Annotated in this window: 225 protein-coding genes, 4 tRNA genes and 5 pseudogenes; 115 read left to right on the top strand and 119 right to left on the bottom strand. The window is 59.4% G+C overall.

Annotated features, from left to right (window positions below; translation table 11 throughout):
• Positions 1 to 126: 126 nt before the first annotated feature.
• Positions 127 to 981, top strand: coding sequence for an SAM-dependent methyltransferase (locus EGH25_RS05735; protein WP_266086684.1), 855 nt, complete (start codon positions 127 to 129; stop codon positions 979 to 981).
• Here EGH25_RS05735 and EGH25_RS05730 read toward each other — a convergent pair.
• Positions 978 to 1,514, bottom strand: a complete 537-nt coding sequence (locus EGH25_RS05730; protein WP_266086683.1) for a response regulator — start codon at positions 1,512 to 1,514, stop codon at positions 978 to 980. The two genes, EGH25_RS05735 and EGH25_RS05730, sit on opposite strands and share 4 nt — an antisense overlap.
• 347 nt (positions 1,515 to 1,861) lie before the next feature.
• Positions 1,862 to 1,932: transfer RNA gene (locus tag EGH25_RS05725), tRNA-Gly, on the bottom strand.
• 133 nt (positions 1,933 to 2,065) lie between these two features.
• Here EGH25_RS05725 and EGH25_RS05720 point away from each other — a divergent pair.
• A complete protein-coding gene (locus EGH25_RS05720) occupies positions 2,066 to 2,761 on the top strand; it encodes a Dna2/Cas4 domain-containing protein (protein ID WP_266086682.1) in 696 nt (231 codons plus the stop codon).
• On the opposite strand, the gene EGH25_RS05715 is transcribed toward EGH25_RS05720, so the two are convergent.
• Entirely contained in the window at positions 2,742 to 3,341 is a 600-nt protein-coding gene (locus EGH25_RS05715) for an L-threonylcarbamoyladenylate synthase (protein ID WP_266086681.1), read from the bottom strand. The genes EGH25_RS05720 and EGH25_RS05715 overlap by 20 nt on opposite strands.
• Complete coding sequence (locus tag EGH25_RS05710; protein WP_266086680.1) at positions 3,338 to 3,958, bottom strand: helix-turn-helix domain-containing protein; 621 nt, start codon at positions 3,956 to 3,958, stop codon at positions 3,338 to 3,340. Before EGH25_RS05710 ends, EGH25_RS05715 begins: the two co-directional genes overlap by 4 nt.
• Before the next feature lie 124 nt (positions 3,959 to 4,082).
• On the opposite strand from EGH25_RS05710, the gene EGH25_RS05705 reads away from it, so the two are divergent.
• Genes EGH25_RS05705 through dapF form a run of 3 tightly spaced genes read left to right on the top strand, consistent with a single transcriptional unit; the run spans position 4,083 to position 6,480 of the window.
• Positions 4,083 to 4,655 carry an adenylate kinase gene (locus EGH25_RS05705; protein WP_266086679.1) on the top strand — a complete coding sequence of 191 codons (573 nt, stop codon included), beginning with the start codon at positions 4,083 to 4,085 and terminating at the stop codon, positions 4,653 to 4,655.
• Positions 4,656 to 4,703: 48 nt separating this feature from the next.
• Complete coding sequence (locus EGH25_RS05700; protein WP_266086678.1) at positions 4,704 to 5,651, top strand: DUF106 domain-containing protein; 948 nt, start codon at positions 4,704 to 4,706, stop codon at positions 5,649 to 5,651.
• 19 nt (positions 5,652 to 5,670) lie between these two features.
• Complete coding sequence (gene dapF, locus EGH25_RS05695; protein WP_266086677.1) at positions 5,671 to 6,480, top strand: diaminopimelate epimerase; 810 nt, start codon at positions 5,671 to 5,673, stop codon at positions 6,478 to 6,480.
• Here dapF and dapB read toward each other — a convergent pair.
• From dapB to EGH25_RS05675, 4 genes are all read right to left on the bottom strand, one after another.
• Positions 6,475 to 7,212 (bottom strand): 4-hydroxy-tetrahydrodipicolinate reductase, encoded by a 738-nt coding sequence (gene dapB, locus EGH25_RS05690; RefSeq protein ID WP_266086676.1) that lies wholly within the window; start codon positions 7,210 to 7,212, stop codon positions 6,475 to 6,477. The genes dapF and dapB overlap by 6 nt on opposite strands.
• Entirely contained in the window at positions 7,209 to 8,093 is an 885-nt protein-coding gene (dapA, locus tag EGH25_RS05685; protein ID WP_266086675.1) for a 4-hydroxy-tetrahydrodipicolinate synthase, read from the bottom strand. Before dapA ends, dapB begins: the two co-directional genes overlap by 4 nt.
• Before the next feature lie 45 nt (positions 8,094 to 8,138).
• Positions 8,139 to 8,336 carry a cold-shock protein gene (locus tag EGH25_RS05680; RefSeq protein ID WP_266086674.1) on the bottom strand — a complete coding sequence of 66 codons (198 nt, stop codon included), beginning with the start codon at positions 8,334 to 8,336 and terminating at the stop codon, positions 8,139 to 8,141.
• Between the two features lie 96 nt (positions 8,337 to 8,432).
• Positions 8,433 to 9,152, bottom strand: a complete 720-nt coding sequence (locus tag EGH25_RS05675) for a cell division protein CdpA domain-containing protein (protein WP_266086673.1) — start codon at positions 9,150 to 9,152, stop codon at positions 8,433 to 8,435.
• 266 nt (positions 9,153 to 9,418) lie between these two features.
• On the opposite strand from EGH25_RS05675, the gene EGH25_RS05670 reads away from it, so the two are divergent.
• Together EGH25_RS05670 and EGH25_RS05665 are read left to right on the top strand one after the other, a co-directional pair.
• On the top strand, positions 9,419 to 9,583 hold the full coding sequence (locus EGH25_RS05670) for a hypothetical protein (RefSeq protein ID WP_266086672.1): 165 nt from the start codon (positions 9,419 to 9,421) through the stop codon (positions 9,581 to 9,583).
• Entirely contained in the window at positions 9,580 to 9,816 is a 237-nt protein-coding gene (locus EGH25_RS05665; RefSeq protein WP_266086671.1) for a hypothetical protein, read from the top strand. Before EGH25_RS05670 ends, EGH25_RS05665 begins: the two co-directional genes overlap by 4 nt.
• A gap of 67 nt (positions 9,817 to 9,883) precedes the next feature.
• Here EGH25_RS05665 and gatB read toward each other — a convergent pair whose 3' ends face one another.
• Positions 9,884 to 11,323 carry an Asp-tRNA(Asn)/Glu-tRNA(Gln) amidotransferase subunit GatB gene (gene gatB / locus EGH25_RS05660; protein ID WP_266086670.1) on the bottom strand — a complete coding sequence of 480 codons (1,440 nt, stop codon included), beginning with the start codon at positions 11,321 to 11,323 and terminating at the stop codon, positions 9,884 to 9,886.
• 59 nt (positions 11,324 to 11,382) lie between these two features.
• Between gatB and EGH25_RS05655 the strand changes: the two genes are divergently transcribed.
• Positions 11,383 to 12,309 carry an oxidoreductase gene (locus EGH25_RS05655; protein ID WP_266086669.1) on the top strand — a complete coding sequence of 309 codons (927 nt, stop codon included), beginning with the start codon at positions 11,383 to 11,385 and terminating at the stop codon, positions 12,307 to 12,309.
• A gap of 3 nt (positions 12,310 to 12,312) precedes the next feature.
• On the opposite strand, the gene EGH25_RS05650 is transcribed toward EGH25_RS05655, so the two are convergent.
• On the bottom strand, positions 12,313 to 12,789 hold the full coding sequence (locus tag EGH25_RS05650; RefSeq protein ID WP_266086668.1) for a hypothetical protein: 477 nt from the start codon (positions 12,787 to 12,789) through the stop codon (positions 12,313 to 12,315).
• An 81-nt stretch (positions 12,790 to 12,870) separates the two neighbouring features.
• Here EGH25_RS05650 and EGH25_RS05645 point away from each other — a divergent pair, with 81 nt between their 5' ends.
• Complete coding sequence (locus EGH25_RS05645) at positions 12,871 to 13,818, top strand: mechanosensitive ion channel family protein (protein ID WP_266086667.1); 948 nt, start codon at positions 12,871 to 12,873, stop codon at positions 13,816 to 13,818.
• Positions 13,819 to 13,879: 61 nt separating this feature from the next.
• Here EGH25_RS05645 and EGH25_RS05640 read toward each other — a convergent pair whose 3' ends face one another.
• Genes EGH25_RS05640 through priS form a run of 3 tightly spaced genes read right to left on the bottom strand, consistent with a single transcriptional unit; the run spans position 13,880 to position 16,126 of the window.
• The gene (locus EGH25_RS05640) at positions 13,880 to 14,281 is read right to left on the bottom strand and encodes a universal stress protein (RefSeq protein WP_266086666.1); all 402 of its coding nucleotides are present in this window, start codon (positions 14,279 to 14,281) and stop codon (positions 13,880 to 13,882) included.
• On the bottom strand, positions 14,278 to 14,922 hold the full coding sequence (locus tag EGH25_RS05635; protein ID WP_266086665.1) for a DNA replication complex subunit Gins51: 645 nt from the start codon (positions 14,920 to 14,922) through the stop codon (positions 14,278 to 14,280). The genes EGH25_RS05640 and EGH25_RS05635 overlap by 4 nt, the downstream gene beginning before the upstream one ends.
• A gap of 7 nt (positions 14,923 to 14,929) precedes the next feature.
• Positions 14,930 to 16,126 carry a DNA primase catalytic subunit PriS gene (gene priS, locus EGH25_RS05630; RefSeq protein ID WP_266086664.1) on the bottom strand — a complete coding sequence of 399 codons (1,197 nt, stop codon included), beginning with the start codon at positions 16,124 to 16,126 and terminating at the stop codon, positions 14,930 to 14,932.
• Between the two features lie 61 nt (positions 16,127 to 16,187).
• Here priS and EGH25_RS05625 point away from each other — a divergent pair, with 61 nt between their 5' ends.
• Complete coding sequence (locus EGH25_RS05625; protein ID WP_266086663.1) at positions 16,188 to 16,550, top strand: helix-turn-helix domain-containing protein; 363 nt, start codon at positions 16,188 to 16,190, stop codon at positions 16,548 to 16,550.
• Positions 16,551 to 16,619: 69 nt separating this feature from the next.
• Entirely contained in the window at positions 16,620 to 16,880 is a 261-nt protein-coding gene (locus tag EGH25_RS05620) for a type II toxin-antitoxin system PemK/MazF family toxin (RefSeq protein WP_266086662.1), read from the top strand.
• Here EGH25_RS05620 and EGH25_RS05615 read toward each other — a convergent pair.
• Genes EGH25_RS05615 through EGH25_RS05605 form a run of 3 tightly spaced genes read right to left on the bottom strand, consistent with a single transcriptional unit; the run spans position 16,877 to position 21,447 of the window.
• Positions 16,877 to 18,802 (bottom strand): HsdM family class I SAM-dependent methyltransferase, encoded by a 1,926-nt coding sequence (locus EGH25_RS05615; RefSeq protein ID WP_266086689.1) that lies wholly within the window; start codon positions 18,800 to 18,802, stop codon positions 16,877 to 16,879. The two genes, EGH25_RS05620 and EGH25_RS05615, sit on opposite strands and share 4 nt — an antisense overlap.
• A complete protein-coding gene (locus EGH25_RS05610) occupies positions 18,799 to 19,767 on the bottom strand; it encodes a type I restriction enzyme HsdR N-terminal domain-containing protein (RefSeq protein ID WP_266086661.1) in 969 nt (322 codons plus the stop codon). The genes EGH25_RS05615 and EGH25_RS05610 overlap by 4 nt, the downstream gene beginning before the upstream one ends.
• Before the next feature lie 39 nt (positions 19,768 to 19,806).
• Positions 19,807 to 21,447 carry a tRNA uridine(34) 5-carboxymethylaminomethyl modification radical SAM/GNAT enzyme Elp3 gene (locus EGH25_RS05605; RefSeq protein ID WP_266086660.1) on the bottom strand — a complete coding sequence of 547 codons (1,641 nt, stop codon included), beginning with the start codon at positions 21,445 to 21,447 and terminating at the stop codon, positions 19,807 to 19,809.
• Positions 21,448 to 21,554: 107 nt separating this feature from the next.
• On the opposite strand from EGH25_RS05605, the gene EGH25_RS05600 reads away from it, so the two are divergent.
• Positions 21,555 to 22,589, top strand: coding sequence for a DHH family phosphoesterase (locus EGH25_RS05600; RefSeq protein ID WP_266086659.1), 1,035 nt, complete (start codon positions 21,555 to 21,557; stop codon positions 22,587 to 22,589).
• A gap of 141 nt (positions 22,590 to 22,730) precedes the next feature.
• Here EGH25_RS05600 and EGH25_RS05595 read toward each other — a convergent pair whose 3' ends face one another.
• Complete coding sequence (locus EGH25_RS05595; RefSeq protein WP_266086658.1) at positions 22,731 to 23,234, bottom strand: YfcE family phosphodiesterase; 504 nt, start codon at positions 23,232 to 23,234, stop codon at positions 22,731 to 22,733.
• 74 nt (positions 23,235 to 23,308) lie between these two features.
• On the opposite strand from EGH25_RS05595, the gene aroA reads away from it, so the two are divergent.
• Positions 23,309 to 24,586: a 3-phosphoshikimate 1-carboxyvinyltransferase gene (gene aroA, locus EGH25_RS05590; RefSeq protein ID WP_266086657.1), complete on the top strand. Its 1,278-nt coding sequence runs from the start codon at positions 23,309 to 23,311 to the stop codon at positions 24,584 to 24,586.
• Here the strand turns inward: aroA and EGH25_RS05585 are convergent.
• Genes EGH25_RS05585 through EGH25_RS05575 form a run of 3 tightly spaced genes read right to left on the bottom strand, consistent with a single transcriptional unit; the run spans position 24,583 to position 27,746 of the window.
• Positions 24,583 to 26,118, bottom strand: a complete 1,536-nt coding sequence (locus tag EGH25_RS05585) for a phospholipase D-like domain-containing protein (protein ID WP_266086656.1) — start codon at positions 26,116 to 26,118, stop codon at positions 24,583 to 24,585. The genes aroA and EGH25_RS05585 overlap by 4 nt on opposite strands.
• Positions 26,119 to 26,152: 34 nt before the next feature.
• Entirely contained in the window at positions 26,153 to 26,494 is a 342-nt protein-coding gene (locus EGH25_RS05580; RefSeq protein WP_266086655.1) for a DUF555 domain-containing protein, read from the bottom strand.
• 34 nt (positions 26,495 to 26,528) lie between these two features.
• A complete protein-coding gene (locus tag EGH25_RS05575) occupies positions 26,529 to 27,746 on the bottom strand; it encodes an aspartate kinase (protein ID WP_266086654.1) in 1,218 nt (405 codons plus the stop codon).
• Between the two features lie 102 nt (positions 27,747 to 27,848).
• Here EGH25_RS05575 and EGH25_RS05570 point away from each other — a divergent pair, with 102 nt between their 5' ends.
• Positions 27,849 to 28,259: a toprim domain-containing protein gene (locus EGH25_RS05570; protein ID WP_266086653.1), complete on the top strand. Its 411-nt coding sequence runs from the start codon at positions 27,849 to 27,851 to the stop codon at positions 28,257 to 28,259.
• On the top strand, positions 28,256 to 28,684 hold the full coding sequence (locus EGH25_RS05565) for a GNAT family N-acetyltransferase (protein ID WP_266086652.1): 429 nt from the start codon (positions 28,256 to 28,258) through the stop codon (positions 28,682 to 28,684). Before EGH25_RS05570 ends, EGH25_RS05565 begins: the two co-directional genes overlap by 4 nt.
• Here the strand turns inward: EGH25_RS05565 and EGH25_RS05560 are convergent.
• Entirely contained in the window at positions 28,681 to 30,231 is a 1,551-nt protein-coding gene (locus EGH25_RS05560; RefSeq protein ID WP_266086651.1) for a site-2 protease family protein, read from the bottom strand. The genes EGH25_RS05565 and EGH25_RS05560 overlap by 4 nt on opposite strands.
• Positions 30,232 to 30,288: 57 nt before the next feature.
• Between EGH25_RS05560 and cutA the strand changes: the two genes are divergently transcribed.
• The 3 genes from cutA to EGH25_RS05545 are packed head-to-tail and all read left to right on the top strand — an operon-like array spanning position 30,289 to position 31,956.
• Positions 30,289 to 30,597 carry a divalent-cation tolerance protein CutA gene (cutA, locus tag EGH25_RS05555; RefSeq protein ID WP_266086650.1) on the top strand — a complete coding sequence of 103 codons (309 nt, stop codon included), beginning with the start codon at positions 30,289 to 30,291 and terminating at the stop codon, positions 30,595 to 30,597.
• Between the two features lie 36 nt (positions 30,598 to 30,633).
• Positions 30,634 to 31,590, top strand: coding sequence for an FKBP-type peptidyl-prolyl cis-trans isomerase (locus EGH25_RS05550; RefSeq protein ID WP_266086649.1), 957 nt, complete (start codon positions 30,634 to 30,636; stop codon positions 31,588 to 31,590).
• A 39-nt stretch (positions 31,591 to 31,629) separates the two neighbouring features.
• Positions 31,630 to 31,956 (top strand): 4Fe-4S dicluster domain-containing protein, encoded by a 327-nt coding sequence (locus EGH25_RS05545; RefSeq protein ID WP_266086648.1) that lies wholly within the window; start codon positions 31,630 to 31,632, stop codon positions 31,954 to 31,956.
• On the opposite strand, the gene EGH25_RS05540 is transcribed toward EGH25_RS05545, so the two are convergent.
• Positions 31,953 to 32,822: a KaiC domain-containing protein gene (locus EGH25_RS05540; protein WP_266086647.1), complete on the bottom strand. Its 870-nt coding sequence runs from the start codon at positions 32,820 to 32,822 to the stop codon at positions 31,953 to 31,955. The genes EGH25_RS05545 and EGH25_RS05540 overlap by 4 nt on opposite strands.
• On the bottom strand, positions 32,819 to 33,682 hold the full coding sequence (locus EGH25_RS05535) for an RAD55 family ATPase (RefSeq protein ID WP_266086646.1): 864 nt from the start codon (positions 33,680 to 33,682) through the stop codon (positions 32,819 to 32,821). Before EGH25_RS05535 ends, EGH25_RS05540 begins: the two co-directional genes overlap by 4 nt.
• A 75-nt stretch (positions 33,683 to 33,757) precedes the next feature.
• Between EGH25_RS05535 and EGH25_RS05530 the strand changes: the two genes are divergently transcribed.
• Positions 33,758 to 34,462, top strand: coding sequence for an HD domain-containing protein (locus EGH25_RS05530; RefSeq protein ID WP_266086645.1), 705 nt, complete (start codon positions 33,758 to 33,760; stop codon positions 34,460 to 34,462).
• 111 nt (positions 34,463 to 34,573) lie between these two features.
• On the opposite strand, the gene pheA is transcribed toward EGH25_RS05530, so the two are convergent.
• On the bottom strand, positions 34,574 to 35,386 hold the full coding sequence (gene pheA, locus EGH25_RS05525) for a prephenate dehydratase (RefSeq protein WP_266086644.1): 813 nt from the start codon (positions 35,384 to 35,386) through the stop codon (positions 34,574 to 34,576).
• A gap of 77 nt (positions 35,387 to 35,463) precedes the next feature.
• Here pheA and EGH25_RS05520 point away from each other — a divergent pair, with 77 nt between their 5' ends.
• Positions 35,464 to 36,405: a sulfide-dependent adenosine diphosphate thiazole synthase gene (locus EGH25_RS05520; RefSeq protein ID WP_266086643.1), complete on the top strand. Its 942-nt coding sequence runs from the start codon at positions 35,464 to 35,466 to the stop codon at positions 36,403 to 36,405.
• A 6-nt stretch (positions 36,406 to 36,411) separates the two neighbouring features.
• Positions 36,412 to 37,161: a DUF7001 family protein gene (locus tag EGH25_RS05515; protein ID WP_266086642.1), complete on the top strand. Its 750-nt coding sequence runs from the start codon at positions 36,412 to 36,414 to the stop codon at positions 37,159 to 37,161.
• Here EGH25_RS05515 and EGH25_RS05510 read toward each other — a convergent pair.
• From EGH25_RS05510 to EGH25_RS05495, 5 genes are all read right to left on the bottom strand, one after another.
• Positions 37,158 to 38,219: a phosphotransacetylase family protein gene (locus EGH25_RS05510; protein ID WP_266086641.1), complete on the bottom strand. Its 1,062-nt coding sequence runs from the start codon at positions 38,217 to 38,219 to the stop codon at positions 37,158 to 37,160. The genes EGH25_RS05515 and EGH25_RS05510 overlap by 4 nt on opposite strands.
• Positions 38,216 to 40,306 carry an acetate--CoA ligase family protein gene (locus tag EGH25_RS05505; RefSeq protein ID WP_266086640.1) on the bottom strand — a complete coding sequence of 697 codons (2,091 nt, stop codon included), beginning with the start codon at positions 40,304 to 40,306 and terminating at the stop codon, positions 38,216 to 38,218. Before EGH25_RS05505 ends, EGH25_RS05510 begins: the two co-directional genes overlap by 4 nt.
• A 41-nt stretch (positions 40,307 to 40,347) precedes the next feature.
• Positions 40,348 to 40,542, bottom strand: coding sequence for a bacteriorhodopsin (locus EGH25_RS12295; protein WP_420841091.1), 195 nt, complete (start codon positions 40,540 to 40,542; stop codon positions 40,348 to 40,350).
• Between the two features lie 100 nt (positions 40,543 to 40,642).
• Complete coding sequence (locus EGH25_RS05500) at positions 40,643 to 41,917, bottom strand: RNA-guided endonuclease InsQ/TnpB family protein (protein WP_266086639.1); 1,275 nt, start codon at positions 41,915 to 41,917, stop codon at positions 40,643 to 40,645.
• Positions 41,914 to 42,051, bottom strand: a complete 138-nt coding sequence (locus EGH25_RS05495; protein ID WP_266086638.1) for a plasmid partition protein ParG — start codon at positions 42,049 to 42,051, stop codon at positions 41,914 to 41,916. The genes EGH25_RS05500 and EGH25_RS05495 overlap by 4 nt, the downstream gene beginning before the upstream one ends.
• Before the next feature lie 55 nt (positions 42,052 to 42,106).
• Here EGH25_RS05495 and tnpA point away from each other — a divergent pair.
• Positions 42,107 to 42,506 (top strand): annotated as a pseudogene (tnpA, locus tag EGH25_RS05490) (IS200/IS605 family transposase).
• Between the two features lie 46 nt (positions 42,507 to 42,552).
• On the opposite strand, the gene EGH25_RS05485 reads toward tnpA, so the two are convergent.
• Complete coding sequence (locus EGH25_RS05485) at positions 42,553 to 43,101, bottom strand: bacteriorhodopsin (protein ID WP_266086637.1); 549 nt, start codon at positions 43,099 to 43,101, stop codon at positions 42,553 to 42,555.
• Between the two features lie 23 nt (positions 43,102 to 43,124).
• On the opposite strand from EGH25_RS05485, the gene EGH25_RS05480 reads away from it, so the two are divergent.
• Positions 43,125 to 44,072, top strand: coding sequence for a lycopene cyclase domain-containing protein (locus EGH25_RS05480; protein WP_338071877.1), 948 nt, complete (start codon positions 43,125 to 43,127; stop codon positions 44,070 to 44,072).
• On the opposite strand, the gene EGH25_RS05475 is transcribed toward EGH25_RS05480, so the two are convergent.
• From EGH25_RS05475 to EGH25_RS05445, 6 genes and pseudogenes are all read right to left on the bottom strand, one after another.
• Positions 44,044 to 45,102: a Brp/Blh family beta-carotene 15,15'-dioxygenase gene (locus EGH25_RS05475; RefSeq protein ID WP_266086636.1), complete on the bottom strand. Its 1,059-nt coding sequence runs from the start codon at positions 45,100 to 45,102 to the stop codon at positions 44,044 to 44,046. The genes EGH25_RS05480 and EGH25_RS05475 overlap by 29 nt on opposite strands.
• 6 nt (positions 45,103 to 45,108) lie before the next feature.
• Positions 45,109 to 46,770 (bottom strand): LAGLIDADG family homing endonuclease, encoded by a 1,662-nt coding sequence (locus EGH25_RS12115; RefSeq protein ID WP_420841090.1) that lies wholly within the window; start codon positions 46,768 to 46,770, stop codon positions 45,109 to 45,111.
• Positions 46,756 to 47,109 (bottom strand): annotated as a pseudogene (gene dcd, locus EGH25_RS12290) (dCTP deaminase); the annotation flags it as partial. The pseudogene dcd and the gene EGH25_RS12115, both read right to left, overlap by 15 nt.
• Positions 47,106 to 47,846: an HD domain-containing protein gene (locus EGH25_RS05455; protein WP_266086635.1), complete on the bottom strand. Its 741-nt coding sequence runs from the start codon at positions 47,844 to 47,846 to the stop codon at positions 47,106 to 47,108. The pseudogene dcd and the gene EGH25_RS05455, both read right to left, overlap by 4 nt.
• Entirely contained in the window at positions 47,843 to 48,367 is a 525-nt protein-coding gene (gene pyrE, locus EGH25_RS05450) for an orotate phosphoribosyltransferase (RefSeq protein WP_266086634.1), read from the bottom strand. Before pyrE ends, EGH25_RS05455 begins: the two co-directional genes overlap by 4 nt.
• Complete coding sequence (locus tag EGH25_RS05445; protein ID WP_266086633.1) at positions 48,361 to 48,900, bottom strand: CDP-2,3-bis-(O-geranylgeranyl)-sn-glycerol synthase; 540 nt, start codon at positions 48,898 to 48,900, stop codon at positions 48,361 to 48,363. Before EGH25_RS05445 ends, pyrE begins: the two co-directional genes overlap by 7 nt.
• Before the next feature lie 59 nt (positions 48,901 to 48,959).
• Between EGH25_RS05445 and EGH25_RS05440 the strand changes: the two genes are divergently transcribed.
• A complete protein-coding gene (locus tag EGH25_RS05440) occupies positions 48,960 to 49,874 on the top strand; it encodes a cation diffusion facilitator family transporter (protein ID WP_266086632.1) in 915 nt (304 codons plus the stop codon).
• Here EGH25_RS05440 and gatE read toward each other — a convergent pair.
• Both gatE and EGH25_RS12110 read right to left on the bottom strand, forming a co-directional pair.
• On the bottom strand, positions 49,856 to 51,718 hold the full coding sequence (gatE, locus tag EGH25_RS05435) for a Glu-tRNA(Gln) amidotransferase subunit GatE (protein WP_266086631.1): 1,863 nt from the start codon (positions 51,716 to 51,718) through the stop codon (positions 49,856 to 49,858). The two genes, EGH25_RS05440 and gatE, sit on opposite strands and share 19 nt — an antisense overlap.
• Before the next feature lie 37 nt (positions 51,719 to 51,755).
• Entirely contained in the window at positions 51,756 to 52,748 is a 993-nt protein-coding gene (locus EGH25_RS12110) for a VRR-NUC domain-containing protein (protein WP_266086630.1), read from the bottom strand.
• A 76-nt stretch (positions 52,749 to 52,824) separates the two neighbouring features.
• On the opposite strand from EGH25_RS12110, the gene EGH25_RS05425 reads away from it, so the two are divergent.
• Positions 52,825 to 53,409 (top strand): MBL fold metallo-hydrolase, encoded by a 585-nt coding sequence (locus tag EGH25_RS05425; RefSeq protein WP_266086629.1) that lies wholly within the window; start codon positions 52,825 to 52,827, stop codon positions 53,407 to 53,409.
• On the opposite strand, the gene EGH25_RS05420 is transcribed toward EGH25_RS05425, so the two are convergent.
• The 4 genes from EGH25_RS05420 to EGH25_RS05405 all read right to left on the bottom strand — a co-directional run bounded on the left by EGH25_RS05420 (position 53,406) and on the right by EGH25_RS05405 (position 55,141).
• The gene (locus tag EGH25_RS05420) at positions 53,406 to 53,675 is read right to left on the bottom strand and encodes a ubiquitin-like small modifier protein 1 (RefSeq protein WP_266086628.1); all 270 of its coding nucleotides are present in this window, start codon (positions 53,673 to 53,675) and stop codon (positions 53,406 to 53,408) included. The two genes, EGH25_RS05425 and EGH25_RS05420, sit on opposite strands and share 4 nt — an antisense overlap.
• A 29-nt stretch (positions 53,676 to 53,704) precedes the next feature.
• Complete coding sequence (locus EGH25_RS05415) at positions 53,705 to 54,118, bottom strand: desampylase (RefSeq protein WP_266086627.1); 414 nt, start codon at positions 54,116 to 54,118, stop codon at positions 53,705 to 53,707.
• A gap of 352 nt (positions 54,119 to 54,470) precedes the next feature.
• Positions 54,471 to 54,544 (bottom strand) — tRNA-Pro (locus EGH25_RS05410).
• 27 nt (positions 54,545 to 54,571) lie between these two features.
• Positions 54,572 to 55,141 carry a DUF7524 family protein gene (locus tag EGH25_RS05405; protein ID WP_266086626.1) on the bottom strand — a complete coding sequence of 190 codons (570 nt, stop codon included), beginning with the start codon at positions 55,139 to 55,141 and terminating at the stop codon, positions 54,572 to 54,574.
• Positions 55,142 to 55,204: 63 nt separating this feature from the next.
• Between EGH25_RS05405 and EGH25_RS05400 the strand changes: the two genes are divergently transcribed.
• Positions 55,205 to 56,590 carry a cryptochrome/photolyase family protein gene (locus tag EGH25_RS05400; RefSeq protein WP_266086625.1) on the top strand — a complete coding sequence of 462 codons (1,386 nt, stop codon included), beginning with the start codon at positions 55,205 to 55,207 and terminating at the stop codon, positions 56,588 to 56,590.
• Positions 56,591 to 56,599: 9 nt separating this feature from the next.
• Here EGH25_RS05400 and EGH25_RS05395 read toward each other — a convergent pair whose 3' ends face one another.
• Both EGH25_RS05395 and EGH25_RS05390 read right to left on the bottom strand, forming a co-directional pair.
• Positions 56,600 to 56,779, bottom strand: a complete 180-nt coding sequence (locus EGH25_RS05395) for a methytransferase partner Trm112 (RefSeq protein WP_266086624.1) — start codon at positions 56,777 to 56,779, stop codon at positions 56,600 to 56,602.
• Positions 56,776 to 58,086, bottom strand: a complete 1,311-nt coding sequence (locus EGH25_RS05390; RefSeq protein WP_266086623.1) for an adenylosuccinate synthase — start codon at positions 58,084 to 58,086, stop codon at positions 56,776 to 56,778. Before EGH25_RS05390 ends, EGH25_RS05395 begins: the two co-directional genes overlap by 4 nt.
• 116 nt (positions 58,087 to 58,202) lie before the next feature.
• On the opposite strand from EGH25_RS05390, the gene EGH25_RS05385 reads away from it, so the two are divergent.
• Both EGH25_RS05385 and EGH25_RS05380 read left to right on the top strand, forming a co-directional pair.
• The gene (locus tag EGH25_RS05385; protein ID WP_266086622.1) at positions 58,203 to 59,264 is read left to right on the top strand and encodes a M20/M25/M40 family metallo-hydrolase; all 1,062 of its coding nucleotides are present in this window, start codon (positions 58,203 to 58,205) and stop codon (positions 59,262 to 59,264) included.
• A gap of 43 nt (positions 59,265 to 59,307) precedes the next feature.
• The gene (locus EGH25_RS05380; RefSeq protein ID WP_266086621.1) at positions 59,308 to 59,772 is read left to right on the top strand and encodes a hypothetical protein; all 465 of its coding nucleotides are present in this window, start codon (positions 59,308 to 59,310) and stop codon (positions 59,770 to 59,772) included.
• Here the strand turns inward: EGH25_RS05380 and hpt are convergent.
• Together hpt and coaBC are read right to left on the bottom strand one after the other, a co-directional pair.
• Positions 59,769 to 60,320, bottom strand: a complete 552-nt coding sequence (gene hpt, locus EGH25_RS05375; RefSeq protein WP_266086620.1) for a hypoxanthine/guanine phosphoribosyltransferase — start codon at positions 60,318 to 60,320, stop codon at positions 59,769 to 59,771. The genes EGH25_RS05380 and hpt overlap by 4 nt on opposite strands.
• 55 nt (positions 60,321 to 60,375) lie before the next feature.
• A complete protein-coding gene (coaBC, locus tag EGH25_RS05370; RefSeq protein WP_266086619.1) occupies positions 60,376 to 61,566 on the bottom strand; it encodes a bifunctional phosphopantothenoylcysteine decarboxylase/phosphopantothenate--cysteine ligase CoaBC in 1,191 nt (396 codons plus the stop codon).
• A 100-nt stretch (positions 61,567 to 61,666) separates the two neighbouring features.
• Between coaBC and EGH25_RS05365 the strand changes: the two genes are divergently transcribed.
• A complete protein-coding gene (locus tag EGH25_RS05365) occupies positions 61,667 to 62,218 on the top strand; it encodes an SRPBCC family protein (RefSeq protein WP_266086618.1) in 552 nt (183 codons plus the stop codon).
• Between the two features lie 9 nt (positions 62,219 to 62,227).
• Positions 62,228 to 63,142 (top strand): UbiA family prenyltransferase, encoded by a 915-nt coding sequence (locus EGH25_RS05360; protein ID WP_266086617.1) that lies wholly within the window; start codon positions 62,228 to 62,230, stop codon positions 63,140 to 63,142.
• Here EGH25_RS05360 and EGH25_RS05355 read toward each other — a convergent pair.
• Complete coding sequence (locus EGH25_RS05355) at positions 63,136 to 64,302, bottom strand: iron-containing alcohol dehydrogenase (RefSeq protein WP_266086616.1); 1,167 nt, start codon at positions 64,300 to 64,302, stop codon at positions 63,136 to 63,138. The two genes, EGH25_RS05360 and EGH25_RS05355, sit on opposite strands and share 7 nt — an antisense overlap.
• 90 nt (positions 64,303 to 64,392) lie before the next feature.
• Here EGH25_RS05355 and purB point away from each other — a divergent pair, with 90 nt between their 5' ends.
• The gene (gene purB, locus EGH25_RS05350; RefSeq protein WP_266086615.1) at positions 64,393 to 65,730 is read left to right on the top strand and encodes an adenylosuccinate lyase; all 1,338 of its coding nucleotides are present in this window, start codon (positions 64,393 to 64,395) and stop codon (positions 65,728 to 65,730) included.
• On the opposite strand, the gene EGH25_RS05345 is transcribed toward purB, so the two are convergent.
• Positions 65,731 to 66,774 (bottom strand): saccharopine dehydrogenase family protein, encoded by a 1,044-nt coding sequence (locus EGH25_RS05345; protein ID WP_266086614.1) that lies wholly within the window; start codon positions 66,772 to 66,774, stop codon positions 65,731 to 65,733. It lies immediately after the preceding gene.
• 152 nt (positions 66,775 to 66,926) lie between these two features.
• Between EGH25_RS05345 and EGH25_RS05340 the strand changes: the two genes are divergently transcribed.
• Together EGH25_RS05340 and EGH25_RS05335 are read left to right on the top strand one after the other, a co-directional pair.
• The gene (locus EGH25_RS05340) at positions 66,927 to 67,157 is read left to right on the top strand and encodes a hypothetical protein (RefSeq protein WP_266086613.1); all 231 of its coding nucleotides are present in this window, start codon (positions 66,927 to 66,929) and stop codon (positions 67,155 to 67,157) included.
• A 103-nt stretch (positions 67,158 to 67,260) separates the two neighbouring features.
• Positions 67,261 to 68,046, top strand: a complete 786-nt coding sequence (locus EGH25_RS05335; protein ID WP_266086612.1) for an NAD+ synthase — start codon at positions 67,261 to 67,263, stop codon at positions 68,044 to 68,046.
• Between the two features lie 30 nt (positions 68,047 to 68,076).
• Here EGH25_RS05335 and EGH25_RS05330 read toward each other — a convergent pair whose 3' ends face one another.
• Positions 68,077 to 68,283, bottom strand: coding sequence for a cold-shock protein (locus EGH25_RS05330; RefSeq protein ID WP_266086611.1), 207 nt, complete (start codon positions 68,281 to 68,283; stop codon positions 68,077 to 68,079).
• 43 nt (positions 68,284 to 68,326) lie between these two features.
• Positions 68,327 to 68,884 (bottom strand): uracil-DNA glycosylase, encoded by a 558-nt coding sequence (locus EGH25_RS05325; RefSeq protein WP_266086610.1) that lies wholly within the window; start codon positions 68,882 to 68,884, stop codon positions 68,327 to 68,329.
• A 63-nt stretch (positions 68,885 to 68,947) separates the two neighbouring features.
• Here EGH25_RS05325 and EGH25_RS05320 point away from each other — a divergent pair, with 63 nt between their 5' ends.
• From EGH25_RS05320 to EGH25_RS05305, 4 genes are read left to right on the top strand one after another with little or no spacing between them, the layout of a single operon-like run.
• Positions 68,948 to 69,586 carry a hypothetical protein gene (locus tag EGH25_RS05320; RefSeq protein ID WP_266086609.1) on the top strand — a complete coding sequence of 213 codons (639 nt, stop codon included), beginning with the start codon at positions 68,948 to 68,950 and terminating at the stop codon, positions 69,584 to 69,586.
• 33 nt (positions 69,587 to 69,619) lie between these two features.
• Positions 69,620 to 70,570 carry an ArsA family ATPase gene (locus EGH25_RS05315; protein ID WP_266086608.1) on the top strand — a complete coding sequence of 317 codons (951 nt, stop codon included), beginning with the start codon at positions 69,620 to 69,622 and terminating at the stop codon, positions 70,568 to 70,570.
• A gap of 48 nt (positions 70,571 to 70,618) precedes the next feature.
• Complete coding sequence (locus EGH25_RS05310; RefSeq protein WP_266086607.1) at positions 70,619 to 72,274, top strand: plastocyanin/azurin family copper-binding protein; 1,656 nt, start codon at positions 70,619 to 70,621, stop codon at positions 72,272 to 72,274.
• Between the two features lies 1 nt (position 72,275).
• On the top strand, positions 72,276 to 72,914 hold the full coding sequence (locus EGH25_RS05305; protein ID WP_266086606.1) for a PH domain-containing protein: 639 nt from the start codon (positions 72,276 to 72,278) through the stop codon (positions 72,912 to 72,914).
• Positions 72,915 to 72,934: 20 nt separating this feature from the next.
• On the opposite strand, the gene EGH25_RS05300 is transcribed toward EGH25_RS05305, so the two are convergent.
• Entirely contained in the window at positions 72,935 to 73,795 is an 861-nt protein-coding gene (locus EGH25_RS05300) for a hypothetical protein (RefSeq protein ID WP_266086605.1), read from the bottom strand.
• A gap of 44 nt (positions 73,796 to 73,839) precedes the next feature.
• Positions 73,840 to 74,913 carry a PrsW family intramembrane metalloprotease gene (locus EGH25_RS05295; protein WP_266086604.1) on the bottom strand — a complete coding sequence of 358 codons (1,074 nt, stop codon included), beginning with the start codon at positions 74,911 to 74,913 and terminating at the stop codon, positions 73,840 to 73,842.
• A 125-nt stretch (positions 74,914 to 75,038) separates the two neighbouring features.
• Between EGH25_RS05295 and EGH25_RS05290 the strand changes: the two genes are divergently transcribed.
• Complete coding sequence (locus EGH25_RS05290) at positions 75,039 to 75,599, top strand: VOC family protein (RefSeq protein WP_266086603.1); 561 nt, start codon at positions 75,039 to 75,041, stop codon at positions 75,597 to 75,599.
• Between the two features lie 438 nt (positions 75,600 to 76,037).
• Here the strand turns inward: EGH25_RS05290 and EGH25_RS05285 are convergent, their stop codons facing one another.
• Entirely contained in the window at positions 76,038 to 76,307 is a 270-nt protein-coding gene (locus EGH25_RS05285) for an FmdB family zinc ribbon protein (protein WP_266086602.1), read from the bottom strand.
• Between the two features lie 42 nt (positions 76,308 to 76,349).
• On the bottom strand, positions 76,350 to 76,778 hold the full coding sequence (locus tag EGH25_RS05280; RefSeq protein ID WP_266086601.1) for a universal stress protein: 429 nt from the start codon (positions 76,776 to 76,778) through the stop codon (positions 76,350 to 76,352).
• A gap of 86 nt (positions 76,779 to 76,864) precedes the next feature.
• On the opposite strand from EGH25_RS05280, the gene EGH25_RS05275 reads away from it, so the two are divergent.
• The 4 genes from EGH25_RS05275 (at position 76,865) to EGH25_RS05260 (ending at position 79,396) form a co-directional block, all read left to right on the top strand.
• Positions 76,865 to 77,386, top strand: a complete 522-nt coding sequence (locus EGH25_RS05275; protein WP_266086600.1) for a pyridoxamine 5'-phosphate oxidase family protein — start codon at positions 76,865 to 76,867, stop codon at positions 77,384 to 77,386.
• 25 nt (positions 77,387 to 77,411) lie between these two features.
• A complete protein-coding gene (gene gdhB, locus EGH25_RS05270; protein ID WP_266086599.1) occupies positions 77,412 to 78,656 on the top strand; it encodes a glutamate dehydrogenase GdhB in 1,245 nt (414 codons plus the stop codon).
• An 81-nt stretch (positions 78,657 to 78,737) separates the two neighbouring features.
• On the top strand, positions 78,738 to 78,908 hold the full coding sequence (locus EGH25_RS05265; protein WP_266086598.1) for a hypothetical protein: 171 nt from the start codon (positions 78,738 to 78,740) through the stop codon (positions 78,906 to 78,908).
• A gap of 2 nt (positions 78,909 to 78,910) precedes the next feature.
• Positions 78,911 to 79,396, top strand: a complete 486-nt coding sequence (locus EGH25_RS05260) for a DUF3592 domain-containing protein (RefSeq protein WP_266086597.1) — start codon at positions 78,911 to 78,913, stop codon at positions 79,394 to 79,396.
• 128 nt (positions 79,397 to 79,524) lie between these two features.
• Here the strand turns inward: EGH25_RS05260 and EGH25_RS12370 are convergent.
• From EGH25_RS12370 to EGH25_RS05245, 3 genes and pseudogenes are all read right to left on the bottom strand, one after another.
• Positions 79,525 to 79,638 (bottom strand): annotated as a pseudogene (locus EGH25_RS12370) (IS5/IS1182 family transposase); the annotation flags it as partial.
• A gap of 34 nt (positions 79,639 to 79,672) precedes the next feature.
• On the bottom strand, positions 79,673 to 80,512 hold the full coding sequence (locus tag EGH25_RS05250; RefSeq protein WP_338071875.1) for an IS5 family transposase: 840 nt from the start codon (positions 80,510 to 80,512) through the stop codon (positions 79,673 to 79,675).
• A gap of 193 nt (positions 80,513 to 80,705) precedes the next feature.
• Positions 80,706 to 80,789 (bottom strand) — tRNA-Ser (locus EGH25_RS05245).
• A gap of 79 nt (positions 80,790 to 80,868) precedes the next feature.
• Here EGH25_RS05245 and tgtA point away from each other — a divergent pair.
• Genes tgtA through EGH25_RS05215 form a run of 6 tightly spaced genes read left to right on the top strand, consistent with a single transcriptional unit; the run spans position 80,869 to position 87,375 of the window.
• A complete protein-coding gene (gene tgtA, locus EGH25_RS05240) occupies positions 80,869 to 82,293 on the top strand; it encodes a tRNA guanosine(15) transglycosylase TgtA (RefSeq protein ID WP_266086596.1) in 1,425 nt (474 codons plus the stop codon).
• On the top strand, positions 82,290 to 84,029 hold the full coding sequence (gene arcS, locus EGH25_RS05235; protein ID WP_266086595.1) for an archaeosine synthase subunit alpha: 1,740 nt from the start codon (positions 82,290 to 82,292) through the stop codon (positions 84,027 to 84,029). Before tgtA ends, arcS begins: the two co-directional genes overlap by 4 nt.
• 47 nt (positions 84,030 to 84,076) lie before the next feature.
• On the top strand, positions 84,077 to 84,790 hold the full coding sequence (locus EGH25_RS12105; protein WP_266086594.1) for a DUF4129 domain-containing protein: 714 nt from the start codon (positions 84,077 to 84,079) through the stop codon (positions 84,788 to 84,790).
• Positions 84,787 to 85,422 (top strand): DUF7269 family protein, encoded by a 636-nt coding sequence (locus EGH25_RS05225; protein WP_266086593.1) that lies wholly within the window; start codon positions 84,787 to 84,789, stop codon positions 85,420 to 85,422. The genes EGH25_RS12105 and EGH25_RS05225 overlap by 4 nt, the downstream gene beginning before the upstream one ends.
• Positions 85,415 to 86,701 (top strand): DUF58 domain-containing protein, encoded by a 1,287-nt coding sequence (locus EGH25_RS05220; protein ID WP_266086592.1) that lies wholly within the window; start codon positions 85,415 to 85,417, stop codon positions 86,699 to 86,701. The genes EGH25_RS05225 and EGH25_RS05220 overlap by 8 nt, the downstream gene beginning before the upstream one ends.
• On the top strand, positions 86,698 to 87,375 hold the full coding sequence (locus EGH25_RS05215; protein WP_266086591.1) for a DUF7519 family protein: 678 nt from the start codon (positions 86,698 to 86,700) through the stop codon (positions 87,373 to 87,375). Before EGH25_RS05220 ends, EGH25_RS05215 begins: the two co-directional genes overlap by 4 nt.
• Here the strand turns inward: EGH25_RS05215 and EGH25_RS05210 are convergent, their stop codons facing one another.
• The 11 genes from EGH25_RS05210 to EGH25_RS05160 form a co-directional block, all read right to left on the bottom strand.
• Positions 87,376 to 88,341, bottom strand: coding sequence for an AAA family ATPase (locus EGH25_RS05210; RefSeq protein WP_266086590.1), 966 nt, complete (start codon positions 88,339 to 88,341; stop codon positions 87,376 to 87,378).
• 115 nt (positions 88,342 to 88,456) lie between these two features.
• A complete protein-coding gene (locus EGH25_RS05205; RefSeq protein ID WP_266086589.1) occupies positions 88,457 to 89,353 on the bottom strand; it encodes an energy-coupling factor ABC transporter ATP-binding protein in 897 nt (298 codons plus the stop codon).
• Positions 89,350 to 90,165 carry an energy-coupling factor transporter transmembrane component T family protein gene (locus EGH25_RS05200; protein WP_266086588.1) on the bottom strand — a complete coding sequence of 272 codons (816 nt, stop codon included), beginning with the start codon at positions 90,163 to 90,165 and terminating at the stop codon, positions 89,350 to 89,352. Before EGH25_RS05200 ends, EGH25_RS05205 begins: the two co-directional genes overlap by 4 nt.
• 3 nt (positions 90,166 to 90,168) lie before the next feature.
• The gene (locus EGH25_RS05195) at positions 90,169 to 90,483 is read right to left on the bottom strand and encodes a cobalamin transport operon protein (protein ID WP_266086587.1); all 315 of its coding nucleotides are present in this window, start codon (positions 90,481 to 90,483) and stop codon (positions 90,169 to 90,171) included.
• Positions 90,483 to 91,166 carry an energy-coupling factor ABC transporter permease gene (locus EGH25_RS05190; protein ID WP_266086586.1) on the bottom strand — a complete coding sequence of 228 codons (684 nt, stop codon included), beginning with the start codon at positions 91,164 to 91,166 and terminating at the stop codon, positions 90,483 to 90,485. The genes EGH25_RS05195 and EGH25_RS05190 overlap by 1 nt, the downstream gene beginning before the upstream one ends.
• Positions 91,167 to 91,303: 137 nt before the next feature.
• Positions 91,304 to 91,600: an ABC transporter permease family protein gene (locus EGH25_RS05185; RefSeq protein WP_266086585.1), complete on the bottom strand. Its 297-nt coding sequence runs from the start codon at positions 91,598 to 91,600 to the stop codon at positions 91,304 to 91,306.
• Between the two features lie 58 nt (positions 91,601 to 91,658).
• Positions 91,659 to 93,899, bottom strand: coding sequence for a hypothetical protein (locus tag EGH25_RS05180; protein ID WP_266086584.1), 2,241 nt, complete (start codon positions 93,897 to 93,899; stop codon positions 91,659 to 91,661).
• A gap of 296 nt (positions 93,900 to 94,195) precedes the next feature.
• Positions 94,196 to 95,215, bottom strand: a complete 1,020-nt coding sequence (locus EGH25_RS05175; RefSeq protein WP_266086583.1) for a metal ABC transporter permease — start codon at positions 95,213 to 95,215, stop codon at positions 94,196 to 94,198.
• A 3-nt stretch (positions 95,216 to 95,218) separates the two neighbouring features.
• Positions 95,219 to 95,953 (bottom strand): metal ABC transporter ATP-binding protein, encoded by a 735-nt coding sequence (locus tag EGH25_RS05170; RefSeq protein ID WP_266086582.1) that lies wholly within the window; start codon positions 95,951 to 95,953, stop codon positions 95,219 to 95,221.
• A gap of 37 nt (positions 95,954 to 95,990) precedes the next feature.
• Positions 95,991 to 97,394, bottom strand: coding sequence for a metal ABC transporter solute-binding protein, Zn/Mn family (locus tag EGH25_RS05165; protein ID WP_266086581.1), 1,404 nt, complete (start codon positions 97,392 to 97,394; stop codon positions 95,991 to 95,993).
• Positions 97,395 to 97,729: 335 nt separating this feature from the next.
• Entirely contained in the window at positions 97,730 to 100,195 is a 2,466-nt protein-coding gene (locus EGH25_RS05160) for a hypothetical protein (RefSeq protein WP_266086580.1), read from the bottom strand.
• Between the two features lie 453 nt (positions 100,196 to 100,648).
• Between EGH25_RS05160 and EGH25_RS05155 the strand changes: the two genes are divergently transcribed.
• The 7 genes from EGH25_RS05155 (at position 100,649) to EGH25_RS05125 (ending at position 108,183) form a co-directional block, all read left to right on the top strand.
• A complete protein-coding gene (locus EGH25_RS05155; protein WP_266086579.1) occupies positions 100,649 to 100,801 on the top strand; it encodes a C2H2-type zinc finger protein in 153 nt (50 codons plus the stop codon).
• 468 nt (positions 100,802 to 101,269) lie between these two features.
• Positions 101,270 to 102,463 carry an NAD(P)/FAD-dependent oxidoreductase gene (locus EGH25_RS05150; RefSeq protein WP_266086578.1) on the top strand — a complete coding sequence of 398 codons (1,194 nt, stop codon included), beginning with the start codon at positions 101,270 to 101,272 and terminating at the stop codon, positions 102,461 to 102,463.
• Positions 102,463 to 104,124 carry a nucleoside recognition domain-containing protein gene (locus EGH25_RS05145; protein ID WP_266086577.1) on the top strand — a complete coding sequence of 554 codons (1,662 nt, stop codon included), beginning with the start codon at positions 102,463 to 102,465 and terminating at the stop codon, positions 104,122 to 104,124. The genes EGH25_RS05150 and EGH25_RS05145 overlap by 1 nt, the downstream gene beginning before the upstream one ends.
• The gene (locus EGH25_RS05140) at positions 104,096 to 105,334 is read left to right on the top strand and encodes an FAD/NAD(P)-binding protein (RefSeq protein ID WP_266086576.1); all 1,239 of its coding nucleotides are present in this window, start codon (positions 104,096 to 104,098) and stop codon (positions 105,332 to 105,334) included. Before EGH25_RS05145 ends, EGH25_RS05140 begins: the two co-directional genes overlap by 29 nt.
• A 193-nt stretch (positions 105,335 to 105,527) precedes the next feature.
• On the top strand, positions 105,528 to 106,556 hold the full coding sequence (locus EGH25_RS05135) for an ABC transporter substrate-binding protein (protein WP_266086575.1): 1,029 nt from the start codon (positions 105,528 to 105,530) through the stop codon (positions 106,554 to 106,556).
• Positions 106,556 to 107,395: an ABC transporter permease gene (locus tag EGH25_RS05130; RefSeq protein WP_266086574.1), complete on the top strand. Its 840-nt coding sequence runs from the start codon at positions 106,556 to 106,558 to the stop codon at positions 107,393 to 107,395. The genes EGH25_RS05135 and EGH25_RS05130 overlap by 1 nt, the downstream gene beginning before the upstream one ends.
• Complete coding sequence (locus tag EGH25_RS05125) at positions 107,386 to 108,183, top strand: ABC transporter ATP-binding protein (RefSeq protein WP_266086573.1); 798 nt, start codon at positions 107,386 to 107,388, stop codon at positions 108,181 to 108,183. The genes EGH25_RS05130 and EGH25_RS05125 overlap by 10 nt, the downstream gene beginning before the upstream one ends.
• A gap of 124 nt (positions 108,184 to 108,307) precedes the next feature.
• On the opposite strand, the gene EGH25_RS05120 is transcribed toward EGH25_RS05125, so the two are convergent.
• Complete coding sequence (locus EGH25_RS05120; protein WP_266086572.1) at positions 108,308 to 108,520, bottom strand: hypothetical protein; 213 nt, start codon at positions 108,518 to 108,520, stop codon at positions 108,308 to 108,310.
• A 94-nt stretch (positions 108,521 to 108,614) separates the two neighbouring features.
• On the opposite strand from EGH25_RS05120, the gene EGH25_RS05115 reads away from it, so the two are divergent.
• Positions 108,615 to 109,268, top strand: a complete 654-nt coding sequence (locus EGH25_RS05115) for an SDR family NAD(P)-dependent oxidoreductase (protein ID WP_266086571.1) — start codon at positions 108,615 to 108,617, stop codon at positions 109,266 to 109,268.
• 36 nt (positions 109,269 to 109,304) lie between these two features.
• Here EGH25_RS05115 and EGH25_RS05110 read toward each other — a convergent pair whose 3' ends face one another.
• On the bottom strand, positions 109,305 to 109,715 hold the full coding sequence (locus EGH25_RS05110; RefSeq protein WP_266086570.1) for a CopG family ribbon-helix-helix protein: 411 nt from the start codon (positions 109,713 to 109,715) through the stop codon (positions 109,305 to 109,307).
• Between the two features lie 62 nt (positions 109,716 to 109,777).
• Between EGH25_RS05110 and EGH25_RS05105 the strand changes: the two genes are divergently transcribed.
• The 4 genes from EGH25_RS05105 (at position 109,778) to tsaA (ending at position 113,156) form a co-directional block, all read left to right on the top strand.
• Entirely contained in the window at positions 109,778 to 110,998 is a 1,221-nt protein-coding gene (locus EGH25_RS05105; protein ID WP_266086569.1) for a GTP-binding protein, read from the top strand.
• Positions 110,999 to 111,000: 2 nt separating this feature from the next.
• Positions 111,001 to 112,251 carry a CobW family GTP-binding protein gene (locus tag EGH25_RS05100; RefSeq protein WP_266086568.1) on the top strand — a complete coding sequence of 417 codons (1,251 nt, stop codon included), beginning with the start codon at positions 111,001 to 111,003 and terminating at the stop codon, positions 112,249 to 112,251.
• 111 nt (positions 112,252 to 112,362) lie between these two features.
• A complete protein-coding gene (locus EGH25_RS05095; RefSeq protein ID WP_266086567.1) occupies positions 112,363 to 112,590 on the top strand; it encodes a hypothetical protein in 228 nt (75 codons plus the stop codon).
• A gap of 74 nt (positions 112,591 to 112,664) precedes the next feature.
• On the top strand, positions 112,665 to 113,156 hold the full coding sequence (tsaA, locus tag EGH25_RS05090) for a tRNA (N6-threonylcarbamoyladenosine(37)-N6)-methyltransferase TrmO (protein ID WP_266086566.1): 492 nt from the start codon (positions 112,665 to 112,667) through the stop codon (positions 113,154 to 113,156).
• A gap of 32 nt (positions 113,157 to 113,188) precedes the next feature.
• Here the strand turns inward: tsaA and EGH25_RS05085 are convergent, their stop codons facing one another.
• Positions 113,189 to 113,353, bottom strand: coding sequence for a preprotein translocase subunit Sec61beta (locus tag EGH25_RS05085; RefSeq protein WP_266086565.1), 165 nt, complete (start codon positions 113,351 to 113,353; stop codon positions 113,189 to 113,191).
• A gap of 85 nt (positions 113,354 to 113,438) precedes the next feature.
• Between EGH25_RS05085 and psmA the strand changes: the two genes are divergently transcribed.
• The 6 genes from psmA (at position 113,439) to EGH25_RS05055 (ending at position 118,849) form a co-directional block, all read left to right on the top strand.
• Positions 113,439 to 114,173, top strand: coding sequence for an archaeal proteasome endopeptidase complex subunit alpha (gene psmA / locus EGH25_RS05080; protein ID WP_266086564.1), 735 nt, complete (start codon positions 113,439 to 113,441; stop codon positions 114,171 to 114,173).
• Entirely contained in the window at positions 114,170 to 114,727 is a 558-nt protein-coding gene (locus tag EGH25_RS05075; protein WP_266086563.1) for an NUDIX hydrolase, read from the top strand. Before psmA ends, EGH25_RS05075 begins: the two co-directional genes overlap by 4 nt.
• A gap of 41 nt (positions 114,728 to 114,768) precedes the next feature.
• Positions 114,769 to 115,251: a pyruvoyl-dependent arginine decarboxylase gene (locus EGH25_RS05070; RefSeq protein ID WP_266086562.1), complete on the top strand. Its 483-nt coding sequence runs from the start codon at positions 114,769 to 114,771 to the stop codon at positions 115,249 to 115,251.
• Between the two features lie 13 nt (positions 115,252 to 115,264).
• Entirely contained in the window at positions 115,265 to 116,401 is a 1,137-nt protein-coding gene (locus tag EGH25_RS05065) for an acyl-CoA dehydrogenase family protein (RefSeq protein WP_266086561.1), read from the top strand.
• 128 nt (positions 116,402 to 116,529) lie between these two features.
• Entirely contained in the window at positions 116,530 to 118,158 is a 1,629-nt protein-coding gene (locus tag EGH25_RS05060; RefSeq protein WP_266086560.1) for a methyl-accepting chemotaxis protein, read from the top strand.
• Entirely contained in the window at positions 118,151 to 118,849 is a 699-nt protein-coding gene (locus tag EGH25_RS05055) for a bacteriorhodopsin (protein ID WP_266086559.1), read from the top strand. Before EGH25_RS05060 ends, EGH25_RS05055 begins: the two co-directional genes overlap by 8 nt.
• Here the strand turns inward: EGH25_RS05055 and EGH25_RS05050 are convergent.
• From EGH25_RS05050 to EGH25_RS05040, 3 genes are read right to left on the bottom strand one after another with little or no spacing between them, the layout of a single operon-like run.
• Entirely contained in the window at positions 118,846 to 119,373 is a 528-nt protein-coding gene (locus tag EGH25_RS05050; protein WP_266086687.1) for a magnesium transporter, read from the bottom strand. The genes EGH25_RS05055 and EGH25_RS05050 overlap by 4 nt on opposite strands.
• A 50-nt stretch (positions 119,374 to 119,423) precedes the next feature.
• On the bottom strand, positions 119,424 to 120,008 hold the full coding sequence (locus EGH25_RS05045; RefSeq protein ID WP_266086558.1) for a magnesium transporter: 585 nt from the start codon (positions 120,006 to 120,008) through the stop codon (positions 119,424 to 119,426).
• A 54-nt stretch (positions 120,009 to 120,062) separates the two neighbouring features.
• Positions 120,063 to 120,491, bottom strand: a complete 429-nt coding sequence (locus EGH25_RS05040) for a universal stress protein (protein ID WP_266086557.1) — start codon at positions 120,489 to 120,491, stop codon at positions 120,063 to 120,065.
• Positions 120,492 to 120,570: 79 nt separating this feature from the next.
• On the opposite strand from EGH25_RS05040, the gene EGH25_RS05035 reads away from it, so the two are divergent.
• Positions 120,571 to 121,764, top strand: a complete 1,194-nt coding sequence (locus EGH25_RS05035; protein WP_266086556.1) for a potassium channel family protein — start codon at positions 120,571 to 120,573, stop codon at positions 121,762 to 121,764.
• Between the two features lie 3 nt (positions 121,765 to 121,767).
• Here EGH25_RS05035 and EGH25_RS05030 read toward each other — a convergent pair whose 3' ends face one another.
• Positions 121,768 to 122,529, bottom strand: a complete 762-nt coding sequence (locus tag EGH25_RS05030; protein ID WP_266086555.1) for an MOSC domain-containing protein — start codon at positions 122,527 to 122,529, stop codon at positions 121,768 to 121,770.
• A 6-nt stretch (positions 122,530 to 122,535) separates the two neighbouring features.
• Complete coding sequence (locus EGH25_RS05025) at positions 122,536 to 124,740, bottom strand: (Fe-S)-binding protein (RefSeq protein ID WP_266086554.1); 2,205 nt, start codon at positions 124,738 to 124,740, stop codon at positions 122,536 to 122,538.
• A gap of 122 nt (positions 124,741 to 124,862) precedes the next feature.
• Between EGH25_RS05025 and EGH25_RS05020 the strand changes: the two genes are divergently transcribed.
• From EGH25_RS05020 to EGH25_RS04995, 6 genes are all read left to right on the top strand, one after another.
• Complete coding sequence (locus EGH25_RS05020; RefSeq protein ID WP_266086553.1) at positions 124,863 to 125,657, top strand: electron transfer flavoprotein subunit beta/FixA family protein; 795 nt, start codon at positions 124,863 to 124,865, stop codon at positions 125,655 to 125,657.
• Positions 125,657 to 126,622, top strand: coding sequence for an electron transfer flavoprotein subunit alpha/FixB family protein (locus tag EGH25_RS05015; protein ID WP_266086552.1), 966 nt, complete (start codon positions 125,657 to 125,659; stop codon positions 126,620 to 126,622). Before EGH25_RS05020 ends, EGH25_RS05015 begins: the two co-directional genes overlap by 1 nt.
• Positions 126,623 to 126,773: 151 nt before the next feature.
• Positions 126,774 to 127,076 (top strand): UPF0175 family protein, encoded by a 303-nt coding sequence (locus tag EGH25_RS05010; RefSeq protein ID WP_266086551.1) that lies wholly within the window; start codon positions 126,774 to 126,776, stop codon positions 127,074 to 127,076.
• A complete protein-coding gene (locus tag EGH25_RS05005) occupies positions 127,073 to 127,579 on the top strand; it encodes a PIN domain-containing protein (RefSeq protein ID WP_266086550.1) in 507 nt (168 codons plus the stop codon). Before EGH25_RS05010 ends, EGH25_RS05005 begins: the two co-directional genes overlap by 4 nt.
• Before the next feature lie 90 nt (positions 127,580 to 127,669).
• Positions 127,670 to 129,649, top strand: coding sequence for a 3-hydroxyacyl-CoA dehydrogenase/enoyl-CoA hydratase family protein (locus EGH25_RS05000; RefSeq protein WP_266086549.1), 1,980 nt, complete (start codon positions 127,670 to 127,672; stop codon positions 129,647 to 129,649).
• A 61-nt stretch (positions 129,650 to 129,710) separates the two neighbouring features.
• Positions 129,711 to 130,388, top strand: coding sequence for a TIGR00266 family protein (locus EGH25_RS04995; protein ID WP_266086548.1), 678 nt, complete (start codon positions 129,711 to 129,713; stop codon positions 130,386 to 130,388).
• A gap of 15 nt (positions 130,389 to 130,403) precedes the next feature.
• On the opposite strand, the gene EGH25_RS04990 is transcribed toward EGH25_RS04995, so the two are convergent.
• Positions 130,404 to 132,704 carry an efflux RND transporter permease subunit gene (locus EGH25_RS04990; RefSeq protein ID WP_266086547.1) on the bottom strand — a complete coding sequence of 767 codons (2,301 nt, stop codon included), beginning with the start codon at positions 132,702 to 132,704 and terminating at the stop codon, positions 130,404 to 130,406.
• Positions 132,701 to 134,290: a COG1361 S-layer family protein gene (locus EGH25_RS12100; RefSeq protein ID WP_266086546.1), complete on the bottom strand. Its 1,590-nt coding sequence runs from the start codon at positions 134,288 to 134,290 to the stop codon at positions 132,701 to 132,703. Before EGH25_RS12100 ends, EGH25_RS04990 begins: the two co-directional genes overlap by 4 nt.
• A gap of 244 nt (positions 134,291 to 134,534) precedes the next feature.
• On the opposite strand from EGH25_RS12100, the gene EGH25_RS04980 reads away from it, so the two are divergent.
• Positions 134,535 to 134,726: a YgaP family membrane protein gene (locus EGH25_RS04980; RefSeq protein ID WP_266086545.1), complete on the top strand. Its 192-nt coding sequence runs from the start codon at positions 134,535 to 134,537 to the stop codon at positions 134,724 to 134,726.
• Here EGH25_RS04980 and EGH25_RS04975 read toward each other — a convergent pair.
• A complete protein-coding gene (locus EGH25_RS04975; RefSeq protein WP_266086544.1) occupies positions 134,723 to 135,046 on the bottom strand; it encodes a hypothetical protein in 324 nt (107 codons plus the stop codon). The genes EGH25_RS04980 and EGH25_RS04975 overlap by 4 nt on opposite strands.
• A 94-nt stretch (positions 135,047 to 135,140) precedes the next feature.
• Here EGH25_RS04975 and EGH25_RS04970 point away from each other — a divergent pair, with 94 nt between their 5' ends.
• The 4 genes from EGH25_RS04970 to EGH25_RS04955 all read left to right on the top strand — a co-directional run bounded on the left by EGH25_RS04970 (position 135,141) and on the right by EGH25_RS04955 (position 140,270).
• Positions 135,141 to 136,289, top strand: a complete 1,149-nt coding sequence (locus EGH25_RS04970; RefSeq protein WP_266086543.1) for an acyl-CoA dehydrogenase family protein — start codon at positions 135,141 to 135,143, stop codon at positions 136,287 to 136,289.
• A gap of 807 nt (positions 136,290 to 137,096) precedes the next feature.
• Positions 137,097 to 138,194, top strand: a complete 1,098-nt coding sequence (locus EGH25_RS04965; RefSeq protein ID WP_266086542.1) for a mandelate racemase/muconate lactonizing enzyme family protein — start codon at positions 137,097 to 137,099, stop codon at positions 138,192 to 138,194.
• Positions 138,195 to 138,287: 93 nt separating this feature from the next.
• Positions 138,288 to 138,944: a hypothetical protein gene (locus tag EGH25_RS04960; RefSeq protein ID WP_266086541.1), complete on the top strand. Its 657-nt coding sequence runs from the start codon at positions 138,288 to 138,290 to the stop codon at positions 138,942 to 138,944.
• Positions 138,945 to 139,085: 141 nt separating this feature from the next.
• Entirely contained in the window at positions 139,086 to 140,270 is a 1,185-nt protein-coding gene (locus EGH25_RS04955) for an acyl-CoA dehydrogenase family protein (RefSeq protein WP_266086540.1), read from the top strand.
• A 6-nt stretch (positions 140,271 to 140,276) separates the two neighbouring features.
• On the opposite strand, the gene EGH25_RS04950 is transcribed toward EGH25_RS04955, so the two are convergent.
• The 4 genes from EGH25_RS04950 to EGH25_RS04935 all read right to left on the bottom strand — a co-directional run bounded on the left by EGH25_RS04950 (position 140,277) and on the right by EGH25_RS04935 (position 143,997).
• On the bottom strand, positions 140,277 to 140,735 hold the full coding sequence (locus EGH25_RS04950; protein ID WP_266086539.1) for a hypothetical protein: 459 nt from the start codon (positions 140,733 to 140,735) through the stop codon (positions 140,277 to 140,279).
• Between the two features lie 306 nt (positions 140,736 to 141,041).
• Complete coding sequence (locus EGH25_RS04945) at positions 141,042 to 141,935, bottom strand: haloalkane dehalogenase (protein ID WP_266086538.1); 894 nt, start codon at positions 141,933 to 141,935, stop codon at positions 141,042 to 141,044.
• Positions 141,936 to 141,985: 50 nt separating this feature from the next.
• Positions 141,986 to 142,270, bottom strand: a complete 285-nt coding sequence (locus tag EGH25_RS04940; RefSeq protein WP_266086537.1) for a hypothetical protein — start codon at positions 142,268 to 142,270, stop codon at positions 141,986 to 141,988.
• 41 nt (positions 142,271 to 142,311) lie between these two features.
• Positions 142,312 to 143,997 carry a class I adenylate-forming enzyme family protein gene (locus EGH25_RS04935; protein WP_266086536.1) on the bottom strand — a complete coding sequence of 562 codons (1,686 nt, stop codon included), beginning with the start codon at positions 143,995 to 143,997 and terminating at the stop codon, positions 142,312 to 142,314.
• Between the two features lie 121 nt (positions 143,998 to 144,118).
• Here EGH25_RS04935 and EGH25_RS04930 point away from each other — a divergent pair, with 121 nt between their 5' ends.
• Both EGH25_RS04930 and EGH25_RS04925 read left to right on the top strand, forming a co-directional pair.
• On the top strand, positions 144,119 to 144,373 hold the full coding sequence (locus EGH25_RS04930; RefSeq protein WP_266086535.1) for an MTH865 family protein: 255 nt from the start codon (positions 144,119 to 144,121) through the stop codon (positions 144,371 to 144,373).
• Between the two features lie 75 nt (positions 144,374 to 144,448).
• Positions 144,449 to 145,081 carry a halocyanin domain-containing protein gene (locus EGH25_RS04925; protein ID WP_266086534.1) on the top strand — a complete coding sequence of 211 codons (633 nt, stop codon included), beginning with the start codon at positions 144,449 to 144,451 and terminating at the stop codon, positions 145,079 to 145,081.
• A gap of 21 nt (positions 145,082 to 145,102) precedes the next feature.
• Here EGH25_RS04925 and EGH25_RS04920 read toward each other — a convergent pair whose 3' ends face one another.
• Genes EGH25_RS04920 through EGH25_RS04910 form a run of 3 tightly spaced genes read right to left on the bottom strand, consistent with a single transcriptional unit; the run spans position 145,103 to position 149,590 of the window.
• Positions 145,103 to 145,873: a segregation/condensation protein A gene (locus tag EGH25_RS04920; RefSeq protein ID WP_266086533.1), complete on the bottom strand. Its 771-nt coding sequence runs from the start codon at positions 145,871 to 145,873 to the stop codon at positions 145,103 to 145,105.
• Positions 145,830 to 149,390, bottom strand: a complete 3,561-nt coding sequence (smc, locus tag EGH25_RS04915; protein ID WP_266086532.1) for a chromosome segregation protein SMC — start codon at positions 149,388 to 149,390, stop codon at positions 145,830 to 145,832. The genes EGH25_RS04920 and smc overlap by 44 nt, the downstream gene beginning before the upstream one ends.
• Positions 149,390 to 149,590, bottom strand: a complete 201-nt coding sequence (locus EGH25_RS04910) for a hypothetical protein (RefSeq protein ID WP_266086531.1) — start codon at positions 149,588 to 149,590, stop codon at positions 149,390 to 149,392. Before EGH25_RS04910 ends, smc begins: the two co-directional genes overlap by 1 nt.
• Before the next feature lie 138 nt (positions 149,591 to 149,728).
• On the opposite strand from EGH25_RS04910, the gene EGH25_RS04905 reads away from it, so the two are divergent.
• Positions 149,729 to 150,961 (top strand): tRNA(Ile)(2)-agmatinylcytidine synthase, encoded by a 1,233-nt coding sequence (locus EGH25_RS04905; protein ID WP_266086530.1) that lies wholly within the window; start codon positions 149,729 to 149,731, stop codon positions 150,959 to 150,961.
• Between the two features lie 25 nt (positions 150,962 to 150,986).
• Complete coding sequence (locus EGH25_RS04900) at positions 150,987 to 153,107, top strand: ATP-dependent DNA helicase (protein ID WP_266086529.1); 2,121 nt, start codon at positions 150,987 to 150,989, stop codon at positions 153,105 to 153,107.
• Positions 153,108 to 153,109: 2 nt separating this feature from the next.
• Here EGH25_RS04900 and EGH25_RS04895 read toward each other — a convergent pair whose 3' ends face one another.
• Genes EGH25_RS04895 through EGH25_RS04885 form a run of 3 tightly spaced genes read right to left on the bottom strand, consistent with a single transcriptional unit; the run spans position 153,110 to position 153,746 of the window.
• Positions 153,110 to 153,367, bottom strand: coding sequence for a hypothetical protein (locus EGH25_RS04895; protein ID WP_266086528.1), 258 nt, complete (start codon positions 153,365 to 153,367; stop codon positions 153,110 to 153,112).
• A complete protein-coding gene (locus tag EGH25_RS04890; RefSeq protein WP_266086527.1) occupies positions 153,313 to 153,519 on the bottom strand; it encodes a hypothetical protein in 207 nt (68 codons plus the stop codon). Before EGH25_RS04890 ends, EGH25_RS04895 begins: the two co-directional genes overlap by 55 nt.
• The gene (locus EGH25_RS04885; RefSeq protein ID WP_266086526.1) at positions 153,516 to 153,746 is read right to left on the bottom strand and encodes a ribbon-helix-helix domain-containing protein; all 231 of its coding nucleotides are present in this window, start codon (positions 153,744 to 153,746) and stop codon (positions 153,516 to 153,518) included. Before EGH25_RS04885 ends, EGH25_RS04890 begins: the two co-directional genes overlap by 4 nt.
• Before the next feature lie 94 nt (positions 153,747 to 153,840).
• On the opposite strand from EGH25_RS04885, the gene EGH25_RS04880 reads away from it, so the two are divergent.
• Together EGH25_RS04880 and EGH25_RS04875 are read left to right on the top strand one after the other, a co-directional pair.
• Positions 153,841 to 154,014, top strand: coding sequence for a hypothetical protein (locus tag EGH25_RS04880; protein WP_266086525.1), 174 nt, complete (start codon positions 153,841 to 153,843; stop codon positions 154,012 to 154,014).
• Positions 154,011 to 154,226: a hypothetical protein gene (locus EGH25_RS04875; RefSeq protein ID WP_266086524.1), complete on the top strand. Its 216-nt coding sequence runs from the start codon at positions 154,011 to 154,013 to the stop codon at positions 154,224 to 154,226. Before EGH25_RS04880 ends, EGH25_RS04875 begins: the two co-directional genes overlap by 4 nt.
• A gap of 489 nt (positions 154,227 to 154,715) precedes the next feature.
• On the opposite strand, the gene EGH25_RS04870 is transcribed toward EGH25_RS04875, so the two are convergent.
• Together EGH25_RS04870 and EGH25_RS04865 are read right to left on the bottom strand one after the other, a co-directional pair.
• Positions 154,716 to 155,108, bottom strand: coding sequence for a PIN domain-containing protein (locus tag EGH25_RS04870; RefSeq protein WP_266086523.1), 393 nt, complete (start codon positions 155,106 to 155,108; stop codon positions 154,716 to 154,718).
• Positions 155,105 to 155,335 (bottom strand): antitoxin VapB family protein, encoded by a 231-nt coding sequence (locus EGH25_RS04865; protein ID WP_266086522.1) that lies wholly within the window; start codon positions 155,333 to 155,335, stop codon positions 155,105 to 155,107. The genes EGH25_RS04870 and EGH25_RS04865 overlap by 4 nt, the downstream gene beginning before the upstream one ends.
• 84 nt (positions 155,336 to 155,419) lie before the next feature.
• Between EGH25_RS04865 and cgi121 the strand changes: the two genes are divergently transcribed.
• Both cgi121 and EGH25_RS04855 read left to right on the top strand, forming a co-directional pair.
• Positions 155,420 to 155,911: a KEOPS complex subunit Cgi121 gene (gene cgi121 / locus EGH25_RS04860; RefSeq protein ID WP_266086521.1), complete on the top strand. Its 492-nt coding sequence runs from the start codon at positions 155,420 to 155,422 to the stop codon at positions 155,909 to 155,911.
• Positions 155,912 to 155,944: 33 nt separating this feature from the next.
• On the top strand, positions 155,945 to 156,904 hold the full coding sequence (locus EGH25_RS04855) for a hypothetical protein (RefSeq protein ID WP_266086520.1): 960 nt from the start codon (positions 155,945 to 155,947) through the stop codon (positions 156,902 to 156,904).
• Here EGH25_RS04855 and EGH25_RS04850 read toward each other — a convergent pair.
• Positions 156,892 to 157,611: a nucleoside phosphorylase gene (locus EGH25_RS04850; protein ID WP_266086519.1), complete on the bottom strand. Its 720-nt coding sequence runs from the start codon at positions 157,609 to 157,611 to the stop codon at positions 156,892 to 156,894. The genes EGH25_RS04855 and EGH25_RS04850 overlap by 13 nt on opposite strands.
• Before the next feature lie 138 nt (positions 157,612 to 157,749).
• Between EGH25_RS04850 and EGH25_RS04845 the strand changes: the two genes are divergently transcribed.
• The 3 genes from EGH25_RS04845 to EGH25_RS04835 are packed head-to-tail and all read left to right on the top strand — an operon-like array spanning position 157,750 to position 161,841.
• Positions 157,750 to 159,840 (top strand): hypothetical protein, encoded by a 2,091-nt coding sequence (locus tag EGH25_RS04845; RefSeq protein WP_266086518.1) that lies wholly within the window; start codon positions 157,750 to 157,752, stop codon positions 159,838 to 159,840.
• A complete protein-coding gene (gene deoC / locus EGH25_RS04840) occupies positions 159,840 to 160,517 on the top strand; it encodes a deoxyribose-phosphate aldolase (RefSeq protein WP_266086517.1) in 678 nt (225 codons plus the stop codon). The genes EGH25_RS04845 and deoC overlap by 1 nt, the downstream gene beginning before the upstream one ends.
• 25 nt (positions 160,518 to 160,542) lie before the next feature.
• The gene (locus EGH25_RS04835) at positions 160,543 to 161,841 is read left to right on the top strand and encodes a phosphohexomutase domain-containing protein (RefSeq protein ID WP_266086516.1); all 1,299 of its coding nucleotides are present in this window, start codon (positions 160,543 to 160,545) and stop codon (positions 161,839 to 161,841) included.
• Here EGH25_RS04835 and EGH25_RS04830 read toward each other — a convergent pair.
• From EGH25_RS04830 to EGH25_RS04795, 8 genes are all read right to left on the bottom strand, one after another.
• On the bottom strand, positions 161,828 to 162,220 hold the full coding sequence (locus EGH25_RS04830) for a Zn-ribbon domain-containing OB-fold protein (protein WP_266086515.1): 393 nt from the start codon (positions 162,218 to 162,220) through the stop codon (positions 161,828 to 161,830). The two genes, EGH25_RS04835 and EGH25_RS04830, sit on opposite strands and share 14 nt — an antisense overlap.
• Positions 162,217 to 163,392, bottom strand: coding sequence for a thiolase domain-containing protein (locus EGH25_RS04825; protein ID WP_266086514.1), 1,176 nt, complete (start codon positions 163,390 to 163,392; stop codon positions 162,217 to 162,219). Before EGH25_RS04825 ends, EGH25_RS04830 begins: the two co-directional genes overlap by 4 nt.
• Positions 163,392 to 164,426, bottom strand: a complete 1,035-nt coding sequence (locus EGH25_RS04820) for a hydroxymethylglutaryl-CoA synthase (protein ID WP_266086513.1) — start codon at positions 164,424 to 164,426, stop codon at positions 163,392 to 163,394. Before EGH25_RS04820 ends, EGH25_RS04825 begins: the two co-directional genes overlap by 1 nt.
• 1 nt (position 164,427) lies before the next feature.
• Positions 164,428 to 165,141, bottom strand: a complete 714-nt coding sequence (locus EGH25_RS04815) for a helix-turn-helix domain-containing protein (RefSeq protein WP_266086512.1) — start codon at positions 165,139 to 165,141, stop codon at positions 164,428 to 164,430.
• Between the two features lie 70 nt (positions 165,142 to 165,211).
• A complete protein-coding gene (locus tag EGH25_RS04810) occupies positions 165,212 to 166,291 on the bottom strand; it encodes a S1C family serine protease (protein WP_266086511.1) in 1,080 nt (359 codons plus the stop codon).
• Between the two features lie 32 nt (positions 166,292 to 166,323).
• On the bottom strand, positions 166,324 to 166,956 hold the full coding sequence (gene hisH, locus EGH25_RS04805; protein ID WP_266086510.1) for an imidazole glycerol phosphate synthase subunit HisH: 633 nt from the start codon (positions 166,954 to 166,956) through the stop codon (positions 166,324 to 166,326).
• 215 nt (positions 166,957 to 167,171) lie between these two features.
• Positions 167,172 to 168,074 (bottom strand): CPBP family intramembrane glutamic endopeptidase, encoded by a 903-nt coding sequence (locus EGH25_RS04800; RefSeq protein ID WP_266086509.1) that lies wholly within the window; start codon positions 168,072 to 168,074, stop codon positions 167,172 to 167,174.
• Positions 168,071 to 169,222, bottom strand: a complete 1,152-nt coding sequence (locus EGH25_RS04795; protein ID WP_266086508.1) for a M24 family metallopeptidase — start codon at positions 169,220 to 169,222, stop codon at positions 168,071 to 168,073. Before EGH25_RS04795 ends, EGH25_RS04800 begins: the two co-directional genes overlap by 4 nt.
• 84 nt (positions 169,223 to 169,306) lie before the next feature.
• Here EGH25_RS04795 and EGH25_RS04790 point away from each other — a divergent pair, with 84 nt between their 5' ends.
• From EGH25_RS04790 to EGH25_RS04775, 4 genes are all read left to right on the top strand, one after another.
• On the top strand, positions 169,307 to 171,049 hold the full coding sequence (locus tag EGH25_RS04790) for an ATP-binding protein (protein ID WP_266086507.1): 1,743 nt from the start codon (positions 169,307 to 169,309) through the stop codon (positions 171,047 to 171,049).
• Between the two features lie 78 nt (positions 171,050 to 171,127).
• Positions 171,128 to 171,199: transfer RNA gene (locus EGH25_RS04785), tRNA-Ala, on the top strand.
• A gap of 505 nt (positions 171,200 to 171,704) precedes the next feature.
• Positions 171,705 to 172,391: an RAD55 family ATPase gene (locus tag EGH25_RS04780; RefSeq protein ID WP_266086686.1), complete on the top strand. Its 687-nt coding sequence runs from the start codon at positions 171,705 to 171,707 to the stop codon at positions 172,389 to 172,391.
• Positions 172,388 to 172,807: a DUF8057 family protein gene (locus tag EGH25_RS04775; RefSeq protein WP_266086506.1), complete on the top strand. Its 420-nt coding sequence runs from the start codon at positions 172,388 to 172,390 to the stop codon at positions 172,805 to 172,807. Before EGH25_RS04780 ends, EGH25_RS04775 begins: the two co-directional genes overlap by 4 nt.
• A gap of 109 nt (positions 172,808 to 172,916) precedes the next feature.
• Here EGH25_RS04775 and EGH25_RS04770 read toward each other — a convergent pair whose 3' ends face one another.
• Positions 172,917 to 173,546, bottom strand: coding sequence for a DUF4763 domain-containing protein (locus tag EGH25_RS04770; protein ID WP_266086505.1), 630 nt, complete (start codon positions 173,544 to 173,546; stop codon positions 172,917 to 172,919).
• 131 nt (positions 173,547 to 173,677) lie between these two features.
• Between EGH25_RS04770 and EGH25_RS04765 the strand changes: the two genes are divergently transcribed.
• From EGH25_RS04765 to EGH25_RS04735, 7 genes are read left to right on the top strand one after another with little or no spacing between them, the layout of a single operon-like run.
• Complete coding sequence (locus EGH25_RS04765) at positions 173,678 to 174,190, top strand: TlpA family protein disulfide reductase (protein ID WP_266086504.1); 513 nt, start codon at positions 173,678 to 173,680, stop codon at positions 174,188 to 174,190.
• Entirely contained in the window at positions 174,187 to 174,840 is a 654-nt protein-coding gene (locus EGH25_RS04760) for a cytochrome c biogenesis CcdA family protein (protein WP_266086503.1), read from the top strand. Before EGH25_RS04765 ends, EGH25_RS04760 begins: the two co-directional genes overlap by 4 nt.
• Positions 174,841 to 174,880: 40 nt before the next feature.
• The gene (locus EGH25_RS04755) at positions 174,881 to 176,503 is read left to right on the top strand and encodes a COG1361 S-layer family protein (RefSeq protein WP_266086502.1); all 1,623 of its coding nucleotides are present in this window, start codon (positions 174,881 to 174,883) and stop codon (positions 176,501 to 176,503) included.
• 2 nt (positions 176,504 to 176,505) lie between these two features.
• Entirely contained in the window at positions 176,506 to 177,402 is an 897-nt protein-coding gene (locus EGH25_RS04750; RefSeq protein ID WP_266086501.1) for an ABC transporter ATP-binding protein, read from the top strand.
• Positions 177,395 to 178,186 (top strand): ABC transporter permease subunit, encoded by a 792-nt coding sequence (locus EGH25_RS04745; protein ID WP_266086500.1) that lies wholly within the window; start codon positions 177,395 to 177,397, stop codon positions 178,184 to 178,186. Before EGH25_RS04750 ends, EGH25_RS04745 begins: the two co-directional genes overlap by 8 nt.
• A 54-nt stretch (positions 178,187 to 178,240) precedes the next feature.
• On the top strand, positions 178,241 to 178,780 hold the full coding sequence (locus EGH25_RS04740; RefSeq protein WP_266086499.1) for an O-methyltransferase: 540 nt from the start codon (positions 178,241 to 178,243) through the stop codon (positions 178,778 to 178,780).
• Between the two features lie 3 nt (positions 178,781 to 178,783).
• Complete coding sequence (locus EGH25_RS04735; protein ID WP_266086498.1) at positions 178,784 to 179,230, top strand: TIGR00725 family protein; 447 nt, start codon at positions 178,784 to 178,786, stop codon at positions 179,228 to 179,230.
• Here the strand turns inward: EGH25_RS04735 and EGH25_RS04730 are convergent.
• Together EGH25_RS04730 and EGH25_RS04725 are read right to left on the bottom strand one after the other, a co-directional pair.
• The gene (locus EGH25_RS04730) at positions 179,215 to 180,210 is read right to left on the bottom strand and encodes an AI-2E family transporter (protein ID WP_266086497.1); all 996 of its coding nucleotides are present in this window, start codon (positions 180,208 to 180,210) and stop codon (positions 179,215 to 179,217) included. The two genes, EGH25_RS04735 and EGH25_RS04730, sit on opposite strands and share 16 nt — an antisense overlap.
• A 69-nt stretch (positions 180,211 to 180,279) precedes the next feature.
• Positions 180,280 to 181,182 (bottom strand): phosphatase PAP2 family protein, encoded by a 903-nt coding sequence (locus tag EGH25_RS04725; protein WP_266086496.1) that lies wholly within the window; start codon positions 181,180 to 181,182, stop codon positions 180,280 to 180,282.
• Here EGH25_RS04725 and EGH25_RS04720 point away from each other — a divergent pair.
• Both EGH25_RS04720 and EGH25_RS12285 read left to right on the top strand, forming a co-directional pair.
• Complete coding sequence (locus tag EGH25_RS04720) at positions 181,181 to 182,140, top strand: phosphoadenosine phosphosulfate reductase family protein (protein ID WP_266086495.1); 960 nt, start codon at positions 181,181 to 181,183, stop codon at positions 182,138 to 182,140. The genes EGH25_RS04725 and EGH25_RS04720 overlap by 2 nt on opposite strands.
• Before the next feature lie 39 nt (positions 182,141 to 182,179).
• A pseudogene (locus EGH25_RS12285) lies at positions 182,180 to 182,335 on the top strand (antitoxin VapB family protein); the annotation flags it as partial.
• 19 nt (positions 182,336 to 182,354) lie between these two features.
• Here EGH25_RS12285 and EGH25_RS04710 read toward each other — a convergent pair.
• Complete coding sequence (locus EGH25_RS04710; protein WP_266086494.1) at positions 182,355 to 183,695, bottom strand: alkaline phosphatase family protein; 1,341 nt, start codon at positions 183,693 to 183,695, stop codon at positions 182,355 to 182,357.
• A 105-nt stretch (positions 183,696 to 183,800) separates the two neighbouring features.
• Between EGH25_RS04710 and EGH25_RS04705 the strand changes: the two genes are divergently transcribed.
• Positions 183,801 to 183,932 (top strand): hypothetical protein, encoded by a 132-nt coding sequence (locus tag EGH25_RS04705; protein ID WP_266086493.1) that lies wholly within the window; start codon positions 183,801 to 183,803, stop codon positions 183,930 to 183,932.
• Position 183,933: 1 nt separating this feature from the next.
• Here the strand turns inward: EGH25_RS04705 and EGH25_RS04700 are convergent, their stop codons facing one another.
• The 3 genes from EGH25_RS04700 to EGH25_RS04690 form a co-directional block, all read right to left on the bottom strand.
• On the bottom strand, positions 183,934 to 185,274 hold the full coding sequence (locus EGH25_RS04700; RefSeq protein WP_266086492.1) for a hemolysin family protein: 1,341 nt from the start codon (positions 185,272 to 185,274) through the stop codon (positions 183,934 to 183,936).
• Positions 185,275 to 185,447: 173 nt separating this feature from the next.
• Positions 185,448 to 186,842 carry an ATP-binding protein gene (locus tag EGH25_RS04695; RefSeq protein ID WP_266086491.1) on the bottom strand — a complete coding sequence of 465 codons (1,395 nt, stop codon included), beginning with the start codon at positions 186,840 to 186,842 and terminating at the stop codon, positions 185,448 to 185,450.
• A gap of 264 nt (positions 186,843 to 187,106) precedes the next feature.
• A complete protein-coding gene (locus EGH25_RS04690) occupies positions 187,107 to 187,328 on the bottom strand; it encodes a hypothetical protein (RefSeq protein ID WP_266086490.1) in 222 nt (73 codons plus the stop codon).
• Between the two features lie 111 nt (positions 187,329 to 187,439).
• Between EGH25_RS04690 and EGH25_RS04685 the strand changes: the two genes are divergently transcribed.
• A complete protein-coding gene (locus EGH25_RS04685; RefSeq protein ID WP_266086489.1) occupies positions 187,440 to 187,667 on the top strand; it encodes a DUF433 domain-containing protein in 228 nt (75 codons plus the stop codon).
• A gap of 13 nt (positions 187,668 to 187,680) precedes the next feature.
• Here EGH25_RS04685 and EGH25_RS04680 read toward each other — a convergent pair whose 3' ends face one another.
• From EGH25_RS04680 to EGH25_RS04670, 3 genes are all read right to left on the bottom strand, one after another.
• On the bottom strand, positions 187,681 to 188,121 hold the full coding sequence (locus tag EGH25_RS04680) for a hypothetical protein (protein ID WP_266086488.1): 441 nt from the start codon (positions 188,119 to 188,121) through the stop codon (positions 187,681 to 187,683).
• A gap of 227 nt (positions 188,122 to 188,348) precedes the next feature.
• Positions 188,349 to 188,609 (bottom strand): hypothetical protein, encoded by a 261-nt coding sequence (locus tag EGH25_RS04675; protein ID WP_266086487.1) that lies wholly within the window; start codon positions 188,607 to 188,609, stop codon positions 188,349 to 188,351.
• Positions 188,610 to 188,633: 24 nt separating this feature from the next.
• Positions 188,634 to 188,846 carry a MarR family transcriptional regulator gene (locus EGH25_RS04670; RefSeq protein WP_266086486.1) on the bottom strand — a complete coding sequence of 71 codons (213 nt, stop codon included), beginning with the start codon at positions 188,844 to 188,846 and terminating at the stop codon, positions 188,634 to 188,636.
• A gap of 261 nt (positions 188,847 to 189,107) precedes the next feature.
• Between EGH25_RS04670 and EGH25_RS12365 the strand changes: the two genes are divergently transcribed.
• Positions 189,108 to 189,446, top strand: coding sequence for a DUF8112 family protein (locus EGH25_RS12365; protein ID WP_476729811.1), 339 nt, complete (start codon positions 189,108 to 189,110; stop codon positions 189,444 to 189,446).
• Positions 189,439 to 190,116 carry a hypothetical protein gene (locus tag EGH25_RS04665; protein WP_266086485.1) on the top strand — a complete coding sequence of 226 codons (678 nt, stop codon included), beginning with the start codon at positions 189,439 to 189,441 and terminating at the stop codon, positions 190,114 to 190,116. Before EGH25_RS12365 ends, EGH25_RS04665 begins: the two co-directional genes overlap by 8 nt.
• A 566-nt stretch (positions 190,117 to 190,682) precedes the next feature.
• Here the strand turns inward: EGH25_RS04665 and EGH25_RS04660 are convergent.
• Together EGH25_RS04660 and EGH25_RS04655 are read right to left on the bottom strand one after the other, a co-directional pair.
• Complete coding sequence (locus EGH25_RS04660) at positions 190,683 to 191,294, bottom strand: hypothetical protein (RefSeq protein ID WP_266086484.1); 612 nt, start codon at positions 191,292 to 191,294, stop codon at positions 190,683 to 190,685.
• Positions 191,249 to 191,638, bottom strand: coding sequence for a hypothetical protein (locus EGH25_RS04655; protein ID WP_266086483.1), 390 nt, complete (start codon positions 191,636 to 191,638; stop codon positions 191,249 to 191,251). Before EGH25_RS04655 ends, EGH25_RS04660 begins: the two co-directional genes overlap by 46 nt.
• Before the next feature lie 229 nt (positions 191,639 to 191,867).
• Between EGH25_RS04655 and EGH25_RS04650 the strand changes: the two are divergent.
• Positions 191,868 to 192,167 (top strand): annotated as a pseudogene (locus EGH25_RS04650) (NAD-dependent epimerase/dehydratase family protein); the annotation flags it as partial.
• On the opposite strand, the gene EGH25_RS04640 reads toward EGH25_RS04650, so the two are convergent.
• Complete coding sequence (locus tag EGH25_RS04640) at positions 192,168 to 194,861, bottom strand: nucleotide sugar dehydrogenase (protein ID WP_276591915.1); 2,694 nt, start codon at positions 194,859 to 194,861, stop codon at positions 192,168 to 192,170. It abuts the pseudogene before it with no gap.
• Between the two features lie 117 nt (positions 194,862 to 194,978).
• Between EGH25_RS04640 and EGH25_RS04635 the strand changes: the two genes are divergently transcribed.
• Positions 194,979 to 195,281 carry a DUF8065 family protein gene (locus EGH25_RS04635; RefSeq protein ID WP_266086481.1) on the top strand — a complete coding sequence of 101 codons (303 nt, stop codon included), beginning with the start codon at positions 194,979 to 194,981 and terminating at the stop codon, positions 195,279 to 195,281.
• Positions 195,281 to 195,859 carry a hypothetical protein gene (locus EGH25_RS04630; protein WP_266086480.1) on the top strand — a complete coding sequence of 193 codons (579 nt, stop codon included), beginning with the start codon at positions 195,281 to 195,283 and terminating at the stop codon, positions 195,857 to 195,859. The genes EGH25_RS04635 and EGH25_RS04630 overlap by 1 nt, the downstream gene beginning before the upstream one ends.
• A gap of 14 nt (positions 195,860 to 195,873) precedes the next feature.
• On the opposite strand, the gene aglF is transcribed toward EGH25_RS04630, so the two are convergent.
• Positions 195,874 to 196,599, bottom strand: coding sequence for a UTP--glucose-1-phosphate uridylyltransferase AglF (gene aglF / locus EGH25_RS04625; RefSeq protein ID WP_266086479.1), 726 nt, complete (start codon positions 196,597 to 196,599; stop codon positions 195,874 to 195,876).
• Positions 196,600 to 196,773: 174 nt separating this feature from the next.
• Between aglF and EGH25_RS04620 the strand changes: the two genes are divergently transcribed.
• Positions 196,774 to 198,567: an ABC transporter ATP-binding protein gene (locus EGH25_RS04620; RefSeq protein ID WP_266086478.1), complete on the top strand. Its 1,794-nt coding sequence runs from the start codon at positions 196,774 to 196,776 to the stop codon at positions 198,565 to 198,567.
• Between the two features lie 89 nt (positions 198,568 to 198,656).
• Here the strand turns inward: EGH25_RS04620 and EGH25_RS12095 are convergent, their stop codons facing one another.
• Genes EGH25_RS12095 through EGH25_RS12090 form a run of 3 tightly spaced genes read right to left on the bottom strand, consistent with a single transcriptional unit; the run spans position 198,657 to position 199,616 of the window.
• A complete protein-coding gene (locus tag EGH25_RS12095) occupies positions 198,657 to 198,848 on the bottom strand; it encodes a hypothetical protein (RefSeq protein ID WP_266086690.1) in 192 nt (63 codons plus the stop codon).
• The gene (locus tag EGH25_RS12280) at positions 198,778 to 199,164 is read right to left on the bottom strand and encodes an NAD-dependent epimerase/dehydratase family protein (protein WP_266086477.1); all 387 of its coding nucleotides are present in this window, start codon (positions 199,162 to 199,164) and stop codon (positions 198,778 to 198,780) included. Before EGH25_RS12280 ends, EGH25_RS12095 begins: the two co-directional genes overlap by 71 nt.
• Complete coding sequence (locus EGH25_RS12090) at positions 199,164 to 199,616, bottom strand: NAD-dependent epimerase/dehydratase family protein (protein WP_266086476.1); 453 nt, start codon at positions 199,614 to 199,616, stop codon at positions 199,164 to 199,166. Before EGH25_RS12090 ends, EGH25_RS12280 begins: the two co-directional genes overlap by 1 nt.
• Before the next feature lie 34 nt (positions 199,617 to 199,650).
• Between EGH25_RS12090 and EGH25_RS04600 the strand changes: the two genes are divergently transcribed.
• A complete protein-coding gene (locus EGH25_RS04600) occupies positions 199,651 to 200,619 on the top strand; it encodes an alkaline phosphatase family protein (protein ID WP_266086475.1) in 969 nt (322 codons plus the stop codon).
• A 135-nt stretch (positions 200,620 to 200,754) separates the two neighbouring features.
• Positions 200,755 to 201,945: a DegT/DnrJ/EryC1/StrS family aminotransferase gene (locus EGH25_RS04595; RefSeq protein WP_266086474.1), complete on the top strand. Its 1,191-nt coding sequence runs from the start codon at positions 200,755 to 200,757 to the stop codon at positions 201,943 to 201,945.
• 76 nt (positions 201,946 to 202,021) lie between these two features.
• On the opposite strand, the gene EGH25_RS04590 is transcribed toward EGH25_RS04595, so the two are convergent.
• A complete protein-coding gene (locus tag EGH25_RS04590; protein WP_266086473.1) occupies positions 202,022 to 202,951 on the bottom strand; it encodes an NAD-dependent epimerase/dehydratase family protein in 930 nt (309 codons plus the stop codon).
• Positions 202,952 to 203,466: 515 nt separating this feature from the next.
• Here EGH25_RS04590 and EGH25_RS04585 point away from each other — a divergent pair.
• Together EGH25_RS04585 and EGH25_RS04580 are read left to right on the top strand one after the other, a co-directional pair.
• Positions 203,467 to 204,549, top strand: a complete 1,083-nt coding sequence (locus tag EGH25_RS04585) for an MBL fold metallo-hydrolase (protein WP_266086472.1) — start codon at positions 203,467 to 203,469, stop codon at positions 204,547 to 204,549.
• Positions 204,550 to 204,949: 400 nt separating this feature from the next.
• The gene (locus EGH25_RS04580; protein ID WP_266086471.1) at positions 204,950 to 205,567 is read left to right on the top strand and encodes a NeuD/PglB/VioB family sugar acetyltransferase; all 618 of its coding nucleotides are present in this window, start codon (positions 204,950 to 204,952) and stop codon (positions 205,565 to 205,567) included.
• Between the two features lie 53 nt (positions 205,568 to 205,620).
• On the opposite strand, the gene EGH25_RS04575 is transcribed toward EGH25_RS04580, so the two are convergent.
• Positions 205,621 to 206,334 carry a sugar nucleotidyltransferase gene (locus EGH25_RS04575; RefSeq protein ID WP_266086470.1) on the bottom strand — a complete coding sequence of 238 codons (714 nt, stop codon included), beginning with the start codon at positions 206,332 to 206,334 and terminating at the stop codon, positions 205,621 to 205,623.
• 160 nt (positions 206,335 to 206,494) lie between these two features.
• Between EGH25_RS04575 and EGH25_RS04570 the strand changes: the two genes are divergently transcribed.
• Complete coding sequence (locus tag EGH25_RS04570; protein ID WP_266086469.1) at positions 206,495 to 207,751, top strand: glycosyltransferase family 61 protein; 1,257 nt, start codon at positions 206,495 to 206,497, stop codon at positions 207,749 to 207,751.
• The last annotated feature ends 323 nt before the right edge of the window (positions 207,752 to 208,074 follow it).

The following is a 208,074-nucleotide window of genomic DNA, read 5'->3' as shown; positions in this document are numbered from 1 at the left end:
AGGCGTGCGTTTTTTGTCATAGGCACTCAGAAAACGCCACGCCTCATTCTTCATTCATTCCTTATCTGAACACCGCCGCGTGGTGGTACCGAAACCGTCTACTTTCCGAGGAACCTACCCCGTGTAATGACATCCTCAGAGGTACAGGAGACGGTCAACGACTACTACGACGAGTGTCAAGTCGACTACTCGATGATGTGGGGTACCAACGACCATCTCTCGATGCATTACGGCTACCACGACGACGAGCACGAGAGCTTAGAGGACGCCGTTATCAACCTGACGCGTGTAGTCGCAGACCGCGCGGGTGTGTCAGAAGGCGATCGTGTGCTCGACGCGGGATGCGGCGTTGGGGGTAGCGCCGTCTGGTTGGCGCAGGAGCGCGGCGCGCGCGTCGACGGCGTGAACATAAACGAGATGCAGGTGGAGAAGGCGCGTCTCGGCGCGGAGGAACGCGGCGTCGAGGACGTTTCGTTCCACGTCGCCGACTACACCGACGTACCTTTTGATGACGACAGTTTCGATGTCGTCTGGGCTGTCGAAAGCGTCTGCCACACCGACGACGAGAACTCATTCCTACGTGAGGCGAAACGCGTCCTCAAGGACGACGGTGTGCTCGTGGTCGCCGACGGCTTCCTCGGAAAAGGGCGCGACGAGATGACCGACGACGAGAACGAAGGCGTCGACGCGATGCTCGAAGGCATGGCGGCACCTTCGCTGTCGACCGTCGACGAGTTCCGCGACGCGCTCGCCGAGGAGGGGTTCCAAGATACCGAGTTCGAGGACAAGTACGAAAGCGTCTATCCGTCGGCGCGGCGTATGTACCTTCTGACGCTCGTCACGTACCCCGTCGCAAAGCTCCTACGTATACTCGGCATCCGTTCGGAGAGACAGATGAAGCATCTGAGCGCGTCATACCAGCAGTACAGGATGCTGGAGAAAGGCGTCTGGGTACACGGTCTTTTCTACTCGCGTTCCTAGATGTCGCGGACGACGGACTTGAAGCCGTCGGCGGACATCTCGCGCGAAATCTCGTCGACACGTGACTCGACCTGTTCGAGGCGTTCGTTTAGGCGTGCGTACTCGTCGCTGTTAGCCAGCTCCTCGTCGGTCTTCTTCCCTTCGAAAAGTACCTTCTTGGAGACGAGCGAGTGGTACTCGATGAGCTTCTCGCCGTACTCGACCCTCTTGAGTAGCTTTTCAACCGTCTCGGTGAGTTCGTCCTTGGTGACGGGCTTTACGAGGTAGGCGTCGAACCCCATACCGATGACCTCGAACTCAGGCTCGACGGCGGTCACCACCGCAACGCGCGGATCGTAGCCGCTGTCGCGTATCTCGTCGAGTACCTCCATTCCGGATATACCCGGCATCCTTCTGTCAAGAAGAATGACCGACACGTCTTTGTGCATCGTGTCGAGCGCCTCCTCGCCGTCCGACGCCGTCAGTAGGTCGTACGTACCGGATAGCCAAGCCGAGTACGTGTCAAGAACCCCGGGGTCGTCGTCGACTATCATAACCGTACTCCGCGTCAAACGTGCTCCCCCCACGTTTTCGGACGTTTCACGGTGGAGACACAAGCCGTAGATATATAAGATTTTGTTTGCAAGAGTGTAGGTTTGGGAAGGAAAGACTTAACACTGTTCGTAGGTTCCCTGGTTCGCAGGGCACTCAAGACGGGGTCTTGCGGCATTCGTAAATCGGAGATTTACGTGTATGCAAGACAGGGTCTTGCAACAGCCGGGACTCGAACACGGTCGTTCCCTTAGGTCACTCTCTGCTCAAGTCCCGTTGCGCATTCGTCACTACGTTCCTCATGCGGCATTCGCAAATCCGAGATTTGCGGGCACGTAAGACGGGGTCTTGCGGCAGCCGGGACTCGAACCCGGGTTATGGCCTTGGCAAGGCCATGTGATACCACTACACCACTGCCGCGCGTTGTCTTGTTGCCGCGACCCTAAAATAAGCCTGTCGGTACCTCTTCGTACGGTTCGTCGGGGTTGCGGGAGCGAGAGCGACCGCGCCGTGTGGGCGTAAACCGTTTGTGGCGCGGGCACGACATTCGTCCGTGTTCCATATCTCACGCGTTCGGAACGCCGTCTACTGCGGCAGACAGGCGTACTACGAGTCACGGCGCGAGGCGTGCCACATTCCTTCGCCGGAGACACGCCTACTACGTGAGGTTGCGTACCTGTACCCGACCGTCGTGGGGTCGCCCGACGACGCGGTGCGACGTGCGCGTGAAACAGCGGGCGTCGACGTGTCTCTCGACCTAACCGACGTCAGTGACGCGCTCCGCGAGGTACGTGACGGAAGACCGTCGGTCTGGAACGCCGTCGCGCGACCCGACAGGGAGGAGAGGTACGTCGAAGGCGAGCGGTTACGCGGCACGGTCGACAAGCTGTCTTTCGGTGAGGAAGGCGTCACGGTCTCGTTGGTCAAGACGGGCGAACCGCCCGCGCGCGGCGTCTGGTCGTCGGAACGCGTTGAGGCGACGGCGGTAAACCGTCTCGCCTCTACCGTCGGTGAGGTGGAGCGCGTCGTCGTCGAGTACCCGCGCGTCGGCGCTCTACGCGAGGTAGAGATCGGCAGGGACGACGAACGCGCCCTCGGAAGGGCGTTAGAGACGCTCGAAGATATAGAGGACGGCGTACCTCCGGCGCGTACCGACGACAGATCGAAGTGCGAACCGTGTGACTTCACCGAGGAGTGCGGCGTAGAGACGCGTTCGCTCCTGACGCGTCTCAGAGACCGTTTCGGCTGATGTAGCCGCGTACGCGTTCCGCACCTGCGCCCTCACGGACGACCTCCCACGTCGTCGTGTCTACGACGGTGCTTCCGACGCCACCGGTCGCGTCGCGCGATCCGTCGTCGATAACCCCGTCGACACGGTCACCGAAGACGCCGAGTTCCTGTGGACTTGTCACCGACGGTTCGCCGCTGACGTTCGCGCTCGTGCTCGTGAGAGGACCCGTCCGGCGTAGGAGACGGCGCGCCGTACCGTCGTCGGGGACACGTACACCGACGAGCTTTCCGCCCGCTGTGACGACCTCAGGTACACGGTTACGTACGGGCACGAGGGGCGTGACGGGTCCGGGAAGGAGTTCGTCGACCAAACGCCGTGCTCCGTCGTCGAGGCGCGCGACCTTTTCGATATCGTCGGTATCCGCGACGGCGACGCTGACGGGACGTTCGCGCGGTCTTCCCTTGACCTCGTAGACGCGTCTAACCGCGTCCTCGTTGAACGCGTCACCACCGACGCCGTAGACCGTCTCCGTCGGGTAGACGACGACGCCTCCGTGGTCGACGAGTTCCACCGCCTCCTCGACCGTGACACGTCTCATAGATCGACGTCGACCTCTGCGTCCTCGGTCGCGCCTTCGAGACCGTCGCGTTTTGCGTCGGGCGTGAAAGTCTCCGTTATCTCGCGGTCTTCGAGTACCGCCTCAAGCCTCTCGGCGTACTCGCCGTCGACATCTTCGGATTCGCGTTTTGCCTCGACGGCTTGTCTGTACGCACGGACTGTCGACGCGCTAACGCCGAGTTCCTCCGCCGCCTCGGCGTTCGTCACGCCTTCGTCGACGAGTTCACGTAGACGGTCGATACCGAACGGTGCGTCGAAGTCGGGGTCACGGAACAGATGGAGACCTATACGTGCGCGTTTTACGGTCTTGTCGAGGCTGTCGTCGCCGAGCTTCCGCGCGATCTCGGTGTCGGACGCCCCTTCGTGGTAGAGACGTACGACACGGACGGTCTGGTCGTCGTCGAGCGATGTCTCGAAGCCGTACTCGTCACGCATCTCGTCGACCGTCTCGCGTATCTCCTCGTCAACCTCCTCCTTGTCGGGGAGTGTTCCGCGTTCCTCTTGGCGCTCCTCTGTCACCGTCGACTCGTCGGTAACGTCGACGAACAGGTCGCGTAGTTCCTCGGCTTTCTCCTCCTTTTCCTTTTCATCTGACATCTTTCTTCACCATACGGCGTTAAAACCGGCGTATATTACTTCCGGAACCGCATAAAGCCAACGACACGTCGGTACGAAGCGGCGTATGGATTGATATTTAACGGACCGCCGCAAGCCTACATCTATGACAGTAGCGGTACTGACAGGCGTTCCGGGCGTCGGAGCCACGACGGTGGCGGAGAAGGCGAACGAGGCTCTCGAAGAGAGAGGTGCGGGGTATGAGGTCGTCTCCTTCGGTACTGAGATGCTCGAAACCGCCCGCGACGAAGGGCTTGTGGAGGAGCGCGACGAGATGCGTAAGCTACCGAGCGACGAGCAGAAACGCGTACAGGAGAAGGCTGGCGAACGTATCGCCGAACGCGCCGAGGATACGAACATCATGGTCGACACCCACTGTACGATAAAGACGCCTGAGGGCTACCTGCCGGGTCTTCCCGAATGGGTGCTCGACGCGCTCCAGCCCGACACCGTGGTACTCGTCGAAGCTACGCCCGACGAGATCCTTTTCCGTAGACTCGACGACGAGACACGGACGCGGGATATGGAGAACACTGAGGAGCTTGCGACGCATCAGGATATGAACCGTAACGCCGCGATGAGCTACGCGACTCTCACGGGTGCGACGGTTAAGATAGTCGAGAACCCCGACGGCGGCGTCAAGGAGGCGGCTGGGGAACTCGTCGACGCGCTCGCGTAGACGACGGGTAACGAAAGCCCTTTGAGGAGAGACCGGTAATCCACGACGATGACCAAGACGAGGAGGAAGGCGGAGACGCTTATCGAGGAGGACGCCGAGATGGAGGGCGTTCTCAAACGCGTCCTTGAGGTACAGGACGAGGAAGGCGTCGTTGAATGGAGCGACCTGAGCGACGACGCTTCGAGCGGTCAGTGGGGTCGTCTCATCGAGAAGGGCGTCCTCGTCGACTCGGACACGGACGACGGCTTCGTGGCTAAGGACGAGGACGACCTGCGCGACCTGCTCGGTCTGTCGGGAGAGTCGGAGGTCTCGTCGATAGCCGAAACGGACGTTGAGGTCGAGGATATAGACACGAGCTGGTCGATATACGACAAAGGGGCGGCTCTCGTCGGTCTCTTCCTCATAATTTTCGGTTACAGGAACGCGGATATACAGGAAGCCATAGGCGGTATCATAGGAACCGCCGTGTCGCCGATCCACGACGGTCTGGGCGTACCCTACTACCTCGTAATACTCATCTTCGCAGTCCTGACGGGCGTCTATTCGAGCTACCTACAGCTATACCTCATGGACTGGGACTGGGTGAGCGCACAGCAGGAGAAGGTGAAGGATATACAGTCACAGCTAAAGGAGGCGCAGATGAGCGACGATGACGAGCGCGAGGAGGAGCTACGTGAGGAGCAGATGGGCGTCATGTCGGAGCAGATGAAGATGTTCAAGATGCAGTTCCGTCCTTCGGTATGGATACTCGTCTTCACCATACCTATATTCCTCTGGCTCTTCTGGACTTTCTCGACGCGTTTCGGCGGCGAGCCACATCTCGCGGGCGAGGCGATGCCTACTATAGTCATGCCGTTCCGCGGGAGCATCGAGTTCAGCGAGTCCGTCTTCGACTTCCCTGCGTTCCTTGAAGGCTGGCTGTTCTGGTACATACTCTGTTCGTTCGGCTTCGGTCAGGTAATGCGTAAGGTACTCGGTGTAAACCCGACGACATGAGACGGACAGGGGCGAGAGCATGACCGCGTTCACCAAGGCGCACGGAAACGGCAACGACTTCGTGATAGTCGACGAATGGAACGCCAACCGTGTCGACGAGGACGAGAAGGCGTCCTTCGCCGAACGTTACTGCGACAGGCGGCGCGGTGTGGGAGGCGACGGCGTCGTATTCGTGTCAGAAGGCGACGACGCCGACGCGCGTATGCGTCTCTACCAGCCCGACGGCGACACCGTCGAGATGTGCGGCAACGCGTTACGTTGCATCGCGCGTTTCTGCGTCGAACGCGGCTACTTCGAGGACGGGGAGGCTTTCGACGTCGAGACGGGCGCAGGAAGACGTGAGGTGGTCTGGAACGCCGACGACGAAACCGCACGCGTCGAGATGGGCGTGCCGTCGTTCGATGCGGAGGACGTTCCCGCACACAGTGAGGTGATCGAGGAAGAAGTCGCCGGACGTACGGTCACTGCGGTGAACACGGGGGTGCCGCACGCCGTCATCTTCGCCGATAACGTCGGTACGGTGAACGTCGAGGACGAGGCACCGCGTCTGCGCCACGCCGACGTCTTTCCCGACGGCGCGAACGTCAACTTCGCAGAGGAGGCTGACGACGGATACACAGTAAGGACGTTCGAGCGCGGCGTCGAGGGCGAGACGTTGGCGTGCGGTACAGGGGCGGTCGGTGTCGCGGCGGTCGCACGGCGTCTACACGGCGCGGGCGACGAGGTGAAAGTTGAGACGCGCGGCGGCGAACTCGTCGTGGGTTTCGACGACGGCGTCGCGTATCTGCGCGGTGACGCCGAGCTCGTCTACGAAGGCGAGACGTTATAGATCGAGCACATCGTCCATGCCGTACGTCCCCGGTTCGGCGTCGATCGCGAACCTTGCGGCGTCAAGCGCGCCCTCGGCGAACGCCTTTCTGTCGCTCGCGCGGTGTGTGAGCGTCAGCGACTCGTCGCCCTCCGCGACAAGCACCTCGTGTTCTCCGACGACGTCGCCCGCCCTACGCGCGTGAACGCCTATCTCGTCACCGCGCGGCGCTTCGCCCTTTCTTCCATGTACGTGTTCGCGCTCGCCGACGGCGTCCTCTATACGTTCGACGGTCGTGAGCGCCGTGCCCGACGGCGCGTCACGTTTCCCGCGGTGGTGCGTCTCCGTCACCTCAAAGTCGGCGTCTGGGAGAAGTTCGGCGGCGCGTTCGACGACCTCCCAGAAGACGTTGACGCCGCGCGCGAAGTTACTCGCGCGTACGACGGCGACGTGGTGCGTTGCCTCGCCGAGCGCGTCCTCTGCACCGTCGTCGAGCGCCGTCGTTCCCGTCACGAGAGGCGTACCCGTCTCGCGCGCCGTCTCGGCAGAGAGGCGCGTCGCTTCGGGCGTCGAGAAGTCGACGGCAACCTCCGCCGTCTCGAAAAGGTCGCGCGCGCCGTCGGGTCCGACGACATCCTCGTCCGGTTCGCTCGCCATACCGCCGACGTACTCGAACCTTCGGTCGTCGCGCGCCGCCTCTACGACGAGCGTGCCGGTTCGTCCCGTCGCACCGACGACCGCGACATGCGTCATTCGCCGTACCCCCGTACGGCACCGAGTATCTCGTCGACGCTCTCTTCGGGAACGTCGTCGCTGAGGGGTAGACGGGGTTCAGAGGAACAGAGACCGAGTTCCTCGACGGCTATCTTGACCGGAACCGGGTTCGACTCGACGAACATCGCATCAAAGACGGGGAGGAGTTCGGCGTGCAGACTCCGCGCCGTCTCGTAGTCGCCGTCGCGCGCCGCACCGACGAGTTCGCACATACGCCGCGGGAACAGGTTGGCTGTAACGCTGATAACCCCCGTACCTCCGACCGACAGAAGCGGTAGTGTCATAGAGTCATCACCGGATACGACTTCGAAATCCTCGTCGCGCGTCCGTGCGCACAGCCTGCTTATCTTGTTTATATCGCCGCTCGCCTCCTTGACACCGACGATGTTCGGATGGCGCGCGAGTTCGACGATAACGTCGTCGGGGACGTTCTGCCCCGTCCTTCCGGGGACGTTGTAGACCAGGACAGGTAGGTCTACCTCATCCGCAACCGTCTCGTAATGTTCGACGAGTCCCGAGTCGTTGGGTATGTTGTAGTACGGCGATATGAGAAGCGCACCGTCAGCACCCGCTTCGCGCGCGTGCTTCGTGAGTTCGAGAGCCTCGTGTGTCGAGTTCGAACCCGTGCCTGCGACGACGCGCGTATCCGCTCCCGCCTCCTCGACGACGTACTCGACGACCTTCTTGTGCTCCTCGTGTGTCAACGTCGCGCTCTCGCCCGTCGAACCGCACGGTACGACCCCGTCGACACCGGCTTCCTCGACGTGGTCGATGACGTTACCGAGACCGTCGTAGTCGACCTCTCCGTCTGTACCGAAAGGCGTGACTATCGCGGGATAGACGCCCTCTGTTATACTCATACCCGAAACACGGAAGGCTGTCTAAAGACCGTTACGGGTCGCGCGTTACGAGAGGCGCGCGACATCCGCGGCGCGCGGTCCGTCCTCCCCCTCCTCAACACGGAACTTGACCTTCTCGCCTTCCTCGATTACCGCGCCGCGCACCTGTGATATATGGAAGAAGACATCGTCGTCGTCGTCCTGCATCTCTATGAATCCGTACTTCTTGTCCTCGTGATAGAACTTGACAGTTCCTTCTGGCATCTGAACCACTGTTTGGTTCGGGTTGTGGACGGAGCTAAAAAGCCCTTTCTATACAAAAGCCGGTGTACGACTTGTTCAGACGGACGAACGAGACGGTCAGTCCTCGCCACGGTACCGTTCGGAGACGTCTTCGCGCATGGATCTTTCGTGCTGTTCAGACACCGTCCGGAGTCTGTTTTCGATTTCGTCTACGGTTGACCGGATCCTCCGGTTCTCCTCGCTGATCTCGTTCACCGTCGACGACTGGCTTTCGAGTTTCTTCTCTAACCTGTCCACCTTATGAACCAGCTGTTTTACGCGCCTGTCGGGGTTCGAGCGGTGGAAACCTTCCGTCCAGACGCGTACGAGCGCGGGCAGGACAAGAAAGATGATTCCTAAGAAGTATACAGCCGAAACCCAGCCTGAGCTATCCGGAGAGGGTGACCGAGAAAGGGCGTTCCAGTTGGTTGGGTAGTAGAAGACAAACAGCACGACAGCGACGGAACACAGAAACGCACCGGTCGCCAGAGCACCCCTGTGAACGTGTCTTACAGGTAGCTCACGAACCGTTGCGTAAAGCACAGCAGGCGCACCGGACGCGGCGAGAACCGCCGCCGTCTGACGCGCCACCCAGAGGTTCGTGTCACCTTTTCCGAGAACAGAGCTGAGTATAAATATTAGAAAGCCTATAATTACAAGCGAGGTGCCGATGGCGAAGATCCAGTAGCCGTAGACCTCCTCGGAGTAGACTGAAGACCCGAAACGACTCCTGTGCCACCTTTCTACGGTCTCCGGCAAGAGGTTTGGTTCGGATCCGGCGGTGTCGTCTTTGGTCATACATCTTGTTGTATCTCATGGAGATATAAAATACGTATGCCTCAGTTAGAAACCCTACACATCGTTAACGGATCGGAGGTAACAGTCGTTAGGTCTGGTTCTATGTCAAACACGCCTGTATTATCTTATCTATGTTTAGCTATTAGGCTATTTGCTACTACTTTACGCTCCAGTAGCGGGATTAGAGCTATGCATATGGTAGAATATGACAGATACTTGGACATACAGTAAAGTATAAGTGCCCGTGGCTTTTTTGATATACTGTAATGAGCGTAAAACGAAACGCGAGCGAGACAGTACCGGGTTCGACGTACAGAACAGCGAGCTACACGCCCTGCGAAAACTGCGGCGAAGGCGCTATGGTCTGGGACGAAGACGCGGGCGCAAGCAGATGTAACTGCTGTGGAAACGTCTACGAGGGTCGTCCATGACGCCGGAGAGATGTCCGGTCTGTGGAGGACTCGTCGCCGTGCGCGAGGCTCTTAGCGCCGTAGGAGGCGGACGCTCCGTGCCCGAACGTAAACGGAGAACACTGGAGTACAGGTTCAGCGCGGTCGACGCGGGATACGGAGAGATCTGCTCCGACTGCGAATCGGCTCTGCGGGGGGCGGTGGAGCCGCCTTCCGGGGAGGTATCCGACGAGGGGGTGGTCGTTAAGACTTAGCTGTCGCCTCTGTGTCAGCGACATCCGTTCACCTGCGCCTTTCGAGCCGGGGCTTGCCCCGCCCCGCTCAGCCTTCCTGTTTTTTACGACCGTCGAGTTCGTCGCGCAGAACCTCGTTTACGGTCGCCGGGTCGGCGCTTCCGCCCGTCTTCTGCATCACCTGACCGACGAGGAAGTTTATAGCCCCGTCGTCACCTCCGAGGTAGTCGTCAACGGCATCGGGGTTCTCTTCGATAGCCTCGCGCGTCGCCTCTACGGTCTCGTCCTCGGTCGCGGCGCGTAGGTCGCGTTCGTCGACGATATCGACAGGGGGGCGGTCTTCGTCGAGCGCGGCGCGCAGAGCCTCGACACCGTTTGCGTCGGTGAGTTCGTCGTCGGAAACGAGGGAGACGAGCGCCGCGAACTCCTGCGCGTCGACGGTGTCGACGTCGGCGTCGCGGTAGTTTAGCTCACGTAGGAGTTCGTCGGCGACCCATGTAGCCGCGAGTTGGGGGTCTACGCTCTCGGAGACATCCTCATACATGTCGGCGACCGTCTTACGTGACGTGAGCTTCTCGGCGACCTCGTCGGAGACGCCGTACTCGTCACGGAACCGGTCGCGGCGCTCGCGCGGGAGTTCGGGTACGCCCACGTCGTCCTTGAACTCCGTCGTGCGCAGGACGGGTATATCCGCCTCCTCGAAGTACCTGTAGTCCTTCTCCTCCTCCTTCTCTCGTAGTGTGACGGTCACGCCACGGTCGTCGTCGTAATGGCGCGTCTCCTGTGTAACGTCGCCGCCTCGTTTGAGACGGTTCTTCTGACGCGTGACCTCGTAACGGAGTGCGCGGACAACGCCCTTCGTGGAGCCTATGTTCTTGACCTCCGTACGGTTGCCCGTTTCGCCGTCCTGCGATATAGAGACGTTGGCGTCGACACGGAGAGCGCCCGCGCGCGACGCGTCGAAGACATCGAGGTACTCCAGAATCTCGCGGAGCGTATCGACGACTGCGCGCGCCTCCTCAGGCGAACGTATGTCGGGTTCGGTCACGGTTTCGAGTAACGGCGTACCGCTCCGGTTGTAGTCGACGAGCGTGTAGTTCGAACGTTCTATGGAGCCACCCTTGTGGACGAGGGAGCCGGGATCCTCCTCCATATGCGCGCGGCGTATACGTATCTCGTGATCCTCGTCCTCTACGCTCACGACGAGGCTACCGTCCTCGTTTATGGGTGCGTCGTACTGCGAAATCTGGAAGTTCTTGGGCAGGTCGGGGTAGAAGTAGTTCTTCCTATGGAACCTCGTCTCGTCACGTATCTCGCAGTCGAGCGCCTTACCGACACGGACGGCGTACTCGACGGCGCGTTTGTTGACGACGGGTAACGCACCGGGCAGACCGAGACAGACGGGGCAGGTGTGCGTATTAGGCTCGGCGTCGTCGTAGTCGGTGGAGCACGAACAGAACATCTTGGTCTCCGTGTCGAGCTGGACATGTATTTCGAGTCCTATCACGACCTCAAAGTCGTCGGTCATCGGTGAGGATTGCGTCGTGGCGTACAAAAGTATATTGGAGAGCGGGGACTGTGTTACGTATGCCTTGGACAGCCGACGACGTTCCGTCGATGGAAGGAAAGACGGTCGTAGTCACGGGTGCTAACACCGGCATCGGGTACCACGCGGCGCGTGTCTTCGCCGAGAAGGGGGCGGACGTCACGTTGGCGTGTAGGAGCGTCGAACGCGGCGAAGAAGCGGCGGACGGTATACGCGGCGGTGCGCCCGACGGTTCGGTCGATGTACGCGAACTCGACCTTGCATCGCTCGCGTCGGTCGAGGGTTTCGCCGACAGATTCACCGATGACTACGACGCGCTCGACGTCCTGTGCAACAACGCGGGCGTTATGGCGATACCCCGGCGCGAGACGGAGGACGGCTTCGAACAGCAGTTCGGCGTCAACCATCTCGGACATTTCGCGCTGACGGCACGTCTCAGCGACCTACTCGTCTCGACCGACGGCGCGCGCGTGGTGACGACGAGTAGCGGCGCGCACGAGCGCGGAGAGATACGGTTCGACGATCTTCACGGTGAGAAGGAGTACAGTCAGTGGGGCGCGTACGCGCAGAGCAAGCTCGCAAACCTGCTTTTCGCGTTCGAGCTTCAGCGGCGTTTCGAGGACGCGGATGTCGACGCCAAGAGCATCGGTGTTCATCCGGGGTACGCCGACACCGACCTCCAGCGCCGGGGACCTGAGATGGAAGGCTCGCGTCTGAAGCTCGGTATCATGAAGGCTATGAACGCAGTCGTCGCCCAGAGCGCCGAACGCGGCGCGCTACCGATACTTTACGCCGCGACCGCGGAAACAGAAGGCGGCGTGTACGTCGGTCCGGGAGGCTTCATGAACATGCGCGGCTATCCGGAGGTGCAGGAGCCGAACGAGTCGACGCGCGACGAGGAGACTGCAAGGCGTCTCTGGGAGGCTTCGGAGGGACTGACGGGCGTGGGGTTCGAGATCGACAGCTGACAGCTATCCCGTCGTGTTGAGATGGAAGTACTGGTGCGTCGTGTTACCCGACGTTCCCGTCGGCTCCGTTCCTCTGAGTAGGTCGGCGAGCCTCTGTGGGCAGTACAGCGGTAACGGTGGCTCGTATCCTGACCAGACAAGGACGAAGGTGATGTTCGGCTCCGAGTAGCCGTCGGGGACGCGAACCGAAACCCGGTCGCGCTCCGATCCGTTCGGGTACCATTCGACCGCAGTACCGGAACCAGCGACGTACAGCTCCTTCGTGTACCTGCCGGTGTGTAGCTTGGGACCGCTTGCGTGCCTCACCGTAACCACGCCTTCGTTGAGATTAGCCTCGTAATCCGCGTCCGGGTGGTCTAAGGCAAGGTCGTCGTGGCATCCCGGTACCGCGCCGAGGGGCAGGGCGTACCATATGGCAATGGCTGTTACGTAGACTGCGACCGCCGCTGCGCAGGCGTAGGCAGCGTGCTTGAGCTTCACACCGCCCGATTATGATCGAAGAGGCATTAGTTTGGTGCAGGACACCGAAAAGGATAATCCGCGCTTGTCCCTTTTCGGGGTATGTCACAAGCCTCGGCGGCGCGCGACTGGCTCGTCAACAACGCCGAGACGGCGTACGCCGAAGCCGTCGACTGGCTGAGCGCCAACCTGCCTAACTTCCTTCTCGCGTTCCTCATAATCGTGGTCGGGTACAGGGTATCGATAGCCGCCAAGAGGTACGCCGGACGCCCCGTCTATAGCTGGATAGGGCGCGAGAGCGTCGCGTCGACGTTGCTTCGTCTGATCAAGCTCTCGATCATACTCCTCTCCGTCCTTCTCGCCTTCCGTGTAGCGTTCGGCTTCTCGCCGACCTCGCTCCTCCTGACGGCGACGGTCTTCTCCGCCGTCGTCGGTATAATACTCGCGCCGCTCGTCGGCGACATAATAAACGGCGTCTTCGTCCTAAGCGACCAGCCGTACGAGGTCGGCGACATGGTAGAGATAGTCGATACGGGGAAGGTCGGCTTCGTCGAGGAGGTCACGATACGGTATACGAAGGTGTTCACCATCGACAACACGTTCCTCGTAATCCCTAACTCGGAGATACGTAAACGTGATGTCGTCAACTACTCCGCCGAGGACGTACGGACGCGCCAGACTCTCGAAGTCTCTGTGACGTATGAGAGCGACGTCGTGAAGGCGCGTGAGATCCTCGTCGAGGCGGCGCAGGAGACGCCGGAGGTCATCGGGACACAGGGAAGCGTCCGTATCGGTAAGGGTGACTACCCTCTCGAACCGCGTCCGTTCATCGTCGAGTTCGGCGACCATGGCGTCAACCTCGCACTGCGTTACTGGGTGCGCGAACCGTACAGGCTACAGATGGTGAAGTCGAAGGTGAACGAAAAGATCTGGGCGAAGTTCAGACAGGAGGGGATACGTATACCGTACCCGCACAGGCATCACGTCTTCGACGACACGACGGGCGAACTCGATGTTTCGTTGGATGGGCAAGAGGAAACAGAGGGTTAGTCAGCGATCGGAGGACACCGTCGGCGAACGCGGGGTACGCGAGGGAAGAAGAGACCAAAGGCTAGTCGGCGACCTCTATACGTACGTCGAGGTTGTCGCGCAGGAAGTTCTCTATGTCGGGATCGTTACGTATCAGTCTACGGAGTGCGCGTCTCAGCCTACCCGAACGCGTCCGTCCTATGACGATAACCTCCGCCTCCCGGTTCGCCGCCTCTTCAAGTATCGCCTCCTCGACGAGAAACCCTTTGCGGACGGCGTACGACGCGTCGGTTACGTCGAACTCGTCCTGTATCTCGCGCCTCAGTCCTCTACGTGTCGCCTTCCGCTCGTTCTGAAACAGGTTGACGTGGAGGAAGACGAGATCGACGTCGTCCTCCTCCTCGTTTCGGAGTTCGAGCGCGCGCTCGACGGTACGACGGCTGTTACCCGTCAGAGGGTAACGTACGGGGACGAGCGCCTTCATGCGTTCTTCTTCACCTCAACCGCCGCCTCCTTCTCACAGAGCGCGCGCGCGTTCTCCTCAGGGATACGTGCGACGTCCTCCTCCCCTAACGAGTACTCGCGTCCGTCGGTACCGACAAAGTCGGGTAGCGACTCGACAACGCGTACGGTCGCGTAGCCGTCTTCGCCCGACTCGTCGTCGGCGCTTTCTTGGGTTACCTGCGCCGATCCGGCGGCGTTTCGTGCCTCGGTCGCGCCGATCGTCTCGCCCTCGTCGCCGTCGTCCCTGAGAGCGCCTTCGAGAAGACCCTCGACGTGCTCCTGCCCCGCACGTATCTCGTCGACTATTCTCTCGTACATATCGCGCTCCTCGCGCGTCATACGTTCCTCGGTCGCCGTATGTCCGTTGGCTGAAAGCGAAGCCATCTTGACGACCTTGCCGACGCGGCGTTCGTAGACCGCCTCCGCGACCTGACGCGCGCTGTTGAGTTCGTCGTTGAGACGTTGCGCCTCCTCCGAGTAAGGGTCGTCGCACGCGTCGCGTTTCTCGCGCAGGGACTCGATGTAGTCGGCGGCGTCCTCGTAGAAAGAGTCGGGTAGCTCCTGAAGCTTCTCCGACCGCCTTTCGTCGGCTTGTGCCGCACGTAGGTCTTCTAACTCCATATACTGGTCACCGTAGCCGTAGGTCGCCGCGTAACATACCGAAGATAGCGGCGTACTCCGGGACGGAAAACTCGCCCGCCTCGGTATTAAATCTTCTTCCTCCGACCTCGAACTCGACGGCTTCGTCGGCGACGACTGTCTGTTCGCGGTTCGAGAAGACGACGGCGTCACGTAACGGGTCGAATCCGTCGAGTTCACCGCGTCCGAGGGGTACGACACGGAAACCCGTACCCCCGTGTAACGAACCCGGTAGACGTATAAGACGGCGTGTGTCGGTCGTCACGGGTTCGTCGGTCTCTGCGCTCGTCTCTTCGACGGCGCGGAGGAGGAGCGTCTCCCAGAAGCCGCGCGCGCCCCTTGCGACGTCGAGGTTGCCCGACCCTATCTCTTCGCGTCTGTCACGGAAGACCTCAAGTAGCTTGTCCGCCTTCTTTTCGCCGACGTTGTCGTACCCGCGGAGGTGCTCGACGGCTTCGTCGTCCTCCATCGAAGCTACCTCGTTCGCGTACCCGACGAGCCAGTCACGTATACGTTCGCTCCACGCGCCGCCGCGTAGACGCTGAAGCTGTGTGGAGGACTTACGTCCGTGCATCCATTCGTTACGGTCGCTACCCGCGACGGTCTCCGACGAGAAGGCGTGCTCGGCACGGAACCCCGTGCCCTTGACGTAGTCGACGATCTCGCGCCGCGCGTCGCTACCGAGCGACTGCACGCGGTCGTCGTAGACGTGTATATGGTAGCCGCGTCCGCCTGAGAAGACGACGAGCGTATCCTCGAAGCCGAGATCTCCCTCGACGAACGAAAGGAGGTTAAGCAGAGCGTCCTTGCATTTCGCAAGCATCTCGGCGTACGTATCGTCGGGTTCGGCGTCGCGGAGATGGTCGGCGTCGAGGTCGAAGATCAGGTCAGCTCCCTTCCAGCCCTTGTCGGACATCGCAGAAGCCTCGGGGCGGTCGTAACGCGCCGACGAGTAGTAGACGTGTTGGGGTTTGGTGTCGGCGAGCCAGCCGTCGAGGCTTCCGAGATCGAGCAACGACTTGTGGCGTACCATACCGCCGGAGAAGACGACGTACGCCCATTCGCGGTCGTCGGGCGCGCGCGGGTCGACAACACCACCGGTGTCGCCGAACTCCGGGGCGGAGACGGTACCGCGGTAGTAGTCGCCGAACCTGCCGCGGACGTACGCGCGCGTTCTGTCGTCCATCGCGGCTTTCCTACGGCGGTGCGCTCCATATAGGCTGTGCTACGGTCAGTATAGACCGGGTATGTACAAGAGTACAAAGGTACATAGGTACGCGGAACTCATACTGTGTATGCCTATATCCGCCGACGAGTTTGAGGAACTCGAAGAGGAGACGAACGCCGAGGTCATCGTCAAGTTCCTCTCCGAGAACGAGGACAAGGCGTTCAAGGCGTCGGAGATTGCGGGAGCGACGGATGTGGACAGGAACTCGGTTCATCCGGTGCTGAAACGCCTGAGGGAGCGCGAACTGGTGCGTCACAAGCCGCCGTACTGGACGGTAGGAGACATGGAGAAGGTACGCGCGGCTTATGAACTGCACTCTGTCTCGTCTTACTTGGACAGCAAGTTGGGAGAGGAACGGCGAGAGGACTGGGTAGATGGCTGAGTTCGACGGACTGCACCGCGGCGACGTGGTACTCGCCGACGATGCGTTCAAGAAAGACGGTGAGCGTCCATGGCTCGTTTCAACAACGAGGAACATCCTTTCGACGGAGAGCAGTACGTTGTTATGGCGCTCACGACGCGGACGTGGTACGACGAACGAGTTCCTCTCGATGAGGGTGACTTCGTAGACGGTTCCGCACCGCGCGATAGCTCCATCGTTCCTCACGCTGTCGCGTCTTTACAGCCCCGCCTGATGACGGAGTACATCTGTCGCGTTGACGGGGAAGCGGTCGACGATGCAGTGGACGTACTGTTTGAGTATCTGCGCTAAGCGAACTCCGACAGGTCGGTGTCGCTCTTCGCCTTACGGAACTCGATTTCGTCGCCGACCTCTATGTCTTCGACCTCTTCGACGAGAACCTCAACGTTCTTGCCCGACTCGACGCGCTCGGTTGTCATGAGTTCGCGCCCCTTCTGGAGTTCCTCTACTGTCGCATCCAAGTCAAGGAAATCGACGAGTGTTTCGTCTATGGGTGTCGGGTCGCCGGTTTCGAGGTAGTTGTCGTACGCATCGGCGAGGTTGGCGCGCGTCTTGTCGCTCATCTCGCGTACGTCGGGTACTGGGACGGACGAAAGTTCGTAAGTGACCACCTTTAGCGCGCCACCTCCTTCGCGTCTTCCCCAGCACTCAAGTGTTCCTTTATACACTGTTGAACTAAGTATTGCCATTACAGTTCTGTCAGGTATTCCGTTATCCAATTCGGCACACTGTATAACGTCGCTTACAGGTAATCTATCCTTGTTCAGAGCGGCAAAGATTCGTTCGTTGAAGAATCCCGGATGTATAATCTCTGGTCGATTTAGTTCGCCCAAGTCAAACCATACTTTCCGAGTTGCGCAGGTCCTACGTTCGTGATATTCCTCCGCCTCACCCTGTTCGATGTACTCGCGCAGACTGTCGTAGCCGTCGCGCGACAGAGCGCGTTTGACCGTGTCAGCAGTCATCTCCTCGTTACCCATCTGCCGCACTTCCTCAACGTAATCGTGGACATCAAGCAAGTACCTGTCCGTGGAATCCTCGGTCAGAACGTCGCCTTCCTCTATCTGGCGTATGCTCTTGAGCGCGGGCTGTAAGAAACGGTCGTCTGTTCCAAGCGTACGCGCGTCGTCTTCATCGATGAAGAAGAATGCATTCGCACCCGTTGTCTCACCACGACTTACCGAACCGAGGCTGTTGAGTGGTACCGTCTTCTCGTTCTCCAGAAGCTGAATATACACGTTCGGCGCGAAAAGGTACGGCTCTATCTTGTCCCTGTCCTCGTCCATCAGATACGACTGCCTTACGGAGGTCGTTCGGTAGTTCGGACGCGAGTAAATCTTCATGTACGCGTCTTCAGGAACCGCGTAGTCGAACGTCGCCGTGTCAACAATATCAGGCGCGCTCATCTCCTCGTTGATACGGACGAAGTTGACGACGTTTTCGCGCCGCTCCTCTTCGTCCTCCGCACGCTCGGCGAGTATCAGAACCGAATCGACAAGCGCGTCCTCAAAGACACGGAGACGGAAGCCGACGACTGCGTCTATACGGTAATGGTCGTACAGAAACTCCTGCAGAGCCGCACCGTACTTGACATTCATCCATTTCGACGGCACTATGAAACCGAGCCTTCCGCCGTCGCGCAGGAACTGCGTCGCGTGAGTGATGAAGTAGACGTACAGGTCGCTTCTCGCGCTGAGTTTCTTATCGCCGTCGAAGTACGGCGTCCGGTTGTTCGTGTCGCGGAACTCCGCGCTCTTGAGATGCTCACGGAAATGCTCCTTCGACGGAAACAGGTCTTCCTGACGGACGTACGGCGGATTCGCAACCACGGCGTCAGACTTGCCGAGCGCGTTGCCGTCGTCGCCGTCGCGTCCGACCTTCCCCGCGTCGCTCTCGCGCGACATCGGATGCAGGTTGAAGAAGTCCTCGTTGTACGCGTTGATTTCATCGGTCGGTTCTGTCATCGACCGCGACGCGAGGTTAAGCGCGGTCAGATGTAGCGGGAACTTGTTGATATCGACAGCAGAGATACGGTCAAGTATCTCTTGATGACTTGCGTCGTTAGAGAGTTCGTCAATCTGCTTGTACGCCTCTACGGTTATGGTGCCGCTACCGCACGCGGGGTCGAGAACTTCGTCGTCCTCCGAATCGACGGCGTACCGCGTGAATACACGCGCAATCCGGGGGGGGGGGTATAGTACTGTCCGAGTTATTTTCGTTCCTGTTCGGGTATGAGTTCCTCGTATATGCCGCCGAGCAGGTCTTCGTCTATCTCACCGATGTCGGCGTTGACAATGTTGTTTAGGAAGTCCTCGATGCGCGTCAGTGTCTTCTTGTTCTGTGGGAACTCCTCGAAAAGAGACGCTTCGTCATCGAAGACAGCCTCGTAATCTATTTCATCCACGATAGAGTCGAAGCAGTCGCGGAGGTGTTCTTCCATCATTTCTAACGTCGTATGTTCGTGTATCGAGTCGAGAGGGAATCCGCTCTCCGTAGGTATCTCGTCGGGCGTCTTACGGCGCACGAACTCGTAGAACAGTACCTTGTTGGTGAGTAGATACGCGTACTGCTTCGCCGCTATCTTGAAAGTTTTGTCAGCGTCGGGTTCGTAGTCGTTCTCGCGCGCCCAGTTCTCAAACTTCTGACGGAAAGGCTCGCTCGACTCGTACTTGTCGCGTGCGAGTGCTTCGTAAGGCTCCCAGATTGTCGAATGAAAGCTCTGGAGGATACCGAGAACTTTCTCTTTCTCCGCCTGTTCGGGAAGCTCGTCCTCGTGGAAGAGATAGTTGACGACGAGCAGGAGTTCATCAACGAACTCCTCAACCGAGAGACTGCGCAGGTCGAAGTAGTAGTAATCGAATTCATCAAGGTCGTATCCCTGACGCGTGTCGAAGAGAAAGAAGTCGCGCGAGTTACAGGTTGCGAAGTACTCGGTGTCCTTGTCGCGGGCGTAGTCGTAAGCCTGCTTCACGACTTCGCGCTCACGCGGGTTTACGTCGTCACGTTTGACCTCAATTATGACTTCGCCTGTGCGCTTGCTCGGCACGTAGATGTCTGCCCGACGTCCCTCAACATCCTGCTCTATCTTCGGTTCGTCGTAATCAGGGAAGTTGGACTCAATCTCGTCCTTGAGACGTACGAAAAGTTCGGAATGGAACTTAGCCTCAGGCTCAACCATAGAGGGAATTGAGTAAGTCCGCGTATATCTCTTTCGCCGCTACAACCCCTTCACCATGTACGGACCGTCCCTCTCGTACCCAAGCGAACGGTAGTATTCGCGTACACCGATTCCGCTTATGACGGCGAGACGCGTGTATCCGGCTTCGCGTGCGCGCTTCTCGGCGCGTTCCATGAGACGCTCACCGTAACCGCGGTGCTGAACCGAGTCGTCCTCGACAGAGTCGTTACCGATTCCCGCCTGTCTTCCGTAGACGTGTAGCTCACGTACAACCGCCGACGATTCGAGTTCGTCGCGTACCGTCTCGCCGGGGAAACGGAGACGCAGGAAGCCGACGAGAAGGTCGTCACGTTCGTCGCCCTCGCCGGTGAACTGGAGGAAATGTTCGCGCCCGCCTGCACATTCGTACTCCGTAACGTCGAGGTGTATACCGTCGGGTGCGTCGTCGTGCATACCGACCTCCCTGCACCGTATGCAGTCGCACGTACCGCCTGTCTCATCTAGACGCTGTCTTGCGAGTTGGCGCAGGTTCGACTTGGTTACGCCGTCCTCTATTTCTGTCGCAGGTATGTCGCGCTGAACGCGGGATATGCGTGTGTACTCCGGCACACGTTCCTTCGCGCGCGCAACAACCTCCGTCGCCTCCTCGTTCGAAAGAGGTTCGAAGTCGCCGTTCTGCCACTTCGCATAGAGCGGCGTGCCACGAACGACAAGCGTCGGGTATATCTTGAGGTAGTCAGGGCGGTACGCAGGGTTGTCGAATATTTCGTGTGCGTCGTATACATCGTCTTCAGGTGTGCGTCCGGGCATGCCGGGCATCATATGGAAGCCGATCTTGAAGCCCGCGTCGTGGAGGCGGCGGTTCGCCTCGCGCGTCTCTTCGTCGCCATGCCCCCTTCCCGTCTTGCGCAGAGTCTCGTCGTCGGTCGTCTGTACGCCCATCTCGACCTTCGTACCGCCGAGACGTAACATACGGTCGACCTGCTGTTTCTCGCACCAGTCGGGCTTGGTCTCAAACGTCGTGCCTATGTTGCGTACGTCGGCGCGCTCGTTCTCGGCGACGACGTTCTCGAAGGGCGTCCAGTCGTCGGGCGTCGTGTTCGACGGCGCGTAACGGTCGTCGCCGAACTCGTTCATCGCCTGTAGGGCGCGTTTGACGAACCACTCCTGATAGTCGTGGCTCCTTGCGGACATAGTGCCTCCCATGAGTATTAGCTCGACCTTGTCGACGAGATGACCCGTCTCGCGCAGATCGTTCAGACGTTGCGTCACCTGATCGTACGGATGGTACTCGTTGTGCTCGCCGCGCATCGAGGCGGGTTCGTTCCCCGTGTACGACATAGGAGCCTCGAACTCCGAGTCAGGACCGCCGGGACAGAAGACGCACCGTCCATGCGGGCACGGTTCGGGGGAGGTCATAACGGCGACGGGCGTAACGCCGCTCGCAGTCCGTACGGGTGTCGTGCGCAGAACACGTTCCGCCTTCTCGCGGTGTTCTTCAGGTACGGCTTCGAGAACATCCGAGTTCTTGGGCACGCGCGGAGAGGAGTGCTTTCCGCAGACGCGGTTCTTGGCGCTCTCGAAGTCGTCGCGTTCCACGTCACCCTCGACAACCATCTCGGCGAGTTCCTCGACGACGCGTCCGAAGGCGTCCTTCTCGGCTTCCGCACCCGTTGTCATCGACTGTTTTTTCGCCCGGAACTTCTTGTGCCTGACGGTCGCCGACGGTAGTCGTTACGGTTAAGAAGAGCGACGCCGAACGTGTGGAGGAACGAGGAAACCCTTTGATGGCTTCCGGAAAAACGTTGTCGAGGTCAGAAGAGTTCGTATCCGTGGTAGAGAACGCCGAGACAGTCGGTGTCGTCTGCCACGACAACCCCGACCCCGACTGTATAGCGAGCGCACTCGCCCTGCAGACGGTCGCTTCGCACGCAGGGGTCGAGGAGGTAGATATACTGTACGGCGGCGAGGTTTCCCACCAGCAGAACCGTGCGTTCGTAAACCTGCTTGAGGTCGGTCTTACCGAGTTCGAGAACGCCGACCTCGGAAACTACGACATCGTGGGGTTCGTCGACCATTCGACGAAGGGTGAGAACAACTCGGTTCCGGACGAGGTTCAGATAGACTTCGTAATCGACCACCATCCGCCCGAAAACGGTGTCGACGCGGGCTTTGTGGATATACGCGAGGAGTTCGGGGCGACGACGACTATACTCGTCGAGTACCTGCGCGAACTCGGCGTTACCCCCGACACGGAGATCGCAACGGCTCTGCTTTTCGCCATACGAACCGAGACGCTCGAATACCTCCGGGGAGCGACGGAGATGGAGTACGAGGCTTCGAAGTTCCTTCACAGGTACGTCGACACCGAGCTTCTGCGCCGTATGACGGAGCCTGCGTTCACGCCTGAGACGCTCGATACCATAGGCGAGGCGATACTCGAACGCGAGGTGCGCGCCTCGTCGCTCGTCGCGGGGGTTGGGGTCATAAACGAGCGCGACGCGCTTCCGCAGGCGGCGGACTACCTGATGCGTCTCGAAGGAGTCTCAACCGTACTCGTCTTCGGTGTCGTCGGCGACCGTATAGAGGCGAGCGCACGTTCGAAGGACTCGCGCGTCAACCTCGACCGCGTTATGCGCGACGCATTCGGCGACGTGGGTAGCGGCGGCGGACACCGTGACATGGCGGGGGCACAGGTTCCTCTCGGCGTCTTCTCCGAACTCGCGGAGACCGACGACAGGATGATAGAACTCGTCTCGGGGACGGTCAAGAAACGTTTCTTCGACGAGATGAACCTCCAAGAAGACGAAGAGTCGGGTTAATCATCACGTACAGCCTTCCTGTACTCGCGTAGGAACCTCCAGCCGAGAGCGACGAGCACAGCGCCTACGCCGAGTATCGTACCCGCTACGACGATATCGACAACGTCCATACCCAAGGAAGCCGCGCGCGCCTCATAACTCTTACCCGACATCGCCGAACTCGATCAGGGTTTCGTCGTCAAGGGAGACGACGCGTCCGCCGAAGTCGCCGTCGTCGCAGACGAGCCAGCCGTACGAGGGTGGTGCGTCGCGCGGTCGCGTCGGGCTTCCGGGGTTGAGCGTCGGTACGCCGGTCTCGTTGTACGAAGGCGTGTGGCTGTGACCGCGGACGACGAGATGCGCACCCATCTCCGCCGCCTCGTAGGCTACGTCAGGCGTGCGGTGTCCGTGTACGGTACAGACGCGGACACCGTCGTACTCAAACTTCTTCCTCCGGGGAAGGGCATCGCGCACCGCAGGCGTGTCGGCGTTTCCGTGTACTGCGTGTAGGGGAGCGCCTTCGTCGAACCGGTTCAGCACCTCACGTGTCTCGAAGTCTCCCGCATGTACGACGGCGTCGGACTCATCGACGGCGGTTACGAGAGCGTCCGGAAGGTCGGCTGTTTCGAGATGTGTGTCTGACGTTACCAGAAGACGCGTGGTCATGACCGAGACGGCGCGCGCGACTGTAAACGCATTACGGTTCGACAGTTTGAAGCGCCGGAGCGCGTAAACCGTCCATGGAACTCGTCGTCTCGCGTTCTCACGTGTCGGGACGTGTCGAAGCGCCGCCGAGCAAGAGCTACAGCCACCGCGGTATCCTCGCGGGCGCTCTCGGCGACGGAACCCGTGTACTCAACCCGCTCAGGAGCGCGGATACGGAGGCGAGCATCCGTTGCGCGCGCGGTCTCGGCGGTTCGGTGGACGAGGACGGCGATGACCTCGTTATCGACGGCGTCGACGGCGCACCCGAAACCCCCGACGACGTTCTCAACTGCGGTAACTCGGGTACTACGACACGTCTTTTCGCGGGTGCGGCTTCGCTCGTCGACGGTCTCTCGGTTCTGACGGGCGACGAAAGCCTGCGGTCGCGTCCCAACGCGCCTCTCCTTTCGTCGTTACGCGAACTCGGTGCGACGGCGCGCTCGACGCGCGGTAACGGACGCGCACCGCTCGTTGTCGGAGACTCCGTCGAAGGCGGCAAGACGACGGTGGACGGAACCGTCTCGTCGCAGTTTATATCGTCGTTACTCTTTACAGCACCGCTGACCGACGGCGTTACGGTGAAGGTAGACGGAACGCTCAAGAGCCGTCCGTACGTCGATATTACGGTCGAAGTCCTCGAAGAGACAGGGATAGACGTACGCGAAACCGAAACTGGGTTCGAGGTTCCGGGGAACCAGAGGTACACCGCCGACGAGTTCCGTGTCCCCGGTGACTTTTCGAGCGCCTCCTACCCGCTCGCCGCGGGTGCGCTTGCGGGCGAAACAACGGTCGGAAACCTGTTTCCGAGCGCACAGGGCGACGCGGTGATACTCGATGTGCTCGAACGTATGGGTGCGTCGGTCGACAGGAACCCCGACGACGGTGTAGCGCGTGTCAAGGGCGACGCCGACGAGCTAACCGGCGTGACGTTCGACGCCTCCGACAGCCCCGACCTGACGCCGACCGTGGCGGCGCTCGGTTCGGCGGCAGGAGGTGAGACACGTATAGTAGACGCCGAACACGTACGTTACAAGGAGACGGATCGTCTCGAAGCGATGGCGACCGAACTCCGCAAGATGGGTGCCGTAATCGAGGAGGAGCGCGACCGTCTCGTTATCGACGGGAACGCGTCCGAACTCGTCGGTACACGCGTCGACGGACGTGACGACCACCGTGTCGTAATGGCTCTCGCGGTCGCGGCGCTCGTAGCCGAAGGTGAGACGAGTATAACGACGGCTGAGACGGTCGGTGTCTCGTATCCGGGCTTCGTCGACGACCTCTCCGCAGTTGGTGCGGACGTAGAGACGGTTTAGATCTCGCGTGCGACGAGCCAGACGGCGATACCCGAGACGACGAGTATTATGACGGCTTCAAGGAGATAGTCGGTCGGTGCGCCGTCGGCTGAGACGGGCGCACCCGTTCCTTCGCCTGTTTCGGCGCTCATGTCGGTGTTGAAGACTTCGGCGAAGTACCGCGCTGTCTCGGCGTCGTGGACGATGACACCGACCTCACGGTTGTCCATCGGTGAGTTCCGGTTCCAGTTTATGCTTGAGACGAGAACCGACTCGTTGTCGACGACGACGCCTTTGGTATGCGTAGGACGGTCGGAGAGGCGCGCGTCTATGTTCGACGAGTTCAGCGCCTCGGCGACCTCGGTGTTCTCCTCCTCGTAGTACCATCTTCCGTCGAGTAGGACGCTGACATCGACGCCGCGTGATGCGGCTTCGCGTAACGCTTCGACGTACGGGTTGGAGCCGAGTCCGTCGTCCCAAGGACGTATGTACGCCTGCTGTACGAGAACTTCGTCGTCGGCGCTCTCGATCAGCGACACGACGGGTTCGACGCTCGCGTCGGGTGTTACGAAAAGTTCGACCGCCGTACTGTTGGTACGCGTCGGTTCGAACCCCGTGTTTAGGTACGTGTCGCTTTCGTCCTGTTCATGGCTGTCGACCGACGAGTTTCTCCACGACGAGATCCCTCGCCAGTCGGTGTCCTCGCGGAAGACATGGGCGAGGTAGTTCGAAGCCTCCTCGCCCTTGATAACCACGCCCCATCCGCGCGAACCCGTTGCGTTGGGAGCGAAGTTTCTGTCGCCCCAGTTTTCGGAGGTGACGACGGCGGAGTCGTCGGCAACGGCGTACTTCGCATGGAAGTATGTGTAACGGCTCCGTTCGCCGTCGGCGACGTACCGACGCACACCGTCGAGGCTTTGGAGAACTTCCTCCGTCGACGCGGGAAAGCCTCCGGGCGGGGAGCCTTCTACGAGAAGCTCTACACGTGCCTCCGTCTGTGCGAGAACGTCCGCGAGGTAGTCGCTCCCGAAAGTATACGCGCTCACGAGAACGCGTTCGTCGGCTTCGCGGAACTCGTCGGCGACGACACCGGGTGAGTCGGGGAGTACGAAGGCGGTCACGGACGAGACGTTGGTGCGGAGTGGTTCGAGGTCGGTGGCTCCGAACGGATGCGTGCCGAAGCCGTCGTCTTGGCGGATGACGAGTTCGCCCTCCGTCGGGTCGACGCCGCCTTCGTCGCCGTAACGTAGACGGTCGACGGTATCGCCCGAAGGGTCACGTACGGTGATGACCTCGCCCGAGTTGGCGAGACGTAGCTCCAGACCGTAGTCGCTCCGGTTATGCGCGCCGCCGTCGCTCGTGAAGTATACGGTTCCGTCGAGCGTACGGTTGGGTAGACGTGTCACGGCGTCGGTGTCTTCAAGAGTCCATCCCGATGTGTCGATTCCGTCGAACTCGACGGCTACGTACTCGCCGGCGTCGCCGTCGGCGTACGTGTCGGGGTACGTCTCGACGATACGCGGCTCTTCGGCGGCGACCGAGACGGTAGCCAAAGAGACAAGAAGAACTGCCAGAAGAAACGTAACGCTACTCTTCCTTCTCAGATACATCGACGACTTCAAGGGGGGTGTTGGTGAGCGCCTCGCCCACCTCCTGTTTGGCTATCTTCGCCGCGTGATCCTCCGTCTCAACATTGTAGACGTTTATATCGAAGACGAGACCGACGAGACCGGTTCCGGCGAACATGCATGCGGCGTCGAACGCCTCGCCGCACGCAGGGCAGTCCATCAGACCGATCTCAACCTCAACGTAGTCCTTGTCGGGGTTGAGGCGTTTTCCGGCTTCGCTGACCGCGACGGAAACCGCGTCCTCTATGTCGTCAACGTCCTCCACTATCCACGCGCCTTCGAGAGCCACGGTATAGTCCATACTTCGGTGTGAGAGGCGGAGTCCGTAACGTTTGTTATTCGTCCTCGTACGCCTCCAGCGCGCCCTCTATGAGTTCGAACGCGTCCTGTCTCTCGCCGCGGTCGACGAAGATGACGATACTCGTGACACTCGAAATTATCTCTATGATATTGATCCCTCGCTCGTAAAGCGGCTTTACGACGCGGTATACGATGCCGGGTGTATCGATAAAGTCACCGCCGGAGACGAGTATCATGGCGACGTCCTCGCGCACGGAGACGCTTGAGAACTTTGCGTCCTCGACTATCTCGTCGTGGAGAAGCTTCTCCGCATGTCGTCCTTTGTTCTGATCCACGAAGAAGGACATTGAGTCGTTCCCCGTCGAATGTCCGTAGATGTTGATATCGTTTTCGCCGAGGGTCGTAGAGAGACGCGAGAGAAGGTTAGGCGTATCGATGACGGAACGTCCTGCGACCGTCACGGCGGCGAGGGGTTCGTCACGCATCTCGACGAGATGGGTGCTGGTTCCTTCGCCCTCGATAACCGTCCCTTCGGCGCGTATGTCGCCGTGTTCGTGGTGGACGACACGGACGGTCATACCGTTGGTCTTGTACCTGAGTGCGCTCGGCGCGACCACGCCCGCACCGCGTATCGACAGATCCTGCATCTCGTCGACGGAGATACTGTCGACGCTCTTTGCGCGTTCGACGTTCGACGGGTCGCCCGTCATGATGCCCTCGACATCGGTGACTATGACGACCTCGTCGGCACCGAGATGGTTACCGATGAGCATAGCGGTGGTGTCGCTACCCCCGCGTCCGAGCGTCGTGAGCGTGCCGTCGTCCGTCTCTCCGAGGAAGCCGCAGACAACCGGGACGGCGTCTTCCATACGTTCGCCGAGACGTTGGACGCGTCTGTGGGTCTCCTTCTCGTCGACCTCGCCCGCCTCGTCGGTCACCACGGGCCAGTCGTCGTCGCCCGGCTCTACGAAGAAGGAGTCGACGCCGAGATCCCCAAGGGCGGTCTTGAACATCCTGACGGAAGTACGTTCGCCCATGCTGACGATCTCGTCGGCGTCCTCGTCACGGGGTCCGTCGTCGGCGACCTTCTCCATCTCCTCTATGAGCATATCCGTCGTCTTTCCCATCGCAGAGACGACGACACAGGCTTCGTCGCCGGCGTCGACAACGTCGGCGATGCTCTCCGCCGCCTTTCTCATACGTTCACCCGTTCCTACGCTTGTCCCGCCGAACTTCGCTACTATCTTGGACATACGGTTGTTCAGTGTGGGAACCGTTGCCAACACTCAGTCAAAAGCGCTTCGGATATGTCCAACCACGGACAGGCTTTTTGCGTGTCGGTACGTACGGTACGTATGCGTTGGGACACGGCGGGCGAACGTCTGCGCCGTCTCGACGAGGTTCTCGAATCGGTACAGCGTACAGCAGAGGAGAAGCCCGCGCCGGTTCTCGTCGAGGGGAAGAACGACGAACGCGGACTCGAACGTCTCGGTATAGAGGCTGAGATACTCCGTGTCAGCGGCAACGGACGTAGCCTCGTCGAGACCGCGGAACGCGTCTCACGTAGGTACGACGTCGCCGTTATACTCACCGACTGGGACGCCGAGGGTGAGGCGCTAAAGTCAAAGCTGAAGACCCTGCTCGAATCCTACGGCGTCGCGCCACGGACATCGCACCGAAAACGTTTACGTGACCTTACATCGAAGGAGATACACGATGTCGAATCATTGCCCCAACAACGTACACGTATGAGGTCTGATATATGAGCCTAAGATACAGGGATGCGCGCGAGGACGACGCCGACGGTGTAGCCGAGATAGCCAACTGCTACGTCCTTCCGCAGGACATGTCGGTGGGATCGATGCGTGACCTCGTTCAGGACAGGACGATGAAGATAGCCGTCGAGGAGGACGAGAATGAAGGCGACGAAATCGTGGGCTACGTCAGCTACCGCGTCGTCGACGAGACGGTCGTCGTACAGCACGTCTGCGTCGTTCCCGAGTACCGCGACACCGACGTACCCGAACGTCTCGTCTCCTTCCCTTCGGAGTTCGCCGACGACGAGGGGCTACGGACACGTGTCGCTGTCGGAGAGGGGTCGTGGTTCACGGGCTTTCTTCCGCAAGAGGGCTTCGAGGAGCAGGGGAAGGCTCGTTTCGCGGGCGAGACTCTGCGTATGTTCGAGCGTTAGAGCAGACGCGGCGCGACTATCATCAGAACCATGCTACCGAACATAGCGACGGCGACGGCGATCGTCAGCGAGTCGGCGAGACGGTCGGTAGCCTCGCCGGAGGTGACGGGCGAGACGGCTTTCCGCAGTCCCTCCTTGAGTATATGTCCGCCGTCGAGAGGGAGTGCGGGTATGCAGTTGAACAGACCGAGGTTGAAGTTTACCCAAGCCGTCCAGTAGAGGACGTTAGGGACGACCCAGAACGCACCGCCGAGAGCCGACGCAGGTCCTGCGAGTTCGTAGAAGCTGAGTATGAAGCCGTCGAAGCCGAAGAACGGCGATACGCCTACCGCCGCGCCGAGAGGTAGGTAGATAGCCAGAACCCAGTCGACAGGGTTGAGCGATGTAAGGAGCGAGTACGGCGTCCCTATGTCGTACGGCGTCACTCCGACGCGCTGTGCGTTCGTGAGGTAGCCGACGCCGAGGAACGCCCCTTCGCCGCGCGGGCTTTCTCCGAGCGTCGTACCGACCGACACCGTCTCGCCGTCGCGGAGCACCTCGATACCAACCTCGTCACCGGGTGAGAGTTCACCCATGACGGAGACGAACGCCTGAGCGTTGGTGACCTCCTCACCGTCGACCGAGGTGATCATGTCGCCCTCCTGAAGACCCGCCGCCTCAGCCGCAGAATCCGACTGCACGGTGCTGATCTCGACACCGGGCGCTCCCGTCTCCAGACGCTCCTCACGTGTAGCGCCGTCGGGGGAGGCAACCGTAAGAACCACCTCCTCACCCGCCGAACCTCCGAGCGCGCCGAAGAACGCGTCGGTAGAGCCGACCTCGTTGCCGTCTACAGCGACGACGCGGTCACCCTGTTCGACGACACCGTCGGCGAGCGAACCGTCTGCAACGTTCTGAACACCGACGCCGTCAAGCGGCTGTACGGCGGAGAGCGAGAGCGCGATAAGGACGAAGGCGACGACGGTGAGCACGAAGTTGTTTGTGACCCCCGCGGCGAACATACGTGTCCTTTCGGCGCTCGACGCCTCCCCAACCTCCTCCTCGTCGGGTTCGACGAAAGCACCGAAGGGCAGGACTGCGAGCATGACCGCCCCCATGCTGTCGACACGTATGTCACCGACGCGGCAGAGTATACCGTGTCCGAACTCATGGACGACGATACCTATAAGCAAGCCCGCGAGTATCTCCGGGGCGACAGAGAGAGGGAGGAAGTCGTTCACACCGGGTATGACGAGCACGTTCTGCGGCTCCGTTATCTGTGACGGCTCAGGCGTCTGAAAGATGCTGAGATGTGCGATACGGAGGAGTAGGACGAACGAGGCTACCATGACGAGTCCCGCGATAGCCACACCGACGTTTGCGTAGGCTCGCCAGAAACGTTTGGGCGAGGCGAGACGGTCGAGAAGGTCGCGTCCGCGTACGGTACGGAACATGATCAGAGGTCCCGCCGCGGAGGCGTTGTAACGTTCGAGAACACCGCGTGAATCGAGAACCGTGACGAGCACCCAGTAGGCGAGAAAGCCTCCGAGAATCCAGACGAGTACCATGTGAACAGTAGCCGACGGAACCACAAAACGGTTTCCGTAGAAGGTCGTACACGGTGTATGATTTTGGTACACACGACCGTCCCCGACGACGGAACCGCGGAGAGTATGGCGCGCGAACTCGTTGAGGAACGCGTCGCGGCGTGCGTAAACGCAAACCCCGTTTCGTCGACGTACCGCTGGGACGGAGAGGTCGTCGAGGAGGACGAGGTCGCGCTCGAAATCAAGACGGCGTTACCGTACGACGAGGTACGTGAACGCGTCGAGGAGATACATCCGTACGACGTTCCGTGTATAATACGTTACGACACCGAGGCGAACGACGACTACGCCGACTGGGTGCGCGACGCGACACGGGCGGAAGACTAACAAATCAGTTAAGTAAGGAAGACGACTGTTTCGGATATGACCGAGAACGACGAAGAGGTCGACGAGAACGAGGAAGCAGAGACGGAGACGGAAGCCGAGGCGGAAGCCGAGGAAGGCGGAGGTATACAAGAGGGCGACTACGTCCTTCTCGAATACACGGCGACAACGGTTCCGGAGGAGGACGACGACGAGCGTCTCGTCGACACGACGAGCGAGGAGCGCGCCGCCGACGAAGGTATCGACACCGAGGATCAGGAGTTCGGTCCACGCACCGTCGAGGTCGGCGGAGGACGCCTGTTCGAGGAGGTCGAGGACGCCCTCGTCGGTAAGGAGGTCGGCGACACCGGCGAGGTCACCGTCCCCGCGGAGGACGCCTTCGGCGAACACGACCCCGACGACGTGGAGACGGTGAGCGCAAAGAAGATAGACGAGGACGACCGTTATCCGGGGGCTCAGGTCAGCCTCGACGGCAGACAGGGCTACGTCGAGACGATCATCGGCGGACGCGCGCGCGTCGACTTCAACCACCCGCTCGCGGGCGAGGACGTGAGCTACGACTTCGAGATATCCGAAGTCGTCGAGGACGAGGAGGAGCAGGCGGCGTCAGTAATCGAGATGTACGCGGGGACGGACGTCGATGTTGAGATAGACACGGTGACCGAGACGGAGACACGTGTCGAGGAAGACGACGAAGGCGAAGAGGAGATAGAGGAGGAGGTCGAGAAACGCGTCCTGTACATAGAGGCGACGCCCGAGATGTCGATGAACCAGCAGTGGCTGTTCTCCAAACAGCAGATCGCCGATGAGCTTATGCACGACTTCGACCTCGAACGCGTCGTCGTGCGCGAGACCTTCGACCACGACGACATGCAAGGCGGTATGGGTATGCCGGGCATGATGGGCGGTATGGGCGGCGACGAACTCGAAGACCTTGACGAGGAGGAGATAGAGGAGGTTGCGGAGGAGATCGAGGGCGTCGAGATCGACGAGTAGGGGCGGAACGGTTAACCCGCGTCCGGTCTTTTCTGGTACATGCCCATAGATCCTGAGTTCGAGGAGAACCGCGACGTCGTCGGAACGCACTCGCCTGACAACGGCGGCGAACACGAGGTGCGCGGACCCGTCGACGAACCCGAACGTCTGGGTATACACGGAACCGTTGTTGCGGTCGACTTCGACGCGTGTATCGGCGACGGCGCGTGTCTCGAAGACTGTCCCGTCGACGTGTTCGACTGGGTCGAGTCTCCCGGACATCCGGCGAGCGACCGTAAGGCGGATCCCGCGCGCGAGGACGACTGTATCGGCTGTTACCTCTGCGAGGATGTCTGTCCCGTCGATGCGATAAAGATACAGTATTAAAAGATAGTCGCGCCCGAGTAGACGACTATACCTTCGTCGGTGAGTTCGTACGGCTTGACCTCGCGCGAATGCGACGTATCGCGTATCTTGGTCACTTCGAGCGCGAGACGCGTCTCCGAAGAGCTGTCCGCGCGTATGTACTGTAGGACGAAGACGGCGTCCGAAAGGTACTCTACGACGCCGTACCGTGAACTGTAAGGGTCGTCCTCGTCAGCCTCGCTCGTTACGAGCGTGGTGGCTCCGGCGTCGGATAGCTCTTCGAGGAAACGGAATATCTGGTTCCTACCCTCGGCGCGATCCTGAAACATCATCTCGACGAGCGTGATCGAGTCGAAGACGACGCGCGAAGCACCGAACTCAGAAATCATACGCGGGAGTTCGTTACGTATACTCCTGAGCGACGAGGCGACCTCTATAGGATGCATCTGTACGACGGCGAGCGTGTCGTGTATATAATCGCCGAAGCCCCATCCCTTGGCGTCGCCCGTCGAGACGATGTCCTCCTCGTCCTGTTCGAGCGTAAAGTAGACGCAGTTCTCGCCGTTCCTGAGTCCCTGAGCGATGAACTGCATACCGAACGTCGTCTTACCCGCTCCGGGACCACCGATTACGCAGAGCGTCTTACCTTCGGGGACACCGCCGCGTATCATCTCGTCGAGACCGCTTATACCGAGATCGATACGGTCATCGAGATCGAGTATACGTTCGGAAGCGCCCTCGTCAGTCCCACCCCTTTCGTCCGAGAGGGCTTCGAAGCCGTCGGTGTCCGAACCGCTCGCACCCGCCTCAAAGGCTTCCTCGAAGTCGGAAACGTCGTTGTCGTCGTCGCCGAAAGCGCCTCCCGTATCGCCGTTTTCGTCGCTCATTTTATCTTACGTATGTTGCTTATCTCGAAGCCTTCCTCGGTTATCTCCGTCTCGTACTTGTCGTCCTCTTGTCCCGTCATACGTCCCATGGCTCCACGGAAGGAGCCGACGTACATCATACGCTGGCGCTCCGTGTCGCCCTCGACCCAGTCGAAATGGAATATGCCGTCGAAGATGGAGGCTATCTCCTGATGTTCGCGGGGTTCAAGCGTGTCCTTGTCGAGGACGGCGTAGATGAGACCGTCCCAGCGCTGTGTGGCGCGTTGTAGACCCGCGAGCATGACGAGTATCTCGCCCCAGTCGAGCCTGTAACGCGACGCGCGTACGAGAGAGGTCAACGAGTCGATGACGACGATGCTGTCCGACGCCTTCTCGTCGAGGTAGTCGGCGAACGCCGAAAGGAGGCTATCGTCCTTCGCCTCGCCAAGGCTCCGCAGGTCGGACAGTTCTTCGTCGACCCACGACCGCGGAACGACCGTGTTCCGGAAGTACTCGTCGGAGAAGTCCTCGAAGACGATGTTCGACGAAAGGCTCTCGTACATCGCGTCGTCGAGAACCGACCGCATCTCGTCGAGTACATCGTTCCGGGTGCGCATGAAGCTGACGTAGTGTACTTCGTCAGGGACGGCATCGGGTTCCACCTCGGTATCGGTGTATATACGGAAGGTTTCCGGGTCTGTACGCGCCATAGAGACCATGGCTGTACTCGTGTAAACAAACTCGTTCGCACCCGCGCCTACCTCACCCGAAAGGAGTATCGACGTACCGCTCGGCACGCCTCCGCGGAAGACCGAATCGAGCGTCGGCAAGCCAAGAGGTATATCGCGTCGGCTTTGGCTATCGTGCGACAGAGTACTCACCTGTACGGAACTTGTGCTTTTCACGTATATACCCTTCGCGCCCTCAGGGTGAAGGACTAAATAAACCCGTTACATATGGAAGGTAACTATGAACATACGGAAACCGGTGCCGAGGAGGTGGCTGTCGTGGGCGACGCGGACGCCGTAGGCGAACTCAGTGTGACGTACGAGGAGTTTATGGAGATGGCGGAGTACGTGCGCGAGCATCTCCACGACACCGTGCGCGAGAACGGCGACAGGATGAGATGGTACCCGTGGCACTCCGCCGAGTACAGGTACCGCCATCTTATCGGTGTCGTCGACCTTGCGGAACGCATCGCGCGCGAGGAAGGCGCGGACGTGGGCGTGGTGAGGGTCGCGGGTGTCTTCCACGACGCCGCCAAGTTTCAGGTGAAGCAGGAGAAACACGCAGAAGAAGGCGCGTGGATAGCTCAGAAGTACCTGTCGCGTAACGGGTTCCCCGACTCGTTCATCGACCGCGTCGCGCGTGTGATACGCGACCACACGAAGGAGATGGACGACGGTATGCCCGTCGAGTCGAAGGTGCTCATAGAGGCGGACTCGATAGACAAGATAGGCGTCGCGGGCGCTACTCTGATGGTGATGCGCGTCGGCTACGAATCGCGGTCGCATCAGGAGGTTCCCGACATCATAGACCGTGTTGTCAGACGTGGCGAGCGCGTCGTCAAACGTATCGAGACGGAGACAGGTATGCGTATAGCCCGCGAACGCGTTGAGCGCGCAAAGCAGTTCAAGGCTTGGTTTGAGGACGAAATTTAGTTTCGTCCTCAAATCAGAGAGCGAACGGAGTGAGCGACCGTGGTTCGAGGATGAGGTTTAGCGAATCCTCGAAGTAGAGAGTGACAACGACCGTGGTTCGAAGCTTAGCCGTCACCCGACACGGTCGTAGCTACCCAAGAACTCGACCCAGTCAACGTGTTCGTCAAGCGCGTCGAGTATCTCGTCGGTGCCGCCCTCGTCGTGACTGTCGGCTCCTGACGTTCGGTTCCCCTCGAAGTCGATATGGAAGACGTAGTCGCCGAGTTCGCGTTTCGACGGGCGTGACTCTATACGCGTCAGGTTGACGCCGCGTTCCTTGAATACGCCGAGTATGTCGTAGAGCAATCCGGGTCGGTCGCCGCCGGGGTAGACTACGATGGAGGTCTTGTCGCCCCCGTCCGCGGGTTCGCGCGCGAGGACGACGAAACGCGTTGAGTTTCCGTCGGCGTCCTGTACGGAGTCGTCGATTACACGCACCGTATCGTCGGCGAGCGAGGGGTGTGCGATAGCCGCGACGGCTGGGTCTTCACGCGCCTCCTCGACGCCCGCCGCCGTCGACGAGACGCTCCTTAGCTCGGCGTCGGGGTAGCTGTCGCGCAGGTATCCGCGGCACTGTGCGAGCGCCTGCGGATGGCTCGCTACGACGTTGAAGCCGTCGTCGTGGGCGAGTAGTGCGTGCTCGACATCGACGACGACCTCGCCGACGATGTAGAGGTCGTACTCGACGAGTACGTCGAGAGTTGCGTTTACGCTCCCCTCGATGGAGTTCTCGACGGGGACGACGCCGCTGTTGACATCACCGCGTTCGACAGCATCGGCGATTTCGGGGACTCCGTCGTAGAAACGTAAGTCGTCGCCGAGGCTGAGCGCCGCGCGGTGGGAGTACGTCCCCGCGGGTCCGAGGGTGCCTATCTCGTCCGTCATGGTCGGTTTTCGTCCCCCCGTCTTAACCCTCTTGCTGTAACAGTAGCTTTTACTACTCGGTTAACCTATACGAGATGATGTCAGAATCAAACGGAGACGGTTTCGACGAGTTCAGCAACGTTGGAGAAGCAGATGTCACACGTGCGATCGGTCAGGAGTGGACGGACGAGTTCATGGACTTCTCCGACTCGGACGTCATAATCGTCGGCGGAGGACCGTCGGGACTCGCCGCGGGCAAGGAGCTTGCGGAGCGCGGCGTCAAGACGATGATACTCGAAAAGAACAACTACTTCGGGGGCGGCTTCTGGCTCGGCGGCTTCCTCATGAACAAGGTCACCGTCCGCGACCCCGCTCAGGACGTTCTCGACGACCTCGACGTCGACTACAAACGGTCGCGCGACACAGAGGGTCTGTACGTCGCCGACGGACCACACGCGTGTAGCGCGCTCATCAAGTCAGCGTGCGACGCGGGCGTTAAGACACAGAACATGACGGAGTTTACGGACATCGTCATACGTGAGGATCACCGCGTCGGCGGTGTCGTCATGAACTGGACGCCGGTGCACGCCCTACCGCGCGAGATTACGTGCGTCGATCCTATCGCCGTCGAGGCGGATCTCGTCATCGACGCGACGGGGCACGACGCAGTCGCCGTCTCGAAGCTTCAGGAGCGCGGCGTCCTCGACGCTCCGGGTATAGGGCACGCCGAGGAGCACAACACGGGTATGGATCAGACGGGCGACGACTCTTACGGCGCGCCGGGGCACGACTCACCGGGGCACGACTCGATGTGGGTCGGCAAGAGCGAGGACGCCGTGGTGGAGCATACAGGACTCGTCCATCCGGGTCTTATCGTAACCGGTATGGCGACGGCGACGACGTACGGTCTTCCCCGTATGGGACCGACGTTCGGCGCTATGCTCATATCGGGCAAACGCGCGGCGCAGGCGGCGCTCGATGAGCTTGAGGTCGACGCCGAAGCCGTTCAGATGACCTCGCGCGCACCCGCGGACGACTAAACAGGCGTGGACGAGGTACGTCTTTACGGAGCGCCGACGACGGTCGCCGACGCCGACGAGATAGGGCGGTGGCTGAACGATCGTGTCGACGCGTCGGTGCAGGTACACGACCGTTTCCTCGCCGACAAGGACGTGGCGCGCGACCTCGCGCAGGCACGCGTCCTTTCGCCGTACGACCCCGAAACGGGGAACACGATGACGGGTATCGTCCGTTACGAGGAGCGCGCGCTCGAAGACCCGTCGCGCGCAGGCGGCGTTATCTACGACGGCTACGCGGTGCAACGCGCACTGTACCCTTACACGACGGAAGCCGACGAAGAAACGGTCGACATCGTACTCATCGACCGCGCTCTCGGAACGTGGGGCGGGGATGGACGTTGGCACAAACGCGTCGCTGTGCTCGGAAGCCCTGCTCTCGTCTCCGTTCCGGGTCTGTACGAGGCACCCGCGAAGCCGGAGGAGTACTACAAGGAGAAGTCGAAGTACGCGATGGCTGGCGGTATACCGCCGCGCGAGTATCTGGAGACCGAGGTCGACGGCGAGTTCCTCGTCGAGGACGATCCGCGTACCACCGACGCGCTCAAGGGGTACGCCCTCACAGCCTACGGATACGCGACGACCGGTGAGGGGTTCTGTGACGACGAACGTTGCCGTCTGTACGACGCCCACAGGCAGAAGGGCGTGGTGCGCGCACAGCTACGCGAACCCGAGTTCTGTGACGACCACGCGGCGGTCTACGGCACCGAGGAAGTTTAGTCGCCGAGCAAGGCGTCAACGTCGGCGTGTCTGGTGAGGAGGTCACGAACCGTGTCGACGGTCGACGCGTCGGGCTTTCTTCCGTGCTGAACGACCTCCTCGATCTCATCGAGGACTGCGACAGTGTCGAGACCGACCGACAGTATCGGTACTTCCTTCTCGCGCGCCTTGCTCACCACCGCGGAAGGCGGTTCGAGTCCGCCGGCGAGTACGATACAGCGCACACCGGGCGCTTCGAGGGCGGCGCTCTGTACGTCGGCGCGGTCGGCACCCGTGACGACGACTGCGTCCTTTGTACGTCGGAACTGACGGAGAGCCTCCTCGCCGCTCATCGCCCCCACGAGGAAACGTTCGACGTAGCCGTCGTGTGACGCGTCGGTGAGTGAGGTCGCGTTGAGCCGGTCACGCAGGTCAGCGACGGTGACGCCGGCGACGGAACGGTCGTAAGGCAGGACGCCGTTCACGGGTATACCGCGGCTTTCGAGGAAAGGAACGACCGACCCCTCAACGTCGTCGAACCCCGGATCCTCTACACCGTTGAGCACGACGCCCGCGAGACGGTCGCCGAAGACGCGCGCCGCCGCTAGTATACCGTCGACGCTCCTGTAACCGTCGAACCCGGCGATGAGAACGACGTGTGCGTCGAGTACGCGCGCTATATCGGCGTCGGTAAGCCCGACGACACCTCCGGTCGTGTAAACGTCCGCGCCTTCTAAGAAGACCAAACCGCGCCCGTCGGCGAGCTTGTCGTAAGCCGTCTTGACCTCGTCGCGGAGTTCTTCGGGGTCGACACGACCCTGCACGGCTTCCTCGACAAACGTCGGCGAGTAGACGACAGGCTCCATCTCGTGAACCTCGTCCTCGACATCCAGAACCTCGCGTGCGAGCATGGGGTCGCTGTCGAGCGTCTTCCCCACGACGCTTTCGAGGCTCGTTCCTCTCGGCTTCATATAGCCAACGTCGTCTCCGCGTTCCTGCGCCTCCGACGCGAGGGCGAGGGCTACGGCGGTCTTTCCTGTGCTTTCGGTCGGCGAACTCAGTAGGGTCGTTCTTGTCATAGCTCCTCCTTGTCTACCGTGAGACGTAGGTCTACGGCGGAGACGCCGTCGGCGGACGCAACGAGCGGGTTTATGTCGAGTTCGAGTATCGAAGGAAAGTCGGAGGCGAGGGCGGAGACGCGTTCGGCGGTTTCGACGACAGCTTCGGTGTCGACGGGCTGGCTTCCACGTGCGCCGTGTAGGAGGGGCGACGCATCTATTCCGTCGACCATCTCGCGCGCCTCTGTATCCGTAACGGGGGCGATACCGAAGGACGTGTCCTCGAACACCTCGACGAAGACACCGCCGAGACCGAAGACGACGAGAGAACCGAACTGAGGGTCGCGGCTAAATCCGACGATCGTCTCAACGCCGTCATCGACCCCTACCGTCTCCTGTACCTGTACGCCCAAGACGTCGGCGTCGGGCTGGTACGAACGGGCGCGTGAGACGAGATCCTCGTATACATCACGTACATCGTCTTGGGTGACGCCGACCCTAACACCGCCTATGTCCGACTTGTGGAGTATGTCGGGCGAGACAATCTTCATGACCACGTCGCCATCTATCCCCTCGGCGACCTGCACCGCCTCGTTAGGGCTTCCGACGACATCGCTCTCAGGAGTCGGTATACCGTACGCTTCGAGCAACGGAGTAGCTTCGACGCCGAGGCGTCCGTCGTCGCGGGCGGTTTCGAGAATGCGACGCGCCTTTTGACGGTTCACGTCGAAGTCACGTACCTCGCCCGTCCGGCGTCGCTTTGCTCGTCGGTAGTCGGCGACGGCTTCAAGCGAACGGACGGCACGCCCGGGGTCGAAGTAGGTGGGTATGTCGCTCTCCGAAAGTACGTCGCGTGCTTCGCGTGTCGCCTCGCCTCCCATCAGTGACGCGACGAGGGGTATCTCAACGTCCGTACCAACGAGCGTCTCTGCGAGGGCGTCGAAGTCGAACGTCGTCGTGGGGCACGCGATTACGAGGGACGCAGAGACACCGGGGTCGTCTGCGACGGCTTCGACGGCGTCGGCGAAACGTTCGGGGGGCGCGTCACCGAGTATGTCGACCGGGTTGTAGACCGAAGCCGCATCGGGAAGCGCACCGTCGAGTGCCTCGTACGTCCCGTCGGTGAGGTCGGCGAGGGATAACGACGTATCACCGACAGCGTCGGTAGCCATGACACCGGGTCCTCCGGCGTTCGTGACCACGGCGACGCCGTCGCCTTCGGGGAGCGACAAGGCGTCGAGTGCGCGCGCGAAGTCGAAAAGCTCCTCGACATCGTCGGCGCGTATCACCCCAGCCTTACGCAGAGCCGTCTCGTACGCCCTGTCGCTACCCGCGAGCGTCCCCGTGTGCGACGAGACGGCGCGCGCACCTTCGTCCGTCCGACCCGACTTTACGAGTACGACGGGCGTCTCACGGGTTACGCGCCTGAGAACGCGCACGAAACGGCCGCCGTCCTCAACGCCTTCGAGATAGCCGACGATGACGGCTGTACCGTCGTCTTCACCCCAAGCCTCTGCGAACTCGGTCTCGTCGAGGACGGACTTGTTTCCGAGGGAGACGATATGTCTAAACCCCATACGCGCGTCGTTCGCCCAGTCGACCGCCGCTGTGATGAAAGCACCGGACTGGCTCATGAACGAGACGTTTCCCTCACGCGGGGAAGCGGAACCGAAGGTGGCGTTGAGGCTCGACGGTGTGCTCGTAACGCCGAGCGAGTTGGGACCGACGAGACGGACGGAGTGGCGTTCGGCGGCTTCGGCGAGCGCGGTTTCGCGTTCAGCGCCCCCACCGCCCGACTCGGAGAAGCCTGCGGTCAGTACGACGACGTTTTTGACGCCTCTCTCACCGAGTGAGTCGACGACATCGACCGCGGATTCGGCGGGTACCGCAACGACGGCGAGGTCAACGGAGCCGGGTACAGACGGGATGTCGTCGTAACACGGAAAGCCGAGTACGTCGTCGTGCTTGGGGTTTACACCGACGACGTCGCCGTCGAAGGAGCGCAGGTTCTCCATCACGCCGCGTCCGACGGAGCCTTCGCGCGGCGTCGCGCCGACGACGGCGACACGTTCAGGTTCGAAAAGACGTAGCAGATCCTTTCTTGACACTACGCCCGGTACGCGGACGCGGCACGTAACGTTTACCCCTTCTACGCGGGTTCGGCTCTCTCACCAGCCCGGCTTTCGCTCGCCTCACCGTAGAAGCTGTGAACACGTAACGTCTCGTGGCTACTCAGGAGTATGTAGCCGAAGACTACCTTTGAGAGTACGTCGAGAGCGACTATACCGCCCTGCTCCGCAACCGCCGGAAGAAGCCCAAATCCTTGACCTCCGAGTATCCATATGACGGGGTGAACCGCCTCGGGGTCAAGTGGTTCGAGACGCGAAGCGTCTCGTCATCACGGAAATCTTCGATTTCCGTACGACCCCGAGGATTCCCGTGGTTTAGTCGGACACTCCCACGCGACCGTCGGCCTGATAGCCTCGGGCGGTCGGTTGGGTCACGGTCGGGGCGTCCACGGCCCCCGATGCCTGCCGTCGCACCTTCCGAACAACGGGAAGGCTGTTGAGAGCAGGCACATTCCAATCGAGTTTCTTCACGCCTTTCACAGCGATATTGACGCTTGCACCACGGTCGCTATGGTCTTGATGCCCGCACGACCGACATTTGAACCGCTTTTTGTTGCGGTTCGCACGCTCTGTATGACCGCACATCGGGCACCGCTGGCTCGTGTACTCGGGGTTAATCCACGCAGTCGGGATTCCCTCGAACGACGCCTTGTACGACGTGTAGTATTGGAGGGCACGGAACGGGAGGTGGTGCAAGCGTCGGTTCATCCGCGTCCCGTAGTCGATACTATCGCGCATCTCTTTGAGGTCTTCAAAGACGATGCACGGCTTCTCGAACTGCTGGCTCCACTCCACGATATGCCGAGATACCTTGTGGAGTCGGTCGCGGACGAACCGTTCCTCACGCCCTTCCAACGTATCGTGGATACTGTCCTTCCCCGCGTTCTGCACGCGCTTTCGCATCGTGAAGTAGCGGTGACGCTCGAACTTGATTTCAGGGAAGTCGATGACCAATGTGTCCTCAACCCCATGCTCGGAGAGTGCGGTCAAAGCAACGTTATCCTCGTTCACGTCCACACCGACAACCGTCCGCGAGTCCTGCTTGTCACAAACGGTCTGTTCGGTGTTAGTGACGTTGACGTGCAACTCGGCGTTGTCGTTGTGGAACAGGGCTTCAGCCGTCCCAATCTTCCACTCGTCGCTTTCGAGTGCAATCTTGAGAATGTCGAGGTGGGCGTCGTCACCTTTGAGGACGCCCTTGACGTGCTTGTAGGGCTTCGCGCTGATACGGAACGCCACATCTCCGTCGTCGGTGAGCGACAGGTTGTACCCTTCCTCGTAGTTCGCACGAAGGGGGTACGCGCCGTCCTTGGTGTGGCTCGGTTGGCCGAAGTCGTCGTACTCGTAGTAATTCTCCATCGCACCGAGGGCTTTAGCGACGACGCGCTGTGTCGTGTTTTTCACGAGGTTGGCGTCGTCAGCCACGCGGTCGGGAATCGCGTCCCAGTCCACGCCTTCTTTGGCGAGGCGGATGGTTTCGTTGTACACTCGACGGGCTTCGAGCGTTGCGCTGTACAACAGACTCTCGTTGTTACTCTGAATATCGAGTTGGAAGTCCAGCGTCTTGACGAAGGCCTGAGCGTCGGTCATTCTTCGGATTCGTTGAGCCAGTCGTTGACGAGTCCACGCACTACGTCGGACTTGGTTTCGTCAACATCGATGCATTTCTTCGAGAACTCCTTGTACACGTCGTCCTCGAAGTCAACGGACAGTCGTTTCGTCATCTCACATTCTTACTTAGATACTGAAATACTTAAGCCTTGTCCACGTACTGTCTGTATGGGCGAGAAGCGATCGAACCACACGGTGTACAACGTCAACTACCACTTCGTTGTGGTGTCCGAAGTACCGTCATGCGATTCTCGAATCAATCAAGGGATCTCTGAAAGCAAGTTTCCGCGCCGTATGCGACGAGTACGACTACGAGATATTGTCGCTACACATCTCACCCAACCACGTACACTTGTTCCTGTCCGCCCACCCGAAACACGCACCGAGCGAGATTGTGCGGACGGTGAAGAGCATCACAGCGCGGAAGATGTGGGAACAGCACGAACCGTTCTTGGAGGAGTATCTGTGGGGCGGTGGGTTCTGGGAACAATCGTACTACGTTGGGACGGCGGGTCAGGTATCCAGCGAGACGATTGAACAGTATATCGAACGTACAGAACACGTTTGAGTGTCGGCTTCACCCTCGGGGTCAAGCCCCGAGGCACTCGCCTTGCTCATCTGTAGACGCTCCAAAGCACGACGGTAAGGTTCCGTAGGGTTGTAAAGATATCCGAAACGTCGTCCGGCAGTTCGTCTGCGGCTGACGAAAGAGCTCCGAGCAGAAGGTACAGAAGGATGAGGTACGCGATGGAGCCGAGCGCCCACCAGACGAGGCTCGCAAAGACGCCGTCGGCGATAGCCCCCAAGAAACCCGCGGCTATCATGTAGATATCTACGCCGACCAGGGTCGCAATCAGGCTCCTGTCTGCGTCCGCGAGTATTCCAAGGAGCGCGATTATGAGAGGCGTCGTCAGAAGCCAGTCGATGTAGCGCACGACCACGACCTCCTCACCGTTGAAGCTCAGCCGTCCCATGCCCATCGCCATCGCGAGGTACGCGGTAGCGGCGATAACGGTTATGGATATCGACATTATGAAGAAGTCCTGTTCATAAACCGCTACGTTCCTACCGAGCCATAGATAGACCAACGTACCGGCGAGCATAGCTAATGCACCGATCCAGAGAACCGCTGTACTCATGCCCATTCCAAGTACTTCTGCCATGTATTTTACCCCGTTTGTGACGCATGTTTTTAACTTCTTTCATGCGCGTGCGCGCGTGCGCGAGGAACCTCGGGCGACATCGCAAAGGATGTCGGCGCAGGCGCGGACGCCGTCATGACGAGACAAAGAGCCGAGGTACAAAATTATATTATGCCGGATACACAACTACCGTACGTGGAAGAGAAAACGAGGGTAAAGGGTTGAACTATCTGACTTTCCACCTTCTGTTTACCGTGCCCGTTCTCGCGGTTCTTGGGGCGGCTTATCTCAGCAAACGCCTTTATGTAGACGACCCTTCTCCGTTGGGAACGGCGATCATCGGCGTTATCGCTCTTCTGTACACGACACCGTGGGACGGGTATATGATACGGAACGGCGTCTGGAGGTACGGTGAGGGAACCGTATCCGTCTTCTTCTGGGATATACCTCTCGGTGAGTACCTCTTTTTTGTTATACAGCCGCTTATCGTCGGTCTTTGGCTCTACCTCGTTCTCACGCGTCTGGAAACACGTCGGTCGGGGGGTTGGACGCCAAGGTACCTCCTTACCTTAGCGGGTTTGGGTGTTACGGTCGCCGGCTTGTGGTGGGCACAGGGTACGGAGACGTTCTACATCGGTATGATACTCGTATGGGCGGGTCCGGTCTTCGTTCTCCAGTGGGCGTACGGCGGTCACTACCTCGTACGTAACTTCCGTGTCGTAGCCGCCGGTGTGGTTCCGCCGGCGGTTTACCTTGCCTCTGCCGACCGTTTCGCTATCGAAGACGGTATCTGGATTATCTCGGACGAACTCACGACAGGGGTTACTGTTCTCGGTCTTCCGGTCGAAGAGGGTGCCTTCTTCTTTGTCACGAGCCTTCTCGTCGTTCAGGGGGTTATGCTCTTCAGATGGACGCTCGACGAGTGGCGCGTCTGGGTCGAAGAGTACGAGACTCTTCGGTGTATCACCAGACTCGCTGGACTCGATCCATGAGTGTAACGACGCCTGCGTGGGGTAACGTGAGCGCCGCGAGTAGGATCAGGTAGAGGGCGAAGAAGCCTTCGACAGTAGCCGGAGGTGAGGCGACGAGCCACAGAGCCGCGAATATAACGACAGCGCCTGCGGTGAGCGGGGCGGCATCGCGTCCGAAACGGAGGAGTGCACGCGTCGCGTTACCGTCCTCAACGTGCGACACAGCGACGGGATCGAGAGCGATGAGACGCCCTATATGGCGCGTCGAATGCCAGAAGCAGAAGTAGAATCCGACGGCGAGTATAGGCGGGACGGTTGCGAAGTAGACGCCGAGTAAGGCGAGTTCGCCCGCCTCGAAAGACGACCGCGAGAGGTAGACCGTGGCAGATACGAAGACGACGAGGAAGACACCGACGGAGAAACGGAACGCGGGTTCGAAAGCGAAGGCGATCGTCTCGGCTCCACGGGGGTCGAAGACGCGGATCACGGCGTCCGCAACGTCGCGGTACTCCTCGGGGAAGGCTAAGAGGGGGACGAGCATAGGCATCGAACCGCGCGAGACGAGGGTGACCGCGCGTCCGAGACGCGAGCCGAGGTTCGTACGTAGGAAGCCGAGCGAGGCGTGTAGATCTCCCTGACCCCAGTGGTACAGGGTCAGACCGATGAAGAAGACGAAGGCGAGACCGGGTGCAACGAACCATACGACTGCGTACATTACTACGAGGACGGTGTAGACAGCCATCACGCGTCCGACGGATACGAGGTCAGGCTTCTCGTCGCGTAGGCGCGCGGGTACGAGATGGTCAACGGCACCGTGAGGTAGACCGAAGACGACGATGCTAACGAGGAAAGGGGCGTACCTGTACGAGGGGGGTACGGAGACGCCTGTGGCGCGGACGACAGCGAAGGTGACGACGAGAAAGCCGAGTAGAACCCAAGAGGGGACGACCACCCACCGCACGAGGGCGCGCCTGCACCCGTCGGAGACACCGTAGTCTCGGTACCGTGCGGTCGATCTTTCGTTAACGTCGGCGCTCTCTGGGTCGGTCATACCTTGTTACTTCTCTGACTTCCACTCGTCGTCGCTACCTATCCTGCTCGCCGTCGGTCCGTCCTGATCCTGATACTTGGAGCCGCGCTCCTCGCCGTACGGTGTCTCCGCGGGCGACGAGAGCTCTGTGAGGACTATCTGTGAGATACGCATCTCCTCAGGACGGAGCGCGACAGGGGCGGTTCCGAGGTTGGAGAGTTCGAGCGTGATCTGCCCGCGGTATCCGGGGTCTACGAAGCCCGCCGTGTTCGAGAGGAAGATACCGCCGCGTCCACCGACGAAGTTCTCAACCGCGCGTCCATCGGGCTGTACCTCTAGGTCGTATGTCGTCTCGTGCCTGTCTGTCTTCTCTACCCTCTCGACGCGCTCGAAACGGACGCCACCGTTCAACAGGGCATCGATACGGCGCGCAGGCTCCCCGTCGTCGTAGACATCGGTTAGCTTACGAACCGTCTCTCGTTTGACCGCGCCGTGCTCGGCGTTTTCGAGGTTTGACACGCTCGACTTCGACGACCAGCCGACAGCGTCGGCTACGTCCGACATCCTCAGCCCGGTGTCGGAACGCGCCTCGCGGAGTAGGTCGGGAACGGGGGGCACGTACTCGCCGCGTCTGTAGGGGTCTTCGGCGAACTCAACGACCCATTCCGTGCCTGTCTCACGGTCACGCGACCGTAAGTTGCTACGCAGACCGAGACGTGAGCAGAGATAGGAGACGTTGTCGGCGAGGCTCTCGTTGAACGTGTAGAAAACGGTACGTGTCCCCCTGCGCGAACCGTCGCCGTCAACGAGACCTTCGAGGAAAGCAGAGACCGTCTCATCCGACCAGTTCCACACAGTATCGGGGACGTCCTTTTCGGATCCTTCACCCGCAAGTGCTGTGAAGATAGATGACCAGAGTGCGGAACAGACGGTGAGACGCGACGCGCCTCCGGACTTGCTCCAAGACAACGAGGCGTCGTAGCCGTCGAACCAGTCGGCTACGCGTTCGAGAAGTTCGTCCTCGGTGTTTGTGAAGACGACGTGCTTCCGACGCGCGTATCCCTCGGCGACGTAGAAGCCAAGAACCCAAGCGAACTCCTCCGTAACTTCGAGGGTGTCAGGTAGGGTGTAATCGCTCTGCTTGTACGCGATATCGACACCTGACGGCTCCTCAACCGTCTGCAGAGGTGCCGAACCACGGCTCCGGTAGTGGCGTCTGCTTCCGCGTGGAACACAGTCCCAGTCTGCGTTCGGTGCCGACCCGGAGCCGTCTGAAGCGTACGCGATCAGTTCGTCGTCTTCGTCACGGAGAAGGTTGATGAGGTTTACTTCGTCCTCCGAAACTGTGGGTTCGGGGAGTTCGTCGGGAACCATTACGAGGGTTCCTTCCGCCTCTTCGGACGGAACGCGCGTTACGCGACCCGCTTCGTCGACCGTAAACAGGTTATGATCCTTCGTCACGTGAACTTCGCGCCCGGATTCGAGTACCACGCGGTAGATATCCTTTGTCGGATTCGTGATATGGTCGGTGACACGGTGTGTGGAGAGTTCGAGCGTCTTGGGGTCGAATGCGACAGCGCGCGCCTCAAGCTCCTTCTCAACCACCTCGCCGATCGGGTGGAAGCCGAAGCCGTCCTCCGGAGTCCAGAGGAAGACCTGCTCATCATAAGGGAGCGACGCGTGAACCACCACAGCAAGCCTACCGAGAGACGACCTGCCTTCGACGCGCGCCACGAGGTCGTCGGGTATCTCGACCGTCTCGTAAGTCGTTCCGAGAACGAAGTCACCCGGATGGAGGACGTATTCGTCGCCCGTCTCAACGACACGTCGACGCGTGTAGTCGTCGGTCTCCTCCTCGCTTTCCGGGTGTATACACGGTATGTTCGAACGTTCGAACTCCAAGAACTCGTTTCCGAGACGTAGGTCGATGCTCGCGGGCTGTATCTGGAGTTGGGGGTCGTCAAGGGGTTCGACGACGAGATCGCCGTCCTTCAGACGCCGGCGTATATCGCGGTCGGAGAGTATCAAAGCTCTAACCTCCCTACGATGTCGTCGTTACCCTCGTTGACGGCTACTATACGGACGTAGTCTTCGAGTCCGCTACCGTGTAGCTTCTTCTTCAGAAGCGAGTCTATCTGGTAGACACCCGCGGAGTTTGTCATGCCTATCTCGACGAGCACGGGTACGCCGAACTCGTCCTCGCCGTCGTGTACCGTCACGTCCTCAATAGCCTGCGACGAGACCGTGTCGATACTGCGCTCGCCCTTGTTGTACGGAAGACGCGACCGCCCTTGGGTCATGTCGAGCGCGTCGGCGACGCGTACGACGCCCGCTTCGGGGGTGAGGGGATCGTTTCCGCTGTGGTGGCAGTAGATGGCGTGTAGAGCCTCGCTCTTGAGAGCGACGCGTTCACGCGTGTCGTAGACACCGAGCACGTCATCGAGGAGATCGTCGGCGAGTATAAGAGAGTGGTTCGTGTGCTTCTCACGGTGTACGAGATGTCCAACATCGTGAAGCGTTGCGGCGCACGCAACGACGACGCGCGCCTCCTCGTAGCCGAAGCCGAGTTCGTGGTCGTATACACCGAACTCAACCTCGTCGCGTAGGAGTTCGAGGAGTTCGAGCGCGCGGTCGCGTACGATACCGATATGCTGTGTTCCGTGGTCGTTGTAGTCGAGACGGACGGCGGAGTTGACGTTCTGTGTCTCGATATGCGCCGTTATCTCGTCGCTTCCGAGCGCGTCCATCACGGCGTCAAAACTCATACGAGTTCCTCCGCCGTCGTGAGCGCGTGCATACGCAACCCCGCCTCTTCAACGCGTTCACGTCCGCCTTCCTGTCTGTCAACGACGACGATTACTTCGTCGACCGTCGCGCCCGCGTCGCGTAGCTTCTCGACCGCCTCGACGGCGCTCGCGCCCGTCGTAACGATGTCCTCTACGACTACGACGCGGTCGCCTTCTTCGAGTTCGCCCTCGACGGCGTTTGCCGTGCCGTACCCCTTCTCCTCCTTGCGTGCGATGACGTACGGAACACCCGATTCGGCGGAGGCGACGGCGGCGAGAGGTACGCCGCCGAGCGCGACAGCACCGATACGGTCGGCGTCCGTCTCGGTCACCTTCTCGGCTATGGCGCTCCCAACAACGCGCAGAGCGTCGGGCTGTGTCTCAAAGACGTACTTGTCGACGTAGTAGTCGCTCGTACGTCCGCTCGAAAGCTCGAACTCGCCGCGGAGGACGGCGTCGGCGTCACGTAGCGCGTCCGCGACCTGTTTCTCGGTTACCATGGCTCGTCCTTGAGTCCGAGTTTGTACGCAATAAAGTTCGTGGAGACGTGGAGAACGGGCGTGATAACGAGAACGACGGCGAGGACGCCCGGTGTGAAGCTGTCGAAGAACCAGCCGGGGGCGAGCGGTACGGTGACGGCGAACGCACCGACGACGAAGTCAAGCTGATCGACGCCGGGGAAAGGTGCACCGCGTTCGCGTCCGGTACGGCGTTTCAGAAAGCTCGCCCCCATGTCGCCGAGTATAGCGCCGAGGGCGAGTCCGAGGGCGGCGAGAGGGGCGAACGTCGGTAGGAACTCGGGTACGTAGCCGCGCGCGAGCGCCTCGTTTAGGAAGAGTGCAAGCACGAAGCCGGCTACCACGCCCGACGCGCTCCCGCGCCACGTCTTACCGTCGCCGAGTACACGCGTGCCGTTCCATTCACGCCCCATATCGACGGGGCGTCCGCCGCCGAACACGACGGCGGTGTTGTTGGGTATGTAGGCAGGCAACATCAACCAGAAGGCGACGGCTACGGTCTCTAAGGCTGACATACGCGCAAAGGGTCGGCGGTTTGGAAAAGTATTTTGGGTTATGGGTACGGTTTGGTCGTGTGGCATCAACCAAACGCGTCGTAGTCGCCGCTCTTATCGCCAACTTCCTTATAGCCATCGCCAAGTTCGCGGCGTGGAGCATAACGGGGAGTTCAAGCATGCTGAGTGAGGCGTACCACTCGGTGAGCGACACGGGTAATCAGGTTCTTCTGCTCCTCGGTATGCGTCTCGGTAGCAACGGCGCGTCGCGTGAACATCCGTTCGGGCGCGGAAAGGAGCAGTACTTCTTCGCTTTCGTCGTCTCGGTCATACTGTTCGGGGTTGCGGGGTACGCGTCGCTCCGGCACGGATACCACAAGTTCGGCGTGGAGAGCGCCGGTACAAACTTCACGGTAAACTACGTCGTTCTCTCCGCCGCCTTCGCGTTCGAGGCGTGGGCGCTCAAGAACGCGTACGCGGGTGTCAGACGCGAGATGACCGAGAAAGGCTTCGGTTCGATCGTGGAGGCGTTCAGGAAGTCGAAGGACGCGCCCCTCATAACCGCGCTCACCGAAGACGCCGTCGCCCTCGCGGGTATCATAGTCGCCTTCGCGGGCATCGGTCTTACCGACCTGACGGGAAACAACGTCTACGACGCTATAGGGAGCGTTCTCATAGGTGTTCTTCTCATGGGGTTCGCGCTCGCCCTCGCATGGGAGAACCGTGGTCTGATAGTCGGGGAGGGCGTCACCAAGGGCGAAAGGCGTGAGCTTATCGACGGTGTCGAAACGACCGACGGTGTCGTCTCGGTGGTCGACCTGCGGACGCTCCATATGGGACCCGACAGCGTTCTCGTCGCCGTCGAGGCTGAGTTTGAAGCGGGTATGGCGACGGAAGAACTGAAGCAGGCGACGGACAGTGTCGAGAAAGCCGTGAAGGATACGTTACCCGAAGCCGACAGTATCTACGTCGAGGCTCAGGAGACGCGTTCCTGAAGCTTCTCACGCAGTACGTCGGAGACGAGTTCGCCGTCAGCCTTTCCGCGCATCTCCTCCATGACAGCCCCCATGAGACCGCCCATCGCCCCCATGCCCTCGTTCTCGACGTAGTCGGCGCGTTCGTCAAGTATCCCGTCGACGACCTCCTCAACCTCTTCGCGCGCGGCGCTGTCGAGACCGAGTTCGTCCGCAACGTCGTCGGGTTCACCGCCCTCTGCGACGCCACGTAGGAGTTCGGGGACGCCTTCCTTCGCCACCTCGTCCTCATCGACGAGCGCGAAGGTTTCGAGTAGCTCTTCGTCTTCGATTTCCTCGACGGGGACGCCGTCACGACGTAGGTCAACGAGGGTTTCTTCGACCGTCGAGGCGACGAGCGAGGGTTCGTATCCGCTTTCGACGGCTTTCTCGTAGACGGGCATACGCGCGCCGTACGCGACACGTTCGGCGAGGTCTTCGTCCAAGCCGTGCTTCTCGGCGTACCTCTCGGCGCGTTCGTCGAGTAGTTCGGGCGGTGAGACTTCGAAGCCGTCGAGCGCGACGGGGTAGACATCGGTTTCGGGGTACATACGCGCCGCGCCGGGCAGAGGACGGAGGTACGACGAGGTGCCGTCCTCGTTCGCGTCACGCGTCTCCTCGGGCACGCCTTCGAGCGCCTGTTCGGCGCGTTCTGCGACCGCCTCGACAGCGTTCCACGCCGTCGCGTCTTCGTCGGCTACGATCGCCACGGCGTCGCCGGATCCGGCGTCGACAGCGTCGCGTAACGCCTCCACCTCGTCTTCGGAGACGCCGTAAGCGGGGAGTTCGTCGGTATGGAAGACACCGCCAGCGCCGCGTTTCTTTGCGCGGTCGGAGAGTTCGGTTCCGAGTCTGCGGTCGGGCTGTATCTCACGTCCCACGAGACCGTCGAAGCCTTCGAGAACGACGGCGACGACCGAACCGCCGTCGGAGACCGCTCCGTCTATAACGCCCGATCCGGTTTCCTCAAAGACCTCGGTGACATCGTACGTACCGCAGACGGACGCCCCGCGTTCGTTTAGCTCGTCGGCTATCTCGACGAGTTCATACTGGCGACGTGCCTCGTTCTCGACCATCTCACCTATGGCGCTCAGATCCTGCACGCCTTTCATCTCTATACGTGCGCCTTCCTCGATCGAGACGTTGAGATCCTGACGCACGGTGCCGAGACCGCGCTTTACCTTTCCGGTCGAACGTAGTACCATACCTATACGTTCCGCCGTCTCCTGCGCCTGTTCGGGCGTCCGTATGTCGGGCGCTGTACCGATTTCGACAAGAGGGACGCCGAGACGGTCGAGGGAGAAGACAGGTCCTTCGTCGGTCTCGCCGAGGCGTCTCGCCGACTCCTCTTCGAGCGCGAGAGCGTCGATACGTACGTCACCTTCGCTCGTCTCTACGACGCCGTCGTGAGCGAGTAACGCGGTGCGCTGAAAGCCCGTCGTGTTGGAGCCGTCTATAACGATCTTGCGCATGACGTGTGCGTGATCGACACGCCCCATACCGAACGTCTCGGCGGCTTCAAGGGCGACGGAGACGGCGTCGCGGTTCATCGGACGCGGCGGCTCCTCGTCCTCCTCTACGAGGCAGGTAGTGCCGTACGCCTTGTACGTGAACTTACGGTCGACACGGCTCTCTTCGAGCGCCGCCTCGTCGACCTCACCGAGTTCGCTCCGTGTCGGATGTAGGTAACGGCGGAACGCATGCGTCGACTCTTCCTCGTCGCGTACCGTCGTCGGACAGTCGCAGAAAAGCTTCGTCTCGGTATCCAACTGCTGGTGTATCTCCAGACCAGCCTTCAGACCGAGTTCCTCGTAGTCGTGTTCCATGTTCGTGGGTGGAACGGACGCGTCAAAACAGTACCGTTCACCTCCTGTCGAAGACAATGTCGTCAGGTTCGCCGCGGAGAACGTAGACGCCGAATCCGTGTGACTTGAGATGTGCGACGACTCTCTGTTGGTCGCGCGACAGGTTGCTCGACGCGCGTTTTACCTCCACGAAGACGTCGGCGTCGGGTCGCCATTCACCGCCGAACGAGCGTTGACCGTCGCCGCGTACGAGGAAGTCGGGGACGCCGGCAAGACCGTCGGTCTTACGCGCGATCTCGTCCGCGACGCCGGGGTAGAGACGTACGATTGCCGGCTTTCCCCGTCGAACGTTGATGTTGCGGTCGTCGCACCAGTCGCGGAAGTAGTCCTCAAATCCACGTCCTTCCTCTCGGCTGTCGGCGGCGCGCTCGCTCGCCTCCGAAACACCGCGCTCCTTCGCCATATCCCAGACGCGTTCCTCGATACGGAGCCTACGTGTGGCGCGGTGTTCGGCGAGCGTCGGAAACTCTTCTGTCACACGGTCGTCAACGTCGGCGCGTTTCCGTATACGGTTCGCCTCGACGACGTGGCGCGCGAGCGCTTCGCTGACAGCACCGCGTATACGGCCGTCCGTCCTTGTCTCCGTGTCGATAACAGTCCCACGCCGACCCGTCCCGGCGTAGACGTGACGGCTCTCCGAACGTTCGGCGCGTGCGAGTTCGCGGGCGTGGTAGTCACCGATAAGGTCGCGTGCTTCCGTAAGAGGCGATACATCCGTGACGGAGACACGTACACCGCCGGAGCCGAGTTCCCCGGCGACCGATCCCGCCAGTTCGTCCGTCTCTTCGACCGACGAACCGCCGACGACGAAGCTTCCCGTCCCGTCCTCTGTACGTACGTCGACGACGCCGGATACGCGGACACGGTCGAGGCGGTCGACGTAGCACGCGAAGCAGGCGGGTAAGGGAGAACCGTCGGCAGAGAGGGCGTCTGTCACCGCGAAGGCTTTGTTCCCGCAGTCGGCGCAGTCGTCGTCTGTCGGACGGAACACGTGTAGGTTAGCCTTCGAGGGAGCAAAAGCGCGACGGAAGGGGCATGGTCTTTAGGCGTCGTCACATAGTCGACCTATGCGCGTAACGAACCTCGCCGAAGGCTCCACCGAGTTCACGTCGAACGCTTTCCTCGTCGAACCCGACGTCGAAGGGCGGTCGGTACTCGTCGACGTAGGTAGTGACGACACCGTTCTCGAACGTCTACGTGACCGTGGTGGTATAGACACCGTCGTTCTGACGCATACACACGGCGACCACGTCGGTATACTCGACGAGGTACGTGACGGCTTCGGTGTCGGGACGTGGGGATACGATGCGTCGTCGCGTTACGTCGACAACCCCCTCGCCGAGGGCGATACGTTCGAGATGGGCGGCGCGGGGTTCACCGTCTGGCATACACCGGGTCACAAGGGCGACCATATCTGTCTCTACTCGCCCGAAACGGGCGTTCTTTTCGCGGGCGACCTCGTCTTCGCCGGCGGCTCTTTCGGACGTACCGACCTCGACGAAGGCGACCGCGCGACGCTCGTCGGTAGTACCGAGAAGGTTCTCGAAAACGCCGACGGTATAGACGAGCTACATACGGGACACGGTCCGTCGGTGTACGAGAACGCAAGGAAGCACGTCGAAGCGTCGCTCAGGAACGCGCGCGGACGTTAACCGCCGCTCGCCGCGGGTATGATACGTATCTCGTCGCCGTCACCGACCTGTGTGTCTACACCGTCGATGTCACGTACGTCCTTTCCGTTGACGTAGACGTTGATGTACTCCTTGACCTCGCCGTTCCCCAAGACGTTGTCCTCAAGCTCCGAACCGTACTCCTCGGTGTACGCGTGAACCGCGGCGAGTACGGTGTCGCCGTCGACTTCTACGTTTCTCGAACCGCCGGTTTCGCTCAGGACAGCCGGTATACGTACCGTAGGCATGTCCGGTATAGGCGTCTGAGACGCAAAAATCAATCGGAATCGACGACGACCTCTTCGTCATCGAACGCCTCACCCGTCCATCTCCACGAACCCACGAAAGGCTCGTCGCGTCCGAGTGAGACGATGACGTAAGAGTGTCGGGGCCAGTTCGCGCGGTCGGCGTCCGTCTCGCTCGGCTGTCGGGGTCCTTCAGGATGCGAATGGTAGAAGCCGACGACATCGCCGCGCTCCTCAACGTCGTCTATGGCGGCGAGCTGATCCTCCGGCTCCATCAGGTAGTTGACGCGCGGCGTCTCGCTCACGTTCTCAACGCGCCGCACGAACTCGACGCGCGCCTCGTCGCCGTCGTGTCTACCGCCGAGTACGCCGCATATCTCGTACGGCTTCCCTTCGCGTGCGTGGTCGATAACCTCATCGTAGGCATCGGGTGTGAAACTCACCATGTTCGTTGTAGACGGGCGCGTTAGTAGTAGGTTGCGGAGAAACGAAGCGTCGTGAGACGTACGAACACAGATTCGAGAATCGGAGATTTGCGGGCTGTCGAGATTCGCTCGACAACTCTATCGTGCCCACTCAGATTGGAGTGGGACGGCGCGGATTTGAACTTTGGTCGTTCCGTTCGCTGTGCTCACTTCACTCACGAGTTCAAACCGCTTGCCCATTCAGTCGCTCGTAAAAGCTCGCTCCTTCATGGGACGTTCGCAAATCGAAGATTTGCGAGCACACAAAGATCTACGATTTTGGGACGTATACGAGAAATCGGAGATTTCTCGTCTGCCCCAAAATCTACGATTTTGGGACGGCGCGGATTTGAACCACGGTCTGTGCCATCCGAAGGCACAAGGATACCCAAGCTACCCTACCGTCCCTCGGTCGGAATACCGACGAAGCGCACCTTAGTCTTTCGGTCTCAGACCGTCGGAGTACCGGCTGAGGAACCAGACGAAGCCCGCGCCGAGGACGGCGAAGGCGGCTACGACGACGCCGACCACCTGAAACCCCTCGAAGACGAACGAGAAGACGAGCGAGAGGAGCGCGGCGAGTCCGAGCACCAGAACCACCGCAACGTCGACGCGGGGTATCTCATCGTCGCCGGCGTCGGGCTTCATAGGCTGTGACAGCGACTCGTCGATGTCGACGCTCCCCTCGGTTTCCTCGTCGCTTTCGTCGCCGACGGTGAGTTCGACGGTCGCTGTGTCGGAGCCGTAGTCCGACGTTACTTCGAGTTCGCCGTCTACCTTACCGGGTGTCGGTCCGACGACGACCTCGACGGTCTCGTCGTCCTCGACGTAGACGTTGTTCGCCTCCGCCGACACGTACCTCTCGGCGTCGCCCTTTACCGAGAGATGGACATGTTTGGGCGATCCGTCGTTGACGATCTTGACCTCGAAGCTATCGGTGGTGCGCAGGACGGACGACACGGGACGGACGCCTTCTTCGTCGAGGTTGACGAGGAGTCTTGTCACTGTTTATCCCGTTTCGTCGGGATCCGTATTAAGCTTCATGTTGTTGGGTTCCGTGTTTGGTACATGGATATACACTGGCACAGACGCGACCTGAGGGTTGCGGACAACACAGCGCTGTCGCGTGCCTCAGAGCCTCTGCCTGTCTTCATCCTCGACGACGGTGTGCTCGAACACGCGTCGCCGGTTCGTGTCTCCTTTCTCCTCGACGCGTTACGGTCGCTCCGCGAGGACTACCGCGCGCTCGGAGGGGATCTCGTCGTCGAACGCGGCGATCCACGGGAGGTTCTACGGCGCCTCGCCGACGAGCACGGTGCCGATACGGTCGTCTGGAACCGCGACTACTCGCCCCTCGCGCGCGAACGCGACGACGAGGTGGGCGAAGCGCTCCGTAACTCGGATGTCGGGACACGGACGTTCGCCGACGGGGTTCTACATGAACCCGACGAGATATTCACCAACGCGGGCGACCCTTACTCGGTCTTCACCTACTACCACCGCAAGTGGGAGGAGCGCGAGAAGGACGAACCGCGCGACAAGCCCGACGAGGTACGCAACCCCGCCGTAGGGGGGATACCGACGGTCGACGAACTCGGCTTCGACAGCCCCGAACCCGACGCTCCGGAGGGGGGCACGGGGACGGCGCGTGAACTCCTCAACGGCTTCCTGTCCGACGGTGTCTACGTCTACGACGAGGCGCGCGACTATCCCGCTCGCGGGTGTACGTCGCGCCTGTCGCCCCATCTCAAGTTCGGTACTGTCGGCGTGCGCGAGGTGTGGGAGAAGACGCAGAGCGCGAAGGAAGATGCGGAGGACGACGAAGAGCGCGAGAGCGTGGAGGAGTTTCAGGCGCAGTTGGCGTGGCGAGAGTTCTACACACAGGTTCTGTACCACAACCCGTCGGTCGTGACGGAGAACTACAAGACGTACGAGAACCGTATAGACTGGAGGAACGACGAAGACGAGATACGCGCGTGGAAGCAGGGCGAGACGGGCTACCCTATAGTTGACGCAGGGATGCGACAGCTACTCGACGAGGGCTACGTTCACAACCGTATACGTATGGTCGTCGCGTCGTTCCTTACGAAGGATCTCCTCGTCGACTGGCGCGTGGGGTACGGCTGGTTCCGCGAAAAGCTCGTCGACCACGATACGGCGAACGACAACGGCGGATGGCAGTGGGCGGCTTCGACAGGTACGGACGCACAGCCCTACTTCCGTATATTCAACCCCATGACGCAGGGAGAGAGGTACGACCCGGACGGTGAGTATATCAAGAGGTACGTACCCGAACTCCGCGACGTGCCCGCCGACAGCATACACACGTGGCACGAACTGGGGGATGAGGAACGTGACGAAGCCGCTCCGGGGTACCCGGCACCTATCGTCGACCATTCGGAGAGACGCGAGGAGGCGCTCTCTATGTTCGAAGAGGCGCGCGGCGACGACTGAGACGGGAGGCTAACGCGCCTCAGGCGGGAGCAGGTCGGGTATACCGTCGTCTACGGCGTACGTCTCGTCGCAGTCTTCGCAGTAGAGCGTACCCTCGACGACCTCGCCGTCCTCCTCACGCGTCGCGTCGAGTTCGAGTTCGCCCTTACAGACGGGGCAACACAGGAGTTCCATCAGATCTTTCTTCATACTTCACCAAACGGGTTCTCGCGGATTATAGTTTGCTCTCTCGCGGGACCGACGCTGACGGCGTAGAACTGAGCGCCAACCTCGTCTTCGAGGTACTCGACGTAGTCGCGCGCCTCGGCAGGTATGTCGTCGTAGCCCTCGACGGAGTCCCAGTCGACACCGTCCCATCCGTCGAAGTCACGGTAGACGGGTTCGCAACGTTCCCAGTCGTCCATGTCGGCGGGCATCTTTTGGAGTTCCTCGCCGTCGAGTTCGTACGCCTCGCAGACGCGGACGGGGTCGAGTCCTTCGAGTACGTCGATGCTCGTCAGCACGCCGCCGGTGAAGCCGTTGACGCGCGCGGCGTGGCGCACCATCGGAAGATCGAACCAGCCGACACGTCGCCGTCTGCCGGTCGTCGTGCCGTACTCCTCGCCGACCTCCACGAGATGGTCGCCTACGTCGTCTTCAAGTTCTGTCGGAAGGGGTCCCGTCCCGACGCGTGAGAGGTAAGCCTTCATGATACCGACGGTTTCGCGGAGACGCGTAGCACCGACGCCGGTTCCCGTCGAAGCACCGCCGACCGTCGTGTTCGAGGATGTCAGGTACGGGTAGATTCCGTGGTCGATGTCGAGCGACGTTCCCTGCGCGCCCTCGAACAGAACGTCGTCGCCGGCGTCCATACGGTCGTTTATGTACCCGCTCGCGTCTAAGACAGAGCCGCGGAGACGTTCGCCGTAGGCGACGTACTCGTCGTGTATCTCATCGACATCGAACGCGTCGGCGTATCCGTTCTCGTCGGTGTCGATACCGAAGACCTCTTCGACGAGAGCGCGTTTCGTAGGTACGACGTATTCGAGCTTCTCGCGCAGTGCGTCGGGTTTGAGCAGGTCGAGAACGCGGACGCCACGTCTGCCAACCTTGTCCTCGTACGTGGGTCCTATGCCGCGTCCCGTCGTACCCGCCGCCATGTCGCCCTTGGCGTCCTCCTCCACGCCGTCGATGACACGGTGGTACGGCATGATGACGTGCGCGCGCTCCGAGACGCGCAGGTCGGGTTCGACGCCGCGTTCACGTAGCTTGTCGGTCTCTTCGAGCAACACGCCGGGATCGACGACACATCCGTTGGCTATCACGGCGGTCTTTCCGCGCACGACGCCGCTCGGAACGTGGTGTAGCTTGAACTCCTCGCCGTCCGCCACGACCGTATGTCCCGCGTTGTTACCTCCCTGAAAACGCACGATAACGTCCGCGGACTCGCTGTAGATATCGGTTATCTTGCCCTTACCTTCGTCGCCAAGCTGAGCGCCTACGATGGTCACGCCCACTGTGTACACCTCATGATGATTGCCCTCAGCACCTTGTGAACGCCCCGGTTAGTAAGTTTCGAACCGAGGCGGAGGTATGGCGAAAGTTTGAGTACGGACGCGCACGCGTTTCGTACGTGAACACCACCGACCCCGTCGAGTTCTTGGACGACACGGTTCGTATACGGAGCCACGAATCTACCGAAGAGATGCGTGACTACCTTCTCGAAAACGTGTCGGGGACGCGTGAACATCCGTCGGGGTGCGTGGTAGCCGAAAAAGGCGAGGGAGACGAGACGGTCGTCCTGAACAGCCATATGGACACCGTCGCGCCACACATCGCGTACGGACGCGACGGCGACGTGGTACGCGGACGTGGTTCGTGCGACGCCAAGGGACCCCTCTCAGCGATGGTCTCTGCGTACGAACGTTTCGACGCGGTCGACGCGCGTACGGTGCGTCTCGTCGTCTCCCCCGATGAGGAGACGTTGTCACGCGGTCTACACGACTATCTGAACGCCGAAGGCGGAGGCTTCGACTTCGCGGTCGTCGGTGAACCCACGTCCCTCGATGTCTGCACGGCGGCGAAAGGTCGTTTTGAGGCGACGGTCGAACTCCACGGCGAGAGCGCCCACGCCGCGGGTGACGGGGGTACTAACGCCGTCTCGTGCGCCGCGGAGGCGGTAGGTAGGCTCGAATCCATCGAACCGTCGTACGACGAACTCCTCGGCGGGTCGCGTCTCACCGTGACGCGTATCGAAGGCGGCGAGACACCGAACCGCGTGCCTGAGAATGCGACCCTCAGAATCGACCGACGTCCGGTTCCCCCGGAGACAGCCGAGGGTTTCGTGTCTCTCGTCGAGGAAAGCCTCGACGGTATCGACTGCGGCTACGACGTACGTCTCGCAGACCGTCCGACGCCGTTTCTCGAAGCGTTCCGTACCGACGAGGGCAACGGTCATGTCCGACGTTTCCGTTCGGCGGTCGAGGAAGCCGTCGGCGGGACGTGCGTCCGACCTTTCGGTGCGGCGACGGAGGCGTCTTACCTCGCCCGTCACGCGCCCGTCGTCGTCTTCGGTCCCGGTGGTATACAGGAGGGAGACGGGACTCCCATCGCCCATTCGGAGCGCGAGTACGTCGGCGTGGAAGAGGTGCGGGGTGCGGCGGAGGCGTTGACGCGTTTCCTCAACAACGAATGAGTTAAGACGGAACCGTCTTTCTACGCCACAGGGGACACGAAAGATGTGGAGCTGGGTTTTCAGGGGGAAGAGCCAGATGTTGCTCGTGGGATTGATGCTGTTCGTGGTAGCGACGGCTACGTTACAGCTTGTGGAGTACACGGGGAAGCTCGACGAAGCCGAGAAGGCGGTACCGAGTACGGGGTTCAGGTACTCACACGAAACAGCGACATACGCGAACGACGGCGTGTCGAACGGTACGGCTGTCAAGGTCAGGCTCGTCTTCGGTGGTTCGATAAGGTACGCGAACCTCTCGGTCAAGGTCGGGGGTGAGACAGCCAAGACATGGAACGGAACCGGCTACGAGGAAGTCGCGGAAGGGACAGGCTCATGGGACGCCGGCGAAGCACTACGTCTCTCGTGCCACGGCGACCCGTGTGAGGCGATAGGTAGGAACGATACGGTTAGGATCAGCCGTATATACTCGGATACCGAGATAGGTCTGTCAAGCCACACCGTCGGGGGCTAACCGACGACGACCTCGCCGTCCTCTACGTCGGCGCGCACCAGAGATTCAACATCGAAGCCGAGTTCGGGTGGCTCGCCCTTCTCTATAACAACGACCGTATCGACGACCTCCGCACCCGCGGATTCAAGCGCCGCATGTACGGCGGTCAACGTGCCGCCCGTCGATAGTACGTCGTCGACGAGGAGGACGCGGTCACCGTCCTCAACGGCGTTTAGGAACATCTCACCCTCCGAGTAACCCGTCTCCTGCGCGAGCGAAACCTCGCCGTCGAATCCGTACTCACGTTTACGGACGACGACGAGAGGTACATCGACGGCGAGTGAGACGGCGGTCCCTATATGTACGCCCATGGCTTCGGGTGCGACTATCTTGTCTACCCGTTCAACGTCGGCGCAACGTACGACGCCGACGACAACCTCGCGCATCACGGCGGGGTCGAGAGGCGGTACGCCGTCGGTGATAGGATGAACGAAGTACTCGTATACCTCACCGTCCTTCTCCTTGCGTACGATAGGCGCTTCGAGCAACGACCGCTTCAGACGTTCCATACGCGACGAACGCGGACGGTGCGCAAAAGGATTGTGTCCGGCGACGGTATCCGTGTTACAGACGCTGTTCAACGGCGTCAAGTATACGTCCCGCGACATCGCGTTTGTCGCCCTCCGCCGTCTCGCCCTCTTCGTCGGTTAGTATCTCGACGGTCGTCTCGTCGTCGCCCATCACCGACGCGTCGTTTGCGACGATGAGATCGAGACCCGCGCGTTCCATGACGGTGCGCGCCTCCTCGGCGAGCGTGTCACGGTCAAGATCTGTCTCAGCCTTGAAGCCAATGATGAACGCGTCAGGAACTTCTTCGCGTACCTTGTCGATGAGCTTAGGTACCTTCTCCATCTCAAGAACGAGATCCTGACCGCTCTCTATCTTCGCGTCGGCGGCGTCGACGGTGTAGTCGCTTATCGCCGCGGCGGAGACGAAGATGTCGCAACCGTCGCGTACCTCGTCGAGCGCGGCGTCTATCATATCACCCGCGCTTTCGACGCGTCTCTCGTCGGCGTAACGCACCTCGCCGTCGTGGTTGTGTACGATCGTCACGTCCGCGCCGCGTACGTACGCCTCCTTGGCTATCGCGCGCCCAGTCTTCCCCGACGACCGCGTCGTGAGGACGCGCACGGGGTCGACCGCCTCCTCGGTACGTCCGCTCGTTACGACGACGCGTTTACCCGCGAGAGGACCTTCGGAGAGCATACGTTCGCACTCCGTGGCGATATCCTCCTTTCCCGCCAACTTCGCCTTGTCCTCCTCTATCTTGGGGGGTATGAGGTTGACGTCCCAGTCGCGGAGCTTCCGGAGGTTCTCAGCCACACCCGGATGGTCGTACATAGGCTCGTGCATCGCGGGCGCGAGAGCGACAGGTACGCCGCTACCGAGAGCCGTCGTTGCGAACGTCGTGACGGGCGTGTCGTCGATACCCGACGCTATCTTTCCCACGGTGTTCGCCGTCGCGGGAGCGATGAGGAACAGATCCGCCTCCGCGCCCGAACGGAACTCCTCGAACTCGCTTTCGACACCGCCGCAGAAACGGACGTGTTCGACGTCGCCCGTGATACGCGTCACCACGTCGTTTCCCGACGCGAACTCAAGCGCCCATTCGTGTACGATACTGCGCGCCGCGTCTGTCGTAACTGCGTGTACCTCCGCGCCGCGCCGCCGGAGTTCGTGTATAATCTTGACGCATTCGACGGCGGCGATACTACCCGTGACGCCCACGGCGACCGTCTTTCCTTCGAGACCCATTACGCGGTACAACGCGCGCTTCGTCTTTAATCCTCAGGAAACCGAACGCGACACGAGGGTTTCGGCGGGTTTTTTTATGCGAAAGACGTATCGAAGAACGATGAAGAGAGCCATCATCGAGGGCACGTCGTACGCTCCGGTTGGCGATATCTACGACTTCTTCATGGACTTCGAGAACTACGTCAAGTACAGCGAGTACGTCGACGACATACGTGTCGTCGGGAACGGCGACTATCCGGAGTGGGAGATGGACTTCCGATGGTGGGTGATACGTTACACGACACGGTCGAAGCTCGTCGACTACGAGGAGAACAAGTACATAGAGTGGAAGGTGACCAAGGACGTTGACATACACGGAAGATGGGAGTTCGAGAAGGTGAGCGACGAGGAGACGGAGGTAAGGCTCGAAATCATGTACGACCCCAAGGGCGCGACCAAGGTCAACCCGTTGAGCTTCCTACCGACCGAGAGGCTGATACAGGTCGCGCGTCCCGTCGCCGACAGACACGTCTCCAAGGTTCTCCGACGTGTCGCCGACGAGATAGAGGGTGAGCCACGTAAGGTCGACTACACGATACGTCCGGGGGGTACGGAGGGGGAGGACGAGTTCCTCGCACTCGTACCTGAGGAGAAGCTTGAGGACACGACTTAGCGAGGGATAATGGGGAAGTACGCGCGCAGGCTACGTCTTCTCGTCGAAACGAGCCGCCCGCAGTTCTACTTCGTCCCCGTCTACTTCTACGTCTCGGCGTTCGTTATACTCGGCTCCGAGATCACGTTGCCCGTTGCTGTACAGGCGGTGTCGCTTAGCTTCCCCCTTACGCTTTTTATAAACGGCGTCAACGACATATACGACACAGAGGCGGACGCACTCGACGACCTGCGTAAGGAGGGCGAGACGGTCGACGACAGGTTCGACGACGTCTCGACTCTCCGTCTCTACCTCGCGGTCGCCGCAGGTGTCGTCTTAGCGGCGTCGCTCCCTTTCGGCGTCCAAAACACCGTCTTCGCGGGCGCGATGCTGTTCGTCGGGTACGTCTACTCCGCGCCGCCTCTACGTCTCAAGGAGCGCCCTCCGCTCGACAGCCTTTCGAACGGCGTTATCGCCGTGGCGCTCGCCTTCCTCCTCGGCGTGACCACCTTCGCGGATCCGGCTGAGGTGGCGCTATGGACGTACGCCAAGGTCGTTGTACTCACTCTCGGTATCGCCGCGGCGCACGCCTACTACGCCGCGGTAGACTACGCACCCGACAAGGAAGCAGGTCTCGACACGGTGGCTACACGGTACGGCAGGAGAACGTGTGTCGTGTCTGCGCTCGTCGTGGTTGTTCTCAGCTACTTCGTCTTCGCGCCCGAACTGGGCGTCTACTTCGAGGTTATCGTCGTCTACATCGTCGCCCTGCTCGTCTACGCACTACGGGATCCGGAGCCTGAGAGGATGCACAGAGCCGCCAAGCTGATCTATCCCGGCTTCATCGTCGCCGTACTCCTTTTCATCGCCTTCGACGCCGAACCCGTCCGTGTCAGCCTCGAAGCCCTCGGTATCGAGTTCGCCGTAGGTGGCTACGGTCAGTAGGCGTTCTCGATTATATCCGCCACGTCCTCCTCGTCGACCTCGATCGGGTTGTTTCGGAGCGCCGTACCCATGTACGTCACTGCGTTCTCGGCGAGCGTCTGGGGCGAGGCGTCGACGAGTTCACCGACCGAGGCTTGGAGACCGAGGTCTGCGACGAGTTCGTCCACGGCGTCGACGACGAGATGGGCGTCCAACTTGCGGTCGGCGATAGGCGCGCCGAGCGTCTCGGCTATCTCGCCGTACCTGCGTTTGGTTTCGTCGTCGCCGTTCTCGACGTTGTAACGCGCGACCTCGGAGGCGACGGATGCAAGGGCGTCACCGTGCGCAACGTCGTGCCCGAACGCGCTTATCGAATGCGCGACCGCATGGGTAGCGACAACGCCGCTGGTCGTCTCACAGAACCCCGCGAGTGTGTCGGCAACCGCCATCGCGTCGCGCGACCCCGACGAACCCTCGACGGATCTGCGCAGGTGACGGTTGACGAGATCCATACCGCGGAGGGCGTGCGCGTCGGTGAGTGCATCCGCACCCTTGGCGACGTACGACTCGTTTAGATGGCAGAAGGCGTCGAACCCCGTGCGCGCCGTGAGCGACGCCGGCATCTCGTCGGCGATCTCGGGGTCGACGACCGCGGCGCGCGGAACGAGAACGTCGCCCCCGAAGCCGACCTTCGCGTTCTCCTCCGTGTACGTCACGACAGACCAAGGGTCGACGTGGCTACCCGTACCGCTCGTCGACGGTACTGCGACGACGGGGAGGGCGTCTTGCATAGACCTTTCGCCCGAAACATAGCCCCAGATCCCTTCGGCTGTCGGGGTTCCGTCGAAAGTCGCCAGCGAGATCGCCGTCGCCTTCGAAACGTCCATAGGGCTTCCGCCTCCGAGGGCTACGACGGCATCCGCGTCACCGCCTGCGTCGGCGGCGTCGACCACGTTTTCGACCGTCGGGTTGGGCTGAACGTCCTCGAAGACGGTGGCGTTCACACCCGCGCCTTCGAGCGAGGTGAGTACGTCGTCAAGGAAGCCGGCGTCCTGCATCGCGTTACGCGTCGTGACGACGAGCGCCTCGTCGCCGTACCGTGCGGTGAGTTCGCCGGCTTCGTCGCGTCTTCCGCGTCCGAACATTACGTCTGTGCGCGAGCCCGAGTAGTCGAAGTTCATCGTACACGGGTTGGTGCGCCATCCTCATAAATCGACCGCGTCGACGCGGGCATCCGCAACCCATTTGACGCGTCCCCGACGACGTGAACCATGGCTGTACACCCTATCGACTACCGTTACGGAACCGATGAGATGCGACAGGTCTGGTCGGAGGAGAACAAGCTCCGGCGTATGCTCGACGTGGAGGTGGCGCTCGCACGCGCCGAGGAGGCGACGGGCGACGTACCCGAAGGCGTCGCCGACGAGATAGCCGACGCCTCCAATGACGTGACGCTCGAACGCGTCAAGGAGATAGAGGCTGAGATACACCACGACGTGATGGCTGTCGTACGCGCCGTCGAGGAGAACTGCGACGACGCGACAGGCGCGGGCGAGTACATACATCTCGGTGCGACGTCGAACGACATCATAGACACGGCGGACGGTCTGCGTCTGCGCGAGTCGTGCGACATACTTGAGGAAGGTCTCGACGAACTCCTTGACGCTCTCGTAGAGAAGGCGGACGAGCACAAACGGACGGTCTGCGCGGGTCGGACGCACGGACAGGTCGGCGTTCCGACGACATGGGGACACCGTTTCGCAGTCTGGGCTTCGGAGGTCGACCGCCATCTCAACCGCCTCGACGGTGTACGCGAACGCGTTGAGGTGGGACAGATGTCGGGTGCGGTCGGTACACAGGCGTCGTTCGGGGATGATGCGCGCGAGATCTCACGCCGTACGATGGACGAACTCAACCTGACCGAGGAGGAGATATCGACGCAGGTAATCGCGCGCGACAGGCACGCCGAGTACGTCTCGTGGCTCGCCAACGTCGTCACGACCCTCGACAAGATATGCACCAACGTACGTAACATGCAACGTACGGAGGTCGCGGAGGTCGAGGAGGGGTTCGGCGACGAACAGGTCGGGAGTAGCACGATGCCCCACAAACGTAACCCGGTCAAGAGCGAGAACGTCTGCGGTCTCGCACGCGTCGTGCGTGGCTTCACCGAGACACAGATGCAGAACAACGTTCTGTGGGAGGAGCGCGACCTCACCAACTCGTCGGCGGAACGCGTCGTCTTCGCCGAAACCTCCGTACTCACCGACCACTGCGTAAAACGGACGACGAACGTGGTCGAGGATCTCGGATTCCACGACGACGAGATACGTGAGAACCTCGAAGCCCTCGACGGCGTAAACATGGCGGAGGCTGTTATGATGGAGCTTGCACGGCGCGGCTACGGACGCCAGAAAGGGCACGAGGCTGTACGACGCGCCGCGATGAGGGCGCACGACGAGGGTCTGACGATGAAGGAGTCTCTGATGCGGGACGACGAGATAAACGGATGGATAGACGAGGACGAACTCGAAACCCTACTCGACCCCGACGGCTACACGGGTACGTCGGTCGAACGCGTCGAGGAGGTCGTCGAACGTCTGAGCTAACTACTCGGTGTACTCCATCTCCACGCCGTCGAACCCCTGTACGAAGCCTGCACCGAAAGCCGTCGCGGGCGTCTGGTATCCCGCGTCCGCGTCATCGACACGTCTCAACGCCTCCGTCGCTGTCCGGGCTGTGAGTTCGTAGGGTTCAGGTGTACGTAGACACGCGGCGCGCCTGTCTTCCTCGCCACGTACCTCCGCCCACGCGTAGCCGCTCGCCGTGGCGCGCTCCTCCTCGTCGGGTCCCTCGGCGAGGCTGTCCGCAACCGTCTTCAGAAGGCTCTGGACGGGCTTCGTCCGCAGAAGAGACGCGGTGTAATGCGATGTCCGCGCGAGGAGACGCGCGGGACGAGGAAGGGCGACGTAGCACTCTATGTTTTCTGCACCCGTCGACCTGTACGCGGTCGTAACGTCCCCGAGAGGCATGCTCGTCGCCTCAACGTTGCCGCGCCCGTCACCGAAGTCGACGTGTCGCGTCTTCCACGCGGGCGGCACGTCTTCGAGAACGCCGTCACGCCGGACGACGCCGGACGACCCCAGACCCTCGACGACCGTACGCGCGGTTCCGGGGGAGATGGAGGTGAGTGAACGGACGGCGACGGCGGTGTAGTACGGCTCTTCGACCTCCTCCGCGACGGATGCGGCGAGGCAGTCGGTGGGTACGACATCGAAGCCCACACCCGGAAGGAGCGTAACCCCGGCGTCGCGCGCCTCTTCGTCAAGCGACGCGAGACGTTCGAAGACACCGACCTCGCCCGTTATGTCGAGGTAGTCGACGCCCTCAGCGAGACACGCGTCGACGAACGTCGGATGTGTCTTGGAGAAAGGTCCCGCGCAGTTGAGGACGGCGGCGGCGTCCTCTATACCCTCACGTACCTCGTCGGCTGTGTCAAGAGAGAAGACACGTCCGTCGAAGCCCGTTCTTTCGGTCTGTTCGTCTATCTTACCCCCGTCGCGTCCCGCGAGAACAACGTCGACGCCGCGTCTGTCGCACTCCTGAGCGACAAGCCTTCCCGTGTAGCCGTACGAGCCGTATACGAGTAACATGGGCGGTGTTGTCGTCCCGGCGGTATAATACAAACGGTCGCGCCGGTAGCCTTCGCCAAGCTTGTTCGGAAGGCGGAAGAGAGCCGTTTCACATTCTGTGTGACAGCTGTCTGACATAGATATAAGTACAAACACGAGTAAAATGAACCGTAATGGAGAACCCGAGAACCAGACGTGACACGCAGTTTGAGGAGATACTGCATGTCGTCGAATCCGAAGGGCTTCTCGGCGAGGATATGACGGCGAAGGAGATACACGAAGCCGTCGGAAACGACGCGTCAGTATCGAGTCCGCACGAGGTTGCGACCGTACTCGGCTACCACACCGACGACCCGGCGGTAGAGGTGGAGGAAGGCTCGCCCTACCGGTACAGGTTCGGCTGAACGCGCGTTTGCCCGTCGCCGTAGCAACAACACGTTCGAACAGCATGAAACGTCTTCGGGGTCAAACGAAGCCCTTATTCGGTGCGCGACCGTTGTTTCTTACATGCAGGTCGAAAAGAAACGCGTAGACGAGTATATACACGAGACGACGGATTTTATCGCCCGAAAGGTCGACGAAGCGGGCGCTGAGGGCGTCGTCGTAGGTCTGAGCGGCGGTATCGACTCGGCGACGGCGTCCGCGCTCGCCGTCGAAGCTCTCGGTGCTGACGCCGTACACGGACTCGTTATGCCAACCGGGGTCAGCGACGACGAGAACATGAGCGACGCGGAGAGACACGCACGCGACTTCGGTATAGGCTACGACGTCGTGGAGATACAGCCCGTGGTCGACGCCTTCCTCGACGGGCACCCCAACGGTGTGGACGACACGGAGGCGGTCGGAAACCTCGCGGCGCGCGTCCGTATGTGCTACAACTACCTCGTCGCCAACGAGGATTCGTTGCTCGTCCTCGGCACGGGCAACCGTTCGGAGATGCTCGTCGGCTACTACACCAAGTACGGTGACGGCGGCGTCGACATACTTCCCGTAGGCGGTCTGTACAAGACCGAGGTGCGCGAGGTTGCGCGCGAACTCGGCGTCTCGGAGGACGTTGTAGAGAAGACACCGACCGCAGGTCTCTGGGAAGGACAGACGGACGAGGAAGAACTCGGCGCTCCGTACGCCGATGTTGACGACTTCCTACGCGCGTACGTCGACGGAGACGCGTCGGTCGAAGAAGCAGGAGACTCCGCGGGGATCGGTGAAGAGACGGCGCGGAGGCTGGTGGATCTATACCAACGTTCGGAACACAAACGGAAGACTCCACCGTACCCCGGCTTCGGACGGTAGCCGTCCGGTCAGGGGGGCGGAGGCTCCGTCCTATACGCGTTCGAGGTTCTTCGCTCTGGGACCGTCGTCCGCTTCCTCTATCTCAAAGGTGACCTCCTCACCTTCTTCGAGGTCGGGTCCGCCAACGTCCTCCATGTGGAAGAAAACGTCGTCGTCCGCATCTTCGTCCGTATCGTTTCGCTCTATGAAACCGTAGCCCTTCCTGTCGTGGAAGAACTTAACCGTACCTTCTGTCATTGTCGACACGGGTTCTTAGAGTTTTCCGCATATAAGCTTTTTCCTACCGCTCAACCGCCTCGGCTACCTCGTCGGCGATAACATCGCGGAGTGACGGGTCGTACGTCGCCGCACCGACGTTGTAGGTTACGACGACCTCGGCACGGAACGTGAGAGTGTTGTACGTGTGACGCGTACCGTGTTCCTCCTCGACGGAGACGTCGCGTCCGAGGAGACGTTCGGCGACGACCTTTCCGAGCGCAACGATGGTTTCGGGATCGACGGCTTCGAGTTCGCGGTCGAAGAAACGCGCGCAACGGTCGAGTTCGTCGGCGCGCGGGTTACGGCTTTCGGGCGGGTAACACCGTGTCAGGTTGGTGAGGAAGACGTCTTGGCGCGTCTTGTCCGCGCGTTCGAGTGCGTCGTCGAGGACGTTCCCCGCCTCTCCCTGATACGGAAGACCGACCTTGTCGTCCTTGTAGCCCACCATCTTTCCGACGAGCATCGTGTCGGCGTCGGCGCTCCCTTGGTTCGGAACCGCCTGTGTCCTGTTCTCGTGGAGACGGCAACGCGTACATGAACGTATCTCGTCGTTGTGCTCGTCGATGTCCATGTCAGACATCCGTCGTCCAGCCGTATTATACACGGGGGAAAGGATTTAACGGTAGCCCTCTACGTCGGTTCCATGGAAGGAAAACATCTGAGCACGCCCGTGTCCGACGGCGAGGAGATACGTCTCGAAGACGCCATCACAGCGTACGAGGCGTGGTCGGACGACAAGGAGGCGTACGTCGAGACCGACGACCCCAGCGTTACGCACAACGGCTTCGAGAGCCTTCTCGCGGAGATGCGTAACTCAGGCGTAGAGATGGAGTCTGTGACGCTGTCGCGTCTAGTCGACCGTTTCTCATCCATAGACTCGCATATACTCAACGAGGACGAGGTACGGAGACTGATACGTAGGTACCCCGACGTGGCTTTCGACCGCGGCTGGGAGGACATTAACATAGAGACGGCGGATACGTCTGTCGACCTCGTCTTCCGGAGCGACGACGGCGACGAACTACTGCTGGTCGAGATCGCGTTCGAGACCAACCCTCGGCGCGCGCTCGGTAACCTCCTCTACAACCGCGAACGTTTCGACGAGCTGTTCCAAGGAGATGTCGGTATGTGTCTCGTCGCTCTTGAGGCGGACGACTACCTCCGCGGCGCGTGCGACATGTCCGACGTACTCCTCCTCGAACTCGGTCCTGAGGCGCTCATAAACCGCGTCGAGAGATCGGCTGACTGGGGCAACCTTCGTGGGCTGACGCTGTCGCCCTAATCTTCATACGTAGGGGTCTCATACGACGAAGAGATGACACAGTACATACTCTACGGAGGAAAGGGGGGCGTGGGCAAGACGACCTGCGCCGCCGCGACGGCGTACAAGCTTTCGCGCGAGGGCTACGACACGCTCGTCGTCTCCACCGACCCTGCTCATTCGCTCTCCGACTCGTTCGACAGTCCGGTCTCGTCCGAACCCGAAGAGATATACGATAGCCTCTGGGCTGTCGAGGTCGATCCCGAGGACGCCATGGAGGAGTACCGCGATACGATCGAGAGCGTCCCTGAGAAACTACTTGGCGGCGTGGGTTCGGGTCTGGGACTGGACACCGAGGAGGTCGGCGAAGGCATGGGCGGACTGTTCGACGACGCGATGGACGCGCCCGGAAGCGACGAGGCGGCGGCGATGTACAAGTTCATGGAGTACATGGATTCGGATAAGTGGGAGTACATAGTCTTCGACACCGCGCCGACGGGGCATACGCTCCGTCTCCTGCAGTTGCCCGAGGTCATGGACTCGATGGTCGGAAGGCTCGTCCGTATACAGTCACAGATACAGGGCGTCGTCGACTCGTTCAAAGGTATACTTGGCGGCGGCGACGAGGGCGTCGACGCCCAAGACAAGTTAGAGTCGCTCAAGGAACGTATAGAGCGCGTCCGCGCGAAGCTCATGGATCCCGACCATACCGACTTCCGTGTCGTCACCATACCGGAGAGCATGGCTGTCTTGGAGACACAGCGTCTCATAGAGCGCCTCTCGCGTTTCGGTATACCGGTCCGTACGGTCGTCGTCAACAAGGTGATGGAGGACGTGAACGAGGACTGTGAGTTCTGTCAGGACAGATGGGAGGTACAGCGTAAGAACATCGAGGACGCCGAGGAGATGTTCCGCGACCTCGAAATGATCAGACTTCCGTTGATGCGCGAGGAGGTGCAGGGCGTCGAGGCGCTCGAAAAGGTCGGCGAGAAGGTAGAGGGCTAAACCGTCGCTCTCGAAAAGTTTATTTTAGCCGGTGAGAGACATGAGTTGATGAAAAAGACGACCAGTTTCGCTATTTTCATAATCTTTCTTGCTATTACTGCCACGGCGGTAGGAACAGCATCGGCAACCAATCACAATACGGCTGATTATACTGGGCAGGATGAGGTAGTTATTGAAGTAGGTCCGGACGGTACATGGTCATTTGAACCTGAAAATGTCCAAATTAGTAAAGGTACTACCGTCATTTGGCAGGCTGAGTCCGCAGGTCATAATGTGGTTCACAATCCACAAAGCGGAGAACCGATTGAGTTCAGGAGTGGGAGTGAGTACGAAATCATGGAGGCTGGGGAAACTTTTCAGCACACATTTGACCAAACCGGGACATACAACTACATTTGTGAACCACATGAAAGCCAACAAACAGGTACAATCGAGGTAGTGGACAATACCGAGGACGACCAACAGTCGTCTACCACGCGTATTACCGACGTGGTGCCAAAACAAGAAACAGATACAGCTTCGGGAATTAACGATATAGAGGTTGGCGAGACAATGGTGGTGCGTGGTGTGACGAACAGACAGCCGAGTGAGACCGCTATTGTAGTTGAGGCGACAGAAGGACCGACGATAGCATCCGTACCGACGGCTGTTACTGATGACTGGGGTTCGGACGGAGAATGGAGCGTTGAGATGGATATATCGGAAGATGTTGAACCGGGACGGTACACGTTTCAGTCCGACGACGGGGATAGAATTGACGAAGCTACTGTGAACATAGTGGACCCCGCACCTGCGGAGTTCAACGTTGTTAGTGCCGACTTGCCTGATGAGGCGGAACCCGGCGAAAGAATCAGTATAGACGGTACGGTTAGAAACGTGGGTGACGAAAACACACAGCAGGGGGTTTCGTACCGGTTTGACGGTAGGGAAGTAAGCACGGACAGGATAACCTTGGATGGTGGGCAGTCAGAAGAAGTAAGCTTCTCGTATAGGATACCCTCATCCACTAACGACGGTACCTACACGCACGGAATCTACACCGACGACGACAGCAGTACATCTACTATTCGCGTTACTACGCCTCAGGAACCCGCGGAACTGGAGGTCAGTAGTTTCAGTCTACCGGGTGAGGCGGAACCGGGAGGGATAGTAAACGCCGAAGCGGAGGTGGAGAACATAGGAGACGAGTCGGCGAGCAGGTACATCGAATACAGGTTTGACGGGCAGACGAGGGACAGAGAGCGCGTTACTCTCAACGGAGGTGAAACCGGCACAGTAGACTTCTCCTACACCATACCCAGTTCGTTGGAAGATGGAGACTACGAGCAGTCTATCCACACCGGTGACTCTACTTCGAGACAGTCGATAACAGTACAGTCGAACGAGGAGCTTGAGGAGGACCTTGAAGCCGCCGATGACCCGGATGATGACGAAGGAACAGAGGATGAAACAGAACAGACACAAGGGACTCCGCAAGGTGGCGGAGGAAGCGCAACGGCTGACCTGTCGCCTGATTCCGACGGCGATAGTTCTGAACGTGAGAGTGGATTAATCACCACGCCGAACTGGGATGACAGAAAGCTCCTCCCCGGCGGAGCAAGCGTGCCGATTGACAACCTAAACAATCCGACGACGCTAACCGTTATGGGAATAGTCATCAGCGTACTCGGGATACTCCTACAGCTAACTATGATGAGGGTGTAACATGGATGTGAAAAGCTCCGGCGTAGTGAGTTCGGTTGTCGGTCTCACCTTCGCCCTTCCGGGTATCTTCGTGTACAGCCTGAACGACCCGTTCCCGAACGAAATCGGACTCCCGATATTCGGGTACGGAGCGTTCATCTTGCTCGTCGGCTGGTATGTGCATTTCATGGCTAACCCGTCGGTTCCAAACCTCCGAAGTGGAGAGGAGTTGCGCGAAAGGCGGAATCCCAGTCAGAAGGTGGCTTTCGCAAAGATGATTCTAAGCATCCCGTTTCTGTTGCTAACCGTCTCCCTGATGTTCTTCACCATGGTCGCGTATATCATCCCGTTAGTAACGTTTCTCATCGGTCTCTACCTCCTGTCGAGCGGTCTCGTTGAGTTCTGGAAGAACACTGTTACAGCGTACTTCATAACCGACAGGAGAATCATAGGCGTCTACAATTTCATTTCGTTGGACCGGAAGGAAATCAGACTGGAGAAAATACGCGGCGTAAGGGAGAAACGTTCGCCGATGCAGACACAGCTTGGAATAGGTAACGTCCACGTTGCGAGCGGAGCCGGTGGTGGCTCCCTCGCTATAGATATTAGAAACGTGGATGACTCCGGTAGGTTCGCCGATAAGCTAAGACAGTTGGCTTAGAGCGGCGAGAAGGTGGAGGGCTAAGGCAGAAGACCGTTGTCTCCGAGCGCTGCGCCCTCGACCGACCCCGGCGACTGGAGGTTCTCTATGATAAGACGTCTTCCTTCGCCCCTAACGGACATGTTCAGATCCTCAAGCCTTCCGTCCGAGTAGCTATAGTCTTCCTCGATCGTCTGTTCCACAGCCTGTTCGTCGGGTAGTATAGCGACCTCGACGAACGCCACGCGTCCGTCGCGCTCCTCGGAGAACTGGTAGACCGTGTTACCGACGCCGTAGTCGAACTGGACGGCGAGCGGTTCGCCCTGAGCGTACTCCGACAGACCGGGGATGATATCGCCCTCGTCCGCCTGTCTCGGCGCGTCGCCCGTCGCGGCGTTTATGACCTCCGTGGCGCTCGTTCCTTCGCGCCCGGTTCCGTCGTTTCCGACGATGACGAAATCTTCCGACGCCGCGAGTTCGACGCCCTCGCCGTCGACGTTCCCTCCCGCTACGGTGAAGCCGGCGTACTCCGATACCTCGGAGTCAGGGAATACGTCGCCGGGGGAGACGTCGAAGGCACCCGTGTAAGCCTCAAACTCGCTCCCGCCGGTCGCCGACATCATCGCGTCGATGTCAGCGTACGGCACCGTCGTCTCTCCGAAGAGGCTTCTCTCCTGCCCGTCGCGTGAAAGCCCCGTAAGTTCACGCGTCGCGCCGAGATCGAAGTAGCCCACGAGCCTGTACTCGCCCGCGGGTAACCACGTCGTGTATCCGAACTCGGCGGCTTGGGGCTGATCGTTGGTGTCCTCCTCCTCACCTCCGTCACCGAGGCATCCGGCTACGCCCGTCGCACCGACGGCGGTGGAGACGGCGGCGAGCCTCACGAACCTTCTGCGTTCCATGGGAGAGAATGATTACGGCGGTATATACGCTCTGCGTCTCCGCGTCAGCGCAGGAGGGAGACGAGGGTGCCGATAGCCGTCGACGCGAGGGGCGACGGTGTGTCGTTGTCGTCGTCTGTCGATGGCTCCGGATCTTCGGGTACGGGAAGCCCGTGTTCGGCGTAGGCGCGTCTGTACCGACGGACGAGGCGTTCGAGTAGGAGCCAGATCCCGATGTAGAACGTCAGGAGGAAGACGGCGTAGACCACCGTCGAGGCTGTGCTAACGGGAACCGAGACGGCGATGCTCTCGGCGAGCGCGCCCCTGTAGGTCACGAACATGTTGTACGTCGCGTGGAGGGCGGTGGCGATGATCACGCCCTTGAGGACGACGGGTACGGTGTAGTCGGGCGTCGTCTTCGCAAGACCGAGGAAGTAGCCCGCGATCGCCGACCAGATGACATGTGCGGGACCGACGCCTGCGCGTGCGACGAGTGTACCGAGGAACGGCGACGTGGTGAAGATACCGTCGCCGACAATGTAGAGCGCGTTCTCGGCGGTGGCGAAGCCGAGTGCGGCGAACGCACCGTACGCCGCGCCGTCGATAGCGCCGCGGAAAAGACGCGAGTCGTACCCGCTCAGGTAGACGGCTGTTAGCTTCACCGTCTCCTCAACGGGTCCGACGAACAGGAAGAAGAACAGCGCGGTTCCCGCAGGGAGTGCGACGAACCACGACTGCGCCGCCGTGTTGAGGACGTACGCCAGACCACAGAAGAGGACGCCGAGGACGTACGATGAAGCGACGCCGAACGAGAACGTCCTGTCGAGTGGGTTCGACTCCCAGACGTAGACGGCGACGAGTAAAGCGGGTATGAGCGAGACGAGCGTGAAGACGCCGACCAACGGGCTGAGGAACATACCCGCGACGGCGACGGAGACGTTGCTGACCACCACGACGGCTACGGCGGCTACGGCAACGTAACGGAGGTTGCCGCGAACCGCCGTGTAGACGCCGATTAAGAGACGGTCGAAGACCGACGTCGGCTTCCATATAAAAGCCCCTTCGGCGTCCTCCGTCTCAGCCGTATCTGTGTCAGGAGCAGATGTGTCCAAGGTAGCCCCGGACTTACTGTTACTCATGTATTACGACCTTGTTTAGCGTACCTCATAAGAGACAGTCCGAGTTTATCGTATCTGATAATAGAGGGTGCGCGTAGAGGGAGAGGATACGCAACCGTTTTGTCGGGAGGGCGAGAGACGAAGGTATGACGGACGACCCGACACCTCTCCCGACGGCGACGAACGTCCACCATATCGGCGTTACCGTACCCGACCTCGACGAAGCCGTGGGCTTCTTCACCGACTGTCTCGGAGCACGCGAACTGTACCGCAAAGGACCTTTCGGCGACGACGGCGACGCGATGGAACGCAGACTCGGTGTTCATCCCGACGCGACCGCCTCGCTCGCCATGCTCCGTTTAGGTCCGACCGCCAACCTCGAACTTTTCGAGTGGGACGCCCCCGACGCCGACGGCGAAACACCGCGTCTTTCGGACACCGGCGCGACGCATATCGGTATACAGGTCGATGACGTAGACGAAGCCACGGCGGCGGTCGAGGCACGCGACGACGCGACGGTTCTCGACCAACCCCGTACGAACGGCTCAGGACCGACCGCGGGTATGCGGTACGTCTTCTTCCGGACGCCGTGGGGCGGATACGTCGAACTCGTAGAGGAACCCGACGGTATGCCGTACACCGAGGAGTCCGACGACCGTCTGTACGGCTCCGCGCCGTCGTGGAGCCACCGTCCCGACGGCGAGTGAAGACAGGTGAAGATGGATCGAGAGTTATCAAACGTGATAAGAGCGGATCGTCGGAATGATAATGATGGATCGTTGAGGGCGGTAGAGACGGATCGTTGGGGAGTGATAACGAAGGACCCTTAGGGTGTCTAAGGAAGGTTTCTCAGGAAGTGTTCTTACGAAAGGCGATGACGGATCGGTAACGGACGGCGCGGGTTACTCGGTGTCTCCGAGGAACCTACGCGCGACGACGACGGCGACGGCGAGTCCGAAGATCAGGACGGCTACGAACCCCATGGCACCGCCGGGGAACGCCTCGAAGCTCAAGCCGACGCCCCCGTTGGCTCAGAACACGCACGGACGGATTCTTTCGGCGTCCTTACGGCTCCGTCGTGGCTTGTCTGCGGCATCTGTTGAGGTTCATAGTTACCGACCGTAATAAATCCGACGGGTGAAGCCCTAACCGCCGATGAACTCGAACTCGTATTCGTAGTCTGTCGGCTTGACGGGTGCGAAGACGCTTGTCGAGACGACGAGAAGACCGATGATTATGATTACGAGACCGAAGTAGAGGTATAGCTGTGTGAGGAGTGAACCCGCGAAGACGACCGCCGCGCCGAGCTTACGTATCTCGAACGCGGGGTAGTTGCCGCATTCGGGGCATTCGAGCGAGTCCTCCGGAACCGACCTGCCGCACGACGCGCAGGTGGGGTTCTCGGGGTCGGTCATCGGTGGCGGTAAGCGGTGCGAGGATATACGTCTTTGGAAACCTCAACGCACGACGGTGACGGGCGTGGGCGACCGCCGTGTCACGTTCTCGGCGACGCTTCCGAGGAGTACGCGCGAAGCGCCGGTACGTCCGTGGCTTCCCATAACGACGCGGTCGATCGGGTTCTCATCGGCGTACGTGACTATCTCGCGCGCGGGTTCGCCGACTGCGTGCGCCTTCTCGGCTCCGAAGCCGCGTTCCTCCGCCTCGTCCGCGAAGCCACCGAGGTACTCGTCGGCGACAGCCTCGGCGTAGCCGTCGTCTCCGGGTGAGAGGGCTACGGATGCACCGGGTAGATGTCCGGGGTCGCCGGGACGCGTCACGTGTAGGAGCGTAAGACGGGCTTCGTCGGCGTCGAGATGGCTGACCGCCCATTCGAAGGCTTTACGCGCCTGTTCCGAGGCGTCGAGAGGGAGTAAGACGTGTTCCATGGTCGGGTTTGTCGCGCGCGTCTTAATACTCTGACGCCATGCACCGCGTCGGAAGGTATATTCCTCCGGGTACGGTAACTAACCCGATGGATGATACGGCGGGTGACAGTGGGAGTGACGCCCTCCTCGACGTTATGCGTATGTCGAAGGAGGAGCGCGACGCCTTCCTGAACGACCACGGAACGGCTGTTCTTTCACTGGCTCGCGGGGACGAGGCGTACTCGATCCCCGTTTCGTACGGCTACGAAGCCGACGAAGGTCTCTTCTGTATAATGCTCGGTTACGCGTCGGATAGCCGTAAGAGACGGTGGGTCAACGACACCGAAACCGCGACACTCGTCGTCCACGGTATGGAGGAGGACGGCGAGGCGGACAGCGTCGTCGTCAGAGGCGGTCTGGTAGAGGTGGACGACGAGACAGCGTGTTACGAGGCGTTCTCCAACAACGCCGAGTTTACGGTGCTACACGAGTCCGGCTCTTTCGTCGAGAACACGGAGTTCGTCGTCTACCGTTTCGACGTGGAAACCGTCGAAGGCAGAAAGTTCGAACACGACGCACCCGAGGGTATCGTGGACGAAGGCGTCGGGTTCGCGCCTTCACAGGATTGATACGCCGGCGTCCGTAACTTCGGTCATGACCGAAACCGCGACAGAACGCGCAACGCGGCAGTTAGAGAACGCCGCGGGCTACGTCGACGTAGACGAAACCGTCGTCCGGCGTCTGAAGCATCCCCAGAGGACGCACAGGATGACGATGCCTTTCGAGCGCGACGACGGAACCGTTGAGATGGTTGAGGCGTACCGTGTCCAGCACGACGACGTGCGAGGTCCGTACAAGGGAGGTCTACGTTACTCGCCTCATGTGACACGTGACGAGGCGACGGGTCTCGGTATGTGGATGACGTTCAAATGCGCAGTCGCAGACGTGCCTTTCGGCGGCGCAAAAGGCGGCGTGAAGATCGACCCGCGCGAGCTATCGGACGAAGAACACGAACGTCTCACACGTAGACTGACGAAGAGCCTCAGGCGTTACATAGGCACCAACTTCGACATACCCGCGCCCGACATGGGGACGAACGCGCGGACGATGTCTTGGATAATGGACACCTACAGCGTCTACGAGGACGAAACCGTCCGGGGTATCGTGACGGGAAAGTCGCCGGATGTCGGAGGTATACACGGTAGGGAGGAGGCACCCGGTGTCGGTGTCTCCGTGGTCACGCAACGCGCGCTCGAATACTACGGAAACGACGTTGAGGACGTTACGGTGGCGGTGCAGGGGTACGGTAGCGTGGGCGCGAACGCGGCGCGCCATCTCGACGACGCGGGCGCTAACGTCGTCGCCGTCTCCGACGCAGAGGGCGGCGTGTACGACCCCGACGGTCTGCCGACGCACGAGATACCTTCGTACAACGAGAATCCGGGCGCTGTCACCAGGTACGATGCACCGGTTGTCACGAACGGCGAGCTACTGACGCTCGATGTCGACGTTCTGATCCCCGCGGCGGTAGGCGGTGTCATAACCGCGGATAACGCCGACCGTGTTCAGGCGGATATCGTCGTCGAGGGTGCGAACGGGCCCACGACCTCCGAGGGCGACGGTATACTGAACGAACGCGGCGTCCCTGTCATACCCGACATACTCGCAAACGCGGGCGGCGTGACAGCCTCCTACTTCGAATGGCTCCGCGGACGCAACCGCAGAAAATGGCCCCTCGAAAAGGTGATACGTGAACTCGAAGAAGAGATGAACGCGTCGTGGCAGGACGCAGTCGAGGAGTACGGAAGGCTCGACGGAGCATCGTGGCGCGACGCGTGCTACGCCGTCGCCCTCAGACGCCTCGGAAAGGCGTACGAGGAACGCGGACTCTGGCCCTGAAAACGGGCGGACGTTTCGTTAACCCAAACGGGCGTTTGAGCTTACGTCACGTATATACTCCGAGGACGTATTCTTGACCACATGGAGAAAGAGACGCACAGGAGAAGGACGGATACCGAACAGGTACCGAACGACGGCTCGTTGAGCTGTAGTTCGGACAACACACGCGTTTCGCTCGGCGAAGCTTCCGACGAACCTCTGAACAGGCTTGCGGAGTGGAGAAGACGCGAGAGGGACGGGATTCCGAGGTAGAGATGGCGCGTGTATCGGTCGGGGACAAGGTTAGTTCGTTGGTCGCCTTGGCTGTTCTCGTGGTAGGTTTGGGGATCGCGGGCGTCGGCGCGTACGACTACGTCGGTCAGTCGACGGCGGTCGAGAACGCGGTTACGGTCGAAGCGACAGTAACAGAGACGGAGGTAACGGAGGTCTCCAAGAGACGCGGAGGGACGGAGTACGACCCTGACGTCCGTTTCAGGTACACGTACGAGGGCGAGAGGTACGTTTCGGAGAACCTGTTTCCGGCGACCGTAACACCCGACTACGGGACGCGCGAGGAAGCCGAGTCCGTCTTGGAGGGGTACGGGACGGAAGCGACGACTGAGGCGTACGTCAACCCCGAGTCGCCGGAGGAGGCGTTCCTCAAGAACGAGACGACGAAGACGCCGCTTACGGTAGCCGTCATGGGATTGTTCATGGGTCTATTAGGCGGTACATCCTTCGTTAAGTCGTTCAAACGGTAGTTCATACGGACGGCGTAGGAACAGCCTTGGACCCGGCGGACATCTGAAGTGAGTTGCTGACCCCGGTTCGCCCAGTTAGGCTCTATTACAACACGCTGCCCTATAGGATCGCCACAAGGCATTTGAATTCATGATTCCACGGATCTTTTGATGTTATAAACAGCTGATCTGAGGATTGTTTCTCTGAATTCACGATGCCACAGCCTCGCCCGAACAGCGTTACCGAGAGTGCGTTTTATCGAAGTGCCCTGTAGGATCGCTATAGGGCGTTGGAAATCATGATTCCGCGGATTTTTTGATGTTGTAGACAGCGGCTTTGAGAATCATCTCTCTAAACTCACGGTGCCATAGCCTCGCCCGAACAGCGTTACCAAGAGTGCGTTTTATTGAAGAGAAGGCTGTTTCGGACATCCAGCGTTGGTTGTAGTCGTCATCGTTCATCCGGCTGTTGTGAGCCTTGTCGAGGTGCGTGAACTCACGGTGTTTGAGCAAGGGACGGACTCCGCGTGAGCGGAGTTCGTCCCGTAGCTTCTTCCAGTCGTAGCCCTTGTCGGCGGCTACGGAGGTCATCTTTTCGAGGTTTCTCTTCACGACCTGTTCACCTATCTGAGTATCGTGCTTCTTCGAGGTTGTACAGTGCAGATCAACAACGGATAGGGTGTCAACGTCAACGAGTACGGTGACTTTGAGCGACCTTACGGTGTAGTTGGCACGCTGACAGTAGTGTTTGCTAGCTCTGTCTCGGTCGAAGCCGGTGCTGTCAATAGCCACTCTTCTTTCGTTTTTCTCGGGCGAAGACAGCCGGAGGAGTAGACGTATCACCCTCATCTTGATTTCGCCGAACCAGTCACAGAAGGTCGTGTAGTGTGGGAGATCGGTCGTATCGAGACCGATCTCCCCTGTTATTCGTGGCATCTCCTTCAGGTAGTCTATGCTCGTTCGGTAAGACTTCTCCATGTGCAGACGTAGACAGTGAAGCGACACCATCGCCCACTCCGCGAACCCGCCTCCCCCACGGGGGTTGTCGCAAATCGGAGATTTGCGTACATCCAGAAATCTTTGATTTCTGAATACGGCGGGTTCGCTCGCATCATCGACATCGTGAACGAAGTTCACGAGCCTCGAAGCTCCGCTTCGAGACAATACTTTTAGCTAGCCGTACGCACCTCTCTGTGAAGCGGCGTATGTTGCTTTCCATAACCAACCCGTCGCTTCACTCTCACTAAAATCGCTCCATTCCCGCTACGTCTAGTGATCCTACAGAGCAGAAGATGCTTAGTTTATTTGAGGGTTAAACTGTTGCGTAAGACGCCGAGGGAGGGATTTGAACCCTCGAGGCTTGACGCCACACGCTTTCCAGGCGCGCGCCTTGGCCAGGCTAGGCTACCTCGGCTCGTGGGTTCGTATGAGCGTCCCCGTCGAAAAGCTTGCGTTTCACAAGCTACAAACGGCGGTGCGACGAACCCGATGTAATGAGTAGATTCGAGATAGATGCGAAGGATGCGATGGGGCGCGTCGGAAGCTTGGAGCTGGGCGGGAGGACGGTAACGACCCCCGCGCTCATGCCCGTCGTTAACCCTCATCTGCACAAGCCCGACCTGTCGGAGGCGGATATCGTTATCACCAACTCGTACATCATCTACACCGGAGATTCGCACGACGAGGCTGTCAAGGACGGTGTCCGTTCGGTCGTCGGTGAGGGGTTCGACGGCGTCGTTGTCACGGACTCGGGTTCGTACCAGATGAGCGTCTACGGTGACGACGAGGTCGATGTCTCGAACCGCGAGATACTGGGGTTCCAGCGCCGTATCGGTACGGATATAGCGACACCGCTCGACGTGCCGACGCCGCCCGATGCGGCGCGCGAAACGGCTGAGGGGGATGTCGAAACGACCGCCGAACGCGTGCGTGAGGCTGTGGAACTCTACGAGGGCTACGGCGACGCGCCCGCCCTGAACGCTCCGGTACAGGGAAGCACCTACGACGACCTGCGCGAACGGTCGGCGCGTGAGGCTTACACTGCCGGAGCGGACGTCTACCCCGTGGGTGCCGTCGTCCCTCTCATGTCCGACTACCGTTTCGGTGACCTCGTGGATACCGTCGTCGCCGCAAAACGCGGCTTGGGCGCTGACGCACCCGTCCATCTCTTCGGCGCGGGGCATCCCATGGTCTTTGCGCTCGCAGTCGCGGTTGGATGCGACCTTTTCGACTCCGCCGCCTACGCTCTGTACGCCGAGGAAGGGCGGTACATGACGCCCGAAGGAACGGTTCAGGTGGACGACCTCGACGAACTACCGTGTGCCTGTTCCGTCTGTCGCGGCGCGAGTGGGGATAAGCTTGGCTTCGAGGCTCTCGCACAGCACAACCTCAACGTGTCGTTCGCCGAGATGCGCCGCGTGCGCGAGGCGGTTCGCGCCGGAAACCTTCTCGAACTCGTCGAGACGCGTTGCCGTGCCCATCCCGACCTACTCGACGGTCTACGCCGACTCGGAGCGCACGCCGAGACTGTCGAAAGGTACGACCCGGCTTCGAAGTCGTCGTTCTTCTACCTCGGCAACCCGCGCCGTCCTGAGGTCGTCCGCCATCACCAACGTCTCGACCGTCTCGAACTCGGAGACGATACACTCGTTACGGCGGGAAGGGCGCGCGGACGTGATCCGCTCCTCCTGCGTCCGCCCTTCGGACCCTTCCCTCTCGAACTCGCAGAGACGTACCCGCTCAACGCCGAGACGCCCGAAGACCCCGACGACGACGCCGTCGACAGCGCCTTACGCGGCGTCGAACGTCTCGTGTCGCTCAACCCCGACGCGACGGTGACGCTCGAACACCCCGGATGGACGCATCCACGTCTCGACTCTCTGCGTGACAAAGGCGTACGGACGGAGGTGTACGGATGACGCGTTACTTTGAGGTCGTCGACCGTGACGGTACGGCACGTCTCGGCGAACTCCGTCTCGATGAGCCACGTACGACGCCCGCCCTCGTCGGCGATGTACTCGAAGACTACGGGAGCCTGTGGAGCGACGAACGCGACGCGCCCACGGAGGGCGACGCGTCGAAGGTCACCGTCCTCCCGCACCGCGCCGCTCCGCCCGGAACGCCGTCGGAGGTCGTCGATGAGAAACAGCCCTCGCCGTCCGAACGCGACTTCCCGACCGCCGCCGTTGTGAGCGCCGAGAAGCCCGAACCGTCGGGTCACGACGTCTACGTCCTCACGGGTGTCCGCGGCGGTAGCTCGCGCGATATCGTCGACGCCGTCAAGAGGGCGCGCGGGACTCTCGAACCCGACTCGGCGCTTTTCCTACCTGCCTCGGCGACGCCGCGTAACGTAGCGACGCTCGCCTACCTCGGATTCGACGTCTTCGACGAGGATCACGCCGTCGTCTCAGGAAAAGGCGGGACGTACATGACGCGTGAGCTTGAGGTCGGAACCGAAGAACTCGGCGAACTCCCGTGCGCGTGTAACGTCTGCGCCGGCGCGTCTCCCGACGAACTCGGACGCGACGAGATAGCGCGCCATAACGTCAACGCCCTACGCGCCGAACTCGCAAACGTACGTGACCGTATACGTAACGGACGCCTTCGCGACTACGTCGAGGGGCAGATGCGCGCGTCGCGGTGGCAGGTCGAGGCTGTCCGTCTCCTCGACGGAACCGAGTACACGGAGAGACGCGCACCCGTCGCGCGCCGTACCGACACGGCGACAAACTCCGCCGAGTCTCTCGACCGCGCTGAGATACGCCGTTTCGCGCGCCGCGTCGTCGAGCGTTACCGCGCGCCCCGCGGCGACACCGCCGTCCTCCTGCCGTGTTCCGCAGGGAAGCCTTACTCTCAGTCGCGTTCCCACTCCGACTTCCGTGACGCGATAAGCCGACGCGCCCACGAGGTCGTCGTCACCTCCCCCCTCGGCGTCGTCCCGCGTGGACTCGAAAACGTCTACCCTGCGGCGCATTACGACACGCCCGTAACGGGACGGTGGACGCCGACCGAGGTAGAGTTCGTCGGCGGCGTTCTCGCCGACTACCTGCGCGAGAACACGTACGACCGTATCGTGGCGCACGTCGAGGAACAGGGGTACGGCGATGTCGTCGAACAAGCCGTCGGCGAGACGGGTGTGGATGTCGAACGAACGGTACCCGACGGCGCGCATCCTACGGACGACGAGTCGCTCGACGCTCTCCGTGAGGCTCTCGACGGCGAGGAGGGCGTCACGCGCAGTGACGAGAAACGCGCCTACGTCCGCGCGACCGCCGACTACCAGTTCGGTCGCGGAGCGGGCGACATCCTCAACGACGCGTACGTCGAGGGGCGTCTGCCGCGCCTCCGTCTCGTGCGCGAATCCGACGACGAACATCTCGCCACGCTCACGCCGGGGTACGGTACGCTTGCCGTATCCGTCGAGGGCGCGCGCGAACTCGGCGCTTCGCACGTCGAGATAGACGACTTCTCGCCGGAGGGAAGCGTCCTCGCGCCGGGTGTCGTCGACGCGGACGACGGTATACGTGTCGGCGACGACGTTCTTTTCGAGGGACCGAGTGCCGTGGGCGTCGGACGCGCGCGTATGCACGACGACGAGATGCGGCGCTCGTCGCGCGGCGTCGCCGTCAGCGTCAGACACTCGTCGGACAGATAGGCGTTTTGCCAGAAAGCATAAGTTCACGTTCTGAGTACTCTAACGTAGTGAATCTTCAGGGACCCGTCACGACGGTGGTCGCTATCGCGTGCATACTCGCCGTCGGAGTCGCATCTACGTCCCTCGACGCCGTCGAGACGGAGCCGAGCGACGTTATGGACACGAGCTTCATACCCACGGAGGAAAACCAGCCGGAGGCGGAAGGCGACGGCGGGGGCGGCGGCGGTAGCGCCAAGCGCACACCGTCTGAAGGCGGTGAGACGGACGCGGGCACGGAGCAGACGGAAGGTACGCCGAAGGAGTCGAAGGGCGGCGGGGGAGGCGGGGGTTCGGAGAGCCTACAGGTCACGTTCTGGGACCGTCTCTGGGCTACGATCATGAACAACCTCGTCTACATACTCGGAACACTCGGCGCTCTCGTCGCCGCGGGTCTCGGATACGTCGTCTACAGACGCCGTTTCGCGGACGGAGCCGGACCCGGAGCCGCCGACATACATTACGACGTCGACACCTCGAACGATGTCTACGAGTCGTGGTGGGAGATGGTCGAGCTAACCGAGGTCGAGGAACCGATGACCAAGACGCCTCAGGAGTTCGCAGAGGAGGCTATAGAGATGGGGTACGACCCGGACGCCGTCTCCGAGCTGACACGCCTTTTCGAGGAGACGTTGTACGGTGGGAAGGAGGTTACGCGCGAGGAGGAACGCAGTGCAAAGGAAGCCATAGAACGTATCAAGTCGAAGGGTAGAGAAGCCGTATGAAGAGGAAGACAGTCGTACGGATCGGTGCGAAGGCGCTCGTATTCCTACTCGGAGCCGGTACCGTAGCCGTCGGTGGCGTCTTTCTCCTCCAGCCGTCTCTCGCAGACTCGTTCGGGTTCGTCGACCGTCTCCGCGTCACCGTCGGTAACGACTACTTCCTCGTCGCGGGTATCGCGGGTGTCGCCGTACTCTTCGGTCTGATCTTCGCGTACCAAGGGCGCGCAGGAACCGTCCGTCAGGCGGAGACACCCGACGCCGAGGGTGCGCAGGCGGTGCCCGCACCGGGCGACGACTTCGACGAACTCGTCACAGAGGCGCGTGGATGGCGGTCGGGCGAAGCGAAGGACGAGATACGTGAGAGGGTGCGCGAAGCCGGTGTCGATGTCGTCGCAAGCACACGTAACTGCTCGCGTTACGAAGCCGAAAACCGGGTCGATGGGGGCGGATGGACGGCGGACAGGTACGCGTCCTCCTTCCTCGGTGGTTCGGACGCGCCTAAACTCCCCCTCCTGACACGTCTACAGGTCGCCTACGGCGGTTCGCCGTTCGAGACAGCCGTGGAGCGTACGGTCGACGAGGTGTACGCCGTCATGCGGGAGGACGAGACGGTCAGGGAGGAAGACGATGGCTGAGGAAGAGACTGAGGACGAGACGGAGCGCGACGTACACACGACGCGTCGGTGGCGCGGTATGTCGGCGCTCGCCCTTTTCGCGGGCGGCGCAGGCGTAATCGCAAACCGTCCTCTTATACTCCTTACCGCCGCCGTCTGGGTTGGATACGCCGCCTACCCGCGTCTCGCGGGCGAACCGACCGTAGACCTCACCGTTGAGCGCACCGTCAGCGACGACTCTCCGGGTCACGAGGACGTCGTCCGTGTGGAGACGACGGTGCGGAACGAGAGCGGCTTCCTGACCGACCTCCGTTTCGTAGACGGCGTGCCCCCGACGCTTTCGGTCGTGAGCGGAACGCCCCGTGCCGCCACGGCGCTCCGTCCGGGTGGCTCGACGACGTTCTCCTACGAGGTCGTCGCAAAACGCGGCAGGCATTCGTTCGTCCCTGCGACCGTCGTGGCGCGCAACCTGAGCGGCTCCGTAGAGGTTGAGACGACGGCGTTCGACGAGACTGTTATAGAGTGCGCCGCCGATATCGACGACGTTGAACTCCGTAAGCAGGCGAGCCAGTACACGGGGCGCGTCCTGACCGACGAGGGCGGAAGCGGCGTCGAGTTCCACGGAACACGCGAGTACCAGCCCGGCGACTCGATAAGCCGTATCGACTGGAAACGGAGGGCGCAGTCGGGCGAACTCATAACGCTTGAGTTCCGCGAGGAACGTTCGGCGAAGGTTCTGCTCGTAATCGACGCGCGCAAGCAGGCGTACGTCGCTTCGGGTGATAACGAGCCGAGCGCTGTCACGTACAGCGTCTTCGCCGCTGACCAGCTCTTCGAGTCGCTCCTCGGTAGCCGTGACAGCGTGGGTCTCGCGGTGGTAGGACGTGAGGATGTCTGGCTCCCCCCCTCGACGGGCGACGAGCACCGTACGAGGGCGCGTCAGATCCTCACCAAAAGCCCGGCTCTCGTCCCCTCACCGCCGCGTCGTTCGCCCGACGAGGAGCAGTTCCGCCGTCTGCGTAAACGTCTTGATTCGGACACGCAGGTCATCTTCCTGTCGCCTCTCGCCGACGATGCCATGGTTGAGAAGGCGCGGCGTATCGACGCGCGCGGCAACGCCGTCAGCGTTGTAAGCCCCGACGTGACCACCGACGGCTCTCCGGGGCGGAAGCTCGCGCAGGTAGAGCGCGAGAGCCGTCTTAGCGACCTCCGACAGGCTGACATACCCGTCGTCGACTGGGACGTTGAGCTACCTCTCGCAAAGGTTCTCGCGCATACACGGGAGCAGTGGTCACGGTGACCGAACGTCCGACGGTCGTTAGCGGCGTTCTCGCCGTCGTCGCCGGTGTCGCGGGAACCGTAGCCGTCGCACAGACGACGCCGCTCCGTCTTGCGGTCGCGGTCGCGGGCGCGGGGTTGGTCGTCTTCACGCTCGGCGTCGTCGCCGCACGGTCGCGGTCGCGTGGGCTTGGTATACTCGTCGCCCTCACGGGACTCGCGGGTGCGGGAGGCGGCACAGCGTACGGCGCAACCGTCGCCTCCGAACAGCTACATCTCGCCGTCGTCGCACCCGGTCTCGTAGGGACGTTCCTCGCCGCTCTCGGCGTCGCACCCCTGCGCGGTTCGGGTTCGCGCAGATTCACCAAGATAGCGTGCTGGCTCGTCTTCCTTGGTCCCGTACTGAGCGCGGGTATGGAGTACGGAAGCGCCGTACAGGTACTCACCGCTACGGTCGCCGCGGCTCTCGTCTGGGATCTCGGCGAGAACAGCGTCTCTCTGGGACGGCAGGTCGGACGCGACGCGCGCACCTTCTGGAACGAGACGGTTCACGGCTTCGGCGCTCTCCTAATGGGAGGCGTCGCCGCGGGCGCAGTCTACGTCTCGCAGGGTTACAGCGTAGGTTCGAGTTCGCTCGAAGCCGTCGTCTTTCTCCTCGTCTCCGTCGTCCTTCTCGTCGTATTCCTACACCGTTGACTACCTGCGCCCCTGACTAACGACCGTCGGAACCTCGATCTCGTCTAGTATATCGTCGATAACGTCCTCCTTCTCTACGTTGTCGACCTTGGCGTCTGCGTTCAGAACGATACGGTGCGCCAGCACGGCGTAAGAGACATCCTTGATATCGTTCGGCTTAGCGAAGTTTCTACCGCGCAGGACGGCGCGCGCCCTCGCCACCTCGAACAGACGCTGTGTACCACGCGGCGAGACACCCGTCTTGACACGCGGGTCGTCGCGTGTCGCACGCGCGACCTGTACGAGGTACTCCATAACCTCCTCCTTCATATGTATCGTCTCAGGTACCTGCTGAAGCTCCTGAACCATCTCGTCGGTACAGACGCGTTCGACCGACGGACTCTTGTCCTCGCGCGATGCACGCCGGCTTATTATCTCCACCTCCCCGTCGTAGCTCGGATACCCGAGGCTCGTCTCTATTGTGAACCTGTCCATCTGCGCCTCAGGTAGAGGGAACGTACCTTCCTGCTCCACGGGGTTCTGTGTGGCTATCACGAAGAAGGGTTCGGGAAGCTGGCGCGTCTCACCGTCGACAGTAACCTGCTCCTCACCCATCGCTTCGAGCAAAGCCGCCTGCGTCTTGGGGGGCGCACGGTTTATCTCGTCGGCGAGGACGATGTTGGCGAAGATAGGTCCCTTGTTGAACTCGAACCTCTGCTTGCGCTCGTTGAATATATGCGTCCCCGTTATGTCGGCGGGAAGCAGGTCGGGCGTGAACTGTACGCGTTTGAACGACAGACCGAGGGCGTCGGCGAAGCTCGCCGCCGTCAGCGTCTTACCCGTACCCGGCACGTCTTCAAGGAGAACGTGACCCTGCGAAAGAACACCCAGTATCACGTCCTCCATGAACCCACGGTCGGCGATGACAGCCTGCGAGATCGAGTCGAGCACCGACTCGCACCTGTTGCTTGCCTGCACTACGTCCATACACGTACAAAGAAACGGTGCTGTTTATACCTTCGCAAGACTAAAATTTCGTTTTACGGTTCGGCGAAACCTTCGGTAGAACGGACAGTATCTTCGTCAGAGCGGGTACCGGAACCTACCCGTCCTCGCCGCCGTCAGCCGAATCTGCCTGAAGGACTTCTGTACCGGTCATACCGAGTCCGGGTTCTCCTTCCAGTACCTCTACCAGCTCATCCTCTGTGACCGGCTTCATTTCTTTACCGACACCGGCGTCACGAGCCACACGAACCGCGGTCGGTGGATGGAGGTTCGCCCTCCTGAGTAAGCCGTCGTTGTAGAACACCTCTCTCGGGGTTCCTCTTCCGACCACGTTACCGTCTTCCATCACACAGACCCTATCGGCTATCTCGGCGGCGAAGTCGAGGTCGTGTGTCGAAAGAACGACGCTGACGCCGTCTTCATGGACATCTCTTATGCGTTCTATTATCAGACGCGACCTCTCGGGGTCCAGTCCCGCGAGCGGTTCGTCAAGTACGATAACGCTGGGGTCAAGAACAAGTACACCGGCTAGTCCGACCAGCCTCTTTTCACCCCCGCTAAGGTAATGAGGAATACGATCCTTTAGATGACCAGCGTCTACCGTCGAAAGAGCCTCCTTCGCCTTCTCCCGTGCCTCCTCATCGGGGACACCGTAGTTCTGGAGACCGAACATGACATCATCGAGTACCGTCGGTGCGACGAGCTGTGTGTCAGGATCCTGGAATACGAAGCCGACCTCCTTTCTGGCTAAGGACTTGTTGTCCTCGTCGATCGGTGTCCCCTTGACGAGGAGTTCACCGTCGTCGGGCACGAGCGTCGCGTTTAGATGCTCCATCAGGGTGGACTTCCCTGCACCGTTGGCACCGACCAACGCGACCACCTCATCGGGGTATACCTGAAACTCCGCGTCGTGCATACCGACGGTGCCGTCGGGGTAGGTATGTGCGCCACACCTAAGATCTACCAGCGGCGTTTCGTCTTTCTTTCCGCTCATACGGGAACCACCTCATATACGACCACGACTGCATACCCGACAACCGCAACGTAGCACCCGGCTAACGCAACCACCTCACGCAACGGAGGTCTCGGGACGTCGCCGTACAGGGTTATGTCTCCGTTGTAGCCTCGGGCTTCCATCGATTTAACCAGCCTCTCGGACCTCTCGATAGCCGTGAGCAGGGTCATACCCAGTATCCGTGCGTACGTCCGGCGGTTCGACCAGAACTCAGATAGGGTCGCCCCACGGGACAGCACCGACTTGACGAGATCCTCTAATGTCTCGACCATCACGAAGGTAAACCTGTATGTCAGAAGAGCCACCTGGTCGACAGGACGGGGAAGTACCGTACCGAGTATGTATGCTATATCCGCGTACTTCGTCGTCATGGTCGTGGTCAGTGCGAAACTGACGACGGTCAAAGACCGACACGAAAGCTCCGCAAAAAGAGCCGCACCCTCCCAGGTAACCGACAGATCCCCGATAGGTGTACCCACAGAGCCACCGATGGGCGTACCGGGTTCAAGAAAGGCTAAAGGTCCCGCGACAGCCACGACGAAAAGCAGAGGTAAGGTGTACCAAAGACCCAGACGACGGTATGGCAGACCCGCGACACCGTAGAAGACGAGTGTGGCTAAGTAAAGACCCGCGAGGACGGGTAGGGACTTCGCTACGGTTACGGCTATCACAAGCGCACCTATGACACCGAACTTCGTCCACGGATTTATACGGTGAACAGGGCTGTCGCGGTGTTCTGAGTACGCCGTTATCAGGCGCGGGTCGGGAACGTGGTTCGAGAGCGTAGCCATCTGTTATGCCGTCTCATCTTCCGCAGCTTGGTACCTCTCTGCGTAGATGTACAGACCTATGCCGACCGCTACCAACAGAACCACGAGTGCGGCGAACTCAAGTACCATCCCACCTTTCCGTATCGGACCAGCTATGATTATCCCCCTACCGATGTCTATCAGAGATCCTCCGCCCTCCTCGATACCGCGCTGGAGAGCCCTCGCGGATCGTTTCGCCCACGGAAGAGACCCGCCTGTAGCCCTGAAACCCCACAGCCCGGCGGCTACAGCTACGGCGAAAACGGCGGCGAGACCGCTGTACTGCTTCCATCTTTCCATCAGGCACTCACCCCTGCCGGCTCATCCTCCGTGGCTCTTCTGTCCACCATCTCGATAAGATCCGGACGGACCGAAACGAGGAACTGCACCACAAACCCCGTCAGTATTCCTTCGATGACCGCGACACCGAGGTTAAGACCTACGAGACCTGCGACCGCAAACGCGAGGTCGCCACGGGGGAGAGCGCTGCCGTTGACACCGCTTATGACTATTATCCCGCCCATGAGTACCGCACCCAACGATAGTCCGATAGTTGCGGCACCTGCACTGGCGGGAAAGACATCCCAGTCCATACTGAGTAGCGTCTTGAACACGTAGTATGCCGCTATAGCCTCCGTGGCGTTGACGAGGGTATTTGCGCCTAACAGCCCAACAGCGCCGTGCCCGAGGGCGGCAGAGAAGACGTTTACAACCAGTGCTATGAGGGTACCGAGCAGAGGTCCTGTGAGGATCCCAACCAGACCGGTTAGGTTCATATGGATGCCACCCCACACAGGCAGGTTGAGCTGGAAGACAGCGAAACTCGCCGCGGCACCGATACCGGCGAGTGCTATGTGGTGAGTCTTTATTCCTCCTTTCCGTATCCTGTACACGACCAAGCCTACCAGTCCAACTCCGAATGCCGTCCAGAGTGCCAGCGCCCAGAGCGGGAATGAGCCTTCGCCTAGGTGTATATGTGCCATGTTTGCTAATATATCCGGAAACATAATAAATCTGCCCTTTCAGATAATACTGATTATATAATACACTCCGGATACTGATACAGCCAGCACCCCTGGACTGACCGTCGCAACGCTATACCTCCCGCCGTATCCCGACCCTACCTTTCGCCGCCGTCCGCGCTTACCCCCTCTACCTCTTTCCTCTCTTCAGTACGGAAGACGGAGTAGATTTTCGATTTCTTTTCTGCTCCGCTCCGTAGGACGAAGACGGATGCGTAGACAGCTATCGCGGCGACCACTATCGAACCTCCCGCAGCGACGCCGTAGACGTACGCGAGAGAGACGCCGACCACGGAAGCTATCTCACCCCCTACGACGGCGAGAAACATCGAACGTCTGAAGCTGGACGCGACGAGTGACGCGCTACATCCTCCGCCTCCGTCGCTATTGCTCACCGAGACAGTCTGCGTTTGCGTGTCCGTCTCTCCGTTACCGTGTCTTTTACCTAAACAGCTACCTGGCGTCGTTCCAGTCCGTGATGGACTCGATGATTTCTAGCTCACCGTAGCTCTGTCCGTCTATCTGTTGGTCGTCAGTCCAGTCGGTCAGACGATCGACCACCTGTAGCTCTCCGAGCGGATCGCCGTTCGAATCACCGAACGGATTTTCGTCCGAAATTCCTTCTCCGTCTTCTCCATCCCCGCTGACCTCAACATCTATCGGCGGGGTTTCGTACTCAACGTTTCCGTCGTGGAGAAGCTGGAAGGCAATCTCGGTGGTGCCTTCCTCAACCCCGTCTAAGCGTACGTGGTTTCCGTGTCCATCGAGCGAGACGACGCCTTCATCTGCCCCTTCAGCCAGCCTGGCGTTGATGCTGTGGTGATCGCCACTAAGATCTATCTCGTTACCGTCAGCGTCCTCTATGTTCGCGCCGACAGGCATGAAACCACCTTCTTCTATCTCAGGAGTACTGCCGTGCCAGTGGTCGCCGTGAACACTCGCGATCATCTCGCCGGTTTGGTGATTGTCTATCTCGAACGTACTTACTCCTCCGTCTTCGTGGTCATCCTCAACAACCTCAAACGCGCCGAGTGTATACGGGCCGGGTTCAAGGACTGCCGTGCCGTATTCATCGAGCAAGGAGTCCTCGATACTCTCGCGGAGCGTGTCGTCAACGGATCTGTGGGACAGGATTGTGAACCATTTCACATCCTCTGCGGCGGCTTCTGTCTCGAACTCCAGAGTGACGTGTGGGTGGAAGTGGTCGACTTCGGTGCCGGGGTCGGCTCCGTGACTCGTTACTCCGACCTCAGTCTGCTCGGAACAGTCCCAGCCTGCGGGTGGAGAAAGGTTCTGCCACTCTTCTCCCCAGCTCTCGGGCGCGTCGATGGAGCCGTGGCGGTCGAACCCTTCACATACCGCCGACTCCATACTGGCGTTCAGTTCGTCGCCAAGCGTGACATTCTGTTCAGTATCGACGAGAAGCTCGTACCCGACCTCAGTACCTTCGCTCTCTATTTCACCTAACAGGAACGGTGTACCGTCCTTGACGGGTGCGTTGAGCTCCGACTCAAGCGTGTTGTCGAAAGCTCCGACCCACTCCTCGTGGACTACGTTGTTATCGTAGAGGTCTACCCAAAGGTCGTTCGCATCATTTTCGTTCTCGAACCCGTGGTGCACGGAGGCATGGTAGTGGTTGAGTTCGGTGCCGGGGTCGGCTCCGTGAGCACCTATATCGGTGGATGTCTGGGCCTCACAGTTCCATCCGTCCGGAAGCTCTGTCATATTTCCGAGACCTTCACACACGCCTGAGGTAGTCGCACGAGCGAGGTCTTCACCTAATGTCACGTTTTCCTCTGTGTCAATGACAAGTTCGTGCTCAACCCCGTACGACACTCTGTTGTCGTGGTTTCCGACCTCAACATCTATCGGCGGGGTTTCGTACTCAACGTTTCCGTCGTGGAGAAGCTGGAAGACAACACCGACGCTGCCTTGTTCATCCCCGTCTATGCGTACGTGGTCACCGTGTCCATCGAGCGAGACGATGCTTTCATCTGCTCCTTCAGCTAGCCTGGCGTTGATGCTGTGGTGATCGCCACTAAGATCTATCTCGTTACCATCAGCGTCCTCTATGTTCGCGCCGACCGGCATGAATCCGCCTTGTTCTATCTTAGGGTTACCACCATGCCAGTGGTCGCCGTGAACACTCGCGATCATCTCGCCGGTTTGGTGATTGTCTATCTCGAACTTGCTCACTTCTCCGTCTTCCTCATCTCCATGGTCATGATCGCCGTCCTCTCCGTGACCGCCTTCTGTTAGGAGGAGGCTATTGGTTCCGTCCTGAGGAAATCCCACCTTGACGTACTCATCGAGCCCGAGTTCTTCACAGGTAACTTCGCCCCTTTCGAGGACTTCCTCGTCCTTGGGTTCGGCTGTGCCGCTGTCGGTGTAGAACACGAACGGTCCGTCATGGTCGTGTGCCTCAGCGTCGAAGTTGACGTACCCTCCGTCGCCGTCGTAAGTCACGTTCCAGACATCGTGTGTCTCATCAACAGTGGGCGCGTCTTCGACAGAGGAACCCCCTGTGAGCGGGGTACGGTCATCGAAGTCACCGTGGAGGCACGCGTGTTCGTTGTCGATGCCTGTCTCGGCTAACAGCTCGACACCTTCGGCGTCCTCAGGGGGAACCTGCTCCTGTGCGACGGCTGTGCCTGCGAAAGCCATTCCGGCTATCGCAAGAAGAATCAGTACCACTCCTGCCTTGAAAGCTCTACAACCGGGTTGTGCGTCTCCTTTCCGTGGCATTACAGTACCTGGTACACCTTTTCTACTTAAAGATATTATGATTTGGCTTTCTTTTAATAATATGTATTATATCTACTCTATAGCTTAGTAACAAAAGGTTCAAACCGGGTGTAATCAAACCCCCCGGATACATCAGCTGTCAGAGACGGGGTTTTACTGAGCAGCGAAGCCTTTTTCAACTGCTCCGGGATTTCTTTGTGTGATCCGTCGTGTTTTTTTGAGCCTGCTAAAGAAATAATGCTAAGTCAGTCGGGTGATAGAACCGAGGCTACGTAGAGTATCACGGTCATCACGATTATCGAGCCTCCCGACGGCATACCGGCGGCCACAGCGAAGGCGAACCCCGCGACCACCGAAGCCTGACCGAAGATTATAGAGACATAAACCGTCTCGCGGAAGCTCCTCGATACCTGCGACGCCGCAGCGACAGGGATGACGAGCATGCCAGCGACGAGTATGACACCGAGTATCTGCATCGAACCGACGACGACGACCGCGGTCACAACGACAAGGAGTGTGTTGTACCTGTCTACGTCTAAGCGAGCGACACGCGCCGCCTGTTCATCAAACGTCGTAAATACGAGTTCCTTGTAGAACCAGACGACGACACCCACAACGCAGACTGTGAGGACAGCCATGAGGCGCGCACTTCCCGCGGTGACTATGGCTATGTCGCCGAAGAGGTATCCCTCTATGTCTATACCCGTCTGCCCACGCCCGTAGGTGATGACGAGCGTCGCTACCGCGAAGCTACCCGACAGGACGACGGCGATAGGCACGTCGCCGTAGGAGTCGGTGTGTTTGGTGAGCCAGTTGACCCCGAGAGCACCGACGGTACTCACGATGAGTGCGGCGAGTAGCGGCGAACCCCCGAAGCCGAACAGACCGGCGAACAGTAAGCCGAACGCGACACCCGCGAATGCGGTGTGTGCCAGCGTCTCGCCTATCAGAGCCATCTGTCTGTGGACAAGAAAGCTACCCACGAGGGGGGCGACGACGCCGATGAAGACGCCGGTAGCTATCGACTGCCACATGAAAGGGTATGAAAAGACGTTGGTTCCGAGGGCAGCGTCCATCCCGAGCCCGAGTTCGCGGTACCCCTCGTACGCGACGCCGAATCCGGGCACGTCCTGTAGCCAGTAGAGTACGACAAATCCGAGCATCACGACCGCGAGCAAGCCCGTGACGACGAGAGCCGCTATCTCTGCGGCGTGTCTGCTCGGGAGTGCCGAGCGTAGCCTTCGCACCGTGTTTCTTGCCGACATGGTTCAGTGGCTTTGGCGTAGAACCCTTTTTTTCTCGCCGTACGCCTGTTCAAGAGCACCGCTTTTCATGAACGACTCCGTGTCGCCGTGGTGGTAGAGCTCCACGTCGACACACGCGATACGGTCGGCGTGTTCGGTCACGACGCCTATGTCGTGTTCTATCAGAACAACGGTGATACCTTCACCGTTGAGGCTGCCAAGGAGACCGTAGAACTCCTCGCGTGATTCGGCATCGACGCCGACGGCCGGCTCGTCAAGGGCGAGGAGGTCGGCGTCCGATGCGAGTGCGCGTGCGATGTAGGCGCGCTGTTTCTGTCCGCCCGACAGCGCGCCCACAGGGCGGTCGGCGAGGTCTGCTATACCGACCTTTTCGAGAGCGTCGGCGACGGCTCGGTGGTCCTCGTCGCTGAGACGGCGTCCCGCGGCGGCGAAACGCCCCATACGGACAGCCTCACCGACCGTGACAGGCATGATGCCACCGCGGTCGGTCGACTCCTGCGAGACGTAGCCTATGCGCGCGCCTTCCTCAAAGAGGTGTGCCGTCTCACCGAACAGGGTCGCTTCGCCCTCGTCAGGCTCTAAAAGACCGAGCATTATCCGCAGGAGTGTCGTCTTACCGCTCCCGTTGGGTCCGACGAGACCCAGGAACTCGCCTTCCTCTATCTCGAAGGTTATGTCGCACACAGCGAGTGTTTCTTCGTAGCTGAAACTCACTCCGTCGAGGGTGACGACGGTCATACGAGACCACCCATAGACCAAACTCCCCTGTTCCCTATCACGCTTTTAATGCCCGTTCAAGCGACGGAATATTTATCTCTGTCATCATCTCGACCCATCCGTAGTCCCTTTCCTGCCACTCGCGCGTCGTACCTGAGGCAGGTGTCAGGGGTGCTGTGTCGGTCGCGTCAGTGTTTTCGAGTATGACGCGTGCCCCGTTGGGGATCGTGTCGCCTGCCGGGTCGGTCGTCTCGAACGGGTCGTACAGAACGGTTTCTATGCCGTGTTCCTCGACGACTTCAATTGACCTCGCGACGTCCTCCGACCGAACCTGTTCGTCGGGTGAGACTCCTACAGGGGTGTGGAGTTCGAACCCGTACCTGTTTTCGACGTACTGGTACGAGTTGTGACCGACGAAGACGCCGACGTCGAGTTCCGCCTCCTCTGTGAGTTCCTCGAAAGCCTCGTCGACACCCGCGAGTTCTTCCTTGTACTCGGCGGCGTTTTCCTCGTAGACAGCCTCGTTCTCCGGGTCGGCTTCTGTGAGGCCCTCGGTGATGTTGTCCACGCCGTCTTGACCGAGGACGGGGTCGACCCAGAAGTGTGGGTCTTTTGCCCTGGACGCTCCCTCCTTCTCTACCTCCTCGAGCACCGAGACAGGCGTGAGGTCACTGCTCGTGTCCCAGACTACGTCTCCCTCGTGCCGTAGTTCGAACGCTATACTAGCCCTTCCGGTCTCCTCTCCGTGTAGTCCGATACGGTCGCCGTCGGGTTCGAAAGACAGGACATCCTCGGAACCGTCCCTGACCGAAGCCCCGAACGTGAAGCCCTGTTCGCCGAGGGGCACGACGCGCCCTTCGTCGTCCTCAAAGGCACCTTTGAGGTAGACGGACCCGTTCAGGGGTACGTCCGGAGGACTGCCGTGCCAGTGGTCTATGTGCCAGACAGCGGGCTCTTCCCCTGTGCGGACGTCGTAGATGTTGAACTTCTCAACCGCTACGTCCCTCCCGAAGTCATGGTCGTAGTCGGGGGTCTTGTCGTCGTCCGTCTCTACATCCCAGTTGAGGAGCTGTCCCTCCATACCCCGCATCGCGTCGATGACCACGACGTCGTCGTGGTCGTTGCTTATCTGGGTGGCGGCGTCCTGTGCCCATCTGAACTCGGGGGTGTCGAGGTAGACGAAGGCTTCCGAGTCGGCGATATCGCGCACGATGTTGCCCGGTGGGGACCATCCGTGACCCATTTCGCCGGTGTCGACGGCGTTTTCGAAGCTTGCGAGGTCTCCTGTGACCTGCTCGCTCCAGTCCCAGAGGGCGAAGAACGCGGCGTATCCTTCGAAACCTCGGTCACCGCTACTGGCTCCGGCTCCGGCAGGGTCGGCGGTGTTGAGACACCCCGACAGGGCACCCGCTGATCCGAGACCCGCACCCGTCTTGAGAAGGTTTCTTCTCGTGGTCTTCATATGCGTAGGAACAGCCTACCAGCTTATAAGCGTTATTATCTAATAGAGCTTTGTTAATAATGAGTATTAACAGAGATATATTTCTTAACATGCAAGCCTGCTCAGAACTGCGTTTCACCGGTGCCTGTAGTCGTGTTCGGTCTCCGGTTGGTGCCGCCGGAGACGGCTTTTTACACTACCCGGGAACTTTGCGCGCCAGCAACGACCGCCGGCTCGCGAACGTCCGGAACTCAGGAGCAGGGTCGTGAGGTCGTGAAGAAACCGTTGTCGGCTGTTACACGTATGTCCGGCTGTTCTGGATACCGCAGACTACGTAGGTTGATACCGAAGGTGCTTCAGCGGCGTCTGAGTGCCACACCAACAGACAGGGCAACCAGAGCGGCTAGACCCGTGAATCCGGGAAGCCCCTCTCCCGAGTCACCGTCTCCGTCCTCGGGGTCGGATGTTCCGGCTGAGGAGTTTTCGGACATGACCCCATCCTCGCCGTTTCCTGTTCCGGACTCGGCGTTCTCGTTTTCGTCCTCCTCGTTTGCCTCGTCTACTTCTTCGTTCTCGCTGTGCTCTTCACGGCTCTCTCCGACGCTCTCTTTTTGAGTTCCCCCTTCTCCTTCGGTTTCCTCGCTCTCTTCCCCGGGTGCGTTGAGGCTCTCTCCCACGAGTTGGAGACTGATAACACCGTCAGATGGCTTTTCCACCTTGATGTACTCTTCGAGGGATTCACACTCACCGACATTCCCATTACCGGCTATATCAGAGCCAACGGGCTCTGCGGAGCCGTCTGCGGTGTAAAACACGAACGACCCGTTGTGGTCGTACGGTTCAGTGTCGAAGCTGACGTACCCTTCCTCTCCGTGGTGAGTCACGTTCCAGGTTACGTGTGTTTCGTTGATCACAGGGGCGTCTTCGGCAGAGTCGCCTCCGGTTAGTGGGACACGGTCGTCGTAGCCCCCGTGGAGGCACGCGTGTTCGTGGTTAACTTCTTTCTCAGCAAGGAGCTCGATAGCTTTCCTTTCCCCCGTTTCTTCGGTTTCTACTTCCGGCTCCTGTTTTTCTTCCGTTTGGTTTTCCTTTTCTTCTTCCGTTTCATTCTCTTCTACCGGTGCTGGTTCATCTACAGGAACGCTAGATATATCACCCTCGGTGAGTTCGAGGGTTATCACCTCGTCGGAGGGAGTTTCGACTTCGATGTACCCATCAAGGGAGTCACACTCTCCGACGTCCCCCTTTCCAATCACCCTGGAGCTGGTGGGGTTAGCAGAACCACCCGCGACGTAGAAGACGAACTGACCATCGTCGTTGTATCCCCCAGCGTCGAAGTTGACGTACCCTCCGTCGCCGTGTGTCACGTTCCAGATAACGTGGTCTTCTTCGACCGTCGGAGCACTGTCGGCAGAGTCACCTCCGGCTAGTGGCGTGCGGCCATCGTGGTCACCGTGGAGACACGCGTGTTCGTTGTCGACCTCTTTCTCAGCGAGAAGCTCGACGGTTTCGGATTTCTCCTCTTCCGTTTCATTCTCTTCTACCGGTGCTGGTTCATCTACAGGAACGCTAGATATGTCACCCTCGGTGAGTTCGAGGGTTACTACCTCGTCGGAAGGGACTTCGACCTCGATGTACCCGTCAAGCGAGTCACACTCTCCTACATCCCCCTTCCCAATCACCCTGGATTCGGTGGGGTTAGCAGAACCACCCGCGACGTAGAAGACGAACTGACCGTCGTTGTTGTATCCCCCAGCGTCGAAGTTGACGTACCCTCCGTCGCTGTGTGTCACGTTCCAGATAACGTGGTCTTCTTCGACCGTCGGAGCACCACCGGCAGAGTCGCCTCCGGTTAGTGGGACACGGTCGTCGTGGTCACCGTGGAGGCACGCGTGTTCGTTGTCGACCTCTTTCTCAGCAATAAGCTCGACGGTTTCGGGTGTCTCACCCTCATTCGGTTCCTCTCTCACCTCGTCGGTTTCTTGTACAACACTGACCTCCATCGGAGGGGTTTCGTACTCGATGCTGTCGTTGTGTAGTAGCTGGAAAAGAACTTCTGCGGTTCCTTCTTCCTCACCGGTTATCCGTACGTAGTCTCCGTGTTCTTCGAGCGACACGACGTTCTCGTCGGCTCCACCAGCCGGTTCGACACCTAAGGAGTGGTTGCCACCGTCAGGTTCTATTTCGTTACCGCCTCTGTCCTCCACGTTCGCTCCCAGTGATACGTGTTCGCCCTGCACTATTTCAGAGATGTTTCCGTACCAGCGTTCCCCATGGGCTTCCGCGACGACTCCGCCGGTGCTACGGTTGAGTATATCGAACTTGTATCCGACGTCGGTGAGAACGAGGCTGTTGACTCCGTCTTCGGGAGCCTCGATCTTAACGTACTCGTCGAGCGCGTCACAGCCGGGTACCCCTCCCCTTTCGAGAACCTCCGCGTCGACAGCGTCCACGGAGCCGTTCGCGTCGACAGCGTCCACGGAGCCGTTCGCGTCGACAGCGTCCACGGAGCCGTTCGCGGCGTAGAAGACGTACGGAGCGTCGGCAGTGTGCGAGCCAGCGTCGAAGTTTACATACCCTTCGTCTCCGCTGTATGTCACGTTCCAGACGACGTGAGTGTCGCTAACCGTCGGGGCATCTTCGACAGAAGCACCTCCAGTCAGCGAAGTGCGGTTGTTGTATTTAGCGTAAACGCATGCGAACTCGTCGTCGGTGTCTTCCTCAACCAACAGTTCGACACCTTCGGTATCTCCATGGTAGGCGTCTTCCTGAGCGACAGCCGTGCCCGACAAGGCTACCCCGGCTATCGCTAGGAAAGCCAACAGCACCAGTCCTGTTTTAAAGACTATGCGTTTCGGCTGGGAAACGTTTTTTCGGGACATTATAATACCCAGTATACTGCTCCCGCTTAAAGTTATTATCATTTTGTTTTTCTTAATAAGATGTATTACGACGAGAGCAGTTTCTAATAAGGAGGGCTCCAGAGGGGTCACCAGACTCGGTCCATCAGAACGGTTCCGAAGCATCTATTCCACCGTTCTGTTCGCCACCGGTTCCAACTGAGACAGTCGCGTCTCCGTGGCTGTGACCACCTTCTGAGAGCTACTGAAATAATAAGGGTTGTTATCCGGAGATGATATTTAATAAGAAGACATTACCACCCCTTTGAGATACAGGGGTTGCGAAAGTCGACGCAAAGTTAACAAGGAATAATACCAGAAAGGGGCGCTATCACAGCAATACTTTTGTCAAAACGGCTCTTAGTTAACAACGCAATGTCGTACGCATGCACGAACTGTGACGCGAACTTCGAATCGGCAGCAGGAGTTACCCAACACGTCGCCCTCCACCACAACAAATGCGGTGTGTGTGACGAGGGCTTTGACGACGAAGAGGGTCTGCGCGAACACGTCCACGCGGAACACTGAACAACGTCGGTTGCTACAGTTCTCTTACCGACTTTCCTTATCGTCGGTGCTGAAGAAGCAGTCGTTGAACCGCGCGTCTCGGAGCTACCGGGAAGCGGGGGAATTCTACGGTCGTGAGGAGTCCACCTATTCGACGAAGACACGAAGAGCTCCTGTGATGCGCCCGACCACTGCGTGATTATGGAAAATATACGCGACACCGCAGAAACGACCGGAGATGCACACGCCGAAGTATGACTGACCTCTTCGCGCGTCATGGTAGTGCGTGAGGACAGGTCGCTGTGAACCATGATTATTATCATATTGTAGTTCTATAATAACTCTTATTAACTTAGATACTATTTTTGTTAACATGGGGCAGGAAACAGACCACAGATGGCTCTTAGCCGGCTCGTCAGCCGTGGTATTCGGCGTCGAAGTTGCTGTAGGAACCCGAGGTAGAGCTGTGACCCAGGCGGTGTCGGGGACATGAAAGGCTACGACGCCGTCGTCGTCGGTGCTGGCGCGGCGGGTGTCGGTGTCGGCGTCGCTCTTTCGAAGCTCGACCTCGACTTCGTCGTTGTCGAACGTGACCGTATCGGCGCGTCGTTCCGTGACTGGCCCGAGGAGATGCGTTTCATAACACCTTCTTTCCCGAGCAACAGCTTCGGTATACCCGACCTCAACGCCGTGACGCCGAAGACCTCGCCCGCTTTCGCTCTCGACCGCGAGCACCCGTCGGGTGAGGAGTACGCCGACTACCTCGAAGGTGTCGCCGAGTACTACGAGCTACCCGTCAAAGAGGGTGTCGAGGTCGGCTCCGTCCGTCCGAGAAACACTACCACCGACGAAGCCACCGAGATGGCGGTCGATGGTGGCGCACAAGAGGGCTTCGTCCTCGAAACCGACGACGGCGAGGTTGAGACGCGTTTCGTCGTCTGGGCTACGGGACAGTACGGCGAGCCGCGGAGACCCTTCGAAGGTGCGGACTGCTGTGTCCACAATACCGAGGTCAACTCGTGGAAGAACCACGCCGAGAAAGGAGAGGAGTTCGTCGTCATCGGGGGCTACGAGAGCGGCATAGACGCGGCTGTCGGACTCATCGACAACGGCTGTTCGGTGACCGTAGTCGACTCCGGCGCGCCGTGGGCTGTCCGCGCACCCGACCCGAGCGTCAGCCTCTCACCGTACACGCTCGAAAGGCTCGACCGTATCGCCGGTTCGGACAACCTGACGTTCGCCGGAGACACGTACGTCGAACGGGTCGAACGCTACACCGATGGATGTAGGTACGCCGTCGTGACCCGCGAGGTCACCGAGGACGGTCTGAGCGACAGTGAGGGGCGCATAGAGACAGAGACACGCCCGTTACTCGCGGGGGGATTCGAGACGGAGTTCGGACCCGCCGACGAGTACTTCCCGCGCGATCAAGAAGGCGTCGTGCCCCTCACCGACCGCGACGAGTCACCTATCGCCGACGGTCTTTTCCTCGCGGGTCCAGAGGTAGCACACAACGGTGTTCTGTTCTGCTTCATCTACAAGTTCAGGACGCGTTTCCCCGTCATCGCGGAGACTATCGGCGAACGCCTCGGCGTCGACACCTCGCCGCTCGAAGTATACCGCGAGGAAAGTATGTTCATGGACGATCTGTCGTGTTGCGAACCCGACATGTGTGACTGCTGATGTCGGACGAGACCGTAACTGTCGTCGGTAAGGAAAGCGTCGGCAAGTCCGAACTCGTCGCTTCGCTCACGGGTGACAGACCGACTGCGTCCAACTTCCGTGGGACGACGGTGCGCGCAGAGAGGTACTCGACGGGCGGCTACACGTTTGTCGACACGCCGGGTATCGTCCTTGACGCCGACACTGAGGGCACCCGCGCCGCACTCGAGGCGCTCGGCGAGGAAGAGAAGGTGATGCTGGTCGTCCCTGCGACCGACATTGACGAAGACCTGAACGACCTACTTCCGCTCGTCGAGGGGCGCGTCGGAAGCATCGTCGTGACCTTCTGGGACAAGGTCGAGGACGACGAAGGAGCGCGCGCCGCCCTCGACAAACTCGAAGAGACGGCTGGCGTCCCTGTCACGGCGGTTGACGCGAGAAACGTCGACCGTGTCGCGGCGGACGGCGGTACGGGAGCGGTACAAGACGAAAGTGAGCGTCTCCTCAACTCCGTCGATGAAGCCGGTGTATTCCCTGATTCTCCCGGAACGCAGGTGGGCTGGGGGATAGAGCCGCCAGCGACGGTCTTCGAGTGGGACTACGTCGGTCCGTGGGTGAGCGTCGCACTTCTGTTGCTCCCGACCGCCGTCGCCGTCTGGTTCGCGAACAGCGTCGCAGGGGAAGTCAGCCCTATCGTAGACGGATGGATCGAGCCTCTGATAACGTGGTCGTCCGGACTACCGGAGCCGTTTTCGACGGTTCTTTCCAGCGACTACGGTCTTCTGTCGATGGGTCCGTTCCTGTTCGTCTGGGCGGGACCGACGATGCTGATATTCGCTGTCGTTCTCGGCGTCTACAAGAACACAGGTCTCGTCACGCGCATAACCGTCGCCCTACACCCATACATGCGCCGTATCGGTCTCACGGGGCGCGACCTAGTCCGTGTCGTCATGGGGTTCGGCTGTAATGTACCTGCGGTCGTCAACACGCGTTCTTGCTCCGACTGTACGCGCAAGACGACTATCTCTGCCATCTCGTTCGGCTCAGCGTGTTCGTACCAGTTCCCTGCGACGCTAGCCGTCTTCGCTACGGTCGGTATGGCTTGGCTCGTTGTGCCGTACGTCGCTTTGCTCGCGGTGACGACGCTCATTTACGTCGGTGTGATAGCACCCCGTGAGGCGCGCGAGGCGTCGCTTTTCATCGACCGCAGGAACTTCCTGTCTCTCCCCGACCCACGCGCAATCGGGCGTGAGGCGTGGAGCGCGCTCCGCGAGTTCTTCCTAAAGGCACTGCCCGTATTCGTCTTAATCACCTTCGTAGCCGCGTTACTCGACCGCGTGGGTGCGATAGACACAGCAGGGAGCGTGCTCGGTCCCGTGATGTCCGCCTTCGCTCTCCCCGCCGAGACGGCACTCGTCGTCGTTCTCGCCTCCGTGCGTAAGGACGGTATCGCGCTTTTTACGTCGGAGGACACGGCGGTCGCCGCCCTTTCGCCGCTGGAGGTTCTTGTCGCCGTCTACCTCGCGGGCGTGCTTCTTCCCTGTCTCGTCACTGCGTTTACGGTAGCGCGTGAGGTTTCGGCGCGGTACGCCCTGGTTCTAATGGCGCGCCAAGCCGTCGCGGCGGTCGTGTTCTCACTCGTGATAGCGTGGGGTGGTAGGGCTGTCCTCAGCCTCCTCTGAGATACGTGAAGGGGGCGACCCCGACTACGACTGGGTGATAGTCGGAGGAGGCGTCCACGGAACACACATCGCACAGAGGCTCTTGGACGCCGGCGTGGATCGCAACCGCCTCGCAATCGTTGAAAGCACCGGAGAGCTTCTCGGAAACTTCCGTGAGAGGCTACGGGTCGCACGCGTCGGGTCGCTAAGGTCGCCGTACGTCCACCACGTCGGAACAGAGCCGTTCTCCCTCGAAAACTACGCGAAGTCGAAAAGGCGCGAGGACGAACTCCTCCCTACACGCCGTAATCCGCGGCGTCCGACCGTTGACCTGTTCCTCGACCACACGGATCATATAATCGGGTTGCGTCGCCTCGGAGAACTCGTTGTTGAACAGGAGGTGACATCTGTCGAATACGGGGATTCCGCTCCGCTCGCCGTACGGACGAAGACGGACGAACTCACGTCGCGGCGCGTCCTCCTCGCCGTCGGTAACGCGGGCGCGCCAGAACCCCCTGGCTGGGCAGAAGAAACCGGAAGGGTTCGGCACGTCTGGGAAGGCGGTGAGGTCGAAAACGCCAAGAACACCTACGTCGTCGGCGGTGGAACGACGGCGTGTTCGGTCGCCGTCTCTCTGGCGCGCGAGACGGGCGATGCGACGCTGGTTAGCCGCCACGGACTCAGAAAGGCGGTGGTAGAGAGCGACCCGAGGTGGCTCAACTGGAAACACATCGAGAAAGAGCTACACCACCTCCCCGTCGCGTCGGAGGCAAGGCATAAACGTATCAGGAAGGCGAGAAACGACGGCACGGTTCCGTACCACCTCGCCGAGGAGGTAGAGGAAGAGACTGAGGTAGGGCACCTGAACAGACGCGTCGGCGAGGTCACGGTGGCTTTCGAAGGAGATGACGGTGTTTTTTTGCGCCTCAACGACGGCGGAACCGAAGAAGCCGCACGCGTCGTCCTTGCGACCGGATTCGGGGATGTCTACCGACAGCCCTTCGTCAGAAGTGTCGCTGAGGATCTCGACCTCGCGACCGGGCACAGAGGGATGCCGGTTCTTGACGACGAGACGCTCGGATGGAGACGGAAAGACGGAAAACCGTCGGGCGTGCACGCCACGGGTGCTCTCGCCGAAGGTGTCCTCGGTGCGTTCGCGCGCAACATCGCTACCGCGAGGCTTGCGGGCGACAGACTAACGCGGATCGCACGCGAGGTTCTGAGCTCATAACTACCCTGTCGGTACCCGGAATCCTCCTTAGAGTATAAAAACGTACCCATCCGAGACCGTCAAACCTTCCTCCCGGTACCGACCCTACTCCGTACCTCTAACACGGCGGTACTTCTCCAACAGACACCTCGTTAATATCTGACGGTAAAGAATCACAGAAGTTATTATATTCTACTATAGAGTTAATAACAGTATGCGAAGGATATCCCGCCGGAAACTGCTTCAGGGTATAGGTACGGCTACGGTTGGTGCTTCGAGCCTGACCGGTTGTCTGGGTCAGGGTAGCGAAGGACCTTTGGATTCCATAACCGTCGCCTACGTTCCTATCTATCCGAACATGCAACACTTCATAATGCAGGAAGAAGGCTACTACGACGACCTACCCGTAGACGTTAGCATCGAAAGGTTCAGCAACGGACCGAACGTCGTCAAAGCGTTCGCGAGCGGAGATGTAGACGTAGCCGTCGCCGGAATAACCCCTGCGATGGTACTACTCGACAGAGGAACCGACGTGAACGTCCTCGCCGCCAACGGGCGGAACGCGTTCAAAGCACTGGCAACGAACGAGGTCGCAGAGATGTACGAAAGGTCCGGGGCAGAAGCTTTCGGACGGTTCGAGAACGAAAAAGGACGTAAGGTCCGGTTCGGTACACCGCCGGACGGTAGTGTCCCCGACGTAGTACTGCGGTACTGGCTCGACCGCGACCTCGGCTTAGGGGAACTCGAATCGGTCGTATCGAAGTCTAAGATAGAACCCGCGAGGTCTGTCCAGACCATCCGTTCCGGAGAGATAGACGCGACGATGATCATGGAGCCGTTTGCGAGTATGATAGCCGGTGAAGAGGGATTCGGGGAACTCGCCTGGTCGGGGGAGATACTCCCGGGTCACCCGATGACGGGTCTCTTCGTCAACGGGAAGGTTCTTGGTAGCTCTGAACTGTCCCGGTCTCTGGTCGAGAAACACGTTCAGGCGACCAGGTTCGTGGAGGAAAAGCCACAGACAGCGGCGTCTCACGCAGCCTCCGTTATCGGCTCCGGCGTAACTACTGACCTCGCCGTGACCGCATTAGAGTCGCGAGCCTCTGACTTCATCTCCGATCCACACGCGGTCACGGACCAGACGGCAACTATGTCGGAGTACGTCGCCTCTGTCGGAAACATCGATGAACCGGTTAGCGTAGACGACCTTTTCGCGTTCGAACCCTACGACTCCGTACAGTAATGAGCCTAAACACCGACACAGCCCGACTGACCAGATGGATCCGGTTCGAGAGAGGGTTACGCAGATACCTCCGTGGACTCGGTGGTCTGGGTCTGTTCTTAGCCGTCTGGTGGGTCGGTGCCATTATGACACAGCCGTCGTACCTGGTTCCCAGCCCTCTTGACTCCGCGCGGGCGTTCCTCGGACTGTTCGCGACATCGACGGCTGTGGTCGTTCCTCTACTCGGTTCGGAGCTAGTACTCCCTACGGGACCTGCGCATCTCTTAGAGACGCTGTTTCATTACGTTCCTGGGCTACTCCTCGGTGCTGTCAGCGGAATATCCCTCGGTCTTGCGATGGGGTGGAACGGAACCCTCGACGACTGGCTCCGGCCGCTCGTCCGTATCCTCCGACCCATCCCTCCGTTGGCTTGGATAGTGTTCGCTATCGTGTGGTTCGGAATCCACCACGCGGGAGCGGCGTTTATAGTCTTCATCGGTGCCTTCTGGATAAACTTCTACGGAGCGTACGGCGGCGTCGAAAACACCCCCGGGGAGCTAACCGACGCCGCCTCTACGCTGGGTGTTGAGCGTGACCTTTCGATGCTGAAACTCGTCGCTCTGCCGAGTGCGGCTCCACAGGTTCTGACAGCATTCAGGACTAGCATCGGCAGGTCTTGGATGATAGTCGTGGGTGCGGAGCTTTTCGGCGCGCCCGGCGTCGGCTACGAAATCATAAACGCCTCGAACAACCTCGCTATGGCGACCAGCGTCGCCTACATGTTCCTCATCAGCCTCGCATTCCTCTGTATGGACGTTGCGTTCAGACTCACCGAGAGGAGGGTACTGTCATGGCACTAAAGGGTACAGAAGGATCGGCGGCGACAGAAAGCCGTAAGATAGAACTGCGGAACGTCAGCAAGACGTACGGCACCGAGGAAGAGTCGGTTCAGGCTCTTTCCGACGTATCCATTACAGTTGAGACCGGGGAGTTTTACTGTGTTGTCGGTGAGTCGGGCTGTGGGAAAACCACGCTACTCCGGACGATAGCCGGTCTCGAAGAACCCTCAAACGGTTCTGTCCTGATCGACGGAGAGGAGGTTACCGAGCCCGGACTAGACCGCGGCATGGTTTTCCAGGAGTACGCTCTGTTCCCGTGGAGAACGGTCCGAGAAAACATCCGGTTCGGTCTCGAACGGCCGGCGTGTGACTGCCCGGACTGTGCGGCACGCGTCCGAGAGCTAATAGACCTCGTCGAACTCGGAGGTTTTGAGGAGAAGTACCCGAACGAGCTTTCCGGCGGTATGAAACAACGCGTCGGGATCGCGCGGTCCCTCGCCGTAGACCCCGAGATTCTGTTGATGGACGAGCCGTTCGGGAGCGTCGATGCGCGAACCCGAGACCGCCTCCATTCTGAGTTACTGGATATCTGGGAAAAAACCGGACAGACGGTTGTTTTTGTTACCCACGATATTGATGAGGCTGTGACCCTCGCCGACCGGGTCATGGTAATGGAATCCGACACCGGAGCCGTCCAGTCGACCGTTTCTGTCGGTCTCGACCGTCCTCGTGACCGAACGGACCACGGCTTCGTCGGTTACGTCGCTCGTATCAGAGACGAGGTTGCGAGCCCTGCTAACATCAGCTGAATTACTGTGTCTGGTACCTCTAAACCTCTCAGTTCGGGTACTCTCGCCGCATGAGCAGTGCCGAAGTATAAACCGGGCTGTCCGTAGAACGGCGACATCTGACCCGGTAGAGGCTTTCTGTCGCTTAGTACGTCTGCTCGGCGTCCTCTTCGGCGCAGATTTCGACGTTCGTGATATGGGTTATATGAGACCTTTCGTCCGAGTCAACAGCCTTGACATAGCCGCTCGACACGCAGTACTCGACGTACTCAGCGTCTACTGTGTGTTGGTCTATACTGTCTATATGGACGGTAGCGTTCTCTATTACGTTCGTCGCGTGGTGTTTTATATCTGTCATGCCGCGCCGGCTACACGGGGTCACCGAATAAAGTATTTGCTAAAACTGAAAATAGATTAACAAGAATTATTATACTTCTGTGCTAATTAATACGATGGGCGTGTTAGAGGAGTTCAGGCTTGACTGCAAGAGCAGTTTAGTCACCGGCGGAGCGAGCGGCATCGGACGCGCCTTCGCCGAGGCGATGGATGAGGCGGGCGCGGACGTCGTAGTCGCCGACATATACGCTGAGGGTGCCGAGGAAGTCGCCGACGAGATAGCCGACGACACCGGACGCGAGACACTGGCGGTCGAGGCGGACGTGACCGACGAAGACAACGTGGAGACGATGGTTTCCGAAACTGTCGATGCCTTTGGTGGTCTCGATATCGCTTTCGCGAACGCCGGAATAGCCGAACTCGAACGCGGCGCGGAGACATATGAGGTGCGCCAGTGGAACCGTATCGTGGACGTCAACCTGACCGGCGTCTGGCTTACCGACCTGTACGCCGCACGCGCTATGTTCGACGACGGAGGGGGATCGGTAATCAACACAGCGTCGGTCTACGGTCTGCGCGGGAGCGAGGCACTCGGCTACATTCCCGCATACACGGCGTCGAAAGGCGGCGTCGTCAACCTGACGCGGACACTCGGTGCGGAGTGGGCTGAAGAAGGTGTACGTGTGAACGCCGTCGCACCGAGTCATGTCCGTACGGGAATCGGTGGCGGCGCGCTCAAAGACGACATGCCCGGTGTCGAAGACCCGTGAAACCGCAGAAAGAGTCTCGGGAGGCATACACCCGAACTACTGGCTTATTTCGCCCAGTGGCTTCGCCGTGTAGTCGGTGCTAACGGCGCCGTCGGTGGACCGAACCCTTCCAACGATCTCGTTAACCTCCTCGATATCGGACCTCACTACGAGTACCTCCATGCACCTATCCTCGTCTATGCAGGAATGCGAGCTACCGATTACGCTCCCTCCGTAGTCGTGTCTCAGTGAGCTTACCGTACTTTCTACCTCCGAATCCTCACGGAAGACAACCGTCACCGTCGCTATGACCTCCCCGTCGAGTTTCGCGTCGGCGTCGAACTCCTGTATGAAGCTACGGAGAGCCTCCCGTGTCAGGTCGCTTCTGCCCGAGTATCCGTGTCTGTCTACCTTGTCCTCTACCTCCGACAGGAGAGTATCCGGTAGCGAGATGCTTATTACGGCCATGTTAATAATATATAATCGAAATATATTAACAGTTACGAGAGAGATACAGTGTTGAGGAAAGTATGAACGCAAAAGACATACCTGTCACGGTGCTGAGCGGTAGCTTAGGCGCGGGGAAGACAACGTTGCTGAACAACGTTCTCAACACGGAGGAAAACCTCGATGCCGCCGTCGTGGTCAACGACATGGGCGAGGTAAACATAGACGCCGAACTCGTCGAGGAGACAGAGACGACCGATGACGAAGAGATAATCGAACTTTCGAACGGCTGTATCTGCTGTCGCCTCCGGGGGGACCTCCTCGATGAGGTAGGACGACTCGCGGAGGAACGTGACTTCGAGTATCTCCTCGTTGAGTCATCGGGAATCAGCGAACCGATACCCGTTGCACAGACCTTCGCGCTGGGTTACGACGCCGACTTCACACCGGAGGACACGGGACGCGACTTCGACCCGAGTGAGTTCTACGAACTCGACACTACCGTCACCGTCGTCAACGCACACAGCGTGTACGAGAACTTCTCGTCAGGTGCGGCTCTGACGGACGAAGATGTCGAGGCGGAGTCGGACAGGATGCCAGAAGGAGTCGTCATGGATCAGATAGAGTTCTGCGATGTCTTGGTTATGAACAAATGTGACCTCGTGCCGGAAGAAGAACTCGACGAGATAGAGGACGTCCTACGCACCCTCCAGCCACGTGCGAAGATTGTACGTTCCGAACACGGCGGCGTGGACCCCGGAGAGATTCTCGACACGGGCAGGTTCGACTTTGAGGAGGCACAGTCCTCGGCAGGATGGATGCACGAACTCGAAGAGGGACACCACCACGAGGACGCCGCGGAGGAACACGGTGTGACCTCGTTCGTCTACCGCGAACGGAGACCTTTCCACCCCGGACGCATAGAGGAGTTCCTGAGCGATATCCCTGAAAACGTCATACGTGCCAAAGGGTACTTCTGGATACCGAGTGCCGACGCTGTCGCTATGGGAATCGACAAGGCGGGAACTTCCGTGCGTGCGGGACCGAACTCAAGATGGCTCGCGTCCCTTCCCCAACGCGAGATAGAGAAGTACTTCGAGAAGTACCCCGAGGTCGAAGACGAGTGGCACCCAGAATGGGGCGACAGAAACACCAAACTCGTATTCATAGGGCGCGAGATAGACGCCGCCTCGATAGAGGAAGAACTCGATGCCTGCGTCATGACCGACGAGGAACTCGAACGAGACCTGGATAGCTACCGGAACCCGTTCGGGAGCGACGGACAGACGGAGGTTGGTAACTGACCATGGCATCGGAAACGGACGAACCCGTACCCGTTACCGTCGTGAGCGGTAGCCTCGGTGCCGGAAAGACGACTCTGGTCAACCACGTTTTGAAGGAGGTTCAAGACAGCGGCGAAACGATTACGGTTCTCGTCAACGACATGGGCAAGCTGAACGTGGACGCCGAACTTGTAGAGGGCCCTGTGTCCGGCGAGGACGGCGACCTCGTCGAACTTTCCGGCGGCTGTATCTGCTGTCAGCTACAGGGCGAACTCAGAAGACGAACCGCCGAACTCGCACGCGAACACGACTTCGACTACCTCCTCGTCGAGTCATCGGGTGTTAGCGAACCGACCCCTGTCGCACAGAACTTCGTCTCGGGTAGCGGTCTGTACCCCGGACCGTACGAACTCGACACCATGGCTACGGTCGTGGACACGGATATCTTCGACGGGGTAATCGGGGACACAGGCATGGATGCGGCTGAGCTGGGTGCCGACGCGACCGGGGCGACGAAGCCGATAGAGGATATACTTATGGATCAGATAGAGTTCTCCGATGTCCTCATACTCAACAAGTGTGACCTACTCTCCGAAGAGGAAGTCGACAGGGTGGAGGCTGTTCTCCGCGAACTCAAGCCCGACGCGGCGGTACACCGTACCGAGTTCGGTATCGTAGAACCCGGTAAGATACTCGGAACCGGGAGGTTCGACATCGAGGAGACAGGCAACTCCGCGGGGTGGATAGAACGCCTCAAGAGCGAGGACTCGGTCAAGATCCATCACGAAGGCGACGACGGTCACGAAGATGGCCACGAACACGGTCATGAACACCGCCATCCCGACGAAAAGTACGGCGTCTCTTCGTTCGTCTACAGGAGGGATCGTCCGTTCCACCCCAGACGTCTTACCGACTTTCTTGAAGACATGCCCGACTCCGTCGTCCGCGCTAAGGGTTTCGTCTGGCTACCCCACTCGGAGAAGTTCTCGGTCTCGTTAAACGTCGCGGCGAACGAGTACCGCCTCTCTGTGGCGGGGAAATGGATAGCCGAACTCCCCGATGAAAAGCGCGAGGAGATGCTCAACGAAAATCCAGTCCTACGAGAGAACTGGGATCCGAATTGGGGGGATAGAGGCGAACAGCTCGTCTTCATAGGGACTGAGATGGAAAGTGAAGACGTTGTTAACGAACTCGATGACTGTCTCCTTACCGACGAGGAGATGGGTTCGGACTGGGACGACCTGGAGAACCCGGTGGATATCCTACCCTTCTAGCGTGCCACCTGCCGCTGTCGGAACTCTCTGTCACGTTGACCCAGGTGGGGGATCAACTTTTCTTTTTGATTAGCAAACTTTATTTGTGTATAGTATTTACAATATCATGCAATGGCAATAGACGGAGACGAACTCAACGAAAGACTCGAAAAGAACGGCGAACTGATGATAGCAGTCTCGGACTTCGACAAGCCGATAGAACTCCATCTCCACGATACCGAGGTAAACGAGGAGACGGTCCATCTGGAACTCACCGATGGTGACCTCACCTTCGACGTTGAGGAGATTGTCGCTGCCTGGCACCACACCCACTCGCTCAAAGACCTCGGACTCGAATAAGCCGGTCGGTGAGGGCGTCCCAACGACGCCCCGACTACGGTAGCTATTTTTCACATAATGCCCTATGTCCGGGCGTGTCCGAACACCGGTTTGAGTACGAGCCGATAGGCTGTATAGAGACACCGTTCGAATCGCCCGAAGGGATGCCTATACAGCCCGCCGGAGCGGAGGGAACGGAGGGAACCGTCAGGTTAGACGAGGAGTACACCGAAGGTCTCCGGGATCTCGACGGCTTCAGCCACTGTATTCTCGTGTACCATCTCCACGAAGCGGGCGATGCGGGATCGTTACGCGTGGAGCCGTTCTTGGACGACAAGGAGCGTGGTCTCTTTGCGACGCGCGCGCCCCGGCGCCCGAACCCTATCGGTCTCTCCGTCGTCAGGATCGGTACCGTTGACGAAGGCGAGGTAACCGTTACAGGCATCGACGTCGTCGACGGAACGCCACTGTTGGACATAAAGCCGTTCGTTCCGGGCTTCGACTCACCGGAGGACGCGGAGACAGGATGGCTCGACGTATCACCGTCGGAGATACGTACGGAACGATCCGACGGTAGGTTTCTCTGATAGCTGTACCCGACGGCTGTGGAACCGTAAAGCTACGCGTAAGCGAAGTTCAGCGTCTGTACCACGAATCCGATAGCGACGCAGACAGCCACTATCGTCTTAGGATCCATCTTTATACCGCGGCTGTCCTGGTTCTCGAAGTAACGGACGAGTCCCGCGGAGGACATCAGACCGCCGCTGTTTTCTCCTGATGACATACTCAAAGGTCGTCCTCGTCGCCTAATAACTCTGTCGGTGGCGGGTTAGCAACAGATTGAATACGGGCGGTCTGCAAGAAAGGGTATGCAGCAGAACGATCAGATGGCTTACGACAGGGGAAGCACTATCTTCAGTCCCGACGGACGTCTATATCAGGTCGAGTACGCCCGCGAGGCGGTCAAACGCGGGAGCGTCTCTATAGGTATCAAGACCGCCGAAGGCGTCGTACTCGTCGCCGAAAAACGCGTCTCCTCCGATCTTCTCGTCTCCGAGACTATAGAGAAGATATACACCGTCGACGACCATCTCGCCGTCGCCGCGAGCGGGCACGTCGCCGACGCGCGTCAGCTCGTCGAGTTCGCGCGCCGTGAGTCACAGCGCAACCAGTACATGTACGAGGAGCCTCTGGAGACCGACACGCTCGCCAAGGCGTTGGGCGATCATATACAGCAGTATACGCAGTACGGCGGAACGCGTCCGTTCGGATGCGCTCTGCTCGTCGCGGGGATGACACGTGACGGTCCCGCGCTTATAGAGAGCGAACCCTCCGGGGCTATCATCGGCTACAAGGCGGCGGGTATAGGCGAGGGACGCGCCGACGTTGAGGACGCTCTTGAGGAGGGTTACGACGAAGGTATGTCGATCGACGAGGGTCTTGAACTCGCCGTCAGCGTACTCGTCGACCGCGACGACACGACGCTCGAAGCCACCGAAGCGTCGGTCGTTGAGGAGGACGGTGTCAGAAGCGTCACGAGCCAAGAGCTTCACGAGTACGCACCCGAAGACTACGACGAATCCGACGAAGAGACGGAGGAATGAACGACTGGAAGGAGGCGGTTCCCCCCGTCGAAACGACGGATCCCGAAGCCTCCGACGGTCTGAAGCAAAGCGCCGTCTTCGTTCCCGTCTACGAGGAAGATGGCGAACCCGGTCTGCTTTTCACCAAACGGTCGGATGATCTGCCGCGGCACGCGGGACAGGTTTCGTTTCCGGGCGGTAGACGCGAGGAAGGCGACCCGACGCTTCTCGATACGGCTTTACGCGAACTACACGAGGAGGTCGGTATGCCGTCGGACAGTACCGACGTTGTAGGTCTCTTCGGCGAGGTACGTACCACGACGGGGTACTCCATCTTCCCTTTCGTCGGAGGCGTTCCGCGCGACTTCGAGTACGTGAGACAGGAGTCGGAGGTTGCGGAGTTAATCTTCGCCCCCGCCCACGAACTCACCGAACCCAGCATACACGAACGTCGGCGTAAGGGCGGACACAAGCTACATTACTTCCATTACGACGACTACACCATCTGGGGCGCGACGGCGGGGATACTCGTGGAGTTCCTCGACACCGTCGGTCTCTGGCGCGAGGGACGTTAAGACAAGCCTTTTGCGTCACAGACGGCTATCCCCGGCGACAGATGTACGTACCTTCGGAGGTTTTCTTCGTCTCGGGTGTCGGAAGACACACCGCACGCGTGGCGTCGTTCGAGCACGCCCTACGTGACGCCGGTATCGAGCCTTACAACCTCGTCACGGTTTCGAGTATCTTCCCTCCCGACACGGATAAGGTCGAACCGCACGAGGGCGTCGAGGCTCTCGAAGCCGGACAGGTCGTACACGCGGTTCTGGGACGCGAGACGGCGACCGACGGAGAACCCCGCGCCGCCGTGGGTGTCGCGCATCCCGACGGCGACGGACACGGCTACTTCGTAGAGGGCGACGGCGTAACCGGTGACGAGGCGGAGACGCTCGCGCGCGAGATGGTCGAAACCTCGGAAACGACGGGCGACGTGGCGCGTTCGTTCAACGTAGAAGCCTCCGCGACCGCCGACGGCGACGGGTACGTAACCGCCGTCGCCGTTGCGGTTCTCGTCCCTCCGCAACCTATTACCGACGCGTAGCCGTAGTCCGTCCATGTTCGACTACCTCTCGCTCGACGACGAACTCACCGACGACGAACGCGCCGTCCGCGACGAGGCACGCGAACTCGTCGACTCGTTACGCCCTTTCGGCGAACTCTTCCTCGAAGGCGAGTTCCCCGATGTCTTCGACGAACTCGGCGACAGAGGCTTGCTCGCACCCCACCTACGCGGCGGTTCCCCGCGCGCCTACGGCGTCGCCATGCGCGAACTCGAAGCCGGCGACAGCGGCTTACGTAGCGCCGTGAGCGTCCAAGGCGCTCTCGTCGCGTACCCGGTCGCGCGTTACGGAACCGATGCCCAACGCGACGAGTATCTCGACGACCTACTTGACGGCGAGACTGTCGGCTGTTTCGCTCTCACGGAGCCGGACGTTGGCTCCGCGCCTCACGAGATGGGGGCGACGGCGCACAGAGAAGGCGACGGGTACGTCCTGAACGGCACCAAACGGTGGGTCACGAACTCCCCGATCGCCGATGTCGCCCTCGTCTGGGCGCGCGACGACGGCGGCGACGGTGACGTACGCGGCTTCCTCGTCCCCACCGACACCGACGGCGTACACGTCGAGCCTATCGACGGTCTTCTCTCCCTACGTATCTCGGAGTCCGCCGAGGTTACGCTCGACGACGTACACGTACCCGACGACGCCGTTCTCGACGTGCGCGGTATGCGCGGACCCCTCTCATGCCTCAATCAGGCGCGTTACGGGATCGCATGGGGGGCTGTCGGCGCGGCGCGTGACGCCTTCGAACACGCGCTCGACTACGCGAAGGGACGCGAGCAGTGGGGGCGCGCCGTCGCTGGCTTCCAGCTCCAGCAAGAGAAGTTCGCCGACTGCGCAACCAGGATAACGACGGCGGAGCTTATCGCGCGCCGTCTTGCCGACCTCAAGGAGAGCGACGAACTCGAACCCCACCATGTCTCTATGGGAAAACGCCACAGCGCGGAGGTGGCGCGTAACGTCACACGGACGGCGCGCGAGATCATGGGCGGAAACGGCGTACTCGCCGACCATCCGCCGATGCGTCATATGCTCAACGCCGAGACGGTCTACACGTACGAGGGTACCCACGACGTACATTCGCTCATAATGGGGGCGGAGATAACCGGCGAACCCGCCTTCGAAGGATAGCCGCCAACCGGGTTTCGGTATCCCATACAGTAGCAAACACTCGGGAATAGACGTTCGCAGTACCGTACTTTATCATAGATGATATCTTCGACATCAGATATTTTATGTGAGAGCGCTCATGTACGCGCGTGAGCATAGCTACAAAACTTCTGCCGAGTACGGTCAGTAGAAGCTATACAGCCAAACTTGTGACCGTATTCGCACTTGTGGTGGCAGTCACGGTAGGTTTTGGTGCGGTTGTGTATCTTGAAATAAACTCTGTACTTGCAGGACAACAGGCGGGTCAGGTATATGATGTTGCCGTTTCCGGTATAGTTGGTCTAGTGGTTCTGACCATAATCAATCTTGGTCTTGTGGCTGCGACCGTCGGCGGCAATACGGCTTCTTCCCTATCCGTACTTTCTAAAAAAGCAAGCAGGATGGGAGACGGAAACTTAGATGTCGATTTAAACTCCCGCAGGCAGGATGAGATAGGTGAACTGTACGAAGCGTTTGACGGCATGAGGACGTCTCTGCGTGAGTCATTCGACAGCGTAGAACAACAGAGGGAGCGTGCTGAGGAAGCCCTTGAGGAAGCCGAAGCCGAGAGAAACCGTGCAGAAGAGATGACACAGAACATAATGTCCGAGGCGGAGAGGTTCGGTGAGGTAATGGAAGAATGCGCGCAGGGTGACTTTACCCGTCGGTTGGATCCTGAGACGGAACAAGAGGCTATGGAAACCATAGCAGGGTCGTTCAACGAAATGATGGACGACATAGAGGCAGTTCTCATCAGGATAGACTCATTCGCTATCGAGGTTTCGGAAAGCTCCGAAGAACTCCGTTCAAGCGCACAGGAGATTACACAGAGAAGCCGGGAGGTGAACGAGACTATACAGGAGATATCCAGCGGGGCGGACAGACAGACAGAAAAGATACAACAGATAGCAACCGAAATGGAGGAGGTATCGGCGGCAACCGAACAGATGGCGGCGAGCGCAGACACCCTCGCAGAGCAGTCGAAAAGGGCTGCAGAGGAAGGCGAGACAGGTCGTAAGACAGCAGAAGAGGCGATACAAGAGATGAATGAGGTTGAAAAGAGGACTGAAGAAGCGGTCGGATCGATAGAGGAGCTGTACGAAGAGATAAAGGAGATAGGAGAGATAACGAACCTCATTACCGATATAGCCGAACAGACGAACATGCTTGCTCTAAATGCATCCATAGAGGCAGCCCGTGCCGACCAAGACGGCGAGGGGTTTGCAGTCGTCGCTAATGAGGTAAAATCCTTAGCAGAAGAGACAAAACAGGCGACCTCCGATATAGAAGAGTCGGTCAGCCAGATACAGGCAAAGACGGAAAACACCGTTGACGAGATACGAACGGTAAGTGAACGTATATCGGCAGGCGTCGGTACCGTGGAAGATACGGTTAGCTCGCTTGACACGATAGTTGAGTCTATAGAGGACGCAGACTCCGGCATCCAAGAGATAAACAGATCTACCACCAGTCAGGCGGAGTCATCTCAGCAGGTCGTCGGTATGATAGACGAAGTTGCGGAGATATCCTCCACCACGGACGACAGATCTACGGATGTCACGGAGGCGGCAAAGTCACAGTATGACTCCATCGACAGAGTTTCGAAAAAGATCGATAGTTTCTCAGAAGAGGCAGACGATCTGCTTGAAATACTGAACGAAATAGAGGTATCGGAAGATATGGAACCGGATGGAAGCAACGTTCGTTCTGACCCTATCCGGGGTGGTGCGGATGATTGAACTCACGTATATATTCGGTCTCGGAGCTGGTGGTATGGCTCTCGGGTCTATCGCGTTCATATCTGAATGGATCTCCTCGACTGATAGATCAAAATACTACGCGACCCTCACAGGTATAAGCCTGACCGCTATGATTGCATACACGTCGATGAGCCTCGGTTACGGCATCATAGAGGTAGATGCCAGAGCCGTCTTCGCCCCAAGGTATATAGACTGGATCATAACCACGCCCCTTCTGTTGCTGTTTATAGGTATGATCGCCGGCTCTGATAAACGAGAACTCGCTACTACCGTGTTCGTAAACACGGTCGTGATGGTTGCCGGCTTCGGCGCCGCCCTTATCTCCGGACCCGGTAAGTTCGTAGCCTTTGGGTTCGCATCCGTCGCGTACATAGCACTCATCTACCTTCTGACGGTATCTATGACCAAAACCGCCGAAGATCGCCCCGAAAGGGTTAGTTCGCTCTTCAGGAGTCTCCGTAACCTGACGGTCATACTCTGGAGCATATACCCTATAATATGGTTACTCAGTTCCGCAGGATTCAGCGTTATCACAGTACCTGTCAATGTCATGCTGGTCACGTATCTCGATATACTTACGAAGGTTGGATTCGGTCTGATAGCGATCAATACTAGCTCCGCAGTAGGGTCAGCAAGTTCCGAAGGAGCCATCGCAACCGATCCCAGCTAAAGGGTTAGTGACGCTACGACGGCGAGTATGACGACGCCGAGTATGTCGCAGAGATTGGTTACGACGGGGATCGTCGTGTCGTCGGGGTCGAGACCCATCCTGTACGAGACGTAGGTCGCGGAGACGCTGAGTACGACTGCGACGACTGCGAGAGCCATACCGCTCACGAAGGAGACGGTGAACGTCTCACGTAACGTCATACCGCCGCCTATACTGACGACGGGAATCAGAGTCAGACCGTACGCCGTGACACCGAGCGCCGCAAAGACGGTCGCGGCGAGCGCGAGCGTTGCGACGACGTTGGTGAGTATCGTTGTATCGCGCGGCGAGAACTCCAACGTGCCGAGATGGAGACGCGTGGAGAGACGTGACGAAAGAACGCTACCGAGGTTACCGCCCATCGCTATCATAACGGGGACGAGCACGAGAAGCGTCGGTCTGTCGAGGAACGTCCTTTCGAGTTCGTGGAGGACGTAACCCGAACCCATTTCGAGAACCGAAAGCGCGACGAGTATAGGCATCATCGTCCCCACTATACCCCGCACCGACCAGTCTCCCAACGAACCCGTCGGTGTCACCCTATCACCTCCACGACGACGACGCCGGCGTACAGGAAGACGACACCGAACATGTCACCGAGTGTCGTTACGATAGGACCCACGAGGTTGTCGGGATCGATACCGCGTTTGTACCCCGCGAAGACGAGACCGAGAAGACCGGCTATCATGACGAACGATGTTAGAAGACCCGCGACGAGCGTAACGCCGACGAGTTCGCCGAGCGCCGCCGAGTCGCGTCCGAGAGCGCGGAGTATGAGCCACGACATCGCGCCGATGAAGACAGAGACGGTGATGCCGTTGACGAACGACGCCGCAACGGCGTTTATTAGACGCGCGTCGCGCCCGAAACGCGGTTCTATAAGCCCTTGGTGAAGACCCGTCGATATACGCGCGCCGAGAGCGCCGTAGACGTTTCCGCGCGTCGCAAGGAAGGCAGGTAGAAGAAGAAGAAGACCCGGATAGCTCGCGAACGTCTCCGTCATGCCCTCGGTTCCTATGAACGAACCCGCGAACAGACCGCCCGCGAGCGAGACGGTAAGTATCGCCACCGACTCCTTGTAGATACGTACGGCGTCTCTTACGGCGGTCGGAACCGTCATCCGGATGAAGATACGGCACGCAACGAATAACTCTTTCCCAGCGCGTCCGACCTCTCAGTCGGGTCTTACGGTAACGACGGGGACCGACGATGTACGTACGACGTTGTCGGTTACGCTACCGAGGAGGACGCGCCGAACGCCGCTTCTTCCGTGCGTTCCCATCACAATAGCGTCGACGTTCTCGTCACCGTACTCAACTATCTTCTCCGCGGGTATACCCGTCTCGACGACCTCGACGGCGTAGAGACCGCGTTCGCGTGCGCGGTCGGCGAGCGCCTTTGCGTTCTCCTCCGCGTTCTCGTGCATACGTTCCTCGTTCTTCGCCGCACCACTCGTGTACGTCGTGCTTGCCACGAGTTCGGCGTCGACGACAGAGATAACGTGAACCTCTGCGTCGAGTTCCTCGGCGAGGTCGAGACCCGCTTCCGTGGCTTTCTCTGACTCGGCGCTACCGTCGGTCGGTATCAGTATACTGTCGTACATAGAACTGTATACGGGCGTCGTGTACGAAAGCCTATCGACGTGCCAAAGACTTATTTTCGTTTTCCCCGAACTAACCACGATGAACGGTTCGGAGATAGAGTACGAGCCGCGGAGCGTCAAGGATCTCGTCGCGGACATGAAGGATACGTCCGAACTCATGGTCGATCTCGCCTACTCGGCGGTTCTTTACGAGAACCGCGAGCTCGCAAAGGAGGTACTCGATCTTGAGGAACGTATGAACGTCCTGCGTTACCACGCGCATATAGCCCTAACGCTCGCGGCGCGTAACCCCGACGGAGCCGAGAAGCTCGTCGGTATCTTCCAGATAGTCGGCGCGGCGGAGAAGATAGCCAACGCCGCCGACGACATCGCCACCGTCCTGACACAGGATGTCGGTCTCCCCGACGAGTTCAGAAGCGCGCTTCCCGAGGCGAAGGAGGTCGTATTCCGCGCGCAGGTCGACGAGGAGAGCGAACTCGGCGGACATACGCTCGGCGACCTCGACCTTGAGACGAACACGGGCGTCCACGTCTTCGCTATACGCCGCGACACCGAATGGATATTCGCGCCCGACAGGGACAGTCAGGTTGTACGCGGCGACGTGCTTTTCGGAGAAGGACCTGAGACGGGCGTCGAACGCGTCTACGGACGCGCGACACGCCGCGACTGGGAGCGCGAGGGCGCGGTTTCGAGCGAGATCGAGAACCTCGACCGCGCCGTAACCGCCGTCGTTGAGATGAAGAACATCTCCGAACTCGCCGTCGGTCTCGCATACTCCGCGGTTCTGCTCGAAAGCCACGAGGTTGCGACGGAGGTACGTGCGCTCGAAACAAAGACCGACCGTCTGCGCCAGAACCTTGAGGAGTGGGTTCTCGAATCCGCGGCACGCGTCGATGACCCGACGAAGCTACGTGGTCTTATGCATCTCGCCATCGCCTCGGAGGTGATCGCGGACGCCGCGCTTGAGGTCGCCGACTCAGTGATGCGCGACATCAACGCACACCCTGTCTTCGCCGAGGCGATACGTGAGAGCAACGAGGTCATAGCGACCGTCTCCGTCGACGAAGGAACTGAACTCGACGGACGTACACTCGGCGAGCTACTCGTCGAGTCCGAGACGGGTATGTACGTGATGGCGATACACCGGAAGGACGACGAATGGGTCTACAGCCCGACGGAGCATACGACCGTCTGCGCCGGCGATACGCTCATAGCGCGTGGACCCGACGGAGGTAAGGAACGTCTACGTAGAATGGCGCACGACGTCGCGTGAGGGCTACGCCTCCTCGACTATATCGCCGACACGTAACATCGACGAGCCACGGTCACCGTCGGCGACTCTGCATATCAGACCCACGGTGTAAGCGCGGTCGAACGTCTCCGCGTCCGGCACCGTCGGCTCCCTCTTACGGGTGAACTTCTCGCGGAAGCCCTCGCGGCGTTCGCCCGTCTTGGGGTCGCGCGTCGGCACGACGCACCGGTTGCACGGTTCGACGCCTTCGAGACGGACGCCGCCGACCGACAGGTCAGGGACACCGTCGCCCGCGAAGCCGTCCTCCCAGAACGCGGGTACACCGCCGACCTCGACGTTCATCCTCAGCCTTCTACGCACACCGTCGGCGTCGATACCGTCGAACCACGACGCTACCTCGTGTAACGTAGCGGTGCTCACGACCGACACGGAGGCAAGCCTGTCGCGTCTGTCGACGAAGCCGACACCGTCGTCGTACAGGACGGTCGTGTCTTCGGGTACGCCTTCGAGCCAGCTTTCGAGTCTCCGTCTTCCCTCATCGTCGAAGCCGACAACGATACGTTCGCCCTGAGGCGACTCCACGGCTAGACCGCCCGGCGTTACCGATGCCGCGTACCCGTAGACGTCTTCCGTCTTCCTGCCGTTGAGAACCTCGTCGTCGTACAGCGCGAACAGCCTGTCGTGTTCAAGTGTTCCTGAGTTAGAGACACGTGCCTTCTCCGTGTCGTCGCCCGCGAACCCCTTGACGGGGTACAGCCTTATCCGTTCGACACGGGCGTTTACCATCCGTCGTCAGGCGTCCCCGTCTTCCTCGCGCCTACCGCCGTCCGCCGCCAGCTGAGCCTTCCCCTTCGCCTCTATCGCATCGACAAGGAGTTCGTTTATATCGGTTATCTCTATCTCCTCCTCGTATCCGCCCGTCTTACGTCCGTCCTCGTACATCGTCATACACATCGGGCACGCGACGACGAACTTCTCGACCGCGTTTCCTGCGTCGGTGTCCTCAAGCGCCTCACGTAGACGTTCCTCGCTCGGCTTCTCCTCCTCGTCTATGTCAGCCCAGAGACCCCCTCCGCCGCCGCCACAGCAGAACGAGTTCGAGCGGTTACGCGGCATCTCGTTCAGGTCACACCCCGTGGCGCGTACGATGTCGCGCGGTGCCTCGTACTCGTCGTTGAACCTGCCGAGATGGCACGGGTCGTGGTAGGTTACGGTGTAGTCGAGTTCGTCGCCGTTGAGGTCGAGCGCGCCGTCGTTGACGAGCTTCTCGACGACCTGAGTGTAATGGAAGACGCGTCCGTCGCCGTCCCATCCGAACTGGTCGTACTCGTTCTTGAACGTGTTGTACGAATGCGGGTCGGTGCAGACGACCTTGTCGAATCCTGCGTCCTCAAACGCAGAGATATTGTCCTCTGCGAGCATCTCGTAAAGACCCTCTTCTCCGACGCGGCGCACGTCGTTTCCGTCGTTCTGCTCGTCCTCGTACAGTATTCCGTAAGAGACATCCGACTCCTCCAGAATCGTCGCCATCGAACGCGCGACCTTCTGGTTCCTCTCGTCGTAAGACGGGTAGTCGCCGACGTACCAGAGGTACTCGACATCCTCCTCGCGCGCGTCCGGGATCTCGAATCCCAGCTCCTCCGTCCATTCGGGACGTTTGCGTTCGGGGTCGCCGAAAGCGTTGCCGTTCTGGAAGATGTTCATCATCGCCTCCTGTATGCTTTCGTCCATCTGTCCCGACTCCGTAAGGCGGCGGTTCATCTCCGTAAACTGGGGCACGTGTTCGATCTCGACGGGGCAGGCGTCCATACACGCGGTGCACGACATACACGCGTCCATGCTTTCGGGGTCGATGACGCTCTCCTCCTCGCGCGAGACGATAGGCATCTCCTCCTGTCCGTTCCTTTCGAGTTCTTCGCGGTACTGCTTTAGATCGAGTATAACGTTGCGGGGGTCGAGGTTCCTTCCCGAAGCGTTCGCAGGACAGACCGCCGTACAACGACCGCACTTGGTACACGCGTCGTGGTCGAGGAGATGTTTCCACGAGAAGTCATCGATGCTCTTGTAGCCTATCTCCTCGGGTCCGAGGTCGGGGTCGACGGGCTGTAGACGCCTCTTAGCGTCGTCGTCGCGTGCCACGACGTTTGCGAACGACGATATCATATGGAACGGCTTTGCGTAAGGTATCCATGCCACGAAGCCGAGCGCGAGCAAGGAGTGCGACCACCACGCGAGCGGGTAGAGGCTCTGCGCCGCCTCGGCTGTCAGCCCCGTGTCGAGGACGAGAGCCACCGAGTAGCTAACGAAGCTCACGACCGTGAAGTCGATGAACTCGCCCTGAGTACCGAGGTTCTGCGTTCCAACGATACGTAACGCCGTCAGGAGGTAGCCGCCGACACCGAGGAAGAACAGCGTCCATATGAACAGGTCGTCCTCAAGCGCCCTGAGCATCTCGCGCGGTCCGTCGAACTCCTTACGCGTATGCTTGTGCCACAGACGTTCGTCGCGTTTCGCGTAACGTTTGTACAGTGCGAGCGAAACACCCGCAACGAACAGAAGACCTACGGCGTCGGCGGCGAACTGGTACGACAGCCAGAAGTCGCCAACCCAGAACGAACGACCGAAGACGCGCCTCAGAACCTGCTCGTCTATCGCAAGTATCGTCGTCGCTATCAGAAGACCGAGGAAGCCCCACATGATGAACGTATGCATGATACCCGCGTACAGATCCTGGTAGAACTGCTTCTCGTTCGAACCTACGATGCTCACGGCGTTCCTGATACGCTGAGGGATGTTGTCGAGGCGCGGCGTCTTCTCCTCCTGACCCTCGGAGTACCTGCTGAAACGCCTGTAAACACCGTACAGAAGAAGGGCTATAGCCACGAGTGCGAGACCGTAGAAGATGTAGTAACCCGTATCGCTTATAAGCCAGAAGTTCTCACGGCATATCTTGTCCAAGCACTCCGTCTGAGTCGGTCCTGCCGCCAACGGTTGCATGTGACAAACCATGACACGGCATAGCATAAGTCTTAGGTCTTACGAAGTCGTAAACTCCTCTCACCGGGCGAGACGTTTTCGAAAGTATTTATTTCCGAAGATACGTCATACTCTCACACACTATGAAGATACTAGTGACAGTGAAGGAGGTAGCGGAGCCGGAGGACGACTTCGAGATCTCCGGGTTAGAGATAGACGAGAAGTTCCTAGAGTACGATCTGAACGAGTGGGACGACTACGCCGTCGAGGAAGCCGTACAGCTAAAGGAGGAGAACGACGAGGTCGAAGAGGTCATTGCCGTAACCATCGGGCCCGAGCGCTCAGAGGAGACTATAAGGATGGCGCTCGCAAAGGGCGCAGACCGCGCCGTACGCGTCTGGGACGACGCCTTCGAGGCGGGCGAGGTACTCGACCCCAACGCAAAGGCTGATATCTTCGCCGCCGTTGCGGAGGAGGAGGATCCCGACATCGTCTTCACGGGCGTACAGGCGGACGACGACTCCATCGGCGGCACGGGCGTCGCGCTCGCCGACGATCTCGGCTTCCAGTGGGCGGCTGTCGTCAACTCGTTCGAGTACGACCTCGACGAGGGCGTGGCGAACGTCCACCGTGAACTCGAAGGCGGTGTTGAGGAGGTCACCGAGGTCGACGCACCCGCCGTCTTCACCATACAGACGGGGATCAACGAACCGCGTTACGCGAGCCTTCGCGGTATCAGACAGGCGCAGAGCAAGGAGATAGCCCCCAAGACGCTCGACGACCTCGGTCTTGACGCCTCGGCTGTCGAGACGCCTATAGGAATCAACGACATGTACGAGCCTGAGACGGAGTCGGACGCCGAGTACATCGAGGGAAGCCCGGAGGAGATGGCGCAGGGTGTCGCTGAGGTTCTCAAGAACAAGGGGGTGGCTGAGTAATGTCCGATGTACTCGCCATCTCGGAGCACAGACAGGGCGAACTACGCGACGCGAGCTACGAGGTCGTGACAGCGGGGCGCGAACTCGCCGACGAGACGGGCGGCGACCTACATCTCGGAGTTATCGGCGGCGACGTTGACACGTACGCCGACGAGCTAAACCTCGAAGGCGTCGACGCGATCCACACGGTCGACGAGGGCGACGAGTTCAACCACGATGTCTACACACAGACGACCGAACAGCTCTTCGACGCCACGGGGGCTTCGTACCTGCTTGTTCCCCACACGGTCAACGGCATGGACTACGCGCCCGCCGTCGCGGGGAAGACCGACGTTCCCGTCGTCACCGACGCGATCGGTATCGCACACAACGGCGCGCTTGAGATCACGCGCGAAATGTACAGCTCTAAGGTCGAGACCACGGTCGATGTCGACTCCGACGAGGCGATAGTCACGACGCGCCCCGCGGAATGGGAAGCTACAGAGACGGACGGCGACGCGTCGGTCGAGGCGTTCGACGTAGAGATAGATCAAGACGCTGTCGGCTCCACAGTCACGGGGTTCGAGGAGGCGGCGGGCGGCGATGTCGACCTCGGCGAGTCGGAGTTCATCGTCTCCATCGGACGCGGAATCGACGAGGAGGACAACCTCGATCTCATCGAGGAACTCGCCGACACCGTCGGTGCCGACCTCGGCTCCTCGCGCCCTCTCGTCGACAACGGCTGGCTACCCAAGAACCGTCAGGTCGGTCAGTCCGGAAAGGTCGTCACGCCGGATGTCTACATAGCTATCGGCATATCCGGCGCTGTACAGCACGTCGCGGGGATGAAGGGCGCTGACACGATCATCGCTATCAACACCGACCCCAGCGCGCCCATCTACGACATAGCCGACTACGGCGTCGTCGGCGACCTGTTCGAGGTCGTTCCCCAACTCATAGAGGAGTTCGGCGGCACGCCTCCCTGACGATCCCCCTGAACAACGACGCGTGTAGATCGGGGTCGTCCCTCAGCCGTCGACCACACCACGGCGACGGGTTCGAAGGAGGCTAATACCGCGTGATGTCCTCCGTCGGCGGACAGCTTTATAGCCGTCTACGTCGTAGTACGACGTAAACATGACTACTGTAAGCGCGCGTGTACCCGACGAAGACGAGGACGAACTCGACGAGGTAGCCGAACTTCTCGGAGAGGACAGGAGTTCGGTCATAAGGAAGGCTCTGCGCGAAGGTCTCGAAGAGATACGTGTACGCGTCGCGGTCGAGAGGTATCAGTGGGGGGAGGTATCCGTAAACGAGGCGGCGCGGATCGCCGGCGTGAGTCTCGCCGAATGGCTGGAGATAGCGCGCGAACGCAACCTGACCACTCAGCTCAAGACCGACGACCTCGAACGGGATGCCGACACCGCTCTCAAAGTATGAGGATCTACGTCGACGCGACGACGGTTATCTCCCTCGGCACCGCTGGCGAACTCGAACTTCTCACAAAGCTTGACGGCGAGCCGGTCGTTCCGCCAACCGTTCTCGAAGAGGTTACGACGGAGCCTGCGCACGCCAACGTCGAAACGTCTCCGGAGCACGGCGAACTGAAGATGGCTGAGACGTACGAGGGAAAGGTCGACAGAGCACGCGAGATTCTGGATGAGAACGAAGAGAACGGCGACGTACAAATAGTCGCCGGCGTACTGGCAAACGACGACACGGCGGTTGTCTCCGACGACCGGCGCGTCAGAACCGTCTCGGACGGTCTCGGCGCTACCGTCACGGGTACGGTCGGCGTGGTCGTACGTGCCGTCAATGAGGGAATGCCCGTAGACGAAGCCAAGGACACCGTTAGACGCCTCGACGGAAACGGACTCCATCTGACCGCAGAGCTACGTGAGAAGGCGTACGCGCTTATCGAAAGAGCCGGGTCGTCGGCGTAAAGACGAACAGTAACGTTTCGACGCACGTCGATACACCGACCCGACCACTCAGGCAGTTTTATTACAGACAACCGCCATGTTCGTCCCGCTATGGAACTAGACGACGTAGACACCATCGCAGTCCTCGGTGCGGGCGCGATGGGGCACGGAATAGCTGAGGTCGCGGCGCTCGCGGGGTACAACGTCAACCTGCGCGATATCAAGGACGAGTTCGTACAGAACGGCTACGACGAGATAGAGTGGAGCCTCGGAAAGCTCGCCGAGAAGGATCAGATTACGGACGACGACGCCGACGCGGCGCTCGACCGTGTGACCCCCATCGTCGAGATGGAGGAGGCGGTCGGCGACGCCGACTTCGTGATAGAGGCGGTTCCCGAAAAGATGGAGATAAAACGCGATGTCTGGGGCGAGGCGGACGAGCACGCGCCCGACGAGGCGGTCTTCGCAACCAACACGTCGTCGCTCTCGATCACGGATATCTCCGAGGCGACCGACCGTCCGGAGTCGTTCTGCGGTATGCATTTCTTCAACCCGCCCATACGTATGGATCTCGTCGAGGTGATAAGGGGCAACCACACGAGCGACGGGACTATGGATATCACGGAGCAACTCGCCGAGGAGTTCGGCAAGACGCCCGTCCGTGTACGTAAGGACTCGCCCGGCTTCATCGTCAACCGCGCGCTCGTCCCTCTGATGAACGAGGTTGCTTGGCTCGTAGGTGAGGGCGAGTACGGTATAGAGACGGTCGACTCGACATCGAAGTACGGCATGGGTCTACCCATGGGTTCGTTCGAACTCGCAGACTACGTCGGCATCGACGTTTCGTACGACGTTCTGGAGTACATACACGATGTTCTCGGCGACGCCTACGAACCCGCGCCCCTGATGCGCGAGAAGGTCGAGAACGAGGAGCTTGGACAGAAGACCGACAAGGGCTTCTACGACTACACCGACGGGGGCGAGGGTGTCGACATACCGAGCGACGAGATAGACGACGACCTGACGGAGCTACTCACCGCCGTCATGGCGAACGAGGTCGCAAAGCTCGTCGGCGAGGACGTTGCGGACGCGGGTGAGATAGACGAGGCTGTCAAGCTCGGCGCGGCTTTCCCCGACGGTCCGGCGAAGATCGCCGACGACCATGGTCTCGAACCCCTCCTCGACACGTTACAGGAGCGTTACGAGGAGACGGGCGAACCGCGTTACGAACCCTCGGAACACTTCGTCGAGATAGTCGAGGAGGACGGCGCTTTCTACGGCGAGGCTGATGAGGACGAGGCTCTCGAATACGACAACATCTCGGTCGAGATAGACGGACACGTCGGGCACGTCGTCCTCGACCGTCCGCACAGGATGAACACGATCAACCTCGAACTCATAGACGAACTCGACGCCGTTATAGATGAGTTCGAGAAAGAAGAGCACGACGTGCGGTGTATGCTCATAACGGGCGCGGGCGACAAGGCGTTCTCGGCGGGCGCGGACGTACAGAGCACCGCGGCGGGTGGCGCGGACAAGATGAAGGGCATGGATCTGTCGCGCGACGGCAAGGAGACCTTTGGTAGGCTCGAAGAGGCGTCGTTCCCCGTCGTCGCCGCTGTGGACGGCTTCTGCCTCGGCGGCGGCTTCGAACTCGCGTGTTGCGCAGACATGCGTATCGCCTCCGAACGTTCCGAACTCGGTCTTCCGGAGCACAACCTCGGTCTCCTACCCGGATGGGGGGGTACACAACGCCTCCAGCGTCTCGTCGGAATGGGACGCGCCAAGGAGATAGTCTTCACCGCCGACCGTTTCGACCCCGAAACGATGTACGACTACGGATTCATCAACGAGGTCGTCGACAACGAGGAGTTCGAGGATCGCGCTTGGGAACTCGCGCGCGACCTCGCCAGCGGTCCGCCTATCTCGCAGGCGCTCACGAAACGCGCTATGATTGAAGGCTGGGAGGACACGGGTGCAGGACTCGAACTCGAAACGCAGGCGTTCGGACATCTGCTCGACACCGACGACCTGACCGAGGGCGTCATGGCGTTCATGCAGGACCGCGAACCCGAGTTCGAGGGCGAGTAACCCTAACGCGTTTTTTGGCTTACGCCACATACTTTTTTATCCTGCGCGTAGAAAGACCGTCATGGAAGTTGAGTTCAAGCACCGTCCGTCTTTCACGCATATAGTCGTACAGCTAAACCGGGGCGAGTCTATCTCCGCCGAACCCGGCGCTCTCGTCGGACATTCGTCGAACGTCTCCGTGAACACGACGACCTCGCGCGACGGTCTCGTTAGCTCTGCGAAGTCGATGCTCGGCGGCGAGTCGGCTTTCGTAAACGAGTTCGTCGCAGAGGGCGGCGCGGGCGAGGTAGAGCTTTCGCCGCCGACGCCGGGCGACATCATGCAACACCAGCTCGAAGACGAGACGCTGTACGCCGCCGACGGGGCTTTCCTCGCCGCCTCAGACGGTGTTGATATAGACTCGGAGATAGGCGGCGTCAAGTCGATGATAGGCGGCGCGGGGTTAACACCTCTCGCGCTCAAAGGGACGGGTACGGCCTTCGTCGACGCGTACGGCGGTCTCGAAACACTCGATCTCGGCGCTGGCGAGACGTACACCCTCGACAACGCCAACCTCGTCGCGTGGGACGACTCCGTGGAGTTTAGCACGCGCCGTGTCGGCGACCTCAAGTCGTCGCTTCTGAGTGGCGAAGGTCTCGTCTTCGACTTCGAAGGTCCGGGACGCGCGTGGTACCAGACGCGCGACTTCGAGGCTCTCGCCGACGCGTTAAAGCCGTACCTGCCTACCAACGGTCAGTAGAGGTGACAGAGGGCGTTATATCCTGCACCGCTCGCCGTCGCGCACCATCGTAACCGCGGTCAGAACCGCGGGGAGTATAACGAACGTCGCAACGAGCGATGTGAGTATGACGAGGACGACCGTCTTTCCGAAGTTCGACAGCACGGGGAAACGCGAGAGGACGAGTACGCCGAACCCCGCCATCGTCGTTATGCTTGAACCCAGAACCGGACGCGCTAACTTTTCGAGCGAAGTAACCACGGCTTCGACCGACGACGCGCCGGCGAGCGCCTCCTCCTCAAACCTCTCGTAGACGTGTATACCGTAGTCTATTCCGACACCGAGCGCCATCGACGACATCGTGACCGTGAGAGGGTTCCACGGTATACCCAAGACGTACATCGCGCCCGTTACCATGAGCGCGGCGCTTGCGGCTACACCCGCGATGAGTACGACGGCGACACGCGCCGACCAGAACGCTAACGTCAGGAAGATTAGACCGAGACCGAAGCTAAGGAGCGTCATGGGCGTCAGACCCGCGGTGACGTTCTCTATGACGTTTCTGTTGAGAACCGGCTTACCCGTTACGCGCACCTCGTCGTCGAGAACCGTCCGCGCGTTACCGTCGAACTCGTCGATCAGCGTCCGAACCTCCGAACCCGAAACGTCGTTGACGTAGAAAGAAAGGACGAGATGGGTCGGTTCGTCGACCGTACCCGCGTCGAAGGGCGAATCCGCCGCCGCCTCGCGGAGCGCCCCGTCCAGACCTGCGTTCGTACCCGGAACAGTCCCGTTGTTGACGAGCTTTACGCGTTCCACGGGGCTATCGACGTAGTTTACGTTGGGGTTCTGGAGCATCACCCGTTGGTAATCGGAGAGTTCGCGGAACCTCTCCGGCGTGTACACGTCGCCACCCTCAACGACGACGTACATAACCTTGGGACTCTCGACGTTTTCCTCAAGATACGTCAGGTCGTTCTTCTCTTCGAGATCCTGGGGCCAGAAATCCATCATCTCCTGCTTAGGCTCGACCTGAGGGTACGCCCAAGCGCCGCTCAGAACGACGAGGAGCATCACGAGTATGGTCAGGTTAGGTCTACGGCAGACCGTCCCGCCGAGTCTGCGGAGCAACGACTCTATAACACCGTCGTCTTCCTGCCCCGCTCCTTCGCGTCCTCCGTCGGTGTCCTCGGCGTCGAACGTCGCGAGGAGTGCAGGGAGAAAAGTCACCGAAAACGCCATGCTCGCCGCCACGCTCGAAGCGCTCGTGACACCGAACTGACGGACGGGCGGAACCTCGGAGACGAAAAGCGAGCCGAGACCTATCGCCGTCGTGCCCATGGCGAGAAGAACCGCCTTTCCCGTCGTCCGTGAAGTAATCCCTGCGGCGTCGACGGGAGACCCTCCAGCCCGTCGCTCCTCTATGTAACGCGTCTGAACCTGAAGACCGTAGTCGATACCCAGACCGAGAGCGATAGGCATGACACCGAGCATGATGGCGTTGAAGTCGTAGTTGAGGATGCCCATGACGCCCATCATGACGACGAGTGCGAGCATCGCGGTTCCGAGAGGCATCAGAACCTCCCTGCCGCGTTTCAGCCTACCGCGCATGATGAGGTAGACGACGACGAGTATGACGGTGAACGAACCCCCGAACAGCATGACCATCTCAGGTAGCATCAGACCGAAGGCGGCGTTCTCAAAGACGGGCTGTCCCGTCACCGTCGCCGTCGTTCCGGGCGGGAGTTCGACGAACCCCGTCTCGTCGCGGAACTCCGAGTAGATGACATCCGAACCGCGTGTAGGCATAAACCCACCCGTGTTGAGCGTACCGACGTTTCCGTACGGCGCAAGAAGCACCGTCATGTCGTTACGCGGCACGAGGTTGTCGACGAGTTCCTCGTTGCCGGAGTCGGCGAACCTTTTGACCGCCCTCTCTACGCCCGCGCTCGTTTCGGGTATACCGCCGTCGCCCCCTGCACGTACAACGTCCGCGAGGCTTACCACGGTTCGTACGTCGTCGATAGACGAGTAACGTCCGTCGAGCCTGTCGACCGCCCGTACGGTAGCCGGGTCGTAGAGGCTGTCGGACTCGACGATGACGAAGACGTTGTTCCCTTCGTCGAACTCCTCCTTGAGGTACGACCAGTCCTCCCACGTCTCGGAACCGTCGTCTATGTACAGATCCATGCCCATTTGCATCTGAACCGACGATACCGCGGCTCCGGCTGAGAGCACGACGACGAGGGCGACGGCTACGAAGACGGCGCGGCGTTCCTCGACCGACGCGCGACCGATCCTTTCGAGGGTATCCAAGACGCGATCCTCTACGCTCATGCGAACAGGCTTAGGAGTCTACCTATCAGACCGACCGAACCCTCCACCTCGACGGGTGCCTTCTTGACATCTGTCACGACCTTGTCGCCGAAGGCGTTGTCGTACTTGATTACTGTATCGACGGAGTAGGTCTTGGGCGTCGCGCCCCCCTCGACGCTAACGCGGTACGTGACGTTCGTCGACCCACCCGGTTCGAGATCGCCGAGGTACGCCGTGTCATCGTCGGTCGAGAACGGCGAGTCAACGTTTATACGCGCAACGGCGTCACGTAACGCGCCTTCGCCCGTGTTCTTCACCCTGAACCCGACAGTCTTCGTACCGCCCGCATTCAACGTCGGTGTTCCCGTCACCGAGAAGTCGCGTTCGCCCTCTATCCCGACCGAGTCGGTGGCTACGTCCGACGTACGTGTCTCGTTGAACCTGTCCTGATACTCGACGTTCCCCTCGACGGGGTAGCTCTGTGCGACGGCACGGTCGCTCACCTCGACACGGAAAGATGCTGTCGCAGACTCACCCGGCGCGAGGCTTCCGAGTGACGCCTTGTTCGAGACGGGCTGGAAGGGCGGGCTTTCGTGTAGCACGAACCGTGCGTTCTCGACCGATGTACCCCCCACGTTCGTCACAGTCACATGGACAGCGCCGACAGAGTCGACGTACATCGCCTCAGCCTCCGCGTCGGCGGAGAAGTCGGCGTCACCCGCTACATCGGCACCCGCGGTCTCCACCCCTGTCTCACGCGTCACGCCGTTTTCGTCCTCGTATCCGAGAGCGAACTTAGCCGCTCCTTCACCTTCGGTGTACGAGTCGCCGACGGAGACACGGAAAGAAGCCGTCGCCGTCTCGTAGGGGGCGAGGTCGCCGACGTACTTCGAACCGTCGCGCGCCTCGAAAGGCGGCGACCTGATCAGACGCAGACGCGCGTTACGCGCCGTCTCGTCGCCGTCGTTACGCACCGTCGCTGTCAACAGACCGTCGTCGCCCGCACGTAGACCGTCGCCGCGCGCGCTCAGAACGTCGAGGTCGACGGACTCTTCGACACGGATACGCACAGTCTCGCGCTCCGTTTGGTCGCTCCTGAGTATCTCGAAGGATCTGCTTTCGCCGAGGCTGTCGGAGACTGCGAAGCTAACGTACTCGTAGTCGAAGGAGACGGGAACATCGTAGACACCCGGCTCGGCGTCCTCGTCGATCTCTAACGTAAGACCGACCGTCGACGAACCGCGCGGCGTCACCGTTCCGACGGTCTGCACGCCGGTGTGTATGTCAAACGGCGCTCCGCCGTCTTCGAACTCCGCCACGGCACCTATCGCCGCGCCGGGAGTATCGACCGACTCGACGCCCGTGAAATGCGACGGCGGAGCGCGCGCCCCGCCGACGTAGCTACCACGGTTCTGTACCGTCACCTTCAGAGTTACCGTCTCACCCGCTTCGACGACGTTCTCGCCCTCGACGTTGGGAACGAGATCCGGATCCTCGTACCTCGTCACCGACTCGCCTGCACCAGCCGCTGTACCTGACAGAGCCAACGCGAGCGCCACGGTCAGCACCGCCAGCCGTAGACGTTTCGTTCGGATTATATTGTACACAGTACGCAATATTAGGTACGGGTTCGTATAAAGCTGTCGGGGTTTCGGTGCGCCGATCCTGCGCGCGATTCCTCCCGTACGCCGCGTCCTTCGTCTTCCGGTACGTACCCGCCCCCGGTACGTACCTGCTTCTCAGTACGTACCTACCCCCGATACGTATCCGTCTCCGGTACGCGGTACCTACCCTAACCTTCGCCGAGGCGCAAGAGTTATGTGGTACTGCTTAGTATTGTGGTTATAACACATGTCTGGCAGAAAAGAACGTTTCGTCAGAGCCGTCGCGGGCACCGTCATACTGATAGGATTCGTACTCGGATGGTTCGTAAACGACCTGTTCTTCCTAATACACGTCTTCGCGGGGCTGAACCTCCTCCAGAGTTCTGTGACGGGTTTCTGTCCGCCCGAGAAGATATACGAAAGACTGTTCGCCGGCTAACGGCGCGCTTCGAGGCTGTCGACGGCGGTCTCGGCGTCCGTCTTTAGCCACTCGCCGTCCGTGTCGCGTTTCTTAATCACGAACTTTTCCTCTCCCGAACGACGTATCTCGACCTCTACGACATCGGGATCTACGTCGGCGACAGGTGTTTCGCGGTAGCCGTCGCCGACGAGATCCTCTGCGCAGTCGGCGCACGCGTAGCTCACGATTTCGAGAACGGGCTGTCCGTACGAGTCGGTGCTACGTTCCGTCAGAAGCGTCTCCGCGCCGCGGTCGCCGCACTCCTCGCATGTCTTTGCTCTAACTGTTTCTGCGTCCACTACCGTACATACGTGCTCCGTGCATATCAACCTAACCGATGGCGTGGGACGCGACCACCGAAACGCAGAATAGCCGTCCGTCCAAACACCACGTATGGAGTTCTCACTCTCTACGGAGCAGAAGCAGATACGCGACACCGTCGCCGAGTTCGTCGACGAAGAGGTCGTCCCGCGCGCCGCCGAGATAGATGCCGAGGACGAGTTTCCGCGCGACCTCGTCGACGAGATGGCGTCGCTCGGTCTCATGGGAATGCCGTTCCCCGAGGAGTGGGGCGGCGCGGGACTCGACTACCACTCGTACGTTATAGGCGTCGAGGAGATCTCGCGCGGTAGCGGCGGTCTGGGTACCGTCGTCGCCGCGCATACATCGCTCGCCGGAGGGATGGTCTACGACTTCGGCGACGACCGCCAGCGCGAAGAGTACCTCGCACCTCTTGCGCGCGGAGACGAGGTAGGAGCCTTCGCGCTCTCAGAGGCGGGCGCGGGAAGCGACGTGCCCGCGATGGAGACGACCGCGAACCGCGAGGGGGACGAGTACATCATAGACGGCGGAAAGCTCTGGATCTCGAACGGTAGCGTCGCCGACACCGTCGTAGTCTTCGCAAAGACAGACGAGGACGCCGGAAAGGGCGGCATATCGTCGTTCGTCGTACGTCCCGACGAGGATGAGGGCTTCATCGTCGAAGGAACAGAGGACAAGCTGGGAGACAAGGGATGCCCGACCGCGGAGCTACGTTTCGACGGTCTCCGCGTCCCGGCGTCACGCAGACTCGGCGACGAGGGCGACGGACTCGTGCAGGCGCTCAAAACGCTAAACAAGGGACGTATCACCATAGCCGCGCGGTCGGTCGGTATAGCGCGCGCCGCACTAGACGCGGCGTTCGACTACGCACACGAGCGCGAGCAGTTCGGTCAGTCTATCGCCGAGTTTCAGGCGATACAGCACAAGCTCGCCGACATGGACACGAAGGTCAACGCGGCGAAGATGCTAACCCACCGCGCCGCGGACAGGTACGGGGACGGCGAGGAGTTTGTAAAGGAGTCGGCGCAGGCGAAGCTCTACGCCTCCGAGGTCTCGCGCGAGGTGGCGAACGAGGGTGTGCAGATACACGGCGGCTACGGCTACGTCAAGGACTTCCCCGCCGAACGTTTCCTGAGGGACGCCAAGATAAACGAAATCTACGAAGGAACGAGCGAGGTTCTGAGGAACACGATCGCCGGCCGTATGGCTGAACGGCGTTAGCTACCGTATAGGCTCCACGAGTATATGCTCGTACGTTAGTTCGGGTATACGTCTGTTCCCCGCCTTTTCATACCGTATCAGACCGTTCTCAAGTTCTGCGTAGCCGTCTACTGGAACGATTCTGAGGCTGACGAGGGCGTTCAGATAGCTACGGTGGTTGACATCCTCACCCGCCTAAAGTCGGGTGAATCCCACGTTGGGAATTTAAGATTTCCAACCGACACAACCTTATCAGGTGTCTCCACCGTTCACGGTTATATCGGTTCGTGGCTGTGCCAAACAGCCGTTACTCCTATCTTCCGTAGGAGGAGTCTGAGTTATCCTTTTACCGTGTTTTGATGAAGTCTTCACAGTACAGTTTTCAGAATGTACCTTCACAACCTCTTTCGGATACTGCCTCGTTACTTCGGGCGGACAAGCCGCCTCCGTAGGTCAGTTGACCTGACTGTAACTAAATTCCTGACTATATTAAGGCTAACGGTTAGTTGAATCGTTCGACGGATTCATCCCGCGTTCAGAAATCGAAGGTTTCTGAGTAAGCAAATCTCTGATTTGCATACACCTAAAGGCGGGTGTATTCTCCTGTACTATCTATAACTCACGCGGTCAGACGGTTCACATCGATAAGTACAGGAATGGTGATAAGGTTGACACGGAGGAGTTAGAGCACATCACCACCGTGTACGAAGCCCAACAGTATGTTGAAGACAACTGGCGCAGTCTAGCCGAGTTTCATTTCGACGGATAGGGTCAGTAAGTCCTCCGCCGAGCGGTAGGAACTATATACTGCGGCGTCTGTTTAGATACATGCGCATAACCGGCGTTACACAGCACCACGCGGAGAACGCACTCGACGGCTCGTACAGACCGACATGGATACCCGGCTACCCGCAGGCGACGAACGAGGCTGAGGTAATCGAGGTTGAGACAGACAACGGCACCGTCGGGTACGCCGCGTCGCCGTCTTTCGCGGGCGGTATCGGGTACGAGGAACAGCTTTCTCTCTTCCTCGTCGGAAAGGATCCCCACGAGCTCGGCTCCGTACGCCGAGGTCTGGAGACGTTCGACCTTCTGGGACCCCGTCCGTGGCACGTCGAGATGGCGTTATGGGACATAATCGGCAAGGACGCGGGGAAGCCCGTCTACGAACTCCTCGGCGGGACGAACCGCGAGATACGCGCGTATGCGTCGACGGGCGAGCACAAGGGCGTCGACGAACGTCTTGCGTACGTTGAGGAACGCGTCTCCGAGGGGTTCGAGGCGGTCAAGCTCCGTCTGGGACGTGACGACATAGAGGACGACCTGCGTGTCGCCCACCGCGTCAGTGACGAGTTCCCCGACCTGACCCTGATGGCGGACGCAAACATGGGATGGAAGGCGCGCGTCGTCGACGAGGGGCGTACGTGGACGTTCTCGGAGGCTCTCCGCGTCGCGCGCGAGCTCGACGCGCTCGGCTTCGAATGGCTCGAAGAACCCCTCGGCAGGCACGACTACGCCGGATACGCGCGTCTACGTGAGAAGACGGATATCGCTATCGCGGGCGGCGAGTTCACCGACGGCGTACACGAACTACGTGAGATGCTCCGTAACGACGCCCTCGACATCGTACAGCCCGACTGCTCGGTAGCGTGCGGTCTGGGACAGGCGAAGAGCATCGCCGACGAGGCGGAACGCGCCGGCGTACGTTACACGCCCCATTCGTGGACAAACGGTCTGGGTCTCGTCGCCAACCTACATATAGCCTCCGCGACCGACGCGCGGTGGTTCGAGTATCCGTACGAACCGCCGTTCGATCCGGGGGCGCGCGACTTCCTGCTTGACGAACCACTGCTTCACGACGACGGACGCGTCTCTCCACCCGACGAACCGGGTCTCGGTGTGGATATAGACCTCGGTGACGACTAAAAAGCGCGTACCGGCTCCGTCCGTTTTCTGACCCCTCTATCAAAACAAAAAGCTTACGTTCGACCGTCCTTCTGACCTAAGTAAGAGGACAGTATGGGTGACGATACGACACACACGTACCTGTTGCTGGGGATCGGAGGCGTTCTTTCGTTTGTAGCCGTGGGACAGAAACCGGGCGGAACACAGCTGGTGACGGCGTCGACGGCGTTCGTAGCCTTTCTCGTCGGCTTAGTAAAGATGTACGTCGACGGTCGGTACGAGACCGATGGGGACGCGGGCGGTTTGTCGGGCTATCTGCGTCCGGTCGGCGCTTCTCTTGTCTTCCTCTCCACGTTTCTTCCCTACCTTCCTCTTCCGTTTGACCGCGGTGTCACACGAGAGCCGTACAGCTTTGCCGAGGTCGTAGTCGCGCTCGCTTCGGGCGCGGGGGTTGAGGGAAGTCTGAGTATCGTAATCTTTGCCGCCGTCGTCTTCGCGGGAGCCGCGGCTTCCCTGCTACATTACACCGGCGGGTACGTCGTTCTGTTCGGTGTCGCGGGCTACGGATACGTCGTCTCGCTCGTCATGGAGATGAGCGTACTCACGGTACTCCTCACGGAGTTCCGTTCCGGTACCTACGTCGCTACCGCAGGTGCGCTCCTCGTGATCCTTTCCTCTCTCATACGGAAGCCACCCAAAGCCGAAACCGACACCGACAGGAGGTTTGTACACCAAACCGAACTGTACAGCCGTAGAAAGCCCGACAGGTGAGGGTCGGGGTTCGACCGCCGAGGTAAACGCGTATCAACCCGTTCGTGGTTGTCTATTTTCCGGGGACGGCATCCCTTTCGGTGCCCCGGTTACCGGAGAAAAACCAAAACTGTATTACCGTGTGGCAACCATACACAAGGTATGGATTTCAACTTCGTAGAGTCCGACGAGCACAAGATGATCCGCGAAACCGTAGAGGATATCGCGGACGACTACGACGACGAGTACTGGCGCGACGTTGAGGAGGGCATGTGGCCCGAGGAGTTCTGGCAGGACTGCGCAGACGCCGGATTCCTCGGCACCATGGTCTCTGAGGAGTACGGCGGTCAGGAGATGGGTCTGGAGGAGTTCGGTATGATCACCGAGGAGTTCGCCGCCAACGGATGTCTCGGAGTCGAACTCCTGTTTGTCGTGAACATAGTCTTCGGCGCCGTGACCCTCGACGAAAACGGCACAGAGGAACAGAAGGAGGAGTACCTACCGGGTCTCGTCGACGGCGACCTCAACTGGGCGATGGCTCTCACGGAGCCAAACGCGGGACACAACGCCCCTAACATGGACACGTTCGCCGAGCCACAGGGCGACGGAACCTTCATCATAGACGGCTCGAAGCAGTGGATAAGCGGTGTCGAAAGGGCGGATCAGATGCTCCTCGCCGCACGGACAACGCCCGTGGAAGAGGCGACAAAGAGAACGATGGGCGTCACGCTCTTCTTGGTCGACCCGCAGGATCCCGCGATCGAGCGCCGCGAACTCGACGTCGGGATTCCCACGCCCGAAAAGCAGTTCACCCTCGACATAGAGGGGTACGAGGCACATGAAGAAGACATAATCGGCACACAGGAGATGGGTCTGTACCAGCTCATGGCTGACACGGTCAACCCCGAACGTCTCGTGAGCGCCTCCGGAGCCATAGGCGTCGGACGTTGCGCGCTCGAACGCGGTATCGACTACTCTAAGAACCGCGAGGTATTCGACGGGCCGATAGCGCAGTACCAAGCCATACAGCATCCTATCGCACAGAAGTACGCCGAGCTACAGGGCGCACAGAAGCTGGTTCGTCAGGCTATGCAGATGCACGACGAGGGCTACGACAAGAAGAAGGTTGGCGAGTTCTCCAACCTCGCAAACCTCCGCGCGAGCGCCGTCGGTCACGAAGCCGCTGACGTTGCGCTTCAGGCACACGGCGGAAACGGATTTTCGCGCGAGTACGCCGTCATAGAGATGTGGAAGGGTACGCGTCTCGCAAGAACCGCGCCGGGTTCGGAGGAGATGATGAGAAACTTCGTAGCCGAGCATACGCTCGACATGCCGCGTTCGTACTGACCGTTCTCACCAGACCGTCCCTACGCCGCGTAACATAACACCGAAGACGGGAGCGACAACCATGACGTACACGAGAGCGGACAGACCCCAGTCCCTCGCTATACCTCTTCTTCTACCTTTCTCAACCGACGAGAGACGTAGAGGCACCAAGACGAAGAATCCGACCATACCGATGTACAGGACGACCGTTGCGAGAACCGCCTCGGCGATCGGCGGCACGGACGCCAACGAACCGATAACGAGGTAGAGGTACGCGTACAGAACCCCGGAGCCTGCGCCCGCGAAGTAGTGTACGAAACCCGACAGGCGTTCGGACGAAACGTCAGGGTGGGTTTCTGTTAGTACACCCGCCGCAACCCTCGGCGGTGTTCCGCCCTCCGGAAGCCGTCTCATCGCCAAGTCCATTCCCAGGGTCGCAACCAAGCCCGCGACGACACCGAGCGGGAGGATCACCGTATCTGTCATCGTCTACTTGTGACGCCGTCGCGTTATCATAGCCACGGTGGAACGACACGCATTTGTATTATTAGGTAAACCTAAAAACATGGCGAGGGCGAGAAAGACGAAAGAGGTTCCGGACGCGACAAGCTCAAACTACAGGACGCGAACACCGGCATGCGAGGAGGACACGGACGGTGCTAAGGGGGCGATGGTCTGATGGGACCACGCTCCAAACGCGGTCAGATGTGGGCATGGGTATACATGAACGTCTCCGAGGACGGCGAGGACGAAAACGACGACGGGTAGCCGTCCCGAAACTCCGGCTACCGGTTACGTCCTCTCGACGAACTCTACGATATGCTGAGCGACGCGTTCGCCAGCGTCCTCCTGCAGGAAATGACCCGCGTTCTCCACACGTATATCGGGCTGTTCGTCGGCGGTCGGTATGAGCGCGCGTAGGTCGTCGCGTGCGGGACCCGTAATCGGATCCGAGTCGGAGAAGAGGACGAAGGCGGGCTTGTCCCAGTCGCTCAGGAGTTCGCGCGTCTCCGCCACCTCGTCCGCTCCGGGGTCGTCGGTTGAGGTCGGAACGCGTAGGGGAAGGGCGAGCGCACCCGCTTGGTACGAAGCGTCGGGGAACGGCGCTTCGTAGCCAGCCTTGACCTCGTCGCTCAGATCCGAAACGCATCCCGCGTCTACCATGAATCCAAGGGGTAGTTCGTCCGCGCCCGCGACGAAGTCACGGAACTGCTTCCATTCGTCGGGCATACCGGCGCTACCGTCCTGAAGACCCGTGTTCATAGGCACGAGACGCGCGAAACGTTCGGGGTTACGCGCCGCGACGCTCAAGCCGAGTATGCCGCCCCAGTCCTGACAGACGAGCGTGACGTCCGTCAGGTCGAGTTCGTGGACGAAGGACCCGACGGCGTCGTACTCCGACGCGAACGTGTACTCCTCCTCGTCCTCGAACTTGTCCGAACGTCCGAACCCCGGCAGGTCGGGGACGACGACGCGCCCCTTCTCGGCGAGCGTCGGTACCATCTTACGGTAGAGGTACGACCATGTGGGTTCGCCGTGGAGGCACAGGAACGTCTCGTCGCCGTCGCCCTCGTCGACATACGCGACGCGTGTCTTCTCTTCGCCCGTCTCCACGTCGACGTACTCGGCGTCGTAGCCGTATCCTTGCAGGTTCTCGAAGCGGTCGTCGGGTGTACGTAGAGCCATGGATCGAAGACGCCGGGCGTGCGGAAAAGGCTTCTGCGCCCTCCGCGCGGCTAACTCAAAACGCGTTGTCGCCCATCGCGCTCGACGCGGAGACGTAGACGGCACCGTATGCAGACACCACCCGCGTCGGTCACGCGTCTTCCGCCGACGCGCCGACAGTGCTTGACGCTCATCGCCGTCTCGCGTTCGCCGCGCCCGCAGAGGACGCAGTCGTCGTCCCACCGCAGGCGTCCGAGGCACGCGGTGCAGAGAAACGCAGTATCGATGACACGTCCGTCCTTCTCGAAAAGCGCCTGACGCGTCTCGCGTTCAGCGCGACAGTTACCGCATCGCATGTACGTGTTACGAGGCGCGCGCTTATATTCTTTCTACCGCGCTAAAGCTCTTCGCTCGATTCGAGCGCACCGTCGACACGATCCTCAGCCTTGTCTTCGAGCTTGTACCGCTGAACCTTCTGTGTCGCGCTCCTCGGTAGCTCGTCGACGAAGAAGATACGCCGCGGGTGTGCGTACCGCGCCGTATGCTCCAACGAGAACTCACGTAGCCCTTCCTCCGTGATGTCGACGCCCTCCTCGACGCCTTCTTCGAGTACGACGAAAGCGACGGGCGCTTCGCCCTTGATCTCGTGGGGCGCGGCGACGACCGCCGCCTCTGCGACATCCGGATGTTCGTAAAGACCGTTCTCGACCTCCGCGGGATAGATGTTCTCACCCCCAGCGATAATCATGTCGTCCGCCCTATCGACCATCCAGAGGTAGCCGTCGGAGTCGACGCGCGCGATGTCCTCAGTGTAGAACCAGCCCTCGTCGTCGAAGACGGCGTCGTTCTTACGGGGGAGTTTGAAGTACCCCTCGAATATCTGTGGTCCTCGCACCGCAATCTCACCCGTCACGCTGTCCTCGTCGTCGAAGTCGAGCGTACCCTTCGCCATCCCTGCGGGTTCGAGGTCTTCGGGCGCGACACGGACCTCGTCGCGGTTTTCGGGATGGACGAGCTTTATTTCGAGGTTGGGCACGGGCGCTCCGACACACCCCGCCTCCTTCTGTACACCGCGCGGAGGTTCGACGCATCCCGCGGGACCCGTCTCCGTCATACCCCAGCCTTCGGCGACGGAGACGTTCCACTCCGTCTCTATCTTCTCAACCGTGTCCTCGGCGAGCGGCGCGGCGGCGCAGATCGCGTAGTCGAGCGACGAAACGTCGTAGTCGTCGGGGTTCTTCTCGTACTCACGGAACATCATGTTGTACATCGCGGGGACACCCGCGAACGCCGTGAGTTCGTTGTCCTCGATAGCGTTGAGCATCAGCGTCGGGTTAGGGACGCCCTGCATCACCATGCTACCGCCGACGTACAGGAAGCTACCCATGAGTGCGTTCAGACCGTAGATATGGAACAGCGGCAGTATGAGGAGTATGGAGTCATCGGGGTCGATGGGAAGACCGCCGCTTGAGTACGACTCTATCGTCGTAAGCAGGTTCTCATGCGTCAGAAGCACGCCCTTGGGATCGCCGGTCGTCCCGCTCGTGTACGGCTGTACCGCAACGTCGTCGAACTCGCGCTCCGGACGGTCGAGTTCGGCGCTCGCCTCCTCCACGACACCGTCGTAGTCGACGACATCGACGCCGTCGGGCGCGTCGTCGCTCCCGCCCGGTAGCATGACGGTCGAAACGTCCGCCTCCGCGGCGATATCCTCTGCGCTCCCGCCCGGAACCTTGTCGGACGCTATCATCACGTCCACCTCGGCGTTGTCGACGACGTAGACCATCGAGTCGGGATCCATACGCAGGTTGATCGGAACCGCGACACCGCCCGCCTTGACCGCCCCGAAGTACGCAGGCGGGAACTGGAGCGTGTTCGGCACAAACAGACCGACGCGGTCACCGGGTTCGACGCCCTCCGCAATCAGGGCGTTCGCAACCTTCTTCGACCTCTCCTCCAACCCCTCGTACGTGATCTCCTGTCCGTAGCTCGTGCGGAAAGCCGTCCTGTCGCCGTACCGGTACGCCCCCATCTCCGGTACGTCACCGAGATGGCTCAGACGTTCTCCGTCATGGTATTCCATACCACAGACGGGACAAGAGCCGTGATAAATCTTGCTTTCTAACGGACGCCTCCGAAAACGAGTATAAACTCATACGTCGTTTAATAAACGGTTATTAATGTGAGACCTACTTCTTATGCACATGGTTGACAAAGACGACCTGAGACAACAGCTTATAGACGCGTTCGAAGGAGCCGACTTCCCCGTAAACAGCCCCATGGATCTCGTTCCGGCGCTTCCCGAGGGTCCCGAAACCGAGTTCTCGTCGGGCGACTTCTCGATGACGGCGATGGAGCTTAACACGCAGGCGGGCGGTCAGCAGGACTTCCCGTACGACGACGTTGAGGAGCTCGTCGGCGACATAATGGACGGTCTCGAAGACGAAGACTACATCTAATCCGACGGTTCGGTTCTCGGATTTTTTATAAACGTTAATATGGTGCGACCGGATAGCCTACTACAGGTGTAAACCATGGACAGAAGAAAGTTCGTTAAGTTCACAGGCGTTGCGGCGGCGGCAGGAGTAACCGGATGTCTCGGTGGCGGTGGAGACGACGGCGGCGACGGTAACGAAACCGACGACGGCGGAGACAACGGCGACGGCGGCAACGGCGGCGGTGGCGACACGACCGCAGGACAGGACGGCAACTACTCCGACATGACCGGACAGGGCGAGGTTGAGGTCGATGTCGGAGCGGGTCCGAGCGGCTACAAGTTCGACCCGGCTGATGTCAGGGTCGACCCCGGTACGACTGTGCGCTGGGTATGGACGGGACGCGGTAGCCAGCACAACGTCGTTCAGTCGGACGGAACCGAAACCGTCAGCGACCCGATGTTCGAGAGCGAACTCGTCGCCACGGAAGGTAACGAGTTCACGTACACGTTCGAGGAGTCGGGCACGTACGACTACGTCTGCTCCGTACATCTCGCACAGGACATGGTCGGTAGCGTCGAGGTCGTCGAAGGTGAAGGCGGAGGCGACGGCGGCAACGAAACCGACACCGACACCGGCAACGGTGGCATGAACGGCGACATGAACGGAACCGACGGCGGCAACGGCGGCGGTAACGAGTCCGACGGCGGTAGCGGTAACGAGTCGATGTAAAGCCGGCGTAGTAGCTAAATCTTACTCCGCGTTTTCGCGGTCTTCGTTTTCGCTTTTTACCCAGAGATCGCCGTAGAGTTCGTCCTGTTCGAGAAGTACGCCGTCGCGCATCGCGAGGAACTGTAGGGCGATGTACGTGGTTACGGTCTCGCGTTTTGTCTCGCCGCGTAGCTCCGCAAACAGTATCTCGTCACGGTGGTCGAACTCGTCGGCGAGACGGTCGCGTACGTCGTCGACACGGCTCTCTATATCGTCCTCGTGCGCCGTGTCCATCGCGTCCTCTGTCGTCGGTTCGGGGGCACGTTCGGGGCGGAACTCCATCCCCTCGTCGGGCGACGTGTCGTACTCGCGTTTCTCCTTCCACCAGCTACCGCGTTCGCGTTCACGTAGCTCACGCACGAGTTCGTCGAGCGTCTCGGGACGCGTCTTATCGCGTACGTCGCGGCGTTCAAGACGGCGTTCGAACTCGGCTTCGAGCGCGTCTATACCGTCGTCGAACGCCTCGTCGCGGGGCGCGCCGTCGCGCCATCCCATCGCAGGGTCGTCCTGTTCGTCGTCCTCGTCCTCCTCGACGACGTAGTCGCTCTTCATACGTAGAAGGATGCTCGCGTACAGAAGCGCGCGCCCCGAACGGACGAGGTCCCCCTCGTCGAGCCTTTCGAGGAACTTGTCTGTGACATCGACTATGTCGACATCCCAAGGGTCTATCTCGCCCTCGCGCGCCATCTCGACGAGTACGTCGACAGGCTCAGTCTGCCCCGGCTTCTGCGGACTCTCCGTCGCCGCTGTCATTGACCTTCACCCCCGTTACGCGTGAAACGTTGTCCTCCTGCATGGTTACGCCGACGATACGGTCAGCCTTCTCGACCATGTTCGACCTGTGGCTTATGACGACGAACTGTGTCGCGTCGGCGATCTCGTCGATCGTCTCTGCGACCTTCTCGACGTTGACGGCGTCGAGCGACTCGTCAACCTCGTCGAATGCGTAGAACGGCGCAGGCGTGTAACGCTGTATTGCGAATATGAGCGAAAGAGCCGTAAGCGAACGTTCACCGCCGCTCATCTGCTCTAAACGTTTGACGGGCTTGTCGCGCGGCTTCGCCTCTATGGTCAGACCGCTTTCGAAAGGCTCGTCGCGGTCGTCGAGTACGAGTTCGCCGGTTCCGTCCGAAAGCTCCTCGAAGACCTCGCGGAACTCGTCGTCTATCGCGTCGAAAGCGTCCATGAACTTCTCGCGTTTCTCCTCCTCGAACCCCTCGATACGGTCGTTTATAGCCGCCTTCTCGTCCTCCAACGTCGCCTTACGTTCCTGAAGGTCGTCCTGTCTCTCCTTTGTCTCGTCGTACTCGTCGATCGCAAGCATGTTTACGGGTTCGAGTTCCTCCATCTTCGCTTCGACGCGTTCTATCTCGTTCTTCAGCTCGTCGTACTCGGGCACGTCGTCGGGTACGTCGTCGAGTTCGTCGCGTAGCTCCTCCGCCTCGTCTTCGAGCGATGATAGCTCGGCGCGTAACGAACCGAGACGGTCGTCGGCGCGTTCGACCTTCCTCCGCACCTCGTCCCTCTCGTCCGCCTTCTCCTCCACCTCCTCCTTCTTTTCGTCGCGTTCGTCGCGTAGGTCGCCTATCTCCTCGTCTATCTCCTCTATCTCGGCGCGTTTGTCGTCCGCCTCGTCTTCGAGTTCGTCTATCTCGTCCCCGAGGCTTTCGACGACCTCGCGTTTTTCGTCGCGTTTGGTGTCTATCTCCTGTATACGTTCCTGATACTCGTCGATGGCGTCCTCCTTGTACCCCTTTTCGAGTTCGAGTTCGTTTAGCTCGCCCTCGACATCGCGTAGGTCGTCTTCGAGCGCGTCGATACCGTCGCGTATCTCCTCCGCACGGTCGGTGAGTTCGGAGACACGCGAGCCTTCGAGTTCGGTGCGTAGCTCCTCGACCGTCTCTTCCTTCGCGTCTATCTCACCGCCGAGTTCATCGATACGCTCCTCGACCTCCTCCATCTCCTCGCGCGTTTCGGCGCGTTCGTCCTCCGCCTCTCCGAGACGTTCCTCCTTCGCATCTATCTCCGCGGTGAGACGTTCGGTTTCGTCTTCGAGCTCTTCCAGACGATCCTCGTACCTCCCGACCTCGTCGCGTCTGTCGCGCAGATCCTCGTTGACGCCCTCAAGACGACCCTCGACATCCGACAGGTCGTTCTTTACCGACCGGCGCTCGTCCTCAAGCTTCTCTATACGGTCGGCGAGACGTTGGACAGCCCCCTTGGAGCCGAACGAGTAACGCGACTCGCGTTTAGAGCCGCCCGTCATAGCCCCCGACTTCTCGACGAGGTCGCCGTCCAACGTAACCATCCTGTGGTCGCCCATCATGTCGCGCGCCGTCTCTATATCCTCGACGACGAGCGTGTCGCCTAAGACGTAAGAGAAGACACCCGCGTACTCGGCGTCGAAGCCGACGAGGTTGTATGCGTAGTCCACCACACCGTCGCGCGAAAGCGGACGCGACGACAGCGAACGGTCGTGCATCTCGTTGAGCGGGAGGAAGGTTGCGCGTCCCGCGTTACGGCTCTTCAGATGCTCGATACACCGTTGTCCCACGGAGTCGTTGTCGACGACGACGTTCGCCATACGTCCGCCAGCCGCCGTTTCGCACGCAGTCGCGTACTCGCCCGCGACGCTACCGAGGTCTGCGACCGTACCGTGTACACCGTCGATATCGGCGTTCAACGCCGCGGAGACGGCGCGTCCGTACGACGAACCGCCTCCGCCCGAACGCGCCTCAGCCTCTGCGTACTCGTCCTGCTTGGCGCGCAAGGACTCCTCTATGTCGTCGAGGTCGTCCTTTAGCTCGTCGCGTCTACCGCGCAGGTCGTCGCGTACCTCTTCGAGTTCTTCGAGGTTCTTACGCTCCTTTCGGAGCTTCTCACGAAGATCCTCTGTCTCACGTTCGGCGTCCTCGATCTTCTCGCGCCCTTCTTCGATTTCCTTCTCGACCTCCTCAACCTCACGTGTACGGCGCCGAGCCTCGTCGAGTAGACGATCCTTCTCGCGCTGTAGCTCGTTTCTTTCGTCACGTAGCTCGTCGACGCTCTCCTTCTTCTCCTGTAGCTCCTGACGAACGTCGGCGTACTCGCCCTCTACCTCCTCTATCTCTTCCTCGACCTCGCCGAGTTCGTCCTCCTTCGACGCGAGGTCGGACTTGATGCTCGACTTACGTACCTTTGCGTCCTTGATCCCGTCGTCTATGTCGTCGAGTTCCTCGCGCGCCTTGTCGGCGTTTACGAACGCCTCCCTGCGTTCGTCCTTGAGGTCTTCGAGCACCTCCTCGGCGTCCTCGATACGTGTCGTCTTTGTGGATATACGCCCCTTTATCTCCTCAAGCTCCGACTTGAGTTCGAGGCGTTCGTCCTCGCCCTTCGTGCTTATCTCCTCCTCAAGCCCCGAAAGCTCGTTCTTTAGCTCTCCGAGTTCGTCCTCGCGCTCCTCAAGCTCACCCTCCAGACGCGCCTTCTTTTCGCGCTCGGCTTCTATCTTCCCCTCGACACCGTCTATCTCGTCCTCGACATCGCTCAGCTTCGCCGCCGTCAGGTACGACTCGTACCCCTCCTTCTCCTCCTTTAGCTCCTTGTACCTTACCGCCTTGTCGCGTTCGTCGACGAGTTCTTCGAGGCGCTCCTCTATTTCCTCAAGCACGAGTTCGACACGGTCGACGCGTTCCTCGACGACCTCAAGCTCCTCGCGCGCCTCCTCCTTCTTCTCGTCGAACTTCGCCGTCCCCGCTGTCTCCTCTATGATACCACGGCGCTCCGTACCCGACATGTTGATGATGTCGGTGACGTCGCCCTGCATCACGACGTTGTAGCCTTCGGGGGTTACGCCCGCGCTCTCCAGAAGATCCTGTACATCCGAGAGGTTGACCGACCTACCGTTGAGGTAGTAGTACGAGTAGTAGTCGTTCGACGTACGTTTGATGCGGCGTTTGACGACCACCTCGTCCGGCTCCGTAACTTCGCCGCACGCCGAACGTATCTCTTCCTCGGTCACCTTACGGTCGGAGTTGTCGAGGACGACCTCGACGCTCGCCTCGTTTACGGAACCGTCACCTTCGGGCGGGTCGTAAAGCAGATCGGGGAGACGACGCGCTCGCATACCGCGTGTCCGCGCGAGACCGAGCGCGAAAAGTATGCTGTCAATAAGGTTGCTCTTACCGCTACCGTTCGGACCGCTTACGGTCGTGAACCCCTCGTAGAAAGGGACGGTGGTGGGTTCACCGAACGACTTGAAGCCGTCCACACGGAGTTCCTTTATGTGCATTATGCCACGTATATGTCGTCGTCCTCGTTCATCCCTTCGTCTTCGCCTTCCTCTTCATCGACACCCACGCCTATCTCGTTCCTCTTCTCCTCGGCGTTCTCCATCTCGTCGAGACGTTGCTGTATCTCAACTATCTCGTCGGTGAGCGCGTCTACGGTCGTCTCTAACTCCTTGAGGCGTGATCGGAGGTCTCTGGACATCTTTCCCCCACGTACGGAGACGCAACATATAACTCCAACGTCAGACGTGGGGATGACGTTGTGCACTCGCGCGGTTTTGTCTCTGCACCGTCGGAAGGAATCTTTGGGTACTTAACCGTCGAAGGCGTACGTCCGGCGATGATCGTCGGAATCGACGACACCGACTCGGCGACACGCGGCATGTGTACCACCTACCTCGCCGCGGTTGTCGCAGAACGTGTTTCGGGGTTCGCGCGCGTCCGTGACCGTCTCCTCGTCCGTCTCAACCCCGACGTGGAGCACAAGACGCGTGGAAACGCCGCGCTCGCGCTCCATGTCGAGACGGATGCGCCCGAACGCGTTGAGAGCGCCGTCGTCGATGCGGTCGAGGAACACGCCGTCTTCGAGGACGCCAAGACGAACCCCGGCGTCGGTTTTCTGCGAGAGGATGAACCGAACGAGGCGCTCGCGCGGTACACCGAGAGGGCGGTACACGGCTACGTGGAACAGGAGGAGGCGCGACGTGTCGCGGGTGAGAACGGCGTACGTCTCCGTGGATGGAAGAACGGACGCGGTGTCGTAGGTGCGCTCGCCGCCGTCGGTGCGTCGCGCGCCTTCGAAGACTGGACGTACGAGCTTCTCGTCTACCGCGGGCGCGACGAACGGGGCGAGGAGAGGCGTGTCTCGTACGACTCCTTCTTCGACGCGCATCAGGCGACGTATCCGCGGACGTGGGACACCGTCGACGAGGAGACGGGAGAGGTTGTCGCCGTGCCTGCGACGGACGGACCCGTCGTCTACGGTCTGCGCGGAACTTTCGGCGGCGTCTGGGACGCGAACGCGTACGTCGATGTTGAGGGCGCGGAGCGTCTCGCCGTCTACCGTACGAACCAAGGGACGGACGCCCATCTCGTAGACGCGCGTGCAACCGAGACACGTGACGGCGGTTCATACATTGTCGAAGGCGATGTCATCGAACCGCCGGAGACGCGCGAGGGCGGACACGTGTTCTTTACAGTTGAGGACGACGTCCGTCTCGACTGCTCAGCCTTCGAACCCACGGGTCGTTTCCGCGGTACCGTCCGGTCGTTGCGCGAAGGTGACCGTGTCGTCGTATGCGGGAGCGTCTCCGACGGAACGCTCAAGATCGAGAAGCTACGCGTCGTCTCTTTGAACCGCGTCCGTCGCGTAAAGCCGACCTGTTGCGGACGCCGTATGGAGAGCGCAGGACGCCGACAGGGCTACAGGTGCCGCGCCGATAGCTGTGACCAAACCGCCGACTCACTCGTTGAGGAAACAGTAGAACGCGAACTCGAAGAGGGGTGGTACGAGGTTCCCCCTTCGGCGCGTCGGCATCTCTCAAAGCCCCTGATACGTCACGAAACGGTTTAGGGAGGAGGCGACGTAGGGCGTACAGATGGACGTACGCGACCTGCCGTTGGGCGACGACGCGGTCGAAGCCTTCCTCGCCGACGGCGTTGAATCCTTGTATCCACCTCAGGAGGAGGCTGTCAACGCGGGCGTCGCCGACGGCGAGAACGTCGTTGCGGCGGTCCCGACGGCGAGCGGTAAGACGCTTATCGCGGAGATAGGTATGCTTTCGGCTGTTGAGGACGGCGGAAAGGCTCTTTACGTCGTCCCCTTGCGCGCGCTCGCTTCGGAGAAGGCGGACGCCTTCCGACGCCTTCCCGTCGACGTAGCCGTCTCGACGGGCGACTACGACGAACGCGACGAACAGCTCGGCGACAACGACGTGATCGTAGCGACGAGCGAGAAGGTCGACTCACTCGTCCGTAACGGAGTCTCGTGGGTCCGTGACGTCTCGTGTGTCGTCACCGACGAGGTACATCTCATCGACGACCCCGACAGGGGACCGACCTTAGAGGTTACTATGGCGAAGCTACGCCGTCTTTCGGACCCTCAGTTCGTCGCACTCAGCGCCACGGTTGCGAACGCCGACGAGTTCGCGGGATGGCTCGATGCCGTCCTCGTCGAGTCCGACTGGCGACCCGTCGACCTCAAGAAAGGCGTCGCCGTGGACGGAACCGTTGAGTTCGACGACGGTACGACAGCGGAAGGCGACGACGTGGAGACGCTCGTACGTGGTGCTGTCGACGGTGGCGGACAGGCGCTTGTCTTCGTAAACTCACGTAGGAGCGCCGAAGCGACCGCCGAGAGCCTCGCGTCGCTCGGCTTCGGCGCGTCGGGCGTCGGACACGAGGTACGTGACTCCGCGACGACAGAGACAGGCGAACGTCTCGCCAACTGTCTCGAAGGGGGTGTCGCCTTCCACCACGCGGGTCTACGTTCCGAGCACCGTGAGGCGGTTGAGGACGTTTTCCGCTCGCGCGACATCGCCGCAATATGTGCTACACCGACGCTCGCCGCGGGCGTCAACGTCCCCGCGCGCCGTGTCGTCGTCCGTGACCATATGAGGTACAGCGACACGGGTATGGAGCCGCTACCCGTTCTGGAGGTGCATCAGATGTTCGGGCGCGCGGGACGTCCGGGACTCGACCCTCACGGCGAGGCGGTTCTCGTCGCGGGTAACGCCGACGCCGACGAGCTACGCGAGAAGTACGTCGAGGGCGAACCCGAGCCTGTCTACTCGAAGTTAGCGAGCAGGAAGGCGTTACGTACGCACGTCCTCTCGACCGTAGCGAGCGGCTTCGCATCGTCGCGCGAGGGTGTCCTCGACTTCCTCGGCGCGACGTTCTACGCCCATCAGGAGCCGGACGCCGACCTTTCGGGTACTGTCGACGACGTGCTCGGCTTCCTGCGCGATGCGGAGATGGTCGAAGGCGACGACGAACTCACAGCCACCGACCTCGGACATACGGTTTCGCGTCTCTACCTCGACCCTCTGAGCGCCGAACGTATCGTCGACAAGATACGGAAGGCGGACGATCCGACATCCCTCACGTTTCTCGAAGCCGTCGCACATACGCCTGACATGTACCGTCTGTACCTACGCAAGGGCGACGACGAGAAGATGTACGGCTTCGCTCAGGACCACGAGGACGAACTCGTCAACCAGCCGTCGGAGTTCGATCGCGGGTTCGAGGACTGGTTAGCGTCCCTAAAGACCGCCGTCGTCCTGCACGACTGGACGGACGAGCGCGACGAGGAACGTATCGCCGAGAAGCACGATGTCGCGCCGGGCGACGTACGTACACGTGTCGAGCGTGCCGACTGGCTCCTGTACGCCGCCGAGTCGCTCGCCGAGCTCGTCGACTCACCTCATCAGAGGGTCGTACACGAGACGCGTCTCCGCGTACAGCACGGTGTACGTGACGAACTCCTTGACCTCGTCCGTGTTCGCGGCGTGGGACGTGTACGCGCGCGCCGTCTGTACGAGGCGGGGATAGAGACACGCGACGACCTGCGCGGTGTTAACGCCGACCGCGTCGCCGACCTCCTCGGACCCAAGACGGCGGAACGCGTGCTCGACGAGGTGGGGCGCGACGAAGACGCCGACGAGATGGACGCGACGGCGTCGGTTGAACAGACGGAGCAGTCTTCGATAGGCGACTTCTAAGACTACAGTTCGGCGAGCGTATCCGATGTTCCCTTCACGTCGACCGCGTGCCTAACCTCTTTGTTATGGAAATCCCCGTCACCCGTCACGAAGTAGTCGGGTTCGACCGTTAGAACACACGCGAGAACCTCGGCGTCGTTTCCCTCGCCGACGACTTCGGTGGCTTCGTCGTATCTACCTTCGTACCTCTCTTCGGGCACTGTATCTATATCCACGAGAGCGCCGTTAAGCATCTCGCGTGCGCCTTCCTCGACGTCCACTTCCGAGAGGAGACATCCTTCAGTTCCTCCTTACAGACCTCAGCAGTTACGAGACGGATACCTCTCGTATCGAGGAGTTCGGCTTCCGGACCGTCGAAGAAGATACCCGAAACGAGTATGTTGGTGTCCACGAAGACGGTATGTCTCGTCATCCGTTTCTAACGTCATCGAGTTCTTCGAGCATGTCCTCCTCGCTCACGCCTGCGCGGTCGGCGAGTTCTCGCAGAGAACCACGGCTTTCCTCGGCGAGTAACTTCCTAAGAGCCTCGCGTATCGCCTCGCTCCTGCTCGCGTATCTGCCCGACTCAACGAGGCGGTCGAGTTCGTCCTCGACGCTCTCGGGTACCCGCGCCTGAACCGGCTTTAGTTTCTCTGTCATGTGTACTCATTTGTGTTACAGAAGTATCCGTCTGACGGTCGGCGCAAAGCCCTACCGAGCGGAAGCCCTTTTAGCTACGCGACGTAGAACTGACATGGCGAATACGAACGTTCTCTTCGCCCTCGTCTACATGGCTATCGGCGTCGGATACGTCTACGCCCTGTCGATCGGCTCACGGAGCCTGATGAACGTCTTATTCGCGTTTCTGATGGCGTTTACGGGTCTCGTTCTCTACGCCGTCCCTCGTCTGGAGGGTAGAGAGGGATGACGGAGCTACTCACCGCCTACAACGGTCTGGTTGTACGCGTGGCTCTGTACGTTCTCGTCCTCGGTCCACCCGTCGGCTACTACGTCTACGACGACTCAAAGAAACGTGGCTTGTCGCGTCCGAGGCTACGCGGTTTCGCGTACGGCGTCCTCGGTATACTCGGTCTCTTCGTCTACATGGCGCGCAAGGCGCGTTCCGGTAGCACTCATTGACATCCTCCCGCTTGACATCCTCACCCGCCTAAAGTCGGGTGAATCCCACGTTGGGAATTTAAGATTTCCAACCGACACAACCTTATCAGGTGTTTCCACCGTTCGCGGTTATATCGGTTCGTGGCAGTGCCAAGCTACCGTTACTCCTATCTTCCGTAAGAAGATTCGGAGTTATCTTTTTCACCGTGCTTGATGGGAGTTTTACAGTACACCTTTTAGGATGCACCTTCACAACCTCTTTCGGATATTGCCTCGTTACTTCGGGCGGACAAGCCGCCTCCGTAGGTCGGTTGACCTAACTACAACTAAATTCCTGACTGTATTAACACTAACGGTTAGTTGAACCGTCCGACGGATTCATCACCCGTTCAGAAATCGAAGGTTTCTGAGCCAAGCGAATCGAAGATTCGCGTACCCCGCAAATCTTTGATTTGCGAGACAAACTGAGCTTCCTCAGTATACGCCTAAAGACGGGGGCATTCTGCTGTACTACCTGTAACGTTCTACCTCGACACCCAGCCTTTCGAAGTCGGCTGTGTTTCTCGTTAGAACCGGCTCACCGCGCACCGATGCCGTCGCGCCTATCACGGCGTCGCCCCTGCCTACCGGCTCGCCCTCCCGTTTGAGACCGCCTATCATACGTCCCGCTTCCTTGGCTATCTCATCGTTCATATCCACCGTAGGCTTCGAACCGACCGCGCGGTCTATCTCGTCGGCTTCCTCCCTGACCTCCTCGGAGTATCCCACGCCGACGTAGAGTTCAGCGACGGTCATAGTCGGGACGCGGAGCGTCGTGCCACCCTCTTCAAGTTCGGCGGCTTTCTCGACAGCGCCTTCGTCGTTCTTCATCAGATCTATTACGAACGAAGAGTCGAGTATCATCCGAACTCCTCCACGAGCGCCTCGTCGTCCTCCGCATCGCGTTCGTCGACCTCATCGAGAACCTCCTCCAGCTCCTCCGCCTCTTCGTCGGAAAGTATCCCCGCCAAACCCAGAACCGAACGCCCGCCTATCAGACGTTCGACAGCCTCGGAGTACGTTTCGTTGTCGCGTTTGCGCTCCGTCAGCCCCTCGTAGACATCCTCGTCGAGACGTATCGTCTTCGACATCTGTATACGAACGTATACACCACGCCGGTATATGCGTTTCTGACGAGGCGAAACCGTTAATCCGTTCGCCCCCGACGCTCCTGTATGCGAATCCTCGAACGTACCGCCGTCGTCGAAGACACCGACGACTTCCTCGACGAACTCGACGCCGTACGCGACGACCACGACGTGGTCGCGCAGGCTTTCGACGCGCGTTACATCGTCTCGCGTCTGCACGTCGAGGAGGCGGTCAAGAAGGCGCGACGGTCATTCGACCGCGGCGAGAACGTCGCCGACACACTCTCTATGGAGGTTCTTCTCTACGCCGCAGGGACGCGCCAGATAGACGTCGCGACACGTATGGGTCTGCGACCCGGAGAGCACGACGCCGTCCTTGTGGTCGACGGTGGTTCCGAGGAAAACGCCGTCGACGACATCCTATCCCTGACGCACGAACCCGAAACCTTCGACTACGGCGACGAAGGGCGTCTGCTCGACTTCTTCGGTCTGACCGACGAGGAGGTTGACGCCGTCGGTAAAGACCGCCTCGAATCCCTCGTACTCGAACGCGTCGCAGTTCTCGACGTTAACAAGTAGGTTTTAGACGGGGCGACGACGACTTCGACGCGGATGTTTACCGTCGCCGAGCTACGGAGCCTCGTCGAGGATCTCGCCCCGCGGTCAGGTACCGTCGAAGTAAAGGCTGACCTACCGGAGCGTCTGGACGTACGCCTCGACGCTGAGGAGACAGCTCTTCCCGCGCCTTTCTTCGAAACCGAGGGGCGTGTACGCGAGACACCGTCGGGTTTCGTCTCCTCCGGCGACGTAACCGTGTACCGAGAACGACCCACCGAACTCCACGAACTCCGTATAGTCGACGACCCTTTCGCCGTCGAGGGTAGCCATGTAGTTCCGGTTAACTCTCCGGTAGCCGGCTTCGTTGGCTCCTCCGAAACGGTGCGTGCGGTCGTCGACTCCTTCCTTACATCGGTCTCCGAGACCGTCGGGTCTGAGGTCTCTGTCTATATCGACGCGCACGCCTCGGAACGTACCCAGCACAGGGGCGTAACAGCCGTCGACGCCGACTATACCGCACGCCTCGACGGTCTGAGGGACGCGGCGGGTATGAGGACACCGACCGTCGATGAGGCGGCTGTCGACCTATCGCGGGGCGATGAGACGGAGGCTAACTGGAGCTTCGATCTCCGGAACCACGGTACACTGTCCGCCGTCTCCCTAAACGACAGAGGCTATGAGGGGGCTGAGAAACTCCGGCGCGCGCGCCAACGTTCGGGCTTTGCACAGGAGGTCAACTGGACGGCGGAGAACAGACGCGGCGCGGTTTCTGCCGAGGTCAGCTACACGTCGGAGAACACGGCGACCTACCTTGAGGAGCTTCGTGATACAGGCGTCCCGACGCCCGCGCGGTCTTCGTTCGACCTCGGATACAACGTCGGAGACGGAAAGACGTCACTCTCCCTCGACTTCGAGACCGACGGTGAACCGACGGCAAGCCTCCGCGACCGTCTCGGTGCTTGGACGGCGTTCGTACCTCTTCCTGTCGCGCCCGTCGTGTACTACATATCCTGAACGGCTTCAAGAGCAACACGTACCTCGCGTTCGACCCCCTGCTTCGCCTCCTCGGACAGTTCGTCGTCCTCCGTCTCCCCCTTCTGTTCGCCCGCGACGAGGTTCCCGTCGACGGCGAGTATACCGCCCGCTTCGAGACCCAGACGCCGCGCGAGCGTGAATATAGCCGCCGCCTCCATCTCGACTGCGAGCATACGTGCCTCCTCCCAGTCGAAGGCTATCTCGTCCTCGGCGTAGAAGGCGTCGTCGGTCACGACAGGTCCGACGTGTACGTCCTGACCCTCGCGTTCGGCTGTGTTTACGAGGCTGTTGACGATACCGAGGGACGCGACGGCGGGGTACTCGACGTTCTCGTACCTCTCTGTCGTTCCGTCGAACTTCGCCGCCGCCGTCGCCACCACGATGTCCCCTGTGTTCATCTCAGACTGTAGACCGCCCGCCGTTCCGACACGTACGAGACGTTCCGCACCGACGTTCGCAAGCTCCTCGACTGCGACAGCGGCGCTCGGACAACCGACTCCAGTCGAACAGACCGTAAGGGGGCTTCCGTTGTAGCTTCCGTTGACGAGCCTGTACTCACGGTTGTCGGATAGATGCTCCACACCGTCGAGGTACTGGGCTATCCTGTCGACACGTCCGGGGTCGCCGGGTAGAAGTACGGTTCCGTTTACCGCGCCCTCTTCGACGAGTATATGCGGCTGTTTCATACGCCGGCTTCGCGCTCCCCGTGCAAATCACCATCGAAAGGTTCGGGGATGGGGTTGACGACCGTTGGAAAAACACGCGTTTGCGCCTCCGAAGTCTTAAAGTGGTCTACGGTTCACGATCGCTACAAGGAGAAAAATATGCAGACACGTAAGAAACGAACGACGGTTTTCGTGACGTTGGCTGTCGTAGCACTGACAGTCGTCGGTGCTTCGGCGGCGACAGCACAGTTCGAAGGCGGTCAGGAGCCGGGTGCAGGCGTCTCCGACGGCGGCTTCGGGGAGATGGAAGGGGGCAACGCCGCGGATGCGGTCTACGTAAGAGAGGACGGTAGCGGCGTACTCGTCTACAACGGTACAGGCGACACGAACGGGTCGGTAACGTTCGGCGCGGATATGTCGACGGGTCTTGTACATCTCCTCGCAAACGGAACGGCTGGCGAGGGCTTCGCGGGCGACTTCTCCTTCGAGGCTGAGCCTACGTCCTGGATGGCGAACGGTAGCTTCGCGGCTGATGATACGGGTATGCTCGAAGAGATGACCCTTGATGTCACGAGCCGGTCGGACTCCACCGACTCGTCGCTCGACGCACAGCTCGACGCGACGGTTTCGTCGGGTCTCGCCGCCCTCGCACCGACGGCGACCACCGAGGGCGAGATAGTCACCGAACCCGACCGGCTTACGTCGTCAGGCTCGGTCAACTACCGGATGAGTCTCGGAGGTTCGTCCGTCCGTGAGGTTAGCAGGTTCGATCTGACCGAGAACAACGGCGGCTACGTCCTCGACGCAAGGGAACGCCGTATCGTACGCGGTGAGCCACAGTTCCCCGACGACCCCGGCACAGGGACGGGGAACGAGCCGAGGGCGATTCAGCCTTCGCGTACCGACCCTGCGGAGGAGTGGGGTACGCGTGAAAGAGCCGAGGATACGTTGAGCGCGCGGTACACCGCGTTCGCAGAGAACGTCAGCGCTACCGCCAACCTGACGCTCGAATCGTACTCGTTCGAGAACGTCACCGTCGAGAGCGGCTTAGGCTCGACCACAAACGAGTCGCTGATAGATGTCGAGTACACCGTTGAGTACACGGGCGTCCAGGAGGGCATCGCAGATGCGCTTGCCGAGGACATGTCGGCTAACGCGTCGCAGGAGACCGTTGACGAGGTTGCTCAAGGGATACGTAACCTCACGGTCAACCGTCTCTCGTTCGCGACCGTTTCGGGCGAAAACGGAACCCAACTCAACTGGTCGGTTGACGTTGAGAACTACAACGACGTGTTCACCTCGTTCATGCGCCTCTCGTCGGAGCTACAGCCGTCCGGAGCCGATCCGGGAGCGGATGCAATGGGCGGAGCTTCCTCGTCACCGTTCCTTTCCGAGGGCTACTTTGACGAGGTAATCAACATGTCCCAGAAACAGATGGAAGCCGCAGAAGCCGCGGGTCTCGTCTCGCGGTGGGAGTGGTCGGGTAGCCTTGAGTCACAGGGCGGCTCCTCGGCTTCGTCGCCCTTCGGCTCAGGCGGCGGTTCGGGCGCTACGGCTACGGTAACCGCCGACATAAGCCATACGACCGAGAACTGGGAGAGCTACGTCACAGAGCTGGAGAACCGCGGCGTTCCCATCGCTAACTCGTCGTTCGAACTTACGGCTTCGACAACGGACGCGGGGATCGAAGGCAGTATGGACTGGGAAACCGAAGGCGAAGCCCTCGCCGAGGGGTATCAGACGACGCTGAAGGCGTACGAAAGCGCGTTACGGGGCTCCGACGAAATAAACGCCTCCGTCATACGTCATATCAACGAGTCGGGTTTCCGTGTCGCAAAGATGGACGCGACCGTCTCCGACGGAAAATGGAGCGTTGAGGGGGGCGCGGCTTTCGAAAACGGAACCGCTCTTAGTTCAGCGATACAGTCCCTAACCGGATACGGTGTTACGGAAACCGTCGGCACGACTCAGAACGGTACGACATCCACCTACGTCAAGTCCGACTCGCTCGTCGACGATCCGTCCGGTGAGTCTGTCCGGTCGCTCGAAGAGGTCAACGACGAGACGGCGGTCAACCTTCCGGGCGACTGGGATCGTGAGTTCCCTGAGATGGACACCTCATCTGCGGCTGAGTACCTCGGTGTCGAAGAGGATGGCACCGGCGACGGTTCGCCGCTACCCGGATTCGGTGCCCTCGTGGCGCTCGTAGCCCTCGCCGTCGTCGCGGTTGGTCTTGGAAGACGCGACTGATGGACGCCGAAACGGACGTAGAACGGTTCGCGTCCCTCATCGACCATACGGTTCTCGGTAAGAGTCATACGGCTGACGATGTAGACCGTGCGATCGATGAGGCGGTGCGTTACGGGACAAACGTCTGCCTGCCTCCGTCGCGTCTTAACCGTGTGCCCGACGTGTTCGAGGGAGAGGTGGTTTCCGTCGTCAGCTTTCCTCACGGAACCACGACGCCGTCGGTAAAGACGTACGAGGCGCGCGAGGCTGTCGACGCGGGCGCAACCGAGATAGACGTCGCATGTAACGTCTCCGCGTTCCTTTCGGGTGACGAAGAAGGCTTCATCAGTGACATACGCGGTGTCGTAGACACAGCGCCGACGACGAAGGCGATAGTCGAGACGGGTCTGTTAAACGACGATGAGAAACGCAGGACAGCGCATCTCTGCGTCGAGGCGGGCGTCGACTACATCAAGACGTGTACGGGGTACGCCCCCGGCGGTGCGACCGTCGAGGATGTCCGTCTCCTGTCCGACGCCGTCGGTGACGACGCACGAATAAAGGCGAGCGGTGGTATACGTGACGCGGAGACCGCACACCGTCTGCTCGAAGCGGGTGCTTCACGTATAGGCGCGAGCGCGGGTGCCGAGATAGTACGCGAAGTACGCCGCGACGCCGGTTTACCACCGAAAGAGTAGTGTCGTCAGTCTTCCAACAGCCTCTATGTTCGGAACAGCCGGTGCGCGTGGAAGCATAAAAGAGGTTTCGCCGTCCCTCGTTCTCCGTCTCGGACACGCAGTAGGAACAGTCGCGGACGCCGTCGTCGTGGGACGCGACGGACGTTACACGGGCGGTTCGCTCGTGTCGGCGTTCGTCGCGGGTGCCGAGGCGGTAGGATGCGACGTTACACGTCTCGGCGAGGTACCCACGCATCTCGTCGCTTGGACGGCGCGCGACCGGGGTGCGCACGGCGTGGCGGTGACGGCGTCCCACAACCCGGCGGAGGACAACGGCGTCAAGCTTTTTAGACCCGACGGCGGCGAGTTCGACGCCGATGACGAGGAACGCGTGGCGGAACTCGCGGATGAAGTAGAGACGCCGCCGTGGGACGGCTGGACGACCGCAGATACCGCACAGACCCGCTCCATCGTATCCGAGTACGTCGAAGACGCGACGGGGTACGTCGACACGACCGCCGACCTACGTGTAGCCGTCGACACCGCCAACGGCGTCGGTGCGCGTACGACGGTACCCGTTCTCGAAGCCATGGGTTGCGACGTCGTCGCTGTTAACGCACAGACCGACCCCTCGTTTCCGGGACGTGGCTCGAAGCCGACCCCCGAATCACTCGACGGCTTCGTGGAGTTTGTAGACCGTCGAGGCTTCGACCTCGGACTCGCGCACGACGGCGATGCTGACAGACTCGTCGTCGTAGACGCCGACGGCGTGGTTTCGGAGGACGCTGTTCTAGCGGTTCTTGCACGTCGACACGTTACCTCTGGGGGTACGGGTACCGTTCTTACGACACCGAACACGTCACCCCGCGTCGACGATACGGTACGCGAAGCCGGGGGTGGGGTAAGACGCGTCGAACTCGGCACCGTCTCGGAGGCTGTTCGGGACAACGACGTCGTCTTCGCCGCTGAGCCTTGGAAACACGTCTTTCCGGGGTTCGGCGGATGGGTCGACGGAACCGTCTCGGCGGCGGAGGTCGTCGCGGCGTACGCCGACAACGCCGACGTGTTCGACGGTCTACGTGACACGGATGTACGTAAGAAGTCGGTTCCGTGCGACGACGGTAAGAAGGAACAGGTGATGGAGGAGGTTGAGAAGACGTTACGCGAACGTTACGACGGGGGCTTCGACACCCCTGACGGTATACGTGTCGATCTCGGCGACGGCGACTGGTTCCTCGTACGCGCGAGCGGTACGGAGGCGTACGTCCGTGTCTACTCCGAGGGCGACGACGACCTCTCTTCGAGCCTTCTCTCGGTCGTCCGCGAGGCTGTCAGACGCGTCTGAAACGCGTTCCGTACTGCACGATGCCTTCGTCGCCTTGGTCGCTTACACGACGGAAACAAGCCTCGACGCTGTCGCCGGGTTCGACGTCGTCCTCGCCGTCGTCTACCACCTGCGTCGTGAGGCGTGCGCCTTCTTCGAGTTCTACGACGGCGACCGTGTACGGCGTCTCCGAGTCGTAGTCGCCGACAGCCTCGTGAACCACCGTCGCAGAGACGACCTCGCCCTCGCCCGAAAACTCCTTCTCGACGACGTCGCCGCCACGTCTACAGTCGGGGCAGAGTTCGCGCGGCGGGAAGTATGCGGTTTCGCACGTTCTGCACTCGGTTCCTACGAGCCTGTACCTCTGCTCTATGTTTCTCCAGAAACGTGGCGCTGTCATACAGAACCTCCGTCGGAGAGAACGTTCACTACCGCTGTACCGCCCGTTCCGCCGACGTTCTGCGTCACGGCTACCGAACCGTCTTCGACCTGCGTCCCCGCGTCACCGCGTAACTGACGCGTCGCGTCGACGACCTGTCTGACACCCGTTGCGCCAAGAGGATGTCCGCAAGCCTTGAGACCGCCCGACGGATTTACGGGCGTCTCTCCGCCGACGGAGGCGCGACCCTCGTCTATGAAACCCCCGCCTTCGCCCTTCTCCGCGAACCCGAGATCCTCGACTGCGAGAACTTCGCCGATAGTGTACGAGTCGTGAACCTCGGCGAAGTCGATGTCACCCGGCGAGAAGTTCGCCTCGGCGTATGCGCGCTCCGCCGCCTCGCTCGTCGCGTCGAGAGCGGTTATGTCACGTCTGTCGTGTACGGTGAGGCTATCGCTCGCCTGTTCGGTTGCCTCTACGTAGACGGGGTCGTCGACGTACGCCGTTGCGTCCTCGGCGGGTACGACGACGACAGCCGCCGCGCCGTCGCTTGCGGGCGAACAGTCGAAGGCGCGTAACGGCTCCGCGACGTAAGGCGTGGACTCGACGACCTCTGCGCTAACCTCGTTCGTGTACTGTGCGTACTCGTTGCCCGACGCATGCCGGTGGTTCTTTACGGCGACCTGTGAAAGCTCGCGCCGCGTCGTCCCGTAACGGTTCATATGGGCGCGCGCCATCAGTGCGTAAAGCGCGGCGACGTTGCCGCCCCCGAACACCTCCCACTCGCGGTCGGCGCTTCCAGCGAGCGCGTCGTTGGTCTCGTCGCTTCCGAGGTCGGTCATCTTCTCAACACCGCTCGCAACGACGACGTCCGAAGCGCCGCTTGCAACGTCGAGAACCGCCTGCCTGAAGGCGAGTCCTCCCGAAGCGTCCGCCGCCTCGACACGCGTTGCGGGCACACCCTCCGTCGCCAGACCCGCGTAGTCGGCGATCAACGCCGCGACATGCTCCTGTCTGATGAACTGTCCCGCGCTCATGTTTCCGCCGTACATCGCGTCTATCTCGTCGCCACCCACGCCTGCGTCTTCGAGAGCGCGCACCCCTGCGGTCACGAAAAGGTCGCGGAATGAGCGTTCCCAGTGCTCCCCGAAGGCGGTCTGTCCAACACCGACGACTGCTACGTTCCTTTGCATTATTCGTCCTTTATCTTACCCTTGTGTTTGGCGTACTGTGCGTAGTCGACGTACTCAACATCCTCCAACGTCTCGCGCAGACCCGTGCGTTTCTCTTCGATCCCGTCGCGGACTGTCAACGAGAAGGCGTCGCTCCCCGCGCCCGAACCGAAAGACACGAAGAAGATACGTTCGCCCGCCTCCGCCTCGTCGAGAACAGCGACGAGACCGAGGAGGGACGCGCCGCTGTACGTGTTGCCTATATCGGGCGCGAGAAGACCCGTCGCGTACTGCTCCTCGTCGAAACCCAGCGACTCGGCTACGCGTGCGGGGAACTTGCCGTTTGGCTGGTGGAAGACGGCGTGGTCGTAGTCGTCGGGCGACGCATCCAGCCTGTCGAGAAGCTCGTTGCTCGCGCCCTCGGTATGTTTGAAGTAGGCGGGCTTACCCGTGAAACGTTCGCCGTGCTGTGGATAACGTTCGCCCTCACGTCGCCAGAAGTCAGGTGTGTCGGAGGTGTACGAGATGGTGTCCTCGATCTCGGCTACGACGTTCTCGTCACCGACGACGAAAGCCGCACCGCCCGCGGCGGCGCTGTATTCGAGCGCGTCGCCGGGCGCGCCCTGCGAAACGTCCGCGCCTATCGCCATGCCGTTGTCGATACGCCCCGACTCGACGAGACCGAGTACAGCCTGTATACCCGCCGTTCCCGCCTTACACGCGAACTCCATGTCCGCCGCCGTCATCAGAGGCGTCGCACCTACCGCCGCGCCCACGATCGTTGCCGTCGGCTTGACTGCGTACGGATGCGACTCGCTCCCGACGTATATAGCGCCTATACCGTCTCCGTCGACCGACGTGCGGTCGAGCGCACGCCGCGCCGCCTCGACGCTTATAGTCGCCGTATCCTCGTCCTCGTCGGGGACGCTCTTCGACCCGACACGTAGACCGCCTTCGACGGCGTCGGCGTCGTCGCCCCAGACGCGCGCTATCTCCTCCGTCCGTATCCTGTAACGCGGAACGTAGCCGCCGTAGGAGACGATACCTGCGCCCATCCTACACCTCCTCCAAGCTTTCGAGTACCTCGCCGAGTTCGGTCGTCGTGTAGCTCAGGGAGACGCCTTCGAGACGTGCTATCTCCTCCGAAACCTTAGATACCTCGCCGCGGCTGATCCCGTGCAGGACGACAGCCGACGGCTTGAGGTTTGTGACGCGTACAGCCACGAGTGGCGACTCCCCCCGCGTTATGTTGGTGAAGACGAGCGCGCGCTCCGTACTCCATCCGTATAGCTGTGCGAACTCCTCGCCGGAGAACGATCGTATCGCCTCCATCGAGTCGATGACCGTATGACCCTTTATCTCGTTGTGCTCCTCGACTATGCTACGGGCGTCGACCGCCTTGTGGAACCTGTCGAGAGAGACGGGCTTTTCGTAGTCACGCAGATCCTTTACAGCGCCGCCCTCGAACCCCGCGCCGAGTATACGCCGGTACCTCCGTAGGGTTTCGCCGCCGCGGCGTAGGTCTATATCGACGAGACCCTCTACGATACGTCGCACGACACCGATACCGGGCGACGACCGCCTCCCGCTCTCGTAGTCGCTAACGACGCTGTTCGAGACGTCGAGAGCCTCGCTTAGCTCCGACTGCGAGACGTCGAAGTCCTCGCGCCATTTGCGCAGTGTCGCCCCCGCGTCGTCGCTTAGAACCACCTCACCCGCGATACGCCGTGTTAGCTCCTCCGCCGGCTCCTTCGTTACCTGTCCGGGCATACGCTTAGGTCATCTTCACCGCGTAAATGCCTTACGGAGATTGACGAAACCGCGTTCGACGAACGACGAACTAAGCCGAGGGATCGGGTCGCGTCGCCAACGTCACCTGCTCCGTCACGCGTTCGCCGTCACGTAGAACCGTTACGTCGATCGTCTCGTCCGGCTCAGTACGGAGCATCAGGTAACGCGAGAGCTCCTCGTGGGAGTTTATACTAGTACCGTCGACGGAGACTATAACGTCACCTCCGACGTAGACGTTGATCCCGTTGTACTCGCCCTCCTCGCTCTCACGCAGAACACCGTCGGAGGGTCCGCCGTCGGGCGTCTGCGCCACGAGGACACCGCGGGGTTCTCCGAGACCGTTGGCGTTTGCGATCGTGGGTGAGACATCGATGGTCGATACACCCATGTACGGATGCTCCGCGTCGCCGTTCCGTATGAGTTCAGGCAGGACGTCCCTTGCGAGACCCGCAGAGACGGCGAAGCCGATGCTCGCCCCTTGGCGCGCACGGTTGACACCGACAACCTCGCCGTCGAGCGTTACGAGAGGACCGCCGCTGTTACCTCGGTCGATACCCGCGTCCGTCTGCACCGTATCGGGTATGACGAAGTTGTCCTCCGTTCGCATCGATCTGTTGAGACCGCTGACGATCCCGCTCGTTATGGAACCCTCCAGACCGAGCGGGTTACCGAGCGCCGCCACGGGTGTGCCCTGAGAGTACCCCTCCTCGGCAAGCGGGAGAGGCTCTGACCCGTTGGGTACTTCGTCGACCTCTAGGACGGCAAGGTCTGTGTAGATATCCGTCCCGATTACGTCGGCGCGTCTCCAGTCACCGTTGCTGAAACGCACCTCAACCTCGTCCGCGGTTCTCACGACGTGCTGGTTGGTCACTATATGACCGTTGAAGTCGTAGACGAAGCCGGAGCCTTGGGCAGGTCCCGACGCGGCGTTTACACGAACCGAAACGACGGAGCCTATAACCTCGTCGTACAGGTTGGCGTACGCCTGACCGGTTTCGTACTCGACGTTGTCAAGCGGCGCGGCTTGCGGTGTCTCGGTCGCCGGCTGTGACACGACACCCTGAACAACCATCCCCGACAGAACCCCTACGAGAAGAACTACGGCTATACCGAGCGTCTTCTTCGACATTACCAACGTTACGTCCGCGAGGCTAATAAACCTCAGTATCCCGAACCGAACTCGACGAAGTTACGCAGGACACGTAGACCCGCCACGCCGCTTTTCTCCGGATGGAACTGTGTCCCAACCACGTTACCACGTCGGTTCGTGACCACCGACGAGAAACGGACGGTGTCGTCCTCACCGCCGTACCCCGTCTCTGCGACCGTCTCCTCGCCGTCCTCTGTCGTCGCATAGTACGAATGCACGAAGTAGACGTGTTCGCCGTCGACGCCTTCGACAACGGGATGGTCGTTCTCGACATCGACCGTGTTCCATCCCATATGAGGAACCTTGCCGACGCCGTCGGGGAAACGGACGACGCGACCCTCGACGAGACCCAGACCTTCGGCGGCGTCGCCTTCGCCTTCTTCGCTTTCGGTCATAAGCATCTGCATACCTAGACAGACGCCCAGAAGCGGCGTGTCTTCGGCGGCGTCTACGAGTGCGTCGCGTACCTCCGACGCTCCCTCCATACCTTCCTCGAAAGCGCCGACGCCCGGAAGGACGAGCGCCTCCGCGTCGTCTATCTCAGCGGGTTCGTCGGTAACCTCGACGGAGGCACCCGCGCGTTCGAGACCGCGTGTGACGCTCCGGAGGTTTCCGAGACCGTAGTCGACGATACGTACTTCCACGCCGGATACGCGGTGCGTGCGAGCAAAAGGGTTACGCTGTCAGGGTGCGACGGTGTAGCACGATGGTGGGGTAAGGGGATAGAATATAAACGTGTTGAGCGCGTACTTACGCCTACGAAGGAGCCCTGAACGGATCTTTACCGCTTCACCTCCATGGGCGACGGGCTCCTTCGTACCTTACCCCGCTTCCTTTGAATACTTTTTGGAGACGTATGTCATACGTCGAGCGACTCCGACAGCCTTGACGACGTAACCCCTTCGCCTTTCCGACGGTCGTATACCACCATGACGACGTTTACGGTTGCGAGTCCAGCCATCGCCGCGACGCCTGCCCCTGTCACGAGACGTGAGACGCCACCGACCGCGACCACGGAGACGCTCGCCGTCGCGTTTACCGTACCGTGGAAGGTCGACGGCGCTACGATGGTACCCGCCTTGAGACGTACGTAGTTCAACGGCGGCGTTGCGAGGAGCGTGAAAGCGACCATGGCGAAGATACCGACGACGGGTGCCGACGGATAGTTGTAGCCCTGTACGACGAGAGGGATGTGCCAGACTCCCCACGTCAGACCGATGAGGGCGGAGGCGTGCCAGAAGCTCTCGTCGCTTAGCTCGTACAGCATAAGACCGCGCCAGCCCGCTTCCTCACCGAACGCCGCGACTGCGTTGACCGTTGCGCCCGCGATGAGTCCGGTTACGAGTATAGAGCCGACCACGAAAGAGAGAGGAACGCCCCGTAGTCTACGTGTCATGGAGGCGGCGCGCTCTGCGCTAAACGACGGACCGTACGACTCCACGACCGTAGCGGCGCTCGTCACGAGACCGCCGTCGGGATGTGCGACGGCGAAGGCGACGGCGAGTAACGCGACGACCGCGGGCGTTAGCCAAGCCACGACGAGCCAAGGGCTGAGGGATATACGTGCACCGACGGCGGGGGCGACGCGTTCGCCCCTCCGGATCTGGACGACAGAGACGGAGACGAGAGGACCGAACATGTAGACGACCGCGACAGCGACGAACGCCGGGTCGTCTACCCTACCACCGAGGAAACGGTAGACCGCGGCGACCGTCCAGCTGAAAACGAAGGCGAGAACGACGTACTCGGAGAGCTTCTTCATACGACGAGACTCTTGGGGTAGTCGTTCAGGTTCTCGTAGCCGTCCTCGCGCACAACGACAAGATCCTCGACACGCACACCGCCCGTTCCGCGTACGTACAAGCCGGGTTCGACGGAGACGACGTTTCCGGCGCTGAGTTCACCGCCCCCCTCGGAGAGACGCGGACTTTCGTGTATTTCGAGTCCGACACCGTGTCCCGTCGAATGTATGAAGCCTTCGGTGGCGTCGTCGCGCGTCGTCGCGTACCCCGCCTCCTCGAAGACATCGCAGACGGCACCGTGTACCTCCTCGCCCGTCACGCCAGCGCCCTCGGTGAGCGCGTCGAAAGCCGCTTCCTGCGCCTCAACGGTCGTTTCGTACATCGCCCGTACCTCCTCCGACGGTTCGCCGACGACGAAGGTGCGTGTCATGTCGCCGAAGTAGCCTTCGTCGCCCCGTGGGAATATGTCGACGACGACGGGTTCTCCGGCGCGTACCGTACCTTCGCCGCGCCAGTGCGGATCCGCGCCGCCCTCACCTGGCGCGACGATGGTGTCGCTGAGCTTACACCGTTGGTGTACGAGCGCCACCTCTATCTCCGTCTTTATCCGATCCGCGGTGAGGGGTTCGCCGTCGTGGTACAGCGCGCCGCCGTCGCGTACCTCCGCCTCTTCGAGAACCGACCGCACCGATCCCATCGCCTCCTCGTTCGCCTCCTGTGTCCTGCGTATCGCGTCTATCTCACCGTCGTCCTTGACCGCACGCGCCTCACCGACGGGGTCGGCGACGGTTTCGACGCCGTAGCCGCGTTCACGTAACGCGTCGGCGGTGAAAAGCGAGAACCCGCGAGGTACCGCGACGTCGTGCGCGTCGTACTCATCGAGGAACTCGGCGAGCGCGTCTGCACGCGCCTCGTCGTCACCCCGTCTGTCGCCGTCGATAAACTCGCCCGTGCGCCGTACCTCGTCGGCGCGTGCCTCGTTCTCGGCGCGTCCGTACTCTAGCGCCGAGACGAGTAGGACGGTGCGTCCGTCGACGCGCAGGAACGTGAAGTCGTCGGGCGCGTCGAACCCCGAAAGGTAGACGGTATCCTCGTCATCCTCGTTGCCGACGTGGAGGTATCCGTCGTACCCGTCGAGAAGGGCGTCGACACCTTCGTATCTGTCCATGACGGACGTACGTCGAAGCCCCGGATATGCGTTTCCGTCGTCCACCGCCGATAGCCTCTTGTCGCTCCGTGCGCATCTGGGTGTATGTCAGGGTCGGATCTCGGAGACTTCGAGGACGAGGTTAGCGACGTAACCGGAACCGACGGACAGGAAGCCGACGGCTTCGACCGTATGGATACCGACCCGCCGTCACCACAAGGTCTCGGTGTGGTCTGCGCGGGCGACGGTATCGAGGTCGGCGACGACCCCCGCCTCAAGGCGTACGTCACCGTCGGAAACAGGGAAGGTATACGTGTCGGACGTTACCTCGTCGTGACCTACCCCGACGATGAGGTACTTCTGACACGTATCGGGGGTCTACGTTACGCACAGCAGTTCGACACCGACGACGCGAACGAGATACAGGCGCGCCGTGCGATGAAGTCCGACGGCGTCGACGAGGCTGACTACAAGTTTATCGCGTCACTCGAAGCCGTCGCCGTCGTGTCGGGCGACGACCGCAGGATGCCCGACCGCGTGCCTAAGCCCAACGCCAGCGTCGAACGCGCCACGGACAAGGGGGCGATGAAGACGGGTCTCGACATACCGTCGGACGGCGTCTTCGTCGGACATCTCGCCGTCGGCGGAAGGAAGGTACGTACCTCAGCCTCGCCGCCCACGATCGACTACCGTCTACACGACGACTACGGCGACGCCGAACCCCTCGTTTTCAGACATACCCTGATCGCGGGCGGGACGGGAAGCGGAAAGAGCCACAACGCAAAGAACGTCCTGCGCCAGTTCCTCGGTTCGCGTTACCGCGTCGACGGTGCGCGTCGCCGCCCCGCTGTCGTCGTCTTCGATCCTCAGAACGAGTACGCACAGATGCACGACGACCCCGACGTAGACGACGAGACGAAACGGCGCTGGGAAGCGGAGGGCGTCGAGTACGGCGGATACGAAGACACGACGGCATTCGTACCCGATGTAGACGGCTTCGACTACGACGCCAACCACCGCGCACCCCAGATTGAGTTCTCCGTACCTTTCGAGATGGCGGACGAAAACCCGTGGTTGCTCGCGGGCGCGGAGCTAAGCGAGCAACAGACGATGGTTCTAAGAACGCTCCTCACCGACTACTTCCGCGCCGCCGACGAACCGACGTACGAAGACTTCTCGGACTTCGTGATGGATCCCGCGAACGCCGAGGAGTATATCGAAACCGGGAGGGCGCACGAGGCGACGTACAACGCACTCAAACGGAAGGTCGCCGAGAACCCTATCTTCTCACGCGTATTCGATCAGCCCGCGCCCCCGGTCACCGACGACGAGATACTCGACCGTTTCGTACGTCCCGGAGCGCTCAGCGTCGTACCGACGTACCACGTAACCAAGTCGCGCGCCGAGGAGGTCGTCGTACTCGCGCTCGCATCGCTTCTCGTCGACAACAAGCTATCGACGGGCGGGCGCGAAAATATAAAGGAGACACCCCTCGTCCTCGCCCTCGACGAGGCGCATAACTTCCTCGCCGACACGGATACAGCGCAGGGACGCGTTATCAAGGGCAGGTTCGCGGAGGCGGCGAAACAGGGACGTAAGGAGCGCCTCGGTCTGTTCCTCATCACGCAGGATCCCGGCGACATCGCAGACCCCGTCTTCAAACAGGTAAACACGCGTATCGCGCTCAACCTCGGCGACGAGGACGCCATACGCAGTCTCAACATACCGTCCGAACTCGAAGACCGCGTACCGTACATGGGTAAGGGCGAGATGGTCGTCTACTCCCCCGACAACTCCGAACCCGTCGAGGTCGTCGGACTCCCCGACGCCGTGACACGTCACGACTGACGGCACAGACTCGAGACGCCGTCGTCTCTCGGTCTACAAAGCAAGATATAAGCCCCGGTCGGACGTAACACGAACCGCGGGCCCGTAGATCAGGGGTAGATCACCCCCTTGGCATGGGGGAGGCCGCGGGTTCAAATCCCGCCGGGTCCAGAGTGGATTCTTGCCCGTATCCGGTGCCACCAAAACGCCCGATAGCGTAGCCCCGATTCCGCTAAAACTGTTCCTGCCGAAACAGAGTACGTGCCGGACTCTACCGTGGGTTGGTCAAGTTGTCCTTTTGGAGTACGGAGGTGTTCAGATGAGAAGATGTTTTAAGATGAGGGTAATTTTACTGTATAGTCGTTGAGGTATCCAGCCGATTTGAGCTGGTCCATACTCGTCTTTTTACGGAGCGACGTTGGCTGACTTCTCGATCGTCTTAGCTACGCTGTCACAGTCGTACTCTACCATCACCTGCGTCACCAACTCAAACCCCTCATCGTCAATCGTAATAGCACGGAGGTCTTCCGATATTAACTTACAGTAAGTTCTTTGCTGTAATATACTTTCGCTTATTTGAACACTGCCGTTATGTATGACGCCGTTAAGATACTCTATCAACAGCAGTACCTCCAAAGGGTGGGGGATTTTTATGCAACAGTTCGTTATAGGTAGTATGCGCGTTTCAACAGGGGTTCCGGGGTTTGACGAGCTTACTAACGGTGGACTGATACAGGACAGGCTCTACGTAATAAGCGGCCCCCCTGGAAGCGGAAAGACGACGTTCTGTTCGCACTTCGCTACCCAGGGGGTCGGTCTAGGTGAGAAGACACTGTTTGTCACCCTACATGAGACACAGGAAGAGCTGACCGATGACATGGGTAACTACAGCTTCGGGTTTGAGAGAACCTTAGACTCAAGCAACTTCCGTTTCCTCAACCTACACTCGGAGATAGATGATCAAACGCTTATTGAGTTCGGGAGGGGAGGCGGCGTCACACAGAGACTTACCTCCTTGATAGACTCGAACAACATCGATCGGGTAATAATCGACTCGATGATACTGCTCGATTACTTCTTTAGCGATGCCTCGGAGGAAGTCACCGGATTCCTTACAGAGCTGAAACAGACTGACGCGACGGTACTACTTATATCCGAGATGACGGATCCGAGCTCTTACTCGGACGAGCACTACCTGTCTCATGGGGTTATATTCCTACATAACTTCCTTGAGGGAGGGAAGATGAAAAGAGGGATACAGGTAATAAAGATGAGAGGTACAGACATAGATACTGATATACGCAAGGTGTCTTTCTCCGAGGATGGGTTGCAGGTTCATCCGGAACAGAAGGTGGAGTCTTGAGTACCCTGTACGAACGACTGTTCGGACGCGACTGGGACTCTATAACCCCCGACGAGGCTCTAAAGCGGGCTTATGTACTGGGGGTCACATCCTCCACAGGGAAGGACTGTGAAGACGAGCTTGAGAGGTTGCTAACTGAGTTCGAAGGAGGCAGAGACGAGAGCCTAATAGAACTCGCATTTGACGAGGGGGTTCATCATGACTCTGATACCCAACGGAAAGACTCACCGAACGGGTTTGCAGACGAAGGCTGGGTGAAGTCCGTGAGAGATACTATCGAGAATGAAAAGGATATGCGCGCCGATCCTGAGGGCTCCGACGCCCCGGATGCACTGTCAAAAACAGGAGCGCTCGATCGGTACAGCCCCGACAGCACCGATGCGACCAAGTTACCGGATCTTCTACGAAGGAGATAAGAAGCTTCCTCGGTACGCGAACTGTGGTATACTCCCGCTTGTCTGAACACCGGTTGTTCAGCCCCACCGACCCGGTAGCGTGACACGCAGGGGGTAGAACACCTCACCGTTATATAAAGCAGTCGTCCTGCGAGTAGGCTTCGCCCGCCTCCTGTGCGGCTTCGAGACACCTGTTCTGTACGGCATCGAAGTCGCTCTGGAGACGGCTGACCTGGTTATCGAGCGTATCGACCTCGCTCCGGAGGCTCTGCACGTCGCCCTCCAGACGGTCGCGCTCGTCGCGCAGGTTCTCGACGCCCCTCCGTATCTCCGAAAGCGAGTCTCCGCCGTACCCGATTTCGTTCGCGAGGTTCCGTACACCGTTTCTCAGATCCTGAAGCTCTCCACGTGTCTCCTGTAGGTCGGAACGCGCCGACTGAAGACGGCTCTCCGTCTGCTGTATCTCGCGCTGGAGCTGTGTGTTACGTTGCTCGACGTCGCGTATCTCCTGTTCGACGCCTGTCAGATCCTCTATGTCGGTACGCGCCTGCTGTAGCTCCTGCTCCGTCGAGTCGAGTTCGCTCCGCGCGTCGCTCAGCTCCGCCTTTAGCTCCTCAACCCTCTCCTGTCGCTGGTCGACGTTCTGATCCATCGATTCGAGTTGCTCCTGATAGTAGACGGTCGCGCCCGCGACGGCGGCGACCGAAACCACGACGACGAGGAGCATAAGCACGTTTATCTTGCTTCCGACGTACGTCATCCATCCGTGCTACGTCCGCGTCCCGAATATGGTTTGCGGAGGAAAGTTAGAGAGACGTACCTCTGAGCTTTTAGGTTTGGGGGTCGTATGTTGAGTGATGGAAACCTCACGCAGGTCACGGGGCGGTATGCGTGCGTAGACGTGACTTCGTCGCGGGCGCGCTCGGCGTTACAGCCCTCGGTGCGGGCGCGGCGTACAGCCGTATGCAGGGTGACGAATCCGTGAAGCCCGTAGAGGTCGAGACGCTCGACGCGCCGGGTAGCGAAGAGGGCGTTGCGCAGGTACCACGACGCGGCGAGGTCACGTTCGTCGAGTTCTTCGCAACATGGTGCACCGTCTGCGAAGGTATGATGGACGAGGTCGCTAAGGCGCACGGTGAGGTCGGCGACGGTGTACAGTTCCTTTCTGTCTCTAACGAACCTGTCGGTCATACGGTCACGCGCGACGAGGTCGCCGACTGGTGGCGCGAAAACGGGGGTTCGTGGACGGTGGGCGTCGACGGCGACCTGCGTCTCACCGAGACGCTCGACGCCGCGGGTGTACCGACGACAGTCGTGGTCGACGCCCGGAACCGTGTCGTCTCGTCCGGGACGGGACGTAAGACGGCGGACGAGATAGTCGGGTCTATCGAGTCGGCTCTATGACGGCTGAGTTCGCCGGAGGTATGAGCGTCGCACTCGGCGCGGGTATACTCACCTTCTTCTCGCCGTGCGCGTACGCACTCCTCCCCGGATACGTCGGCTACTACGCCGCGACTCAGGAGGGTGACGAAACGCCGCTCGGTGGCGCTCTTCTACGTGGTCTCGCCGCGAGCCTCGGTGTTCTCGTCGTCTTCGCCGTCCTCGCTGTCGTCGCAGTCGGTGTAGGGAACGCACTCGAACCCTATCTCGTCTATCTCGAAGCCGGCGTCGGCGTCGTACTCGTCGTCTTCGGAGTTGCCGTCGTCTCAGGACGCGGATTCGGATGGCATGTCGAACTACCCCGGAGACGTGCGACGGTCGCGGGGTTCGTCGGTTTCGGCGCCCTGTACGCCGTCGCGGCGGCGGGATGTGTCGCGCCCGTCTTTATCTCCGTCGTTCTTCAGTCGGTGACGTACTCACCCGTCGGAACCGTCGCAGTGCTCGGAACGTACGCCGCGAGCTTCGGTGTTCTCATGGTCGGCGTCACGGTGGCGACTGCGGTGGGGCACGGGTTCGGTGTCGAAAAGGTCGGCGGTTACGCCCGAAAGGTGGAGAAGGCGGCGGGTGTCGTCATCGTCGCCGCGGGCGTGCTCCAGATATACCTGTCACTCTGACGGGGTAAGACTGATACACCGCCGGCGTTAACTGTAGGCGATGCGCTCTTCTACAGTACTGTTTGCTTTCGTCACAGTCGCCGTCTTCGCGGTCTTCACGGGCGTCGGTGCCGCACAGGAAGACGTGTACGTACGCGGCTCCGGTTCAGGCGAGGTTGTCGGAAACCCGGATCTGGAGGTTGTCGTGTCCGAGGGCGTGCTCACACCGGGCGAGGAGAACGTCGTCGAGTTTCATATACTCAACGAAGGAAGCATACGCCGGTCGGGTCCGCCCGAGTACGTCGACAGGGTGACGACAGCGCGTGCGACGACGGTTGAGTTCACGAGCCGTAACGACGGTATCGAGGTGGTTACGGCGAAGAAGCCCGTCGGTGACGTTCCGCCGGGCGCGACGGGTCCTTTCGAGGTACGTCTCGACGTTGACGAGGGTATAGACGCGGGTACGTACGGTCTTTCGGCGCGTGTCGAGTACGACTACACGCGGATCGTCGAGTACGGCGACACGAGCAGTATGAGCGATATACGGGAGGACGAGCGCCAGAGGGTGGAGCTACGTGTAAGAAACGACGCGCGTTTCGACGCCTCGGCGAGAACAGGGACGCGTATAGGCGAATCGGGCGACGTAACAGTGGCCTTACACAACACGGGCGAGGGGACGGCACGCGACGCGACGGTCAGGGCTGTTTCACCCGACGGCTCCATGAGGTTCGACGGCGCGACGAACGCCTCCGTCGACGCGGGCGACGTGCCATCCGGAGAAGCCGTCGGTACCGAGCTACCCGTGTCTTTCAGCCGTGACACGAACCTCCGTCCGCGCCCCATCGACCTCCGCGTTATGTACGAGGATCGGCGCGGCGTCGACCGTGTCGCGCGGACGACCGCATCCGTATCGCCTGAGCAGGAGCAACGTTTCTCTCTCCGTAACGTCGAAGCGCGTCTGCGCGCAGGTGGCGTTGGACGTGTTTCGGGCGAGGTCGTCAGCCTCGGAGGGGATGTTGAGGACGTCGTCCTGAAAGGCGTCGGTGACAGGTTCGAGATACGTGGCGACGGCGTAGCCCTCGGTGACATGTCGGGGAACGGGACACGCCGGTTCTCGTTCCGCATCTCCTCGCCCGTGGGTGTAGTCTCGGAGGTACCGTTCGTCGTAGAGCCGGCGTACACGCGCGACGGGGACAGGTACGTCGCCGACGAGCTACGTTTCGACGCCAGAGTGGACGAGACGCGCGACGCGTTCGGCGTTACCGCCGTCGAGGGTGAGGCGGTGGTCGGACCCGGAGCCGAGACGGACGTCGTCTTCGAGCTAACCAGCCGTCTCGACGACCCCGTTAGCAACGTGTCGGTCGGTGCTGAGTCGGGCGAACCCGTCGAGATAGAGTACACGGAGGCGTTCGTCGGCGACGTGGAGCCGAACGGTTCGGCTGAGGTCGTCTTCGTCGTCGACGCAGAGAGCGATGCGACGACGCGTCCCTACCCGGCTTCGTTCACGGTCAGGTACACCGACTCGACGGGTGAGACGTTGACGACGAACTCGGTGGCGCGTCTCGAAGTAGCTGAAGGCGAGGGTTCGGCTCGTTACGAGAACCTGATACTCCTCGGCGTCGTAGCCGCGCTCCTCATCGGTCTGGGGTGGTGGGTCTACGGCAGGGATATGATAGGTGGGTGAGTATGACGGCGAAAGCGATCCATGTAGACGGTCTGAGCAAGTACTACGGCGATGTTAAGGCGAACGAGGAGGTGAGCTTTGAGGTCGAAACGGGCGAGATATTCGGCTTCCTCGGTCCCAACGGTGCGGGAAAGAGTACGACGATACGTCTCCTTCTCGGCTTCCTCAAGCCTGACAAAGGCGACGCGCGTATACTCGGCTACGACGTTACCGACGGCGACGCGCTTGTCGAGGCGAAACGCAAAGTCGGCTACGTGCCGAGCGGTTCGAGCTTCCACGAGAAGATGACGGGCGACGCCATACTCGACTACTTCGAGTCGATGCGGGGCGGCGAGAGACGCGACGAACTCGCCGATACGTTTACGCCGCCTCTCGGACGGAAGGTGGGCGAGTACTCGACGGGTAACAAGCAGAAGCTCGCTCTCGTACAGGCTTTTATGCACGACCCCGACCTCGTCGTAATGGACGAGCCAACGAGCGGTCTCGACCCGTTGGTGCAGAGACGTGTCTACGAATTCCTTCTCGACGAGACCGACGCCGGAACGACCGTCTTCTTCTCATCACATATACTTAGCGAGGTCGAGAAGATAGCCGACCGCGTAGGCGTAATACGTGACGGCGAGATGGTGGGTATCGAGGATATCGACGAGGTGGTCTCGATGAGCGGTAAGGTTCTGGAGATAGAGACCGCGGGACGTGTCGATACCTCGGCGTTCGAGATAGAGGGTGTAGAGAAGGTCGAGTTAGAGGAGCCTACCGAAGGCGGCGAGACGCGTCTAAGCATGGTTGCGACGGGGAACTACGACGCGGTGATGAAACGTATAGCCGAACAGACGGTCGTCGACCTTTCGGTGCGCGAGACGACACTCGAAGACCTGTTTATGCATTACTATGCTTGAGACGGCGCGTTTCGAGGCGCGGAGACACGCACGCCGGGCGATCGCTGTCGGCGTCGCCATGTCAGGCATGGTCGGGTTGGTCGTAGGTATCTTCCCTTCCGTACAGGAGACGGAGGGGTTAGAGAGCTACGTACAGGAGCTACCCGACGCTGTGTCGGCGGCTGTAGGCGGCGACGTCTCCATCGCCACCGTGGAGGGCTTCCTCATCATAGAGGTATACCGTATGACGTGGATGCTTATACTCGGCGCGTACTTCGCGTACTCGTCGGCTTCGCTTATCGCGGGCGAGGTGGAGAACGGGAGTATCGAACTCACGCTGATGAACCCGGTACGGAGAAGACGTATAGTCTTCGAGAAGTTTCTTTCGACCGTCCCCGACGCCGTCGTCGTCTCCCTTCTGACGCTCGTTACAGTCGTCGTCTCCGTCGAAGCCATAGGCGAGTCGGTGGAGCTAACGAACCTCGTTCTTCTCCATTCGGTCGGTGCCGTCTACCTCATGGGATGCGCCTCGTTCGGTGTCCTCGTCTCGTGTGTCGTCGACGGTGAACAGCGCGCACAGGTTCTCGGCTTCGGGGGTATCGCAGGCATGTACATCGTCGAAGCCGTGACACGCGACACCGACAGCGACGCTGTAGGTCTTTTTACTCTCCCGCGGTACTTCGACCCTAACTCGATTCTCATAGAGGGCGAGGTTGACGGGGGCGAAACGGTCGTCCTTGTCGTGGCTACGGTTATCTTCGTCTGGGCGGCGTCGTTGATCTTCGAACGCGTCGACACGGGATGAAGCAACAAACACCGCCTTCGTCAGTTCCTTATACCGACGGCGCTACCTTCGAACATGTACTTCGCGGAGGAGAACGACCGTCTGAAGGAGATAGTACGGCGTATCGCCGAACGTAGCCCCGGCAGTGTAACACCCCGACCCGTCGACGCCCTCGTCTACAGCGTCGTGCGCGCCACATCACCCGACCGTTGTCTCGAAATCGGTGCGTACGAGGGGACAACGTCGCTCTATATAGCGCAGGGTCTCGCCGACGAGGCGAACGGAGAACTCGTCGCCGTAGAGGTCGAAGAGTCGAGCGCACGCGGCGCGCGTAAACACGTCGAGGGGGCGGGCGTCGGTGACCGTGTCGAGGTTGTCACCGACGACTCTCTTGAGTACGTACCGACGCTCGAAGGCGGATTCGACCTTATCTTCGTATCGACACCGACCAAACAGCACGCCGAGGAGTACGAGAACGTCCGTCCGCTTCTCTCCGACGACGCCTACCTCGGTATCGACAACGCCGACGGTTCGCCAGCGGTCGAGAAGGCACGCGACGACGGTATGGACGTTCTAACCTTCGACGACTGGTCTTTCGCCCTCGCGCAGAACTGACGTATGCGCGTGAGCGTCATAGGCGGTTCGACCGTCGACGACGAGACGTACGACGAGGCGCGCGAACTCGGACGCCTCCTCGCCTCGCGCGGACACACGGTCGTCTGCGGCGGATACGGCGGCGTCATGGAGGCGGTATGTCGCGGCGCAAAGGAGGAGAACGGACGTACCGTCGGCGTTCTCTCCGGGGACGACACTGACGAGGCGAACGACTACATCGACGTACCCGTGGCGACCAACATGGGGCACGCGCGTAACGCGCTCGTCGTCCTAAACGGCGAGGCGGTCGTCGCAGTCGACGGAGCGTACGGAACACTTTCGGAGATAGCCCACGCGCTCGTACTCGGAAGGAACGTCGTCGGTCTGTGTACGCACGACGTAGAAGGTGTCGAGGAGGTACGGACACCGCACGAGGCGGTCGAACGCGTCGAGGCTCAGAGCGACTCGTAGTTGTTCTTGTAGACTGCGAGGGTGGCTTTGAAAGCGCCGAGTATCACGGGTCCTATGAAGAGACCGATCACCCCCATGGCGTAGATGCCGCCGAGAACGCCGACAAGGACGACGCCGGGGTTGAGACCCATGTCACGGTCGACGAGGTACGATCGGAGGTAGTTGTCCGAAAGGCTGACGAGAGTGACACCGTAGACGGCGAGCGCCACGCCCGCGCCGACCTCTCCCGTGAGTGCGAGGTAGACGGACGCAGGACCCCAGACGAAGAAGACGCCGACGATAGGTAGTATGGCGAGGAACACCATCATGAACGTCCAGAAGAGGGCGTTGGGGACGCCGACGGCTACGAGACCCACGCCCGTGAGCACCGACTGAACGACGGCGACGAGCAGATGACCGTAGACGACCGCCGCCGTCATCTCGCCGAGACGGTCGTAGAGACGGTCGGCGATTTCGGGCGGTAGGGGGAAGACATCCTTCGACCATACGACGAACTCCTCGCCGTCCTTGAGGACGTAGTAGAGTAGGAAGATGAACAACGTGGTGCCGAGAAGGACGCGTGAGACGAGACCGAAGACCTGTGATAGACTGCCGACGAGTGCACGTCCTATACGTTCCACCGCGGAGCCGAGCGTCTCGGAGATATCGACCCTGTCACCCGTGTACTCGTATACAACGTCTTCGACGGCGGTGACATCGAAGGTGGCGTCGATATTACGCGAAAGCTCCACGGCGTCCTGTACGACCACGACGCTCGCAACCGTCAGAGGTACGACGAGAAGGAAGAGGGCGAGTACGATAGGTAGGAACGACGAGACGCTTTCGCCGAGGTACGGTCTGAGCCTCTCCTTCATCGGGTAGAGCACGTATCCGAGGAGAACGGACGCGATTATGTACTCGACGAACGGTAGGAGTACGAGAAGCGCGAGCAACGACGAAACGGTTATGATGAGGAGCAGGAAACCGCGGCGCTGGTTCATAAGGTTTCGTCGTACGCGTGAGACATAAAGATGGGCGCAACTACGTTTCTCCACAGCGTCGGCGCGTACCTACAACCACTGGCGCACCCTCTCCATGGCATGAGGCGCGAGGAAGACGCCGGCGGTCGCGGTAGCGTACACGCCCGTCTCGGCGAGTGTCGCCGTCCCAGCCGGGAGTACCATACCCAGAGCAACGGCGGGGAGTAGTGCGACGAGGACGGCGTCTCCGTCGGTCAGTAGGTCGGCGAAGTCGTACCTGTCGGCGACGGCGTGGTAGGCGACGTAGCCGCCGAGGGGTATACCGACGGCTTCTGCGAGACGGTATTCGGAGCCGAGTGCGACGCCGATGGTGGCGACAGTAACCGCGGCGGAGAAGGCGATCTCGGCGTCGTAGCCGTCGTAGCTGACGACGGCGAGGTAGACACCCCCGACGGCGACGCCCGCGACGACATCGACGGGGAAATGTACGCCGATAGCGACGCGCGACAGTGCGACGAGACCGACGGTGACCGCCGCGACTGCGTAACGGGCGCGACGGCTTGCGACATCGACCGTCTCCGCGAGCGCGAACAGTACGACGGTGGAGCCAAGAGCGTGACCGCTCGGTAACGCGTACCCCGACTCCGCAACGGCGTGTAACCCTGTCGGCGGTCGGGGGCGCGCTATGGCACCCTTGAGTCCCGCGGTGAGACCGACCGCCCCGGTGGCGAGACCGAAGACGAAGCCCCCCGTTTCGTCACGCCGCGTGTAGTAGAAGCCGACGACAAGGAGACCGAGTAAGACGGGGTCTCCGAGATGGGTGACGACAACAAAGACGTCACGCACCGCGGGTGGGAGGATATCCTGAACCGCCCTGACAGCGTCGACCCCTCCGACATCCGTCATGTACCTGACCACCGTCTTGTCGAACGTGAATCTGTCGGTAGTCCAAGACGCCAGATTCTTGTCGAACCACGAGGTACGTAGCCGCATGTCAGAAGGCTTCCCGGAGTACGTCGACGTGGAGTACACCGACGGAGAAGGTGAGTCGCCGAGCGACTACACGACGCTCGACCGTAAGATGCAGAAGGCGATAGAGGTGACGACGAAGGGTCTGGAGGAGTACGACAACCCCGCCGTTATGTGGACGGGGGGAAAGGACTCAACGCTCACACTCTACTTCATAAAGGAGGTCGCCGACGAGTACGGATTCGACACGCCGACGGCGGTCTTTATCGACCATTTCCAGCACTTCGACGACATCATAGGCTTCGTCGAGAAATGGGCGGACGAGTGGGGCATCAACGTCGTCTATGCACGCAACAACGACGTGCGCGAACTCGCCGACGAACCCGGCGACGAGGTACGTGTCGAGGATCTCAACGAACAGAACCAGCACCACGTGCGCGAGATTCTGGAGTACGAGGACGATACGTTCCCGTTCCTCCTCGACACTTACGTCGGCAACCATCTTCTCAAGACCGTGCCGCTCAACAACGCTATCGAAGAGCACGGAATCGACGGCATCATTTCGGGCGTCCGGTGGGACGAACAGGAGGCGCGCGAGGACGAGACCTTCTTTTCGCCGCGCCACGACCCCGACATCTACCCGCCCCACGATCGTATCCACCCGATTCTCCAGTTCGACGAGGAGGCGGTCTGGGACGCGTTCTGGAACTACGTCGTACCCGAGACGGTCGAAGGCTACCCCGACGAGGGCTACGTGCCGCAGGGCTACGACGACCTTCCCGTAGGTATCACGCAGGACGACGTGCCCGTCTCGCCCAAGTACTTCGAGGGGTTCCGTTCGCTGGGTAGCGAGGTTTCGACCGAGAAGAGCGCGCAGGAACCCGCATGGCTACAGGATCTCGAAGGAACGACCGAGCGTGCGGGACGAGCGCAGGACAAGGAGGATCTGATGGAGCGTCTCCGCGATCTCGGGTATATGTGACAACAGCCTTTTGACCGAGGTCTGTGTACCTGTACGTATATGGTCAGTAAGAACATCTCGCTGACCGACGAGGCGTACGAACGTCTGAGGAGCAGGAAGGAAGAGAGCGAGAGCTTCACGGACGTCGTTCTACGTCTCACGTCGGACGACCCCGAGGACTTCTCCGACCTCGCGGGGAAGGGTATCGACACATCGTTCGACGAGCTAAACCTTCCTACTGAACCAGAGTCTCGCCGTCGGTCGGTTCAGGCGCGTCGATATCCAGAAGGTCGAGGACGGTCGGCGCTACGTCGAGTATGTCGGCGTCGGTCGCGTCCACGTCCGCGCCCTCAACGAGGAACGCGGCGTCGTCGAACGTATGCATGCCGTTGCGCGCGCCTTTCGAAAATACCTCCGCATCGGCGTCGAAGCCCGCCTTGAGGTCGTGTCCGCGCGTCGGTATGGCGACGAGGTCGGGCGTGCGTTCGTAGCTGTCGCCGTCGTAGGCGTCCTCTCTGCGCACGACACGTTCGACGACCGGCTCGCCGTCGGGGTCTTCGAGCGCGCGGAGTTCGTCGGCGAGTTCGTCGCGTGCGTCGTCGTACTCGTCCTCGGAGACGGTGCCGCGCGGTTCGCGTCCTTCGAGATTGATGTAGAAACGTCCGGGTATGAGCGAGTAGGCGCGTGTACCGCCTTCGATGTCGTCGAGCGAGTCGCCGTCGTCAGGGAGCGACATCCAGCCCTCACGCCGAAGCCACGCGTTGAGGTCGACCTCGTAGTCGAGCGTACAGAATCCGTGATCCGCCGCGATTATGAGCACCGTCTCGTCGTCGAGACGTTCACGTATACCGCCTATCACCTCGTCGACGCGTTCGTAGAACTCGACGAACTCGTCGGCGAGCTCTCCGTCGCGGTCGTAGTCCTCGTAAAGGAAATGGTTGACGCGGTCGGTCTCCATCACGACGCCCCAGAACAGAGACCAGTCCTCGTCCATGAACTGGTGGAAGGAGTCCTCTCGGGATTCGAGCGTCTCGTAAGCGTCGTCGAGAAACTCGCGCTTGTCCTCGTGCCCCAACGACGCGTCGGTGTCGATACGGTAGTCCGATGACTTGAGGTACTCTACGACGCGTTCGTCGGCGGAGGCGTCGTCGACCGTCGGCGTCAGGAAGCCGGATACGAGCGTCCCTTCGATGTCCTCGGGTTCGTACGTCACGGGAACGTTGAGGACGACGGAGCGCTCTCCCGCATCGCCCACGACGTTCCAGACGCGTTCGCCGTCGACGTGTTGCGACAGAGGGACGTACGTCTCGTAACTACCCTGCCTGCGCTCCTGAAAGCCGAGAACGCCCGTCTTTCCGGGGTTCGTCCCTGTCGTCATCGCAGGCCAACACGCGCTTGATTCCGGGGGTACCGTAGAGTCGATTCCCGCGAACGTCCCGTTCTCGGCTATCTCGGCGATGTTAGGTGTGAAGCCGCGTTCTATACCGTCGCGTAGAACCCGCGCCGGTACGCCGTCGATGCCGACGAAGGCGACGCTCGGTCCATCATCCCCTGTGAACTTGTCGAGTAGACCCATGGAAGCAAAACGTCCCCCTTGATTTAAAGGGATACGGATCGGAGACGGACGGCGAGTATTTCCGCGAACGAGGGTTTAATGTACGTAGCGCGCGTACAGTAACCGATGACAGACGGTAACGAGAAGGGCGACAGCGGTCAAGACTCCTTCGACGAACTCGACGACGGTGCGGGATGCGCCGAGATATGGGAGAAGCTGAGCCGGAAGAGGCGTGAGGAACGCCTATCCGACGACTGAGCTATCCGTCGGATCCTTCTTTCCCTCGGACGACGACCTCGGAGACGCGCGCGCCGTCGACGCACGTGACCTCGACGACGTGTCCGGGTGTCTCTACGGTGTCGCCGACCTCAGGGACGCGGCTTAGACGGTCGAGTACGTAACCGCCGACCGTCTCAAAACCCTCGCTCTCGAACCGCGCGCCGAGTTGGTCGTTGACAGCCGAAAGGGAGACGCCGCCGTCGACCTCGTAGCCGTCCTCGGTTTCGCGTACACCGGGTTCGCGTTCATCGACATCGAACCCGTCGCGCAGGTCGCCGACGACCGCCTCGACGGTATCCTCAACGGTCGCTATACCTTCGAAAGAACCCCACTCATCGACGATCCCAGCCATCTGCTGGTGTTCCTCGCGGAACCGGAGGAGGAGGTCGTTTACGGTCGTCGTCTCAGGCACGACGACGATCCCGCGTGCGATGTCTTCCGCGGTTGTGTTGCTCCCTTCCGCCGTCGTGTCTTCGTCCAACTTCGCGGTCGCGCGCAGGATATCCTTTGCGTCGACGAAGCCGACGACGTCGTTGGGGTCGTCGGAGGCGACGACGGGGTACCGCGTATGTCCTTCATCCAGGACGGTCTTCGTGAGTTCGGCGAGCGACGCGTCCGCGGGCACGCTCACGACGTCGGGTAGGGGTACCATAACTTCGCGGACGACGATGTCGTCAAGTTCGAAGACGCTCTCTATCATGTCGACCTCGACGGTGTCGACGTGCCCCTCCTCGCCCGAACGCGCGAGGACGCGGCGTATCTCACGCTCTTCGAGCGTCTCCTCCGTCTCCGATGCGGGCGGCACGCCGAAGAGCGACGTGAAGCCGTTCGCCGTTCCGTTGAAGACGACGAGTCCGGGGTAGAACAGGAGGTAGAAGAACTTCATGGGCGGCGCGACGAAAAGCGACAGACGTTCGGCTTCTGCGATTGCGACCGTCTTGGGCGCGAGCTCGCCGAAGACGACGTGGAGGAACGTAATGAAGCCGAATCCGAGAGCGAAAGCGACGAGGTGCACGGCGTCCGCGGGAAGCAACGGCGAGACGACGGGTTCGATGAGCGACGCGACGGCGGGTTCGCCGACCCACCCGAGACCGAGCGACGCTATCGTGATGCCCAGCTGTGTCGTGGCGAGGTAGTCGTCGAGGCTGTCCATCACCTCCTGTAACGTCGCGGAACCCCTGCGCCCTTCCTCGACGAGGCGTTCGACGGCGGTCGCGCGGACACGTACGAACGCGAACTCCGACGCTACGAAGAAGCCGTTGAGCAGTACGAGGAAGAGTGCCACGAGGAGACGCGTAACCGACAGGGCGACGTCTACCATCGTAGCCTCCCGACGACGTTGGGTTGCGGTGCGGTCATACGGATACGTCCGTTTCGTCGGTTAAAAAGCGGACGGATATCCGCGGCGCTTGGGAACGCGAACAGGCTAAGGACACACGGTATCGTCCTGCCTGCTCGGTCCCGCGGTAGATTTTATGTGCGACAGACGTTCTCTCAGTTACCGTTCAGCGTGCTAACGACGTCTTCAACCGTAAATAGGCGTAGGTCGTCACGTTCCCTTTCCGCTTCCTCCACGGAGTTTTTGAAGCCGCTTCGCGAAAAAAGCGCGTACTCTTCGTCTCTTTCACCAGAACCTTCCGGAGTCCACCGTAGCTCCCCCGCGTGTTCCTGAAGCTTCGAAAACGAACCGTATCCCTGCTTCGAGTCCTGAAACTTGCACTCTCCGAGTACCAGCGTCCCTTCCTTCGTGAAACCGACGACGTCTATCTCGTGTTCACCGTACCACCATCCACCTACGTCGGTAAACGTGTACTCCGGATACAAGCCTCGAACCCCGGTACAGCAAAGCTCCTCGAACGAGCGGCTAACGAAGTCCGCCAGCTTGGGTTCCACGATTTCGTGGTACGCGTCCTCGCCGAGAGCTTCGTATCGGTCGCCGGCACCGTACACGAAACGGAACCAGAAACGGAAGAACGGGTCGCGGATGAGGTACCGGCTCCGTTTACTCCGCTCCTTTTCTTCCGTAACCGGCACGTGACGGTCAACCAACCGTAGCCGCGAGAGTCGGTCGAGGTACTTCGAAAGCTGGTTGTACTCTATCCCGGTCGAGTTTGCGATTTCGTTTCGGCTCGTATTCCCTGCTGATATAGCTTCGAGTATCGAAAAGTACCGCGTCGGTTCTTTAAGCTCCATCCGCAGTACATAGTCGGGTTCGTCGTGTAGAGTTCCGTGGCGTGACAGTATGTTTCGCCGTACGTTTTCACCCAGAGAACGGTCGGGCGAGAGTTCTTCGAGGTAGTACGGAACACCCCCGAAGATACCCCATGCGAAAACCTGTTCCTCAGGGCTGTATCCGTCGGCGAAGAACTCGGTCGCCGCGCCGAACTGAAGCTGTCTGATGTCAAGCTTGAGCGACGGGCGTCCGTACAGAGGGCTGTTTCCGAGGAGGGCTACTTCCTCCATCATGCTTATCGACGAGCCGAGGAGTACGAACGTCGCCGATGAGCCGTTGAGTTCGTGGTCGAAGAGTGCCTGTACGACCGAGGGCAGGCTTTCGTCCTGTTCGACGAGATACGGGAACTCGTCAAGTACCACGATACCGTCTTGTTCGGCGAGGTAACTAAGGACAGGCTCCCAGTCTTCGCGTATCTTAGTCAGCCCGGGATAGGAGTCGGAGGCTACGTCGATGAACTGTCTCAGCTGTAGTGTGCTGGTCTTCTGTCGCGCCTGAAATACCACGACGTCGTCGCGCTCCTCGACGGATTTTTTGACGAGAGCGGTCTTACCGAGACGACGGCGTCCGTAGATTACGGCTAGCTCGGGCTCGTCGGAGTTATAGAGTTCTCGTAGAAGTTCAAGCTCTTTCTCTCGGTTTACGAACTCAGGCATACTGATACAACAGACAGGCAAAGTATAATACTTTGGATAATCAAACTCCAGAGTACTGTTCCGTAGACGGCTAACTCAACCTTCACGGACTGAGCATCTCGCTACGACAACTCCATGAGATACCGTTTGAGTCTCTCGACGGACTCTTCCGGAACAGACGCCCGCTAAAGTCACCCTTATACCCTTGTTTTAATTCATCGGTTTCGGGTATCCGGATGCCTTTCCTACGGATAGCTCTCCAAACTATGGGCGCTAGGTCACGGACTACTCAGCAGATACACCGAGGAAGCCATCTGCCTCTTCAGCTACTCCACTGGTTAACGTGGTGACGATCGTCCAAGGTTTCACATGGCTATCTCGGGGCAGCTCTTCGTCCTCGAAATCCGCCTCCGACAACGGAATTGCTACGGACCGACGGGTTGTGGTAACATCGACGAGTAGGTCCACCTCATCTACGAATAGGTGGCTGTCATCATCAGTATCCATACCGCCGTCTCGGAAGACAGTATACCCGCGACCTCCTCGGGGTCAAGACCGCGGATAAAAACCAAATCCATCGTCGGTGTCTTAATAAGCCTCACGCACGGAGTATATCGTATGAAGATAGTACAGGAAGAGGAACACAGTAACGGAGCACCAACCCTAGAAGGGACAGGGATACGGGTGGTGGATATCGCCGTAGCGTACGAGCATAGCGGATATGACCCCGACGAAATAACGCAGCTATACCCCGACCTCTCCCTCAGCGACGTTCATACCGCTTTGGCGTACTACTACGAACACATCGACGAGCTCAGAACGACACTGAAAGAAAGGACATCCTAGAAGTCTATGAGTCTCACTCCGACCGGGTAATCTCGACTAGTTTTCCATCAGTAAACTTAGCCTCGAAGCTTCGGTACTCATCGTCGACAATCCGATGGAACTCGAATATTCCGTGGTACTCAACGTCCGACCAGCCGAGATGTACCTTCTGCCTCTTCGGGAGGTTGGGTAGGTCGCCAAGGGTCTCCCGTTCCTCGCCTTCGACCTCCTCGTACTCCACCTCCTCCTTCAAAAGCCGTCCGTCCTCGGAGACGCGGTACTTCTCAAGCAGCGGTTCCTTTAGAGACTTTGTCTGCCAGACTATCTCCGAAGGGTCGCCTTCGAACCCCGGTAGTTCGATATCCAGGTCTTCGTCAAACTCAATCCTATCGTAGACACCCATCGTATCCTGGGAAACAACGTCGGGCAAAATAGGCTTTCTGTAGAAGGGCTGTAGGGAAGTCCGGTCGGACATACGATACCAGCATAGCACGAGTGGTAGAGTGATTAGAGCGGTAGCGTTCAGATAAGCTGTTTTCGCAGGACATGGATGGAATGGTTCTGACACAGATTAGCCACTCAAACATCCGGACACGGAACGCGGTTTCGAAGAAGACCATCTCACAACGTCCCAATCTCGCCTTCGATTCTTATCTGAACACCGCCAATTGAAATACGCCGACGACCCCATATCGGGTTTTTTCACACCTCGTCTTCGAAGTACGGCGGTACAGTCTCGAATGCACCGTAGGGGATTCGAACCATTACAACAGCGTCCGAAGACCTGTTCCCTGTTATGACCATCTCAGCTTTCGGCGTATTGTCGACAAGTGTCGCGAGACGTTCGATGGTTTGTGCTCGTTTGAATGACCTCTCTATGGTGAAGACTATGTCTCCATCTTCTCCGGAAGCTACTACCTCACCGAACCTCTCCAGCTGTCTCCTTATTTCCTCGAACTTCATCGCTGTCCAGGTGGTAGGAGAGTTTTATTCATTTCGGGGATCGTCAGTAAGACGCCAGAGAGCAGTCGGTTCGTGTAGGTATTCAATATGATCAGCTGCGTACAATCTGTCTAGTCTCTTGGTTATTGTCGGTCTAGATAAGCCTGTAAACTCCACTATTGCGCCGGTGGTTAAGTTGCCTTTCTGGGCGAATTCGTCGAGAACTTTTTCCATGTTCTCGTCTACCCTTATTCCCATTTACGAATTATAACACGTATAGTAGTAATTAATACTTCCCGTCATAGTCGTATTTACTATCTACCCTAACTATCCGTTAAGTATAAGTAGGATATAGCCATTTGTACTGTTTGAAGCGTGGTCGCCCCATTTCAGTTAGAATGGGCAGGGCGTTGCAGCGCCCCACCCGCGCTTCGGGAGCACCGAAGCAATGCTAGCTAATATATACACAGGCAAAGTAGTACCGACAGACAGCGAACCGCCAGCTGGGGGAGACAGTCGATGAACGAGCTCCTCCTCCAAACCTTCGACGGTCTACCTGTCGCCCAACCAAACCAACACGCACGTTGCTCCGAGTGCAACGCACGTATCCGCAAAGGTACAGACGTAATCGCCCGGTTCCACCTCAACAAGAATTGGAGAGTAGACGAGGTATACTGCCCAGACTGTTACCCAGACCATTCACACGAACGGTCGCCTGGAGTTGCTGAAGAAGCCGTCGTTGAGGGACGCCTAATCACGAGGCGTGATACGGCGAAACAGACAGCTACTCCCGCTGTACGTACGCGAGGTGAGTACCACGTCCTTAGATATGCAGAAGTGGAGGGCGGCGATGAGTAAGTCCACTCTCGCCGAAAACGGAAACAGCCTCCAGAGACGCCTCGAACGTCTAGAACGACGTAACGCCGTCCTCTCCGCCGTCGTCAGAAACCTCCTCAACGATACTGAGCAACTACGAAGCAGGCTCGACGAGACTAAGATGGAGGTAAATGCACACGGAAAACAGCTCGGAAAGGTACGCGCCTCGGTAAAGGAGACGCCGTGCGATACACTCGACGAGTACGACCGGAACAACGGCTGGACGGATCTAGAGACAAGAGTAGAAGAACTTGAGCTAGAGGTACACGCCGAGAGCCTCTCGCGCTTCGACCGGCTCTCGAAGATGAGTATACGTCAGCTACAGGAGGACGACGAAGTAACACCGAGAGAAGCCTGGGCTGTCCTACTCCTGAGGAACTTCGACGGCTGGTCTAGTGAGCGCGTGGTCGGAGACATCTGGTTCGTCAGTGAGAGTATGAAACGGATGTTCTACCAGCATCTCGACCTAGATGCCGACAAACCTTCACAGATATCTACAAAGAAGGTACACCGCGCGTGTGACAAGGCGATGGACCTGTCCGACGGAGAAGTAATGTGGGTAAAGCTGGACGGTGGACGCGCTCTCGTACGTCCCAAGGACGAGAGCCGACGCGGGAAGCTGGAGGAGCTCGTGAAACGTACGGGGAACTAATCGTGAGGTTCGCTGAAGGTGACAGTGGCTGTCACCATATGAACATCCTGACACTGTCCGTCACCGTCTACTGTCAGGGTGTCGGCGGAAAACCTCCTCCATTACCCACTATATAGACAGTCTGTGTAGGATACCTTGTCTAGAACAAACGCGCCGCGGCGTACGTGTCCGTACGCCTAGCCGTACGTCTACCTAACGAGATGTCTTGGACGGCTGTCTTGGACCCTTCCCCGACAGTATGCCCTGACAGACAGTGTCAGGGAATCTGTTCCGGCGACTCATGTATACATACTACATTAGCTGTATTATGTAATACGGCGAAAGCCACCGCTTGGGCAGAGGAATTTGTTCTTTAGAAGTTTTTAGAGGGGCTATCAAATGTTCTGAGCCGGGTCTGCTGAAAATACCACCTCTGTCTTCGTCTATTGCCCCCAACATGTAGTGGTTACTGCTATGTCGTCTTAGCTGACGCACAAAGGGAAGGGGATTATGAATTGAAATTCTCTAGGAAGACATTTCTCAAAGGTTAACTCCATTCCAAGAGGTCTTGCCGGTCTCCAACCCTCTCAGCGTAAGTATCTTTCTCGGAGCAGACCCACGTACTTCCCGTCCCAAGATTTCGTTTCGAAGTAGTAGGTGAGAGCCTCTTCCACGTACTCGGGATGAAGAGCACCGTCGGCGGCGAGGGTACAGAGTATATGAGGGGTCGTAAACAGCTTGTTCCGATCTTCAAGCGCGAGGTTGAGCAAGAGGTATTTTGTCGAGCCGAAATCGTCGGTGATCAAGAAGTCCACGTTACGGTTGTTCGTCAGCCAGATCGCTTCTGACTCACCCCGGTCAAGTCCGTAGTCAACCGGTTCTCCCACCTCATCACGTACATCATGGGTTGTCAGGCTGTCCGCCGCTCGGAGCACGAGTTTTGCGGCTTGGGAGAGAAGATCGTCGCCCCCGGAGGCGTCGGTGACCTCCCCGAGCACGCTGTCTGGTACATGTATGTCGTAGGAAACAAGCAGAGTCTTGAACGGATCCTCTCCGGTGGGTGCTTTCGAGCGGTTGTCGACGACCGGGATCGCGAGGTTCAGCAGGACGTTGGTATCAACAACTGCGACGGCTTTCCCTGCCATCCTCCGGTCTACGTTCCCTCGCTCGCCGACTTGGACCTCTCGTCCGGTTTCCATGTCGGTACCTTGCCGTCGTAGAACTCCTCATCCGTTGGAACACTGTCTTCAAGTTGGGGTTCCGGTGGTGTTCTATCGATGGACTCCTTCAGGAGTTTCATCCGTGTTGCCTCTTCGACCCCGAGTATATCCTCGGCTATACTGTGGTCGATACGGCCGTCGTAGTACGCGTCGACTACTTCCTGACGGAAGTCTTCATCGTTCCTGAGCTTCCTGATTTCGTTTTTGATGGCGTCGATAATGAAGTCGGTTCGGGTATCGTTGGTTACCTCAGTGATGCTGTCGGCGCTTTCAATGACCGAGACGTCCGCGTTGAAGTCGACGCGCTTCTTTTCCTCCGGCATCGCAATTATGTGTAGGTTCTACACACAATTAACTCCTGTGGACGGTACGTATAGGATGATAGGAAGTGTGGTATGTGGTCTCCGGAGACAGAGGCTATGATTCAGAACGGCGACCCTGACACACCGTCGGTTTCGGTGCTCTCATGCTCCCAGATCAGGTCAAAGTACCTGCTAAGACCCGCGACGAACGAACCGTTGTCGGTCACCGCCGCCTGACGCATCGAAAGGAGTCTACAATCAGGTGACGCGCCCCGTCGCTATCGTCGACCTTGCGGAGACGATAAGCGAGGTCGGCGACGAATTCGGTCTCGACGCCGAGGTGAAGCATTACGAGAACCCGCGCGAGGAGGACGAGGAGCACAAGATGGAGATGGAGAACGACGCCTTCCTCGACCTCGTGGGTGGACAACGTCACACGCTCGAAGAGGGGATACGACAGACGTTGGAGACGTTGACCCGCGACGGCGTACGCGAACGTGTCGAGGCGCACGAGGACAGGTTCCTTCCCGGCGTTCTCACCGACGACTGACTACCAACACAGACCTTCGTAGACCTCGGCGTTCCTCACCTCTACACGTCTTCCGTCGACGACGACCGCACCCGACGCGTCGATCCCCTCGAACTCGTCCCAGTCGGTGGCTATCACGATACCGGCGGCGTCTTCAACCGCGTCTTGCGCCGAGTCGGCGTACTCCACGTCAATGTCCAAAGCTCTACGCGCGTTCTCGGTCGCCTCGGGGTCGTATGCGACAACGTCAGCGCCCCGTTCGTCGAGGAGCCGTATAACGTCGAGCGCACGCGAGTTACGGACGTCATCCGTCTGTGGCTTGAACGCAAGTCCAAGTACAGCGACACGCGCACCGTCGAGTTCGACGTGTCTACGCAGGAGTTCGACCGCGCGGTGCGCCTGTCTGTCGTTTACGTCCACGACGGCGTCGAGTAGCTCGGTTTCGTAGCCCTCGGAACGCGCGAACGAACGGAGAGCATCGACATCCTTGGGGAAGCAGTTGTGGACGACGAGTCCATCGGTCGTCACGAAGTTGTGGCTATCTTCGACTTCGAGTGAGTATACGTCCGTCGTCTCCTCCTCGACCACGGTATCGCGCACGCTTACGGTTGTCATCCCTCCGTCCGCGGCGTACCCCATCGGTGCGACCTCGCGGTCGTAGCTGTTCAGCCGTCGTTCTATCCTCTCGCGTTCAGACGGGAGATAGATATCCTTCAGCGCGGCGACCTGCCCCTTCGAACTAACCCGGAGGAAATGCGCCATCTGCGTCGACTTCTCGGAACGCGATGACTTATAGCTCGGAACGATACCGAGGCTGTGGAGGAGAACCTGCATACCCTGTATCAGCTCCTCACTCACGGAGCCGTAGTCGTAAACGACGGCGTTCGAATGGTTCGTGTACTCAACGTGTCCGTCACCGCGGAACAGTCCGGAGAGGAGAGCGAGACGGTTTTGGGCGGGTTCGTCGTACGCCGCGTCCGGAATCCGCGCCGTGTAAGAGTCGGTTCCACAGCCGATATGTTCGAGAAAGCCCGCGAGAACGCGGCTCGATACCTCGATATCCGTCGTCGTCTCCTTCGTCCGCGTCTTGTGGCGCACACCGATACGGTCAAGATACGACGTGACGTCTTCGACGTACTCTTGCTCATCCGAAGGATGGAAGCTGAGGAAGACACGGCGACGAGTCTTGGAGCCGTGACCGGAGTCGTCGTCAGCGACGTGTCCTTCGCTGATGTAGTACCCGATAAACCTCCAGAAATCCTCGTCGGCGTCGAGAACAGCGGGAACGTACGTCTGCCCTCCACCCACCGTCGTGTACAACGCAACGTCTGTCCTACAGAGCGGCAGTTCGTCCTCGGCGGCGAGGAAGGCGTCAAGACTCAGGTATCCGTTACGGACAAACTCGTGGACCCTGTCGTAGCCGAACGCCTCGTTGTACTCGGAGAGAGCGTCACGGAGTTCGTCCTTGTGTTCTTTGAGGTCGACCGTCGGCTTCAGGTAGACGGAGTCCTCGTCGAAATCGGACGACCCTTCGGCGTACCCGATCAGATCGAAGGCTCCGACGGAGTCTTCGGGGATGCTGTCGAGGACCGGTAGCGCGTCGCCCTCGGAGAGGTCACGCGCTTCACACACGACGGTTTCGCCGTTCTCGACGGTTAGCATCGGGTGGTCGTGCGTGACGGTGACGGTCTTGTTCATGCTCGTGTGGAACGTGTGGAGTTCGCCGTCGTACTCACGCCGCGTCGCCGCGACAACGGGCTTGAACGCCCACGAACCGTCGTCACCACGGCTCAGCACCGACACATCGTCGAGTTCGTCGTTCGCGGCGTACTCGCCGTAGAACTCCGCGAGGGTCGTATGTTCCGTCTCGCCGTTGTCCTTCACGATTACACGCTCGTCCCCGGTGAGGCACGACCCTCCCCATCCGAGTCCGGAGCGGGTGAACGACGACGATATACGGTGGTCGATACCCACCGCGTCCATGACCTCGTACGAGTCGACACCCGCTTCCTTACAGACGTTGGCTATCTCGTTGACGACGGAGAGCTTCGAGGCGAGGAAGGCGTTGTTGGCGTACTTTATCGTCTCCGCCTCGCGCACACCCGTTTCGACGTACTCCGCGTCGGAACGTTCGAGAAGCGGTTCGTAGAGTCGGCGTAGGACATCGCGCGCACGTCCGTCCGAAGCGCCTACAACGACCTTGTCGGGGTCGAGGAAGTCGTCGACTGCGGTACCTTCGCGCAGAAACTCGGGGTTCGACACGACACCGAAGCCGTCGCCGACGCTCCTGTCCGATGCTTCCTCAACGGCAGGGACGACGGCATCCTCAACCGTACCCGGAACGACGGTGCTCTTTACGCCGACGACGTGGTAGCCGTCCTTCCCCGCGAGCGCTTCGCCGACCGACCGCGCGCCTTCCTCGACAACCGAGGTGTCTACGGCTCCGTCGTCGCGCGAGGGGGTCGGGAGACAGATGAGAGTTACGTCCGTCTCACGGACGGCGTCGTACTCGGTCGTCGCGCGCAGTGCCCCGCTTTCGGCATGTTCCTCAACGAGTTCGCCGAGTCGCGGTTCGTGTATAGGCGCGACGCCGTTGTTCATCGACGCGACAGTATCCCCGTCTATGTCGACGTTGACGACCTCGTGACCGAGTTCGGCGAGACAGACGGCGACGGTGGTTCCGACGTAACCGCTTCCTATGACGGAGACTTTCATCTACCCGTGGTATGGACAGTTACCGCATAACTGTTACGAGGAACCCGTGGTCGGACGTTTGTATTACATGTATTACTGTTACCACAGATTTATACTCGTTGGTCCCGAACCATCGTTATGGAAGAAGACACGGTTCAGTTCAGATCGAAGTCTATCAAAGAGGTACTTAACGTGCTCAAAGAGATCCGCGTGGGCGGACTGAACGAGAGCGAGGTCGGCAGGGTGGCTATGGAACGTCTGATACCTGAGATACTATCGGACGACGAGAAGATAGAACTGTACGAGATGTACGAGAGAGGCGAAATCTCAAAAGCCGCGTTAGAGGTGGCACTGGGCGACGAACTGAACGACATAGAGCGGATGAAGGAAGACACGTCCGAGATGGCAGAAAGAGACACCTCTCAGTACATCGTCGAGTGATGGGGCGTCTTCTGATAGACACGGACGCGCTGATAGCTATCGGTAACACCGAACTCCGGGACACCATCTTCTTCAACATCAGGATGGACACGACATACGTCGTCAAGAAAGAACTCGAAAGACACGTCAAGGAGGGGAAGGCTTCTCCGGAAGGTTCGCGGGACCGGTACAGGTACGAAGGGAGCAAGCACGCGTTGGAAGGGATAGAAGACGGTAGCTTGTCTCTCGTGAACACGGTTCCGAAGCCGCACGGGAAGAACGCCGGAGAAGAGTCGCTGAGGATTCAGATAGCACAGCAGGGGGACGAGTACGATGCTGTCTTTGTGATGGACGGGGACGGGAGAGACTCGATAAGAAAGACGGCTGAACCGAACGGCTACGGGGTGAAGACACCGTCACCGGCGTTTCCGCTGTACATAGCCTACGACAACGGCATGGTGTCGAAAGAGGAGTTCTGCGAAACGAACCAGGCGATTATCGAAATGGAGGGGTGGGACGGCTACAGAGCTATCGGTATGATGTGGAAAGGGGTACCCATCGACTGTTCCGCGTACGTTGATCCGGAGTACCTACCGTAGCAAGCTTGAGCGGGTTACTCGGTAGCCTTCGCCTCCTGTATACGTTCCTCCGCCTCGTCACGGTCCTCCGGATAACCGATGTCGGTGCGCCAGCCGTCGAGACGTATCGCATCGATGGTGCGCCCCGACTGTATGAGGAGGTTGATAGCGTCCGTCAGTTCGTACTCGCCGCGGTCGCTCGGCTGTACGAGATGGCACGCGTGGAAGATTGCGGGCGTGAAGGTGTAGAATCCGGTCATGACGAGGTTCGACGGCGGGTCGTCGGGCTTCTCTACGACGCGCTCTATCTCGCCGTACTCGTTGGTGTCACAGACCCCGTAACGCGAAGCCTCCTCGTACGGAACCTCTTCGACGAGGAACGCCGCGTCGGCTCGGTCCTCGCGCTGACGGTTGACCACATCGCCGAGGTTTCCACGGAAGATGTTGTCGCCGAGCATCAGAACGAAGTCGCCGTCGACGTGCGACTCCGTCTGTAGGAGGGCGTGCGCAAGCCCGTTCTGCTCGCGCTGGTGGGCGTACGTGATGGGCACGCCGCGGTACTCATCCTCGTACCGCTCGATTATCTTCTCCTTCATGTACCCGACAACGACCACGAACTCGTCGACGCCTATCTCTATGAGGTTGTCGAATACGTCTTCGAGTATAGGGCGTCCGTTGAGTTCGACGAGAGGCTTTGGCTTGTCGTCCGTGAGCGGTTCAAGGCGAGTTCCTTTGCCCGCGGCTAGTACTACGGCTTGCATAACAGCTAATATATAGCCCTTTGTAATAATGTGTGGGGTTAGAACATAGCGGCTGGCGTGGGTTCGAACGCAGGTAGCGCAAGCCTCGGTGAGTCGAAAGGGAACCTATTTAGATTCATTAGGCTTTAGAAGCAGTATCCTTATTATAGAAGGACAAAGTTATCAACCAACCAAATGAGCGACACAGGAGATCTCTCCCTACGAAAAAAGATAGAAGCGTTGGCTCGTGTTGCACGTTACAACCCGAAGTTCACAGCTACTATAGCTGTCTTAGGTGGTTTCACGGCATTTCTTGAGGGCATCGGTCTCAGCTTCATCTGGCCCATACTTGAGGTCGCACAGGCGGAGGAGCCTATTACGGAGGCAGGTGGCTTCCTCGGAATGTTCCTAACGGCATACGAGTCGGTCGGTATACCGTTTACGCTTGAGTTTCTGATCCTCGGCGTCGCCGGAGTGATGACGGTACGTTTTACCGCTTCGTTTCTGGTTGGATGGTTCAGGGCTATCCTTCAGAAACGGTACGAGGGGGATCTGCGTACAAAAACGCTCAACGCCGCTCTTGACGCAGAGGTGGGATACTTCGATGAGGAGGGTTCCGACGACATACTAAACTCCATAGTCACAGAGACAAGGTACTCGGGAAGTACTATCAAGTTCGGCGTACGGTCGATGGAGACCATGTTTCTCGCCCTCGTCTACCTGTCGGTTATGTTCTACGTGGCTCCTACCATGGCTCTCTTCGCACTAACACTCTTGGGCGGTATCACGTTTCTCATGAGGTACGTCATAGAGCCTGCATACACCGTAGGGAACAGGGTAGCGGAAGCGAACGAAACCGTACAGCAGACTGCACAAGCAGGAACCCAGGGTATACGTGATGTGAAGCTTTTCGGTCTCACCGAAGAGATATTTGACAGCTTCCGTGAATCCGTTCGACAGTACGTCGTTTCGAGCATCAGCCTGGAGCGAAACAAGGTAGGGGTTCAGAACTTCTACGATCTCACTACAACGCTTGTGTTGTTCGGTCTGATATACTTCGGCTTCGTGTTCACGGGTCTGTCGCTGGGGGAACTCGGTATCTTCTTACTCGCTATGTTCAGGCTCTCACCGCTCGTGAGCCGTCTTAACAGTCAGGTGTACAATCTCGAAGGTCATATATCACATCTCGTACGGACACAGGGCTTCCTCGACGAACTGACGCAACGAAAGGAAGAGTCGGGAGACCGCACCGTATCGAAGGTCGAACGCGTTGAGTTCGACAACGTCCGTTTCTCGTACAACGACGAAGAACAGGTTCTCCGCGACATCACGTTCGGCGTGGAACGCGGCGGTTTCGTCGCTTTCGTCGGACAGTCAGGCGCAGGTAAGTCAACAGTGGTGTCGCTGTTGGCACGGATGTATGACCCGGACGAGGGCGAGATACTCGGCGATGGGGTGCCTATAGACGAATACGATATCGATGAGTGGCGATCACGTATCGCTCTTGTACGTCAGGATCCGTTCATGTTCAACGACAGTTTAGAGGGGAACGTTACCGTAGGTAACCGCGACGCATCTCGGGAAGAGGTGGAGCGCGTCTGCGAAATAGCGAAGGTCGACGAGTTCTTGGACGACCTACCGAACGGATACGAGTCGGAGTTAGGTGACGACGGCGTGCGTCTATCGGGGGGACAACGTCAACGTGTCGCTCTTGCGCGTGCGTTGCTAAAGGATGCAGACTTTCTGGTACTCGACGAAGCGACGAGTGACTTAGACTCCAGTCTGGAGAAAGAGGTACAGGCTTCGATAGAGGCGATGGACCGCGACTACGGCATCATCGCAATCGCGCACCGCCTTTCGACGGTCAAGAACGCCGATACGATATATACGCTGGAAGACGGTGAAGTAGTTGAATCCGGTTCGCACGAGGAGCTACTCGAAGACGAAGGCGAGTACGCTGAGCTTTACGCTATACAGTCGAAAGGATAAAATACGTAACGTTCTCTGACGTGAGACTGTCCTCATATGATATCACGCGCGGCTCTTCTCATGCTTTCGCGACTGCCGTGACTAGGCTATCAACCGGTCGATTTTAGCTTCTCAATTGACAGGCGCATACGCGGAACGTCACCTTCCCAGCCCCGCTCTCCGCCGGTGTATTCGAACTGCGGGTCGAGACCAAGTTCATCGCTCACCACCTCAGCTATTTCCGTGACGGATACCGTGTCGACGCTCCCGACGTTGTATATTTCTTCGTCGCCGTTCTCCACGCCGTGCAGTATTCCTCAACACAATCATCCACGTGTATGTACGACTTCCTCTGCTCCCTATCCCCAAGTATCTCCGGTCGGGGTTCTGCCTGAGTTTCTCCACGAAGTCTGGCAAGACACTGTGACCATGTCGTCCAACCACGTTGGCGATGAAATTCCGAGCCTCGAAGTCGGAGGTTCCTTTGTACACGGTACACAGACTCTCGCACGCCAGCTTCGACGCCGCGTAAAAGAATATGGGCTCCAGTGTTCCATAGTCATCGGGTGTCGGGACGGGGACGTCTTCTCCGTAGACCGTAGAGGGCGAAGTGATCACTATCTTTTTTCACTTGTCTCTTTCATGGCTTCCAGAAGATTGTTCGTGGCTACGGTGTTCTGTTCAAGATCGAGTCGTAGGTTTCCTGCGCCACTTCTTACGTCGGAGTTTGCTGCCAGATGGAAGACGATGTCCGTGTCCGGACTCATAGCTTCGGAGACCTCGTCCCGGTTGAGTAAGTCTATTTCGTGGAGTTCCACGCTCTCTGGGAGGCGTCCTCTCTCTCCGAAGCCCAGGCTGTCTATCACTTCTATCTTGTTTTTTCTGCCGGTTTCTGGACTACGTGAGACCCTATGAAGCCCGCACCTCCGGTGACCAACACCGACTTGTTTCGAATATCCATCTGTATTCACAAAGAGCCTGCTCACCCTATTAACCTGTGGGTAGGAAACCTGCTCGGCGTATTCGGCGACGGTAGATCCAAAGAACCGGAAGGATACACCATCCTTCACAAACTATTTATTACTGCACGACTACCACTTCCGTGTGAGCCGTTTGAGGGAACTGTACGAGGAGGGCGGGTTTACTGAGGTTGGTCGAGGGATACGCGATTATTTCCTCTACCGCACCGGCTTGCATAATTTGAACAGAAAAATCCTGGGCTTGACCTACGACGATACCGGAACCCACGTTTTAGAGGAAGACTGGGATACGTTAGTCATCCTTGACTGTGGGAGGTACGACATCTTCTCGGAGGTGGTCGAAGTATCCGACTCCGAATCTCTAACGAAAAAGAGATCGGTCGCGTCGGCTACAGCCAACTTCGTCAAACGCAATTTCGGAGGGCGTCGCGCCCACGATGTCGTATACCTGTCAGCGAATCCGGTGGTAGGAAGTCGAGAGGAGTATCTCGACATCCACAAACTGGTAGGAATGTGGCACGAAGACGAACGGAAGAAGCAGGGGCAGGAAAACCAACGAGGTTTAACCGACCCTGAACCGGTAGTAGAAAAGGCAATAGAACTACACGAGGAGTACCCGAACAAACGGCATATAGTACATTTTCTCCCGCCGCACGTCCCGCACATATTCAAGGACGGCGACGAACTGCCTCCGGATTCGCCTTACCGAAACTACGAAGCAGCCAGAGAGGGAGAAGTGGAGGCTTCCGTGATGCGGGACGTGTACACAGAAAACCTTGAGTACGTAACAGAGGCGATCCAGCCGTTGATAGAAGAGGTTGACGGCAAGGTGGTTGTCATAGCAGACCACGGCGAGTTGCTAGGTGAGGGAATGCCACGGTGGATGAAGTTTCTTCACAGCCGATGGGGGAACCAGTGGCACAAGTACGACTTCGGACACTACGACAACATAGATGTCCCGGAACTAAGAGAGGTCCCGTGGCTTGAGCTTCCTTTTGAGACCAGAAGGGAGACTGTTTCGGAACCACCTGTTACTGATGAATACGACACCGAAAACATCGAAGACCAACTTGAAGCACTGGGGTATCGATGATCCGGTATCTGAATACAGTCTCGTCGAAACCGACAATGAAACCCGCCCCGTCGGCACCCCTAGAGAACACGAGAAGCTGAACAGTATAATGGCGAAGGATGAATTATTTTTCAATACAATAGTCCCCGGGGGATGATGGCTCACCAGTCCTTATTTTGGGTTATGAATGGCTTGGGAGATTCCGCTTCGCTTATATATCTAGACAAGAGACTATCATATAGGACAATGACGTATGAGTACGATCTTTTTCAATCTTACTCGGATGAACAAATAATAGACTCGGTACTGAAGGTTCTGGAGCGCGAGTCTTGGTGGGTAAAAGGTCCAGAGATTGAAAATCTCGAACAGCAGGTAGCGGATGTGACTGATCGAGAACATGTCATAGCCGTTAACTCCGGAACTTCGGCACTCTACGCGACACTCGAAAGTCTTGGTATCAGAAATGAGGAAATAATCCTCCCTTCTTTCACGTATCAGGCTACCCCGAACGCGGTAGTCGCAGCAGGTGGTCAACCGGTATTCGCTGATATCGAACAGGACTCATTCACACTCAGTGTCGAAGATGTTGAAAGTAAAATAACTGAAGAGACTGCCGGTATTATCCCGGTTCATTTTGCAGGGAGAGTTGCTGCCGAAATTCGTGAGCTTCGTGACCTCGCTGAGGAGCACGGGCTTTTTTTGCTTGAAGACGCAGCACACTCTCTGGGAGCAACATGTTCCGGAGAACCAGCTGGTTCATTCGGTGACGCAGCCACCTTCAGTTTCGCATTTAACAAGATTATCACAACCGGCCAAGGTGGGGTAGTGGTGACAGACAACGAGCACATCGCCGAAAAAGTCAGGCAATTCCGAGTGCATGGGCGCAATAGTCAGAGAGAGTATGTCGATTGGGGTCTAAATTTGGCGATGTCTTCAATTCATGCCGCTATTGGGGTGGCTCAGATGTCCAAGCTAAATGAATTCATTGAAAGAAGAAGAGAACTGTCGGGACTGTACGATAATATGCTGACAGAAGTGAATGAAATAGAAATTCCGACCGTTCCTCCTAATCAAAAATCCGTACACTTTCTGTATAATATTTGTCTACCCGACCGAAAGAAAAGGCAGGAGCTCAGATCTCACTTAGATGAGCACGGAATCCCTACGGAAGTCTACTATGAAGGATCTCATCTCACCAACTATTATAGCGAGGAATGGGGATATGAGAGGGGGGATCTACCTGTTACCGAGAAGATAGCCGACAAAATCCTCACCTTACCATTTCATGTAAATTTGGATAACAAGGACATCGAAAACATATCAGAAGAGATAGTTTCATTCTTTTGATTCGGATAAGTGATTTGTATAGCCTCCTACCCGTGATAGTCTTTCAATCACGGGGGAGACAACCGGATCATATTATCTACACAAAAGCACGGAATTTGTCAGCTAATTCCTCGACCCCCTGGTCAAGTGTGTAAGCGGTTTCGAAACCCTCTGACCGTATTTTTTTGTCGTTGACAATGTACGACAACTGATTAAGTTGCTCCGCTTCTGTGTATCCAATTTCAACGTTTGGGAAGTGATGTTCTATAGCATCAATAACATCCTGAAGACGAGCGTTCTGTCCGACGACATTATATGCCTCTCCGTCCCCCAGCTGTTCCGCAGCGAAAAGCATTGATCTGACTGCGTCTTGGACATGGAGGTACGGTCTCTTTTGATCCTCTGCTCCTTCATAAACGGTGAGCGGCTGCCCCGTCGCAGCCAGCAACGAGAACTTGTCGACAACCGTGTCGAACCTCATGCCTCTTGTCCACCCATATACGGTACCCAACCGGAGGCCCGTCAACTCTATACTGCCGTCGTGTCGCTCAAACATTTCCTGTTCAGCCGCTAGTTTTGCCTCTCCATAGGGAGATTCAGGATCGCAGTCAAATCCCTCTGTGATTTTCTCTTCGGTGCGACCATAGACAGAACACGTAACCGCATTGACGAAGTTCTCAACCCCCGCCTCCTTCGAGGCATCAAACAGATCAACGGCTGCTTTATGATTAACCTCCCAAGTTTTTTCCGGTATATCGAAAGTTTCGGGTGCGTTGGTTACTGCGGCGAGATGAAAGACTGTGTCCGCATCCTCAAGAGCAGTCTCAACAACTTTCTCGTTACGTATGTCCCCCTCAACGAACTCATAATCCGCGTAGGATGGGAGATTCCACAGAGAGTGATATCTGGGCTGCCTGAAATTATCAAGTATTCGAACGGTTTCACCGGAAAAACGTGGGTGGTCGGGTATTTCTCGGATCAATCGGGAGCCTATGTAGCCGACACCCCCAGTTACGACAACTACCATAACAGTTATTGATTCTTCAGGATTGGACTTATGCGTTTCGTTTCCAGTCCTTGGAGAGGAATATCAAAGCAAGAACGCAGGTAGCTGAATCACTATAGTTTACAGACAGAAATAGATAACTGAAATAAAGAATACAGACAAGAAATTATAGTAACTTTCCTATTCGACAGTCAAAATAGCCTATTCTTTCAAAAACTTCGGCTTGAATTTGGTTTTTGAAAAATAGTGAATAGATGCTGCGAGTACCGGTAGTCAAAATTTAACCATGCTCATTCAGTGTGACCGTAGATCAAATATCGTGTTTGAGACTGGTGCTCTGTGTTCTCGGCGATGTTCATAAACAGACAGGATCAGATGATACCGGGGTGAGAGCATTCTAAATAATATGCCATGACTATTATTGCAACGGTCAAAATTGGGACAATTATCCATCCGTAGTCCCGCGGAAACTACTTATCCGGATGCTACCGTGTTTTCCGAAGCATTCTTTACACACCAGCGCAACTATCTTTCCCGTGAAAATAAAATACATTGCGCATTCAACTGTACTTGTGGAAGACAAAGGTGTTAAAATACTCTGTGACCCCTGGCTAGAGGGGGAGACGTACTACGGTTCTTGGGCGCATTACCCCCCGGTAGATTTCTCTCCTGAAGAGTATGCTGACATTGATTATATTTATATTTCACACATTCACCCGGATCATTTGCATCATCCCACTCTGAAAGAACTCGACTCTGACATTCCCGTATTTATACATGACTTTAAATGGGATTACGTCAAAAAGAATATCGAGCGCATGGGTTTTGACGTGAACGAACTGTCGCATGGTGAAAGACATCATCTTGAAGGCGACTTGCACCTGAGTATCTATGCTTCCGATGACTGTAATCCGGAAGTTTGTCAGAAACTTTTCGGGTGCACTTGGTTCGGAGAAGACAAAGCCGGGGAAAAGAAAGCGACGGAGGGGTCCACGTACATCGACACGATGGGGGTCTTTGATAACGAAGAAGAAGTACTTGTCAACGCAAACGACTGTAGATGGCCGTTTACCCAACGAGCTGCAAGGCGTGTCAAGCGAACTTTTAATGGAATTAACTGCTTGCTTGTCCAAGCAGGGTCTGCTGGAATATATCCACACTTTATGATTAACCTGAGTCACGAAAAAATGCTGTCGGAGCGCGAGCGTATTATCAAAGAATCAATGGAAGATGTGCTCGGGTTTGTGAGAACACTCTCACCTGATGTTGTCATTCCTTTTGCTTCAAGCGTAGTTCTTGCCGGCAACCTCGCGGAGCGGAATTTGTATCACCCAACCCCATCATTTTCCGAGGCAGAAAAGTACTATCAAGATATAGCAGGTGAATCGGTCCAGGATGCCACGGAGATGGTCCTGCTGAATCAGGGAAATTTCTTCGACATAACTACCAAGGAAAAATCATCCGAATACGAGCCCATTGATAAAGAAAAGAAGTGGGAATATATCAGAAATGAACTCCAAGAACGCTCATACGAATATGAGTCAGAAAAATACCGACACTTGAGGAACTCAATAATCTACTTGAAGGTGCCTTCAAAAACTTCAACGAAAAACGCTTAGATGTTGAATTCAAGACTGACAAGATAGTTTATATACCATTGGTAGAAGAAGCTTCTCTTAAACTTCCCTTTGACGGTAGGGGTTACGAGCTTATTCCTGAGTCAGAAATTGGGTCATCTCCCGAAAGAGCTGTGACGTTGCACATAGATCCTCGGCTATTTAAATGGATTCTTGAAGGTCCTCACAAGGCGCACTACAATAATGCTGAAATAGGAGGACATATACTGTTTGATAAGGATCCGGATACATATGAACGGGGAATTTATTATTGTCTGAATTATCTACATAATTGAAATCAGAGAAATAAAACCCCATGTTTATTCCACGGCACTCCTGTGAGACGCATCAAATAGCACCTTCCGAAAGTACTTATCACTAGAGAACAGATACAACAAAAACGTTGACGAACATAATCTATTGCGCTGGAAACCAAGGAAGGGTTGTGCTTGATATTCTCAGTCGGAGCGGGTACGAAGACAGAGTAATATTCGTTGATGATGTACGTGAACCAGGTACGAAAATAAGCGATGTCGAGGTTGTAGGGGGCTACCGGCAACTTGAACAATTTGATCCAGAAACAGACAGGTGTATAGTGGCACTCGGGAGAGGGGAGCCGCGTCTTGAGTTAGCGAATCGAGTCGAGAAGTATGGCTACGACTTCTTTTCCGCAATTGATTCAAAGACTACCGTCTCGTCAACATCTGTCATCGGAGAAGGAACAATGATAAATTCAAGAAGTTATATTGGTCCCGATGCAGAGATAGAATCTCACGTACTTGTCGACAGTTGCGTCAATATTTCACATGACACCCATATAAAAGAGGGGGCGACTATCACACCCAACGTGACGCTCGCTGGAGAGGTTACGATAGGGAAAAAGGCATATATAGGAGCAGGAGCAGTTGTGGTCGACGGGGTTTCAGTAGGGGATGGAGCTGTTGTGGGAGCCGGTGCTGTCGTCACGAACCCAGTCCCCAAAGACACGACAGTGGTAGGAGTCCCAGCCGACGAGATATAGAGCTTACTCAACTCAGGTATTAATATCGGAGCAGAAAATGATCCGTGACGTCATCAATTTGTACGTTTCTTCCGGACACACTGGCTAGCTTTGAACAATCCTTCGGGAGTTCCAACGTCAAACCATTCTCCTTCAATGCGCGCAAATTCCAAATCATCATCTTGAAGATATCCCTTGTTGACATCTGTGATTTCATACTCGCCTCTGTCACTAGGTTCAAGTTCCCTGATTCGCTCGAAAACATCGGCTCGATAAAGGTAGAGTCCTATAACCGCGTTGTTTGTTTCAGGCGATGAAGGCTTCTCAATGAGACTATCTATTTCACCATTTTCATTCAGCTCAGCAACCCCATACCTTTTTGGTTCGTCGACTTCATTGAGGAATATCTTTGCGCCGCTATCTTCCTCTTCAAAAGAGCGAAATTCCTCCGCCAAATTTTCGAGTATCACATTATCTCCTAGTATGACCGCAGCAGTATCCTCCACGAATTCTTCTGCCAGCGACAGCGCGTGGGCTATACCGCCAGGTTCTTTCTGGACTCGATAACTAAAGTTCGCATCGTATTCTTCCTCCAGCAGCTGTATGTATCCACCTATGTCTCGGGGGGTACTAATCACCATAATCTCGTCAATCCCTCCCGAAAGAAGGGTTTCGACCGGATAGAAGATCATCGGCTTGTCGTAGACAGGTAGGATGTGCTTGTTCAGAACATAGGTTACAGGACGCAGTCGCGTTCCTCGACCGCCGGCGAGTATGACTCCTTTCATTGTTCAGTCACATGCATATCGCGTGGACGAAAGTATTTAAACTCCCTGATGAGGACGTCTCAATGAATAAGATTTAATTATTATAGGCGCAGGGGTTCGCTATCGAAAGGATAATGAAAATTCACCCCCCCACTACTACAAGGACATCAAAATGTCGCTCGTGAACGACGTAAAAACAGCTTGGGAGAAAGAAGGGTTAAAATATATTATAAAAAATTCGCCCGAGTACGTTAAAAGAAAAACAAAACGTGGGGCAGTGGATGTTTATAATCCATATGGTGTAATTGACAGAGAACGCCTGAAATCGATTTGCAGCGCGGAGGATAAGATATGGTACTATGGTTCTCGAACTGAATTCGAGATTTCACCGCCTCTGAATGGTAGGGTGCCGGAAAAAATGCGGGGACACATTGGGACTCATAGAGTGGATCCATCTTTTGTTTGCGAATTGTCCGGAGCTAGACTGATTGGGGATCGCGCTCTGTCCCGAACAAGTGATGGCAAATATATACTTGAGGAAATGGGAACTGAGCCAATGTTAAAAAATCGGTTGTTAGAGGCATTTGACAGTCTAACTCCACAAGAAAAACTACGAGAAATTACTTGGCCCGTCATAGGTGGTCATGAAGCCGACACAGATTATGACGTTTTAATAAATCTGGTTCCTCGACACGGGGGAAGCCACAACAATTATATTAACTTCGGTCATTGGTTACTTGAAGACTTACCACGGCTGCGAGCTTGTCAGCACTACTACGATAAGACAGGACGGAAACCGCTCATTCTATTAAAAAAAGATCCGCCGTCATGGGCGATTGATACGCTCCGACTTTTGGGTTTCTCTTCCTCCGACTGGATTGAATGGGATAAGAGATCAGCCACTGTCTCAAGATTAGTCGTTCCGAAGTTGAATTACGTCCATAGCCACGAAAAGCAATATCAACCGTCGGACAGGAAATGGGTGGGAGAACAGATGAAGTCAAGGATCGATTTGGATAAGAACGAATTTTGTAGGCGAGTTTTCGTCTCTAGGCAAGGACAAGAAAGAAGAAAAATCATCAACTTCGATGAGGTCTCGGATACAGTACGGAATTTTGGCTTCGAAATTTTCCGCCCCGAAGAGCTAACTACTGAAGATCAAATAAGACTTTTCGATCAGGCTGAGGTCGTCTTAGGACCAACCGGGAGTGCTTTTGCTAATGTAATATTCGCGGACAGTGCCACGATTATTCCGATACTTCCTAGAGGATGGCCTCTAGATACCCGTCTATTGCCTTGGCACATAATCGCAAGTGAGCAAGACCTGGAATATGACTATCTAATCGGAGATTCACTTGATGATAAAAATAATAACAAAAATTCCGATATTTACATAAATACTAGCGAATTGATGACCGTATTACAAGACATCCTATAATCTTCTGCTGCTTGTTACTAAGGAATCAATTAGGTCGCTTTCAGTCTATTATGCTTAATTAAGTATCCAAATAAAATTATAGATGCTAAAATAGATGTTAGTAAATCTTCGACGGTGTTAATTTTCAATATACCTTCAAATAGAGGTCTCAGCTGTTGTGGATATTCAACGCAATTCTTATCACCTCACGATTCGTTTGCGCATATATGGATTTGATACGGGAAGCATATCGTATACTACGTGAGGGGCGGTGTTCAGATAAGGAATGAATGAAGAATGAGGCGTGGCGTTTTCTGAGTGCCTATGACAAAAAACGCACGCCT

Origin of the sequence: Halorutilus salinus (assembly GCF_026242195.1) — an archaeon.
Taxonomy (GTDB): Archaea; Halobacteriota; Halobacteria; order Halobacteriales; family Halorutilaceae; genus Halorutilus; species Halorutilus salinus.
Note: the sequence above shows the minus strand (reverse complement) of the source record. Positions and strands in the feature narration are given on the sequence as shown.

Bases quoted from the DNA above. Each gene is read 5' to 3' on its own strand.
- EGH25_RS05735 (WP_266086684.1), top strand. From the start codon at position 127: ATGACATCCTCAGAGGTACAGGAGACGGTCAACGACTACTACGACGAG.
- EGH25_RS05730 (WP_266086683.1), bottom strand. From the start codon at position 1,514: ATGATAGTCGACGACGACCCCGGGGTTCTTGACACGTACTCGGCTTGG.
- EGH25_RS05715 (WP_266086681.1), bottom strand. From the start codon at position 3,341: ATGAGACGTGTCACGGTCGAGGAGGCGGTGGAACTCGTCGACCACGGA.
- EGH25_RS05710 (WP_266086680.1), bottom strand. From the start codon at position 3,958: ATGTCAGATGAAAAGGAAAAGGAGGAGAAAGCCGAGGAACTACGCGAC.
- EGH25_RS05705 (WP_266086679.1), top strand. From the start codon at position 4,083: ATGACAGTAGCGGTACTGACAGGCGTTCCGGGCGTCGGAGCCACGACG.
- EGH25_RS05700 (WP_266086678.1), top strand. From the start codon at position 4,704: ATGACCAAGACGAGGAGGAAGGCGGAGACGCTTATCGAGGAGGACGCC.
- dapF (WP_266086677.1), top strand. From the start codon at position 5,671: ATGACCGCGTTCACCAAGGCGCACGGAAACGGCAACGACTTCGTGATA.
- dapB (WP_266086676.1), bottom strand. From the start codon at position 7,212: ATGACGCATGTCGCGGTCGTCGGTGCGACGGGACGAACCGGCACGCTC.
- dapA (WP_266086675.1), bottom strand. From the start codon at position 8,093: ATGAGTATAACAGAGGGCGTCTATCCCGCGATAGTCACGCCTTTCGGT.
- EGH25_RS05680 (WP_266086674.1), bottom strand. From the start codon at position 8,336: ATGCCAGAAGGAACTGTCAAGTTCTATCACGAGGACAAGAAGTACGGA.
- EGH25_RS05675 (WP_266086673.1), bottom strand. From the start codon at position 9,152: ATGACCAAAGACGACACCGCCGGATCCGAACCAAACCTCTTGCCGGAG.
- EGH25_RS05670 (WP_266086672.1), top strand. From the start codon at position 9,419: ATGAGCGTAAAACGAAACGCGAGCGAGACAGTACCGGGTTCGACGTAC.
- EGH25_RS05665 (WP_266086671.1), top strand. From the start codon at position 9,580: ATGACGCCGGAGAGATGTCCGGTCTGTGGAGGACTCGTCGCCGTGCGC.
- gatB (WP_266086670.1), bottom strand. From the start codon at position 11,323: ATGACCGACGACTTTGAGGTCGTGATAGGACTCGAAATACATGTCCAG.
- EGH25_RS05655 (WP_266086669.1), top strand. From the start codon at position 11,383: ATGCCTTGGACAGCCGACGACGTTCCGTCGATGGAAGGAAAGACGGTC.
- EGH25_RS05645 (WP_266086667.1), top strand. From the start codon at position 12,871: ATGTCACAAGCCTCGGCGGCGCGCGACTGGCTCGTCAACAACGCCGAG.
- EGH25_RS05640 (WP_266086666.1), bottom strand. From the start codon at position 14,281: ATGAAGGCGCTCGTCCCCGTACGTTACCCTCTGACGGGTAACAGCCGT.
- EGH25_RS05635 (WP_266086665.1), bottom strand. From the start codon at position 14,922: ATGGAGTTAGAAGACCTACGTGCGGCACAAGCCGACGAAAGGCGGTCG.
- priS (WP_266086664.1), bottom strand. From the start codon at position 16,126: ATGGACGACAGAACGCGCGCGTACGTCCGCGGCAGGTTCGGCGACTAC.
- EGH25_RS05625 (WP_266086663.1), top strand. From the start codon at position 16,188: ATGTACAAGAGTACAAAGGTACATAGGTACGCGGAACTCATACTGTGT.
- EGH25_RS05620 (WP_266086662.1), top strand. From the start codon at position 16,620: ATGGCTCGTTTCAACAACGAGGAACATCCTTTCGACGGAGAGCAGTAC.
- EGH25_RS05610 (WP_266086661.1), bottom strand. From the start codon at position 19,767: ATGGTTGAGCCTGAGGCTAAGTTCCATTCCGAACTTTTCGTACGTCTC.
- EGH25_RS05605 (WP_266086660.1), bottom strand. From the start codon at position 21,447: ATGACAACGGGTGCGGAAGCCGAGAAGGACGCCTTCGGACGCGTCGTC.
- EGH25_RS05600 (WP_266086659.1), top strand. From the start codon at position 21,555: ATGGCTTCCGGAAAAACGTTGTCGAGGTCAGAAGAGTTCGTATCCGTG.
- EGH25_RS05595 (WP_266086658.1), bottom strand. From the start codon at position 23,234: ATGACCACGCGTCTTCTGGTAACGTCAGACACACATCTCGAAACAGCC.
- aroA (WP_266086657.1), top strand. From the start codon at position 23,309: ATGGAACTCGTCGTCTCGCGTTCTCACGTGTCGGGACGTGTCGAAGCG.
- EGH25_RS05580 (WP_266086655.1), bottom strand. From the start codon at position 26,494: ATGGACTATACCGTGGCTCTCGAAGGCGCGTGGATAGTGGAGGACGTT.
- EGH25_RS05575 (WP_266086654.1), bottom strand. From the start codon at position 27,746: ATGTCCAAGATAGTAGCGAAGTTCGGCGGGACAAGCGTAGGAACGGGT.
- EGH25_RS05570 (WP_266086653.1), top strand. From the start codon at position 27,849: ATGCGTTGGGACACGGCGGGCGAACGTCTGCGCCGTCTCGACGAGGTT.
- EGH25_RS05565 (WP_266086652.1), top strand. From the start codon at position 28,256: ATGAGCCTAAGATACAGGGATGCGCGCGAGGACGACGCCGACGGTGTA.
- EGH25_RS05560 (WP_266086651.1), bottom strand. From the start codon at position 30,231: ATGGTACTCGTCTGGATTCTCGGAGGCTTTCTCGCCTACTGGGTGCTC.
- cutA (WP_266086650.1), top strand. From the start codon at position 30,289: ATGATTTTGGTACACACGACCGTCCCCGACGACGGAACCGCGGAGAGT.
- EGH25_RS05550 (WP_266086649.1), top strand. From the start codon at position 30,634: ATGACCGAGAACGACGAAGAGGTCGACGAGAACGAGGAAGCAGAGACG.
- EGH25_RS05545 (WP_266086648.1), top strand. From the start codon at position 31,630: ATGCCCATAGATCCTGAGTTCGAGGAGAACCGCGACGTCGTCGGAACG.
- EGH25_RS05540 (WP_266086647.1), bottom strand. From the start codon at position 32,822: ATGAGCGACGAAAACGGCGATACGGGAGGCGCTTTCGGCGACGACGAC.
- EGH25_RS05530 (WP_266086645.1), top strand. From the start codon at position 33,758: ATGGAAGGTAACTATGAACATACGGAAACCGGTGCCGAGGAGGTGGCT.
- pheA (WP_266086644.1), bottom strand. From the start codon at position 35,386: ATGACGGACGAGATAGGCACCCTCGGACCCGCGGGGACGTACTCCCAC.
- EGH25_RS05520 (WP_266086643.1), top strand. From the start codon at position 35,464: ATGTCAGAATCAAACGGAGACGGTTTCGACGAGTTCAGCAACGTTGGA.
- EGH25_RS05510 (WP_266086641.1), bottom strand. From the start codon at position 38,219: ATGACAAGAACGACCCTACTGAGTTCGCCGACCGAAAGCACAGGAAAG.
- EGH25_RS05500 (WP_266086639.1), bottom strand. From the start codon at position 41,917: ATGACCGACGCTCAGGCCTTCGTCAAGACGCTGGACTTCCAACTCGAT.
- EGH25_RS05495 (WP_266086638.1), bottom strand. From the start codon at position 42,051: ATGACGAAACGACTGTCCGTTGACTTCGAGGACGACGTGTACAAGGAG.
- EGH25_RS05485 (WP_266086637.1), bottom strand. From the start codon at position 43,101: ATGGCAGAAGTACTTGGAATGGGCATGAGTACAGCGGTTCTCTGGATC.
- EGH25_RS05480 (WP_338071877.1), top strand. From the start codon at position 43,125: ATGTTTTTAACTTCTTTCATGCGCGTGCGCGCGTGCGCGAGGAACCTC.
- EGH25_RS05475 (WP_266086636.1), bottom strand. From the start codon at position 45,102: ATGACCGACCCAGAGAGCGCCGACGTTAACGAAAGATCGACCGCACGG.
- EGH25_RS05455 (WP_266086635.1), bottom strand. From the start codon at position 47,846: ATGAGTTTTGACGCCGTGATGGACGCGCTCGGAAGCGACGAGATAACG.
- pyrE (WP_266086634.1), bottom strand. From the start codon at position 48,367: ATGGTAACCGAGAAACAGGTCGCGGACGCGCTACGTGACGCCGACGCC.
- EGH25_RS05445 (WP_266086633.1), bottom strand. From the start codon at position 48,900: ATGTCAGCCTTAGAGACCGTAGCCGTCGCCTTCTGGTTGATGTTGCCT.
- gatE (WP_266086631.1), bottom strand. From the start codon at position 51,718: ATGGAACACGACTACGAGGAACTCGGTCTGAAGGCTGGTCTGGAGATA.
- EGH25_RS05425 (WP_266086629.1), top strand. From the start codon at position 52,825: ATGCGCGTAACGAACCTCGCCGAAGGCTCCACCGAGTTCACGTCGAAC.
- EGH25_RS05420 (WP_266086628.1), bottom strand. From the start codon at position 53,675: ATGCCTACGGTACGTATACCGGCTGTCCTGAGCGAAACCGGCGGTTCG.
- EGH25_RS05415 (WP_266086627.1), bottom strand. From the start codon at position 54,118: ATGGTGAGTTTCACACCCGATGCCTACGATGAGGTTATCGACCACGCA.
- EGH25_RS05400 (WP_266086625.1), top strand. From the start codon at position 55,205: ATGGATATACACTGGCACAGACGCGACCTGAGGGTTGCGGACAACACA.
- EGH25_RS05395 (WP_266086624.1), bottom strand. From the start codon at position 56,779: ATGAAGAAAGATCTGATGGAACTCCTGTGTTGCCCCGTCTGTAAGGGC.
- EGH25_RS05380 (WP_266086621.1), top strand. From the start codon at position 59,308: ATGTGGAGCTGGGTTTTCAGGGGGAAGAGCCAGATGTTGCTCGTGGGA.
- hpt (WP_266086620.1), bottom strand. From the start codon at position 60,320: ATGGAACGTCTGAAGCGGTCGTTGCTCGAAGCGCCTATCGTACGCAAG.
- coaBC (WP_266086619.1), bottom strand. From the start codon at position 61,566: ATGGGTCTCGAAGGAAAGACGGTCGCCGTGGGCGTCACGGGTAGTATC.
- EGH25_RS05365 (WP_266086618.1), top strand. From the start codon at position 61,667: ATGAAGAGAGCCATCATCGAGGGCACGTCGTACGCTCCGGTTGGCGAT.
- EGH25_RS05360 (WP_266086617.1), top strand. From the start codon at position 62,228: ATGGGGAAGTACGCGCGCAGGCTACGTCTTCTCGTCGAAACGAGCCGC.
- EGH25_RS05355 (WP_266086616.1), bottom strand. From the start codon at position 64,302: ATGAACTTCGACTACTCGGGCTCGCGCACAGACGTAATGTTCGGACGC.
- purB (WP_266086615.1), top strand. From the start codon at position 64,393: ATGGCTGTACACCCTATCGACTACCGTTACGGAACCGATGAGATGCGA.
- EGH25_RS05345 (WP_266086614.1), bottom strand. From the start codon at position 66,774: ATGTTACTCGTATACGGCTCGTACGGCTACACGGGAAGGCTTGTCGCT.
- EGH25_RS05340 (WP_266086613.1), top strand. From the start codon at position 66,927: ATGGAGAACCCGAGAACCAGACGTGACACGCAGTTTGAGGAGATACTG.
- EGH25_RS05335 (WP_266086612.1), top strand. From the start codon at position 67,261: ATGCAGGTCGAAAAGAAACGCGTAGACGAGTATATACACGAGACGACG.
- EGH25_RS05330 (WP_266086611.1), bottom strand. From the start codon at position 68,283: ATGACAGAAGGTACGGTTAAGTTCTTCCACGACAGGAAGGGCTACGGT.
- EGH25_RS05325 (WP_266086610.1), bottom strand. From the start codon at position 68,884: ATGTCTGACATGGACATCGACGAGCACAACGACGAGATACGTTCATGT.
- EGH25_RS05320 (WP_266086609.1), top strand. From the start codon at position 68,948: ATGGAAGGAAAACATCTGAGCACGCCCGTGTCCGACGGCGAGGAGATA.
- EGH25_RS05315 (WP_266086608.1), top strand. From the start codon at position 69,620: ATGACACAGTACATACTCTACGGAGGAAAGGGGGGCGTGGGCAAGACG.
- EGH25_RS05310 (WP_266086607.1), top strand. From the start codon at position 70,619: ATGAAAAAGACGACCAGTTTCGCTATTTTCATAATCTTTCTTGCTATT.
- EGH25_RS05305 (WP_266086606.1), top strand. From the start codon at position 72,276: ATGGATGTGAAAAGCTCCGGCGTAGTGAGTTCGGTTGTCGGTCTCACC.
- EGH25_RS05300 (WP_266086605.1), bottom strand. From the start codon at position 73,795: ATGGAACGCAGAAGGTTCGTGAGGCTCGCCGCCGTCTCCACCGCCGTC.
- EGH25_RS05295 (WP_266086604.1), bottom strand. From the start codon at position 74,913: ATGAGTAACAGTAAGTCCGGGGCTACCTTGGACACATCTGCTCCTGAC.
- EGH25_RS05290 (WP_266086603.1), top strand. From the start codon at position 75,039: ATGACGGACGACCCGACACCTCTCCCGACGGCGACGAACGTCCACCAT.
- EGH25_RS05285 (WP_266086602.1), bottom strand. From the start codon at position 76,307: ATGACCGACCCCGAGAACCCCACCTGCGCGTCGTGCGGCAGGTCGGTT.
- EGH25_RS05280 (WP_266086601.1), bottom strand. From the start codon at position 76,778: ATGGAACACGTCTTACTCCCTCTCGACGCCTCGGAACAGGCGCGTAAA.
- EGH25_RS05275 (WP_266086600.1), top strand. From the start codon at position 76,865: ATGGATGATACGGCGGGTGACAGTGGGAGTGACGCCCTCCTCGACGTT.
- gdhB (WP_266086599.1), top strand. From the start codon at position 77,412: ATGACCGAAACCGCGACAGAACGCGCAACGCGGCAGTTAGAGAACGCC.
- EGH25_RS05265 (WP_266086598.1), top strand. From the start codon at position 78,738: ATGGAGAAAGAGACGCACAGGAGAAGGACGGATACCGAACAGGTACCG.
- EGH25_RS05260 (WP_266086597.1), top strand. From the start codon at position 78,911: ATGGCGCGTGTATCGGTCGGGGACAAGGTTAGTTCGTTGGTCGCCTTG.
- tgtA (WP_266086596.1), top strand. From the start codon at position 80,869: ATGAGTAGATTCGAGATAGATGCGAAGGATGCGATGGGGCGCGTCGGA.
- arcS (WP_266086595.1), top strand. From the start codon at position 82,290: ATGACGCGTTACTTTGAGGTCGTCGACCGTGACGGTACGGCACGTCTC.
- EGH25_RS05225 (WP_266086593.1), top strand. From the start codon at position 84,787: ATGAAGAGGAAGACAGTCGTACGGATCGGTGCGAAGGCGCTCGTATTC.
- EGH25_RS05220 (WP_266086592.1), top strand. From the start codon at position 85,415: ATGGCTGAGGAAGAGACTGAGGACGAGACGGAGCGCGACGTACACACG.
- EGH25_RS05210 (WP_266086590.1), bottom strand. From the start codon at position 88,341: ATGGACGTAGTGCAGGCAAGCAACAGGTGCGAGTCGGTGCTCGACTCG.
- EGH25_RS05205 (WP_266086589.1), bottom strand. From the start codon at position 89,353: ATGAGCGGAAAGAAAGACGAAACGCCGCTGGTAGATCTTAGGTGTGGC.
- EGH25_RS05200 (WP_266086588.1), bottom strand. From the start codon at position 90,165: ATGGCTACGCTCTCGAACCACGTTCCCGACCCGCGCCTGATAACGGCG.
- EGH25_RS05195 (WP_266086587.1), bottom strand. From the start codon at position 90,483: ATGGAAAGATGGAAGCAGTACAGCGGTCTCGCCGCCGTTTTCGCCGTA.
- EGH25_RS05190 (WP_266086586.1), bottom strand. From the start codon at position 91,166: ATGGCACATATACACCTAGGCGAAGGCTCATTCCCGCTCTGGGCGCTG.
- EGH25_RS05175 (WP_266086583.1), bottom strand. From the start codon at position 95,215: ATGTCGGCAAGAAACACGGTGCGAAGGCTACGCTCGGCACTCCCGAGC.
- EGH25_RS05170 (WP_266086582.1), bottom strand. From the start codon at position 95,953: ATGACCGTCGTCACCCTCGACGGAGTGAGTTTCAGCTACGAAGAAACA.
- EGH25_RS05165 (WP_266086581.1), bottom strand. From the start codon at position 97,394: ATGAAGACCACGAGAAGAAACCTTCTCAAGACGGGTGCGGGTCTCGGA.
- EGH25_RS05155 (WP_266086579.1), top strand. From the start codon at position 100,649: ATGTCGTACGCATGCACGAACTGTGACGCGAACTTCGAATCGGCAGCA.
- EGH25_RS05150 (WP_266086578.1), top strand. From the start codon at position 101,270: ATGAAAGGCTACGACGCCGTCGTCGTCGGTGCTGGCGCGGCGGGTGTC.
- EGH25_RS05145 (WP_266086577.1), top strand. From the start codon at position 102,463: ATGTCGGACGAGACCGTAACTGTCGTCGGTAAGGAAAGCGTCGGCAAG.
- EGH25_RS05135 (WP_266086575.1), top strand. From the start codon at position 105,528: ATGCGAAGGATATCCCGCCGGAAACTGCTTCAGGGTATAGGTACGGCT.
- EGH25_RS05130 (WP_266086574.1), top strand. From the start codon at position 106,556: ATGAGCCTAAACACCGACACAGCCCGACTGACCAGATGGATCCGGTTC.
- EGH25_RS05125 (WP_266086573.1), top strand. From the start codon at position 107,386: ATGGCACTAAAGGGTACAGAAGGATCGGCGGCGACAGAAAGCCGTAAG.
- EGH25_RS05120 (WP_266086572.1), bottom strand. From the start codon at position 108,520: ATGACAGATATAAAACACCACGCGACGAACGTAATAGAGAACGCTACC.
- EGH25_RS05115 (WP_266086571.1), top strand. From the start codon at position 108,615: ATGGGCGTGTTAGAGGAGTTCAGGCTTGACTGCAAGAGCAGTTTAGTC.
- EGH25_RS05110 (WP_266086570.1), bottom strand. From the start codon at position 109,715: ATGGCCGTAATAAGCATCTCGCTACCGGATACTCTCCTGTCGGAGGTA.
- EGH25_RS05105 (WP_266086569.1), top strand. From the start codon at position 109,778: ATGAACGCAAAAGACATACCTGTCACGGTGCTGAGCGGTAGCTTAGGC.
- EGH25_RS05100 (WP_266086568.1), top strand. From the start codon at position 111,001: ATGGCATCGGAAACGGACGAACCCGTACCCGTTACCGTCGTGAGCGGT.
- EGH25_RS05095 (WP_266086567.1), top strand. From the start codon at position 112,363: ATGGCAATAGACGGAGACGAACTCAACGAAAGACTCGAAAAGAACGGC.
- EGH25_RS05085 (WP_266086565.1), bottom strand. From the start codon at position 113,353: ATGTCATCAGGAGAAAACAGCGGCGGTCTGATGTCCTCCGCGGGACTC.
- psmA (WP_266086564.1), top strand. From the start codon at position 113,439: ATGCAGCAGAACGATCAGATGGCTTACGACAGGGGAAGCACTATCTTC.
- EGH25_RS05075 (WP_266086563.1), top strand. From the start codon at position 114,170: ATGAACGACTGGAAGGAGGCGGTTCCCCCCGTCGAAACGACGGATCCC.
- EGH25_RS05070 (WP_266086562.1), top strand. From the start codon at position 114,769: ATGTACGTACCTTCGGAGGTTTTCTTCGTCTCGGGTGTCGGAAGACAC.
- EGH25_RS05065 (WP_266086561.1), top strand. From the start codon at position 115,265: ATGTTCGACTACCTCTCGCTCGACGACGAACTCACCGACGACGAACGC.
- EGH25_RS05055 (WP_266086559.1), top strand. From the start codon at position 118,151: ATGATTGAACTCACGTATATATTCGGTCTCGGAGCTGGTGGTATGGCT.
- EGH25_RS05050 (WP_266086687.1), bottom strand. From the start codon at position 119,373: ATGATGCCTATACTCGTCGCGCTTTCGGTTCTCGAAATGGGTTCGGGT.
- EGH25_RS05045 (WP_266086558.1), bottom strand. From the start codon at position 120,008: ATGACGGTTCCGACCGCCGTAAGAGACGCCGTACGTATCTACAAGGAG.
- EGH25_RS05040 (WP_266086557.1), bottom strand. From the start codon at position 120,491: ATGTACGACAGTATACTGATACCGACCGACGGTAGCGCCGAGTCAGAG.
- EGH25_RS05035 (WP_266086556.1), top strand. From the start codon at position 120,571: ATGAACGGTTCGGAGATAGAGTACGAGCCGCGGAGCGTCAAGGATCTC.
- EGH25_RS05030 (WP_266086555.1), bottom strand. From the start codon at position 122,529: ATGGTAAACGCCCGTGTCGAACGGATAAGGCTGTACCCCGTCAAGGGG.
- EGH25_RS05025 (WP_266086554.1), bottom strand. From the start codon at position 124,740: ATGCAACCGTTGGCGGCAGGACCGACTCAGACGGAGTGCTTGGACAAG.
- EGH25_RS05020 (WP_266086553.1), top strand. From the start codon at position 124,863: ATGAAGATACTAGTGACAGTGAAGGAGGTAGCGGAGCCGGAGGACGAC.
- EGH25_RS05015 (WP_266086552.1), top strand. From the start codon at position 125,657: ATGTCCGATGTACTCGCCATCTCGGAGCACAGACAGGGCGAACTACGC.
- EGH25_RS05010 (WP_266086551.1), top strand. From the start codon at position 126,774: ATGACTACTGTAAGCGCGCGTGTACCCGACGAAGACGAGGACGAACTC.
- EGH25_RS05005 (WP_266086550.1), top strand. From the start codon at position 127,073: ATGAGGATCTACGTCGACGCGACGACGGTTATCTCCCTCGGCACCGCT.
- EGH25_RS05000 (WP_266086549.1), top strand. From the start codon at position 127,670: ATGGAACTAGACGACGTAGACACCATCGCAGTCCTCGGTGCGGGCGCG.
- EGH25_RS04995 (WP_266086548.1), top strand. From the start codon at position 129,711: ATGGAAGTTGAGTTCAAGCACCGTCCGTCTTTCACGCATATAGTCGTA.
- EGH25_RS04990 (WP_266086547.1), bottom strand. From the start codon at position 132,704: ATGAGCGTAGAGGATCGCGTCTTGGATACCCTCGAAAGGATCGGTCGC.
- EGH25_RS04980 (WP_266086545.1), top strand. From the start codon at position 134,535: ATGTCTGGCAGAAAAGAACGTTTCGTCAGAGCCGTCGCGGGCACCGTC.
- EGH25_RS04970 (WP_266086543.1), top strand. From the start codon at position 135,141: ATGGAGTTCTCACTCTCTACGGAGCAGAAGCAGATACGCGACACCGTC.
- EGH25_RS04965 (WP_266086542.1), top strand. From the start codon at position 137,097: ATGCGCATAACCGGCGTTACACAGCACCACGCGGAGAACGCACTCGAC.
- EGH25_RS04960 (WP_266086541.1), top strand. From the start codon at position 138,288: ATGGGTGACGATACGACACACACGTACCTGTTGCTGGGGATCGGAGGC.
- EGH25_RS04955 (WP_266086540.1), top strand. From the start codon at position 139,086: ATGGATTTCAACTTCGTAGAGTCCGACGAGCACAAGATGATCCGCGAA.
- EGH25_RS04950 (WP_266086539.1), bottom strand. From the start codon at position 140,735: ATGACAGATACGGTGATCCTCCCGCTCGGTGTCGTCGCGGGCTTGGTT.
- EGH25_RS04945 (WP_266086538.1), bottom strand. From the start codon at position 141,935: ATGGCTCTACGTACACCCGACGACCGCTTCGAGAACCTGCAAGGATAC.
- EGH25_RS04940 (WP_266086537.1), bottom strand. From the start codon at position 142,270: ATGCGATGCGGTAACTGTCGCGCTGAACGCGAGACGCGTCAGGCGCTT.
- EGH25_RS04935 (WP_266086536.1), bottom strand. From the start codon at position 143,997: ATGGAATACCATGACGGAGAACGTCTGAGCCATCTCGGTGACGTACCG.
- EGH25_RS04930 (WP_266086535.1), top strand. From the start codon at position 144,119: ATGGTTGACAAAGACGACCTGAGACAACAGCTTATAGACGCGTTCGAA.
- EGH25_RS04925 (WP_266086534.1), top strand. From the start codon at position 144,449: ATGGACAGAAGAAAGTTCGTTAAGTTCACAGGCGTTGCGGCGGCGGCA.
- EGH25_RS04920 (WP_266086533.1), bottom strand. From the start codon at position 145,873: ATGACAGCGGCGACGGAGAGTCCGCAGAAGCCGGGGCAGACTGAGCCT.
- smc (WP_266086532.1), bottom strand. From the start codon at position 149,390: ATGCACATAAAGGAACTCCGTGTGGACGGCTTCAAGTCGTTCGGTGAA.
- EGH25_RS04910 (WP_266086531.1), bottom strand. From the start codon at position 149,590: ATGTCCAGAGACCTCCGATCACGCCTCAAGGAGTTAGAGACGACCGTA.
- EGH25_RS04905 (WP_266086530.1), top strand. From the start codon at position 149,729: ATGATCGTCGGAATCGACGACACCGACTCGGCGACACGCGGCATGTGT.
- EGH25_RS04900 (WP_266086529.1), top strand. From the start codon at position 150,987: ATGGACGTACGCGACCTGCCGTTGGGCGACGACGCGGTCGAAGCCTTC.
- EGH25_RS04890 (WP_266086527.1), bottom strand. From the start codon at position 153,519: ATGACGAGACATACCGTCTTCGTGGACACCAACATACTCGTTTCGGGT.
- EGH25_RS04885 (WP_266086526.1), bottom strand. From the start codon at position 153,746: ATGACAGAGAAACTAAAGCCGGTTCAGGCGCGGGTACCCGAGAGCGTC.
- EGH25_RS04880 (WP_266086525.1), top strand. From the start codon at position 153,841: ATGGCGAATACGAACGTTCTCTTCGCCCTCGTCTACATGGCTATCGGC.
- EGH25_RS04875 (WP_266086524.1), top strand. From the start codon at position 154,011: ATGACGGAGCTACTCACCGCCTACAACGGTCTGGTTGTACGCGTGGCT.
- EGH25_RS04870 (WP_266086523.1), bottom strand. From the start codon at position 155,108: ATGATACTCGACTCTTCGTTCGTAATAGATCTGATGAAGAACGACGAA.
- EGH25_RS04865 (WP_266086522.1), bottom strand. From the start codon at position 155,335: ATGTCGAAGACGATACGTCTCGACGAGGATGTCTACGAGGGGCTGACG.
- cgi121 (WP_266086521.1), top strand. From the start codon at position 155,420: ATGCGAATCCTCGAACGTACCGCCGTCGTCGAAGACACCGACGACTTC.
- EGH25_RS04855 (WP_266086520.1), top strand. From the start codon at position 155,945: ATGTTTACCGTCGCCGAGCTACGGAGCCTCGTCGAGGATCTCGCCCCG.
- EGH25_RS04850 (WP_266086519.1), bottom strand. From the start codon at position 157,611: ATGAAACAGCCGCATATACTCGTCGAAGAGGGCGCGGTAAACGGAACC.
- EGH25_RS04845 (WP_266086518.1), top strand. From the start codon at position 157,750: ATGCAGACACGTAAGAAACGAACGACGGTTTTCGTGACGTTGGCTGTC.
- deoC (WP_266086517.1), top strand. From the start codon at position 159,840: ATGGACGCCGAAACGGACGTAGAACGGTTCGCGTCCCTCATCGACCAT.
- EGH25_RS04835 (WP_266086516.1), top strand. From the start codon at position 160,543: ATGTTCGGAACAGCCGGTGCGCGTGGAAGCATAAAAGAGGTTTCGCCG.
- EGH25_RS04830 (WP_266086515.1), bottom strand. From the start codon at position 162,220: ATGACAGCGCCACGTTTCTGGAGAAACATAGAGCAGAGGTACAGGCTC.
- EGH25_RS04825 (WP_266086514.1), bottom strand. From the start codon at position 163,392: ATGCAAAGGAACGTAGCAGTCGTCGGTGTTGGACAGACCGCCTTCGGG.
- EGH25_RS04820 (WP_266086513.1), bottom strand. From the start codon at position 164,426: ATGGGCGCAGGTATCGTCTCCTACGGCGGCTACGTTCCGCGTTACAGG.
- EGH25_RS04815 (WP_266086512.1), bottom strand. From the start codon at position 165,141: ATGCCCGGACAGGTAACGAAGGAGCCGGCGGAGGAGCTAACACGGCGT.
- EGH25_RS04810 (WP_266086511.1), bottom strand. From the start codon at position 166,291: ATGTCGAAGAAGACGCTCGGTATAGCCGTAGTTCTTCTCGTAGGGGTT.
- EGH25_RS04800 (WP_266086509.1), bottom strand. From the start codon at position 168,074: ATGAAGAAGCTCTCCGAGTACGTCGTTCTCGCCTTCGTTTTCAGCTGG.
- EGH25_RS04795 (WP_266086508.1), bottom strand. From the start codon at position 169,222: ATGGACAGATACGAAGGTGTCGACGCCCTTCTCGACGGGTACGACGGA.
- EGH25_RS04790 (WP_266086507.1), top strand. From the start codon at position 169,307: ATGTCAGGGTCGGATCTCGGAGACTTCGAGGACGAGGTTAGCGACGTA.
- EGH25_RS04780 (WP_266086686.1), top strand. From the start codon at position 171,705: ATGCGCGTTTCAACAGGGGTTCCGGGGTTTGACGAGCTTACTAACGGT.
- EGH25_RS04770 (WP_266086505.1), bottom strand. From the start codon at position 173,546: ATGACGTACGTCGGAAGCAAGATAAACGTGCTTATGCTCCTCGTCGTC.
- EGH25_RS04760 (WP_266086503.1), top strand. From the start codon at position 174,187: ATGACGGCTGAGTTCGCCGGAGGTATGAGCGTCGCACTCGGCGCGGGT.
- EGH25_RS04755 (WP_266086502.1), top strand. From the start codon at position 174,881: ATGCGCTCTTCTACAGTACTGTTTGCTTTCGTCACAGTCGCCGTCTTC.
- EGH25_RS04750 (WP_266086501.1), top strand. From the start codon at position 176,506: ATGACGGCGAAAGCGATCCATGTAGACGGTCTGAGCAAGTACTACGGC.
- EGH25_RS04745 (WP_266086500.1), top strand. From the start codon at position 177,395: ATGCTTGAGACGGCGCGTTTCGAGGCGCGGAGACACGCACGCCGGGCG.
- EGH25_RS04740 (WP_266086499.1), top strand. From the start codon at position 178,241: ATGTACTTCGCGGAGGAGAACGACCGTCTGAAGGAGATAGTACGGCGT.
- EGH25_RS04735 (WP_266086498.1), top strand. From the start codon at position 178,784: ATGCGCGTGAGCGTCATAGGCGGTTCGACCGTCGACGACGAGACGTAC.
- EGH25_RS04730 (WP_266086497.1), bottom strand. From the start codon at position 180,210: ATGAACCAGCGCCGCGGTTTCCTGCTCCTCATCATAACCGTTTCGTCG.
- EGH25_RS04720 (WP_266086495.1), top strand. From the start codon at position 181,181: ATGTCAGAAGGCTTCCCGGAGTACGTCGACGTGGAGTACACCGACGGA.
- EGH25_RS04725 (WP_266086496.1), bottom strand. From the start codon at position 181,182: ATGCGGCTACGTACCTCGTGGTTCGACAAGAATCTGGCGTCTTGGACT.
- EGH25_RS04710 (WP_266086494.1), bottom strand. From the start codon at position 183,695: ATGGGTCTACTCGACAAGTTCACAGGGGATGATGGACCGAGCGTCGCC.
- EGH25_RS04705 (WP_266086493.1), top strand. From the start codon at position 183,801: ATGACAGACGGTAACGAGAAGGGCGACAGCGGTCAAGACTCCTTCGAC.
- EGH25_RS04700 (WP_266086492.1), bottom strand. From the start codon at position 185,274: ATGGTAGACGTCGCCCTGTCGGTTACGCGTCTCCTCGTGGCACTCTTC.
- EGH25_RS04695 (WP_266086491.1), bottom strand. From the start codon at position 186,842: ATGCCTGAGTTCGTAAACCGAGAGAAAGAGCTTGAACTTCTACGAGAA.
- EGH25_RS04690 (WP_266086490.1), bottom strand. From the start codon at position 187,328: ATGGATACTGATGATGACAGCCACCTATTCGTAGATGAGGTGGACCTA.
- EGH25_RS04685 (WP_266086489.1), top strand. From the start codon at position 187,440: ATGAAGATAGTACAGGAAGAGGAACACAGTAACGGAGCACCAACCCTA.
- EGH25_RS04680 (WP_266086488.1), bottom strand. From the start codon at position 188,121: ATGTCCGACCGGACTTCCCTACAGCCCTTCTACAGAAAGCCTATTTTG.
- EGH25_RS04675 (WP_266086487.1), bottom strand. From the start codon at position 188,609: ATGAAGTTCGAGGAAATAAGGAGACAGCTGGAGAGGTTCGGTGAGGTA.
- EGH25_RS04670 (WP_266086486.1), bottom strand. From the start codon at position 188,846: ATGGGAATAAGGGTAGACGAGAACATGGAAAAAGTTCTCGACGAATTC.
- EGH25_RS12365 (WP_476729811.1), top strand. From the start codon at position 189,108: ATGAACGAGCTCCTCCTCCAAACCTTCGACGGTCTACCTGTCGCCCAA.
- EGH25_RS04665 (WP_266086485.1), top strand. From the start codon at position 189,439: ATGAGTAAGTCCACTCTCGCCGAAAACGGAAACAGCCTCCAGAGACGC.
- EGH25_RS04660 (WP_266086484.1), bottom strand. From the start codon at position 191,294: ATGGAAACCGGACGAGAGGTCCAAGTCGGCGAGCGAGGGAACGTAGAC.
- EGH25_RS04655 (WP_266086483.1), bottom strand. From the start codon at position 191,638: ATGCCGGAGGAAAAGAAGCGCGTCGACTTCAACGCGGACGTCTCGGTC.
- EGH25_RS04640 (WP_276591915.1), bottom strand. From the start codon at position 194,861: ATGAAAGTCTCCGTCATAGGAAGCGGTTACGTCGGAACCACCGTCGCC.
- EGH25_RS04635 (WP_266086481.1), top strand. From the start codon at position 194,979: ATGGAAGAAGACACGGTTCAGTTCAGATCGAAGTCTATCAAAGAGGTA.
- EGH25_RS04630 (WP_266086480.1), top strand. From the start codon at position 195,281: ATGGGGCGTCTTCTGATAGACACGGACGCGCTGATAGCTATCGGTAAC.
- aglF (WP_266086479.1), bottom strand. From the start codon at position 196,599: ATGCAAGCCGTAGTACTAGCCGCGGGCAAAGGAACTCGCCTTGAACCG.
- EGH25_RS04620 (WP_266086478.1), top strand. From the start codon at position 196,774: ATGAGCGACACAGGAGATCTCTCCCTACGAAAAAAGATAGAAGCGTTG.
- EGH25_RS04595 (WP_266086474.1), top strand. From the start codon at position 200,755: ATGGCTCACCAGTCCTTATTTTGGGTTATGAATGGCTTGGGAGATTCC.
- EGH25_RS04590 (WP_266086473.1), bottom strand. From the start codon at position 202,951: ATGGTAGTTGTCGTAACTGGGGGTGTCGGCTACATAGGCTCCCGATTG.
- EGH25_RS04575 (WP_266086470.1), bottom strand. From the start codon at position 206,334: ATGAAAGGAGTCATACTCGCCGGCGGTCGAGGAACGCGACTGCGTCCT.